This is a genomic window from Nocardia tengchongensis, assembly GCF_054781395.1.
The window spans coordinates 57,672-284,295 of the sequence record NZ_BAAGUM010000003.1 but is presented as its reverse complement, the minus strand read 5'-3'; the positions used below and the strand labels follow the sequence as shown (position 1 = coordinate 284,295).

General features: G+C 68.7%; 223 protein-coding genes and 2 pseudogenes (2 of these 225 only partly in view). 89 read left to right on the top strand and 136 right to left on the bottom strand.

Annotation, left to right across the window (positions count from 1 at the left end):
• From ACYVKL_RS04170 to ACYVKL_RS04155, 4 genes are all read left to right on the top strand, one after another.
• Positions 1-495, top strand: partial view of a TetR/AcrR family transcriptional regulator C-terminal domain-containing protein gene (locus ACYVKL_RS04170; RefSeq protein ID WP_213560515.1) — the 3' portion only. It extends 90 nt beyond the left edge of the window; only the last 495 of its 585 coding nucleotides appear in the window; its start codon lies beyond the left edge, outside the window; the stop codon is at positions 493-495.
• A gap of 246 nt (positions 496-741) precedes the next feature.
• On the top strand, positions 742-1,773 hold the full coding sequence (locus ACYVKL_RS04165; protein WP_213560514.1) for a FecCD family ABC transporter permease: 1,032 nt from the start codon (positions 742-744) through the stop codon (positions 1,771-1,773).
• Positions 1,774-1,877: 104 nt separating this feature from the next.
• Positions 1,878-2,606, top strand: coding sequence for an ABC transporter ATP-binding protein (locus ACYVKL_RS04160; protein WP_379170990.1), 729 nt, complete (start codon positions 1,878-1,880; stop codon positions 2,604-2,606).
• Between the two features lie 5 nt (positions 2,607-2,611).
• Positions 2,612-3,631, top strand: a complete 1,020-nt coding sequence (locus ACYVKL_RS04155) for an ABC transporter substrate-binding protein (RefSeq protein ID WP_379171463.1) — start codon at positions 2,612-2,614, stop codon at positions 3,629-3,631.
• Positions 3,632-3,649: 18 nt separating this feature from the next.
• Here the strand turns inward: ACYVKL_RS04155 and ACYVKL_RS04150 are convergent, their stop codons facing one another.
• The 6 genes from ACYVKL_RS04150 to ACYVKL_RS04125 all read right to left on the bottom strand — a co-directional run bounded on the left by ACYVKL_RS04150 (position 3,650) and on the right by ACYVKL_RS04125 (position 9,477).
• Positions 3,650-4,801, bottom strand: a complete 1,152-nt coding sequence (locus tag ACYVKL_RS04150) for an alpha/beta fold hydrolase (protein WP_379170992.1) — start codon at positions 4,799-4,801, stop codon at positions 3,650-3,652.
• A gap of 87 nt (positions 4,802-4,888) precedes the next feature.
• Complete coding sequence (locus ACYVKL_RS04145; RefSeq protein ID WP_379170994.1) at positions 4,889-5,359, bottom strand: SRPBCC domain-containing protein; 471 nt, start codon at positions 5,357-5,359, stop codon at positions 4,889-4,891.
• A 30-nt stretch (positions 5,360-5,389) separates the two neighbouring features.
• Positions 5,390-6,694, bottom strand: coding sequence for a sensor histidine kinase (locus ACYVKL_RS04140; protein ID WP_379170995.1), 1,305 nt, complete (start codon positions 6,692-6,694; stop codon positions 5,390-5,392).
• Positions 6,691-7,380, bottom strand: coding sequence for a response regulator transcription factor (locus tag ACYVKL_RS04135; RefSeq protein WP_379170997.1), 690 nt, complete (start codon positions 7,378-7,380; stop codon positions 6,691-6,693). Before ACYVKL_RS04135 ends, ACYVKL_RS04140 begins: the two co-directional genes overlap by 4 nt.
• A gap of 256 nt (positions 7,381-7,636) precedes the next feature.
• Entirely contained in the window at positions 7,637-8,326 is a 690-nt protein-coding gene (gene bioD / locus ACYVKL_RS04130) for a dethiobiotin synthase (RefSeq protein ID WP_379170999.1), read from the bottom strand.
• Positions 8,323-9,477 (bottom strand): 8-amino-7-oxononanoate synthase, encoded by a 1,155-nt coding sequence (locus ACYVKL_RS04125; RefSeq protein WP_379171001.1) that lies wholly within the window; start codon positions 9,475-9,477, stop codon positions 8,323-8,325. The genes bioD and ACYVKL_RS04125 overlap by 4 nt, the downstream gene beginning before the upstream one ends.
• Positions 9,478-9,582: 105 nt before the next feature.
• Between ACYVKL_RS04125 and ACYVKL_RS04120 the strand changes: the two genes are divergently transcribed.
• On the top strand, positions 9,583-9,876 hold the full coding sequence (locus ACYVKL_RS04120; protein ID WP_379171003.1) for a hypothetical protein: 294 nt from the start codon (positions 9,583-9,585) through the stop codon (positions 9,874-9,876).
• Positions 9,877-9,906: 30 nt separating this feature from the next.
• On the opposite strand, the gene ACYVKL_RS04115 is transcribed toward ACYVKL_RS04120, so the two are convergent.
• Entirely contained in the window at positions 9,907-11,196 is a 1,290-nt protein-coding gene (locus tag ACYVKL_RS04115) for an adenosylmethionine--8-amino-7-oxononanoate transaminase (protein WP_379171005.1), read from the bottom strand.
• 108 nt (positions 11,197-11,304) lie between these two features.
• On the opposite strand from ACYVKL_RS04115, the gene ACYVKL_RS04110 reads away from it, so the two are divergent.
• From ACYVKL_RS04110 to treY, 3 genes are read left to right on the top strand one after another with little or no spacing between them, the layout of a single operon-like run.
• Positions 11,305-12,276 (top strand): bifunctional helix-turn-helix transcriptional regulator/GNAT family N-acetyltransferase, encoded by a 972-nt coding sequence (locus ACYVKL_RS04110; protein ID WP_379171007.1) that lies wholly within the window; start codon positions 11,305-11,307, stop codon positions 12,274-12,276.
• Between the two features lie 10 nt (positions 12,277-12,286).
• A complete protein-coding gene (gene glgX / locus ACYVKL_RS04105) occupies positions 12,287-14,398 on the top strand; it encodes a glycogen debranching protein GlgX (RefSeq protein ID WP_379171009.1) in 2,112 nt (703 codons plus the stop codon).
• An 11-nt stretch (positions 14,399-14,409) separates the two neighbouring features.
• Positions 14,410-16,818: a malto-oligosyltrehalose synthase gene (gene treY / locus ACYVKL_RS04100; protein ID WP_379171011.1), complete on the top strand. Its 2,409-nt coding sequence runs from the start codon at positions 14,410-14,412 to the stop codon at positions 16,816-16,818.
• Between the two features lie 217 nt (positions 16,819-17,035).
• On the opposite strand, the gene ACYVKL_RS04095 is transcribed toward treY, so the two are convergent.
• Positions 17,036-18,202 carry a DUF2235 domain-containing protein gene (locus ACYVKL_RS04095; RefSeq protein WP_379171013.1) on the bottom strand — a complete coding sequence of 389 codons (1,167 nt, stop codon included), beginning with the start codon at positions 18,200-18,202 and terminating at the stop codon, positions 17,036-17,038.
• 189 nt (positions 18,203-18,391) lie between these two features.
• Here ACYVKL_RS04095 and ACYVKL_RS04090 point away from each other — a divergent pair, with 189 nt between their 5' ends.
• Positions 18,392-18,958, top strand: coding sequence for a response regulator transcription factor (locus ACYVKL_RS04090; protein ID WP_379171015.1), 567 nt, complete (start codon positions 18,392-18,394; stop codon positions 18,956-18,958).
• A gap of 69 nt (positions 18,959-19,027) precedes the next feature.
• Here the strand turns inward: ACYVKL_RS04090 and ilvA are convergent, their stop codons facing one another.
• Positions 19,028-20,383 carry a threonine ammonia-lyase IlvA gene (ilvA, locus tag ACYVKL_RS04085; RefSeq protein WP_379171017.1) on the bottom strand — a complete coding sequence of 452 codons (1,356 nt, stop codon included), beginning with the start codon at positions 20,381-20,383 and terminating at the stop codon, positions 19,028-19,030.
• 78 nt (positions 20,384-20,461) lie between these two features.
• Complete coding sequence (locus tag ACYVKL_RS04080; RefSeq protein ID WP_379171019.1) at positions 20,462-20,899, bottom strand: nitroreductase family deazaflavin-dependent oxidoreductase; 438 nt, start codon at positions 20,897-20,899, stop codon at positions 20,462-20,464.
• Positions 20,900-21,010: 111 nt separating this feature from the next.
• On the opposite strand from ACYVKL_RS04080, the gene ACYVKL_RS04075 reads away from it, so the two are divergent.
• The gene (locus tag ACYVKL_RS04075) at positions 21,011-21,205 is read left to right on the top strand and encodes a hypothetical protein (protein ID WP_379171021.1); all 195 of its coding nucleotides are present in this window, start codon (positions 21,011-21,013) and stop codon (positions 21,203-21,205) included.
• A 115-nt stretch (positions 21,206-21,320) separates the two neighbouring features.
• Here ACYVKL_RS04075 and dnaE read toward each other — a convergent pair whose 3' ends face one another.
• Both dnaE and ACYVKL_RS04065 read right to left on the bottom strand, forming a co-directional pair.
• Positions 21,321-24,872, bottom strand: coding sequence for a DNA polymerase III subunit alpha (gene dnaE / locus ACYVKL_RS04070; RefSeq protein WP_357202354.1), 3,552 nt, complete (start codon positions 24,870-24,872; stop codon positions 21,321-21,323).
• 158 nt (positions 24,873-25,030) lie between these two features.
• Positions 25,031-26,275, bottom strand: coding sequence for a serine hydrolase domain-containing protein (locus tag ACYVKL_RS04065; RefSeq protein ID WP_379171023.1), 1,245 nt, complete (start codon positions 26,273-26,275; stop codon positions 25,031-25,033).
• Between the two features lie 148 nt (positions 26,276-26,423).
• On the opposite strand from ACYVKL_RS04065, the gene ACYVKL_RS04060 reads away from it, so the two are divergent.
• Positions 26,424-27,818 (top strand): alpha/beta hydrolase family protein, encoded by a 1,395-nt coding sequence (locus ACYVKL_RS04060; RefSeq protein ID WP_379171025.1) that lies wholly within the window; start codon positions 26,424-26,426, stop codon positions 27,816-27,818.
• 71 nt (positions 27,819-27,889) lie between these two features.
• Entirely contained in the window at positions 27,890-28,501 is a 612-nt protein-coding gene (locus ACYVKL_RS04055; RefSeq protein WP_379171026.1) for a class I SAM-dependent methyltransferase, read from the top strand.
• A gap of 3 nt (positions 28,502-28,504) precedes the next feature.
• On the opposite strand, the gene ACYVKL_RS04050 is transcribed toward ACYVKL_RS04055, so the two are convergent.
• The 3 genes from ACYVKL_RS04050 to ACYVKL_RS04040 form a co-directional block, all read right to left on the bottom strand.
• The gene (locus ACYVKL_RS04050) at positions 28,505-28,879 is read right to left on the bottom strand and encodes a VOC family protein (RefSeq protein WP_455749744.1); all 375 of its coding nucleotides are present in this window, start codon (positions 28,877-28,879) and stop codon (positions 28,505-28,507) included.
• Positions 28,880-29,044: 165 nt separating this feature from the next.
• Positions 29,045-29,731 (bottom strand): response regulator, encoded by a 687-nt coding sequence (locus ACYVKL_RS04045; RefSeq protein WP_379171028.1) that lies wholly within the window; start codon positions 29,729-29,731, stop codon positions 29,045-29,047.
• Entirely contained in the window at positions 29,713-31,410 is a 1,698-nt protein-coding gene (locus tag ACYVKL_RS04040) for an ATP-binding protein (protein ID WP_379171031.1), read from the bottom strand. The genes ACYVKL_RS04045 and ACYVKL_RS04040 overlap by 19 nt, the downstream gene beginning before the upstream one ends.
• Positions 31,411-31,570: 160 nt before the next feature.
• On the opposite strand from ACYVKL_RS04040, the gene ACYVKL_RS04035 reads away from it, so the two are divergent.
• The 3 genes from ACYVKL_RS04035 to ACYVKL_RS04025 are packed head-to-tail and all read left to right on the top strand — an operon-like array spanning position 31,571 to position 34,400.
• The gene (locus ACYVKL_RS04035; protein WP_379171033.1) at positions 31,571-32,461 is read left to right on the top strand and encodes an ABC transporter ATP-binding protein; all 891 of its coding nucleotides are present in this window, start codon (positions 31,571-31,573) and stop codon (positions 32,459-32,461) included.
• Positions 32,451-33,344 carry an ABC transporter permease gene (locus tag ACYVKL_RS04030; protein ID WP_379171034.1) on the top strand — a complete coding sequence of 298 codons (894 nt, stop codon included), beginning with the start codon at positions 32,451-32,453 and terminating at the stop codon, positions 33,342-33,344. Before ACYVKL_RS04035 ends, ACYVKL_RS04030 begins: the two co-directional genes overlap by 11 nt.
• A gap of 3 nt (positions 33,345-33,347) precedes the next feature.
• Positions 33,348-34,400 (top strand): ABC transporter substrate-binding protein, encoded by a 1,053-nt coding sequence (locus ACYVKL_RS04025; protein ID WP_379171037.1) that lies wholly within the window; start codon positions 33,348-33,350, stop codon positions 34,398-34,400.
• Between the two features lie 48 nt (positions 34,401-34,448).
• Here ACYVKL_RS04025 and rarD read toward each other — a convergent pair whose 3' ends face one another.
• On the bottom strand, positions 34,449-35,312 hold the full coding sequence (gene rarD / locus ACYVKL_RS04020) for an EamA family transporter RarD (RefSeq protein WP_379171467.1): 864 nt from the start codon (positions 35,310-35,312) through the stop codon (positions 34,449-34,451).
• 361 nt (positions 35,313-35,673) lie between these two features.
• On the opposite strand from rarD, the gene ACYVKL_RS04015 reads away from it, so the two are divergent.
• Positions 35,674-38,145 carry an HAD-IC family P-type ATPase gene (locus tag ACYVKL_RS04015; protein ID WP_379171039.1) on the top strand — a complete coding sequence of 824 codons (2,472 nt, stop codon included), beginning with the start codon at positions 35,674-35,676 and terminating at the stop codon, positions 38,143-38,145.
• Positions 38,146-38,282: 137 nt separating this feature from the next.
• Positions 38,283-39,110: a PhzF family phenazine biosynthesis protein gene (locus ACYVKL_RS04010; protein WP_379171041.1), complete on the top strand. Its 828-nt coding sequence runs from the start codon at positions 38,283-38,285 to the stop codon at positions 39,108-39,110.
• A 47-nt stretch (positions 39,111-39,157) separates the two neighbouring features.
• Here the strand turns inward: ACYVKL_RS04010 and ACYVKL_RS04005 are convergent, their stop codons facing one another.
• Positions 39,158-40,069, bottom strand: coding sequence for an ADP-ribosylglycohydrolase family protein (locus ACYVKL_RS04005; RefSeq protein WP_379171043.1), 912 nt, complete (start codon positions 40,067-40,069; stop codon positions 39,158-39,160).
• Positions 40,070-40,286: 217 nt separating this feature from the next.
• Here ACYVKL_RS04005 and ACYVKL_RS04000 point away from each other — a divergent pair, with 217 nt between their 5' ends.
• From ACYVKL_RS04000 to ACYVKL_RS03990, 3 genes are read left to right on the top strand one after another with little or no spacing between them, the layout of a single operon-like run.
• A complete protein-coding gene (locus tag ACYVKL_RS04000; protein ID WP_379171046.1) occupies positions 40,287-41,072 on the top strand; it encodes an acyl-[acyl-carrier-protein] thioesterase in 786 nt (261 codons plus the stop codon).
• Positions 41,072-41,593, top strand: coding sequence for a pyridoxamine 5'-phosphate oxidase family protein (locus tag ACYVKL_RS03995; RefSeq protein WP_379171048.1), 522 nt, complete (start codon positions 41,072-41,074; stop codon positions 41,591-41,593). The genes ACYVKL_RS04000 and ACYVKL_RS03995 overlap by 1 nt, the downstream gene beginning before the upstream one ends.
• 27 nt (positions 41,594-41,620) lie before the next feature.
• The gene (locus tag ACYVKL_RS03990; RefSeq protein ID WP_379171051.1) at positions 41,621-41,836 is read left to right on the top strand and encodes a hypothetical protein; all 216 of its coding nucleotides are present in this window, start codon (positions 41,621-41,623) and stop codon (positions 41,834-41,836) included.
• Positions 41,837-42,127: 291 nt separating this feature from the next.
• On the opposite strand, the gene ACYVKL_RS03985 is transcribed toward ACYVKL_RS03990, so the two are convergent.
• From ACYVKL_RS03985 to lspA, 4 genes are read right to left on the bottom strand one after another with little or no spacing between them, the layout of a single operon-like run.
• On the bottom strand, positions 42,128-42,814 hold the full coding sequence (locus tag ACYVKL_RS03985; protein ID WP_379171052.1) for a GAP family protein: 687 nt from the start codon (positions 42,812-42,814) through the stop codon (positions 42,128-42,130).
• A gap of 3 nt (positions 42,815-42,817) precedes the next feature.
• Complete coding sequence (locus ACYVKL_RS03980) at positions 42,818-43,504, bottom strand: hypothetical protein (RefSeq protein WP_379171054.1); 687 nt, start codon at positions 43,502-43,504, stop codon at positions 42,818-42,820.
• Positions 43,505-43,516: 12 nt separating this feature from the next.
• Positions 43,517-44,443, bottom strand: coding sequence for an RluA family pseudouridine synthase (locus ACYVKL_RS03975; protein ID WP_379171056.1), 927 nt, complete (start codon positions 44,441-44,443; stop codon positions 43,517-43,519).
• Complete coding sequence (gene lspA, locus ACYVKL_RS03970; protein WP_379171059.1) at positions 44,440-45,093, bottom strand: signal peptidase II; 654 nt, start codon at positions 45,091-45,093, stop codon at positions 44,440-44,442. The genes ACYVKL_RS03975 and lspA overlap by 4 nt, the downstream gene beginning before the upstream one ends.
• A 162-nt stretch (positions 45,094-45,255) precedes the next feature.
• Between lspA and ACYVKL_RS03965 the strand changes: the two genes are divergently transcribed.
• On the top strand, positions 45,256-46,260 hold the full coding sequence (locus ACYVKL_RS03965; RefSeq protein WP_357202299.1) for a hypothetical protein: 1,005 nt from the start codon (positions 45,256-45,258) through the stop codon (positions 46,258-46,260).
• Positions 46,248-46,961 carry a hypothetical protein gene (locus ACYVKL_RS03960; RefSeq protein WP_379171061.1) on the top strand — a complete coding sequence of 238 codons (714 nt, stop codon included), beginning with the start codon at positions 46,248-46,250 and terminating at the stop codon, positions 46,959-46,961. Before ACYVKL_RS03965 ends, ACYVKL_RS03960 begins: the two co-directional genes overlap by 13 nt.
• Positions 46,962-47,032: 71 nt before the next feature.
• Here ACYVKL_RS03960 and ACYVKL_RS03955 read toward each other — a convergent pair whose 3' ends face one another.
• The 3 genes from ACYVKL_RS03955 to ACYVKL_RS03945 all read right to left on the bottom strand — a co-directional run bounded on the left by ACYVKL_RS03955 (position 47,033) and on the right by ACYVKL_RS03945 (position 52,436).
• Positions 47,033-50,335: an arabinosyltransferase domain-containing protein gene (locus ACYVKL_RS03955; protein ID WP_379171063.1), complete on the bottom strand. Its 3,303-nt coding sequence runs from the start codon at positions 50,333-50,335 to the stop codon at positions 47,033-47,035.
• A gap of 93 nt (positions 50,336-50,428) precedes the next feature.
• A complete protein-coding gene (locus tag ACYVKL_RS03950) occupies positions 50,429-50,929 on the bottom strand; it encodes a WKL family lipoprotein (protein WP_357202291.1) in 501 nt (166 codons plus the stop codon).
• A 181-nt stretch (positions 50,930-51,110) separates the two neighbouring features.
• Positions 51,111-52,436 (bottom strand): DNA polymerase IV, encoded by a 1,326-nt coding sequence (locus tag ACYVKL_RS03945; protein ID WP_379171469.1) that lies wholly within the window; start codon positions 52,434-52,436, stop codon positions 51,111-51,113.
• A 230-nt stretch (positions 52,437-52,666) separates the two neighbouring features.
• Here ACYVKL_RS03945 and ACYVKL_RS03940 point away from each other — a divergent pair, with 230 nt between their 5' ends.
• Positions 52,667-53,545, top strand: coding sequence for a UTP--glucose-1-phosphate uridylyltransferase (locus ACYVKL_RS03940; protein WP_379171066.1), 879 nt, complete (start codon positions 52,667-52,669; stop codon positions 53,543-53,545).
• Between the two features lie 191 nt (positions 53,546-53,736).
• Positions 53,737-54,822 carry an alpha/beta hydrolase gene (locus ACYVKL_RS03935; RefSeq protein WP_379171471.1) on the top strand — a complete coding sequence of 362 codons (1,086 nt, stop codon included), beginning with the start codon at positions 53,737-53,739 and terminating at the stop codon, positions 54,820-54,822.
• An 18-nt stretch (positions 54,823-54,840) separates the two neighbouring features.
• Here ACYVKL_RS03935 and ACYVKL_RS03930 read toward each other — a convergent pair whose 3' ends face one another.
• The gene (locus ACYVKL_RS03930) at positions 54,841-55,287 is read right to left on the bottom strand and encodes a MarR family winged helix-turn-helix transcriptional regulator (protein ID WP_379171068.1); all 447 of its coding nucleotides are present in this window, start codon (positions 55,285-55,287) and stop codon (positions 54,841-54,843) included.
• 55 nt (positions 55,288-55,342) lie between these two features.
• Between ACYVKL_RS03930 and ACYVKL_RS03925 the strand changes: the two genes are divergently transcribed.
• A complete protein-coding gene (locus ACYVKL_RS03925; RefSeq protein WP_379171071.1) occupies positions 55,343-56,389 on the top strand; it encodes an ABC transporter permease in 1,047 nt (348 codons plus the stop codon).
• On the opposite strand, the gene ACYVKL_RS03920 is transcribed toward ACYVKL_RS03925, so the two are convergent.
• A complete protein-coding gene (locus tag ACYVKL_RS03920; RefSeq protein WP_213560483.1) occupies positions 56,386-56,925 on the bottom strand; it encodes a TetR/AcrR family transcriptional regulator in 540 nt (179 codons plus the stop codon). The genes ACYVKL_RS03925 and ACYVKL_RS03920 overlap by 4 nt on opposite strands.
• A 111-nt stretch (positions 56,926-57,036) precedes the next feature.
• On the opposite strand from ACYVKL_RS03920, the gene ACYVKL_RS03915 reads away from it, so the two are divergent.
• Positions 57,037-57,450 carry an organic hydroperoxide resistance protein gene (locus tag ACYVKL_RS03915; RefSeq protein WP_213560482.1) on the top strand — a complete coding sequence of 138 codons (414 nt, stop codon included), beginning with the start codon at positions 57,037-57,039 and terminating at the stop codon, positions 57,448-57,450.
• 6 nt (positions 57,451-57,456) lie between these two features.
• Here the strand turns inward: ACYVKL_RS03915 and ACYVKL_RS03910 are convergent, their stop codons facing one another.
• Positions 57,457-58,008, bottom strand: coding sequence for an NlpC/P60 family protein (locus ACYVKL_RS03910; RefSeq protein ID WP_379171073.1), 552 nt, complete (start codon positions 58,006-58,008; stop codon positions 57,457-57,459).
• Between the two features lie 192 nt (positions 58,009-58,200).
• Positions 58,201-58,467, bottom strand: a complete 267-nt coding sequence (locus tag ACYVKL_RS03905) for a putative antibiotic biosynthesis monooxygenase (protein ID WP_379171075.1) — start codon at positions 58,465-58,467, stop codon at positions 58,201-58,203.
• A 132-nt stretch (positions 58,468-58,599) separates the two neighbouring features.
• Between ACYVKL_RS03905 and ACYVKL_RS03900 the strand changes: the two genes are divergently transcribed.
• Positions 58,600-59,178: a TetR/AcrR family transcriptional regulator gene (locus tag ACYVKL_RS03900; RefSeq protein ID WP_379171077.1), complete on the top strand. Its 579-nt coding sequence runs from the start codon at positions 58,600-58,602 to the stop codon at positions 59,176-59,178.
• 71 nt (positions 59,179-59,249) lie between these two features.
• Here ACYVKL_RS03900 and ileS read toward each other — a convergent pair whose 3' ends face one another.
• From ileS to ACYVKL_RS03795, 21 genes are all read right to left on the bottom strand, one after another.
• Positions 59,250-62,429 carry an isoleucine--tRNA ligase gene (gene ileS / locus ACYVKL_RS03895; protein ID WP_379171079.1) on the bottom strand — a complete coding sequence of 1,060 codons (3,180 nt, stop codon included), beginning with the start codon at positions 62,427-62,429 and terminating at the stop codon, positions 59,250-59,252.
• A 313-nt stretch (positions 62,430-62,742) separates the two neighbouring features.
• Positions 62,743-62,946: a hypothetical protein gene (locus ACYVKL_RS03890; protein WP_213560477.1), complete on the bottom strand. Its 204-nt coding sequence runs from the start codon at positions 62,944-62,946 to the stop codon at positions 62,743-62,745.
• 129 nt (positions 62,947-63,075) lie between these two features.
• Positions 63,076-63,906: a DivIVA-like cell division protein Wag31 gene (gene wag31, locus ACYVKL_RS03885; RefSeq protein ID WP_213560476.1), complete on the bottom strand. Its 831-nt coding sequence runs from the start codon at positions 63,904-63,906 to the stop codon at positions 63,076-63,078.
• Between the two features lie 72 nt (positions 63,907-63,978).
• A complete protein-coding gene (locus ACYVKL_RS03880) occupies positions 63,979-64,281 on the bottom strand; it encodes a YggT family protein (RefSeq protein WP_213560475.1) in 303 nt (100 codons plus the stop codon).
• Positions 64,282-64,502: 221 nt separating this feature from the next.
• Complete coding sequence (locus ACYVKL_RS03875) at positions 64,503-65,294, bottom strand: cell division protein SepF (protein ID WP_357202269.1); 792 nt, start codon at positions 65,292-65,294, stop codon at positions 64,503-64,505.
• A 104-nt stretch (positions 65,295-65,398) separates the two neighbouring features.
• The gene (locus tag ACYVKL_RS03870; protein WP_379171083.1) at positions 65,399-66,172 is read right to left on the bottom strand and encodes a YggS family pyridoxal phosphate-dependent enzyme; all 774 of its coding nucleotides are present in this window, start codon (positions 66,170-66,172) and stop codon (positions 65,399-65,401) included.
• Positions 66,169-66,909, bottom strand: coding sequence for a peptidoglycan editing factor PgeF (pgeF, locus tag ACYVKL_RS03865; protein WP_379171085.1), 741 nt, complete (start codon positions 66,907-66,909; stop codon positions 66,169-66,171). The genes ACYVKL_RS03870 and pgeF overlap by 4 nt, the downstream gene beginning before the upstream one ends.
• A gap of 101 nt (positions 66,910-67,010) precedes the next feature.
• Positions 67,011-68,273, bottom strand: a complete 1,263-nt coding sequence (gene ftsZ, locus ACYVKL_RS03860) for a cell division protein FtsZ (protein ID WP_379171088.1) — start codon at positions 68,271-68,273, stop codon at positions 67,011-67,013.
• A gap of 320 nt (positions 68,274-68,593) precedes the next feature.
• Positions 68,594-69,457 carry a cell division protein FtsQ/DivIB gene (locus ACYVKL_RS03855; protein WP_379171090.1) on the bottom strand — a complete coding sequence of 288 codons (864 nt, stop codon included), beginning with the start codon at positions 69,455-69,457 and terminating at the stop codon, positions 68,594-68,596.
• A 6-nt stretch (positions 69,458-69,463) separates the two neighbouring features.
• Positions 69,464-70,909 (bottom strand): UDP-N-acetylmuramate--L-alanine ligase, encoded by a 1,446-nt coding sequence (gene murC / locus ACYVKL_RS03850; protein ID WP_379171473.1) that lies wholly within the window; start codon positions 70,907-70,909, stop codon positions 69,464-69,466.
• Between the two features lie 77 nt (positions 70,910-70,986).
• Positions 70,987-72,540, bottom strand: coding sequence for a putative lipid II flippase FtsW (gene ftsW / locus ACYVKL_RS03845; protein WP_379171092.1), 1,554 nt, complete (start codon positions 72,538-72,540; stop codon positions 70,987-70,989).
• Positions 72,537-73,979 (bottom strand): UDP-N-acetylmuramoyl-L-alanine--D-glutamate ligase, encoded by a 1,443-nt coding sequence (gene murD, locus ACYVKL_RS03840; RefSeq protein ID WP_213561013.1) that lies wholly within the window; start codon positions 73,977-73,979, stop codon positions 72,537-72,539. Before murD ends, ftsW begins: the two co-directional genes overlap by 4 nt.
• Positions 73,980-74,028: 49 nt before the next feature.
• Positions 74,029-75,105, bottom strand: a complete 1,077-nt coding sequence (gene mraY / locus ACYVKL_RS03835) for a phospho-N-acetylmuramoyl-pentapeptide-transferase (RefSeq protein ID WP_379171095.1) — start codon at positions 75,103-75,105, stop codon at positions 74,029-74,031.
• Complete coding sequence (locus tag ACYVKL_RS03830; RefSeq protein WP_379171097.1) at positions 75,102-76,586, bottom strand: UDP-N-acetylmuramoyl-tripeptide--D-alanyl-D-alanine ligase; 1,485 nt, start codon at positions 76,584-76,586, stop codon at positions 75,102-75,104. Before ACYVKL_RS03830 ends, mraY begins: the two co-directional genes overlap by 4 nt.
• The gene (locus ACYVKL_RS03825) at positions 76,583-78,238 is read right to left on the bottom strand and encodes a UDP-N-acetylmuramoyl-L-alanyl-D-glutamate--2,6-diaminopimelate ligase (protein WP_379171099.1); all 1,656 of its coding nucleotides are present in this window, start codon (positions 78,236-78,238) and stop codon (positions 76,583-76,585) included. Before ACYVKL_RS03825 ends, ACYVKL_RS03830 begins: the two co-directional genes overlap by 4 nt.
• Before the next feature lie 181 nt (positions 78,239-78,419).
• A complete protein-coding gene (locus ACYVKL_RS03820; RefSeq protein ID WP_379171101.1) occupies positions 78,420-80,354 on the bottom strand; it encodes a peptidoglycan D,D-transpeptidase FtsI family protein in 1,935 nt (644 codons plus the stop codon).
• A gap of 16 nt (positions 80,355-80,370) precedes the next feature.
• Complete coding sequence (locus tag ACYVKL_RS03815) at positions 80,371-81,054, bottom strand: cell division protein FtsL (protein WP_379171103.1); 684 nt, start codon at positions 81,052-81,054, stop codon at positions 80,371-80,373.
• Between the two features lie 82 nt (positions 81,055-81,136).
• Complete coding sequence (rsmH, locus tag ACYVKL_RS03810; RefSeq protein ID WP_379171106.1) at positions 81,137-82,117, bottom strand: 16S rRNA (cytosine(1402)-N(4))-methyltransferase RsmH; 981 nt, start codon at positions 82,115-82,117, stop codon at positions 81,137-81,139.
• 203 nt (positions 82,118-82,320) lie between these two features.
• The gene (gene mraZ, locus ACYVKL_RS03805; RefSeq protein WP_213560465.1) at positions 82,321-82,752 is read right to left on the bottom strand and encodes a division/cell wall cluster transcriptional repressor MraZ; all 432 of its coding nucleotides are present in this window, start codon (positions 82,750-82,752) and stop codon (positions 82,321-82,323) included.
• Positions 82,753-83,168: 416 nt separating this feature from the next.
• A complete protein-coding gene (locus ACYVKL_RS03800) occupies positions 83,169-83,594 on the bottom strand; it encodes a DUF3040 domain-containing protein (RefSeq protein ID WP_379171108.1) in 426 nt (141 codons plus the stop codon).
• 125 nt (positions 83,595-83,719) lie between these two features.
• Positions 83,720-84,160 (bottom strand): SAV_6107 family HEPN domain-containing protein, encoded by a 441-nt coding sequence (locus ACYVKL_RS03795; protein WP_379171110.1) that lies wholly within the window; start codon positions 84,158-84,160, stop codon positions 83,720-83,722.
• Between the two features lie 207 nt (positions 84,161-84,367).
• Between ACYVKL_RS03795 and ACYVKL_RS03790 the strand changes: the two genes are divergently transcribed.
• From ACYVKL_RS03790 to ACYVKL_RS03770, 5 genes are read left to right on the top strand one after another with little or no spacing between them, the layout of a single operon-like run.
• Positions 84,368-84,979, top strand: coding sequence for a GNAT family N-acetyltransferase (locus ACYVKL_RS03790; protein ID WP_213560463.1), 612 nt, complete (start codon positions 84,368-84,370; stop codon positions 84,977-84,979).
• Entirely contained in the window at positions 84,976-86,592 is a 1,617-nt protein-coding gene (locus ACYVKL_RS03785; RefSeq protein WP_379171112.1) for a phytoene desaturase family protein, read from the top strand. The genes ACYVKL_RS03790 and ACYVKL_RS03785 overlap by 4 nt, the downstream gene beginning before the upstream one ends.
• A gap of 34 nt (positions 86,593-86,626) precedes the next feature.
• Complete coding sequence (locus tag ACYVKL_RS03780) at positions 86,627-87,451, top strand: carotenoid biosynthesis protein (RefSeq protein WP_379171114.1); 825 nt, start codon at positions 86,627-86,629, stop codon at positions 87,449-87,451.
• Positions 87,452-87,472: 21 nt separating this feature from the next.
• Complete coding sequence (locus tag ACYVKL_RS03775) at positions 87,473-88,222, top strand: LppM family (lipo)protein (protein ID WP_379171116.1); 750 nt, start codon at positions 87,473-87,475, stop codon at positions 88,220-88,222.
• Between the two features lie 10 nt (positions 88,223-88,232).
• Entirely contained in the window at positions 88,233-89,387 is a 1,155-nt protein-coding gene (locus ACYVKL_RS03770) for a glycosyltransferase family 2 protein (protein WP_379171118.1), read from the top strand.
• A gap of 116 nt (positions 89,388-89,503) precedes the next feature.
• On the opposite strand, the gene ACYVKL_RS03765 is transcribed toward ACYVKL_RS03770, so the two are convergent.
• On the bottom strand, positions 89,504-90,325 hold the full coding sequence (locus tag ACYVKL_RS03765; protein ID WP_379171120.1) for a hypothetical protein: 822 nt from the start codon (positions 90,323-90,325) through the stop codon (positions 89,504-89,506).
• Positions 90,326-90,437: 112 nt separating this feature from the next.
• Positions 90,438-91,436: a methylenetetrahydrofolate reductase gene (locus tag ACYVKL_RS03760; protein ID WP_379171122.1), complete on the bottom strand. Its 999-nt coding sequence runs from the start codon at positions 91,434-91,436 to the stop codon at positions 90,438-90,440.
• Positions 91,437-91,652: 216 nt separating this feature from the next.
• On the opposite strand from ACYVKL_RS03760, the gene ACYVKL_RS03755 reads away from it, so the two are divergent.
• The 4 genes from ACYVKL_RS03755 to ACYVKL_RS03740 all read left to right on the top strand — a co-directional run bounded on the left by ACYVKL_RS03755 (position 91,653) and on the right by ACYVKL_RS03740 (position 97,131).
• A complete protein-coding gene (locus ACYVKL_RS03755) occupies positions 91,653-92,804 on the top strand; it encodes a polyprenyl synthetase family protein (RefSeq protein WP_379171476.1) in 1,152 nt (383 codons plus the stop codon).
• A gap of 35 nt (positions 92,805-92,839) precedes the next feature.
• Positions 92,840-94,453 carry a phytoene desaturase family protein gene (crtI, locus tag ACYVKL_RS03750; RefSeq protein WP_379171123.1) on the top strand — a complete coding sequence of 538 codons (1,614 nt, stop codon included), beginning with the start codon at positions 92,840-92,842 and terminating at the stop codon, positions 94,451-94,453.
• Positions 94,454-94,516: 63 nt separating this feature from the next.
• Positions 94,517-96,190: an alpha-(1->6)-mannopyranosyltransferase A gene (locus tag ACYVKL_RS03745; RefSeq protein ID WP_379171125.1), complete on the top strand. Its 1,674-nt coding sequence runs from the start codon at positions 94,517-94,519 to the stop codon at positions 96,188-96,190.
• Positions 96,190-97,131, top strand: a complete 942-nt coding sequence (locus ACYVKL_RS03740; RefSeq protein ID WP_379171478.1) for a phytoene/squalene synthase family protein — start codon at positions 96,190-96,192, stop codon at positions 97,129-97,131. The genes ACYVKL_RS03745 and ACYVKL_RS03740 overlap by 1 nt, the downstream gene beginning before the upstream one ends.
• A gap of 138 nt (positions 97,132-97,269) precedes the next feature.
• On the opposite strand, the gene ACYVKL_RS03735 is transcribed toward ACYVKL_RS03740, so the two are convergent.
• Positions 97,270-97,638, bottom strand: coding sequence for an Rv2175c family DNA-binding protein (locus ACYVKL_RS03735; RefSeq protein WP_213560460.1), 369 nt, complete (start codon positions 97,636-97,638; stop codon positions 97,270-97,272).
• Between the two features lie 107 nt (positions 97,639-97,745).
• Between ACYVKL_RS03735 and ACYVKL_RS03730 the strand changes: the two genes are divergently transcribed.
• Positions 97,746-99,776, top strand: coding sequence for a Stk1 family PASTA domain-containing Ser/Thr kinase (locus tag ACYVKL_RS03730; protein ID WP_379171127.1), 2,031 nt, complete (start codon positions 97,746-97,748; stop codon positions 99,774-99,776).
• Between the two features lie 221 nt (positions 99,777-99,997).
• Here the strand turns inward: ACYVKL_RS03730 and ACYVKL_RS03725 are convergent, their stop codons facing one another.
• Entirely contained in the window at positions 99,998-101,386 is a 1,389-nt protein-coding gene (locus ACYVKL_RS03725) for a class II 3-deoxy-7-phosphoheptulonate synthase (protein WP_379171129.1), read from the bottom strand.
• Positions 101,387-101,571: 185 nt separating this feature from the next.
• Here ACYVKL_RS03725 and ACYVKL_RS03720 point away from each other — a divergent pair, with 185 nt between their 5' ends.
• Entirely contained in the window at positions 101,572-102,069 is a 498-nt protein-coding gene (locus ACYVKL_RS03720; protein WP_213560458.1) for a polyadenylate-specific 3'-exoribonuclease AS, read from the top strand.
• Between the two features lie 70 nt (positions 102,070-102,139).
• On the opposite strand, the gene ACYVKL_RS03715 is transcribed toward ACYVKL_RS03720, so the two are convergent.
• From ACYVKL_RS03715 to ACYVKL_RS03670, 10 genes are all read right to left on the bottom strand, one after another.
• Positions 102,140-102,865 carry a lysophospholipid acyltransferase family protein gene (locus tag ACYVKL_RS03715; protein WP_379171131.1) on the bottom strand — a complete coding sequence of 242 codons (726 nt, stop codon included), beginning with the start codon at positions 102,863-102,865 and terminating at the stop codon, positions 102,140-102,142.
• Between the two features lie 186 nt (positions 102,866-103,051).
• Entirely contained in the window at positions 103,052-104,056 is a 1,005-nt protein-coding gene (locus ACYVKL_RS03710) for an ROK family glucokinase (RefSeq protein WP_213560456.1), read from the bottom strand.
• A complete protein-coding gene (locus ACYVKL_RS03705; protein ID WP_379171133.1) occupies positions 104,053-104,952 on the bottom strand; it encodes a hypothetical protein in 900 nt (299 codons plus the stop codon). Before ACYVKL_RS03705 ends, ACYVKL_RS03710 begins: the two co-directional genes overlap by 4 nt.
• Positions 104,949-106,295: an ArsA family ATPase gene (locus ACYVKL_RS03700; protein ID WP_460771188.1), complete on the bottom strand. Its 1,347-nt coding sequence runs from the start codon at positions 106,293-106,295 to the stop codon at positions 104,949-104,951. Before ACYVKL_RS03700 ends, ACYVKL_RS03705 begins: the two co-directional genes overlap by 4 nt.
• Positions 106,296-106,348: 53 nt before the next feature.
• Positions 106,349-106,786 carry an SRPBCC family protein gene (locus tag ACYVKL_RS03695; RefSeq protein WP_379171135.1) on the bottom strand — a complete coding sequence of 146 codons (438 nt, stop codon included), beginning with the start codon at positions 106,784-106,786 and terminating at the stop codon, positions 106,349-106,351.
• 19 nt (positions 106,787-106,805) lie between these two features.
• Complete coding sequence (locus ACYVKL_RS03690; protein ID WP_357202206.1) at positions 106,806-107,198, bottom strand: SRPBCC family protein; 393 nt, start codon at positions 107,196-107,198, stop codon at positions 106,806-106,808.
• A gap of 164 nt (positions 107,199-107,362) precedes the next feature.
• Positions 107,363-108,520: a glycosyltransferase family 4 protein gene (locus tag ACYVKL_RS03685; protein ID WP_379171137.1), complete on the bottom strand. Its 1,158-nt coding sequence runs from the start codon at positions 108,518-108,520 to the stop codon at positions 107,363-107,365.
• A 35-nt stretch (positions 108,521-108,555) separates the two neighbouring features.
• Complete coding sequence (locus ACYVKL_RS03680; RefSeq protein WP_379171139.1) at positions 108,556-109,560, bottom strand: peptidase MA family metallohydrolase; 1,005 nt, start codon at positions 109,558-109,560, stop codon at positions 108,556-108,558.
• A gap of 13 nt (positions 109,561-109,573) precedes the next feature.
• The gene (locus ACYVKL_RS03675; protein WP_379171482.1) at positions 109,574-110,572 is read right to left on the bottom strand and encodes an NlpC/P60 family protein; all 999 of its coding nucleotides are present in this window, start codon (positions 110,570-110,572) and stop codon (positions 109,574-109,576) included.
• Between the two features lie 259 nt (positions 110,573-110,831).
• Positions 110,832-111,449 carry a C40 family peptidase gene (locus ACYVKL_RS03670; RefSeq protein ID WP_379171141.1) on the bottom strand — a complete coding sequence of 206 codons (618 nt, stop codon included), beginning with the start codon at positions 111,447-111,449 and terminating at the stop codon, positions 110,832-110,834.
• Between the two features lie 574 nt (positions 111,450-112,023).
• Here ACYVKL_RS03670 and ACYVKL_RS03665 point away from each other — a divergent pair.
• Both ACYVKL_RS03665 and ACYVKL_RS03660 read left to right on the top strand, forming a co-directional pair.
• Positions 112,024-113,754, top strand: coding sequence for a DEDD exonuclease domain-containing protein (locus ACYVKL_RS03665; protein ID WP_379171143.1), 1,731 nt, complete (start codon positions 112,024-112,026; stop codon positions 113,752-113,754).
• A 36-nt stretch (positions 113,755-113,790) separates the two neighbouring features.
• Positions 113,791-114,399, top strand: a complete 609-nt coding sequence (locus tag ACYVKL_RS03660; RefSeq protein WP_379171145.1) for a class I SAM-dependent methyltransferase — start codon at positions 113,791-113,793, stop codon at positions 114,397-114,399.
• A 15-nt stretch (positions 114,400-114,414) separates the two neighbouring features.
• Here ACYVKL_RS03660 and ACYVKL_RS03655 read toward each other — a convergent pair whose 3' ends face one another.
• Entirely contained in the window at positions 114,415-115,014 is a 600-nt protein-coding gene (locus ACYVKL_RS03655; RefSeq protein ID WP_379171148.1) for a Uma2 family endonuclease, read from the bottom strand.
• Positions 115,015-115,081: 67 nt separating this feature from the next.
• Here ACYVKL_RS03655 and ACYVKL_RS03650 point away from each other — a divergent pair, with 67 nt between their 5' ends.
• On the top strand, positions 115,082-115,924 hold the full coding sequence (locus tag ACYVKL_RS03650; RefSeq protein ID WP_379171151.1) for a MerR family transcriptional regulator: 843 nt from the start codon (positions 115,082-115,084) through the stop codon (positions 115,922-115,924).
• A 66-nt stretch (positions 115,925-115,990) separates the two neighbouring features.
• Here the strand turns inward: ACYVKL_RS03650 and qcrB are convergent, their stop codons facing one another.
• The 4 genes from qcrB to ctaE form a co-directional block, all read right to left on the bottom strand.
• Positions 115,991-117,613, bottom strand: coding sequence for a cytochrome bc1 complex cytochrome b subunit (gene qcrB / locus ACYVKL_RS03645; RefSeq protein WP_357202182.1), 1,623 nt, complete (start codon positions 117,611-117,613; stop codon positions 115,991-115,993).
• Positions 117,610-118,758 carry a cytochrome bc1 complex Rieske iron-sulfur subunit gene (gene qcrA, locus ACYVKL_RS03640; RefSeq protein ID WP_379171153.1) on the bottom strand — a complete coding sequence of 383 codons (1,149 nt, stop codon included), beginning with the start codon at positions 118,756-118,758 and terminating at the stop codon, positions 117,610-117,612. The genes qcrB and qcrA overlap by 4 nt, the downstream gene beginning before the upstream one ends.
• The gene (gene qcrC / locus ACYVKL_RS03635; protein ID WP_357202176.1) at positions 118,755-119,615 is read right to left on the bottom strand and encodes a cytochrome bc1 complex diheme cytochrome c subunit; all 861 of its coding nucleotides are present in this window, start codon (positions 119,613-119,615) and stop codon (positions 118,755-118,757) included. The genes qcrA and qcrC overlap by 4 nt, the downstream gene beginning before the upstream one ends.
• 84 nt (positions 119,616-119,699) lie before the next feature.
• On the bottom strand, positions 119,700-120,311 hold the full coding sequence (gene ctaE / locus ACYVKL_RS03630; protein WP_213560447.1) for an aa3-type cytochrome oxidase subunit III: 612 nt from the start codon (positions 120,309-120,311) through the stop codon (positions 119,700-119,702).
• Between the two features lie 184 nt (positions 120,312-120,495).
• Here ctaE and ACYVKL_RS03625 point away from each other — a divergent pair, with 184 nt between their 5' ends.
• Both ACYVKL_RS03625 and trpD read left to right on the top strand, forming a co-directional pair.
• Positions 120,496-120,903 carry a hypothetical protein gene (locus ACYVKL_RS03625; protein WP_379171155.1) on the top strand — a complete coding sequence of 136 codons (408 nt, stop codon included), beginning with the start codon at positions 120,496-120,498 and terminating at the stop codon, positions 120,901-120,903.
• A 114-nt stretch (positions 120,904-121,017) separates the two neighbouring features.
• A complete protein-coding gene (gene trpD, locus ACYVKL_RS03620) occupies positions 121,018-122,073 on the top strand; it encodes an anthranilate phosphoribosyltransferase (RefSeq protein WP_379171157.1) in 1,056 nt (351 codons plus the stop codon).
• Between the two features lie 4 nt (positions 122,074-122,077).
• Here trpD and ACYVKL_RS03615 read toward each other — a convergent pair whose 3' ends face one another.
• Positions 122,078-122,611, bottom strand: coding sequence for a phosphoribosylanthranilate isomerase (locus ACYVKL_RS03615; RefSeq protein ID WP_379171160.1), 534 nt, complete (start codon positions 122,609-122,611; stop codon positions 122,078-122,080).
• A 107-nt stretch (positions 122,612-122,718) separates the two neighbouring features.
• Here ACYVKL_RS03615 and ACYVKL_RS03610 point away from each other — a divergent pair, with 107 nt between their 5' ends.
• Positions 122,719-123,030 (top strand): hypothetical protein, encoded by a 312-nt coding sequence (locus tag ACYVKL_RS03610; protein WP_213560442.1) that lies wholly within the window; start codon positions 122,719-122,721, stop codon positions 123,028-123,030.
• A gap of 6 nt (positions 123,031-123,036) precedes the next feature.
• On the opposite strand, the gene ACYVKL_RS03605 is transcribed toward ACYVKL_RS03610, so the two are convergent.
• Complete coding sequence (locus ACYVKL_RS03605; RefSeq protein WP_213560441.1) at positions 123,037-123,312, bottom strand: Lrp/AsnC family transcriptional regulator; 276 nt, start codon at positions 123,310-123,312, stop codon at positions 123,037-123,039.
• Positions 123,309-123,767 (bottom strand): MarR family winged helix-turn-helix transcriptional regulator, encoded by a 459-nt coding sequence (locus ACYVKL_RS03600; protein ID WP_379171163.1) that lies wholly within the window; start codon positions 123,765-123,767, stop codon positions 123,309-123,311. The genes ACYVKL_RS03605 and ACYVKL_RS03600 overlap by 4 nt, the downstream gene beginning before the upstream one ends.
• An 86-nt stretch (positions 123,768-123,853) precedes the next feature.
• Between ACYVKL_RS03600 and ACYVKL_RS03595 the strand changes: the two genes are divergently transcribed.
• Entirely contained in the window at positions 123,854-124,705 is an 852-nt protein-coding gene (locus ACYVKL_RS03595; protein ID WP_379171165.1) for an NAD(P)H-binding protein, read from the top strand.
• Positions 124,706-124,734: 29 nt separating this feature from the next.
• Here ACYVKL_RS03595 and ACYVKL_RS03590 read toward each other — a convergent pair whose 3' ends face one another.
• A complete protein-coding gene (locus ACYVKL_RS03590; protein ID WP_357202155.1) occupies positions 124,735-125,202 on the bottom strand; it encodes a carboxymuconolactone decarboxylase family protein in 468 nt (155 codons plus the stop codon).
• A gap of 234 nt (positions 125,203-125,436) precedes the next feature.
• On the opposite strand from ACYVKL_RS03590, the gene ACYVKL_RS03585 reads away from it, so the two are divergent.
• On the top strand, positions 125,437-126,330 hold the full coding sequence (locus tag ACYVKL_RS03585) for a YdcF family protein (protein WP_379171168.1): 894 nt from the start codon (positions 125,437-125,439) through the stop codon (positions 126,328-126,330).
• Between the two features lie 60 nt (positions 126,331-126,390).
• Here ACYVKL_RS03585 and ACYVKL_RS03580 read toward each other — a convergent pair whose 3' ends face one another.
• From ACYVKL_RS03580 to ACYVKL_RS03560, 5 genes are all read right to left on the bottom strand, one after another.
• The gene (locus ACYVKL_RS03580; protein WP_379171171.1) at positions 126,391-126,843 is read right to left on the bottom strand and encodes a MaoC family dehydratase; all 453 of its coding nucleotides are present in this window, start codon (positions 126,841-126,843) and stop codon (positions 126,391-126,393) included.
• A gap of 11 nt (positions 126,844-126,854) precedes the next feature.
• Positions 126,855-128,339 (bottom strand): long-chain-fatty-acid--CoA ligase, encoded by a 1,485-nt coding sequence (locus ACYVKL_RS03575; protein ID WP_379171173.1) that lies wholly within the window; start codon positions 128,337-128,339, stop codon positions 126,855-126,857.
• Between the two features lie 33 nt (positions 128,340-128,372).
• Positions 128,373-129,530, bottom strand: coding sequence for an acyl-CoA dehydrogenase family protein (locus tag ACYVKL_RS03570; RefSeq protein WP_379171175.1), 1,158 nt, complete (start codon positions 129,528-129,530; stop codon positions 128,373-128,375).
• A gap of 74 nt (positions 129,531-129,604) precedes the next feature.
• Positions 129,605-130,354 (bottom strand): 3-oxoacyl-ACP reductase FabG, encoded by a 750-nt coding sequence (gene fabG / locus ACYVKL_RS03565; RefSeq protein WP_379171177.1) that lies wholly within the window; start codon positions 130,352-130,354, stop codon positions 129,605-129,607.
• 29 nt (positions 130,355-130,383) lie between these two features.
• The gene (locus ACYVKL_RS03560; RefSeq protein WP_379171179.1) at positions 130,384-131,535 is read right to left on the bottom strand and encodes an acyl-CoA dehydrogenase family protein; all 1,152 of its coding nucleotides are present in this window, start codon (positions 131,533-131,535) and stop codon (positions 130,384-130,386) included.
• 142 nt (positions 131,536-131,677) lie between these two features.
• Here ACYVKL_RS03560 and ACYVKL_RS03555 point away from each other — a divergent pair, with 142 nt between their 5' ends.
• Entirely contained in the window at positions 131,678-132,358 is a 681-nt protein-coding gene (locus ACYVKL_RS03555; protein ID WP_379171181.1) for a TetR/AcrR family transcriptional regulator, read from the top strand.
• A gap of 89 nt (positions 132,359-132,447) precedes the next feature.
• Positions 132,448-133,527, top strand: coding sequence for an alkaline phosphatase family protein (locus ACYVKL_RS03550; RefSeq protein WP_379171183.1), 1,080 nt, complete (start codon positions 132,448-132,450; stop codon positions 133,525-133,527).
• 75 nt (positions 133,528-133,602) lie between these two features.
• Here ACYVKL_RS03550 and ACYVKL_RS03545 read toward each other — a convergent pair whose 3' ends face one another.
• Positions 133,603-134,208, bottom strand: a complete 606-nt coding sequence (locus ACYVKL_RS03545) for a dihydrofolate reductase family protein (RefSeq protein ID WP_379171185.1) — start codon at positions 134,206-134,208, stop codon at positions 133,603-133,605.
• A 215-nt stretch (positions 134,209-134,423) separates the two neighbouring features.
• Here ACYVKL_RS03545 and ACYVKL_RS03540 point away from each other — a divergent pair, with 215 nt between their 5' ends.
• On the top strand, positions 134,424-134,567 hold the full coding sequence (locus tag ACYVKL_RS03540) for a hypothetical protein (RefSeq protein WP_379171188.1): 144 nt from the start codon (positions 134,424-134,426) through the stop codon (positions 134,565-134,567).
• Positions 134,568-134,671: 104 nt separating this feature from the next.
• Positions 134,672-136,147, top strand: a complete 1,476-nt coding sequence (locus tag ACYVKL_RS03535) for an HNH endonuclease signature motif containing protein (RefSeq protein WP_379171189.1) — start codon at positions 134,672-134,674, stop codon at positions 136,145-136,147.
• Between the two features lie 116 nt (positions 136,148-136,263).
• Here the strand turns inward: ACYVKL_RS03535 and ACYVKL_RS03530 are convergent, their stop codons facing one another.
• From ACYVKL_RS03530 to ACYVKL_RS03520, 3 genes are all read right to left on the bottom strand, one after another.
• Complete coding sequence (locus tag ACYVKL_RS03530) at positions 136,264-136,677, bottom strand: VOC family protein (protein WP_379171191.1); 414 nt, start codon at positions 136,675-136,677, stop codon at positions 136,264-136,266.
• A 96-nt stretch (positions 136,678-136,773) separates the two neighbouring features.
• Positions 136,774-137,079, bottom strand: a complete 306-nt coding sequence (locus ACYVKL_RS03525) for a hypothetical protein (RefSeq protein WP_379171193.1) — start codon at positions 137,077-137,079, stop codon at positions 136,774-136,776.
• 305 nt (positions 137,080-137,384) lie between these two features.
• Positions 137,385-137,975, bottom strand: a complete 591-nt coding sequence (locus ACYVKL_RS03520; protein ID WP_460771184.1) for an SDR family NAD(P)-dependent oxidoreductase — start codon at positions 137,973-137,975, stop codon at positions 137,385-137,387.
• Between the two features lie 212 nt (positions 137,976-138,187).
• On the opposite strand from ACYVKL_RS03520, the gene ACYVKL_RS03515 reads away from it, so the two are divergent.
• Together ACYVKL_RS03515 and ACYVKL_RS03510 are read left to right on the top strand one after the other, a co-directional pair.
• The gene (locus tag ACYVKL_RS03515; RefSeq protein ID WP_379171195.1) at positions 138,188-139,357 is read left to right on the top strand and encodes a sensor histidine kinase; all 1,170 of its coding nucleotides are present in this window, start codon (positions 138,188-138,190) and stop codon (positions 139,355-139,357) included.
• Positions 139,354-140,010 (top strand): response regulator, encoded by a 657-nt coding sequence (locus ACYVKL_RS03510; protein ID WP_379171198.1) that lies wholly within the window; start codon positions 139,354-139,356, stop codon positions 140,008-140,010. Before ACYVKL_RS03515 ends, ACYVKL_RS03510 begins: the two co-directional genes overlap by 4 nt.
• A gap of 61 nt (positions 140,011-140,071) precedes the next feature.
• On the opposite strand, the gene ACYVKL_RS03505 is transcribed toward ACYVKL_RS03510, so the two are convergent.
• The 4 genes from ACYVKL_RS03505 to ACYVKL_RS03490 form a co-directional block, all read right to left on the bottom strand.
• Complete coding sequence (locus ACYVKL_RS03505) at positions 140,072-141,412, bottom strand: TIGR03118 family protein (RefSeq protein WP_379171200.1); 1,341 nt, start codon at positions 141,410-141,412, stop codon at positions 140,072-140,074.
• An 85-nt stretch (positions 141,413-141,497) separates the two neighbouring features.
• Entirely contained in the window at positions 141,498-141,998 is a 501-nt protein-coding gene (locus tag ACYVKL_RS03500) for a nuclear transport factor 2 family protein (protein WP_379171202.1), read from the bottom strand.
• A gap of 13 nt (positions 141,999-142,011) precedes the next feature.
• On the bottom strand, positions 142,012-142,845 hold the full coding sequence (locus ACYVKL_RS03495; protein WP_379171486.1) for a TIGR03619 family F420-dependent LLM class oxidoreductase: 834 nt from the start codon (positions 142,843-142,845) through the stop codon (positions 142,012-142,014).
• Between the two features lie 2 nt (positions 142,846-142,847).
• The gene (locus ACYVKL_RS03490) at positions 142,848-143,660 is read right to left on the bottom strand and encodes an SDR family NAD(P)-dependent oxidoreductase (protein ID WP_379171204.1); all 813 of its coding nucleotides are present in this window, start codon (positions 143,658-143,660) and stop codon (positions 142,848-142,850) included.
• A 105-nt stretch (positions 143,661-143,765) separates the two neighbouring features.
• On the opposite strand from ACYVKL_RS03490, the gene ACYVKL_RS03485 reads away from it, so the two are divergent.
• The gene (locus ACYVKL_RS03485) at positions 143,766-144,410 is read left to right on the top strand and encodes a TetR/AcrR family transcriptional regulator (protein ID WP_379171206.1); all 645 of its coding nucleotides are present in this window, start codon (positions 143,766-143,768) and stop codon (positions 144,408-144,410) included.
• 31 nt (positions 144,411-144,441) lie between these two features.
• On the opposite strand, the gene ACYVKL_RS03480 is transcribed toward ACYVKL_RS03485, so the two are convergent.
• The 8 genes from ACYVKL_RS03480 to ACYVKL_RS03445 form a co-directional block, all read right to left on the bottom strand.
• Positions 144,442-145,479 carry an isopenicillin N synthase family dioxygenase gene (locus tag ACYVKL_RS03480; RefSeq protein ID WP_379171208.1) on the bottom strand — a complete coding sequence of 346 codons (1,038 nt, stop codon included), beginning with the start codon at positions 145,477-145,479 and terminating at the stop codon, positions 144,442-144,444.
• On the bottom strand, positions 145,476-146,204 hold the full coding sequence (locus tag ACYVKL_RS03475) for a hypothetical protein (protein ID WP_379171210.1): 729 nt from the start codon (positions 146,202-146,204) through the stop codon (positions 145,476-145,478). The genes ACYVKL_RS03480 and ACYVKL_RS03475 overlap by 4 nt, the downstream gene beginning before the upstream one ends.
• A complete protein-coding gene (locus ACYVKL_RS03470; protein ID WP_379171212.1) occupies positions 146,201-147,013 on the bottom strand; it encodes an N-acyl homoserine lactonase family protein in 813 nt (270 codons plus the stop codon). The genes ACYVKL_RS03475 and ACYVKL_RS03470 overlap by 4 nt, the downstream gene beginning before the upstream one ends.
• Before the next feature lie 3 nt (positions 147,014-147,016).
• Entirely contained in the window at positions 147,017-148,597 is a 1,581-nt protein-coding gene (locus tag ACYVKL_RS03465; protein ID WP_379171214.1) for an ABC transporter substrate-binding protein, read from the bottom strand.
• A 39-nt stretch (positions 148,598-148,636) separates the two neighbouring features.
• Positions 148,637-149,635 (bottom strand): ABC transporter permease, encoded by a 999-nt coding sequence (locus ACYVKL_RS03460; protein ID WP_379171216.1) that lies wholly within the window; start codon positions 149,633-149,635, stop codon positions 148,637-148,639.
• 1 nt (position 149,636) lies between these two features.
• The gene (locus ACYVKL_RS03455; protein WP_379171218.1) at positions 149,637-150,503 is read right to left on the bottom strand and encodes an ABC transporter permease; all 867 of its coding nucleotides are present in this window, start codon (positions 150,501-150,503) and stop codon (positions 149,637-149,639) included.
• 1 nt (position 150,504) lies between these two features.
• Complete coding sequence (locus tag ACYVKL_RS03450; protein WP_379171220.1) at positions 150,505-152,439, bottom strand: dipeptide ABC transporter ATP-binding protein; 1,935 nt, start codon at positions 152,437-152,439, stop codon at positions 150,505-150,507.
• Positions 152,440-152,604: 165 nt separating this feature from the next.
• Positions 152,605-153,621: an AraC family transcriptional regulator gene (locus ACYVKL_RS03445; RefSeq protein WP_379171222.1), complete on the bottom strand. Its 1,017-nt coding sequence runs from the start codon at positions 153,619-153,621 to the stop codon at positions 152,605-152,607.
• 123 nt (positions 153,622-153,744) lie between these two features.
• Between ACYVKL_RS03445 and ACYVKL_RS03440 the strand changes: the two genes are divergently transcribed.
• The 4 genes from ACYVKL_RS03440 to ACYVKL_RS03425 are packed head-to-tail and all read left to right on the top strand — an operon-like array spanning position 153,745 to position 157,301.
• Positions 153,745-154,305, top strand: a complete 561-nt coding sequence (locus tag ACYVKL_RS03440) for a hypothetical protein (RefSeq protein ID WP_379171224.1) — start codon at positions 153,745-153,747, stop codon at positions 154,303-154,305.
• A 10-nt stretch (positions 154,306-154,315) separates the two neighbouring features.
• Positions 154,316-155,650 carry a Dyp-type peroxidase gene (locus ACYVKL_RS03435; RefSeq protein WP_379171226.1) on the top strand — a complete coding sequence of 445 codons (1,335 nt, stop codon included), beginning with the start codon at positions 154,316-154,318 and terminating at the stop codon, positions 155,648-155,650.
• Entirely contained in the window at positions 155,647-156,654 is a 1,008-nt protein-coding gene (locus ACYVKL_RS03430; protein ID WP_379171228.1) for a hypothetical protein, read from the top strand. The genes ACYVKL_RS03435 and ACYVKL_RS03430 overlap by 4 nt, the downstream gene beginning before the upstream one ends.
• Entirely contained in the window at positions 156,651-157,301 is a 651-nt protein-coding gene (locus ACYVKL_RS03425) for a GAP family protein (RefSeq protein WP_213560409.1), read from the top strand. The genes ACYVKL_RS03430 and ACYVKL_RS03425 overlap by 4 nt, the downstream gene beginning before the upstream one ends.
• Positions 157,302-157,352: 51 nt before the next feature.
• Here ACYVKL_RS03425 and pip read toward each other — a convergent pair whose 3' ends face one another.
• Positions 157,353-158,306 (bottom strand): prolyl aminopeptidase, encoded by a 954-nt coding sequence (pip, locus tag ACYVKL_RS03420; RefSeq protein ID WP_379171230.1) that lies wholly within the window; start codon positions 158,304-158,306, stop codon positions 157,353-157,355.
• A gap of 84 nt (positions 158,307-158,390) precedes the next feature.
• Between pip and ACYVKL_RS03415 the strand changes: the two are divergent.
• Positions 158,391-158,540 (top strand): annotated as a pseudogene (locus ACYVKL_RS03415) (nitroreductase/quinone reductase family protein); the annotation flags it as partial.
• Positions 158,541-158,696: 156 nt separating this feature from the next.
• Here ACYVKL_RS03415 and ACYVKL_RS03410 read toward each other — a convergent pair.
• Together ACYVKL_RS03410 and ACYVKL_RS03405 are read right to left on the bottom strand one after the other, a co-directional pair.
• Positions 158,697-159,674, bottom strand: coding sequence for a hypothetical protein (locus ACYVKL_RS03410; protein WP_379171234.1), 978 nt, complete (start codon positions 159,672-159,674; stop codon positions 158,697-158,699).
• Positions 159,675-159,833: 159 nt separating this feature from the next.
• Complete coding sequence (locus ACYVKL_RS03405; RefSeq protein WP_379171236.1) at positions 159,834-160,640, bottom strand: LLM class flavin-dependent oxidoreductase; 807 nt, start codon at positions 160,638-160,640, stop codon at positions 159,834-159,836.
• Positions 160,641-160,762: 122 nt separating this feature from the next.
• On the opposite strand from ACYVKL_RS03405, the gene ACYVKL_RS03400 reads away from it, so the two are divergent.
• Complete coding sequence (locus ACYVKL_RS03400) at positions 160,763-161,278, top strand: hypothetical protein (protein ID WP_379171238.1); 516 nt, start codon at positions 160,763-160,765, stop codon at positions 161,276-161,278.
• Positions 161,275-161,487, top strand: a complete 213-nt coding sequence (locus ACYVKL_RS03395) for a hypothetical protein (protein ID WP_379171240.1) — start codon at positions 161,275-161,277, stop codon at positions 161,485-161,487. Before ACYVKL_RS03400 ends, ACYVKL_RS03395 begins: the two co-directional genes overlap by 4 nt.
• A gap of 69 nt (positions 161,488-161,556) precedes the next feature.
• On the opposite strand, the gene ACYVKL_RS03390 is transcribed toward ACYVKL_RS03395, so the two are convergent.
• The gene (locus ACYVKL_RS03390; protein WP_379171242.1) at positions 161,557-162,117 is read right to left on the bottom strand and encodes a hypothetical protein; all 561 of its coding nucleotides are present in this window, start codon (positions 162,115-162,117) and stop codon (positions 161,557-161,559) included.
• 267 nt (positions 162,118-162,384) lie between these two features.
• Between ACYVKL_RS03390 and ACYVKL_RS03385 the strand changes: the two genes are divergently transcribed.
• Positions 162,385-162,723, top strand: coding sequence for a hypothetical protein (locus tag ACYVKL_RS03385; RefSeq protein WP_379171243.1), 339 nt, complete (start codon positions 162,385-162,387; stop codon positions 162,721-162,723).
• 17 nt (positions 162,724-162,740) lie between these two features.
• On the opposite strand, the gene ACYVKL_RS03380 is transcribed toward ACYVKL_RS03385, so the two are convergent.
• The gene (locus tag ACYVKL_RS03380) at positions 162,741-163,115 is read right to left on the bottom strand and encodes a VOC family protein (RefSeq protein WP_379171245.1); all 375 of its coding nucleotides are present in this window, start codon (positions 163,113-163,115) and stop codon (positions 162,741-162,743) included.
• Positions 163,116-163,273: 158 nt separating this feature from the next.
• On the bottom strand, positions 163,274-163,672 hold the full coding sequence (locus ACYVKL_RS03375) for a DUF4870 domain-containing protein (RefSeq protein ID WP_379171247.1): 399 nt from the start codon (positions 163,670-163,672) through the stop codon (positions 163,274-163,276).
• Between the two features lie 216 nt (positions 163,673-163,888).
• On the opposite strand from ACYVKL_RS03375, the gene ACYVKL_RS03370 reads away from it, so the two are divergent.
• From ACYVKL_RS03370 to ACYVKL_RS03335, 8 genes are all read left to right on the top strand, one after another.
• The gene (locus tag ACYVKL_RS03370) at positions 163,889-164,317 is read left to right on the top strand and encodes a hypothetical protein (RefSeq protein WP_379171249.1); all 429 of its coding nucleotides are present in this window, start codon (positions 163,889-163,891) and stop codon (positions 164,315-164,317) included.
• 245 nt (positions 164,318-164,562) lie between these two features.
• A complete protein-coding gene (locus ACYVKL_RS03365) occupies positions 164,563-165,234 on the top strand; it encodes a hypothetical protein (protein ID WP_379171251.1) in 672 nt (223 codons plus the stop codon).
• A 185-nt stretch (positions 165,235-165,419) separates the two neighbouring features.
• A complete protein-coding gene (locus ACYVKL_RS03360) occupies positions 165,420-166,085 on the top strand; it encodes a class I SAM-dependent DNA methyltransferase (protein WP_379171489.1) in 666 nt (221 codons plus the stop codon).
• 33 nt (positions 166,086-166,118) lie between these two features.
• Positions 166,119-166,544, top strand: a complete 426-nt coding sequence (locus ACYVKL_RS03355) for an SRPBCC family protein (protein WP_379171253.1) — start codon at positions 166,119-166,121, stop codon at positions 166,542-166,544.
• 61 nt (positions 166,545-166,605) lie between these two features.
• Entirely contained in the window at positions 166,606-166,926 is a 321-nt protein-coding gene (locus ACYVKL_RS03350) for a hypothetical protein (protein ID WP_379171255.1), read from the top strand.
• Positions 166,927-167,047: 121 nt separating this feature from the next.
• On the top strand, positions 167,048-167,518 hold the full coding sequence (locus tag ACYVKL_RS03345; RefSeq protein ID WP_379171257.1) for a hypothetical protein: 471 nt from the start codon (positions 167,048-167,050) through the stop codon (positions 167,516-167,518).
• 88 nt (positions 167,519-167,606) lie between these two features.
• The gene (locus ACYVKL_RS03340; RefSeq protein WP_379171259.1) at positions 167,607-168,086 is read left to right on the top strand and encodes a hypothetical protein; all 480 of its coding nucleotides are present in this window, start codon (positions 167,607-167,609) and stop codon (positions 168,084-168,086) included.
• Between the two features lie 190 nt (positions 168,087-168,276).
• Positions 168,277-168,672 carry an SgcJ/EcaC family oxidoreductase gene (locus tag ACYVKL_RS03335; protein WP_379171261.1) on the top strand — a complete coding sequence of 132 codons (396 nt, stop codon included), beginning with the start codon at positions 168,277-168,279 and terminating at the stop codon, positions 168,670-168,672.
• 54 nt (positions 168,673-168,726) lie between these two features.
• Here ACYVKL_RS03335 and ACYVKL_RS03330 read toward each other — a convergent pair whose 3' ends face one another.
• The 5 genes from ACYVKL_RS03330 to cysD are packed head-to-tail and all read right to left on the bottom strand — an operon-like array spanning position 168,727 to position 174,636.
• A complete protein-coding gene (locus ACYVKL_RS03330) occupies positions 168,727-169,866 on the bottom strand; it encodes a sulfotransferase family protein (protein ID WP_379171491.1) in 1,140 nt (379 codons plus the stop codon).
• A gap of 12 nt (positions 169,867-169,878) precedes the next feature.
• A complete protein-coding gene (locus ACYVKL_RS03325; RefSeq protein WP_379171263.1) occupies positions 169,879-170,676 on the bottom strand; it encodes an SDR family oxidoreductase in 798 nt (265 codons plus the stop codon).
• Positions 170,673-171,869 carry a hypothetical protein gene (locus ACYVKL_RS03320; RefSeq protein WP_379171265.1) on the bottom strand — a complete coding sequence of 399 codons (1,197 nt, stop codon included), beginning with the start codon at positions 171,867-171,869 and terminating at the stop codon, positions 170,673-170,675. Before ACYVKL_RS03320 ends, ACYVKL_RS03325 begins: the two co-directional genes overlap by 4 nt.
• Complete coding sequence (gene cysC, locus ACYVKL_RS03315; protein ID WP_379171268.1) at positions 171,869-173,731, bottom strand: adenylyl-sulfate kinase; 1,863 nt, start codon at positions 173,729-173,731, stop codon at positions 171,869-171,871. Before cysC ends, ACYVKL_RS03320 begins: the two co-directional genes overlap by 1 nt.
• Positions 173,731-174,636: a sulfate adenylyltransferase subunit CysD gene (cysD, locus tag ACYVKL_RS03310; RefSeq protein WP_379171269.1), complete on the bottom strand. Its 906-nt coding sequence runs from the start codon at positions 174,634-174,636 to the stop codon at positions 173,731-173,733. Before cysD ends, cysC begins: the two co-directional genes overlap by 1 nt.
• 266 nt (positions 174,637-174,902) lie before the next feature.
• Here cysD and ACYVKL_RS03305 point away from each other — a divergent pair, with 266 nt between their 5' ends.
• On the top strand, positions 174,903-175,874 hold the full coding sequence (locus ACYVKL_RS03305; RefSeq protein ID WP_379171271.1) for a helix-turn-helix domain-containing protein: 972 nt from the start codon (positions 174,903-174,905) through the stop codon (positions 175,872-175,874).
• A 41-nt stretch (positions 175,875-175,915) separates the two neighbouring features.
• Here ACYVKL_RS03305 and ACYVKL_RS03300 read toward each other — a convergent pair.
• A pseudogene (locus tag ACYVKL_RS03300) lies at positions 175,916-176,869 on the bottom strand (alpha/beta hydrolase).
• 222 nt (positions 176,870-177,091) lie between these two features.
• On the opposite strand from ACYVKL_RS03300, the gene ACYVKL_RS03295 reads away from it, so the two are divergent.
• The gene (locus tag ACYVKL_RS03295) at positions 177,092-177,703 is read left to right on the top strand and encodes a TetR/AcrR family transcriptional regulator (protein WP_379171273.1); all 612 of its coding nucleotides are present in this window, start codon (positions 177,092-177,094) and stop codon (positions 177,701-177,703) included.
• Between the two features lie 21 nt (positions 177,704-177,724).
• On the opposite strand, the gene ACYVKL_RS03290 is transcribed toward ACYVKL_RS03295, so the two are convergent.
• Genes ACYVKL_RS03290 through ACYVKL_RS03280 form a run of 3 tightly spaced genes read right to left on the bottom strand, consistent with a single transcriptional unit; the run spans position 177,725 to position 181,613 of the window.
• Positions 177,725-179,323 carry a succinic semialdehyde dehydrogenase gene (locus ACYVKL_RS03290; protein ID WP_379171275.1) on the bottom strand — a complete coding sequence of 533 codons (1,599 nt, stop codon included), beginning with the start codon at positions 179,321-179,323 and terminating at the stop codon, positions 177,725-177,727.
• Between the two features lie 34 nt (positions 179,324-179,357).
• Positions 179,358-180,275, bottom strand: coding sequence for an acetoacetate decarboxylase family protein (locus ACYVKL_RS03285; protein WP_379171277.1), 918 nt, complete (start codon positions 180,273-180,275; stop codon positions 179,358-179,360).
• 60 nt (positions 180,276-180,335) lie between these two features.
• Positions 180,336-181,613, bottom strand: a complete 1,278-nt coding sequence (locus ACYVKL_RS03280) for an NADH:flavin oxidoreductase/NADH oxidase family protein (RefSeq protein ID WP_379171279.1) — start codon at positions 181,611-181,613, stop codon at positions 180,336-180,338.
• Positions 181,614-181,846: 233 nt separating this feature from the next.
• Here ACYVKL_RS03280 and ACYVKL_RS03275 point away from each other — a divergent pair, with 233 nt between their 5' ends.
• Positions 181,847-182,275, top strand: coding sequence for a nitroreductase family deazaflavin-dependent oxidoreductase (locus ACYVKL_RS03275; RefSeq protein WP_379171493.1), 429 nt, complete (start codon positions 181,847-181,849; stop codon positions 182,273-182,275).
• A gap of 48 nt (positions 182,276-182,323) precedes the next feature.
• On the opposite strand, the gene ACYVKL_RS03270 is transcribed toward ACYVKL_RS03275, so the two are convergent.
• Positions 182,324-183,496 (bottom strand): FAD-dependent monooxygenase, encoded by a 1,173-nt coding sequence (locus ACYVKL_RS03270; RefSeq protein WP_379171281.1) that lies wholly within the window; start codon positions 183,494-183,496, stop codon positions 182,324-182,326.
• A 176-nt stretch (positions 183,497-183,672) separates the two neighbouring features.
• Here ACYVKL_RS03270 and ACYVKL_RS03265 point away from each other — a divergent pair, with 176 nt between their 5' ends.
• The gene (locus tag ACYVKL_RS03265; RefSeq protein WP_379171283.1) at positions 183,673-184,032 is read left to right on the top strand and encodes a type II toxin-antitoxin system RelE/ParE family toxin; all 360 of its coding nucleotides are present in this window, start codon (positions 183,673-183,675) and stop codon (positions 184,030-184,032) included.
• A 114-nt stretch (positions 184,033-184,146) separates the two neighbouring features.
• Positions 184,147-184,440: a helix-turn-helix domain-containing protein gene (locus ACYVKL_RS03260; protein WP_379171285.1), complete on the top strand. Its 294-nt coding sequence runs from the start codon at positions 184,147-184,149 to the stop codon at positions 184,438-184,440.
• A 19-nt stretch (positions 184,441-184,459) separates the two neighbouring features.
• Here the strand turns inward: ACYVKL_RS03260 and ACYVKL_RS03255 are convergent, their stop codons facing one another.
• On the bottom strand, positions 184,460-185,287 hold the full coding sequence (locus ACYVKL_RS03255; RefSeq protein ID WP_379171287.1) for a helix-turn-helix transcriptional regulator: 828 nt from the start codon (positions 185,285-185,287) through the stop codon (positions 184,460-184,462).
• Between the two features lie 84 nt (positions 185,288-185,371).
• Between ACYVKL_RS03255 and ACYVKL_RS03250 the strand changes: the two genes are divergently transcribed.
• Positions 185,372-186,121 (top strand): SDR family oxidoreductase, encoded by a 750-nt coding sequence (locus ACYVKL_RS03250; protein WP_379171290.1) that lies wholly within the window; start codon positions 185,372-185,374, stop codon positions 186,119-186,121.
• A 3-nt stretch (positions 186,122-186,124) separates the two neighbouring features.
• Here ACYVKL_RS03250 and ACYVKL_RS03245 read toward each other — a convergent pair whose 3' ends face one another.
• The 4 genes from ACYVKL_RS03245 to ACYVKL_RS03230 all read right to left on the bottom strand — a co-directional run bounded on the left by ACYVKL_RS03245 (position 186,125) and on the right by ACYVKL_RS03230 (position 188,983).
• Positions 186,125-186,412 (bottom strand): hypothetical protein, encoded by a 288-nt coding sequence (locus tag ACYVKL_RS03245; protein ID WP_379171292.1) that lies wholly within the window; start codon positions 186,410-186,412, stop codon positions 186,125-186,127.
• A gap of 168 nt (positions 186,413-186,580) precedes the next feature.
• A complete protein-coding gene (locus ACYVKL_RS03240) occupies positions 186,581-187,123 on the bottom strand; it encodes an NUDIX domain-containing protein (RefSeq protein WP_379171293.1) in 543 nt (180 codons plus the stop codon).
• Positions 187,124-187,173: 50 nt separating this feature from the next.
• Complete coding sequence (locus ACYVKL_RS03235; protein WP_246598499.1) at positions 187,174-187,728, bottom strand: NADAR family protein; 555 nt, start codon at positions 187,726-187,728, stop codon at positions 187,174-187,176.
• Positions 187,729-187,852: 124 nt separating this feature from the next.
• The gene (locus tag ACYVKL_RS03230) at positions 187,853-188,983 is read right to left on the bottom strand and encodes a DUF1444 domain-containing protein (protein ID WP_379171295.1); all 1,131 of its coding nucleotides are present in this window, start codon (positions 188,981-188,983) and stop codon (positions 187,853-187,855) included.
• Positions 188,984-189,104: 121 nt separating this feature from the next.
• Here ACYVKL_RS03230 and ACYVKL_RS03225 point away from each other — a divergent pair, with 121 nt between their 5' ends.
• Both ACYVKL_RS03225 and ACYVKL_RS03220 read left to right on the top strand, forming a co-directional pair.
• The gene (locus ACYVKL_RS03225) at positions 189,105-190,364 is read left to right on the top strand and encodes an FAD-binding oxidoreductase (protein WP_379171297.1); all 1,260 of its coding nucleotides are present in this window, start codon (positions 189,105-189,107) and stop codon (positions 190,362-190,364) included.
• Between the two features lie 143 nt (positions 190,365-190,507).
• Complete coding sequence (locus tag ACYVKL_RS03220; RefSeq protein WP_379171298.1) at positions 190,508-191,323, top strand: SDR family NAD(P)-dependent oxidoreductase; 816 nt, start codon at positions 190,508-190,510, stop codon at positions 191,321-191,323.
• A gap of 63 nt (positions 191,324-191,386) precedes the next feature.
• Here the strand turns inward: ACYVKL_RS03220 and ACYVKL_RS03215 are convergent, their stop codons facing one another.
• Both ACYVKL_RS03215 and ctaC read right to left on the bottom strand, forming a co-directional pair.
• Positions 191,387-191,803: a cytochrome c oxidase subunit 4 gene (locus tag ACYVKL_RS03215; protein WP_379171300.1), complete on the bottom strand. Its 417-nt coding sequence runs from the start codon at positions 191,801-191,803 to the stop codon at positions 191,387-191,389.
• 12 nt (positions 191,804-191,815) lie between these two features.
• On the bottom strand, positions 191,816-192,814 hold the full coding sequence (gene ctaC / locus ACYVKL_RS03210) for an aa3-type cytochrome oxidase subunit II (RefSeq protein ID WP_379171495.1): 999 nt from the start codon (positions 192,812-192,814) through the stop codon (positions 191,816-191,818).
• Between the two features lie 436 nt (positions 192,815-193,250).
• On the opposite strand from ctaC, the gene asnB reads away from it, so the two are divergent.
• Both asnB and ACYVKL_RS03200 read left to right on the top strand, forming a co-directional pair.
• Positions 193,251-195,218: an asparagine synthase (glutamine-hydrolyzing) gene (asnB, locus tag ACYVKL_RS03205; RefSeq protein WP_379171302.1), complete on the top strand. Its 1,968-nt coding sequence runs from the start codon at positions 193,251-193,253 to the stop codon at positions 195,216-195,218.
• A 72-nt stretch (positions 195,219-195,290) separates the two neighbouring features.
• Positions 195,291-196,685, top strand: a complete 1,395-nt coding sequence (locus ACYVKL_RS03200; protein WP_379171304.1) for a DUF1254 domain-containing protein — start codon at positions 195,291-195,293, stop codon at positions 196,683-196,685.
• A gap of 17 nt (positions 196,686-196,702) precedes the next feature.
• Here ACYVKL_RS03200 and ACYVKL_RS03195 read toward each other — a convergent pair whose 3' ends face one another.
• The 6 genes from ACYVKL_RS03195 to ACYVKL_RS03170 all read right to left on the bottom strand — a co-directional run bounded on the left by ACYVKL_RS03195 (position 196,703) and on the right by ACYVKL_RS03170 (position 202,846).
• Positions 196,703-197,638 (bottom strand): hypothetical protein, encoded by a 936-nt coding sequence (locus ACYVKL_RS03195; RefSeq protein WP_379171306.1) that lies wholly within the window; start codon positions 197,636-197,638, stop codon positions 196,703-196,705.
• Between the two features lie 81 nt (positions 197,639-197,719).
• Complete coding sequence (locus tag ACYVKL_RS03190) at positions 197,720-198,523, bottom strand: bestrophin-like domain (protein ID WP_379171308.1); 804 nt, start codon at positions 198,521-198,523, stop codon at positions 197,720-197,722.
• Between the two features lie 144 nt (positions 198,524-198,667).
• Positions 198,668-199,414 carry an adenosylcobinamide-GDP ribazoletransferase gene (locus ACYVKL_RS03185; RefSeq protein ID WP_379171310.1) on the bottom strand — a complete coding sequence of 249 codons (747 nt, stop codon included), beginning with the start codon at positions 199,412-199,414 and terminating at the stop codon, positions 198,668-198,670.
• Positions 199,415-199,615: 201 nt separating this feature from the next.
• Positions 199,616-201,520: a nicotinate-nucleotide--dimethylbenzimidazole phosphoribosyltransferase gene (cobT, locus tag ACYVKL_RS03180; RefSeq protein ID WP_379171312.1), complete on the bottom strand. Its 1,905-nt coding sequence runs from the start codon at positions 201,518-201,520 to the stop codon at positions 199,616-199,618.
• A 66-nt stretch (positions 201,521-201,586) separates the two neighbouring features.
• Positions 201,587-201,859, bottom strand: a complete 273-nt coding sequence (locus ACYVKL_RS03175; protein ID WP_379171314.1) for a hypothetical protein — start codon at positions 201,857-201,859, stop codon at positions 201,587-201,589.
• Positions 201,860-201,877: 18 nt separating this feature from the next.
• Positions 201,878-202,846, bottom strand: a complete 969-nt coding sequence (locus tag ACYVKL_RS03170; RefSeq protein ID WP_379171317.1) for a helix-turn-helix domain-containing protein — start codon at positions 202,844-202,846, stop codon at positions 201,878-201,880.
• A gap of 86 nt (positions 202,847-202,932) precedes the next feature.
• On the opposite strand from ACYVKL_RS03170, the gene ACYVKL_RS03165 reads away from it, so the two are divergent.
• Both ACYVKL_RS03165 and ACYVKL_RS03160 read left to right on the top strand, forming a co-directional pair.
• Entirely contained in the window at positions 202,933-203,055 is a 123-nt protein-coding gene (locus ACYVKL_RS03165) for a hypothetical protein (RefSeq protein WP_379171319.1), read from the top strand.
• On the top strand, positions 203,052-203,276 hold the full coding sequence (locus ACYVKL_RS03160; protein ID WP_379171321.1) for a hypothetical protein: 225 nt from the start codon (positions 203,052-203,054) through the stop codon (positions 203,274-203,276). Before ACYVKL_RS03165 ends, ACYVKL_RS03160 begins: the two co-directional genes overlap by 4 nt.
• A 3-nt stretch (positions 203,277-203,279) precedes the next feature.
• Here ACYVKL_RS03160 and ACYVKL_RS03155 read toward each other — a convergent pair whose 3' ends face one another.
• Complete coding sequence (locus tag ACYVKL_RS03155; protein WP_357201953.1) at positions 203,280-203,927, bottom strand: DUF3043 domain-containing protein; 648 nt, start codon at positions 203,925-203,927, stop codon at positions 203,280-203,282.
• A 321-nt stretch (positions 203,928-204,248) separates the two neighbouring features.
• On the opposite strand from ACYVKL_RS03155, the gene ACYVKL_RS03150 reads away from it, so the two are divergent.
• From ACYVKL_RS03150 to ACYVKL_RS03140, 3 genes are all read left to right on the top strand, one after another.
• Entirely contained in the window at positions 204,249-204,599 is a 351-nt protein-coding gene (locus ACYVKL_RS03150; protein ID WP_213560373.1) for a HesB/IscA family protein, read from the top strand.
• Positions 204,600-204,725: 126 nt separating this feature from the next.
• Positions 204,726-205,697: a carbohydrate kinase family protein gene (locus tag ACYVKL_RS03145; protein ID WP_379171323.1), complete on the top strand. Its 972-nt coding sequence runs from the start codon at positions 204,726-204,728 to the stop codon at positions 205,695-205,697.
• 43 nt (positions 205,698-205,740) lie between these two features.
• Entirely contained in the window at positions 205,741-206,454 is a 714-nt protein-coding gene (locus ACYVKL_RS03140) for an MBL fold metallo-hydrolase (protein ID WP_213560372.1), read from the top strand.
• 65 nt (positions 206,455-206,519) lie between these two features.
• Here ACYVKL_RS03140 and ACYVKL_RS03135 read toward each other — a convergent pair whose 3' ends face one another.
• From ACYVKL_RS03135 to ACYVKL_RS03100, 8 genes are all read right to left on the bottom strand, one after another.
• Entirely contained in the window at positions 206,520-207,620 is a 1,101-nt protein-coding gene (locus ACYVKL_RS03135) for a branched-chain amino acid aminotransferase (protein WP_379171325.1), read from the bottom strand.
• A gap of 131 nt (positions 207,621-207,751) precedes the next feature.
• Positions 207,752-208,852 (bottom strand): glycine cleavage system aminomethyltransferase GcvT, encoded by a 1,101-nt coding sequence (gcvT, locus tag ACYVKL_RS03130; RefSeq protein WP_379171327.1) that lies wholly within the window; start codon positions 208,850-208,852, stop codon positions 207,752-207,754.
• Positions 208,853-208,862: 10 nt separating this feature from the next.
• The gene (locus ACYVKL_RS03125; RefSeq protein WP_379171329.1) at positions 208,863-209,882 is read right to left on the bottom strand and encodes an alpha/beta hydrolase; all 1,020 of its coding nucleotides are present in this window, start codon (positions 209,880-209,882) and stop codon (positions 208,863-208,865) included.
• Positions 209,883-209,958: 76 nt separating this feature from the next.
• Complete coding sequence (locus ACYVKL_RS03120; protein WP_379171330.1) at positions 209,959-211,101, bottom strand: exonuclease domain-containing protein; 1,143 nt, start codon at positions 211,099-211,101, stop codon at positions 209,959-209,961.
• A 2-nt stretch (positions 211,102-211,103) separates the two neighbouring features.
• Positions 211,104-211,577, bottom strand: a complete 474-nt coding sequence (locus ACYVKL_RS03115; RefSeq protein WP_379171332.1) for a hypothetical protein — start codon at positions 211,575-211,577, stop codon at positions 211,104-211,106.
• A gap of 211 nt (positions 211,578-211,788) precedes the next feature.
• On the bottom strand, positions 211,789-212,472 hold the full coding sequence (locus ACYVKL_RS03110) for a glycine-rich domain-containing protein (protein ID WP_379171334.1): 684 nt from the start codon (positions 212,470-212,472) through the stop codon (positions 211,789-211,791).
• Entirely contained in the window at positions 212,472-213,512 is a 1,041-nt protein-coding gene (locus ACYVKL_RS03105; protein WP_379171336.1) for a cupin domain-containing protein, read from the bottom strand. The genes ACYVKL_RS03110 and ACYVKL_RS03105 overlap by 1 nt, the downstream gene beginning before the upstream one ends.
• On the bottom strand, positions 213,497-213,946 hold the full coding sequence (locus tag ACYVKL_RS03100) for a hypothetical protein (RefSeq protein ID WP_379171338.1): 450 nt from the start codon (positions 213,944-213,946) through the stop codon (positions 213,497-213,499). The genes ACYVKL_RS03105 and ACYVKL_RS03100 overlap by 16 nt, the downstream gene beginning before the upstream one ends.
• Positions 213,947-214,110: 164 nt before the next feature.
• Between ACYVKL_RS03100 and ACYVKL_RS03095 the strand changes: the two genes are divergently transcribed.
• The 3 genes from ACYVKL_RS03095 to ACYVKL_RS03085 all read left to right on the top strand — a co-directional run bounded on the left by ACYVKL_RS03095 (position 214,111) and on the right by ACYVKL_RS03085 (position 216,929).
• Positions 214,111-215,007, top strand: a complete 897-nt coding sequence (locus tag ACYVKL_RS03095) for a JmjC domain-containing protein (RefSeq protein WP_379171340.1) — start codon at positions 214,111-214,113, stop codon at positions 215,005-215,007.
• A gap of 159 nt (positions 215,008-215,166) precedes the next feature.
• Positions 215,167-215,457, top strand: a complete 291-nt coding sequence (locus tag ACYVKL_RS03090; RefSeq protein ID WP_379171342.1) for a DUF3311 domain-containing protein — start codon at positions 215,167-215,169, stop codon at positions 215,455-215,457.
• On the top strand, positions 215,454-216,929 hold the full coding sequence (locus ACYVKL_RS03085; protein WP_379171345.1) for a sodium:solute symporter family protein: 1,476 nt from the start codon (positions 215,454-215,456) through the stop codon (positions 216,927-216,929). Before ACYVKL_RS03090 ends, ACYVKL_RS03085 begins: the two co-directional genes overlap by 4 nt.
• Positions 216,930-217,164: 235 nt before the next feature.
• On the opposite strand, the gene ACYVKL_RS03080 is transcribed toward ACYVKL_RS03085, so the two are convergent.
• The gene (locus ACYVKL_RS03080; protein WP_379171347.1) at positions 217,165-217,788 is read right to left on the bottom strand and encodes an antibiotic biosynthesis monooxygenase; all 624 of its coding nucleotides are present in this window, start codon (positions 217,786-217,788) and stop codon (positions 217,165-217,167) included.
• Positions 217,789-217,882: 94 nt separating this feature from the next.
• Entirely contained in the window at positions 217,883-219,049 is a 1,167-nt protein-coding gene (locus ACYVKL_RS03075) for a CapA family protein (RefSeq protein WP_379171349.1), read from the bottom strand.
• Between the two features lie 134 nt (positions 219,050-219,183).
• Between ACYVKL_RS03075 and ACYVKL_RS03070 the strand changes: the two genes are divergently transcribed.
• On the top strand, positions 219,184-219,801 hold the full coding sequence (locus tag ACYVKL_RS03070; RefSeq protein WP_379171351.1) for a YbhB/YbcL family Raf kinase inhibitor-like protein: 618 nt from the start codon (positions 219,184-219,186) through the stop codon (positions 219,799-219,801).
• 75 nt (positions 219,802-219,876) lie between these two features.
• On the opposite strand, the gene ACYVKL_RS03065 is transcribed toward ACYVKL_RS03070, so the two are convergent.
• Together ACYVKL_RS03065 and ACYVKL_RS03060 are read right to left on the bottom strand one after the other, a co-directional pair.
• Entirely contained in the window at positions 219,877-220,125 is a 249-nt protein-coding gene (locus ACYVKL_RS03065) for a hypothetical protein (RefSeq protein ID WP_379171353.1), read from the bottom strand.
• A gap of 305 nt (positions 220,126-220,430) precedes the next feature.
• Positions 220,431-222,440: a GmrSD restriction endonuclease domain-containing protein gene (locus tag ACYVKL_RS03060; RefSeq protein WP_379171355.1), complete on the bottom strand. Its 2,010-nt coding sequence runs from the start codon at positions 222,438-222,440 to the stop codon at positions 220,431-220,433.
• Positions 222,441-222,630: 190 nt separating this feature from the next.
• Between ACYVKL_RS03060 and ACYVKL_RS03055 the strand changes: the two genes are divergently transcribed.
• Positions 222,631-225,240 (top strand): DEAD/DEAH box helicase family protein, encoded by a 2,610-nt coding sequence (locus tag ACYVKL_RS03055; RefSeq protein ID WP_379171357.1) that lies wholly within the window; start codon positions 222,631-222,633, stop codon positions 225,238-225,240.
• Positions 225,241-225,244: 4 nt separating this feature from the next.
• Here the strand turns inward: ACYVKL_RS03055 and ACYVKL_RS03050 are convergent, their stop codons facing one another.
• Positions 225,245-226,624: the 3' portion of an AAA domain-containing protein gene (locus tag ACYVKL_RS03050; protein WP_379171359.1), read on the bottom strand. The gene runs 3,963 nt beyond the window's last position; only the last 1,380 of its 5,343 coding nucleotides appear in the window; the start codon falls outside the window, past its right edge; it ends in the stop codon at positions 225,245-225,247.

Here is a 226,624-nt window from a genome sequence, read left to right as displayed (position 1 = left end):
ACCTCGCTGCACGTCCAGCCCGGGGCGCTGTACTGGCACTTCCCCAACAAGCAGGCCCTGCTCGGCGCGGTCGCCGACCGCATCCTCGCGCCCATGGACGAACCGGTCCGGGCCGACGAATGGTCCAAGCAGATGACCGAATTGGCGCACCGGCTGCGCGAGAGCCTGCTGGCCTACCGCGACGGCGCGGAACTGGTCTCGGCCACCTACGCGTCGCGCCTGACCACCAGCAAGGGCCGGGAACGCCTGGCCAGCGCCGCGATTCGCGCGGGCATGACGCGGGAGGAAGCCGACCTGGCCGCCTACACGCTGCTGTACTACGTGCTCGGGCAGACGGTGGACGAGCAGTCGCGCATCCAGATGGATTCCGCGGGCGCGCTCACCGAGGAGAACTCGCCGTTCTACGACATGCCCGACGCCACTGCGCGATTCGACTTCGGGTTGCAGCTGTTCGTGAGCGGCGTGCGGCACCTGCTGGGGTCGCGAATTCGCTGACGGGCGAGAACGCGGGCCGCACCGGCGCATCGGACGCCCGCGGCGAGGTACCGACCGGCCGGAACATATTCGGAAATTTCCGGACGGTAGAGTCCCCGGCGACCCTGTCGGCGGGTGCGGGAATCCGGTGGAAATCCGGAACGGTCGCGCCACTGTGAGCAGCGGGCCCCGCGCCCGACGCGAGTCAGACCTCCCCCGCCACGCAACACTCTGGAGAGGCCGCGTCATGCCCGAGGAGCCACCGCGATGAGCCGCGCGCGGACCTCGCTCGCCCTGCCCGTCATGGGCGCACTGCTGATCGCGGCCATGATCGTCGCGACCGGCTGCGGCGCGGAGACGATTCCGCTGCACGACGTCGTCGAGGTACTGCGGCACCGGATCGCCGGAACCGCGCACACCGACCTCGGGCTCGACACCATCGTGTGGCAATTGCGGGTCCCGCGAACCATTCTCGCGGCGATCGTCGGCGCGGGCCTGGCGGTGGCGGGCGCCGCGATGCAGACCCTGGTCCGCAATCCCCTCGCCGATCCCTACCTGCTGGGCGTCTCCTCCGGCGCGGGCGTCGGCGCGGCGGCGGTCATCACGTCGGGCGTGTTCGCCGGGGCCGGACTGTGGGCGCTGTCGGCGGGCGCGCTCGCCGGGGCGTTCGCGGCCGCGGCCGCCGTCTTCCTGATCGCACTCGCCCAAGGCGGCCTCACTCCCCTGCGTCTCGTCCTCACCGGCACCGTCCTGGGCTCGGCGTTCGCCGCCTTCAGCAGCTACCTGATCTTCCGCAGCAGCGACCCCTCCGCCGCCCAATCGGTCCTGTTCTGGCTGCTGGGCAGCCTCTCCGGCGCGGACTGGACCCGAATCCTGCTGCCCGCCTGCGTGGTCGCGGCCTGCCTGACCGCCCTGCTGCTCGCCGCCAACTGGCTCGACGCGCTCAACCTGGGGCCGGACACGGCAGCCTCCATCGGAGTCCCGGTGCGCGAGTTGCGGATCGCGCTGTTCGTCCTGCTGGCGGTGCTGGTCGGCGTCCTGGTCGCGGTATCCGGCGGCATCGGCTTCGTCGGCCTGGTGGTGCCTCACGCCGCCCGCCTGCTGGTGGGCCCCCGCCATCGCGTCCTGCTCCCCGCGAGCGCCCTGTGCGGCGCGACCTTCCTGGTGATCGCCGACGCCGCCACCCGAGTCCTGGTCCGCCCCACCGAAATCCCCGTCGGCGTCCTCACCGGCCTGATCGGCGCCCCCGCCTTCCTGCTGCTGATGGGCCGCCGCACCTACCGGTTCGGTGCCGCGTGAGGCGCGACCACGCCGGCGACGGGGACACGCGAACCATCGAGCCGGCCCCGAACACGGGGGCGGTCACAGTCACGGGACTGGAGTGCGCGGCGGGGCGGCGGACGGTGGTCGCGAACGTCGAGTTCACGGTGCGGCCCGGAGAGACGGTCGGGATCGTCGGACCCAACGGGGCGGGCAAGACGACACTGTTGCGCACACTGGCCGGGTTGATCGCACCCGCCGCGGGCGAGGTCCGGGTGGATGATCGCCGGGTGCACCGGGTTTCGGCTCGGGAGCGGGCGCGGCTGGTCAGCCTGGTCGGGCAGGACGAGGTGCCGCCGGCCGACGTGCTGGTGGGTGAACTGGTGGCGCTCGGGCGTACGCCGTACCTGCCACCGTGGGGCGCGGGCGGGCCGGAGGAGCGCGCCGCGGTGGAACACGCGCTGCGGCAGGTGGATCTGGCCGGGTTCGCCGGGCGGACGGTGGGACGGCTGTCCGGCGGGGAACGACAGCGGGTGCTGCTGGCACGGGCGCTGGCACAGAACACGCCCGTGCTGCTGCTGGACGAACCGACCAACCACCTCGACATCACCCATCAGCTCGAATTGCTCACGCTGACCCGGGAATTGGCGCGGACCGTGGTCATGAGCCTGCACGACCTCACCCTCGCGGACCGGTTCTGCGACCGGGTGCTGGTGCTCGACGCGGGCCGGGCGCGCCCGCTGGAACCGCCGGGCGCGGCGTTGCGTCCCGAAGTACTCGACGAGGTGTTCGGCGTGCTGGCGCGCCGGGTGCCCGATCCGGACTCGGGCGGCACCCACCTCGTGATCACCGGACGAAAGGCGAACTCGTGAACAAGATCCTGAAGGCCCGTCCGGCACTGGCGGTGCTGGCGGTCGCCGGTGTGCTCGCGGCGTGCGGCTCGCCGCAGGCGGCCACCGGGAATCTGACCGTCCGCAATTGCGGTGTGGAGCAGAAGTTTCCGGCGCCCGCGCAGCGGATGTTCGTCAATGACGGGAATCTGATCTCGATGGTGCTGGCGCTGGGGGCGCAGGACCAGACGGTGGCGGTGTCGAGCCTGAAGCGGGACGCGGACACGCTGCGCAAGCATTACGGGGACGGGGTGGATCGGTTGAATTCGGTTGCGCCGGATTACCCCTCGCGCGAGACGGTGCTGGCCCAGCGCCCCGACGTGATGGTGGCGGGCTGGAACTACGGGTATTCGGAGTCGGCGAATCTGACACCGGACTCGCTGCGGGCCGCCGGAGTCGCGCCGTACGTGCTGACCGAGAGTTGCCGCCGGCCGGGCGGTGAACGGGGCGTGGTGGACGCCTGGACCGCGCTGCGGACGGATCTGACCGCACTGGGCGCGATCACCGGCCGCGCCGATCGAGCCGCACAGGTCACCGGCGATCTGGATCGGCGACTGTCCGCCCTGCTGGCCGCGCCACAACCGGAGCGACGACCGACGGTGTTCCTGTTCGACAGCGCCTCCGACACCGTGTTCTCCAGCGGGCAATACGGTGCGCCGCAAGCGATCCTGGAGGCGGCGGGCGCCCGCAACGCCCTCTCGGACGTGGCCGACACCTGGACCGCGGTGTCGTGGGAGCGGCTGGCGGCCGCCGACCCCGACGCCATCGTGTTCGTCGACTATCCGCCGCAGACCTTCCAGCAGAAGGTGGAAATGCTGCGCGGCAAGCCCGGCATCCAGAACCTGCGGGCGGTCACCGAGGGCCGGTTCCTGAACCTGCCGTACGCGCTGTGGACCAGCGGGCCGCTCGACATCGACGCCGCCGAGCAGGTGCGGGCCCAGCTGGAACACTGGAACCTGGTGCCCGCCTCCACGATTCGGCCCGCCGCGGACGACGCCGTGCGCTGACAAGCACGGATCGGCCGGTCAGTGGCCGGCCGAGGCCACCCCGGATTGGTCGCGCCACAACTGCCGCACGAACGGCACCACCTGCTGTTCGATGACCGTGTTGTACTCCTGCGGTCGCTCGATCGGGTTGGCGTGCCCGGTGGTTCGGGTGGTCACCACCAGCAGCGTGCCGCGCACCCCGCCCACCTGGTCGATCAGCACCTGGTGCGAGTACTGCACGTCCACGACCGGATCGTCGTACGGATCGTGCGGCCGGATGAACACGATGGCCGGGCGCGGTTTGCCCGCGGCGGGTTTGGCCAGCGCCCGCAGATCGTCCACCGCGCCGCCGGCCACGATCGCCTTGAACTGGGCCTCGATCAGGCCGTTGCTGGCGGCGTCGGTATTGAGGATCTTCGACCGCAGCACGTCGTCGACGGCCCGCCGGAATTCGGCGCCCCGGATCACGTAGCGCCCACCGACGAAACGATCATGGCGCGCATACATTTCCACGGCCAGCCGCAGCATCCGGCTCTCCCGGGCCCCGGGCACCCAGCCCATCCAGCGCAGCATCTCCTCGCCCTGATCGCGGCTCTCGGGCCGCACCGCGTTCAGATCCACCGGCGTGCAGTCCAGCAGCACCGCCCGCACCCGCTTGCCGCCACTGTCCTGGTGCAGATGCTTGGCGATCTCGAGCGCGATGACCCCGCCCATACTGTGCCCGGCCAGCACCACATCGGTCACCTGGGCGGCATCGGTGACCTTCACGATCAGATCCGAGATGACCCTGGTGTCGATACCGGAGTTGTCGTAGCGCACCGCCCACACCGACCCCAGCCGCGACAGCGACGGCAGGGCGCGCGCGGTGTCACCGGCATCGAGCACGCCCAGCCCGACCAGATCGAACACCGCGGTGCCGGTCGCCTGCAGATCCGAGGGCCCCGCGATGGGCAGCACCGACGGTTCGGTGCGGGCCAGCCGATCCTGCTCGGGCAGCACGTCCAGGCCCATGTATTCGGCGAACGCGCCCAATGCGACCAGGGGCACCAGCGTCAGCCGCAGCGCCAGCAGCCGGGCGCGCCGCCAGCGGCCCCAGCCCGCGCCGAGCCGGGTCGACCGCAGCCGGGCGCGCCGCCGCCGATCGTCGTAGTCTGCGGCACCGGACGGAAACGGGAACCCCGGCAGGGCCATCAATCCACTGTACGAATTTCCGGCTCGTCATCCAGGCTTGTACTGCGCTTCATCGACTGCTAGCGCGCCCGTCACCTCGATGTGCGGTCAGTGATGTCCCTCGGCGCGTTCGGTGAGGGCGGCGAGATTGGCCAGGGCCGTGCGGAAGCCGACCTCGTTGTCCTCCGGGGACAGGCCTTTCGGCAGATTGTCATGGCGCGCGGTCACCCGGGTGCCGCCCGGCGCGTCGTCCAGGGTGTAGGTGACGGTCATCTCGCCGGTCAGTTCCGGGTTGTCGGTTTCGAATTCGATGGTCTGCACCACCTCGCGGTCGGGGACGACGCGGGCGAAGACACCGTGGAAGGTGTCGGTGTGCGGGCTGGTCTTGCCACTCTCGCCGGGCAGATCGTAGGTCAGCGAGATGCGGAACCGACCGCCCACGCGGGCATCGAATTCGTGGATGCGGCTGGTCATTCCGTCGGGCACCATCCAGGTCCGGACCGAATGCGCGTCCAGGAGCGCGCGGAAGACACTGGGGCGCGGAGCGCCGACGAACTTCTCGACTCGAGTGGAGGGCACGGCGCCACCCTACGCCCGATGTGACCAAGATCACGGCAGCTCGGGCGCATCCGCTCCCGCGTCGTCCGGCGCGATCGGCAGCGTGAGGGTAGCCAGGGTGCCGCCGCCCGGCGCGGGAGCCAGTGTCACCGAACCGGAATGGACGGTGGCCACCCACTGCACCAGCGACAGCCCGATGCCGTGCCGCCCGCCCGCGCCCATCGCGCCGCGCCGGAACGGGTCGGTGAGCGCCGGATCCAGCCCGGCCCCGTGATCGCGCACCAGCACCTGCCCGGCCGCCACCCGCACCTCCACCGGCGGGCTGCCGTGCACCAGCGCGTTGTCGACGAGGTTGCGCACCGCGAGCGCCAGCAGTTCCGGATCGGCGCGCACCGCGGTGGGTTCGGTGTGCAGCGCGATCTCACCGCCGGCTTCCGCGACCACACCCTCCACCAGCTGATCCAGGTACAACCGTTGCCGATCCAGTTCGCCCGCACCGGATTCCGCGCGAGTGCGGGCCAGCAGTCCGGCGACCATGCGGCCCATGCGGTCGGTGAGCGACCGCGCGTCGGTGACCGCCCGACGGGCGTCGGCCGGATCCCGCAGGGCGGCATCGAGGTAGAGCCGCAACGTGGCCAGCGGCGTGCGCAATTCGTGCGACGCCTCCGACAGGAACCGTTCCTGCTCGTCGAGCATGCGCACGGCGGGGCGCATGCTCACCCCCGACAGCAGGTGCCCGGCCAGCGCGGCCAGCGCCACCAGCGCCAGCCCACCGCTCCACAGCGCCACCACCAGACTGCGGTGATCGCGGGCCCCGGGCGCGGGATCACCGCCCGCGATGACGATGGCGCCGACCGTGGAATCGTCGTCCCAGGCCGGGGCGGCCGCCAACCGCACCGGGTCGCCGTCGCGGTCGGTGGTCGTGTGCCACTGCGTCTGCTCGGTCTCGGCGGCCCGCTGCGCGAGTCCGGTCAGGTCCGCGGGCAGCCCGGATCGCTTGTGCACGAACAGTTCCCGCCAGCCGCCGTCGGGTTGGCGGAGCAGAATCGCGACGGCGGCGCTACCGCCGACCAGATCCTCGTCGGCGCGCACCGTCTCCAGATCGACGCCGCCGTCCTCGTTCCAGTACACCTCCCGCGCCACCCCGGTCACCACCCGGTCGACCCCGGCATCGAGCTCGTGGTCCCGGGAATGGGCGTCGATCGAGGCCGCGAGCGAGGCGAGCACGACCAGGCACAGCGCGGTCAGGGCGGTGAACAGCCCGGTCAGCAGCCAGCGGGTACGCCGCAGCCGGGCGGGCGAGGCGGGTTCGGGCCCCGCCGCACGCCAGGTGGCCAGTCGCTGCCGGACGGTCATGGCGAGATGGTGAAACCGGCGCCGCGCACGGTTTCGATGAGCGGGGGCGCTCCGAGCTTGCGGCGCAATTGCGCGATCACCACGTCGACGACGTTGGAGGCGGGCTCGGCCATTTCGTCCCAGCAGCATTCGATGAGCTCGGCCCGGGTCACCACCGATCCGGCGCGGGAGGCGAGCAGTTCCAGCACGCCGAACTCCTTGGGCGTCAAGGTGAGCAGCGTGCCCGCGCGGTGGACGCGGCGGCGCGGGCGATCCACCACCAGGGTGCCGACGACGGTGCGGGTCGGCGCGGGCAGTTCGCGGCGGCGGCACAGCGCGCCCACCCGGGCGGCGAGCTCGTCCATGGCGAAGGGTTTGACGACATAGTCATCCGCGCCCTGGGCGAAGCCGTCGAGCCGGTCGGCGAGGGCGTCGCGGGCGGTGAGCATGACGACCGGAGTGCGCTGCCCGGACTCCCGCTGCGCCCGCACCAGATCGAGCCCGTCACCATCGGGCAGGCCGCGGTCGACGACCAGGCAGTCGTAGCTGTTGACGGCGATCTTGAGGTCGGCGTCGGCGTAGTCGCGGGCCAGATCCACCGCGAACCCGGCCGCCCGCAACCCGGCCGCGACCTCGTCACCCAGGTTCCGGTCGTCCTCGACCACGAGTACCCGCACCTGCGCAATTACAGCACTCGAACCGGTCATCCGGCCATGACCCTCGATCGCGGCCGCAGCGAAACCGACCGGACCGTCCACCGCCGAAGCCGCTGTCGCCGCAACTGCGGTGCGGCGACGCAGCGCGCTCGAGCCGGGGCGACCCGCACGGCTGGGATGCGCCTCGCCCACCGACCGGCCGCACGCCCGGGACGTCCTCGTCGTCGATGACCGCATGCGCGGCGGCCGGGATCTTCCATTCCGTCACGGTCGCAGAACGCCCGTTAGGAATTCGTGAGGCGGAGCCTCAGGGGCGAAGGTGGCGACCGGTCCAATCGGTGTCGAACCAGGTGGGCGCGGCCGCGGTGAACTCGGGCCGGGCCCAGGCGCCCGCGCCCGCCGGAATGGAGCCGACGAGTTCCGCGCCGGTGACGGCAGGCAGGTCGGTGCGGTTGCATTCGGAGGCGAGATCGGGTGTGGCGGGCCAGGATCCGATGACCAGGCCCGCGCAGCCGACGCCCGCGGCCGCGAGGGTGCGGGTGGTGAGTTCGCTGTGGTTGAGGGTGCCCAGGCCGGCGGCGGCCACCAGCAGGACGGGGGCGCTCATCTTCTGGGCGAGATCCAGCAGGGTGAATTCGCCCATGCGGACGAGCAGGCCGCCCGCGCCCTCGACCAGCACGAGGTCGGCGTCGGCGCAGGATTCGATACCGGCGACCGTTTCGGCCAGCGTCAGCAGCGGCTGACCGCAGCGGCGGGCGGCGGTGTCGGGGGCCAGCGGGTCGGGGTAGCGGGCGAATTCGACGGTGCGGGTGGCGCCGCTCAGGCGGGTGACCTCGGCCAGGTCACCGGGCTCCCCCGGGCCCATCCCGGTCTGGGCGGGCTTGACCACCGCGACCTCGGTGCCGGCCGCGCGGGCGGTCGCCGCCAGCGCGGCGGTGACGATCGTCTTGCCGACATCGGTGGAAGTGCCGGTGATGAACAGCAGCTTCGCGGTCATACCGAAACCGCCTCCCGCCCACGGGCTTCGGCGAGGACTTCCCCGAGCACGGTGGCGATGGTGGCCAGTTCGGCCTCGGTGAGGTCGGCGCGGGCGGTCAGGCGCAGCCGCGAGGTGCCCTCCGGCACCGACGGCGGGCGGAAGCAGCCCACGCTGAGGCCGCGGGCCCGGCAGGCCTGGGCGGCGTCGTAGGCGACCTGCGCCTCGCCGAGCACGACCGAGACCACGGCCGAATCCGGGTGTCCGACACCGGCGATGCGGGCCAGGTCGGCGGCGCGATCCAGGACCCGCTGGGCCATCTCGGGTTCGCGGCGCAGCAGGCCCAGCGCGGCACGGGCCGCGCCGACGGCGGCCGGCGCCAGGCCGGTGTCGAAGATGAAGGTGCGGGCCGCGTCGATGAGGTGGGCGCGGACGCGCTCACCGGCCAGCACCACACCGCCCTGGGCGGCAAAGGCTTTGGAGAGGGTGGCGGTGATGATCAGGTCGGGTTCCCCGGCCAGCCCGCACTCGTGCACCAGGCCGCGCCCGCCCTCGCCGCGCACGCCCAGGCCGTGCGCCTCGTCGACGATGAGCACGGCCCCGTTGGCGCGGGTGACGCGATGCAGTTCGGCCAGCGGCGCGAGGTCGCCGTCGGCGCTGAACACCGAATCGGTGAGCACCAGCGCGCGCTCCTCGGTGCGCTGCGACAGCAGCCGGTCCACCGCCGCCGGATCCTTGTGCGGCGCGATCTCGACCCGCGCCCGCGACAACCGGCAGGCGTCCACCAGCGAGGCGTGACTGCCCTCGTCCGAAACCACCAGCGCCCCACGCCCGGCCAGCGCGGTGACCACGCCGAGGTTCGCGGCGTAGCCGGAGGCGAACACCAATCCGGCTTCCGCGCCCACGAATTCGGCCAGTTCGCGCTCGAGCTGCTCGTGCTCGACCGTGGTTCCGGTGACCAGTCGCGACCCGGTGGAGCCGGTGCCCCAGTACCGCACCGAGGCGACCGAGCCCTCGACGACCTCCGGGTGGCGCACCAGCCCGAGGTAGTCGTTGGAGGCCAGGTCGATGCTCGCCGCATCGGAGGTGCGGGGGCGCAGTTCACGGCGCAGCCCGGCGTCCACGCGCTCGGCGGCGCGGGTCTCGAGCCAGCTCAAGGGATCGGCAGTCACAGCTCGGAAGCATACTTGAACGCCGTTCAGGAGGCCATGGGTGTCGGTGCACGGCGCTATGCTGGAGAGTCGTAAGGAGGCTGCGCGATGCCACGATGGGCAATAGTGGTCGAGCAGACGACCGGCTTCGGAGACAGCAAGAGCTGGACCCCGAAGATCCTCACCGAGGTGGTGGGCACCCGCGAACAAGCCCTCGCGAAGGTCCCCGACCTCGTCTCGAAATTCATCCCCGATCATCCGAAGTTGATCAGCCGCCGCACGATTCTGCGCGACGGCGACACCTTCATGCTGATCGCACGGGGCTGGTCCGACGACTATCACTGCGTGTTCAAGGTCTGGGAAGTGCTGTCAGACAGCGACAATGCAGACAAAACACGCGAGAAACGGGCCAACCGCTAGGGATTTCGGCATCCCGGCGGCAACCTCGGATCAGGCCGCAGCAGCCGCGAGCATGGCGGTGGTGATCCGGTGGACGTCATCGGTGGTGCTGATGAACGGGGGCATGGCATAGACCAGGTTGCGGAAGGGCCGCAGCCAGGCGCCCGCGTCGACCGCCGCGTGCGTCGCCGCGCGCATGTCCACGGGGTGATCGAGTTCGATGACCCCGATGGCCCCGCGCACCCGGACGTCGGCGACGCCGGGCAGGTCCCGGGCCGGGGCCAGGCCGGAGTTCAGCTCGGCCTCGATCCGGCGCACCTCGCCCTGCCAGTCGCGCGAGAGCAGTAGCTCGATCGATGCCACCGCGACCGCGCAGGCCAGGGGGTTGCCCATGAAGGTCGGGCCGTGCATGAGCCCGCCGTGCGAGCGGCTGATGGTCTCGGCGATGGCGTTGGTGGTCAGTGCGGCGGCCAGGCTCATGTAGCCGCCGGTGATCGCCTTGCCCACGCACATCACGTCCGGGCGGACACCGGCCTGCTCGGCCGCGAAAAGCGTTCCGGTGCGGCCGAATCCGGTGGCGATCTCGTCGAAGACCAGCAGCACGTCGTGCTCGTCGCAGAGCCGGCGCAGCTCGCTCAGGTAGCGCGGGTCGTGGAAGCGCATGCCGCCGGCGCCCTGCACCACGGGTTCCACGATGACCGCGGCCAATTCGTGCGCGTGCTCGGCGATGGTTCGCTCCAGCTCCGAGACGTAGTCCGGCTCGAAGTCGCGCGGGGGCGCACTCGCGAACACCTGCGGGACCAGCACGTCCGACCACAGCGAGTGCATGCCGCCCTCGGGGTCGCAGACGCTCATGGGGGTGAAGGTGTCGCCGTGGTAGCCGCCGCGCCAGGTCATCAGCCGGTGCTTGCCCGGACGGCCCAGCGCGCGCTGGTACTGCAGGCACATCTTCACCGCGACCTCGACCGACACCGACCCGGAGTCGCAGAGGAACACCTTGTCCAGACCCTCGGGCGTGAGCTCGACCAGCAGCTGCGACAGCCGCGCGGCCGGTTCGTGAGTGAGCCCGCCGAACATGACGTGGCTCATCTTCCGCGACTGCGCGAGCAGGGCCGCGTCCAGCACCGGGTGCTGGTATCCGTGCACGGCCGCCCACCAGGAGCTCATGCCGTCCACCAGTTCCCGACCGTCGGCCAGGGTGAGCCGGGTGCCCGACGCCGAGGCGACCACCAGGGGTTCGGTGCCGGCCGGGAAGCCGCCGTAGGGATGCCACACGTGCGCGGCGTCGAGGGCGGTGATCTCGGCGGGCGACAGCGCGGCCAGGGGTTCGGTCAATGCCACAGGAAGTCCTTCGAGGAGCGGGCTTGAACGGCGTTCAAGTTACCAGAACCGCCGCGCGACCCGGCAGCCCGGCGTAATCTTTGACTCGGTCAAAGAAGGGGGGCCGGGATGGCCGCGGACACGACCGATCACCTGGTGGAAGCCCGGCACATCGCCGCGGTCCGCGCCTTCAACCGGCGCTACACCCGCATCATCGGAGTCCTGCAGGGTGGGATGCTCGGCATCGAATTCTCCCTCGCCGAAGGCCGGATCCTGTTCGAACTGGCCAACTTCGGGGCCGCCGAAGTCGTGGATCTGAGGCTGGCCCTGGATCTGGACGCGGGCTATCTGAGCCGCATGCTGGCCCGCTTCGAGGAACGCGGACTGGTGGCGCGCCGCCGGTCCGAGACCGACGCGCGACGCCAGGTGGTGACGCTCACCGAGGCGGGCCGCGCCGCGTTCACCCTGCTCGACCAGCGCACCCAGACCCAGATCGGGGAGCTGCTGGTCCCGCACTCCCCCATCGTGCGCACCCGGCTGGTCGGCGCCATGCGGACCATCGAGCAGATCCTCGACACCGACTCCGAACCCGATCCCGCCGCCGTCGTGCTGCGTGACCCGAAACCCGGCGAGCACGGCTGGGTGATCGCGCGCAACGCGGCGCTCTACGTCGAGGAGTTCGGCTGGAACGGCGAGTACGAGGCCCTGGTCGCGCGCATCGTCGCCGACTGGCTCGACACCCGCGACCCGCGACGGGAACGCGCCTGGATCGCCGAATACCAGGGCGCGCCCGTCGGCTGCGTCTACTGCGTGCGCGAGGACGACACCACCGCGCGGCTCCGCCTGCTGCTGGTCGAGCCCTCCGCGCGCGGGCTCGGCGTGGGCAGCGCGCTGGTCGACGCATGCCTGCGCTTCGCCGCCGACGCCGGGTACACCGAGATGGTGTTGTGGACCAACAGCGTGCTCGAGTCCGCCCGCCACCTCTATCAGCGCGCCGGATTCGAACTCGCCGAATCGAATCCGCACCACAGTTTCGGCGTCGATCTGGTCGGGCAGACCTGGCGGCGGGCACTGCGACCCGGGGACGACCCGGGCCGATAAAGTCCCGGGTATGGCTCCCGCGACCGCCGGCACCACCGGGCACGATGTCTGGCCGGGGACCGCCTACCCGCTGGGCGCGACCTACGACGGCGCCGGGACCAACTTCTCGATCTTCTCCGAAGTGGCCCGGCGCGTGGAACTGTGCCTCGTCGACGCCGACCACCGCGAGACCCGGGTACCCCTCGACGAGGTCGACGGGTACGTGTGGCACGCCTACCTGCCCGGGATCGGACCGGGACAGCGCTACGGATTCCGCGTGCACGGGCCCTTCGACCCGAAACTGGGCCTGCGCTGCGATCCGAGCAAACTGCTGCTCGACCCCTACGGCAAGGCGTTCGAAGGCGACTTCGGCACCGACACCGCGCCCTACAACTACGGGCAGAACTCGCTCGGGCACACCATGACCGGGGTGGTCATCAACCCCTACTTCGATTGGGCCGACGACCGCGCCCCGAAACGGCCCTACCACGAGACGGTCATCTACGAGGCGCACGTCAAGGGCATGACCGTCACCCATCCGGACGTCCCCCCGGAACTGCGCGGCACCTTCGCGGGCATGGCGCATCCCGCGATCATCGACCACCTGCGTGGGCTCGGCGTGACCGCGGTGGAACTCATGCCCGTGCACCAGTTCCTCGACGACCGCATCCTGCTGGACCGGGGACTGCGGAACTACTGGGGCTACAACAGCTTCGGCTACTTCGCGCCGCACCGCGGGTACGCCGCCGGCTCCGCCCCCGCCGCGGCGGTCACCGAATTCAAGGCCATGGTGCGGGCCTTCCACGCCGCCGGCATCGAGGTGATCCTCGACGTGGTCTACAACCACACCGCCGAGGGCAACGAATTCGGGCCGACCCTCAGTTTCCGCGGGATCGACAACGACGCGTATTACCGTCTCGTGGACGGTGATCCGCAGCATTACATGGACTACACCGGCACCGGCAACAGCTTCAACATGCGGCATCCGCACGCGCTGCAACTGATCATGGATTCGCTGCGGTACTGGGTCCAGGAGATGCATGTGGACGGGTTCCGCTTCGATCTGGCCGCCACCCTGGCGCGCGAACTGCACGACGTGGACCGGCTTTCCACCTTCTTCGACCTGGTGCATCAGGATCCGGTGGTCAGTCAGGTGAAGCTGATCGCCGAACCCTGGGATGTCGGGGAGGGCGGCTATCAGGTCGGCAATTTCCCGGTCGCCTGGACCGAATGGAACGGCAAATACCGTGACACCGTGCGCGATTACTGGCGCGGGCAGCCGGCCACGCTGGGCGAGTTCGCGTCCCGGCTCACGGGGTCCTCGGACCTGTACGAGGCGACCGGCCGCCGCCCCAGCGCCAGCATCAACTTCGTGACTGCCCACGACGGGTTCACCCTCGCGGACCTGGTGTCCTACAACGAGAAACACAATGCCGCCAACGGCGAGGGCAACCAGGACGGCGAGACCTACAATCGCTCCTGGAACTGCGGAGTCGAAGGCCCCACCGACGATCCGGAGATTCTGGCGGTGCGGGCCCGCCAGCGCCGCAACCTGCTCGCCACCCTGATGCTCTCCCAGGGCACGCCGATGCTGTTGCACGGCGACGAGTTCGGGCGCACCCAGCAGGGCAACAACAATGTCTACTGTCAGGATTCGCCGCTGTCGTGGATGGACTGGACCCGCATGGACACCGAGGCCGACCTGCTCGAATTCACCAGGCGCACGGTCGCGTTGCGCGCCGCCCACCCGGTGTTCCGGCGGCGCCGCTTCTTCGACCCCGCGCCCGCGCCCGACGGGATCGGTGACATCGCCTGGTTCACCCCCGGCGGCGCGGCCATGACCGACGCCGACTGGGAGACCGGGTTCGCCCGCTCGCTGGCGGTGTTCCTCAACGGCGACGGCATCCACGAGCCGGGACCGCGCGGGCAGCGGGTCGCCGACGACTCGTTCGTGCTGTGCTTCAACGCCCACGACCAAGCCCTCGACTTCACCCTGCCCGACGACCGGCACGGCAACGCCTGGTCGGTGGCGCTGGACTGCTCCACACCCACCGGCGCGCCGGCCGCCGACACCGTCCGGGCCGCGGCCGCCACCGTGCAAGTGCCCGCACGCTGTCTCGTCGTCCTGCGCCGTACGGCATGATCGATACCGACATGACCAGCTCGCCCGAACACACCACCGGACCCATCGCACGGCAGACGACCGTGCGCAGCACCTACCGCCTGCAGCTGCGGCCCGACGCGCTCACCTTCGCCGATGCCCGCGCCATCGCCGAATACCTGCAGCAGCTGGGCATTTCGCACCTGTACCTGTCGCCCGTGATGAGCGCCGCGCGCGGCTCCGCCCACGGCTACGACGTCACCGACCCGACCACGGTGTCGGCGGGGCTGGGCGGGCCGACCGGGCTCAAGGCCCTTTCCGACGAGGTGCGCAGCCGCGGTATGGGACTCATCGTGGACCTGGTGCCCAACCACGTGTCCGTCGCCGACCCGCTGCAGAACCAGTGGTGGTGGGAGGTGCTGCGGGACGGCAAGGACTCGCAGTACGCGAGCTATTTCGACATCGACTGGACACCGACCAACGGCGCGGGCGGGCGGATCGCGCTGCCGGTACTGGCCGGGGAGAACGATCCGGCCGCGCTGACCGTGGACCGGTCGGGGATCGAACCCATGCTGGCGCTGCACGATATGCGCTTCCCCATCGCCCCGGGCACCGACGGCGAGAACGCGCTGCGGATCCACGACAAACAGCACTATCGCCTGGTCAACTGGAAATCCGGGCTGTGCGGGTACCGGCGCTACTTCACCGTGGGCGGGCTGGCCGCGCTGCGGCAGGAGGACCCGGTGGTCTTCGAGGCCACCCATCGCGAACTGGCCGCCTGGTGCGAGCACGACCTCATCGACGGTGTGCGCGTGGACCATCCCGACGGGCTCGCCGAACCCGCCGAGTACCTGCGGCGACTGCGCCTGCTCATCGGGCCGCAGCGGCTGCTGCTGGTGGAGAAGGTGCTCTCCAACCGGGAACCGCTCGACGCCACCCTGCCCATCGACGGCACCACCGGCTACGACTCGCTCGCCGACATCGGCGGCGTGCTCATCGACCCCGACGGGGAGAAGCAGCTCACCGACCTGTCGCGGCAGTTCACCGGGCACGGCAGCGACCGGGCCTGGTTCACCGAGCAGGAGCACCGGATTCGCCGCGCGGTCGCCGAGACCATGCTGGTGCCCGAGGTGCGGCGACTGGTGGCCGCGGTCAAACGCGATGCCCGCGCCGACGTGTTCGACACCATGGCGCTCACCAACGCCGTCATCGAGGTGCTGTCGTTCATGCCGGTCTACCGGACCGACTACGCGCCGCTGGCCGGCATGGTCGGCGCGGTGGTCGCGGAGGTCGCGCGCCGCAATGCCGAGCTCACCGCGCCGCTGCAGGTGCTGGTGACCGCGCTCGCCGTGGGCGGGGAGGCCGCCACCCGCTTCCACCAGGTGGGCGGGGCGATGAGCGCGAAAGCGGTGGAGGACACCATGTTCTACCGCGCCGCGCGGCTGGTGTCGCTGCAGGAGATGGGGGCCGACCCGGCCCGTTTCGGCTGCTCACCCATCGAATTCCACCTCGCCAACGCCGAGCGGGCCGCGCGCTGGCCCGCCACCCTGACCGCGCTGTCCACCCACGACACCAAGCGCGGCGAGGACGTGCGCGCCCGCATCGGCATGCTCTCGCAGGTGCCCGACATCTGGGCGCGCTCGGTCACCACCTGGGAGGAGATCGCGCCCGGACCCGACGGGGCGACCACACTGTTCCTGCTGCAGAACATGTTCGGCGTGTGGCCGGCCGACGGGCGGCCCGCCGCGAGCGTGCCCGGCCTGCGCGATCGGCTGCACCGGTTCGCGGAGAAGGCGGTTCGCGAGGCGGGCACCCAATCCTCGTGGGAAGAGCCCGATCTCGAGTTCGAGACGGCGGTGCACCGCTGGATCGACACCGTCATCGACGGACCGGTCGGCTCCGAGCTCGGCGAATTCGTCGCCGACCTCGCCACCCACGCCTGGACCGACTCCCTGGCCCAGAAACTCCTGCAACTGTGCGGCCCCGGCATCCCCGACATCTACCAGGGCTGCGAGCTGTGGGAGGACTCCCTCGTCGACCCCGACAATCGCCGCCCGGTCGACTTCACCCACCGCTCCCTGCTACTGCAATCCCTCACCGGCACACCCGACCTCGACCCCACCGGCGCGGTCAAGATGTGGATCGCCGCCTACGCCCTGTGGCTGCGCCGCGAACGCCCCGACTGCTTCGTCGGCGGCACCTACATCCCGCTGTTCGCCTCCGGTGACCGCGACCACCACCTGCTCTCCTACGCCCGCGGCCGCACCGGCGAGATCCCCGAGGTCATCGTCGCCGTCACCCGCCACAGCATCCGCCTCGACGAGGCCGGCGGCTGGGGCGACACCGTCCTGGACCTCCCCCAGGGCCACTGGACCGACCGCCTCACCGGCCACACCTTCTCCGGCCGCGCCCGCCTGGAAAAGCTCTTCGCCCGCCTGCCGGTAGCCCTGCTGGTGCGCTGACGGCCGGATGGTCACATACCGATTGCGCGGCAGGGCGATTGGGTGCTGCCGTCGTCGCCCGACACCGGCCATGTCATGACGGCCGAGGTCTGCGGACCGAAGACGCCGTCACGGGTAACCACGCGCCGCGACGCCGGGACGGCAGCCGAATATCGGTGCGGCAGTGCGGTCACCGTCCGGCGGAACCGCGCGCGGCCGATGCTGTGCCCCATCGCGATCAGGCGGCGGATTCTTCCGAGCCGTCGTCCGCGCGGGGCGGCAGCGGAACCAGGTCGACCGGTTCGATGAGTTCCGGCGGCACCGGACCGTGCCGGTGCTCGCACCACCGGTGAATATTGGCCGGGCGGTAGCCTTTTCGCTCCGGGACGGTGGAGGCCAGGAAGCTGTCCTGATCCTCTGGCCGCAGCAGTTTGCGCCAGGAGTCCCAGTAGAAGTGCCGGCTGCGCCAGGTGGTCACCAGCCGCGCGAAGTTCAGGATCCGGAAGCCCGGGCTCAGCGAATCGTGCAGGTGCGGTGCGTCGAACGGGCAGCTGCCCAGCAGGTCGTCGAGGCGGTCGTGGTCGAAGGCCAGTCCCTCGGCTTCGGCCTCGGCGATCATCCAGCGCAGGGTGATGTCGGACAGGCCGCAGTCGGCGTAGCCGCCGCCGATATCGCTGTGCACCCCCTCGAACCAGACCTGCTTCACCCGGTCGGGGCGGTCGTAGAGGTCGCGCTGATCGTCCGGGATCTCCCACAGGCAGGGCGCGAACGCCCGCCGCCGCTCGTCGATGGCCAGCGCTTGGCGCGCGCAGCGCACGATCCGCGAGAGCCGGACATCGTGGAAACGGTGCAGACGTGAGGTGAGCCCCGGGACGCCCATCGCGCCGACGGTGTCGAACACGCCGAGGAAATTGATGACCGGCGTCTCGGCATGGCAGTTCTCGGCGCGGAACGCCGCCCATTCCGGCGGGTCCGGGTCGTCGGGATGCTTCTTGCGGGTCTTGTAGATCTCCAGCGCCTTCGGGTACTTGCCCCCGATGATGGCCTCGTATTTCAGGATCCCGAGCCGGCTGATCATCCCGGCCAGACTGCGCGCGGTGTACGCGCCGCGGCTGAAGCCGAAGATGAAGATCTCGTCGCCGGGTTCCCAGTTCAGGGCCAGCTGCCAGTAGGCGGCCGACAGATTGGCCTCGAGTCCCAGGCCGAACGCGCCGCCCATGAGCTTGTCGGTGGTGAAGCCGCGCGAGCCGGGTCCGGAGACGTAGTTGATGCGCTGGCCGACGGACTTCCCCTCCCGGTCCGTCCCGGTCAGCCGCACCGTCTCGGCGATCTTCACGATATTGGACACGGTCGAGCTCGACTCTGCCTTCCACGTGCCGTCGCAACACACCACGAGTCTCTTCATGAACGCCAGCCTCCCGTCCTGACCGTCCGGTTTCACGCGTAGTCGACTACCCGAATAATCGCGCCCCCGCCGCGCGGCCGTTAACCCCGGCCGTGCCCCGGCAAGTACCCCGCCGTCCACTGTTAACACGCCGCGTCCGGCCCGCGATCGCTCATGATTCGTTCACGATCGGCGTGGCACGGTGAGCCCATGTCCGCCGACGGAGTGAGCGCCCGCATCGTGTGCGTCCTGCTGTGCGAGGACGACGAGCAGCTCGGCGACCGGGTCGCCGACGGACTGCGCACCGCCGGGTTCACCGTCGACCTGACCCGCACCCTCACCGACGCCGCCCAGCAGTGCGGCGCCCTGCTGATCACCGCGCGCGACAGCCCCGCCGACCGCAGCGAAGGCTCCGCCGGCGGCGTGGACGACTTTCTGGCCAAACCCTTCTCGCTGAGCGAGCTGGCCGGGCGGGTCCGGGCGCTGTGCGCGCCGCGCCGCTCCCCAGCGTCGCCGCCGCTCACCGTCGGCGACCTGGTGGTGGACCGATTACGGCGGCGGGTGCGCCGCGCGGGGGTGCTGCTGACCATGACCACCCGCGAGTTCAGCGCGCTGGAACTGCTGGCCGCCCGCGCCGGCACCCTGGTCTCCGCCACCGAGATCGCCGTCGTCTGCGGCGATGCCGCGGTGGATCAGGTGATCGCGAAGCTGGACCGCAAGCTCGGCCCGCCGCGCATCCTGCACGCCTCGGCGGCGGGATACCTGCTGCACGCCTGAGGAAAGCCCTACCGGGGCAACCGGTCCCGTGTGATCCGAACGAGGGGTCGGATCACACGGGACACCGGACTACGTCAGATACCGGTAGGCGGGGGAATTCGGGTCCAGCCGCTGCCCCTGGATGGGCGAGGCCTCCAGCCGCTCGATCAACGGCTCCAGACAATCCGGGCTGCCCAGCTCGATACCGACCAGCGCCGCACCGGTTTCGCGGTTGTTGCGCTTGACGTATTCGAACAGGGTGATGTCGTCGTCGGGACCCAGGACCTCGTCGAGGAAGCGGCGCAAAGCACCGGGCTCCTGCGGGAAGTCCACCAGGAAATAGTGTTTCAGGCCCTGATGCACCAGCGAGCGCTCGATGACCTCACCGTAGCGGGAGACGTCGTTGTTGCCGCCCGAGAGCAGCACCACCACCGTCGAACCCGGCTCGATCTCGACCTCGCGCAGCGCCGCGGACGCGAGCGCGCCCGCCGGTTCGGCCACGATGCCCTCGTTCTGGTACAGCTCCAGCATGGCGGTGCAGATGGCGCCCTCGTCCACGTGCATCATGCGGAAAGAGCCTGCGCCCGAACCGGTTTCGGTACTGGTCAGTAAAGGCAGCGACGCGTGCGAGCGGACCTGCCCGCCGAAGCGCACCACCGCCTGATAGCCGACCGCGCCGACGCGGCGCACGGCCGCGCCGTCCACGAAGGGGTCGATCTCGGGCAGCGTCACCGGGCCGCCGGCCACCAGCGCGGCCGTCATGGACGCGGCGCCGGTGGGCTCGGCCGCCAGGATCGCGGTCCGCGGCGCGCGTTCGCGCAGATAGGTGGCGATACCGGCGAGACAGCCACCGCCGCCCACCGGAACCACCACCACATCGGGCGCGAAACCCAACTGCTCGAGGAACTCCGCGGCGATGGTGCCCTGGCCGGCCGCGGTGCGCGGATCGTCGAAGGGCGGGACCATGGTCGCCCCGGTGCGGGCCACGTCGTCGGCGGCCGCCGCGGCGGCCGCGTCGTAGGTGTCGCCGACGGCGATGAGCTCCACGAATTCGCCGCCGTGGACCCGGATGCGGTCGCGCTTCTGCTTCGGAGTGGTGCGCGGCACGTAGATGCGGCCCCGCACGCCCATGGCCTGGCACGCGAACGCCACGCCCTGGGCGTGGTTTCCGGCGCTGGCCGTCACCACGCCCGCGGCCTTCTCCACGTCGGTGAGCTGCACCATGAGGTTGTAGGCGCCGCGCAGCTTGTAGGAGCGCACGGCGGTGAGGTCCTCACGCTTGAGGTAGACCTCGGCGCCGGTGAGCGCGGATAGGCGCGGATTCCGCTGCAGCGGTGTCGGCTCGATAATGTCCGAAATTCGCTTGGCGGCCGCATCGATCTCGTCCGCCGTCAATTCGGGCAGCGGACCGGACACTTTCTCGGCGACAACAAGCGGATCAGACATCCGAACATGCTATCCGGGGGCGCGCACGCGCTTCGCGGCAGCGCCTGGTTAGCGCGCTGCCGCGTACCGTTTGTCCGATCAGTCGCGCGGGCTGAGGACGAAGACCGGGATCTGGCGGGTGGTCTTCTTCTGATATTCGGCGTAGTCGGGCCAGACCGCCACCGCCCGCTTCCACCACAGGTCCTTCTCCGCGCCGGTGACCTCGCGGGCGTCATAGTCCTTGACCCCGTCGGTGTCGCGCAGTTCCACGTGCGGGTCGGCCTTGACGTTCCAGTACCAGACCGGATGCTTGGGCGCGCCGCCCAGGGAAGCGACGACCGCGTACTCGCCGTCGTGCTCGACGCGCATGAGCGGGGTCTTGCGGAGCTTGCCGGACTTGTTGCCGCGGGTGGTCAGCAGGATGATCGGTACGCCCTGCAGGGTGGCGCCGTCGGCGCCCCCGGAGTTCTCGAACTTCTCGGCTTGCTCACGCGACCAGTCGGACGGACTCGGTTCGTACTCTCCGTGAAGTGGCATGAACGGGGTAACCGCCCGGGCGCGTGTGTTGTTCCCGACAGAAAGTTTCGGTTGCCCGAACTTTGGATCGACGTCTACCCTTACCGTATGGCAGTGGTTCACCCTACGGACATGCAGCGCGTCGATTCGCGCCCCTCCGTGGACATCGCCGGAACGGCGTGGCCGGTCTACAAGCTCGAAGCCTTGTTCGCCGGTGTCGTGGTCTGCCTCACCCTCGCCCTCATCACCGGGTCCGCGCAGGCGGCCGTGCTGGGCGCGGCCGTCGTGGCAGCCCTGCGCTGGGTCGTCGGCAGCGCGCGTCGCTGATCTCCATTCGGCAGCGGCGCGGTTTTCGGCGACCCGACTTGGCTCTGATCCGACGCTGAAATCTCGCGTGCCCCTCGCTGACGAGGGGCACGCAGTGCAAGAGGGGGCGGGTTGGTCAGCCCGCGAGGCACCCCGGGCCGAGCAGGGCCTTGAGGTCGCCCATCAAGGCCGAGGACGGGGAGACGCGCAGGTTGTCGGCCACCTTCAGCTTGGTGGTGCGGTCGCGGGAACCGACGTGCTTGATGTGGACGTCGGCGGTGCCGGGGTGGCGGGACAGGACGCGCTTGAGTTCGCCGATCTTGTCGGGGGTGCACAGGCGGGTGGGGATGACGACCTGCAGCGGCTTGTCGACGCCGATCGACGAAAGGTCCGGCACCACAAGATCGTTGGCGATCAGCGAGACGCGGTCGTCGCGGGCGTTGACGCGGGCCTTCACCAGGACGATGGCGTCCTCGGTGACGTCCATGCCGTAGACCGAGTAGGACTGCGGGAAGAACAGCACCTCGATGCCACCGGTGAGGTCCTCGAGCTGGGCCGAGGCCCAGGGCAGGCCGTTCTTGTTCACGCGGCGGGTGACATTGGCGAAGATGCCGCCGATGGTGACCTGCGAGCCGTCCTTGATGTCGCCTTCGAGGATGGCCGGGATATTGGTGTCCGACTGCGCCGTCAGCACGTGCTCGACGCCGTTGAGCGGATGCCCGGAAACGTAGAGGCCCAGCATCTCCCGCTCCAGGGCGAGCTTGTGCTTGGTCTCCCATTCCTCGTCGGGGACCTTCACATTGAAGACGTTGGCGATCGAGTCGTCGCCTTCGTCGAGGCCGCCGAAGAGGTCGAACTGGCCGATGGCCTCGGCCTTCTTGGTGGACATGCACGCGTCGATGGCGTCGGAGTGCACCAAGAGCAGGCCCTTGCGCGGATGCCCGAGCGAATCGAAAGCGCCTGCCTTGATCAGGGATTCGGTGACCTTCTTGGTGCAGGCCACGGCGTCGATCTTGTTCAGGTAGTCGGAGAAGTCGGTGAACTTCGACTTCTCCTTGCGCGCGGCGATGATCGAGGACACCACGTTCGCGCCCACGTTGCGGACCGCGCCCATGCCGAAGCGAATGTCGTTGCCCACCGAGGCGAATTCGATCTCGGACTCGTTGACGTCGGGCGGCAGCACCTGGATGCCCAGGCGGCGGCAGTCGGCCAGGTAGACGGCGGCCTTGTCCTTGTCGTCACCGACGGAGGTGAGCAGACCGGCCATGTACTCGGCGGGATAGTTGGCCTTGAGGTAGGCGGTCCAGAACGAGACCAGGCCGTATCCGGCGGCGTGCGACTTGTTGAACGCGTAACCGGCGAACGGAAGAATGGTGTCCCACAACGCCTTCACGGCGGGCTTGGAGAAACCGTTCTCCACCATGCCCTGCTCGAAGCCCTCGAACTCGGCTTCCAGGATCTCGGCCTTCTTCTTACCCATGGCGCGACGCAGAATGTCGGCTCGGCCCAGGGAGTAGCCGGCGACCTTCTGCGCGATCTGCATGATCTGCTCCTGATACACGATCAGGCCGTAGGTATCACGCAGGATGTCCTTCAGGGGCTCCTCGAGCTCCGGATGGATCGGTTTGACCTCTTGGCGCGCGTTCTTGCGGTCGGCGTAGTCGTTGTGCGCGTTCATGCCCATGGGGCCGGGGCGATACAGCGCGAGCACGGCGACGATGTCCTCGAAGCCGGTGGGGATCATGCGGCGCAACAGGTCTCGCATGGCGCCACCGTCGAGCTGGAACACGCCCAGGGTGTCACCGCGCGCGAGCAGTTCGTAGGTGGCCGGGTCCTCCAGCGGCAGCGTGTCCAGGTCGAGTTCGATGCCGCGGTTGTTCTTGATGTTGACCAGCGCGTCACCGATGACCGTCAGGTTGCGCAGACCCAGGAAGTCCATCTTCAGCAGGCCGATGGCCTCACACGACGGGTAGTCCCAGCCGGTGATGATCGCGCCGTCCTGGGCGCGCTTCCACACCGGGATCGCGTCGGTCAGCGGCTCGGAGGACATGATGACCGCGCAGGCGTGCACGCCGGCGTTGCGGATCAGGCCCTCGAGCCCGCGCGCGGTCTCGTAGATCTTGTTGACGTCGGGGTTCGTGTTGATGAGCTCACGAACCTCGGCGGCCTCCTTGTACCGCTCGTGCTCGGGATCCATGATGCCCGAGAGCGGAATGTCCTTGGCCATGATCGGCGGCGGCAGCGCCTTGGAGATCTGGTCGGCGATCGCGAAGCCGGGCTGGCCGAACTGGACGCGCGCCGAGTCCTTCAGCGCCGCTTTGGTTTTAATCGTACCGAAGGTGATCACCTGGGCGACCCGGTCGCTGCCCCACTTGTCGGTGGCGTAGCGGACCATCTCACCGCGGCGGCGATCGTCGAAGTCGATATCGATATCGGGCATGGACACGCGCTCGGGGTTGAGGAAGCGCTCGAACAGCAGACCGTGCGGAATCGGGTCGATGTTCGTGATGCCCATGGCGTAGGCGACCAGCGAGCCGGCCGCCGAGCCACGGCCCGGGCCGACATTGATGCCGACCGAGCGGGCGTAGGTGATGAGGTCACCGACGACGAGGAAGTAGGCGGGGAAGCCCATTTCGTTGATGACGCCGAGCTCGTACTTGGCGCGGGTGACGTACTCGTGCGGCGGCCCGCTCGGGAAGCGGCGGTCCAGGCCCTGCATCACCTCGTGCTCGAGCCAGGTGGCCTGGGTGTAGCCCTCGGGCACCGGGAAGATCGGCATGCGGTCGCGGTGGGCCCACACGTCGTCGTAGGACTGGACGCGCTCGCCGATGAGGACCGTGTTGTCGCAGGCGCCGGGGACTTCGGCGTCCCAGATGGCGCGCATCTCCTCGGCGGACTTGAGGTAGTAGCCGGAGCCGTCGAACTTGAAGCGGGTCGGGTCCGAGAGCGTCTTGCCGGTCTGAATGCACAGCAGCGCTTCGTGATTGCCCGAGTCGTGCTCGTGCACGTAGTGGCAGTCGTTGGTGGCCAGCGGCGGAATGCCCAGCTGCTTCCCGACGTTCAGCAGGCCCTCGCGCACCCGGCGCTCGATGGACAGGCCGTGGTCCATGATCTCGAGGAAGAAGTTCTCCGGGCCGAAGATCTCCTGCCACTTGGCCGCGGCCTCCAGGGCCTCGCGCTCGTGGCCCAGGCGCAGCCGGGTCTGCACCTCGCCCGAGGGGCAGCCGGTGGTGGCGATGATGCCTTCGGCGTGCTCGGCGATGATGTCGGCGTCCATGCGCGCCCACTTGCCCAGCTGGCCTTCGATGGAGGCCAGGCTGGACAGCTTGAACAGGTTGCGCAGACCGGTCGCGTTCTCGGCGACCATGGTCATGTGGGTGTAGGAACCCGAACCCGAGACGTCGTCGCTCTTCTGCGACGGGTCGCCCCACAGCACGCGCTTGGTGTTGAACCGGGACTCCGGCGCGATGTAGGCCTCGATGCCGATGATCGGCTTGATGCCCTGTTTCTTGGCGGAGTTGTAGAACTCCGAGGCGCCGTACATGTTGCCGTGGTCGGACATGCCGACGGCGGTCATGCCCAGTCGCGTCGCCTCTTTGAACAAGGGCGTGATCTTCGCCGCGCCATCGAGCATCGAGTACTCGGTGTGGTTGTGGAGATGGACGAATGATCCCGACGAGGCTGACACCCGGACATACTAAGCGGCCCCACCGACGAGTTCCGAAGCCACGCGGAGGAGCCGCACCTGATCGGCGTGGCGGGCCCTGCGTGTCGTGTTGGAGGTCACCCGGAGGCCCGCGCGGCCATGATCGCGAGCCCGCCCGGCGCATGCCGCGCGGGTTCGGTTCAGGCCGCGGCGGGTTCGGCGAGGGTAGTGGTGCGACGCGCCGCGTGAGCGCCCCGCACCACCAGCGGCAGCACCCATGCCGACGCGATCTGGTCCAGGCTCATCGCCCCGATGCCCAGGCGATTGTGGACGAATCCGACCGAGAGTCCCAGGCGGGGTTCGGCCCAGCCGAAGGACCCGCCCAGCCCGATGTGCCCGAACCCCGCATGCGCGCCCGGCACCGGCAGCGAGTGATAACCCATATGCCACATCATCGGGATGTAGAACAGCGCGCGGTCCAGGCGATAGGTCTCGACGCGCCGCACGGCGGTGATGGTCTCCGGCGACAGGAACCGGCGGCCCTGATGCATGCCGTCATTGGCGAGCGCGCCGTACACGGTGGCCAGTCCGGTGGCGGTGCACACGCCGTTGCCCGCGCCCAGTTCGGTCTGCAGGATGGGCGGATCGTCGCCTTCGAGCAGCTGATCCAGGCCGGGCAGGAACAGCGCGCGCGCCGCGGCGCCGACCGCGCCCGGCAACGCATAGGCGCGGCCCAGCGCGAGCGAGACATAGTTGACGCCCACCGCCGACAGCTTGTTGCCGGCCAGGACCGCGGCGCTGGTCGGCGACCCGGCCGGGGGCCGGCCCAGATGGATGCCCTCCGCGCCGAGCGGTTCGGCGACCTCGGTGCGGAACAGTTCGGCCATGCCGCGCCCGGTGACCGCGCGCGCCAGGCCCGACAGCAGCCAGCCGTAGGTGAGCGCGTGATAGGTCGGGACGCCCAGCAGGTGATCGGGTTCCGCGGCGGCCAGGTGGTCTTCCATCATGCGGTGGTCGAGCACGTCGTCGAGGCCGCGGGCGATGGCGGGCAGCCCGTAGAGTCCGGCGCGGTGGGACAGCACCTGCCGCACCGTGATTCGGCCCTTGCCGTTGGCCCCGAATTCCGGCCAGTAGTGGGCGACCGGGGCGTCGTAGTCGATCAGCCCGCGATCGGCGAGCCGGTGGATGACGGTGGCCGCGACGCCCTTGGTGGCGGAGAAGACGATGGCGCCGGTGTCGGCGTCCCAGGCGCGGTTCGGCTGCGCCTCCCCCGTCCAGATCTCGACCAGGGGTTCGCCGCGTAGGTGCACCGTGAGCGCCCCGCCGGCGCCCGGGTGACCGCCGACCATCCGCGCGAATGTGCGGACCAGCGGGCCGAATTCGGCGGCCGCGTAGCCGCCCACCGTGGCGGGCAGGTCGACCAGCCCCGTAGCGTCATTGCTCACGAATTCCACGGTACGAGTGACCGGCCGCGCGAGGCAATGTCGACACCCACAGAGTTATTGCCGTTGGCCCAGTGGTTATTCCAGGTGGCCGGGCGGTGACGGTCGCGTTATCAGCGTGAGGTTTACCGAGATCGGTAGGCTGATCGGCATGCGAAGGCCGTGGTCGATGGTGGCGGTGGTGCTGGTCGTGATCGCCGCGCTGGTCGCCGGATGTTCGTCGTCGAAGCAGCAGTCCGCGCCCGCGGTCACCCTGACCGGGAACTGGCGCGGGGACATCGAGGTACCGAACCATCCGCTGACGGTCGGAGTCACCTTCACCGCGGACGGCAAGGCGACCATCGACATTCCGGCGCAGGGCGTCGTGGACGGGCAGCTGGCTGACGTGAAGACGTCGCCCGACGCCGTGACCTGGACGATCACCAAGATTCCGGGCAAGCCGTCGTTCCAGGGCGTCTACGACAAGGCATCCGACAGCATCAAGGGACAGTTCACCCAGTCCGGGCAGACGTTCCCGCTGACCCTGACCCGCGGCAAGGTCGAGGGCCCGCCGCGACCGCAGGAGCCGAAGCCGCCCTACCCCTACAAGTCCGAGGACATCAGCTACCGCAGCGGCGACATCACCATCGCCGGGACGCTGACCGAGCCGCAGACCGGCGGGCCGTTCCCCACGGTGGTGCTGATCAACGGCAGCGGCGCCAACGACCGCAATGAGGGACTGCTCGGCCACAAGCCGTTCCTGCTGCTCGCCGACACCCTCACCCGGGCGGGTTACGCGGTGCTGCGCACCGACAAGCGCGGCGTCGGCGGGACCGGCGGGCATCTGGACAGTGCGAGCTACCGGGATCTGACTGACGACATCGCCGCCGGAATGGCCTTCCTGCACGGGCGTTCGGACATCGACGCCAAGCGGATCGGGCTGCTCGGTCACAGCGAGGGCGGGTATCTCGCGCCCCTGTACACGCAGCGGCCCGACAGCGGGGTCGCCTTCGTGATCATGATGGCGGGGCCGTCGGTGCCCGGCTCGGATGTGCTGCTGGAACAGAATCGGCTGATCCTGACCGCGCAGGGGGCAACGCCCGAGCAGGTCGACAAGCAGGTCGGATTCACCTCCGCGCTGTCGGGGCTGCTGTGCAAGGGCGATCCGGCGGCCGCGAAGAACTACGTGCGGCAGCACAACGACACCCTCCCGGCGGACGAGCGGCTCTCCGAGGAGGCGATGGACCAGCTGGTCACGCCGTACATGGCGGCCCTGGTCTGCTACGACCCGGCCCCGGCGCTGTCGGCCCTGCGGGTTCCGGTGCTGGCGTTCTACGGCAGCAAGGATCTCCAGGTGCCCGCGGCCCAGAACGAGGGCCCGGCGCGAACGCTGCTGGCCGCCGACCCGGACGCCACCGTCACCGTGTTCGACGGGCTCAATCACCTGATGCAGCCCGCCGACAAGGGCTCGCCCGACGAATACGCCGCGATCCAGACCACCATCGACCCGCAGGTGCTGACCGCCGTGACGGGGTGGCTGACCCAGCGGGTCCCCGCCGGGCACTGAACCGATCGACCGGTACGCCCGTATCGACCGAAAAGATGGCGCACGTGCGCACCGATTGCGAGAGTGGTGTCGTGGGAATCTACGAAGATCGCGTCCTGCCCCGGCTGGTCGACCTGTGCTGCGGCTCGAAAGCCATGAACGGCGAACGCAAACGGGTCTGCGCCGGGCTGCACGGCCGCGTCGTCGAGATCGGCTTCGGATCCGGCCGCAATGTGCCGTTCTACCCCGAGCAGGTGAAGTCGGTGAGCGCCGTCGAACCCGCCGACCTGGGCTGGCGCATGGCCGCCGGACGGCTGGCCACCGCGACGGTTCCGGTGGAACGCGCCGGCCTGGACGGACAGGCCCTGCCGTTCGAGGACGACAGCTTCGATTCCGCGCTGTCGACCTGGACGCTGTGCACCATTCCCGATGTCGGGGCCGCGCTCGCCGAGGTGCGCCGGGTATTGGTGCCCGGCGGCACTTTTCATTTCGTCGAGCACGGCCTCGCACCGGATCCCGGTGTGCGGAAATGGCAGCACCGGCTCAATCCGATCCAGAAAACCGTGGCCGGTGGCTGCCATCTCAACCGCGATATCCCGGGATTGATCGAGGCCGCGGGATTCGAGATCCGCGACATCGACCGCTATTACCAGCAGGGCCCGAAACCCTACGTGGCGTTCTCCCTCGGCGTCGCGGTCGCGTAGAAACTACTGCGGCCAACCGCCGTACGGGACGGTGATCAACTCCATGTAGTGGCCGACGGGATCGAGGAAATAGATCCCCCGGCCCCCGTCATTGTGGTTGATCTCGTTGACGCCCTGCTGACGCGGATCGGCCCAGTACGTCAGGCCGTACCGCTTGATCTTGTCGTAGGCGGCGTCGAATTCTTCCTCGGAAACCAGGAAGGCGTAATGCTGCGGCTGTGGCTCACCCTCGAAACCCGGCGGCAGACCGGCGAAGTCGAAGGTCACGCCATTCCCGACGGTAATCGGAATGAACGGACCATACGGCTTGCCCACCTCCACCCCGAGGATGTCCGCCCAGAACTCGGCGGAGACTCGATTGTCCGTGCACGCGACAATGGTGTGGTTGAACTGGATAGTGATAGGAATTCTCCTGCGTTCGTGACGATCCCGACCCTGGACCGGTACAAGTCGGCCGACAGGAGCACCGCCACGCTTTCGACGTTAACGATTCGCCCGAGAATTCTTCAAGACCGATGTGCCGACCGTCACATACCCTTGTGATCACCCGCGCCGGGGCGCCGAGTACTCCTGCTCCGGGCGGCCGGTACTGCCGTAGCGCAATTGCATTCGCAGATCTCCCATGCCGACCAGGCTCGCCAGATAGCGCTGGGCGGTGGCTCGCGAGATGCCGATGGCGGCCGCCACCTGGGCGGCCGACAGCGCGGAGTCGGCGCTCCGAACCGCTTGCAGCACCAGATCTTTGGTGGGCGATGCGGCAGCCGCGACACCGGTCGCCGACACGCTCGCCGCAGCGGCCGCCGGGCGCAGCGCCGCGAGCGCGGCGTCCACATCGGCGGCGGTCACCTCCGGCCCCGCCAGCAGCCGCCGGTATCGCGCGTACCCCGCCAGCCGAGCGGCCAGCACCGCGTGATCGAACGGCTTCACCAGATAGCCCAGCGCCCCGGCCGACAACGCGGCCCGCACCGTCTCCGATTCCGTTGCCGCGGTGAGCATCATGGCGTCGCAGGCGATCTCGCGCACCAGGTCCACCCCGGACCCGTCGGGCAGATAGACGTCCACCAGCGCCAGCTCGAACGAGCCCTCGGCCAGGGCCGCCCGCGCGGCGGCGATCGAATTCACGGTCGCCCCCACCACGAATCCCGGTAGCGCCGACACGATTCCGGCATGCAGATTGGCGACCCGGAAGTCGTCGTCGACCACCAGCACGCTCAGCTCTCCTCGGTCCACGCCGCCTCCTGTTCGGTCAGCACACCCGGCATCCGGGCGATGAACTCCGCTCCCGGTAGGGCCGAATCCTCCCGCACCCCACCGGGATCGCCGAGCAGCACCTCGCCGCCCCGCGCCCGGGCCACCTGCCGCGCCAGCGCCAGCCCCAGGCCGCGCCCGCCCGGCCCGCCACCGGACTTGGTCGAGACCCCTTCGGCGAAAATCGAATCCGCCACGGCGGGATCGACGCCCGCACCGCTGTCGGCGACCGCGATGTGCAGTGTCGCGTCCTCCTGCACCAGCTCGACCTCGACGAGCGGTACGGCCCCGCCGGCTGCGGCGGCATCGATCGCGTTGTCGAGCAGATTGCCGAGGACCGTCGTGACATCCACGGGGGCGGCGAGATTCGCGTCGATCCAGGTATTGGGGCCGAGACGCAGGTGGACGCCGCGCTCGCGAGCGTGGGCGGCCTTGGCGGCGAGGAAGGCCTGCAGGTACGGGTCGCGGATGGCGTCCACGCCGGGCAGGGTCGCGCCGAGCGGGCCGGAGCCGAGCAGTTCGCCGAGGTAGCGGGTGGCCTCGTCGGGGCGGCCGGTGTGGAGCAGGCCGCTCAGCAGGTGCAGGCGGTTGGCGAATTCGTGGCGCTGGGCGCGCAGGACGGTGCTCATGGTGGAGACGGCGTCAAGCTGGCGGGTCAGCGATTCCACGTCGGTGCGGTCGCGGACGGACAGGACCGCGCCGAGGGAGCGGGCGTCGCGGGTGACGGTGCGGGCGGTGACGACGACGATGCGGTCACCGACGGCCGCCTGGACCGGGTGGCCGTCGGCAGCCCGGAAGGCTTCCAGCACACGGGGAGTCAGGCCGATGGCGTCCACGGCCGACCCCGGATCGGGGTCGATGCCGAGCAGGCGGCGCGCCTTCTCGTTGACGACGGTCGTCCGCCAGGCGGCATCGACGGCGACCACGCCCTCGCCGATGCCGTGCAGCACCGCATCCTGCTCGCGGACCAGCTCGGCGAGTTCGGATGGTTCGAGGCCGAGCGTGAGACCGTGCCAGCGACGGGCCAGCAACACCGATCCGGCAATGCCCGCGAGCAGCGCGCCGCCGACCAGCAGCCCGGCCCGGCGCAGATCCCCCAGCAGCTGATCGTGCACGGCCGCGGTCGAAATGCCGACGCTCACCTCACCCACGACCCGGCCGCCGGCCGCCGCGTCCGGTTGCAGCACGGGCACTTTCGCGCGCACGGACTCCCCCAGCGTGCCGTGTTCCTGGATCACGACCTCCCCTCCGGCCAGGGCGCGGGAGGGGTCGGTGCTGACCATTTCGCCGAGGCGGGCGGGGTCGGGGTGAGCCAGGCGGATGCCTGCGTCGTCGGTGATCACCACGAACAGGGCACCCGTGCGCAGCCGGGCATTGTCGGCGATCTGCTCGAGTTCGCCGTCGGCGAGTTCCTGCCGCAGCGCGGGACCGGCGGGCAGCGAGCTGTCGGCGTAGCGGGCGACCGCGGCGCGGACCTGCGGGTCGGAGGCGACGGTGCGGGCGATGGCGAGGGCGCGCTGACCGTACTCGCCGGACAGGCGATCACCGCTGACGTAGGCGAAGACGCCGAAGGCCAGGCCGAGGGTCAGGCCCACCACCGCGATCTGCAACAGCAGGATCTGAGTCCGGAGCCGGACGGAGCGGGGGCCGCGCGAGAACACGCCGCCAGTGTAGACAACCTCCCGCAAACCGCATGAGCGGAATGCGCAAAACGGTCGAATCGCCGCTTGTGTGACTTGCGCGCACAACCGGGCCCGGTGTGACCCGGCCCACGTAGCTTCACTCCGACGCCGCAGCGGCGGCACTGGAAACGGAGCGGTAATGAGCACAACGACCACTGAACGTGGTGGCGGTGAGCCGGGCGGCACGGCCCCGCGGATCGACACGGCACCCCTGATCGAATTGCGCGGCGCGACCAAACGGTTCCCCGGCAACAACGGCGGCATCCACACCGCGGTGCGCGACCTGAACTTCACCGTCGCCGCGGGCGAGTTCGTCGCTGTCGTCGGCCCCACCGGCTGCGGCAAATCCACCACGCTGTCGCTGGTCTCCGGCCTGGAACCGGCGTCGGCCGGCCGAACCCTGGTGCGCGGCAAGGACGTCCGCGGCATCCCCGACGGCGTCGGCTACATGTTCCAGCAGGACGCGGTGCTGCCGTGGAAGTCGGTCCTCGAGAATGTGGCGCTGGGCCCCAAGTTCCGCGGCGTCGGCAAGGCCGAGGCGCGTGAACGGGCGGCCCGCTGGGTGCGCACGGTCGGGCTCGGCGGGTTCGAGAACTACTACCCGCATCAGCTGTCGGGCGGTATGCGCAAACGCGTGGCCCTGGCCCAGACGCTGGTCAACGATCCCGAGATCATTCTCATGGACGAGCCGTTCAGCGCGCTCGACGTGCAGACCCGCCAGCTCATGCAGGACGAACTGCTGCGCGTGTGGTCGGGCACGGATTCGAGCAGCCCCGAGAAGGGCCGGGCCGCAGTCATCTTCGTGACCCACGATCTGGAGGAGGCCATCGCCCTCGCCGATCGGGTGGTCGTCATGACCGCGAGCCCCGCGACGGTGTGCGGTGACTTCCTGGTCACCCTGGACCGGCCCCGCGATGTCGAGGAGGTGCGGCTCACCGAGGAGTTCCGCGACCTCTACAAGGAGATCTGGGAAACGCTGCGCGATCAGGTCGAGGCGGCCCGCACGAAGGGAGCGGCCAGTGTCGCTTGATGTCACAGCGATCGAGAAGACCGCCACCGCCGCACCGGAATTCGAGGTGGAGACCGAGGAGCAGATCCTCGCCCGGGTCCGCACCCAGGCCCGCCGGACCAAGATCCGCACCTGGAGCCTGCGCGCCCTGATCGTGGCCGTGTGGCTGGGTTCCTGGCAGCTCACCGCCACCTACTGGATCGACCCGTTCTTCTACTCCAAGCCATCGCTGATCTGGGACCGCCTGGTCGAATGGTTCACCGAGGGAACGCAGTTCGGTTCCATCTGGCTGCAGCTGTACACCACCGTGCAGGAGGCGGTGCTGGGCTTCGCCATCGGCACCGTCGCGGGCATCGTGCTCGGTGTGCTGCTGGGCCGTTCCCGCTACTGGGCCGATGTGCTGGCCCCGTTCATCAAGGCGCTCAACGCGGTGCCGCGCATCGTGCTGGCCTCGCTGTTCATCATCTGGTTCGGACTGGGATTGCAGTCCAAGGTCGCCACCGTCGTGGTGCTGGTGTTCTTCGCGGTGTTCTTCAACGCGTTCACCGGCGCCCGTGAGGTGGACGGCAATGTGATCGACAATGCCCGGATCCTGGGCGCGAGCCGCCGCCAGGTGCTCGGCTCGATCGTGCTGCCCAGTGCCACCACCTGGATCCTGTCGTCGCTGCACACCGCGTTCGGTTTCGCCCTGATCGGCGCGGTGGTCGGTGAGTACGCCGGCGCCAGTAAGGGTCTGGGCCTGCTGATCAGCAATGCGCAGGGCACCTTCGACGCGGCGGGCATCTACGCGGGCATGATCATCATCACGGTGGTGGCGCTGGTCGCCGAGTGGCTGATCGGGCTGGCGGAGAACCGGCTGCTGAAATGGCGTCCGTCGCAGTCCGGCTCGGGACACAGGATCTGAGCCGTGAAGTACCGCAAGCATATTGCCGTGATCCTGCTGGCCGTCGCCTCGCTGCTGCTGGCGACCGGCTGCCGCGACTCCCGCACCATCCCGACCGCGAACGGGCGGCCGCAGATCACCATCATGGTGGGCGGCCTGGAGAAGGTCATCTACCTGCCGGCCATGCTGACCGAGCGACTGGGCTTCTTCAAGGACAACGACCTCGACGTGCACCTGCTGGGTGAGCAGTCCGGCGCGAACGCCGAGACCGCGCTGCTCACCGGCGATGTCCAGGCGGTGGTCGGCTTCTACGACCACACCATCGATCTGCAGGCCAAGGACCAATGCCTGAAGACGGTCGTGCAGTTCGCCGACGTGCCGGGCGAGGTCGAGCTGGTGTCCAAGCAGGACGCGGAGTCGCTCGAGTCCCCCAAGGACTTCCGGGGCAAGAACCTGGGCGTGACGTCGCTGGGTTCGTCCACCGACTTCCTCACCCAGGCCCTGGCCGGGCAGGCGGGATTGACCACCTCCGACTACACCCGGGTGAAAGTCGGTGCGGGCCAGACCTTCATCGCCGGCATGAACCACAACGGCATCGACGCGGGCATGACCACCGATCCGACCGTCGCCAAGATGGTCACCTCGGGTGACGCCCAGGTGCTGGTGGACATGCGCAACGAGCAGGGCACCCGCGCGGCGCTCGGCGGACTGTATCCGGCCGCCTCGCTCTATATGCGCTGCGAGACCGTCGAGGCGCACCCGGACATCGTGCAGAAGCTGGCGAACTCCTTCGTCGAGACCCTGCGCTGGCTCGAGACGCACTCCCCCGAGGAGATCGCCGCCAAGATGCCCGCCCAGTACGCGGGCGGTGACCCGAAGCTCTACGTCAAGTCCATCACCGACTCGATCACCATGTTCAACGGCGACGGGCTGATGAAACGCGAAGGCGCGGAGAACGTGCTGCGCATCCTGGGCCAGTACTCCCGCAATGTGGCCCCGGTCCGCGACCGCATCGACCTGAACGCCACCTACACCAACGAGTTCGTCACCAAGGCCCAGGGCGCACGTCAACCCTGACCCGGCAGCCCGGAACCGCACATCGCATGAGGGGTGTGCGGTTCCGCGTCAGGCGGCGGTCTTCGCCGTGCGCCGGGCGCGGCGCAGCGCGTCGGCGGTGACAATGGCCAGCGCCAGCCAGATCAGCGCGAAGCCGGCCCAGCGGGAGGCGGGCATGGGTTCGTGGCCGACCACCACACCCCAGGTGAGCTGCAGCGCCGGCGTCAGGTACTGCAGGATTCCCATGGTGGACAACGGGACTCGCGGGGCCGCCAGCGCGAACAGCACCAGCGGGACCAGGGTGACCGGACCGGTCAGCATGAGCAGACCGGTGTGCGCGGCCGAGGAACCGAACGTCGCGTTGCCGGTCAGGGCGATCACCACGACCGCGATCAGCGCGAACGGCGCCGCCGCCAGCCCCTCCGCCGCCAGCCCGGGCAGCGCGTCCAGCCGGATCACCTTCTTGACCAGCCCGTAGGTGGCGAACGAGCAGGCCAGGATCAACGCGATCCACGGCGGCCGCCCGTAGTCGACGGTCAGCACGATCACCGCGGACGCGCCCAGCCCGAGCGCCACCCACTGCGGGGCGCGCAGCTTCTCGCGAAAGATGAGGACGCCGAACGCCACCGTCACCAGCGGATTGATGAAGTAGCCGAGCGCACATTCCACCACGTGATGGGAGATGACGCCGTAGACGTAGACGCCCCAGTTCAGGGAGATGGCGGCCGAGGCCACCGCGGCCAGCCGCCAGGTCCGCGCGTCGATCCGCCGCAACTCCCCCAGCCGCCCGGCGACCAGCAGCGCCAGCAGCGCGACGACCAGGGTCCACAGGATCCGTTCAACCAGCACCTCCCCCGCGTTCGCGAAGGACAGCAAACCGAAGAACGCGGGGAACAGGCCCCACAGGAAGTACGCGCCGGTCCCGAAGGCGATGCCGGTGTCCCGCTCGCCGCCGTGCCGCCCGAACCGGCCGCGCCACCCGGGTTCGGCCGTCGTAACGCCCGCGGCGACAGGGCGAGGAGCAGCGGAATCCGGATGCTGTTGTCCTTCGGCCACCCAATTACGTTAGCGTGCGCAACAAGTCCTTTTTCGCAGATGCCGCCGCACCGCACCCGACTGCCGCCACCTCACTCGATTGCCCCACCCGCCCGCGAGGCCGCCGCCCGATCTCACCCATCCCGCGCCCGTGTCCGATTTGCCGGTATTGCCGCTGACCTGGCGCGCACGGTTTCGTTCGACACTGCCGCACACAGCTACAGCCGGGTTAACGGCCCGGAGGGCTAGCCTGGTCGGCATGTCGATCACCGCGCAGGCAGCGAGTCCGCCCAGCCCACCCGTTCTGGGGCTCACCTCCGCCGAGGTGGCGCAGCGGCAGCGGGACGGGCTGACCAACGACGTGCCGGAGCGGGCCAGCCGGTCCGTCAAGGACATCGTCAAGGCCAACGTGTTCACCCGGATCAACGCGATCCTCGGCGTGCTGTTCATCCTGGTGCTTGCCACCGGATCGATCATCGACGGCATGTTCGGCTTGCTGATCATCGCCAACAGCGCGGTCGGCATCATCCAGGAGATCCGGGCCAAGAACACCCTCGACAAGCTGGCCATCGTCGGACAGGCCAAACCGATGGTGCGCCGCGACGGGCAGGCCACCGCCGTCACGCCGCAGGAGATCGTGCTCGACGACATCATCGAGCTCGGCCCCGGCGACCAGATCGTCGTCGACGGCGAGGTGATCGAGTCCGAACTGCTGGAAGTGGACGAGTCGCTGCTCACCGGTGAGGCCGACCCGATCGACAAAACCCTTGCCGCGCCCATCATGTCGGGCAGCTTCGTGGTGTCCGGCAGCGGCGCCTACCGGGCCACCAAGGTCGGCAAGGACGCCTACGCCGCCAAACTCGCCGACGAGGCCAGCAAGTTCACCCTGGTCAAGTCCGAACTGCGCAGCGGCATCGACACCATCCTGAAAGTCATTACCTACCTGCTGATTCCGGCGGGCCTGCTGTCCATCTACAACCAGCTGGTCTCCTCCAAGGAATCCTGGCGGCCCGCCGTCAACGGCATGGTGGCCGCGCTGGTGCCGATGGTGCCCGAGGGCCTGGTGCTGATGACCTCTATCGCCTTCGCGGTCGGTGTGGTCCGGCTCGGCGCGCGCAAGTGCCTGGTGCAGGAGCTGCCCGCCATCGAGGGCCTGGCCCGGGTGGACGTGGTGTGCGCCGACAAGACCGGCACGCTCACCGAGAACGGCATGCGGCTGGCCGAGATTCGCGCGGTCGACGGCAGCGGTGCGGCGGCGTCCGGTGACGGCAAGGCCTCCGAGGGCAACCAGGAGCTGCGCGACGTGCTGGCCGCCCTCGCCGCCGACGACCCGCGCCCCAACGCCAGCGTCCTCGCCATCAAGGAAGCCCTGCCCGATGCCCCGGGCTGGCAGTCCACCGGACTCGCGCCGTTCTCCTCCGCCAAGAAATGGAGCGGCATGTCCTACGGCGAGCACGGCAACTGGCTGATGGGCGCCCCCGACGTGCTGCTGGATCCCGATACCGAGATCGCCGCCACCGCGCAGGAGATCGGGGCCAAGGGGCTGCGCGTGCTGCTGCTGGCCCGCAGCGACCGGCCGGTGGACGCGCCGGACGCGCCCGGCCAGGTCACCCCGGCCGCGCTGGTGGTGCTGGAGCAGAAGGTGCGCCCCGACGCCAAGGGGACCCTCGAATACTTCGCCTCCCAGCATGTTTCGACCAAGGTCATCTCCGGCGACAACGCGGTGTCGGTGGGCGCGGTCGCGTCCTCACTGGGACTTTCCGGCGGCGCAGATCCGGTCGACGCCCGCGACCTGCCTACCGACCAGAACGAACTCGCGGACGTGCTCGACCACAAGACCGTGTTCGGCCGGGTCCGCCCGGATCAGAAGCGCGCCATGGTCGGCGCGCTCCAGTCCCGCGGCCACACCGTCGCCATGACCGGCGACGGCGTCAACGACGTGCTCGCCCTCAAGGACGCCGACATCGGCGTCGCCATGGGCTCGGGCAGCCCCGCCACCCGCTCGGTGGCGCAGATCGTGCTGCTGGACAACAAGTTCGCGACGCTGCCCTACGTGGTGGCCGAGGGCCGCCGGGTGATCGGCAATATCGAGCGGGTCTCGAACCTGTTCCTCACCAAGACCGTCTATTCGGTGGTGCTCGCATTCCTGGTCGGCATCGCGGGCATCGGGTCGCAGATCTTCCACTACAAGGCGATCGGCTACCCGTTCCTGCCCCGCCACGTGACGATCGCCGCCTGGTTCACCATCGGCATCCCCGCCTTCATCCTGTCGCTGGCGCCCAACAACGAGCGCGCCCGCACCGGATTCGTCGGGCGCGTCATGCGTTTGGCCATCCCCTCGGGCGTGGTGATCGGCGTGATGACGTTCATCTCCTACCTGATCGCCTACAAGGGTCCCGACGCCGGCGACACCGCGAAGGTGCAGGCGGGCACCACGGCGCTGATCACCCTGCTGATCGTCGCGGTGTGGGTGCTGGCCATCGTGGCGCGGCCGTGGAACTGGTGGAAGATCCTGCTGGTCGCGGGTTCCGTTGCGGGATACCTGATCCTGTTCTCGGTCCCGTTCACCCGGCACTTCTTCAAACTCGACCCGTCCAATGTCGCGTTGACGACCTCCGCGGTCGTCTGCGGCGCGATCGGTGTGGTGCTGGTCGAGGTGGCGTGGTGGTTCAGCGCCAAGTATCTCGGCGAGTCGCCGCACACGCCGGTGATCGACGACGAAAACGACTGAATCGCACGGCATTCCGGAGCGGCGGTGCACCTCACGGTGTGCCGCCGCTCCGGCATTTCCAAACTGGTCGTATGGTTTGGCTCGCCGGGTGGTCGGCCGTCCTGGGCAGTAATCGAATTCGCAGGTACCTTGGCGCCATGGAGGTCTTGCTGCATCAGCTCGACGCATTCGCCGACGCACCGTTCACGGGCAACCCCGCGGCCGTGATGCCGCTGTTGTCCTGGCTGCCCGACGACCTGCTGCAGCGGCTGGCCGAGGAGAACAACCTCGCCGAGACCGCCTTCTACACCTCCGCGTTGCCGGCGGAAGCGGGTGTGCCGCCGGACAACTCGCCCGCCTTCCACCTGCGCTGGTTCACCCCCACCACCGAGGTCGACCTGTGCGGGCACGCCACCATGGCCACCGCCGCCCAGATCCTCGACGACATGCACCCCGGCGCGGACCGCGTCCACTTCTACACCCGCAGCGGATGGCTGCGCGTCGACCGCGACCGTGACGACCTGGTGCTGGACCTGCCCTCGGTGTCGTCGGTGGAAATCGATGCGCACGAGGAACTTCCGCAGCTGCTCGCCAAGGCGCTCGGGGTGCGCCCGCTGCGCGCCTTCGACGGCACCGACGTGGTGCTCGTCGTCACCGCCGAACACGAAGTGCGCGAATCACGCCCGAACTTCGCCGCCTTCCCCGAACTGAAGCGCGCCGCCATCCTCACCGCCGCCGGCACCGAGGTCGACTTCGTGTCCCGCGTGTTCGCCCCCGGACAGGGCATTCCGGAGGACCCGGTCACCGGGTCCGCGCACGCGCAGCTCACCCCGCTGTGGAGCCGCGAACTCGGCCGCACCAGCCTCACCGCCCGCCAGCTCTCGCGCCGCGGCGGCTCCCTGCGCTGCACCCTCACCGGCGACCGGGTCCGGCTCACCGGCCGCTGCCGCCGCTACCTCGACGGCGTGGTCCGGCTGCCGGACTGAGAACCGCTGCCCGGCTGATGAATTCAGTCCGGACAACGAGCCCACCGTCAGCGCGCGACGATCTGCCGCGTAAGACTGTCCAGATCGGCGGCACCGTAGCCCGGGTAGCCGTGCAGCAGCTCCCGCCACTCGACCGGAACCGCCGACGCACCCCAGCGCGCACCCAGCAGGCCACCCGCGATGGCCGCCGTGGTGTCGGTGTCGCCGCCCGCGCGGACCGCCAGCTCCAGTGCGGCCGGGAGGGTTTCGGCGTGGGTGATCGCCCACCACGCGGTCTGCAGGGCGTGCACCACCCAGCCGTTCTTGGCGAAGTCCGCCGGGACGCCGCTTTCGGCCTTGTCCAGCAACGGTTCCCAGAAACCGGTGTCCACCTGCGACAGCGCCTCACGCAAGCCGTCGTAGGTGCCGAACAGGACGGCGTGGCGGATGGCGAGGGTCCAGAGTTTGCACGCCTGCATGGCCTGCATGTCGTAGTGGGTCAGCGAGCTCACCAGTTTGGCTGCCTTGCCGCACTTCTCGGCATCGTCGAGATAGGCGAGGGCGACCGGGGCGGTCCGCATCAGCGACCCGTTCCCCGCCTTGAGCCCGGGCAGATCGTGCGCCCGCAACTGCATCGCGCGACCGGTCCGATCACGGTGCTCGAGCACCTGACGCGTCTGATTGCCGATGTCCACCGGCTTGGCGTCCCACCACGCCACGAACTCGGCGGCGACCGCGTCCAGCCCCTCCGGACTGCACAGATCCCCCACCCGGGCGGCAGCGCGCGCCACCGCGACCGCCATCGAGGTGTCGTCGGTCCACTCCCCCGGCGCCCACTGGAACGCCCCGCCGCCCTTCATCCGGATCTCCACGTCCGGACCCGGATGGGTGAACTCATAGCCGGCGCCCAGCGCGTCGCCCGCCGCCGTCCCCAGCAGCACCCCTGCGGCCCGGTCGGCCTGCTCCGGCGTCAATTCCATCTGCGCTCGCCTCTCCCACTCCGATGCGTCCACCTCGACCACCCGGGTCGAACTACCACGACGTTACTCACTCCGAGGCCGCTCCGACCCGCGCATCCGCCGTCTTTACGGGTTCTGGACTACCCTCGGAAACACTCCGTCGCCGTGTCGCCGCCGCCGTTCGTTCCGTGCACGCCCGCCCCGCCACTCGGATGGAAATCCGGAGGTGCTGCCGATCATGAACCAGTCAGCAGACCAGAACGCCGTGCATCCGCTGTCCGCGCCGCTGGCCCCTGTCCCGAGCTCCGGGCACATCTTCGACGTCACTCGCCGCCTCAGCACCGTCGACATGGACGAGAACCGCTACCTGCGCATCGACGGCATCGCCCGGCACCTGCAGGACGCCGGGGTGGACCACCTCGCGCACACCGGCGCGCTCGAATCCCACCCGCACTGGATCGTGCGCCGCACCGTCATCGACGTGCTGCACCCGATCACCTGGCCCACCCGGCTCCGCATCCGCCGCTGGTGCTCGGGCGTCTCGCCGCGCTGGTGCACCATGCGCGTCCGCATCGACGCCGAGGGCGACGGCGGCCTCGTCGAGACCGAAGGCTTCTGGATCCACATGAACAAGCAGACGATGAGCCCCTCGCGGCTGGCCGACGAATTCTTCGAACTCATGAGCACCACCACCGACGATCACCGCCTGCACTGGCGGCAATGGCTCGACGCACCCCTGCCCCCGACCGACGGCACCCCATACCCGCTGCGCCGCACCGACACCGACCACTTCCGGCACATCACCAACACCGCCTACTGGCACGCCGTCCACGAATTCACGGCCGACGCAACCGAACTCACCCGGGGGCCGCATCGGTTCGTGCTCGAACACAACAAACCCATCCGCTTCGGCGAGGTCCTCGACGTCCACGCCGACCGGACCGACGGCGCCCTCACCCTGTGGTTCGCCGTCGATCACGACACGCGCGCCATCGCCCAGCTCCGGCGTCTCGAGGAGGACTGATGCTCCCGCAACCCGTCTCCGCCCAGGACCTCGACATCTACGGCCGGGCCGACCTCCCCTGGGAGCGAGTCCTCGAAGCCCTCGATGTGGCCATCGGCCTCCCCGAGACGGCCGAATTCCTCGGCACGGTAAGCCCTTCCGGCACGCCGAGCTCCGCCGGAATCGGCTGCGTCGAGGCCGACGGCCACATCTACTTCACCAGTGGCCCCGCCACCAGGAAGTCGCGAAACCTCGCCTCGAACCCGAACTGCACGCTGTCCCTCCGCCTCCCCGGAGTCGACCTGGTCCTCTCCGGGGAAGCCCACCGAGTGACGGACGCGGCCGAACTCGACCGCGTCACGGCCGTCTACCGCGCGGGCGGCTGGCCCGCGGAACGATCGGGCGACGATGTCACCGCGCCCTACAGCGCCCAGAGCGCGGGCCCCGCGCCATGGCACCTATACCGTTTCACCGTTCACACGGCGGTCGGGGTGGCGCTGACGGACCCGCATGGGGCCACTCGCTGGCAATTCACGCACTGAGGGCTGGAGTTGTCACACGCGCCTCAGATGCACCAGAAGACACTTCCCAGATCGAAGCACCACGCAGCCGATCCGAACGACCCGTCGACCTGGGTCGCGGCGGACGCCGGCGGCGCCGCAGCGGTGGAATCGGCGGTGGCCGCGGGCGCGGCCAGCACGAGCAAGGGCGCCGCAAATACCGTCGCCGCTATGGTTTTGGTGAATTTTCTAGACATTTTGCTTCCTTACCACGAGCTTTTGTGATGTCCGCGTACTTCCAGGCTGCGTCGCCGAGTTACCGGACTTGACCGCGATTGCGTCGCACACCGAATCGGTGTTGCGACACCCGATTCGCTCCTTGGTGAAGTAGTAATCCTTGTGAAGCACATGAAGCGTCCCGATCGGAACGCGCAGGGGGCCGGCCGAGAGCTACCGCATCGACCTGACCGGACAAGACGCCATGTGGAACGACGCCAGGCAACAGCTTACTCCCGGCTACCGGCAAATTCGGTCGGAGCGAGCACATTCAGTTGATGAAGATTCCGCATATACGACCTAGAGCCGAGCGTGGTGCACAACCGCATCGGCAACCAGCGCCGCACCGGCAACCAGCAGCAGCACCCGAACCGACAAGGGCCCGAACCGTTTCAACCCCCGCACCAGTCCCCGATAGAACCGCCGAGACCGACCTGTCTTCAAGGTCGAGGTGAACAGCACCAGCACCGGCGGCAGCAACGCGATCAAGCAGTAGGCGACGATGATCAACGGCCAGACCGAGGGCCGGGGATCGCGAGCCGAGATCATGGTCAGCGCAGCCAGATAGGGAACGGCGGTCGGAGCCTGTCCCAGGCCGATCGCCACGCCGACGAACCCCAGCAGCAAGGGCCGCCGCCGCGCCTCGAGCGCCCACTGCGGAACCGCCGCCGCGCCATCGCCCTTCGATCCGCGCAGGCTGCCGAGCACCAGCAGGACGATCCCCGCGAGCAACTCGGCCCAGTACCGCATCGCCGGGGTGATGTCGATGCTGACGAGGTCGGTGAGGAAGTGCAGGCCCAGCACGAAGGTCAGGCCGAAAACCGTTGTGACGGCGAAGACTCCGGCCAGGAAGCTGAGCGCGCCGGGCACCGGCGAACGGCGGCTCAGGCGGCTGTCGTAGACGACCGCCGTCGTGACGCCCACCAGCAGCACGTCCAACGAGTCGAGGAACGCGAATCCGGTGAGGGCCAGCAGGAACAGCAGCATCGGTCAGCCGGCGGGGACGGGGCCGTCGTCGGGGCCCGGGACCGCGGCCGCACGCTGCTCGGGTAGGAGCGGCGAGACGGCGAAGACGGCGGCGGAGGCGTCGGCGGGCAGCGCCTCGACAGCGCGGATTCCCGGCTGGGCGGCCAAGGTTCGCAACCGGGCCGGAGGGCCGTAGAGGACGACGCCCACGACGCACGCGCAGCCGGCGCGGAGGCGGGTGGCGACGAGGTTCTTGACCTGGGTGGAGCGGGCGTCGAAGGTGTCTGTCGACTCCATCTGGGCGGCAGCGGATTTCACCGAGGCCACCGCCGCGGCCTCGCCCGCCGGGACGCCGATCGCGATGATCGGTGTCGCGACCCGGTCCACCGCGACGTGGTAGTCGATCTCCGAGATGCGCAGGCCGCCGGAGAATTCGGGGATGCGCGCGGCCGTGACGCCGTCGGTGAACGACAGCAACGCCCAGCGGCCCGCGGAGTCGGTGCCCGCCAAGGACTGCTGGGCGCGGGCCAGGTAATCGGCCACCGGCTCACCGCTTTCCGGTCCCAGCCGGTCGGTGGCGATGATCGCCGCCCGGGGCGGGATCGCCCAGCCCAGCACGACGAGCAGCGCGACGAGCAGCACCGCCGCCGTGACGAACCCGGCACGGCGCGGCGTCGAACCTGCCACGCCGCGCGGCCGCGGTGCATCCACTCGGAGCTCCGATCAGTGCTGGCGCAGGACGTCGAGCGCGTGTTCCAGGTCGGCGGGGTATTCGCTGGTGATCTCGACCCAGCGCCCGTCGGCGGGGTGGTTGAACCCCAGCTGGCGGGCGTGCAGCCACTGGCGTTCCAGGCCCAGGCGTTCGGCCAGGCGCGGGTCCGCGCCGTAGGTGAGGTCACCGCAGCAGGGGTGGCGGACCGCCGAGAAATGCACGCGAATCTGGTGCGTACGACCGGTTTCCAGATGGATGTCGAGCAGGCTCGCCGCCTGGAAGGCTTCGACGGTGTCGTAGTGGGTGACCGACGGGCGGCCGTCGGCGGTGACCGCGAACTTCCAGTCGTTGCCGCGGGCGCGGCCGATCGGCGCGTCGATGGTGCCGCTGCTCGGGTCCGGATGTCCCTGCACCAGAGCGTGATAGCGCTTCTCGACGGTGCGGTATTTGAAGGCGCGCTTGAGCTGGGTGTACGCGTGCTCGGACTGGGCGACCACCATCACGCCGGACGTGCCGACGTCCAGTCGGTGCACGATGCCCTGCCGCTCGTGCGCCCCCGACGTGGAGATGCGGTAGCCCATGGCCGCCAGGCCGCCGACCACCGTGGGGCCGGTCCAGCCGACGCCCGTGTGGGCCGCCACGCCGACGGGCTTGTCCACGGCGACGATGTCGTCGTCGGCGTAGAGGATCTTCATGCCGTCCACGGGAGTCGCCTCGACCGTGAGTTCGCGCTTGGGCTCGGGGAACTCGACCTCCAGCCAGGCGCCAGCGCTGAGCCGGTCCGACTTGCCGGCCGCCACACCGTCCAGCTGCACCGAGCCGTCCTCGGTCATGGCCGCCACCGCGGTCCGCGACAGCCCCAGCAGCCGCGACAGCCCGGCATCGACACGCATGCCGTCCAGGCCGTCCGGCACCGGCATACTGCGAGTTTCCCTCACGCCGTCTTCCCCTCCACGTTGGATGCCGCCGGCTGCCGGTGCATGCGGGTGCCGTCGGGCTCGTAACCGAACACCGTCAACGCCACCAGCAGGATCGCGCCGCACACGATCGCCGAATCGGCCACATTGAATACGGGCCACCAGCCGACCGCCACGAAATCCACCACATGGCCCTGCAGCGGGCCCGGCGCGCGGAACAGGCGATCGATGAGATTGCCCAGCGCGCCACCCAGCACCAAGCCGAGGCCGATCGCCCACGGCAGCGACCGCAGCGTGCGGCCGATCCGGACGACACCGATCACCACCGCGGCCGCGATCAACGTCAGCAGCCAGGTCATGCCGGTGGCCATGGAGAACGCGGCGCCCGGGTTGCGGACCAGCGACAGCCGCGCCCAGTCACCGATCAGATAGATCGGCTTGCCGGGGGTCATGGTGGAGACCACGATGGTCTTGGTCAGCAGATCCAGACCGAGTACCACGGCGGCGAGCACGAGCAGGTTGCGCAGGCGCAGGGGCTGAGTCGCCGCGGGTGCGGCGTCCGATTCCGTCGGCTCGGCGGGGGAAGTCCGGTCGTCGGTCGACGGGGTGTTCTCCCCTGTCGACTTGTCTGGTTCCTCAGCGCCGGATTCGCGCGGCCGGTCGGTACTCACCCTGACATCATTCCTCATGCCTGCTCGGCGACTCTGAACGGTCCGGGCCCGGCGGCTCCGAACCGCCGCCCGGGCGAACCCGAAGCTCGGTCCGCGGGCACCGAAACGGCGGCGGCACAGGATCCCAGCTGTTTTTCAGGAACGCGTCGTAACCTGTTCGACGTGACGGTGTTGTCTTCCTCCCCCAGCTCGGCGAACGCCACCGCATGCTGTTCCGGCACACCGCGACCGCCGCGGCGCGGGGGCGCGCGCACCACCCGTTCCGGGGTCCTGATGCTGGTCCTGGCCATGACCCTGACCGCCTTCGGCGTCGGGTGCAGCGACGGGTCCGAAACCATCACCGAGTCCGACGGCACCGAACCGGTCGGCGTCAACAAAGAAGTCACCATGCCCATCGAGGCGGTCACCACCACCGTGATCAGCCCGGGCGCCGAACCCCGCTCCCCGCTGCGCCGCACCCTCGAACCGGGCATCAGCCAGCAGGTCACGCTGACCACCGATCACCACATCGAACAGCAGATCAATCAGCAGCCGCAGCGCGACATCTCCCCGCCCTCGATCACCATTCCGCTGACCGCGCGCTCCGGCGCCGACGGTGTCGAACTGACCGTCGGCAACGTCACCTCCCCCGATCCGGCGATGGCCAAGGCGCTCGCGCCCGCCGACGGATCCCGGGTCGGGATCGACGTCAGCGACGTGGGTGCGATCACCGCGCTGAAGCTGTCCCCCAAGCCCTCCACCTCCGACGCCGCGCGCGCCGCCCTGGAGCAGTCGTTCTATCAGGCCGTGTACCAGTCGATCGCGTTCCCGGCCGAAGCCGTCGGCGTGGGCGCGGTGTGGACGGTGCGGCAACCGGTTTCCGGGAGCGTCCCGCTCGAGCAGGTCACCACCTGCACCCTCACCGCCCGCGACGGCAATGACCTCACCATCGAACTGAACGTGGTGCAGACCCCGAAGTCCACGGTCTGGCATCTGCCCAACGAGGCCGGACAGCTCGAGATCGTCGACTACCTCATGCACGGCACCGGCACCATCGCCGTGGATCTGGACCTGCCGCTGCCGGTTTCGGGCACGGTGGAAGTGGGCGGCAACCAGACCTACCGCGACCCGCGCAGCGCGGTGACCCTGCGTCAGAGCCTGCGCACGGAGGTGCAGTGGGGAGCCTGACCAGGCTGGCGCTGCTGGCGGGCGTGCTCGCGCTGACCGCCACCGCCTGCGGGAACAGTAAGGACTCCGGGGGCCCGCTGCCCAGTCTGGGCCCGGCCGTGCAGCCGTCGCAGTCGCCCGGGGACGCACCGGTTCTCGACCAGTACACGCTGCGCTCGGACCTGCTGGATCTGACGGCGCTGCCCGCGGGCTTCACCGCCCTCGACGATCCGCCGCCCGGCAACGCCGGCGGGGCGGGCGCCAAGACCGATCCCGCGGAGTGCGCGAAGGTGCTGGCGGCCATCGCCGTTCAGGCCCCCGGCGCGGCGGCCCAGGCGGCGGCCCAGTTCGGCGGGATGAACTTCGCCAGTGTCGACATCGACGCGGCGTCCTACGCGAACGGCGGCGCGGTGCGGGCGTTCACCACCGTCCAGTCACTGCTGACCGGGTGCACGAAGTACTCGGGCACCGACGCCGACAACACCAAGGTCGAATTCCGGCTGGGCGGATTGAATCAGCCGCAGGCCGGGGACGCGTCGACCGCCTTCCAGGTGCGGACCACCAGCGACGGGATCACCCTCTACACCGATGTGAGCATCACGCTGGTCGGATCCACGGTCGTGCAGATCGCCCACTCCGATGCCAAGGAACCCGATCCGCAGCAGCTCAGCGCCATGACCGCGGCCCAGGTGCGCAAACTGCGGGGAGCCGCGGGTCCGTAATCGCGGGCTGAACCTCCACGAACGACTCCGCCCCCGCTTCCTGATGGAAGCGGGGGCGGCTCGTCAGCAGGCTACTGCCAGCCGGTCACATTGATCGGTCCCGGATTCCAGCGCCCGGAATGCGTCTCCACCGTCACCGACGGCTTCGCGGTCTGCGCGGACGAGTCGATCCGCTCGTACCGCTGCAGCTCACCCCAGTCCCGGCGCGGGTCGTTGTCCAGGAAGGTGGCGATGGTGACCGGGCGCAGCAGCATCGAACTCCAGCCCAGCGCGCCGCCACCGTCGTGGCTCTGCCACAGCGTGGTCATGGCCGCGCCGCCGCGGTCGGGCAGGATGCGGTACTCGGGCACCTCGGCGATGCCGTCGAGGTGATCGAAGGGCCGCTGGCACGGGAACTGCAGGCCCACTTCCCAATCCAGCAGCACCGGCTTGGTGCGGCCGACGTAGTCCTCGAGCGAGACCGTGTGCGGGATGCGCGGCGGGGTGAGCGCCACCCACTGCTTGGGATCGCTGTCACGATCGGTGGCGACGATGCGAATCGCGATGGCGTCGGCCGGAATATCGCTCAGCGGCGTCCGCAGATTGCGCCAGGTCGGGGCGGGGCCGATATCGATCGGCGTGACCCGGCCCTGCGCCTCGGGCACACCGTCGGCGCCGGGCACACCGTATTCCACCTCGACCGACTGGCCGGGCGTCACGATGCCGTCCTTGTCGACCGAGCGAATGCGGCCCGCGGCGGCGATCGAGATGATGCCGGCGCGGTCCTTGGCGGCGGGCAGCGCGTACCAGCCGGTGGTCAGCGTCGAAACCGCCTCGGAGCTGTTGTAGCTGCCCAGCACCGGAGTGCTGGAGTCCAGGCCGAAAGGCAGTGGCGCGGTGGTGGTTCCGTCGGCCGTGCCGCTGCTGCGACCGCTGACCGCGCTGGCGACGCTGCCGCCGGTGTCGAGGTCGTCGTCGGGGCGCAGATCGGTGGCCACGCCGTGCGGCGAGAAGCCGGTCGCGTCGGCGGCGAAGGCGCTGTGCGCGTCGCCGGTCAGCGGCACCAGCATGCCCTCGTTCGGATGCTCCTCGACCCGCACGTCGCGGGCCAGCCCGCACGGCTTGCCCAGCACCGCATCGACATTCGAGCGGGCCAGCGAGTACGCCGGGTACTGCGCGACCGCGCCCTTGGCCAGCATCGCGACCTCGAACACCACCATGAAGGCGGCGGCCACGGTCAGCGGCGGGATGGCGATGAAACGCCAGCCCAGCTTCGAGATCCGGTGCGGGCCGGGCTGTTCGGGCGCGCGCACGTGGAACCAGCCGGCCAGCGCCAGCAGCGCCAGCGCGACGCCCAGGAAGAGCTTGGAGACCAGGAACCCGGCCAGCACCACCGGCTTGTCGTTCCAGGAGATCGACCAGTTCGACACGTACCACCAGCCGTTGATGCTGGCGAACGCCGCCGCGAGCGCGAAGGCGATCACCGCGGCGAACAGCGCGCGGTTGCGCGGCGAGCGCATCACCCGCGGGCCCACGGCGACCGCGGTGAGAACCGCTACGACACCGGCCAATCCGGCGTAGATGCCGTTGTGGTGGGTCCACTTGGTGGGGGTCAGCATCATCAGCAGGATGACGCCGACGCCGGTGCCCAGCACCCGGCGCACCGGGCCCGAGGCGGTGAACGGGATCCGGCCGCCCTTGCGCAGCACCACCGCCGTGCATACCAGCAGGCCGATCCAGAAGGCGAACATGCCGAAGCGCCGCGCCAGCGAACCGTCGATGGTGGGCATGAAAAGGTACTGGTAGCGAATGTATTCGGCGTCCCAGTGCACGTCCGGGCCGACCGCGGTGTGCACCCGGCTCATCTCCGACATCGACGCCAGCGGCTGATCGCAGAACATGATCGCCAGCACCACGGCGCCGGCGGCGACCACCGGGGCCGCCAGGGTCAGGTAGGCACCGGCGCGGGCGCGCAGGATCGTCAGCGTGCTCGCACCGGGCGCGGTCGGCTTGCCCAAATCCGTTGCGCGCCTGTTGAGGATCCGCCAGATCGGCCGGATCCCCGCCAGCAGCGGCGCGAAGCAGATGATGCCGGACGGGCCGACGGTACAGGTGAACGCGCCGATGGTGACGGCGATACCGAACGGCAGCAGCCGACCGGTCGCAATGGCCCGTTCCACCGACACCCAGGTCAGCAGTACACCCAGCGCCACCAGCGGTTCCGGGCGCAGGCCGTTGTTGTAGGGCAGCCAGACCGCCAGGAAACCCAGTCCGCCGGTCCACACCGCGATGCGGTCGCGGCGCACGCGCGCGCCCAGGCGGGGAATCACCTCACGGCTGAGGACCAGCCAGATCAGCGCGCCCGCCAGCAGCGCGGGCAGCCGCATCCACACACTCGCGGGACTGATCTGCGCCATGTGTCCGATGAGGTCGTAATACGGTGTGCCGACCGGTGTTTCGGGGACACCGAAGTAGCCGAAGTAGTTGGCCATGTAGCCGGCGTGAATGCTGACCCGGCCCATACCGAACTGGTAGCCGTCATCGGAGGTGGTCGCGCCGATGAAGTGCCACAGCACCAGCGTGCCCAGCACCACCGCGTCGACGGGCTGGAAGGTCCACCAGTGCTTCGGCAGGAAGCGGCGGCTGCGGCGGCCGTCGAGGCGGTCCAGCCCGAACAGGGCGGCCAGCGCGACGACGGTGCCGATGACGGCGGTCCAGATGGCGATCCGCTTGAGCGGGCTCGGCGTGGAGCTGAAGCGGCTGTCGACCTCCGCGGTGACCTTCACGCCGTCGGAGACGGTCAGGTCGCTGAAGATGCCGACCAGCTGCGGCCGGTAGTCGCCGTCGAGGGTGACCGGGGCGACCGTGCTGCCGCTCAGCGTCGCCGTGGAGGAGGTGAAGCCGGAGTGGACGGTGAGCACGCAGCCCGCGCCGAGCTGGTCGACGGGCACGCTCAGCAGCGTCTTGTGGTGCAGGACCGCTTCCAGCTTGCCGGGGGTGGTCACGCCGTCGGCGGTGGTGGTGGCCGCGGTGACCTTGGCCACGAAGCCGTACTTCTCGAGATCCGGCGCACCGTCGGGACCGGTGGCGGCGAGGGTGCCGCCCTTGGCGCCGAGCTGGGTCACGGCCGCGCAGGGAATGGTGGCGTCGAAGCTCTGCGGCGCGTAGCTGATCAGCGGGGCTTCGATGCTCTGCGTCGAATTGCCTTGCGGCCAGGTCAGAGTGGTGTGGTCCACCCGCACCGGCAGGAACGGCACCGCGAGGGCCGCGAGCACGGCGATCAGGCCGGCGATCAGAGCGAGCGGTCGCGCCCAGCCCCCTCGAAGCCGTCTCTCGGGTTCGGCACCAGCACTCCCGGCGGCATCTTGCCCCGCCTTCTCCAACACGTCCGTCACGACCGCAGATCCTAAGCGGTCCTCATCATCGTCCGCCAAGAAGACGGACGAACCCGGCATTCGACGAGCGAATGCCGGGTCGGTCGTCGGAGACTAGCCGCAGGCCGGGGAGGTCTGGTTGGCCAGCGACAGCGCGTTGCAGACCCAGTCCTTCTGGACCTTCCACTTGCCGTCCTCGGCCACGAACGGCACGACCGCCTGCTGCGGCTGGCCGCCGTTGACGGCGAACTGCGCGTCGGCGGTGATGGTGCCGTTGCCCAGGTCGGTCACGTTGGTGACGGTGATGGTGGCGTTGTTCTGCCGGTAGGCCTCGGTCAGGCGGCTGGGCAGGCTCGGGTCCGCGTTCGCGCCCTGCATCATGTCGAGCTTCTGGGCATCGGGGATGTTCGGGTCCAGCGCCTTCTGCAGCTCGGCGTTCAGGTCGGCGGCCGACGGGGCCGGCGGATAGTTGCCCTGCGCACCGGTGACCTTCGAGGTGGTCGCCTTGGTGGGCTTGGTCTCCTTCTTGTCACCGCTGCCACACGCCGACAGCCCGAGTACCGTCACGACAGCCAGTGCGGCAACCGCGATGCGTCCAGTCTTCTGAAGCTTCAACTGCTCGTCCTTTGCGTTCGAGTAGGTCCGTTCGACAACAACGTGACAGCTACGCGCGCCTGGCGGCGCTGCCCGACTGGCGACACTACCAACGCGACGTCGCGGAATCCGCCTTCGCAGCCGATGGCGCGGCATATTCAGGCCGAATCCACATAATTCACGCATTCGGGCCTTAACCGGATCAGCGCAGGCTGCCCAGTGGATCAGCCCTGGTCAGAGCCGGATCCTCGGCGGGGAAGGTGCGCGTGGGACCCGGCCCGGTGGAACGGGTTTCGAAGCGCACGGTCACCACGCCGTGCCCCGCGCCCTGCACCCAGCCGTGCCCGAATTCCGGGTGTTCGACATCCAGACCCGGATACCAGGTCCCGAGCGCGAAGGACCGAGTTGCGGGCGGTACCAGCGGATCCGGGCCGCCGGGCGCGGCGAGCGTGGGCTCCTCGGCGACCGGGCGGCCGGCGTCCACGGTCTGATCCAGCTCCGGGAACAGCGACTCCTGCCGGATCTCGGACAATCCGGCGAAACCCACCCCCACCAAGCGAATCGGGCCGATCTCGGCCGGATCCAGTGCCGAGCGCTGGGCCGCCGCGGTGAGCGTGACCAGATCCTCGGTGGCATAAGGCAAGGTGGACGAACGTGTCACGATGCTCATATCGGTCTTCTTGAGTTTCAGCACCACCGTGCGCGCCGCCCGCCCGTCCGCGCTGAGCCGCCGGTGCGCCGACACCGCCATGGCATCGATGGCGGGGCGCAGCTGCGCGAGGGTGAGAAGGTCGGTCTCATAAGTGGTTTCGGCGCTGATCTGCTTGGCCTCGGCGCGCTCGGACACCGGCCGGTCGTCGATGCCGCGCGCCAGCCGATGCAGCGTCACCCCGATATTGCCGCCCAGGATCGAGGCCGCCTCGGATTCGGGCAGCGCCGCCAGCGCCCCCACCGTCTCGATTCCCAATGAGCGCAAGCGGCTCTCGGCCACCGGCCCGATCCCCCACAGTTTCCGCACCGGCAGCGCCGCGAGGAAGCCGTCCTGTTCGGCGGCCGGAATCACCCGCACCCCATCGGGTTTGGCCAGGCCGGACGCGATCTTGGCGAGCTGCTTGCCGCTGCCCGCCCCGACCGAGGCCACCAGCCCGGTGCGCTCGCGCACCGCCGAGCGCAGCTCCTCGCAGAACGCGGCCACCCGCTGCGGCGTCGCCCCCACCAACTCCGCCGGTTCACCGAACGCCTCGTCGAACGACAGCGTCTCCAATACCGGGATCCGGGACCGCAGCGCCTCGAAGACCTGTCCGCTGAGCTCCCCGTACACCACCCCGCGCGGCGGCACCACCACCGCCGATCCGCCGACCAGCCGTCGCGCCTGATGCATGGGCATGGCCGAGCGCGCCCCGAACACCCGCGCCTCGTAGCTGGCTCCCGCCACCACGCCACGGCCGCCCATGCCGCCCACCAGCACCGGCCGGCCGCGCAGGGTCGGACGGGTCAGCTGTTCGACCGAGGCGAAGAAGGCGTCCATATCTATGTGCAGCACCCAGCGCCGCTGCCCCCGAACTCCGGCCGAGCTGAGTGGTTGCCGTGAATCCGCCGCCACGCCCGCCGACCTGCCACCGCGCGTCGCCGCCCCTGGACAATCGGCCTCACCAGGCACGATGGCCGAGTTCGCGGGGCCGGCGGGGGTGGTCACAGAGGGAAATCTACAAGCGGCTACCGACAGGTAGGGCCAGGAACGTGTGTGAGAATTCGTGCATGACGATTCGCAAGGCCGTGATTCCCGCTGCGGGTATCGGCTCGCGCCTGCTGCCGTTGACCAAGGCGATCCCGAAGGAAATGCTCCCGGTGGGTGACAAGCCGGTCATCGAACACACCGTTCGCGAACTCGTGGCCTCCGGCATCACCGACATCACCATCGTGGTCAGCGGTGGAAAGTCGTTGATCCAGGACCATTTCCGCCCCAACCCGGCGCTGGTCGCGCAGCTGCGCGCCGACGGCAAGACCGCCTACGCCGACGCCGTGGAGGAGGTCGGCGAGCTCAGCCGCGCGGGCCACATCACCTACCTGGACCAGCACGGCCCCTACGGCAACGGCACCCCGGTGCTGAACGCCGCCCGCCACCTGGGCGACGAGCCCATGCTGGTGCTGTGGCCCGACGACGTGTTCGTCGCCGAGGTGCCGCGCGCCCAGCAGCTGGTCGACGCCTACGCCAAGACCGGCGCACCGGTCTTGGCGCTGATGCCGATGGACCCGGCCGAATCCTCGCGCTACGGCGTGCCGGTGGTCGAGGAGACCGAGGGCGACGGCCTGATGCGGATCAGCGGCCTCAAGGAGAAGCCCAAGCAGGCCGACGCGCCGTCGGCGTTCGCGGCGATCGGCGGCTACGTGGTCACCCCGGGCATCATCGCCGAACTGCGCCGCCAGGTCGACCTCTGGTACACCCACCGCACCGGCGAGGTGTACCTGACCGATGCCATCAATATCTTCGCCGCCGAGAACCCGGTGTACGGCCAGGTGATTCGGGGCCGCTGGTACGACACCGGCAACCCGGCCGACTACCTGACCGCGCAGTTCGCCTCGGCGCTGGCGCATCCGGAGTACGGTCCGCTGCTGCGCCAGCTGGTCGCGGAGTAGCACCGACACCCGCCCGGCCACAGCCGATCCACACAGCCCGGCACACAAGTGCCGTGCGCCACAAGCACGCCAACCCCGATATTGTCGAAACCTGAAACATTGGGGCTTGATTCGACGATCATGCGCATGGGTCGGGACACCCTGTGGATCGAAGGTCGGTTTTGCTAGGCGGATTGGGCACTCGGGCAGCATTGCTCGCGGCGGCAAGTTGTTCTCTTGTCACTACGGTCACCACGGTCGTGCCCCCGGGCCCGGCCTTCGGCGCTCCCCCCGATCCGATCACCGCCACCGCGACCCTGGCCGGCACAACGGTTTCCGACGACGGCTCGGCCATCACCGGCTTCGAGGTGCACGACGGCCGCAATCTCACCCTGCACGTGCACTCGGCCGCGATGGACACCGATATCGCGGTGGAGGTGCAGCGGCCCGCCGATCCGTCGGCGCCGCGGCCGGTGCTGTACCTGCTCAACGGCGCGGGCGGCGGCCAGGACACGGCCACCTGGAAGCGCAATACCGATGCCACCCAGTTCTTCATGGACAAGAACGTCAACGTGGTGATGCCGATCGGCGGCGCGTTCACCTACTACACCGACTGGCGCAACGCCGATCCCAAACTGGGGCAACCCATGTGGAAGACCTTCCTCACCGAGGAGCTGCCGCCACTGGTCGACGCGGCGCTCGATACCGATGGGACCCATGCCATCGCGGGCATGTCCATGTCGGGGACCTCGGTGCTGCAGCTGGCGATCGCCGCGCCGGGCCTGTACCGGGCGGTGGCCGCCTACAGCGGGTGCGCGCAGATCAGCGATCCGGTCGGGCAGAAGTTCGCGAACCTGGTGATCAGCATCGGCGGCGGCAATCCGGTGAACATGTACGGGCCGCTGGACGATCCGGAGTGGGCCGCCAACGACCCCTACGTGCACGCCGAGGCGCTGCGCGGCATGGAGATCTACGTCTCCAATGGCAGCGGCCTGCCCGGCAAGCACGACAATGTCGCCGACACCCGCAGCCTGGGCCCCGCCGACGGCGGTCTGCCGCAACAGATTCTGGTGGGCGGCATCCTGGAGGCGGCCAGCGACTGGTGCGCCCGCAATCTCAAGGCGCGGCTGCGCGAGATGAGCATTCCCGCGACCTTCGACATCACCCAGGCGGGCACCCACTCGTGGGGGTACTGGCAGGACGCGCTGCGCTCGTCGTGGCCGGTGCTGGCCAAGGGCATGGGACTGCCCGACGCCGACTGGGCGCCCGAGACCCAGCGGTCGTCCGAATCCAACTGAGCCGGGCCGGGTTCGGGGCTAGCCCGCGTCGGCGGCGTTGTAGCGCACCAGATATCCCGCCAGCCGCTCCACGTCCGCGTCGTCCCAGTCCTGGAAACGCTCGGTGAAGGCCGCGGCGCGGCTGCGGGCGGCCGCGCGGGCGACCCGCTTGCCCTCCGTGGTGGCGTGCAGCACCAGGTTGCGGCGATTGGCCCGGTCGACCTCGCGCTCGAGGTAGCCGTCGCGTTCCAGCGCGGCCACCTGGCGGCTGACCGTGGACTTGTCGAGGTGGAAGTGCCCGGCCAGGTCCGCGGCCAGGCAGCCGTTCCGCTCGATCACCAGGTCGAGAATGCTGGACGCCACCAGCGACAGTTCCGGGTGCAGTTCACTCGCGCGGCCGCGGGCGCGGCGGGCGAAGGCGGTGAGCTCGCGCTGTATGACTTCGATCGCATCGGCGCGCCCGGGGAATGCGGGTTCACTGTTCATAGTTGTAGACTACAACCTCGATTGGTTGTATTTACCAACTATTGGAGAAGAACCCATGGCCACCCATCAGATCCGGCATGTCGCCCTGCACCTGCTCACCCCGCTGCTCATGTGCCTCGGCATGGGACTGGCGTACCTGGGCGCGTTCCACCAGCCCGAGCCCAACCATCTGGCGGTGGCCGTGGTCGGCGACAGCCCGCAGGTCAAGGTGCTGGCGCAGTCACTGAAGGACAAGGGCGGCAACGCCCTCGACGTGATCACCGTGCCCACCCGCGACGACGCCGTGGACAAGCTGCGGCACCGTGATCTGGCCGGCGCCTACGTACCCGATCAGGTCAAGCCCGAACTGCTGGTCGCCAGGGCCGGATCCGACACCACGGCCATGGCCGCCGAGGCCGTCTTCGGCCAGGTCGCCGGACTGCAGAACACGCCGCTCACCGTCACCGACGTCACCACCCCCAGCTCCGGCGACCCCACCGCGCAGGGCATCTTCTTCCTGCTGGTCGCGCTGAGCATCGGCTCCTACGGCAGCGTGGCCGCCATCAGCGCGGCGGGCGCGGGCCTGCCCATGCGGGTGCGGGCCGCCATCGGCCTGGTCACCTCGCTGCTGGTGAGCCTGATCGGCCTGGCGCTGGCCGGCCCGGTCTTCCACATCGTCGACCACGACCTGGGCGCGATCTGGGGCATGTCGTGGCTGTACTCGGCGGGCATCCTGACCATCGGCATCGGCCTGCACACCTTCCTGAAGCGCTGGACCACCCTGGCCATGATGGTGCTGTTCGTGATGCTGAACTTCACCAGCTCCGGCGGCGTCTACAGCCCGTGGCTGCAGAACGACTTCTTCGGCACCCTGCACCGCTTCTGGAACGGCGCGGGCTTCGTGGAGGGCGCGCGCAGCCTGCTCTACTTCGACGGCATCGGACTGGGCAGCCGGATGGCGAGCCTGGTGCTGTGGCTGGCCGCGGGCGTGGTGCTGATGGTCGCGGCGGGCCTGGTCGAGAAGCGCCACGCCGCGGCGCAACTCGCGCCGAAGCACGCCGCCCCCGCGCCCGCCGCGAGCGAGGCGGCCGAGGAGGAGATGGAAGAGGCGGTCGGGGTCTAGCGAATACCCCACTGCGACAAGGCGGTCCGGATGCCCACCCGGACCGTCTCCGCGTCTCCGACGCCCCCGCTGATGGTCACGCCGTCGCGGGTGAGCAGCAGCGCGCGGGCGGCGTCGTCGACCTCCGGGTGGCCGGCGGCGCGCAGACGGTCGGCCATCAGGTCTCGGAACCAGGCGCGGTACTCGTCGACCACCTTGCGCACGGCGTGATCGGAGTTCGGAAACTCCACGGCCGCATTGAGAAACGGGCAGCCCCGGAAGCCCGGGCCGCGGCTGAGCTCACCGAGCCGTTCGAAGATGCCGACGATGGAGTCGGTGCCCGAGCCGGGGATGGCCTCGAGCAGTTCGCGCTGGCGGCCGTATTCGCGCACCAGGTAGGCCACCACCAGATCTTCCTTGGTCTTGAAGTGCCGATAGAAGGTGGCCTTCGCGATCCCGGCCTCGGCGATGATGCGGTCGATGCCGACCGTGTGAATCCCCTCGGCGTAGAACAGCCGGGTGGCGGTGTCCAGCAGGCGCTCGCGGGCTTCGCTCATTGGCTGACCTGCACTCCCTCTCCCTGATCGGGTCTTCGTATTGACGATAGCAGACAGATCTGTCTACTCTGGGTCCGGACGTGAACAGACAAGTCTGTCTAGGAGAATGAAATGCCTGCACTCTTCACCTCATCCGCCACCTCCGTCGGCCGCGAGGGCCGCTCGGTCAGCTCCGACGGGTACCTGGACCTGAAGCTGGCCCAGCCCAAGGAGGCCGGCGGCAGCGGCGACGGCACCAACCCCGAGCAGCTCTTCGCGATGGGCTACTCGGCCTGCTTCGCGGGCGCGCTGCAGGCGGTCGCGCGCAACACCGGCGTCAAGCTGGGCGACACCTCGGTGACCGCCGACGTCACCCTGAACAAGGACGACGAGACCGGCTTCGGCATCTCGGTCGTGCTGCACGTCGAACTGCCCGAGGAGCTGCAGAACGAGCAGGGCCGCGAACTGGTCGAGGCCGCCCACCAGGTGTGCCCGTACTCCAAGGCCACCCGCGGCAACATCCCCGTGGAACTGATTGTCGAGTAGGGCGATTCAGAAGTAGCGGCGAATCGTGTAGATGTCGAACTGGCTCAGCGGAGTCAGGCCGACGGGCACACCCCAGTCGTAAGCGTTCAACACCATGCCGCCTCCCGCGTAGATGCCTTCGTGGGAGGCGTCATCGTTGAGGATGAGCACATCACCGGGTTGCATGGCGCCGAAGGGGACTTCGGACCCCGTCTCGGCCTGCTGCCAGGTGGTGCGCGGCAGATTGATGCCGACGCTGCGGAAGGCCCACTGCACCAGGCCCGAGCAGTCCCAGGCGTCCGGACCGGTGCCACCCCACTCGTAGGGCTTGCCGGTCTGGGTGCCGGCCAGCGCCAGCGCCGCCATGGCACGCGGGCTGGCGATCGGCAATTGCGCCGAGCCGCTGGCACTTCCGGAGAACGATCCGGTGCCGCTGCCGGAGGAGGATCCGGACGCCGAGCCCGATCCCGCCGATCCGGTATCGGCCTGGGCGAGTCCCGCCCCGAGCGCGGCGGCCGTGATCAGCGCCGTGGCGCCGGTGACCAGTGAAGTGAAACGGCGAAACCGTCTTCGTGCCATGTGCGCGCCCCTTCATCGGTGATACCGCGGGAAGAGCTTGTGAAAGATCATTAACCAACTATTAGCCGTTCTATCGCACCGGCCACATGCGTCACAAGGGAACCACCACTGGCGTGTCTCGAGACCCAGGTCACTCGGCAAACGAAAGCGCCCACCCGGAGATCCGGATGGGCGCTGCCGGTTTGCGAGGGGTCAGCGGGTGAACCGCGCGGTCAGCCGCTGGTTTGCCTTCATCAGCATCGGAACCAGCAGGTAGGCCGAGACCGGAACCACGATCACGGTCAGGACCAGCGTCTTCAGGAACACCGGCAGCCCGCCCATCTCGGGGCCGAGCAGAGCCAGCGCGACGGTGATGGTGGGGTACACGGCCAGCCAGGTGATCAGCGCCCGGCGGTGCACCGACGGCATGGCGGCGGCGACGGGGGCGACTGCGGCGGGGGTGGTGGTGAGGGTGCTCATTGTTCGCTCCTAGCGACCGTTTCCCATTTTCTCGGCGAGACGGTCCGTCTCGTCTCATGAAGTAAGTTATCCCGTCGCTCGAACGGTGTCAAGACGAGACGTACCGTCTCGTTCGCGGGTTATGATGGACCCATGCCCCAGCCGCCCAACCCCGAACTGCGCAACGCCAAGTCGCATCAGGCGATCCTCGACGCGACCTTCGACCTGGCCGTCCGCAACGGCTACGGCAAACTCACCATCGAGGCCATCGCCGCGCAGGCGGGCGTCGGCAAGCAGACCATCTACCGCTGGTGGCCCTCCAAGGGCGCGATCGCGCTCGAGGCCATCAACGATCACGTGGGTTCGGCCACCGACTTTCCCGACACCGGCGATATCGCCGCCGACCTGACCACCCAGATCACTGCCCTGTCGCGCATGTTGGCGAGCGACGCCGGCTGCGTCTACCGCGGTGTCATCGCCGAGGCCCAGAACGACCCGAAGCTCCTGCAGATGGTCCGCGAGACCTTCATCGAGCCCAGGGTCCGCATGGCCGGACAGCGACTGGACACGGCCATGCGCGCCGGGCAGATTCGCGACGATCTCCCCCTGCTCACGATGACCAACATGCTCTACGGCCCGGTCTACCTCCGCTTCCTGCTCGGCGCCGGCGACCTACTCGAGGTCCCGACGCTGGTGGAGCCCATCCTCGAGGGTCTGCGGCCGCGCGGCTGAGACGAACTCGCGACTCGGACAAAGACGAAGGGGCGGAACCGATTCGGTTCCGCCCCTTCGCGACTATCGGGTCACGCCTTGGTGATCGAGACCTTCACGCCGCCGACGATCTCGGAGGCGTCCGCGGCCGCCGCACCGAAAGTCAGTGCGGTGGCGAGGATTTCGCCCGCGATCAGGTCGCGGTGGGTTTCGGCCCAGCCCAGGCGGTTGGTCGGGACGTCGAGGACCACGGTGATGCGGTCGGAGACGTCCAGGCCCAGCGACTTGCGGGTCTCCTGCAGGTCGCGGATCAGGTCGCGGGCCCAGCCCTCGGCCTCGAGTTCCTCGGTGACCGCCGAATTCAGCACCACCAGACCGGCATTGCCGGGCAGGGCGGCGGTGGACTCGGGCTCGGCGGCGACCAGCCGCTGGGTGTACTCCTCGGGCAGCAGGGCGATCCCGGCGGCGGAGACGGTGCCGTCGGCGGCCTCGCTCCACTCCCCCGCCTTGACGGCCTTGATCACCGTCTGGACGTCCTTGCCGATGCGCGGACCGGCGGCGCGCGCGTTGACCACGAGTTCGAAGCGGCCGTGGACGGCCACGTCGGTGGTCAGGTCGACGCGCTTGACGTTGACCTCGTCGGCGATCAGATCCACGAAGGGCCGCAGGCTCTCCGCCTCCGCGGCGGCCACGGTGACCTCCGACAGCGGCAGGCGCACCCGCAGGTTCTGGGCCTTGCGCAGGCTCAGCACCGTGGAGCAGACCGTGCGGACCTCGTCCATGGCCGACACCAGCGCGGCGTCGTGCGGCAGCTCGTCGGCGCTCGGCCAGTCGGTCAGGTGCACCGAACGCTCGCCGGTGAGGCCGCGGTAGATCACCTCGGACAGCAGCGGCAGCAGCGGGGCCGCCAGGCGCGTGGTCACCTCGAGCACCGTGTGCAGGGTGTCGATGGCGTCGCGGTCCTCTTCCCAGAAGCGCGAACGCGACCGGCGCACATACCAATTGGTGAGCGCGTCGGCGAAGGTGCGCAGCTCGTCGCAGGCGGTGGCGATGTCGTAGACCTCGAGGGCGTCGGTCATGACGTCGCGGGTCGCCGCGAGCTTGGCCAGGATGTACTGGTCCAGCACGTTTTTCGAGTCGGTGCGCCGGGTGCCGGGCTCGGTGGCGTAGAGCTGCAGGAAGGTCCACGCGTTCCACAGCGGGCGCAGCGCCTGGCTGACTCCCTCGCGGATGCCGCGCTCGGTGACGATCAGGTTGCCGCCGCGCAGCACCGGCGACGCCATCAGGAACCAGCGCATGGCGTCGGAGCCGTCACGGTCGAAGACCTCGTTGACGTCGGGGTAGTTGCCCTTGGACTTGGACATCTTCAGGCCGTCGTCGCCGAGCACGATGCCGTGCGCCACAACGGACTTGAACGCCGGGCGGTCGAACAGCGCGGTCGACAGCACGTGCAGGTTGTAGAACCAGCCGCGGGTCTGGCCGTTGTACTCGACGATGAAGTCGCCGGGGCTGTGCGGGGCTGCGACGGCGGCGCCGTCAATGGACTCGGTCGAGGCGCCCTCGAACCACTCCTTGTTCTCGAAGGGGTAGTGCACCTGGGCGTACGGCATCGAGCCCGACTCGAACCAGCAGTCGAGCACCTCGGGGGTGCGCCGCATCATCGACTTCCCGGTCGGGTCATCGGGATTCGGGCGCACCAGGTCGTCGATCATGGGCCGGTGCAGGTCGTCGGGTCGGGTGCCGAAGTCACGCTCGAGCGCGTCCAGCGAGCCGTAGACGTCCACCCGCGGGTAGGCCGGGTCGTCGGAGACCCACACCGGGATCGGCGCGCCCCAGTAGCGGTTTCGGCTGATGTTCCAGTCGCGGGCGTTCTCCAGCCACTTGCCGAACTGGCCGTCGCGGATGTGCTCCGGAACCCAGGTGATCTCCTTGTTGAGCTCCACCATGCGGTCGCGGAACTTGGTGACCGCCACGAACCAGGACGGCACCGCCATGTAGATCAGCGGCTGACCCGAGCGCCAGCTGTGCGGGTAGGAGTGCTCGATGGTTTCGTGCCGCAACAGCTTTTTGGCGGCCTTGAGGTCCTTGATGATGACCGGATTGGCGTCGAAGACCATGAGGCCCTCGTAGGGCGGCACCATGGAGGTGAACTTGCCGCCCGCGTCGAGGGGCTGCACGATCTCGATCCCGTTGGCGGTGCAGACATCCATGTCCTCCTCACCGAACGCGGGCGCGAGGTGGACGACGCCGGTGCCGGAGTCGGTGGTCACGTAGTCGGCCTCGAGCACCCGGTGCGCGCGCGGGTGGCCGGCGAAGAAGTCGAAGGGCGGCAGGTAGTTCAGGCCCTCGAGGGCCGCGCCCGAGTGCTCGGACAGCACCTGCGGCTCCTCGCCGAACTCGCGGGTGTAGTGCGAGACCCGCTCGGCGGCAACCACATAGCGCTTGCCGTCCTTGCCCTGCACGTGCGCGTAGGTGACGTCGGGGTGCACGGCGATGGCGAGGTTGGAGGGCAGCGTCCACGGCGTGGTGGTCCAGATCAGCGCGTTCGCGCCGTCGAGGGCGTGCAGCGGGTGCTCGGCCGGCACCTGGAGCACCATGTCGACGGTGACCGCCGGGTCCTGCCGCATCCGGTAGGAGTCGTCCAGGCGCGCCTCCTGGTTCGACAGCGGGGTCTGCTCGTACCAGCTGTAGGGCAGCACCCGGAAGCCCTGATAGATCAGGCCCTTGTCGTACAGCGACTTGAACGCCCACATGACCGACTCCATGAAGTCGAGGTCGAGGGTTTTGTAGTCGTTGTCGAAGTCGACCCACCGCGCCTGGCGGGTCACGTAGTTACGCCATTCGTTCGTGTAGCGCAAGACCGAAGATTTACACGCGGCATTGAATTCCGCGAGACCCATGGCATCGATCTGTGATTTGTCCGTGATACCGAGCTGCTTCTCAGCTTCGATTTCCGCGGGCAAGCCGTGAGTATCCCAGCCGAATCGCCGTTCGACCTTCTTCCCGCGCATGGTTTGGAAACGCGGGATCAAATCCTTGACGTATCCGGTCAGCAGATGACCGTAGTGCGGCAATCCATTGGCGAAGGGCGGACCGTCGTAGAAGACGAATTCCTCTGCATCAGAACGGTTCTCGATGCTGGCGCGGAAGGTGTCGTCGGCGGCCCAGTAGTCCAGGACCCGCTGCTCCAGCTCGGGGAAGGAGACCTGACCGGAGGTCCGGCTCAGGTCCACGCGGGGGTATGCGCTTCGGGTGCTGCTCTCGTCCGCCATCGCGGCCTCTCGTCTCCTCGTGCCAGCATCGTGGGCACGGGGACGATCCCGGCGCTCGGCGCGCCGTAACCGCGGTACCACCCCGCTTGCCCGGACCGCTGGGGCATGAAAACCCTTGCCGGACCGAGCCTCTCGTTGCGAGCTGTGACGGGCTCACCCGTTCGGTTCTACTGGGCGGAGCAGCTGCCCCGCCGTTCTTCCGAAGACTCCCCGGTGATGGCCGGATCGACGCCGTAGTGCTGATTACATACTAGCGGGGCGGGTCCAGGGGATATTCCCCGGACCCGCCCCATGCCATCGGCTGTGGCTTCACCTAGTGCCTGGCGTGCCGTCCGCCCGGTGGTGACGAGACGTCCTCGTCATCGGTCCGCAGCGACAACGCACTGACGAGCAGCAGCACCGCGCCGATCACGCACACGATGATGCAGCCCCATGCCCAGATCACCGAACCGGTGGTCAGTGCGGTCACCAGCAGGCCGAAACCCACGGCGGCGAGCCCGAGCGTCACTGCGAGCAAGTGCACCATCCCCTCGTGTGTCTTCGGTGGGCGTGGCCACCGGAGGTCGCTTCGAAAGGTTGGCGGCGATACCGTTCCACCCGGGAGCTGCTCCCGTGCGATGTGGCATCGCTGGCCGTAGTTACGACTTTACTTGCTGCCCTTGAGGAGTGCGCCGTTCCCGGAAGCGTCCTGTCCGAATTCGCCACCGTCGACCGGGACCGCCGAACCACGGTTCTCCAGCTCCTCCAGCTGCGACTCCAGGTAGGACTTCAGGCGCACACGGTATTCGCGCTCGAAGGTCTTGAGCTGCTCGATGCGGCTCTCCAGCACGCTGCGCTGCTGGGTGATGGTGGCCATGATCTCGGTGTGCTTGCGCTCGGCGTCGGCCTGCAGGGCGTCGGCCTTCTCTTTGGCCTGGCGCAGCTGGGAATCCGAGCGGGTCTGCGCGTCGGACAGCATGGCCTCGGCCTTCTGGCGCGCGTCGGCGATCATCGCCTCCGAGCGAGTGCGAGCGTCGCTGACCAGGCGCTCGGAGTTGCCTCTGGCGTTGGCCAGCAGCTGCTCGGCCTCGGTCTTGGCGTCGGAGGTGAGGCGGTCGGCCATCTCCTGCGCCAGCGAAAGCACCTTGGCTGCCTGCAGATTGGCGTCCGCGGAGGGAGCTTCCTGCTTGACGGCGGCGACCGGGACCGGGGCCGGCATGGGCGCCGGCGGGACCGGCGGAGCGGCCTTGATCGGCTCCGGCGCGACCGGGGCCTTCACGGTCTGAACCGCGGGGCCGCGGTTCTTCTTGGCGTCGGACAGTTCCGCGTCCAGCTCGGCAACGCGCTGGCGAAGATCCGCGTTCTCCTCGATGAGGCGTGAGAGCTCCTGCTCGACCAGGTCGAGGAAGGCGTCGACTTCATCCTCGTTGTAGCCGCGCTTCCCGATCGGCGGTTTGCTGAACGCGACGTTATGAACATCGGCGGGGGTCAGCGGCATGGAACGATCCCTTCACGCTTCGTATGGAGATCTAGCGGTAGATCTGGGCAAGCATTCTTTCGGCTCATTCTGTCACACCTGAGCTACCGACTGCCCTATCTGGCCCGTGATCGACATGAGGATGAACACGATAAACAGCAAGACCATAATCGACAGATCGAGCCGAATTCCCCCAAGATTCACTGGGGGTATCAAACGCCTCAGAAGTTTCACCGGAGGGTCGGTGATCGTGAAGATCACCTCGAGGATGACCACGACGAAGCCGGTCGGCCGCCAGTCGCGCGCGAAGCTGCGGATGAACTCGACGATGACTCGGCTGATCAGCAGCAGCCAGAAGAGGAACAGCAGGAGGTTCAACACCTGGAACAAGGCCACCGCCCCACTCTGCCAGTTGTACCCAGATCGGCAAAACAGAAACACGGATCGTGCCGGTCACACTCCGTGCTGACGCGGCCTGGCCGCAAGACTCCCCCATGATCCCCCGCGACCTCGGTCGCATCCCCCGGTGCGCGGCGCATTGCGCTGCCGCCGTGCGTGTTCGGCGTTCCCGCCTGGTCCCGGCTGCCGCCGCCGTTCCCCACGGCCGCGGCAGCTGGTCACTTCTGGTTGTAGAAACCGTTCTCGGCGATCCGACGGCGCTCCTCTGCGGAGACGTCCACGTCGGCCGGCGAGAGCAGGAACACCTTGGTGGCGACCTTGTCGAACGAGCCACGCAGGGCGAAGGCCAGCCCGGCGGCGAAGTCCACCAAACGGCGGGCGTCGGAGTTGCTCATCTCTACCAGGTCCATGATCACCGGGGTGCCGTCCCGGAAACGTTCTCCGATGATGGCGGCTTCGGCATAGGTGCGCGGGCGCAGCGTGGTGATCTTGGACAAGGTGCCTCCGTCCTCGAAGATCTGGGGACGGCGGGCCGCCTCGAGGCGGCGCTCCTGCTCCCGCAGATCCTCGATGCGCCGCTCGGCCTCGGTGTCCATCGCGAGCGCGCCGCGCGTGCTGGCGCCGCCGCCGCCCATCGAACGGGTGCGGCTGGAGGGGGCGGTGTCGATGCGGGTGGGGCGACGCGGGGCGTCGTAGCGGGCGTCGGCGTCGTAGCGGTCGCGGTGGTCGCGCTCGCGCTCACGGAGCTCGTCGGCGTAGTCGTCGCGACGGGCCGCGCTGTAGGCGGGCTTGTAGGGCGCCTTGTACGACGGCTCGTAGGCCGGCTCGTCGTCGTAACGGTCCTCGCCGTATCGGTCGTAGTCACGCTCGCGTTCGGCGTAGGGCCGGGGACGACGCTGGCCACGCTCATCGGCGCTCCGGGCGGCTCCGCGGTCGTCGACGTAATCGTCTTCGTAATCCTCGAGCGGAACCATCCCGAAGTACGCCTTGAACTTGTGCAGCGTGCTCATCTGGTCGACCTTCCTTCGGCCCCGGTTGGCCTGGGGTGTTGTCCTGCTCAGTCCTCGTCTGCCACCAAGCATATGTTTCAAATGTGACTGGTGAGGTTTCTTTGCTACGCCGAGGTTATCGGTCGCGCGCCCATAAGCGCAGTACCGACACGCACGCACGTACTGCCGTGGCGGACCGCCGACTCCAAGTCGCCGGACATGCCCGCCGACAGTTCTTTCGCTTCGGGGTGAACAATCGTTAATACAGAGTGGATGCGAGCCAGTTGCTCGAAGGCCGCGTCCGGCTCGACATCCAGCGGCGGGATCGCCATCAGGCCCGCGAGCTGCAGGGATTCCGAGGCCGCGACCTGATCGGCGAGCGCGCGCAGCGCGTCGTCGCGGACCCCGCCGCGCTCGGGATCGGCGTCCAGCGAGACCTGCAGCAGCACCCGCAAGGGGGCGGTGCGGGCGCCGTCGTCCAGCGCGGCCCGCGCACCGGCGTCCAGCGCGCTCGCGAGCCGCTCACTGTCCACCGAGTAGACCGTATCCGCCCAGCGTGCAACGGCTTTCGCCTTGTTGCGCTGGAGCCGTCCGATGAACTCCCAGCGGATTCCGGACAGGTGCCCGAGCTGAGCAACCTTGCCCGTGGCCTCCTGTTCGCGGGACTCACCGAACTCGCGGCGGCCCAGGTCATAGAGGATCTCGATATCCGAGGCGGGGAAGAACTTGGTCACCGGCAGCAGCCGCACCGACCCGGGTTCGCGGCCCGCGGCCGCGCACGCTGCGTCGATTCGCTCGATGAGTGCCGACAGCGACGATTCGAGCTCCGCGACCCGACCTCCACCGGAAGTGACGTGCGCCGCATCGGATCCGGCTGCGGCGGTGAAACTTTCGGTCATTCTGAAACTCCCTCGGATGACATCCAAATCACACCGGCGAGTCGGCCTGTCGGCGCGCCGCGACGGTGGGAGAACAGCGTCTTGTCCTCGATGGTGCACCGCGGGTCCATCGCGACCGCGCTGACACCGGCCGCCTGCAGCTGCCGGCGGATGCCCGCGCGCAGATCCAGGCCCGGCGTCCCCTTGGCCGTGGTGGTCGCGCTGCCCGGCAGCCGCGCCTCCACATCGGCGCGCATGGCGGCGGGCACCTCGTACTGGCGACCGCTGGCCGCCGGACCCAGGAACGCGCCGATGCGCTCGGGCTTCGCGCCCACCGACACCATCGCCTCCAGCACCCGCGGCACGATCCCGATGCGCGCCCCGATCCGCCCGGCGTGCACGGCCGCGATCACCCCGGCCTCGTCGTCGGACAGCAGGATCGGCACGCAGTCGGCGGTGAGCACCACCAGCGCCAGATCACGCCGAGTGGTCACCAGCGCATCGGTGGCAGGGACCGGTTCGGCGCGCGGGCCGTCCACGATCTCCACGTTCCGCCCGTGGATCTGTTCCATCCACACCAGCCGCTGCGGCGGCAGCCCGATGCTCTCGGCGAGCCGAACCCGGTTGCGCCGCACCGCCTCCGGATCGTCGCCCACGTGGTCGCCCAGATTGAACGAGTCGTAGGGGGCTTGCGAGAAACCACCCGCCCGGGTGGTCACCACCCGCCGGGTCCGGAATACCGGTGCCGCTGAAGTCATGCCTCCGAGGGTAGTAGCCACCGCGGGGCAACCCCGAACGCACTGCGCCCGCTCCGGTGATCGGAGCGGGCGCAGCGAGTGAATCGGTCAGCGACGCAAGGTCAGCGGCGCTGCATGAAGGTGGGGACGTCCACCTCGTCATCGTCGTCCGGCGGCTGGATGTGGCCGCGGCTGTTACTCGCGACCGTCGGGTCCAACGCGGGCCGGGGAGCGCCGTAGGAGGGGGCCGGGCCGCGTTCGGCGATCGGCTGGGCGACCTGCGCGGGTTCGGGACGCGCCGCGGGGGCCGGCTCGACCGCGCGGGCCGGGGTGTATTCGGATGTGCGGCCGAGGCTTCCGGCGGAGGCGCTGGCGGTCGCGGTGCTCGATGCGGTGCTCGTGAACCGGCTGACCGCGGGTTCGACGCGGCGGGCGGGCCCGCTGCCGTCGAAGCCGGCGGCGATCACCGTGACCCGGACCTCGTCGCCGAGAGAGTCGTCGATCACCGTTCCGAAGATGATGTTGGCCTCGATGTGCGCGGCCTCCTGCACCAGCGAGGCGGCCTCGTTGATCTCGAACAGGCCGAGATCGGAGCCGCCCGCGATGGAGAGCAGCACGCCGTGCGCGCCGTCCATGCTGGCTTCCAGCAGCGGCGAGTTGATCGCCGCCTCGGCGGCCTTCACCGAACGACCCTCGCCGCGCGCGGAACCGATACCCATCAACGCCGAGCCCGCGCCGGACATGACGGACTTGACGTCCGCGAAGTCGACGTTGATCAGACCCGGGGTGGTGATCAGGTCTGTTATGCCCTGAACACCGTTGAGCAGCACCTCGTCCGCGGAGCGGAAGGCGTCCATCAGGCTCACCGCGGCGTCGCCGAGCTGCAGCAGCCGGTCGTTGGGGATGACGATGAGGGTGTCGCAGGACTCGCGCAGCGCCTGGATGCCGGCCTCGGCCTGGTTGCTGCGGCGCTTGCCCTCGAACGAGAAGGGCCGCGTGACGACACCGATGGTGAGCGCGCCGAGCTTGCGGGCGATGGAGGCCACCACGGGCGCGCCGCCGGTACCGGTGCCGCCGCCCTCGCCGGCGGTCACGAAGACCATGTCGGCGCCCTTGAGCACTTCCTCGATCTCGTCCTTGTGGTCTTCGGCGGCCTTGCGGCCGACCTCCGGATCGGCGCCGGCGCCGAGACCGCGGGTGAGTTCACGGCCGACGTCGAGTTTCACATCGGCGTCCGACATCAACAGCGCTTGCGCGTCGGTGTTGACCGCGATGAACTCGACTCCCTTGAGTCCCTGCTCGATCATCCGGTTGACGGCGTTCACGCCGCCGCCGCCGATACCGACGACCTTGATCACAGCAAGGTAGTTGTGCGGGGGCGTCATGGGCTCTCGCCTTCCTTCGATCTGAAACAGCTTGTCGTCTTCGGTTACTGGCCATATAACGACGCAATGGTCTCGGTCCGATAAACCCTCAACCATAGCTTCAGCGTTATGTCAAGTATCCGACTGGTGCCGAACGGTATTCGCAGCCACCGCGTTACGGGCGCAGGCGCGCCGCAACGAGTGTCAGAATCTTGTGTGATTCGCCTCGTCCGGCCCACTCGAGCATCGTATCGTGGACGGTTGCCCTCCGGTCCTGGAACGGAACCGTCGGTGGCCTTCCGGCAAACCACCGAAAATTTCGGCGGCCCAATGGGTGTCGCTCACTTTACCGTGACCAGATTCGGACTCGAAACATCGAATACCTTGCCCGGCTGGGAAAGCAGGGGTCCGACCACCGCGGCCTTGCGGGCGGAATCGACGGTGCCGCCCCACAGCACGGTACGGCCGTCACGCAACTCCAGGGCAATATCCGAAACCGAGCGAGCCACAACCGCTCCCACGCCGACCTGATCGCGCAGCGGAATCGGAATCGCGGCCATCACGGCCACCGCCGCCTTGGTCACCGCGTCGGTTCCGCCCGGATGATCGGTGACCAGTTTGGGCACCCCGGGCGCCGGCGGTTCGATCGCGAATTCCACGCTGTCGCAATCGAGCAGATGCGCGCCGTCGGGACTGTCGAAGTACAGCACCGGGGTACGTTCGGCGACCGTCACCCGGACCGTCGACGGGAACACCCGCTGCACGCGCACCGAGCGGACCTTGGGCAGCCGGGAGACCTGTTCGGCCATGGCGTCGGTGTCGAGCCGCAGCATGGACAGACCATCCGGTACCTGGAGGGCTTGCAGCACCTGCTCTTCCGGCACCGCGGCCAAGCCCTCGACGTCGACCGTGCGCACCGACAGCAGCGGAGTGAACCAGGCGACCAGTCCGAATGCGATCAGCAGCACCGCACCCACCAGCACCCCGATCCGCACCCGGGTCGACCGCCACGCGACGACCACCCGGGACTCGCGCGGCTCCCGGCCCCGCCGCAGCCGGGCCCGGCGGGCCGCGGCCCGCTCGGCGGCGCCGGCGGTCACCTCAGCGGATTCGGCACCGCCGGAATCCGGGTCATGACCGTCCGCGTCGTAGCCGCCGGCCGCGGCCGGATCCGGCCGATCCACCGCTCCCCCACCCGCGCTCACCGTTGCTCACCGCCCGTGCGAAGGTCGCGCGCGCAGCCCGTCGAGAATCTGGCTGCCCAGCATGGTCACATCGCCCGCGCCCATGGTGATCACCACGTCGCCGGGCCGCGCCAGCGCGCCCACCTGCTTACCGACCCGAGACATATCCGGCTGGTAGTGCACGGGTTTGGTGACCGACGCCGCGACCAGCGCGCCGTTCACCCCCGGCAGCGGCTCCTCGCGCGCGCCGTACACATCGAGCACCACGACCTCGTCGGCCAGCGACAGCGCCGTGCCGAACTCGGTCGCGAAAGTGGCGGTGCGGCTGTACAAGTGGGGCTGGAACACCACGATCACCCGGCCCGGGCGCGACCGCGCGCCGTCGCGCGCCTCCTGCGCCACCAGTTCGGCGGCGGCGGAGAGCACCGCGCGCACCTCGGTCGGGTGGTGGGCGTAGTCGTCGAAGACGCGCACGCCGTTCTCGCGCCCGGTGAGCTGGAAGCGGCGGTGCACCCCGCCGAAACCCTCCAGGCCCTGGATGATTTCGCCGAGATCGGCGCCGGTGGCGCGGGCGGCCAGCAGCGCGCCCAGCGCGTTGAGGGCCATGTGGCGGCCGGGCACCGACAGCCGCAGGGTGCGCGGGGCGGCCTCGTCGGAGAGCTGGAACACCGCGACGCCGCCGACGTCGCGCGGCTCCCAGGACAGCAGCTGCGCGCCGACCGGGAAACCCGAGTCCGCGAAATCGCCGGAGCCGTAACCGATCACCTGGATGCCGCGCGGATCATCGGCGAGCCGGGCCGCGGAGCGCTGGGCCAAGCCGAGCGAACCCGGATCGTCCAGGCACACCACCAGCCGGCCGCCCGCTTCCAGGCGGTCCACGAAATCGTCGAAGACCTGCACGTACGCCTCGTCCGTGCCGAAGTAGTCCAGGTGGTCGGATTCGATATTGGTGACCACCGCGACGTCCGGCGCGTACTGCAGCAGCGAACCGTCGCTCTCGTCGGCCTCGGCCACGAAGATGCCGCCGGTGCCGTGGTGGGCGTTGGTGCCCGCCTCGTTGAGCTCGCCGCCGACCGCGAAGGACGGGTCCAGCCCGCAGTGCTGCAGGGCCACCACCAGCATGGAGGTGGTGGAGGTCTTGCCGTGCGTGCCCGAGACCAGCAGCGTCTTGTGGCCCTGCATGAGCGAGGCCAGCACGGCCGGGCGCAACAGCACCGGCACGCCGCGCCGATGCGCCTCCACCAGTTCGGGATTGGTCTTGGGGATGGCGGCGTAGGTGGTGACCACGGCGGTCGGACCGCCGGGCAGCAGGTCCAGCGCCGAGGCGTCGTGGCCGATGCGCACTTCGGCGCCGCGCGCCCGCAGGGCCAGCACGCCGCGGCTCTCCTTGGCGTCGGATCCGGACACCATGCCGCCGCGCGACAAGAGGATTCGGGCGATACCCGACATACCGGCACCGCCGATGCCGATCATGTGCACGCGCTGCAGATGGTCGGGTAGATCGGTGTGAGCTTCCGCGGTTCCCACGTCACTGTCCGGCCGCTCCACTGTCACCTCGAATTACCCCGTTCCCTGGCGTGTTTCATCGGATAGTTGGGCTCCCAGGCCCGGGTGCTGCGCCACGATTCCGTGGAGCGGCTGGTGCGCCGGGCCGAATCCGAATCTACCGACCGTCGCGACGATGTCTCCGCCGAGCCGCCCCGGCTCCGACCCGAGGGTAGCGCGCGGCGCTGCGGCGCGGACTTGACCTTCGCATTCGCCTTGGGCTTGGGCTTGGGCTTGGGCTTACCGTTCGCCTTGGCCTTGGCGCGGGCGCGCGCCGCCCGCGCCGGCGAGTACACCTCTGGTTTGGGCAGCCGCAGCAGCCGGCTGAACCGGCCGTCCTGGCCGGAGTGCAGCGCCGCCACCGCCTCGGGCTCGTGCCGGGCGGCGTTGGCGATGATGCCGAACATCAAAAGGGTGATCGCCAGCGAGGAACCACCCGCGGAGACCAGCGGCAGCTGCAGACCGGTCACCGGCAGCAAACCCACCACGTAGCCGATATTGATCAAGGCCTGGCAGGTGATCCAGGTGGTGGCCGAGGCGGTCAGCAGCCGGATGAACGGATCCACCGACCGCGACGCGATCCGCAGGCCCGCGTAGACGAACAGCGCGAACAACCCCAGCACCAGCGCGCAGCCGAGGAAGCCGAGCTCCTCGCCGATGATGGCGAAGATGAAGTCGTTGTGCGCGTTGGGCAGATAACTCCACTTGGCCCGCGACTGCCCGAGGCCGCGTCCCCAGATGCCGCCGTCGGCAAGGGAATACATGGCCTGGCGCGCCTGATAGCCGATGCCCTGCGGATCGTCGCCCGGATTGAAGAAGGCACGCATGCGGTCGGAGCGATAGCCGGCCGACAGCGCCAGAATGGTCGCCGCCACCACACCCGATACCGCGATGGTCACGAACATGCGCAGCGGCAGCCCGCCGAACCACAGCAGCGAGGTGAGCACGATGCCCAGCGCGATGGTGGTGGACAGGTTGGGTTCGAGCACCACCAGCAGGCAGACCAGCAGTCCGGCCGGCACCAGCGGCAGGAGAATGTCCTTGTACCCGGCCTTTTCGGACTGCCGCGAGGCCAGCAGGTGCGAACCCCACACCACCAGCGTCACTTTCGCGATCTCCGAGGGCTGCACCGACACCACGCCGAGGTCGAACCAGCGCTGCGAGCCCTGCACCTTGGTGCCGACGCCCGGGATCAGCACCAGCACCAGCAGCACCACCGACAGCGCGAACACCGGGAACGACAGCTGCCGCATCAAGCGCATCGGGATGCGCAGCGCGATGTAGAACACCACCGCGCCGAAGGCGGCCATCACCGCCTGCTGGATGAACAGCGAATACGCCGAGCCGCCACCGGCGTAGGACTCCACGCTGGAGGCCGAGAGCACCATGACCAGACCGAGCACGGTGAGCAGCACCGCGATCGCCACCACGAGATGGAACGACGCCAGCGGACGGGCCAGCCAGGCTCCGAACCAGCCGATGCGCAGGCGTTGTGGGCCCTTGTTCCCGACCCGCCGCGCAGCTTCCGGCGCGGCCCGCCGCGGTGTCGCCGCTGTCACTCTGTTCTCCCGATGTCCTTCTCGTCCAGGGCCTGCACGGCGGCGGCGAAACTACGGCCACGGTGCGTGTAGTCGGCGAACATGTCCAGGGATGCCGCGGCCGGGGCCAGCAGCACGGTATCGCCGCGATGGGCGAAACCGGCCGCCACGCGGACCGCGCGCGCCATCACCGCTTCGGGCTCGATCTCGGTGAAGGGGTCACCCATTCGAGCATCGTCCCCCGAATTCAGCTCCACCACCGGGACATCGGGGGCGTGTCGCGCGAGTGCGGCCGCGATCACGGCCGCGTCCTGCCCGAACAGCACGGCCGCGACCAGGTGTTCGCGGCACTCCTCGATGAGGTCCTCGACCCCGGCGCCCTTGAGCTGACCGCCGGCCACCCAGATCACGCTGGGGTGGGCCAGGATCGAGGAGCGGGCGGCGTGCGGGTTGGTGGCCTTGGAGTCGTCGACGAACTCCACGCCCGACAACTCGCGCACGAAGGCCGCCCGGTGCGGGCCGACCTTGTGCTCCTGCAGGCCTTCCTTCACGAACTGCGGGGCCACGTCGATGGCGCGGGTGAGCGCGGACGCGGCCAGCGCGTCGGCCACTCCGGCCGGGCCCTGCGGGCTGATGTCGCCGACCTCGGCCAGGATCGCGGCCTTGGTGAAGGCGCGATCGAGCAGCTTGCCGTCCACCACGCCCAGCTCGCCGTCGGCGGGCACGCCGATGCGGAAGCCGACGGTGCGGCGCGCCTTGGATTTCCGCGCCAGCGCGGCGGCCACCTGATCGTCGAGGCCGACCACGCCGACCCGACCGGTCAGGGCGCGGGCCTTGGCGGCGGCGTAGGCGTCCAGGCCGCCGTGCCAATCCAGGTGGTCCTCGGCCACATTCAGCACCACCCCGGCCTCGGGGCGCACCGACGGAGCCCAGTGCAGCTGGAACGAGGACAGTTCCACCGCCAGCACCTGCGGGCCGGGGTTGCGGCGCAGCGCGTCCAGGATGGGCAGCCCGATATTGCCGCAGGCCACCGACGGGATGCCGGCGGCGCGCAGGATCGAGTGCGTCATCTGGGTGGTGGTGGTCTTGCCGTTGGTGCCGGTCACCACCAGCCACTTGCGGACCGGACCGTAGATGCGGGCCTGATCGACCCACCACGCGAACTCGACGTCACCCCACACCGGGATGCCCTCGGTGACCGCGGACGCCAGCACCGGCGAGTCGGGCCGCCAGCCCGGGCTGGTGATGACCAGCGCGAAGCGTTGCAGCGCATCGGGTTCCAGCAGATCCGCGCTGGTGGCGGTGCCCAGGCCCAGTTCGGCGGCCTCGGCGAGCGCCTTCTCGCCGCTGTCGGTGACCACCGGGCGCGCACCGATGTCGCGCAGCGGTTCGATCAGCGAACGCCCGGAGACACCCCAGCCGGCGACCAGCACGTCACGGCCACGCAGGAATTCGAGCATGGGCCCCGGCGACCGCAGGACCCTCGGAGAATGTTCGGCCATCGTCGTCTCACCCTGCCGCAGAGAGGTATTCGCTGTAGAACAGGCCCAGTCCGATCGCCGAGGCCATACCGGCCAGCAACCAGAACCGGATGATGACCGAGGTCTCGGCCCACCCGCTCAACTCGAAGTGGTGATGGAACGGTGCCATCTTGAACAGGCGATTGCGGGTGGCGCGGAACACCGCCACCTGCAGCACCACCGAGGCCGTCTCGGCCACGAACAGCGCGCCGATCACGACCATGAGCAGTTCGGTGCGGGTGGTGATGGACAGGCCCGCGAGCAGACCGCCCAGCATCAGCGAACCGGTGTCGCCCATGAAGATCTTGGCGGGCGCGGCATTCCACCACAGGAAGCCGATGCATGCCGCACCGCCCGCGGCGCACACCAGCGCCAGATCCAGTGGATCACGCACCTGGTAGCAGCCGGCCACCGCGTGCGCGGAGCACGAGTTACGCCACTGCCAGAAGGTGATGATCATGTACGCGCCCAGCACCAGGCTCATCGAACCGGCCGCCAGGCCGTCCAGGCCGTCGGTCAGGTTCACCGCGTTGGACCAGGCCACCACGATGAGGCAGACGAACGCCAGGAAGACGATCACGCTCATCGACAGCGTGTTGATGTCGCGGGTGTAGGACAGCCGCTTGTCGCCGGGGGTCAGGCCGTGAATGTTCTTGAACTGCAAGGCCAGGACGCCGAAGACGATCGCCGAGGTGAGCTGGCCGATGTACTTGCCGGCCGCGGTCAACCCCAGGTTGCGCTGCTTGCGCAGCTTGATCAGGTCGTCGGTGAAGCCGACGAAGCCCAGCGCGGTGGCCAGGCCCATGACCAGCAGGCCCGAGGCCGAGGGCCCCGGCTCGCCGTAGGTCATGGAGATCAGGTGCGAGCCCAGGTACCCGGCCCACATGCCGATGATGATGGCCACGCCACCCATGGTGGGGGTGCCGCGCTTGGCCTTGTGGCTCTCCGGGCCGTCGACCCGGATCTCCTGGCCGAAGCCCTGTTTGGCGAAATAGCGGATCACCACGGGGGTGAGCAGAATGGAAACGGTCAGCGCGATCGCGGCCGACAATAGGATCTGGGTCATCGAGCGGCCTCCTGCTCCGCACCGATCAGGTGTTCGGCGACGGTCCACAGACCGACGGACTTGGATGCCTTCACCAGCACCACCGCACCCGGCTCGAGCTCCTCGTCGAGCAGGGCGATGGCCGCGTCGATATCGGGCACGTGGATGGCTTCCTCACCCCAGGACCCCTCCTGCACCGCGCCCTGGAACAGGGCGCGGACCGGACGGCCCGAGCCGACCACGACGAGGCGGTCGACGTCGAGTCGCACCACCAGGCGGCCGATCTTGTCATGTTCGATGACCGATTCCTCGCCCAGCTCGCCCATTTCGCCGAGCACCGCCCAGCTGGGGCGCGGCTGCGCACCGGCCCGGGACATGGTGACCAGCGCCTTGAGCGCGGCCCGCACCGAATCCGGGTTGGCGTTGTAGGAGTCGTTGACGACGGTGACGCCGTCGGCGCGGGTGCGCACGTCCATGCGGCGGGCCGAAGCGGCGGTCGCACCGGCCAGCGCCGCGGCCACGGTCGCGAGATCCGCGCCCTGGTCGAGGGCGACGGCGGCGGCGGAGAGCGCGTTGCCGACCTGGTGCTCGCCGGACACCGCCAGCCGCACCTCGACGGATTCGCCGTTGGCGTGCAGCGTGAACCGGGCGCGCGCCTGTTCGTCGAGAACGACGTCGGTGGCGCGCACGTCCGCGTTGCCGGCCAGGCCGACGGTCACCACGCGGGCGGCGGTGCGCCCGGCCATCTTCGAGACCAGGTGGTCGTCGGCGTTCAGCACGGCGAGCCCGGAGGCGGGCAGCGCCTCCACGAGTTCACCCTTGGTCTGCGCGATCACCTCGCGGCTGCCGAACTCGCCCAGGTGCGCGGTGCCGACATTGAGCACGACGCCGACACTGGGCGGGGCGATCTCGGTGAGCGCCTTGATGTGTCCCGGGCCGCGAGCCGAGAGCTCCAGCACCAGGAAGCGGGTCTGCGCGTCGGCGCGCAGCGCCGTCCACGGGTGACCGAGCTCGTTGTTGAACGAACCGGGCGGGGCCACAACGGGTCCCAGCGGCGCGAGCACGGCCGCGATCAGATCCTTGGTGGAGGTCTTGCCCGACGAACCGGTCACGCCGACCACCGTCAGCGTGCCCGCCTGGACCAGGCGGTCCACGCTGGCGCGGGCCAGCGCGGCCAGCGCGTCCAGCACCGCCGCGCCGGAGCCGTCGGTGTCGTGGCTCAGTGCGATGGCGCGCGTGTTCCCGGGGCGGGGCTCCACCACGATGGCGGGCACCCCGACCGGCCGGGCGGCCAGCACCGCGACCGCGCCCTGCGCGACCGCACCGGCCGCGAAGTCGTGGCCGTCGGCGTGCTCACCCGGCAGCGCCAGGAACAGGTCACCGGAACCGATTCGGCGCGAATCGAATTCGGCCGAGCCGGTGACCCTCGCCTCGGGATCGGCGACGTCGTGCAGCGTGCCGCCCACGACCTCCGCGATCTCCCGCAAAGTCATCTCGATCATGAATGCGTCAGGTCCCTCGTCTTTTCCGACAGGGCGGCCGCGAGTACCTCACGGTCGTCGAACGGCTGCTTCACGCCTGCAATCTCCTGCCCTGTCTCATGTCCCTTGCCCGCGATCAGCACCGCGTCGCCGGGCCGCGCCCAGTCGACCGCGGCCCGGATCGCGGCCGCCCGGTCCCCGACCTCCCGGACCTCACCGCGTTCCGCGTCCGGCACCTGTTCGGCGCCGGCGAGCACCGCGGCGCGGATAGCGGCCGGATCCTCACTGCGCGGATTGTCATCGGTAATGATGGCCAGGTCGCTGCCGCGCGCCGCCGCCGCACCCATCAGGGGCCGCTTGCCGGCATCACGATCACCGCCCGCGCCCACCACGACCGCCAGACGTCCCGTCCCACGCCCGGAATGGGCGCCCTCGGACAACCACGTGCGCAAGGTCGCCACGACCGATTCGATCGCGGCGGGCTTGTGCGCGTAATCCACCACGGCCAGAAACTCCTGGCCCCTGTCCACCCGCTGCATGCGGCCCGGCACATCGACCTCGCCGAGCGCCGCAGCGGCAGTCTCGATATCGGCGCCCGCCGCCGCGCACACCGCGACCGCCAGCAGTCCATTGGCGATGTTGTACGCACCCGGAAGCCGCAGCCACACATCCACATTGACGCCCGGCCCCGAAGCGGTGAACTCCTGGGTGCCGCCCGCACCGGCGATGGCCGCACCGGAAGTCCAGTCCGCCGGCACGCCCGGACGCGTCGCCACCGTGCGCAACCGGCCGGTGGTATCACCGGATTCGGCTGCCAGGCAATCGGATACGTCGCCCGCCAGGCGCTGCCCCCACGCGTCGTCCACGCAGATCACCGCCGTGCGCGCGCCCACCGAGGGGCGCGACACGGCAGCGGTCTGCGGGCCGTCGGGAATGAACAGGCGGCGCTTGGCGGCGAAGTAGTCCTCGAAGTCGGCGTGGAAGTCGAGGTGGTCCTGGGACAGGTTGGTGAACGCGCCGACCGCGAAGCTCACCCCGTCCACCCGGCCGAGCGCCAGCGCGTGACTCGACACCTCCATGACCACCGCGTCCACGCCCTGCTCGGCCATCACCGCGAACATGGCGTGCAGCTGCGGGGCCTCGGGGGTGGTGAGCGCCGAGGGCACCCGGACCCCGCCGATGCGGGTCTCGATGGTGCCGATCAGCGCGGTGCGCATGCCGGCCGCGGCCAGCCCGGCCTCCACCAGATACGAGGTGGTGGTCTTGCCCGAGGTGCCGGTGATACCGATGATGCGGAGGGTGCGAGACGGATCACCGTAAAGGGCCGAGGACAACTCGCCGAGAACGGTCCGCGGCGCGTCGTGCACCAGCACGGGGACGCCGATCTCGCCGATCGACGCCGCACCGGCCGCATCGGTGAACACCGCGACCGCGCCCCGCGCGACCGCGTCGGCGGCATAGCGCGCGCCGTGCGAGTGATCGCCGGCCAGACCGGCGAACAGATCGCCCGGCAGCACCGCGTTCGAGCGCTGCTCGATACCCGTCACCTGGACTTCTTCGAAACCTGCCACGGACCCTGCGGGCGTCGCACCCGTCAACTCCGCCACCGTGCGCAAGCTGGTCGCCGTCACTGCAGCGGGCCGAAACACCTGCGGGCTGGACTGCGCGGGCACGAAGCTCCTCTCACGGCGGTTTCATATGAAGGCTGTGTGTATGTAGAAAACGATCCGGACGACCGGATCGACGAGTCAGGTTACCTGTGTTCGATCGCCGCGCGATCGGCACGGCGGTGTTGCGTCACCCACCGGTAGTGGTATCGGCGGCGCACTGTGTCACGACCATCCGTTCCCCGCGCTAACTCGCCTGCAGAATCAGCTGTTTGGCGGGCGGCGACGGCGGGATCCGATCCCGTTGCAGCAGCCACGACGCGATGCTGTGGAACAGCGGCGCGGCCGAACCGCCACCGCTGCCGTCCGAGCTGCGCACCGGCCCGTCGAGCATCATGCCGATCACATAGCGCGGATTGTCGGCGGGGGCCATGCCCGCGAAGGTGATCCAGTAGCGGTCGCTGGAATAGCAGCGGCACTTCGGATCGATCTGCTGGGCGGTGCCGGTCTTGCCGGCGATCTGATAGCCCTCGATCGAGGCCGGAGAACCGGTGCCGCTCTGGATGCCGCGCGGATCCTTCTGCACCACGGCCTGGAACATCTGCTGCAGCGTCTTCGCGGTCTGCGGGCTGACCACCTTCACGCCCTCCGGCGGCTCCTCCTCGGTGCGCGCGCCGTCCGGGGCGATCTTGGCCTTCACGATGCGCGGCGGAATCCGCACGCCGTCATTGGCGATCGCCTGGTACATGCCGGTCATCTGCAGCGTCGTCATCGAAAGACCCTGGCCGATGGGCAGGTTGGCGAAGGTGGAGCCGGACCACTGGTCGCGCGAGGGCACCACGCCGCCGCTCTCGCCGGGCAGGCCGACACCGGTGCGCTGACCAAGGCCGAACTTCTTGAGCATGTCGAAGTAGCGGTCCTCGCCGACGCGCTGCGCCAGCATCAGGGTGCCCACATTCGAGGACTTACCGAACACGCCGGTGGTGGTGTACGGGGCGACACCGTGCTCCCAGGCGTCGTGCACGGTGACACCGCCCATGAAGATGGAGCCCGGAACCTGCAGCACCTCGTCGGGAGTGGTGAGGCCGTACTCGATGGCCGAGGCCGCGGTGACGATCTTGTTCACCGACCCCGGCTCGTACACCTCCTGCACCGACGGGTTGCCCAGATCCGTGGTGGACCAGAAGCGCGGGCCCATCGCGGGATTGAAGGTGTTGTCGTTGGCCATCGCCAGCACCTGGCCGGTGTGCACGTCCAGCACCACCGCCGACGCCGCGCTCGCGCCCGACATGTCCTTGGCCTGCTGCACCTGCTGCTGCACGTAGTACTGCAGATCCGAGTCCAGGGTCAGCTCGACGCCGAAACCGTTCACCGCGGGCTGGCGGTCACGCCACGAACCCGGGATCACCGCGCCGTCCGAGCCGCGGTCATAGGTCTGCGAGCCGTCCGAACCGGCCAGCAGGGCGTCCATCGAGGACTCCAGGCCGATCTGGCCGTGCCCGTCCCAGCCGGTCGCGCCGATCACATTGGCCGCCAGCGAACCACCGGGATACTCGCGCATGTCCTGGCGTTCGAGCCCGACCTCCGGGAACTTCAGCGTGATGTCGGCGGCGACCCGCGGATCCACATTGCGCACCAGATAGACGAACGGCTCGTCGCTCTTCAGCTTGGCCAGAACGTCCTTCTCGGGCGCGTCCTTACCGAGCTTCTCGTGCAGGTACTTGGCGATGGCGGCGAGCCGGTCGTCCGGCTCCGGCGCGGTCTTGGGCTGCTTCTCCCGCTCGTCGGCCAGATCCTTGCGGACCCGCACCGGTTGAAAGGTCAACGCCTTCGCCGCGATCGTGAACGCCAGCGACTTCCCGTAGCGATCGGTGATCGGGCCCCGGGTGGCGGGATCGGCCAGCTTCACCGTCCGCTGACTGGCCGCCTCCGACGACAGCTTCGGCGCGGAAATGCTCTGCACCCACAGCAATTGGATGGCGGCCACGGCCAGGGCCACCAGCATCACCAGCCGGCCCACCCCGAACCGGAACCGCGTCCCGGAATCCAGTCCCGGAGCGGGCCGCGGTCTGGACTGCCGCCCCGGCCCCGAACCCGCCCGTCCCGCACCCGACTTCGCCCGTGCGACCGCCGCCCGTGCCCGGCCGGAATCGCGCCCGCGCCCGGCGCGGGAAGGGCTCATCGACCAGCCCCGATCATCACCGAGGAGCTCCATTGGCCTGGACGGCCGGGTTCGGCGGCGTCGGAAGCGGGGCCGCCGGAACGGGATTTGCGGCGGAGGTGGTCGGCGGAGCCGAGGTGGTGGACGGCGCCGGGGCCGGCGTGGTGGGCACCGGGACCACACGCTCACCCTGCGACTGCGACGGCTTGGGCGGGGCCGCGGGCGGCGTGGTGTTCAAGGCCGGAGCGGGCGCGCCCTGCGCGGGCTGCGGGTTGCCGACCACGGTGACCTGGCCGTCGGGGGCGATCAGCAGCCGGGCCGGATCCTTGGCCGGGATCATGCCGAGTTCGGCGGCGCGCTGGGCCAATTCGGGCGCCGAGTCGGCCGCGGCCACCTCACGCTGCAACGCGTCACGCTCGTCGGACAGCTTCTGGTTGACGCGGCGCTGATCACCGAGCTGGTAGCTGTCCTCGGTGGCACGGGTGGTGAGCAGCAGCGTCAGCGCCAGACCGCAGCCCAGCAACGCGATGATGGTGGCCACGAAGGACATCCGGCCACGCGACATCGACTCGCTGCGCCGGCCCCGGCGCATGCCCGGCAGGTCGGACCCGCCCTCGCGATTGCGGCGGCGGGCGTAGGCGCGTTGCGCCGCACCCGATTTCACCCGCTCGGCGGCCTGTACCCGGCGGGCCCCCCGGCTCACCTGCGTCTTGATCGTCATAGCGCGGCTCCGATCTCTCGGGTCGCGGCCCGGTACCGCGCGTCGACTCGGCGCTGCCGCGCCCACCTACGTGCCTGCCCACTCATGCGCGATCCTCCCCTGCGATCCGTTCCGCAGCCCGCATGCGCACCGGAGCGGCCCGCGGGTTCTCCTCGATCTCCTGCTCGGTCGCCTTCTCCGCGCCGCGGGTCAGAATCTTGAATTCCGGTCCCATGCCGGGCAATTCGACCGGCAGGTCCAGCGGCGTACGCGAAGCCGACCGCTTGGCCAGTTCCAGCTTCACCACCCGGTCCTCGAGCGACTGATAGCTCATCACCACGATGCGGCCACCCGGAGCCAGCGCGTCCAGCGCGGCGGGCATCGCCGCCTCCAGGGATTCCAGCTCGCGGTTGACCTCGACGCGCAACGCCTGGAAGGTGCGCTTGGCGGGATGCCCGCCGGTGCGCCGGGCCGCGGCCGGGATGGTGTCGTAGAGCAGCTCCACCAGTTGCGCGCTGGTGGTGAACGGGGTGCGCTGGCGCCGCCGCAGGATCTCGGAGGCGATCTTGCCCGCGAACCGTTCCTCGCCATAGGTTTTCAGGACCCGGGCCAGCTCACCGTGGCTGTAGGTATTCAGCACGTCGGCGGCGGTGGGGCCGGTGCTGGAGTCCATCCGCATGTCCAAGGGCGCGTCGATGGAGTAGGCGAAGCCGCGATCGGCCTCGTCCAACTGCATGGAGGACACGCCGAGATCCATGAGAATGGCGCTGACCGAGCCCTTATCGGGCAGGCCGGCCTGCTCGAGCGCGTTCGGGATGCCGTCATATCTGGTGTGCACCAGGGTGATCCGGTCCCGGAACGGCGCCAGTCGCTCCCCCGCCAGCTTCAGCGCGGCGGTGTCGCGATCCAGGCCGACGAGTCTGATGTTCGGGTACGTCTGCAGGAAGTACTCGGCGTGACCGCCGAGACCGAGCGTGCAGTCCAGATAGACCGCGCCCTCGGAATGCAGTGCGGGACCGAGGATTTCGTCTGCGCGATGGAGGAGTACCGGAACATGGCGGGGGCCGTCACTGCTCTGGTGCACCTAGGACCTCCCGGAATTCACTGCCTCACGTTCATTCGCACGGCCATACGCGGTCGCGAGCGACGGTGGCCATATCAAAAAACGACCTTCGAAAGTTAGGCGAATGCCCCGTGGTCTCTGACCGAAGCACCGCACCTGGCGTTGGGGAAGTACGTCAGGGTCGGTGTCGGGCAGAGGCCGCAGGGCACTCGCCTCGCTGCGGGCTAGAAGATCTCGCCCAGCGACTCGTCTCTGGCCTGCGAGTAATCCTCCTCGTGCTCGGCGAGGTAGGAATCCCACGCCGTCTTGTCCCATATTTCGAGGAAGTCGACCGAGCCGATCACCACGCAATCCTTGGAGAGATTGGCGTAGCGGCGATGCTCTGCCGACAGCATGATCCGGCCCTGTGCGTCCGGACGTTGCTCATCACTGGAAGCCGCCAAGGCCCGGACGAATGCACGGGCCTGCGGGTTCGATCGGGATGCGGCCGCGGCTCTCCGCGCGAGCGCGGTGAACTCGTCCTTGGGATATACGGCAAGGCTGTGGTCCTGTCCCTTCGTGACCATCAACCCTCCCGCCAGCTCGTCCCGGAACTTCGCAGGCAACGTCAGTCGCCCTTTGTCGTCCAACCGAGGGGTATAGGTACCGAGAAACACGCCTCGACACCTCCTGCCGGATCACCCTCTCGACTGTTCGGCCTCCTGTAGTGCGGGCTCCACATTACCCCACTTTCCCCCACTTTCAATCGAAAGCAGCGGTGATCTCGGTCCCCGCTTGGCGAACTTCGCAGGTCACACCAGCTATCACGGTGGTGGGGAAGATTTCGCGCAGTTCCCCCGACACGCGCGACGCGCGCCGGCGGGCACCCGACAACCGCCAGCAAACCCGCAGATAGCGTGCATATCCGGCACCCGTGGGGCGGTGTGGGGAACCCCCGTGGGGAGGTGTGGGGAATCGGGGGCGACGTCCGACACGCCGAATCCCTACCAACCAGAAACGCCGTGACGCCACACCCTAAATCGGTGTGGCGTCACGGCGTGTCGTGAAGATCTTCAGTTAGCGGCAGGGCAGGTCAACTGTCCTGCTCGAACCTCTTGCGGAACCGGTCCTCCATCCGCGCGGAGAACCCGCCCTGCTTGCGGGGCTTGCCGCGGCCGGCGCCGGAAGCGCCGCCCGCACTCGGATGCGCGTCCGTCGCGTGACCGGACGAACCACCCATTCGGGGGCCACCGATCAGCAACAGCACACCCGCGCCGAACATGACGATGAAACCGACGAGACTGATGATCGGGAAACCGCCCGGCTTGAACGGTGCGGCAATACCGGCCACCAACAGAAACAGACCGAGGGCGAACAGGGCGGCCGCCTGAAGTCTGCGCCGACCGGTGGCAGAACGTAACCGTCCACCCCGAACAGTCGAGGCGAACTTCGGATCCTCAGCATAGAGCGCGCTCTCGATCTGTTCGAGCATGCGCTGCTCGTGCTCGGAGAGTGGCACGGTACCTCCCCCGGCACTAGGTGGTGGCTGTCGCCTCCGGGTAGACGACGGGTAGCCGACCTTGGCGGCTATCTGCCACCAATAATACGAGTTCGATCAGAACCGGACCACCTACTCGCCGATACTCACGCCGGCATTCCGTTCACCCACCCTGAACTGGGACGCATCCGAGACGCAACAGCCACCAGATCAGCGACGTCGTGCAGGAATGCGCCTACCCGCGAAGCGAACTCGTCCGCGCGGTGATCGTCGATGGGCCGCGGCAGCCCCGCCTCGAGCGCCGCGCGGGTCTCGGATTGGCCGGTGAAGTAGTCCGACCACATGACGAATTCCGGTGCCGCGCGCTGCATCAGGACCCAGGCGTTGCGCGAGCGCGCCCGCGGCGCCCGGTCCGCGCCGGTGAGCGCGAGCACCGCGCCCGCCCCGCGCAGCGCCGCCAGGTAGGCGATGCGGAATCGCTCCGCCGGATCGGACTCCCCCCGCGCTTCGGCCAACAGCCCGCCGGCCTTGCCCAACAGGTCGCCGGCCCGGCCGGGCTGCCCCGGACGTTCGATTTTCCCGGTCATTTCGCGTACCTCCCCACTCGACACCCGATTCGCCGACTCCCGGGACAACCGGTCCTCGTCAGGCATTTCACCCGCGAGAGTGATCGAACAGGCATTCGAAGGTTTCTGTTGGGTTTGAATATAGGGAGACCCACCGACAAGTTGACGTCCTGCCGTGGCGCTACTGTCGATCCATCCGTCCGCGCCAACGAGAGTTGCGTCCAGCAGATGACCGCAGTCACCCCCAAACCGACGCCGGCACCCGTCGTCGTCGACATGTCGGCCGCGACCCTGCGCCACCGCCTGCACGACGCACTGGCGGTCTACGTCGCGGCGATGGACTACCCCCGCGGCACCGAACACCAGCGCGCACCCATGTGGACCGAGCACACCACCCGCCCCGGCTGGCAGGCCGTGGCCGCGGTGCTGCCCGACGACGACGGCCGCCTCGACCTGCGCACCGCGCCCATCGTGGCCATCGCCTACGGGTATCACGGCGCGCCCCACCAGTGGTGGCATCAGCAGGTGTACAGCGGCATGCGGCGCACCGGCTGGCCCGAACAGGGCGCGCGCGAACTGCTTTCGGACTACTTCGAACTGACCGAACTGCACGTCCACCCCGCCGCGCAGGGACGCGGGCTCGGCGAGATCCTGCTCACCCGGCTGCTGCAGAACCGCCCCGAGCGCACCGTGCTGCTGTCCACCCCGGAGGTGGACCGCGAGTCCAACCGGGCCTGGCGGCTGTACCGGCGCCAGGGATTCGGGGATGTGGTGCGGCACTTCATCTTCTCCGGCGACACCCGGCGGTTCGCGGTCCTCGGGCGGCGGCTGCCCCTGTGAGCAGGCGCGACATCGGTTCCCGCGACATCGTCATCGTCGGCTCCGGGCACAACGCGCTGGTCGCCGCCTGCTATCTCGCGCGGGCCGGGCACCGGGTCGAGGTGCTCGAACGCGACACCGTGCTCGGCGGGGCGGTGTCCACCGTGGAACGCTTCCCCGGGCACCTGATCGATCGGGGCTCGTCGGCGCACATCATGATCCGGCACACCGGGATCATCGAGGAGCTGGAGCTGGCCCGGTTCGGGCTGCGCTACATCGATTGCGACCCCTGGGCTTTCGCGCCCGCGCCGCCCGGCAGCGAGCTGCCGCCGATCGTGTTCCATCAGGACCTGAACCGCACCTGCGCCTCCATCGCCGCGGCCTGCGGGGAACGCGACGCGCAGGCGTACCGGCGCTTCGTGACCGTGTGGGGGCCGCGCAGCGCCCGGGTGATGCGGGCCTTCTCCGGCACGCCGACCGGCGGGCACCTGCTGAAATCGTTCTGGGGCATGGATCCTCGCGAGGCCGCCGGGGCGACCGGGCGCGCCGGCGCCGCGGCGCTGTCCCGGGAGATGATGCAGACCGGAGACGCGCTGCTGGACAGCCTGTTCGACAGTGAACGGCTCAAGGCGGCACTGGCCTGGTTCGGCGCGCAGTCCGGCCCGCCCATGTCCGAGCCCGGCTCCGCGCCCATGGTCGGCTTCGCGGCGCTGATGCACACGCTGCCGCCCGGACGCGCGGTCGGCGGCAGCGGCGCGCTCAGCGCGGCACTGGTCGCGCGGCTGGAATCCGACGGCGGCACGGTCACCGCCGGGGACGCCGTCACCGCCCTCGCCCGCACCGGCGACCGCTGGCAGGTGCGCACCGCGAGCGGCCGAAACCTGAGCGCGGACACCGTGATCGCGGGCAGCCACATCCTGACCACCCTGAACCTGCTCGAACAGGGCGGATTCGACGCCGCGACGCTCGCCGACTGGCGGCGCCGCATCCGCGTGGGCCCCGGCATCGGCATGGTGGTGCGCGCCGCGATCAGCGATCTCCCCCGCTACCCCGGGGCCGACACCACCGAATCCGCCCACGGCCTGCAACTTCTCGTGACCGACCGGCGCGAGCTGCGCCGCGCCCACGGCGCCGCCCTGGCCGGCGACCTGCCGCCCCGCCCGGTGGTGCTGGCCATGACCTTCAGCGCTCTGGACCCGAGCCTGTCCCCCGCGGGCGAACACCAGGTCACCCTGTGGTCGCAGTGGCATCCCTACGATCTCGCCGACGGCACCGACTGGTCCGCCCACGCCGACCGCGAGGCCGACCGCATCATCGCCGAAGTCGACGCCCTCGCACCGGGATTCGCAAGCAGCGTGACCCAGCGCTTCGTCCAGACCCCCGCCGACCTCGAACGCGAGATGGGTCTGCTGGGCGGCAACGTCATGCACGTCGAGATGTCCATCGACCAGATGTTCATGTGGCGGCCCCTGCCCGAACTCGCGAATCAGCGCGTCCCCGGCGCCCCCGGCCTCTACCTCACCGGCGCCTCCACCCACCCCGGCGGCGGCGTCTCCGGCGCCAGCGGTCGCAGCGTCGCCCGGATCGTCGAGCACGACCTGCGCCCCCGCCGGCTGTTCCCGTCCCGGCGATGACGGACCCCGCCCTATCCGGTGCCGGCGGTGACCGATGACCAGGACCGGGTGGCCGACGACCTCGAAGACCGGGCGCGTCACTCTCGTCGCGGCGGCGCCCGCGGTGTTGCTGGTGCTGGTGCAGATCGCGTATCCGCTGGCGCACGGTGTGGCGCGGGATCGGGTGACCGTGGTGGTCGTATTGCTTTCGGCGGGTGCGGCTCTGGTGCACGCCGCGGTGACGCGGGGCGCACGGTGGGCGGCGGGCTTTCTGATGATCGTGTCCGGGATCGGGTTGGTGGCCGAGGTGCTGGGGACCGCCACCGGGTTTCCGTTCGGCAGCTATGACTATGCGAGCGGGCGGTTGGGGCCCGAACTGCTCGGGGTGCCGCTGGTGGTTCCGCTGGCGTGGACCGGCGGGCTGTATCCGGTGTGGGTCGTGGCCGGGCTGCTGGGCCGGAGTGCGGCCGGGCGGGTTTCGCTGACGGCGGCGGGGGCAGTCGGGTGGGATCTGTTCCTGGATCCGCAGATGGTCGCGGACGGGCAGTGGGTGTGGCGGTCGCCGATCGCGGGACTGCCCGGGCTGGCGCAGATTCCGGTGAGCAACTATCTCGGGTGGTTCGCGGTGGTGCTGGTGATGGCCGGGCTGCTGGAGTGGTGGGATCGCACGGCCCCGGATTCGGGTGCGGCGCGGGTGGTTCCGGTGGCCGTCTTCCTGTGGACCTGGCTGGGGTCGGCGCTGGCGCACGCGGTGTTCCTGGGGCTGCCGGTGTCGGCCGTGTACGGCTGCTGCGGGCTCGGGGTACTGGGGATTCCGCTGGTTCGGGGGCTGAGGGCCCGTCGAATCACCCTGTGGCCCGGGACGCATGGCACGATGTGAGCCGTGCAGCCGAGTCCGAACATGTCGACAGCAGAGGAATCACTCGAATCCGCGCCGCCCCGGCGGCGACCGCGGCGGTGGGTACGGCTGCTGGCCGTGGTCCTGTTCGCGGGACTGGCGTTCCTGCTCACCGGATGCCTGCGGGTGCAGGTGTCGATGGGCGTGTCCTCCAACGACCGGGTATCCGGGCAGATCATCGCGGCCGCCGTACCGCAGCACGACAAGGACAAGGGCCCGCAGCTCAAGGCCCCCGACGGACTGGCCGGCAAGGTGCGGGTCGACACCTACTCGCGCGACGGATACGTCGGCAGCCAGGTGTATTTCGACGATCTGACCTTCGGTGAGGTGCAGCAGCTGGGCGCCCTGTCCGATCAGACCTCGGGCATGTTCAACCTGGTCTTCAGCCGCACCGGCGATCTGGTCACCCTGACCGGCCGGGTGGACCTGAAGAGCCTGCCGCCGCAGGGCTCCGACGTGCAGCTGTCGGTCGCCTTCCCGGCCCGGGTCGCCACCACCAACGGCACCCGCGAGGGCGACCAGGTGGTCACCTGGAAGCTCCCGCCCGGCGACGTCAGCACGCTGCGCGCCGAAGTCGGTTACGCGGACCCGAACACCCGGTCCTTCGCCGGCTGGGCGGGCATCGTCGGCGGCATCACCCTGGCGGTGGCGGCGGTGGTCGCGGTCCTGGCCTACATGACCCGCAACCCCGACCCGCCGGCCTACGTGCGCGCCGCCCGCTGGCTGCGCCCGGACCGCACCAACAGTCGATGACCCTCGCACGATGAGTTTCGCCACGAAGGCGGTGACGGCAGGTAGCGCCGTCGCCGCCTTCGGTGCTGTTGCCGCCCTCGCGAATCGCCTGGCCCTGCCCCGCCTGCGGCCCGGCGGCGACCCCGTCACCGAACCGGTCACCGTCTGCGTCCCGGCCCGCGACGAGGCGCACCGGCTGCCCGGACTGATCGCGGATCTGCGCGCCCAGCAGGGCAGCACCGGTCTGCGCGTGCTGCTCCTCGACGACGGCTCGACCGACGGCACCACCGCGGCGGCGCGCGCGGCCATCGGCGACGACGACCGATTCCGGCTGGCCCGCAACGACACCGACCCCGCCCCCGGCTGGACCGGCAAGACCGCGGCCTGCGCCCGGCTGGCCGCCCTGGCCGCAGACCTGACCGATGCCGGCGTGCTGATCTTCCTCGACGCCGACGTCCGGCTCGCCCCCACCGCACTGGCCGCGGCGGTGCGCGCCTTGCGTTCCGCCCGCGCCGATCTGCTCTGCCCGTGGCCGCGCCAACGCGCCGAATCGCCCGCCGAATGGCTGGTGCAGCCGCTGCTGTGCTGGTCCTGGGCCTCGACTTTGCCGGTCGCACTGGCCGATCGGACCCGGCGGCCCTCGATGGCGGTGGCCTGCGGTCAGTTCCTGGTCTTCGACGCGGCTGCCTACCGGGCCGTCGGCGGGCACGCGGCGGTGGCGGACAGCGTGACCGAGGACCTGGCCATCGCGCGGGAACTGCGGCGTCGCGGGCGCCGCACCGCCCTGGTCGCGGCCGGGCCCTTGGCGCATACCCGCATGTACCGGGACGCGGCCGAGCTCGCCGAGGGCTACACCCGCTGGCTGTGGTCGGCCTACGGCGGCCCGGCGGGCAGTCTCGCGGTCGGTTCGATTGCGGCGCTGGCCTTCTGGGCTCCGCCGCTGGCCGCGCTGTGCGGGCGCGGGCGGCTGCGCCGGATCGGCGTGCTCGGCTACGGCGCGGCGGTCACCGGTCGTCTGCTGGCCCGCTCGACCGAGACCGGCGGCCCGCTCGGCCGCGCGGATGTCGTTGGCGCGCTGGCGCACCCGCTGTCGGTCGCGGCCTACCTGGCACTGTCGGTCCGCTCTCATCGGGCGCACAGGGCCGGTCACCTGCGTTGGAAGAACCGGTCACTCGAGGTCGGTTGACCCTCGGGGTCCGGACAGGCGAATGCCCGCCGGATCCGATCATCCGGCGGGCATTCACCCGGGTGCCGAGTAGCGACTCGACGGTGGTCTGTGGTGGCGCGCACCGGTTTCCGCGGTCACGGCACGGGGGTCATGCCGATCGTCGGGAGGAAGAAGCAGGTGCTGTTGCCATTGCGGACGGTGCCGAACACCGCGGCCAGCACGGTGCCCGAACCGGTGTCGACCGGCACCGCGCGCACGCCGCCGACCGGCAGGGCCGCGGTGAAGTAGTCGTGCACGGCCTGCGCGACCATGGGCCGCAGCTCGGCGGGGACCTGCGGCGGGATCATGGCATTGAGCACCTGGCCCAGCGGGCCCATGGGCACCAGGCCGCCGCGGCCGTTGCTCACGTTGAACCACGCGACCTGCATGCCGCTGGTGTCCGCGCCGTCGGGGGCGATGCCGTAGGGCACGAACGCGAACATGGTCTGGCCCGCCTTCACGGCCGAAAGATCCAGGCCGGGAATGGAGAACGCGTAGTTGGGCCAGGGGCCGGGGATGCTGCCCGCCATGGCGGGGGCCAAGCCCAAGGTGGTGCCGCCGAGGCAGAAGGGGGCGGCAGTCGGGTACAGGAAGGGCTTGATACCCAGGGTCTGAAGGCCTTCGGCGGCTTGGCCGTAGGCGGACAACCAATCGGTCGGCCCGGCCGAGGTGGACGGCCCGGCGGCGGCGGACCGGCCGGTCACGTCACCGACCGCGGTGATGGCGGCCAGCGCGGTGGCGGCCTCCGGGCTCACCGCGGCGGTCGTGCCGGGATCACCCGGCGCGAGACCGCCGATCTCGGTCTGCGCCGGGGCGGCGACAGCCGGTCCCGCCAGAGTTGCCGGTCCGCCGGCGGCGAGCACCGCGCAGGCGCCGACTGCGCCTGCGACGCGGACGAGATGGTGGAACGCGAACATGGAGGCTCCCCTCGAGGTCACGAGTCGAGGGCGACGCTACTCCGCTGACCAGCGCATTCCGATCATTTGCCCCGGCATGCCGGGGTATTGCTCCGACGCGAACGCGGTCCGCTCAGGCGTGTGCGGGCGTCGGCGCGTTCGAATAGCCCAGGTTCGCCAGCACTTCGCTGGTGGCCTTCGCGAAATTCAGGGTGATGAAGTGCAGGCAGGGCGCGCCCTCGGCGATCAGGCGCTGGGCCATCTCGGTGGCGATCTGGATGCCCTCGGCGCGGACCGCCGCGCGATCCTCCTCGGGCCCGGTGCCCGCGGCCTTACGCAGCCGCTCGATCACCTTGGCCGGGAGCGGACGGCCCGACAGCTCCTCCGCGCGCTCGACCGTGCGCAGCGAGGTGACCGGCATCAGCTCGGGGATGATCGGCTTCGCGCCCTCGATCGGGTCGGCCGCGATGGCCCGATCCCGCAGGCGCAGATAGTGATCCACGTCGAAGAACATCTGGGTGATCGAATACTCCGCGCCCGCGCGCAGTTTCGCCACCAGGTAGCGGGTGTCGTCGTCGAGGTCGGTGGAGCGGGGGTGCCCCTGCGGGAACGAGGCCACGCCGACGTGGAAGTCGCCCAGGTCGCGCACGATGCGCACGAGCTCCTCGGCGTATTCGACGCCCTCGGGGTGCTTGAGCCACTCCCCCAGCACGTCGCCCGGCGGATCGCCGCGCAGCACCAGCAGATTACGGATGCCCGAATCGGCGTACGCGCCGACGATGGACCGCAGCTCGGCCACCGAGTGGTCGACCGCAGTGAGGTGGGCGACGGTGAGCAGTGTGGTTTCGCGCGCGAGTTCGCCGGTGACCCGGATGGTGCGGTCGCGGGTGGAGCCGCCCGCACCGTAGGTCATGGACACGAACGCCGGATGCAGCCGCTCGAATTCGCGGGCGGCCCGCCACAGGCGCGCCTCACCGGCGGCGTCACGTGGCGGATTGAACTCGACCGAGAAGGGCACCGACCCGTCGGGGCGGGGGCCCAGCTGCTGCAGCACGGAGCGAGTTCCGGACACGTGCGGCGTGCGGGAAACTCGGCCAGGGGTCGAATATCCCCGTACATTGTCGAAACTCACGCCTGCATTTTACGGGCCCGCGCAGCGGCCCGGACCCCGACCTGTACCTATCTCAGCAGGTGGGACCGGACCGGCCCCGACCGATTCCCGTGCGCAACGGGGTGGTCGGTAGAGTCGGGGCGAACCCCGCGCGCGGACCTGACGCCCGCGCGAACGGGCCGGTCATCGGGGGCGTTCGCCGTCGTCGCACACGCACACCGAGGCCGATCACCGGGGATCGCGCCTGCGCCGCGCCGCGCACTCACCAAGGAGGCTCCCCTGTCCGCCGGACCCGGTACCCCGACCCGCCAGCCGGTCGGCGCGGGATCACTCGTCGCCGCCGTGGAGGACCGTCTCACCGCCTTCTTCCGGACCCGCGAGCCGTTCGTCGAACCGCTCGGCCCGGTCTTCGTGGACGCGGCCGCCGCCCTGGAGGACTTCGTCATTCGCGGCGGCAAGCGCACCCGCCCCGCCTTCGCGTGGACCGGCTGGCTGGGCGCCGGCCGCAGCGCCGACGACCCGGACGCCGACGCCGTGCTCACCGCCTGCTCGGCGCTGGAACTGGTGCAGGCGTGCGCGCTCATCCACGACGACATCATCGACTCCTCGCGCACCCGGCGCGGCTTCCCGACCGTGCACGTGGATTACGAACAGCGGCACCGGAATCAGCACTGGAAGGGTGATGCGGACCACTACGGCGTCAGCGTCGCCATCCTGATCGGCGATCTCGCCCTGGCCTGGGCCGACGACATGACCCGCGACGCCGGGCTGCCCGCCGACGCGGCCGCCCGCTTCGCCCCGGTCTGGGCGGGCATGCGCACCGAGGTGCTGGGCGGGCAACTGCTCGACATCCACGGCGAATCCGCGGGCGACGAGACCGTGGCGGCCGCGCTGCGGATCAACCGGTTCAAGACCGCCGCCTACACCATCGAACGGCCGCTGCACATGGGTGCGGCGCTGGCCGGGGCCTCCCCCGAGCTGATCGCCGCCTACCGCGAGTTCGGCACCGACATCGGCATCGCCTTCCAGCTGCGCGACGACCTCCTCGGCGTGTTCGGCGATCCGGCCGTCACCGGCAAGCCCTCGGGCGACGACCTGCGCGAGGGCAAGCACACCGTCCTGATCGCCGAGGCCCTGCAACGCGCCGACGCCACCGCGCCCGCCACCGCCGCGCTCATCCGCACCAGCCTCGGCACCGACCTCACCCCCGAGCAGGTCACCGAATTGCGCGCGGCCCTCACCGAACTCGGCGCGGTCGACGCCGTGGAGCAACGCATCGCCTCGCTCACCGAGCAGGCCCTCACCGCCCTCGACGACAGCAGCGTCACCCCCGACGCGGCCCGGCAACTGCGTGCCATGGCCCTCTCGGCCACCGCGCGGTCCTACTGACGCGGCGGCGGGGCCGCAGGACGGACGTGGTTGGCATGAAAACCGTTGCGGGACCGACCGATCGGGTGGTCATCGTCGGCGCGGGACTGTCCGGGCTGGCCGCGGCGCTGCACCTGCTGGCCGCCGGGCGGCAGGTGACCATCCTCGAACGCGACGACCGTCCCGGCGGGCGCGTCGGGTCCTACCGCGGACCGGACTACGAGATCGATTCCGGGGCGACGATTCTCACCGTGCCCGAGCTGATCGACGAGGCCCTCGCCGCGGTCGGGCACACCCGCGAATCGGTGGGGCTGAAGATCCTCGACCTGGCCCCGGCCTATCGGGCGCGCTTCGCCGACGGCACCCGGATCGGCGTCTACTCCGACGAGGAGCAGATGGCCGCGGAGATCACGCGGGTGCGCGGAGCCGCCACCGCGGGTCGCTATCGGCGCCTGCGCGGCTGGTTGCAAGGCGTGTACGAGGCCGAGTTCGGCCAGTTCATGGACACCAACTTCGACTCGCCCCTGGACATGGTGCGCATCCCGGAGAAGCGGGTCGCGCTGGCCCGGTTGGTGCGGCTCGGCGCGTTCGGGCGACTCGGCCCGAAGGTCGGCCGCCTCGTGCGGGACCCGGAAGTGGCCCGGCTGTTCAGCTTCCAAGCGCTGTTCGCGGGCATGGCCCCGAACCGGGCGCTCGGCGTCTACGGCGCGATCCCCTACATGGACACCTGCCTGGGCGTCACCTACCCCGAGGGCGGCATGCGCGCGATCGCCGCGGCGCTGGGCCGGGCGTTCACCGCCGCGGGCGGGACCCTCGAACTGAACGCCGAGGTGATCGGCGTCGACTACCGGGGCCGGCGGGCGACCGCCGTGCACACCGCCGACGGACGCGTCTTCGACTGCGACGCCCTGGTGGTGACCGCCGACATCGGTTCGCTGCCGCGCTTCGGGCTGCGGCATCGGCGCGGACTGCGCGCCTCACCGTCGGCGGTGGTGGCGCACGGCACGATTCCGGCCGCGGTGGCGCGGACCTGGCCGGTGCAGGCGCATCACACCATCGAGTTCGGGCGCGAATGGGACCGGACCTTCGCCGAGATCGCCGCCCGGCGCGGCCACGGTCGGCTGATGAGCGACCCCTCGCTGCTGCTCACCCGTCCCGCCCTCACCGACCCGACCCTCTACATCGACCGCGCCGAACAGCACATCGACGCCGAAGGGCACCTGCGCGACACCGTCCGCCACGAACCGCTCTCACTGCTCGCCCCCTGCCCGAACCTGGACGCCGCGCCGCTGGCCTGGGACCAACTCGGCCCGCACTACCTGCGCGAACTCCTCGCAGTCCTGGAAGCGCGCGGCTACCAAGGGATTTCGGACCACTTCCGGGTCGACCACCTCGACACCCCGCGCACCTGGCGGGCCAAGGGCATGCTCGCGGGCACCCCGTTCTCGGCCGCCCACCTGTTCCGGCAGACCGGTCCGTTCCGCACCCGCAACCTGGTCGCAGGTCGCGCGAATGTCGTTCTCGCAGGCTCGGGCACCGTGCCCGGCGTCGGCGTGCCGACCGTGCTGTTGTCGGGCAGACTGGCAGCGGCACGCATCACGGGTGACGCACGACATGCCGGTTTCGGAAGCTCCGACACCGGGGCACTGTCGTCGGCGCACACGCACTAGACTGACCGCGTCCTGAACCAACGCGGCTGCCGCCGCTGACCTTTCCGGGGGGAACGACCGCCAATGCCGACCCCCGATATGGACGCAGCCACCCCCGACGCCGCCGCGAGCGCCACCGCCACCCGGACCGCGCCCGTGCCGTCCGCACCGGCAGTCCCGGCCGCGCCCGCCGGCTCGCCGTGGCAGGCGCGCCTGCGCCACGCCGCCGACTTCGCCCGCACCCCCGAGGGGCACGCGGCCACGCTCGGCTTCTTCGGCGCGCTGCTGATCACCTTCGGCGGCTTCGGCGCGGGCGGCGTGCGGCGCAGCGATCCCTTGCTCGAGGTCATGCACCTGTCGTGGCTGCGGTTCGGGCACGGACTGGTGCTGTCGTCGATGTTCGTGTGGCTCGGCGTGATCGCCATGATCACCGCGTGGGTCCGGCTGGGGCGCATCGTGATCGGCGGCCAGCCCGGTGCCTCGGTCACCCTCAACGAACTGCGCGGCATCGTCGGCATCTGGACCTTCCCGCTGCTGTTCGCGGTCCCCATGTTCAGCCGCGACGCCTACTCCTACCTGGCGCAGGGCGCGATGCTGCGCGACAACATCAACCCGTACCTGTACGGGCCGGTGGAGTTGAAGGCCAACGCCGCGGTCCTGCTCGACAACGTCAGCCCCGTCTGGACCACCACCACCGCGCCCTACGGGCCGGTCTTCCTGCTCATCGGGCGCGCCATCACCACCGTCACCGGGGACAACGTGGTCGCAGGGACCATCGCGCTGCGCCTGGTCATGCTGCCCGGGCTGGCGCTCATGGTGTGGGCGGTCCCGCACCTGACCAAGCATCTGGGCGGCAAGCCGACCACCGCGCTGTGGCTGGCCGTGCTCAACCCGCTGGTGCTCGTCCACCTGATCGGCGGTGTACACAACGAGATGCTCATGGTCGGCCTGATGGCCGCGGGCATCGCGCTGGTGCTCGAACACCATCACGCGGCCGGGTTCGTGGTCGTCGCCATCGGCGTCGCCGTCAAGGCGACCGCGGGTGTGGCGCTGCCATTCCTGGTGTGGATCTGGATGATTCACGAACGGGAACGCCGGGCCGCCCAGAACGAGGGCGAGCTGCCGCATCCGCTGCGCACCTTCGCCAAGATCGGCGCGCTCGGCGTGGCCGTCTTCGCGGCCGTGTTCGCCGTGGCCACCGTCGCGACCGGACTGCGCGATCACCAGATCGGCTGGCTGACCGCGCTGTCCGGGTCCAAGAAGATCATCAACTGGCTCTCGCTGCCGACCATCATGGCGCACATCGTCACCTGGGTGACCCCGCTGGCGCTGGACAAGGTGCTGCCGTGGACGCGGCTGCTGTGCGCGATCGCCATGGTCGCGATTCTGGTGTGGGCCTGGTGGCGGTTCAAGAACAGCGAGAAGGAGGCCGTGCTCGGCATTCTCGTCGCGTTCGTGGCCATCGTGATCCTGTCGCCCGCCGCGCTGCCCTGGTACTACTCCTGGCCGCTGGCCCTGGCCGCCGGGTTCGCGCTCTCGACCCGGACGCTGCAGGTACTGGTCGGCCTGTGCACCTGGCTCATGCTGATCTTCCAGCCCGACGGCGCGCCCGTCTCCGACTACGTGCACGGCACCCTGGCGATCCTCGCCGCCGTGGTCGCGGCGGTCTCGCTGTGCAAGGTGGATCCGCTGAAACTGCGTGCGGGACGCCCGCATTCCGAACCGCTCGGCGGCGTGGCCGCGCCCGGCCCCGCGTGATGCTGGACCTCGCCTACCGGGACTGCCGACGGATCGCCGCCGCCCACGGCCGCACCTACTTCCTGGCCACCCGCCTGCTCGAGCCCGAGCGAAGACCGGCCGTGCACGCGCTGTACGCCTTCGCCCGCCTGGTCGACGACATCGTCGACGCGAGCGACGCGCCCAGTCGTTCGGCCGACTCGGCGGCCCGGCTCGACCGCATCGAACACGACCTGCGGGCCCGCCTGGCGGGCGCGCCCGGCGCCGGCGGCGACGGACCGGAACAGCGGGTCATGCTCGCGGTCGCCGACACCATCGGCCGGTACTCGATTGCCGCCGAACACTTCTGGGTGTTCCTCGACTCCATGCGCATGGACATCCCCGGCGCGCCCCAATACCGCGACCGCTACCCCACCATGGCCGACCTGAGCGACTACATGCGCGGCTCGGCCGCCGCCATCGGGCTGCAACTGCTGCCGGTGCTGGGCACCGTGGTCCCGGTCGCCGAGGCCGAACCGGCCGCGGCCGCGCTGGGAGAAGCCTTCCAGCTCACCAACTTCCTGCGCGACATCGGCGAGGACCTGGATCGCGGGCGCGTGTACCTGCCCGCCACGGAATGGGCCGCGTTCGGCGTGGACGACGAGTTGCTGTTCCACTGCCGCGAATCCGGCCGGACCGATCCGCGCGTGCGGCGTGCGCTGGCGCATCTGATCGCGATAAACAGAGGTGTCTACCGTCGCGCCACACCCGGCATCGAGCTGCTCGCCCCGCGCGTGCGCCCCGCCATCCGCACCGCCGCCACCCTCTACAGCAGCATCCTCGACGAGATCGAGCGCACCGACTACGCGGTCTTCACCCGCCGCGCGGTGGTCCCCCAGCACCGCCGCTTACGCGTTGCGGCACGGGAATGCTTATCCGCCTCTCCGCGCCTTCTGCCGGTCTTCGGGGAGCCCCTCCGGTAACCAACCGGACCGGCGGTCGAGCAACGGGGCGATTCTTGGACGTACCCGATGAGTTACCCATACGGCACCAAATCAGTTGGCACCTTGGGCATCAGTCCGCGCGCGGTGCGCCGGCACCGCGCGCGGAGTGGCGCAAGGTCAGAAAGGGTCCGCTGCGGCGCGGCGGATCACTTCGCGGGCCAGGGGGCCGTGGATGGCGTCGATGGGGCGACCGGGCAGGGTCTCGTCCTCGGTGTAGATCCACTCGAGGATTTCCTCGTCGGTGTACTTGCCGTCACGCATCACCGTGATCAACGGGGTCAGGTGCTTGGCGACGGCGCCGGTGGAGTCGAAGAACTCCTTCGGGATACCGGCGATACCGTCCCGGCGGACCGCGAGGATCTGGTGGTCGCGCAGCATCTGATGAACCCGCGTCACCACCATGCCGAGCTGCTCGGCCACGTCGGGCAACGGGATCAGGGTCACCGAGTCCGGCAGGACGTCTTCGCTGCAAGGAAAGGCACTCACCCCGACCACGGTAGTCTCTCGCGTCGCCACAGTCGCATCACACCCCGGCACGACTACCATCGGGTGAGCCGCACTGGGCGGCATTGGGAAAATCGGAAGGGTCGCAGTTGATCGGCCAGATGCTGGAAGGGCGCTACCGCATCGACGCGCCGATCGCGCGTGGCGGTATGTCCATGGTGTTCCGGGGGGTGGACACCCGGTTGGATCGACCGGTCGCCATCAAGGTGATGGACCCGAAATTCGCCTCCGACCCGCAATTCCTCACCCGCTTCGAACTCGAGGCGCGCGCGGTCGCGAAGCTCAAACACCCCTCGCTGGTGGCGGTCTACGACCAGGGCGTGGACGGCGACCACCCGTTCCTGATCATGGAACTGGTCGAGGGCGGCACCCTGCGCGAACTGCTGCGCGAACGCGGGCCCATGCCCCCGCACGCGGTGCGCGCCGTCGCCGAACCCGTGCTCTACGCCATCGGTGTCGCGCACGCGGCCGGGCTGGTGCACCGCGACATCAAGCCGGAGAACGTGCTCATCTCCGACTCCGGCGAGGTGAAGATCGCCGACTTCGGTCTGGTGCGCGCCGTCGCCGAGGCCAAGATCACCTCCGACAGCGTGATTCTCGGCACCGCCGCCTACCTCTCCCCCGAGCAGGTCACCAGCGGCAGCGCCGACGCCCGCAGCGACGTCTACTCCGCGGGCATCCTGATCTTCGAAATGCTCACCGGCCGAACCCCGTTCACCGGCGACAACTCGCTGTCCATCGCCTTGCAGCGGGTCGAGAAGGACGTGCCCGCGCCCGGCCGGCTGATCGGCGGCGTCCCCCCGGAGATCGACGAACTGGTCGCGCACGCCACCGCGCGTGAACCCATGCACCGCTTCGCGAACGCCACCGAGATGGCCGACGAGCTGCGCCGCCTCGCCCGCGAATTGCAGCTGCCCGACTACCGGGTGCCCGCGCCCGCCGAATCCGCCGAGCACCTCAGCGCCAAGTACCGGGTCGGGCCCACGCCCGCCCCGCGCGGTCCCGTGCATCCCCCGTCCCGGCCCATTCCGGGCGCGGCGGACCAGACCACCCGGTTCCCCGCCGATGCCACCACCCGGCTCCCCGTGGACCCGCCGACCGTCTTCGCGCCGCAGCAGCCCCAGCACACCCGGGTGATGACCGCGGCCCGCGAGATTCCGGCCGAATACCGCCAGCCCGAGTACGCGCCGCCCGGACCACCGGCGTCCCACGGCGCCGGCTCCGACATGATCGAGGATCGCGGCAAGTCGCGGCGCAAGGTCATCGTGTGGCTGAGCATCGTGGTCGCGCTCGCGGTGCTGCTGGGCATCGGCGGCTGGTGGCTGGGCGTCGGCCGGTATTCGGCGGTGCCGACCATCGCAGGCATGAACACCGACAAAGCGGTCAGCGCATTGCAGGACGCGGGCTTCAAGACCGAGACCCGCAACAAGGCCTCCGACATGATCCCGGTCGGCAATGTGGTCGGCACCGATCCGCCCGCCGGCACCCGGGTCACCAAGGGCTCGCTGGTCTCGGTGCTGGTGTCCAGCGGCAAGCCGAAGGTCCCGGACGTCACCGCCGGACAGGACGTCAACGCGGTCAACAAGGCGATCAGAGACGCCGGGCTCACCCCCGTGGACGCGGGCGAGGTGGGCAGCACGGCGCCGAAAGGCAGTGTCGCCAAGGTGGATCCGGGCCCCGGAACCGTGCTCCCCGCCAACGCGCAGGTGAAGGTCTACCGCAGCAAGGGTTCGCTCCCGGTCAAGGTGCCGGACCTCCGCGGCAAGTCGCAGGAGGAGGCCAAGACGGCCTTGCAGAAGGCCGGGCTCACCGTCAGCTCCACCCGCGAACAGTACGACGCGAAGATCAAGTCCGGTCAGGTGATCGGCACCGACCCGGCCGCGGGCACCAGCGCCGAATCCGGCAGCGGCGTGGTCCTGATCGTCAACAGCGCCCTCGACATGCCGAACCTGCTGGGCGCCAATGTCGGCACCGCGCGGAGCAAGCTGCAGGCGCTGGGGCTCACCGTCACCGTGCGCCAGCTCGCCAGCAACGACGGCTCGATCGTCATCTCGCAGAGCATCGCCCCCGGCGACGCGGTCGAACCGGGCGCCTCGGTCACCCTCGTAGCGATTCCCTGAAACTCATAGGAGCTCCAGCAGGACCAGAGCCCGGACCGCCGGTTGCGGTCCGGGCTCTGAACCTTCTGCACCTCGTTGCCCAGGGCGACAACTGATTTCGTGCCGGCCGGGGTAACTCGCCGGGCACGCCCGAAATCGGTTCGGCACTCGGCCGCCGGCACGGGTGTGGGACCGGCTACGCCTCCCCGTCGCCCGCTGAAGTTCCGGGGAGGCGGGGAGCTCTAGCGCAGCATCTCCGCGACCAGGAAGGCGAGTTCCAGCGACTGCTGGGTGTTCAGGCGCGGGTCGCACGCGGTCTCGTAGCGCTCCTCGAGGTTGAGGTCCGAGATGTCCTGCGCGCCACCGAGGCATTCGGTGACGTTCTCACCGGTGAGCTCGATGTGCAGGCCGCCCGGGTGGGTGCCCAGCGCGTGGTGCACCTCGAAGAAGCCCTGGACCTCGTCGACGATGCGGTCGAAGTGGCGGGTCTTGTAGCCGGTGGAGGCCTCGTGGGTGTTGCCGTGCATGGGGTCGCACTGCCAGATCACCTGGTGGCCGGTGGCCTGCACCTTCTCGATGATGGCGGGCAGCACGTCGCGGACCTTCTGATTGCCCATGCGGGCCACCAGGGTCAGGCGACCGGGCTCGTTGTTCGGGTCCAGGCGCTCGACGTACTCCACGGCCTGCTGCGGCGTGGTGGTCGGGCCGATCTTGAGACCGATCGGGTTGGCGATCAGTTCGGCGAAGGCGATGTGCGCGCCGTCGAGCTGGCGGGTGCGCTCACCGATCCACAGGAAGTGCGCCGACAGGTCGTAGAGCACCGGCTCGCCGGTGACCGGGTGGGTGCTCAGCCGCAGCATGGCCCGCTCGTAGTCCATGACCAGCGCCTCGTGGCTGGCGTAGAGGCGGGCGGTGGACAGGTTCGGGTCGTTGACGCGGCAGGCCTTCATGAAGGCCAGCGCGCGGTCGATCTCGGTGGCCATCTGCTCGTAGCGGGCGCCGGCCGGGGACTGGGTCACGAACTCGCGGTTCCAGTCGTGCACCTTGTGCAGGTCGGCCATGCCGGCGGAGGTGAGCGAACGCACCAGGTTCATCGCGGCCGAGGCGTTGGCGTAGGCGCGGACCAGGCGCGACGGGTCGTGCTCGCGCAGCCCGGCATCGGCGACCAGCGAGTTCACCATGTCACCGCGGTAGGACTTGAGGCCCAGCGAGTCGACGTCGGCCGAGCGCGGCTTGGCGTACTGGCCCGCGATGCGGGCCACCTTCACCACGGGCAGGCTCGCGCCGTAGGTGAGGACCACCGCCATCTGCAGCAGCGTGCGGATATTGCCGCGGATGTGCGGCTCGGTGTTGTCGGCGAAGGTCTCCGCGCAGTCGCCGCCCTGCATGAGGAACGCCTCACCGCGGGCGACCTCGGCCAGGCGCAGGCGCAGTTCCTCGACCTCGGCGGGCACGCAGATGGGTGGCACGCTCTCCAGAACCGTGCGCATCTTGGCGGCCTGTTCGGGGTCCCAGGACGGCTGTTGCAGGGCCGGGCGAGTCAGGGCGTCGTCGAGCCGCCGACGCAGCTCGTCGGGCAGCGGAGGCAGTTCCGGCAGGCGATCGATCGGTACGTCGACGGTCCAGTTCACGTGTTCAGAATACGTAGTGCTCTTGGTGAGACGGACCACCCCCAGGGCTCGAGTCGCCCACCCCATGCGGTCCGGTCCGATCGCAGACCGCTCGGCCGCTTATGTCGATATGCTGCCGCCGCCTAGGCTGGGACCGGATTGCCCGGAAAGCACACCGGCCCCGAGCTGAGGAGAGACCCATCTCATTGCGGTACTTTTACGATTCGGAATTCATCGAGGACGGCACCGTCATCGACCTCGTCTCGATCGCGGTGGTCTGCGAGGACGGACGCGAGTTCTACGCGGTCTCCACCGAATTCGACCCCGAGAAGGCCGGACCCTTCGTCCGTCGCAATGTGCTGCCGAAGCTACCCCCGCCGTCCTCTCCGCTGTGGCGGTCCCGCCAGCGCATCCGCGACGACCTGTACAAGTTCCTGGTCCCGCGCACCGGCGTGGAGCCCGAACTGTGGGCCTGGGTCGGCGCTTACGACCATGTCGCGTTGTGTCAGCTGTGGGGTTCGATGGTCGACCTGCCCAACGCTCTGCCCCGCTACACCAACGAACTGCGTCAGCACTGGGACCAGCACGGTCGCCCGCCGCTGCCGCCGGTGCCGAAGGACGCGCACGACGCGCTGGCCGACGCCCGCCACAACCTCGCGAAGTTCGAGGCCATCGAGGCGCATCGCCGCCTTCAGGCCGTCTGAACCCCGGGCATGCGAAAGGCCCCGGGAGACATGGTCTCCCGGGGCCTTTCCGGTGCTGTGTGGCGGAGGACTAGCTCGCCAGGGTCTCCGGGACGCGGTCGGCGTCGGGGCGGCTGCCCGAGGGGACGCCCTTCTTCAGGCTCGCGGCGTAGACGTCCACGTACTCCTGGTCGCCCATCCGCATGAGCTCGTACATGATCTCGTCGGTGACGGCGCGCTCCACGAAGCGGTTGCCGCCCATGCCCTCGTAGCGCGAGAAGTCGATGGGCTCACCGAATTTGACGGTGACCTTGCGCGGCCGCCAGCGGAACGGACCGGGCGGGCACACCTCGTCGGTGCCGATCAGGGCGACCGGGATCACCGGCACTCCGGTCTCCAGGGCGAGGCGTGCCACTCCGGTCTTGCCCTTGTAGAGGCGGCCGTCCGGGGAGCGGGTGCCTTCGGGGTACAGGCCGACCAGGCGGCCCTCACCGAGCAGCTTGCGCGCGGTGTTGAGCGCGGACTCGGCCGCGTCGGCACCGGAACGATCGATCGGGTACTGGCCGGTGCCGGAGAAGAAGAACTTCTGCAGCCGGCCCTTGAGGCCCGGGGTGGTGAAGTATTCGGCCTTGGCCAGGTAGGTGATCCGGCGCGGGCTCATCAGCGGGGTGAACAGCCAGTCGGTGAACGACAGATGGTTGCCGGCCAGAATGGCCGCACCCTTCGGGGGAATGTTCTCGACGCCCTCGACCTTGGGCCGGTTGATGAGATGCATCAGCGGCCCTACCAAGACGAACTTCAGCAGCCAGTAGAACATTGCGTCCTTTCCCCTGTTTTCGATACCCGGGACCGGCCTCATTGCGGGCACCACCACTCGCTTGCCCACCCTACCGCCGAGACCACACGGCGACCAACCGTGGTGACGGGATTCTCCGATACCGGGAACATCGTCCCACGCAGCGGAATGCGCAGCGCGCGGCGACCCGCGGAAGATCGGCTCGGATCAGCGGCGAGCACGCGCGACGGGCAACACATCCGGCGCCGCGGCCACCGCCGCGCGAGCCAGCTCGGCCGCGCCGATCATGCCCGCGGCCTCACCCAGCTGGGCGGTGCGGATGCGGGCCAGGCGGCGATGCCGGGCGCCGGTGATCGAGCCCGAATAGTGTTCGCGGGCCTCGTCGAGGAACAGCGGCGCCGAACTGCTGACACCACCGGCGACCACGATCAGGTCGGGGTCGAAGATGTCGCTCACGAACGCCAGGCCCAGGCCCAGCCAGCGCGCGAAGTCGGCCAGCACCTCGAGCGCGACCGGGTCGCCGTCCTGGGCCGCACCGGCCACCCGGCGCCCCGTCAGCGAGCCCGGATCCCGTCCGGCCTCGCGGGCCAGCACGGTGGAGCGCTGCGGGTCGGTGGCCAGCAGTTCCAGCGCGGTGTCCACCAGAGCGGTTCCGCTGCAATACCTTTCCCAGCAGCCGCGCTTGCCGCACGCGCAGGCGCGGCCGTTGGGCACCACCTGCAGGTGACCGAGTTCCGGTGCGACACCGTAGCTTCCGCGATACAGCTGGCCGTTGATCAGCAGGGCCGCGCCGATGCCGGTGCCGATGGCCACCAGCACCACATTGCGCCCGCCCGCCGCCGCGCCGAAGCGGTATTCCGCCCACAGCGCGGCATTGGCGTCGTGCTCGAGGATCACCGGCAGTCCGAGCCGGTCGGTGAGGCGCTGCGCGACCGGGGCGTCCTCCCACGGCAGATGCGGGGCGAAACGCACGGTGGCGCGGTCCTCGTCGACGAAGCCCGCCACCGCGAGCCCGACCGCGCCGATGGCGTGGCGGCCGCGCAGCTCGCGCACCGCGCGGGCCAGACCGTCCTCCAGGGCGCGCGCCGAATGCGGGGTCGGGGCGGTGACGGTGTCGAGCACCTCGCCCGCGCCGTCGACCACCGACGCCCGAATGTTCGTGCCGCCCACATCGATTCCCACGGTCAACGGCACATCCACACCGCCCGTCATGCCTTGATGGTCACGTCGATGGGCATGTACTTTCCGCGCTTGGGCCGTCTGGCGCCCGGCTGTGCGGCGCGGCCGGTGCCGGGTCCGTCCTCGCGACCCGCGGGTCCGGCGGCCGGGTCCGGTGTCGGCGCGCCGGCGGTCCCCGATCGGCCGAGGTCATCGCCCGGATGCGCCACGGGCGGTCCGAAGGGTCGCGCGTCCGCACCGGCGGCGTCGCGGGCGCGGAAACCGGTGCCCGACACCGGATCCGCGTCCTCGGGCCGGTGTGCCGCGCCGGGGCCCCGCCCCATCGGATCGTCGAACGAGTCGCCCTCCGGGTGATGTTCGTGACTGCGCGCCGCCGCCCGCCCCTGCGCACCGGCGAGGAATCGCGCGAACACCGCGGCCAGGTTCGCGGCCGCACCGTGCGGGGCGGCGAATCCACCCGCACCCCCGACCGATTCACCGGACTCGTCGGCGTCCGGATCCTGCCCGCGGTCACCCCGCGCGGCGGCGTAGGCGTCCGCGAACGGCAGATCCCCTACCCTGAAACCGGTTCCGACGCCGTGCGAATGCTGTTGCCAGGCTTGATATTCCGGCGAGTCCGGATCCAGGTCCGGCGGGATCACCGGTTCCACCGGCACTCCCGCCAGCGCCTCGCGCAGCACGGTCACGATGGCGGTGCCGTGTTCGGCGATGGCGGCCACCACGTCGTGATGTTCGCCGCGCACGATCGCGGCCGCCGCGCACACGGGGCACCAACTGCAACTGGACCATTCGGCGCGCCCGTCGGCGGCGGTGCGGCGCAGCACCGGTTCCACGCGTTCGAGGACGGCCTCGGCCAGCAGGCGTAACTCCTCGGCGAATTCGCCGAGGTTCTCCTCGGGGTGGCCGGGGCGGGGGTGCGTGGTGGTCATTTCGGCCAGACCTGGGGGTCGGGCCGGAAGCGGATCACCAGGTGGTCGCCGTCGAGTTCGGCGGCATCGACCGTGCACCGCCGCAATACCGGGGCCAGCCGCAATCGCCGCCGGACCCCGTCCGCTCCCACGATCAAATCGTCCTCCACTCGTCCCAGCCGCAGCGTCGACGCGTCGACCACCGGCAGATGCATGCGCATCGCGAACACCGAAGCCACGCCCGCCCCGGATTCGAGCCGGACCACCGGTTCGGCGGCGATGGACTGCACCCCGTCCACATCTGTGCCAAGCATAGGGATCGGACGCCATCCCACCCAGTTACCACTCGCGTCCACCGCGTAGGACAGTGCGGCCAGTGAGCTCAACCCCACCGGTTCGGACCCCGCGTGCCCGACGACCTGCACCGGAACCCCGCGCAGCCGCTTGCGCAGCTCGGTCACCACGTCGAGTTGCTCACCGCGGCGGTTGAAGTACCACTGCACCGCGGGATGCGGTGGCGCGGCCGGGTGCGGCGGCGGCATCTCCGGCGGCACCTTGTTGACCAGGATCGCGTCCAGTCGCAGCCCCAGCAGCGCCGCGGCCGATCGCACGCGCGCCGATTCGGCCACCGCCACCTGTTCGGCGGCGGTCACCAGGCGCGCGCCGGTGCGGGTCCGATCCGCCAGCAGGTCACGGGCTTCGGTCACCGCCTGCACGATCTGTTCGACGGCCACCGCGAGCACGGCCTTGCGGAAGTCGGCGCCGATCGCCTCCATGGTGCGGGCGTGCGCGGGCCACACCCGCTCCAGGTAGCCGAGCACGGTGTCGGGTGCGGTGATGATGCGCAGCATGTCCGCCGAGGGCGGGCAGTCCAGCACGATCACCTCCCACCGCGCGTCGTTGGCGAACCGGGTGATCTCGAGCAGCGCCAGCAGTTCCTGCACGCCGGGCAGGCCGGTGAGTTCGGCGGGATCCAGTGCGCCCAGATCGAATCCGTGCTCGTGTCCGGCGCCGGACGCCATCACCAGCACCTGCCGGAACCGATCCTCCAGCAGCGCAAGCGAATCCACTTCGATCACGTCGAGGTTCGGCGCCGAGGTGAGTCCGTGCCCGACCACCGGGAGCCCCGGGTCGGTGGCCTCGGGGTCACGGCCGTTCACGAGTTCCGGTGCGACCGTGGCGAACATGGGCAACGGCACGCTCGCGACCGCGGGTTTCGCGCCGTGCTGCAGCCGGTAGCCGAGGGCGTCACCCAGCGAGTGCGCCTGATCGAGCGAGGCCAGCAGCACCCGGCGGCCGGTGCGCGCGTACGCCAGCGCCGTCGCGCAGGCGAGGGTGGTTTTTCCGACGCCCCCCTTGCCGATGAACAGCTCGACGCGGGCGACGGGGCGGGGCGAGCGTTCGGTAGCGCCGGCGGTCAGCCTTCGACCCGTTTCTTGAGTTCCTTGAGGGCGGTGTCGGTGATGACCTTCTCCGCCTTGCGTTTGAACATGCCGATCATCGGAATGTTCAGGTCGACGGTCAGCTCGTAGACCACCTGGGTGGTGCCGTCGGGCAGGGCGATCAACTCGTAGGTGCCGTCCTGCGCCTTCTGCAGATCACCGGAGACCAGACTCCAGCTGACCGCGCGGCCGTCGGGCCGCCAGGTGTAGGACAGCGTGTAGGTGTCCTTGACGACGCCGGCGTCCAGGACGAAGCGCGCGGTGCGGGCCCGGCCGTCGGGCGACTTGTCGAGCACCTCGACCGAGCGGGCCGCGGCGACCCATTCCGGATACGACTCCAGGTCGGCGATGACGGCCATCACTCGGTCCGAGGGGGCGTCGATCACGATCGACCTCTGAGTTCGATCGGCCATGGGCGGCAACGCTTCCTTTCTAGTGAGCGGCCGCGGGCGCGACCCCGGCCTTGCGCCCCGCCTCGAGGCGGGCCTTGATCTCGAAGGACATGACCTTGCCCGCGACCCGGCGGGTGCGGTTGAGCGCCAGCAGGTCACGACCGGACATACCGGCGATCCCGCCGCGCGGTTCGGCGTGCATGAAGTAATGCATGATGACGCCGTCCAGCATCGGCTCGAGCCAGAGTTCCATGGTGCCCTCGGCGCCGCCGCTGACGGTCCACCGGATTCCCTTGTCGCCCCGGTCTTCCCGAACCTCCAACTGCAGGTCGGGCCACCACTGACGCCACCGGCCACGATCGGCCAGGATCTCGGCCACGGCCTCGCCGGGCGCGGCGACGAAGGTCATATCGGCAACCTGGATACTGCTCACGGTGCTTATCTTGCCCTACGCTTCGCTCCGGGCGGGTTCGCGGCCCCGAAGTCTCGATTCTTCCCTCCCTCCGCTCCTCCGCTTCGCTCCCGCGTCCGCTCCAAGCGGCGGGGAGGCGGAGCGCAGTCCAGAATCGAGACGGCCGCGAACCTTCGGGCGGACGCTCAGAGCGTAGTGCCTGTCACCCCGACGTGCGGGTCCAACAGTTGCTGTAGTCGGGTCCCCATCAGGTCCCAGCGCCACTGCTGCTGCACCCAGGCGCGGCCCGCGGCGCCCATGGCGGCGGCGGCATCCCGGTCGGAGAGGATGTCGACGATGGCGTCGGCGATCGATTCCAGCTTGCGGCCGTTGACCACCCGGCCGGTCTCGCCCTCGCGGACGGTTTCCGGCGCACCGCCCGAATTGCCCGCGACCACCGGCACTCCCGTGGCCGAGGCCTCCAGGAACACGATGCCCAGGCCCTCGACATCCAGGCCCGCGCCGCGGGTGCGGCACGGCATGGCGAACACGTCGGCGATGGTGTGGTGGGCGGCGAGTTCCTGCGACGGCACCCGGCCGGCGAACACCACATCGTCGGAAACGCCCAGGGCCGCGACCAGCTGACGCAGCTTCTGCTCGTAGGGCCCGCCGCCCGCGATCACCAGCACCGCGCCGGGCACCCGCTTGCGGATCTCGGGCATGGCCGCGATCAGCACGTCCTGCCCCTTGCGCGGCACCAGCCGCGACAGGCACAGAATGGTCGGCCGCTCGCCCAGCCCGTAGCGGGCCCGCAATTCGGCGCGCGCCGCCGGATCAGGTTTGAACACCTCGGCATCCACCGCGGGCGGCAGATACTCGAGCGCCGACTGTGCCCCGAACGCGGCCGCGAACCGCCGCCGCGTGTACTTGCTGACATAGGTGACGACATCGGTGTGATCGCCGATGACCCGCAATGCCTGCCGCGCGCCCGGCAGCATCGACCAGCCGACCTCGTGCCCGTGCGTGGACGCCAGGATCCGCTCCGCGCCCGCGCGCCGCAGCACCGGCGACAGCAGCGCCAGCGGCGCGGCCGCCCCGAACCACACCCGATCGCACTGCTCGTCGCGCATGAGCTTCTTGGCCCGGCGCGCCACCAGCGGGGTCGGCAGCATCAGTGTCGTCGGATGCCGGACCACCTGAAACGGCTGCTGCGCGTCGAACTTCCAGTGGCTGTCGCCCTTCCAGCGGGGCGCGTACACGACCAGCTCGTCGGCGGGCAGCTGCAAGGCGAGCGCGTGCAGATACGACTGAATCCCACCCGGTCGTGGCGGGAAATCATTGGTAACCAGCAGCGTTCGCCCCATGCGACAAACCTACTGCACCCGCGGATCAGGCGGCTTTACGCGCCCTCGGCGGTACGGGTGGTGAGCCAGGCGCGCCAGTCGGCGACCAGGTCGGGGTAGGTGAGGCCGAGCACGCTGTGCAGGACGGCCTCGACGGCGGCGCGGTCCTTCGGACCGGTGGCGAGCTGTCGATACAGCTCGACCAGGGTGTGATCGCCGAAGCGGTCGGCGATGAACGCGCACGCCGACCAGCCCTGTTCATAGGAGAGCGAGGCCTTGCCGCTGGTCGGTTCGAACAGTTCGTCGGCCGGGAGGTCGGCGGGCAGGTCACCGGCGCGGACCCGGGCGGTCAGCGCCGGGGCGATCTGGGTGACCGGCTGCCGCATGCCGCGGTGCGCGGAGTATTCGGCGAAACCCTCGAGCATCCACATCGGCGACCCGTCGACGGTCACCGCGCGGCTGGCCATGTGGGTGAGTTCGTGACGCAGCACCGATCGCAGGCCGTCCGCGCCCAGGCGGCGGCCGGCCTCGGGCCCGAAAACCACGCGCTGCCCGGTCAATTGCGCGCCCGGACGCACCGGGTCGGCGACGGTGGAGGCAGCGACCTCGGCAGGTACGGCGCCGACGGCACGGGTCAGGGCCGCGAATTCGGCTGGGCTGGAAGCGACCACCACGACGGGGGCCCGATTCCAGTCCGAACCCCACAGCGCGGTGACCGCGGCGGTGGATGCCGCGAGTTCGCTCGCCAGCACATCGAGGTCCGCGCGCTGCCCGGCATGGCCGAGCACGATGCCGGTCCGGTCAGCCCCGGTGGCCACCGATTCGGCGACCACTTTGCCGTAGGAGTCCATGGTCCGCTGCACCAGCGGCACCTGCGGATCGGTGGCCTGGCTGACGTCCTGGCCCGGCACCACCGCACGCAGTTTGGGCAGCACCGAGTTCGGGAGCATGAGCAGCGCGCCGCACGCGGCGGTCAGGGCGCTGACCATGACCAGGGTGAGCACGAACTGGAACCGCCGCTTCGCCGACAGCCAGCCGCGGGCCTGCCGCAGAGTGCTCATTGCCGCCTCTCGTTCAGAATCGACGCGCTGAATGGAACGGTGACGAACCCAACGGCGCGACCTGGACGGGTACGCCGAAAGTCGAAGCGTGCAGCATCAATCCGTTGCCGGCGTAGATGCCCACGTGGGAGATGTCCGAGTAGAAGAAGACCACATCACCGGGCTGCAGGTCCTGCTGGTCGACCGGCGTGCCGTATCCGGCTTGCTGCTGGGAGGTGCGCGGCACGTTCTTGCCGACCTGATGGAAGGCCCACTGCACCAGGCCGGAGCAGTCGAACTGGTCCGGGCCGGTGGCGCCCCAGACGTAGGGATCGCCGACGCGGGTCAGGCCCGCGGCCAGCGCGCTGGTGCCCGAACCCGGGACCAGGCCCTTGAGCAGGCTGTCGCGATCGAAGCCGGGCGGGAACATCGAGCCCGCCAGCGCGGACTTGTCACCCGCGGAGAGCTGCCCCCACGCGGCGATGACCTGGGCCATGGACCCTTGCAGCGCAGCGCGTTTGGCCTCCAGGTCGGAGCGCACCTTGTCGGCGGCGACGCTGGCGGCGCGGGCGGCGTCGGCGGCGGCGCGGGCGCCGGCCTCGGCGGCGGCGGCCGCGTCGGTGGCCTTCTGGTACTGGCCCAGTTGTTCATTGGTGCGCGCGCCCACCAGGTCCACGATGGACATCTGGTCGAGCAGCTGCTGCGGGGAATTGCTCACCAGTAGCGAGGTGAGCCGGTTGGAGCGGCTGCCGAGCAGCGCGGAGGTCGCCGCGCGTTCGATGACCGGTTGGTAGCGGCGGATTTCGGCCTTGGCCGCGTCCAGCGTGGCGGCCGCGTCGGCGGCGCGCTCGTCGGCGGTGGCGGCGGTGGCGGCCTTGGCGTCGAGATCGGCCTGGGCGTTGAGCGCCTGCTGATTCATCTGCTCGGACTGCCGGGAGAGATCGATCATCCGCTGCACGGCTTCACTGGCGTTGGCCGGTGCGGCGACCGGATCGGCGGCCGCGAGACCGTAACCGCCGTAGGTGCCGACCATGAGGGCGCCGACCGTGAGCGCGCCTCCGACCAGTCGTCTGGTCCGCTCACTGTGTGTTCGCCGATACTGCGCTTGCGCTGCCACCGCTGGTGTCGTCCCGTTCTCTTACCCCGAGCCGGTCAAGAAGGTCTCGGTAAGATTACGAAACGGCGACCGCTTGTGTCCAGCAGGCCACGGAAGCATTACGGTCGCCGCCTCTCCCGCAGGTCGTCCGCCTGCGGTCGGCTGGGGGACGAATCCCCCGGTAGAGCGAGGGATCTCAGATACGGGTGGCGCCCGCGAACGGCATCGAGGAGATCGGGGCGACCTTCACCGGCTGACCGGAGGTCGACGCGTGCACCACATTGCCGTCGCCGATGTAGATGCCGGAGTGGCTGCCGCCGTAGAACGACACCACGTCGCCGGGCTCGAGGCCGTCGTAGGACACCGGGCTGCCGGTGTTGGCCTGCTCGTAGCTGGTGCGCGGCAGGCTGACACCGGCCTGGGCGTAGGACCACTGCACGAGGCCGGAGCAGTCGAAGGCGTCCGGGCCCGCGGCGCCGTAGACGTACGGGTCGCCGACGCGGCTCATGGCGGCGTCGACCGCGGCCTGACGGAAGCTGTGCTGCGGGGCCGGGGCGCCCGGGATCGCGATGCCGGGCAGCGGCGGGATGTTCACCGGGATGGACTCGGGCAGGCCCGGGATCCCGGCGGGGAGCTGGATGGCGTCGGGGACGTCGATGACGCCGACCGGGGTGTTGACCGGCTGGGCCGACGCGGGAGTAGCGGGCAGCAGCAGCGCGCTCAGCGTGGCAGCGCCGACGGCACCGGCGGCGGCCGCGCGACGCGCAGTGCGCTGCATGCCCCGGACCTGTCGCTTGACGGTGGTGGTCGCCATGGTGAGGTACTTCCAATCTGCCCCGCGACGCCACACCCGGTGGTGCGTCGGACTCCGCGAGGTCTCAGGAAGATTACGAGGACATAACGGTGCTTTGTAAAGCCGAGGCGGTGGATACGTGACTCAGAATTGTTGCGCACCCGCATTTCGGTGCGACAAACGTCACAGCAATCACGAAACGATAACAGCGGCCGTTTTTCCCGGAGCGTCCCGGGAGCTACCCGCCGGTAGCAAGCGCCCATCCGGAGCCCTTCCGACCTCGACAGATCCCGCATAACACCCGGTCACGGCTATGACCACCGACCTGGGCGATTGCCAAACCCCCACCCGGCACGCCCGAGCGCGGGATACCGGGGCAGCACCCACCGGGCACGAATCCGGACCAACCGGCCTTTCGCGCAGAATTGATACATATTATCAATAACTGTGACCCTGGTCACAAACCGGCATATTTGCGCAATCCGGGGATTTCATCTCGAGAATCTCCACCACATATTCGGGGATTTCCCCTGTTCAACTCGAGTGACCAACTTCGGGCGCAGCTTGTCGGACCCCACGCCTAGGCTTGCGGATCGTGTCCGGACAGCTGGCCTTCGATGAGCTCGAAACCCCGCTCTACGACACAACGTTCGTGGTCGTGGACCTGGAGACCACCGGAACCAGCCCCGAGGGCGACTCGATCACCGAGATCGGCGCGGTCAAGGTGCGCGGTGGCGAGGTGCTCGGCGAGTTCGCGACCCTGGTGAATCCCGGCTGCGCGATTCCCCCGCAGATCGTGCAGATCACCGGGATCACGACGGCCATGGTGATCGACGCGCCCCGGATCGAGGAGGTGCTGCCCGGCTTCCTCGAGTTCGCGCGTGGCGCGGTGCTGGTCGCCCACAACGCCCGGTTCGACACCGGGTTCCTGAAAGCGGCCGCGGCCAAGTGCGAACTGCCCTGGCCCGCTTTCCAAACCGTGTGCACCGTGCAGCTGGCCCGCCGGGTGCTCCCGAAGGACGAAGCGCCCTCGGCCAAGCTCTGGTACCTGGCGCAGCTGCTCGGCGCGGAGACCCGCCCCACCCACCGCGCGCTCGACGACGCCAAGGCGACCGTGGACGTGCTGCACGCCCTGATCGCCCGGGTCGGCAATCAGGGCGTGCACAGTCTCACCGAGCTGCTCGACTATCTGCCCGAGGTGACCCGCCGGCAGCGCGCGAAACGGGTGCTGGCCGCGGACCTTCCGGCGACGCCGGGCGTGTACCTCTTCCGCGGCCCGTCGGACGAAGTCCTCTATATAGGGACGGCGGTGAATCTGCGCCGCCGCGTCCGCAACTACTTCACCGGTTCCGACACCCGCCCGCGCATGCGCGAGATGGTGCAGCTGGCCACCCGCGTCGATCATGTCGAGTGCGCGCACGGTCTGGAGGCGGGCGTGCGCGAGCTGCGCCTGCTGATCGCGCACACCCCGCCCTACAACCGCCGGTCGAAGTTCCCGCAGCGCGCCTGGTGGCTGACCCTGACCGACGAGCCGTTCCCCCGTTTCGCCGTCTCCCGCACCCCCACCCGGGATGCGCTGGGCCCGTTCACCTCCCGCACCGACGCCCAGGAGATCGCGGCCACCCTCGCCGAGCAGGCGGGCCTGCGCACCTGCACCACCCGCATCCCGCGCACCGGCCGCCACGATTGCCCGCCGGCCGTGGTCGGCGGTTGCCCCGCGGGCGCCGAAAACAGCCCCCTATATATAGAGGAATACGAACGAGCCCCCGAGGCGATCCGCGCACTCTTCACCGGCGCCGACGACACCCTCCTCCACGCCATCGCCTCCAAACTCGAAACCCTCTCCACCGCAGAACATTTCGAAGCCGCCGCCCGCCTGCGCGACCGCTCGGTCGCGGTGATCCGCGCCCTGCGCCGCACGCAACGCCTGACCGCCCTGGCCGCCATCCCCGAACTGATTGCCGCCCACCCCGACGGCGCGGGTGGCTGGCAGTTCGCGATCATCCGCCACGCCCGCCTGGCCGCCGCCGGCACCGCCGTCCGAGGCATCTCCCCCATGGCCGTAGTCGACCGCTTGGTCGCCGCCGCCGAAACCGTCCTCCCCCACCCCCTCTCGGGCTCCGCCGACGAGCCCACCTATCCCCCACTGCGCGGCGCCCTCCCGGAGGAAGCGGCCCTCCTGGTCCGCTGGCTCGAACAACCCGGCATCCGCATAGTCCGCACCACCGACGGCTACGCCGAACCCCGCCGCGGCGCGGGCCCCTGGCTCGACTGGGTCGCCCGCGCCGAATCCGCCCGCGCGGCCACCCCCGGCGACCCGAACTGACCGCCCCGCGGACCCCCGCGCTGCCAGAATGGCGGCATGTACGTACCCGATGCCGAACGCTGGAACCACAACATCGAGTACCACCCGCTCCTGGCGAACGCGGTGGCGGGAGCCCGCGACGTGCTCGACGTCGGATGCGGAGAGGGCATGCTGGCCAGGCGAATTCGCCTGGCCGGCGCAGCCGTCACCGGAATCGATCCCGACCCGACGAGCATCGAACTGGCCCGAGAGCAGTCACCCGACGGCGACATCACCTATCTCCGAGCCGATTTCCTCGACCATCCCTTCGCCCCGCAGTCCTTCGACGGCATCGTCTCCATCGCCGCACTGCATCACATGGACACCGCGAAGGCCCTGACCCGCATGCGCGACCTCCTCCGCCCCGGCGGCACCCTGGCCGTCGTGGGCATGGCCCGCAACGACTTCCCGGCCGACCTCCCCTGGGCAGCCGCAGCCCTCCTGACCAGCATCAAGGACCGCCTGTTCCGCGCCCAATGGGCCCACCCCTCCCCCGTCGTCTGGCCGCCCCCGCACACCTACGCCGAGACCCGCCGCACCGCCGAGCAGATCATGCCCGGCATCCGCTACCGCCGCCACGTCCTCTGGCGCTTCTCACTGGTGTGGACCAAGCCCGATCCGATCTAGCCGCAGCACGATTCGCTAGGCCTGTTCCAGCACTTCGAACGGGATAGTCGCCTCGACCGGATCATCGAGCAGGAGTACGCGGCGGTGCACGTGGTGGGCGCGGTAGCGGCGACCGGACCAGTCGAGGCGGTATTCCTCGATCTCCTCGATCCGCTCTTCCTTCTGGTCCAGCCGGACGATCAGGTAGCGGGGGACGCCGGCGATCGCGTATTGAACTCGCTTGTCGGTGATGTCGGCGTCGATCGTCGATTCGGATGTCACTTCCACGATGAGCAGAACATGGTCGCGCACGGTGTTGACGTTGTAGGGCTCGCAGTCCCGGATCCAGATATCGGGATTGCGGATGTTCAGTCGGCGGTCCGCGGCGGCCGACTCACTGTCGGCGAAGCGGGCGGCGACATCGGAATCCACCACCATGCGGGGACCACCGGGACGACGGGCGGCCTCGAACAGCCCTGCCAACCGCCGCACGACCCTGCTGTGCAATGGGCTCTGAGCCATCATCGGCACGACGCGCCCGTCCACGATCTCGATATCTCCGAGGTCGGAAGTCGCTCCGTCATCGAACTCCTCGGCCGTCACGCGCAGGGCGTCTTGCTCGTCGAGAGCGCTCATGTCGACCATCATTTGCAGCCTGGCCGGGGTTGACTCTGACATCGTGTGAGGCGGCAGACTCGCTGGCGTGACCGATTCCTCGAAGCTGATGTCCATCGGCAGCTTTTCCTCGTTGAGCAGGATCAGTGTGCGGATGTTGCGGCACTACGACGCCGGCGGCGTGCTGGTTCCCGCGTGGGTCGACGATGCCACCGGGTATCGCCGGTACGCGCCGGAGCAGTTGGCCGATGCCGCCCGGATTCGTGAGCTGCGTGATGTCGGGTTCGGCGTATCCGCCATCGGAGCCCTGCTCGCCGTGTTCGGCTCGGACACGTATGCCGATGCGTTGCGTTCGCAGCGCCGGCTGCTCGTGGACGAGGCCGCGTCGGCCCGGCAGCGGCTGGCCCTCATCGAGCGCATGCTCGACCGGAAAGACTTGGAGAACACCTTGTCCGACATCGAGGTTCAACTGATCGACATCCCGGCGCAGACGCTGGTGACGCTGCGCGGGGTGATACCCGTCTATGCCGCGGAGGGGGAACTGTGGGCGCGTTTCATGCCCGAACTCCACCGGCAGCGGATCGCGGTGACCGGATCGGGCGGCTGCATCGATCACGACGCCGAATTCCGGGAATCCGACGTCGATGAATCGGTCTTCGTGGAGACCGCTGCGGACGTCGAGGTGCAGGCCCCGCTCGTCGCGCTGCGCTTTCCGGCGCGGCGCGCGGTGTGCGCCACGGTGACCGGCCCGTTCGCGGAAGTGATTCCGCGGGCGCACGATCGGATCGCAGCGTTCGTCAACGATCACGGTCTGCGGCTCTCCCGTACCCGCGACGAGATCGCCACCCACCATTTCACCGTCTATCGCAACGATCCCAACCAGGTTGCCGAATCGGAGGCGACGATCTCGGTGGTCTTCCCGGTCGCCTGAGTCGCTACGCAAAAGGGGAAGGCCCCGAGTCGGTTTCGACTCGGGGCCTTCCCTGATGACGTTCGATCAGTGATCGGACTGCTTGCCGTGGGCGGCGTTCTGGGCCGCTTCCAGCACTCCGAGCATCTTGTGCTCTTCTTCGTGGGCGATGGCGACGTTCTCCGCCTGCTCCGACGCGGGGTCGGCGCGCAGGAAGGAGCCGGTGCCGGGCTTGCCCGCGGATCCGAGCTTGGCCATCTTCTTGGGCACCGGGGCGCCCTGGTACTCCAGCGGGATCGGGTGGCCGTGCGAGTCGACCGGGCCGAGGGGCTGGTGGACCTCGATGTACTCACCGTGCGGAAGCCGCTTGATGACACCGGTTTCGATGCCGTGCTCGAGCACCGCGCGGTCACTGCGCTGCAGACCGATGCAGAACCGGTAGGCGGCGAAGTAGGCCATCGGCGGGGCCAGCAGCAGGGCGATGCGGAAGAACCAGGTGGTGGCGTTCAGCGAGATGTCGAACTTCAGCGAGATGATGTCGTTGACACACGCCAGCGTCAGCACCATGTAGAACGCGATGGCCATGGCACCGATGGCGGTGCGGACCGGCACGTCGCGCGGACGCTGCAGCAGGTTGTGGCGGGCGGTGTCGCCGGTGAGGCGCTTCTCGATCCACGGGTAGGCGATCAGCACGGTGAACACCAGGCCCATGATCAGGGCGACCCAGAACGGCGCCGGGACCGTGTAGCGGCCCAGGTACAGCTCCCACGGCGGCATGAGACGCGCCATGCCGTCGGTCCACATCATGTAGAAGTCCGGCTGCGAACCCGCGGAGACCTGAGACGGGTTGTAGGGGCCCAGGTTCCAGATCGGGTTGATCTGGAAGACGCCACCCATGATCGCGACGATGCCGAGGGTGAGCGCGAAGAACGCGCCCTGGTCGGCGGCGAACACCGGGATGATGCGGGCGCCGACGACGTTCTTCTCGGTGCGGCCCGGTCCGGGGAACTGGGTGTGCTTCTGGTACCAGACCAGCGCGACGTGCGCGGCGATGAGCGCCAGGATGATGCCCGGCAGCAGCAGCACGTGCGCGATGTAGAGGCGCGGAATGATGATGGTGCCCGGGAAGTCGCCGGCGAAGATCAGCCAGTGCATCCAGGTGCCGATCACCGGCATGCCCATGGTGATACCACCGAAGGCGGCGCGCAGACCGGTGCCCGACAGCAGGTCGTCGGGGATCGAGTAGCCGAAGAAGCCCTCGAACATGGCCAGGATGAGCAGCAGCGAGCCGATCACCCAGTTGGCCTCACGCGGCTTGCGGAAAGCGCCGGTGAAGAAGATGCGGAACAGGTGGATGATGATCGACGACGCGAACAGCAGCGCCGCCCAGTGGTGCACCTGTCGGACGAACAGACCGCCGCGCACCTCGAAGGAGATGTTCAGCGCGGTCTCGTAGGCCCGCGACATGGTGACACCGCGCAGGGGCTGGTAGGCGCCCTGGTAGACGGTCTCGCTCATGGACGGGTCGAAGTACAGCGTCAGGTAGATGCCCGACAGCAGCAGGATGATGAACGCGTACAGCGCGATCTCACCGAGCAGGAACGACCAGTGGGTCGGGAAGACCTTGTTGATCGATCGCTTGGCGAACGCAGCCAGGTGGTAGCGCTCGTCCATTTCGTTGGCCTGGACGGCCGCTTTGCTAGGGCTCATGAACGACGCTCCCAGAAGGCCGGGCCGAGCGGCTCGATGAAGTCGCCGGCGGCGACCAGGTAGCCATCGGCATTGACGGTGATCGGCAGCTGCGGCAACGCGCGGGCGGCGGGACCGAAGACCGGCTTACCCCATTCGGTCGCGGAGAACTGCGACTGGTGGCAGGGGCACAGGATCCGGTTGGTCTGCTGCTCGAACAGTGAGGTGGGGCAGCCGAGGTGGGTGCAGATCTTCGAGTAGGCGAAGTAGTCGCCGTAGTTGAAGCTCTCCTGGCCCTTGCGCTTGATGGCGTGCTCGGCATCGTGCGGACGCAGACGGATCAGCATGACCGCGTTGCGGATTCCGCGCAGCGACTGCAGGGTCGCGTGCTCGTCGCCGCGCCAGGATTCCTTCCAGGGGAAGACGGTTTCCATGGCGCCGCCGTCGAGGTCCTCCGGCTTGACCAGGACGATGTCCTCGGGGCGGCCGGTGTCGCGACGCAGGAAGACGGTCTCGCCCGGGTAGTCCGGGGTCCAGCCCGAGACCCACAGCGGCGACTTGTCGCGCTTGGCCCACGGGTTCTTGATCATGCCGCCGACGAAGAGGAACAGCGCGCCGACTCCGACCAGGCCCGCGCCCAGACCCGCGGTGCGGGTGATGAGCTTGCGGCGGCCCAGGGTGGAGGTTTCGCCGGCGTCCTGCAGCTGCGCGACCAGGGTGCGCCGGTTGACCTCCGAGGACGCGCCGTCGTGGCGGTCCTGGATGGAGATCTCGGCGGGGATGAAGTGCTTGCGGATCAGCACGATCGCCACGCCGATGGCCAGCACGGCGATGCCGAGGGTGAGGCCGTACAGCGGGGTGGTCAGGGTGTACATCCCGTTGCCGTCCTGGTTGCGGCCCTTGTACTCCCAGGGCCAGAACAGGAAGACACCGATCAGAGCGGCACCCGCGAGCGCGGAGATGCCGAACCACAGGGCGACGCGACGCTCGGCGCGCTTCTCGGCCCGGGTGCCCTCGACCGGCCAGCGGGGGGCGCGGTAGGCGACGTCGACGCCGTCGAGTTCGGTGCCGAGCTTGACCAGCTCGTCCCGCGACATGGCGTCGAGCTGCTCATCGGTGGGTTCGGTGGGGTTGTCCCCCATGCTGTTTCGCTCCTGTTCACTCATGACCGGGAACCGATCCACATCGCGGAGCCGACCAGGGCCACGATGCCGACGACCCAGATCGCCAGACCCTCGGTCGCGGGACCGAAGCCACCGAGGCCGTAGCCGCCCTCGGACTTGGTCTCCATGCGGTCCTTGATGTACGCGACGATGTCCTTCTTCTCGTCCGGCGTCAGCTGCCGGTCGGAGAACTTGGGCATGTTCTGCGGGCCGGTCAGCATGGCCAGGTAGATCTGCTGCTCGCTGGCTTCTTCCAGCGGGGGCGCGAACTTGCCGGAGGACAGCGCGCCGCCCTTGCCGGTGAAGTTGTGGCAGGAGGCGCAGTTCAGGCGGAACAGTTCGCCGCCGCGGCCGAGGTCGCGGTCCTCGATGAGGGATTCCTGGGCGATCTCGCCGTTGGCGTCGCGCACGACGGTGGGGCCGCCACCGTTGGCCTGGACGTAGGCGCTGATCGCGTCGGTCTGGTGCGCGTCGAACTTCGCGGGCTTGCGCACGATCTGCGCCTCGTTGCGGGCCGCGGGCATGCGGCCGGAGGAGACCTGGAAGTAGACCGCGGCCTCACCGACGCCGATCAGGCTGGGGCCGCGATCCTGGACACCCTGCAGGTTGACACCGTGGCAGGTGACGCAGGAGGTGTCGTAGATCTGCTTGCCCTCGCGGATCAGCGCGGACTGATCTTCGTGCGCGGTCGCCACCTGAGCCTGCGGGGTCAGGGCCGATGCCGCGAAGCCGGCTCCGACGAGGCCCATCAGGAGGACCAGCCCGCCGGCCAGCTTCCGGCGAACGCGGCGCTGCTTGCGGGTCTTGGTGGCCTGGCCGATCCCCTCGGGATCTGGCGCTGACGGGGGAGATGAACTCATCTGTGTCCCTTTGGAGTAGACGGAACCGACTTGTACAAGTTTGGGGTTGCCGAAACGGGGCTGTGTGTTTCGACGCGTCCGGTGTTAGCGGACGAAGTAGATCGTCGCGAAGAGGCCGATCCACACGATGTCGACGAAGTGCCAGTAGTACGACACGACGATCGCCGCGGTGGCCTGCGCCGGGGTGAACTTGCTGAGCTTGGTGCGCACCAGCAGGAAGATGAACGCGATGAGACCGCCGATGACGTGCAGACCGTGGAAGCCGGTGGTGATGTAGAACACCGAGCCGTACACGGAGCTGGAGATCGAGGTGCCCTCGGACACGAGCGCGTGGTACTCGGTCCCCTGACCGGCCACGAAGAACGCGCCCATGAAGAAGGTGAGCAGGTACCAGCGGCGCAGGCCGAACACGTCGCCCTTCTCCGCGGCGAAAACGCCCATCTGGCAGGTGAAGGAGGACAGCACCAGCACCAAGGTCACCGGCACGGCCAGCTTCAGGTTCAGCTCGGTCGGCTCCGGCGGCCAGACGCCGTGCGCCTGCGCGCGAGCAACGAAGTACATGGCGAACAGGCCGGCGAAGAACATCAGCTCGCTCGACAGCCAGATGATGGTACCGACGCTGACCATGTTGGGCCGGTTCAGCGAATGCACACGCTGGGTAATGGCCGATCCTGGGGTCCCTACTGCGGTCGTCACGCCGGTAAGTATGACTTGTCGTAGTACGACAGGCGTAGGCGGGTACGAAACTTTGTCGTACGTGTCGGAAAGCCCAGGGCGAGCGCGCGTCTCGGGGGGTTCCCGGCGTGTCCCCGCAGAGCCTAGATTGCGCAGGTAAGAGGAAGCTGAGGCCCTTTTTCGGGGCGGTGAGAGGGAGTCGATCGTGAAGTCGTGGTGGCAGCGGTGGCGTGGGCGCGGCGGTGCGACGCAACTGGATCCGGGACGCCCGGATCTGGTGGTGGTGGCGTCGAGTTTCGATGACGCGGAGGCCTGTTCGGCGGCGCTGGGCAAGGCGCTGGACTGGACGGCGGACCGTCCGGTGGTGCTCAGGCACCATTTGCGGCTGCCGGCGGCCCAGGTGAATGCGGTGCAAGTCATTGCCGCGCAGGGCGGCTATGACACCGCGTCGGTGTCCGACGCGGACCCGGCGCGGCTGGTGTTGCAGCGGGTGCAGATTCTCGATGCCGTGCACTGTTCGCAGGAGCGTTCGCGGATGGCGGGCCTGGCCCAGCGGCACGACGGCGATGTGCTGGGCTGGGACGCGCTGCAGCCCGCCCCGCGTCCCCGGTAGCGGCGGATTCGGGGCGCGAAGCCGCGTGAGAGTCCCGGGAGTCGGGCTTTCCACACTAGGCTTGCCGCAACCACACTGGTGTCCGGCATGGACCGGCAAGGGGAAGAGTAGGCAATGAGCGCGCGCAGCTGGCGAGAAATTCTCGGCATCCTCACCGACGGCAACGACCTGTCCTCGGACGAGGCCGCGTGGGCGATGAACGAGATCTTCTCCGATAACGCCACCTCCGCGCAGATCGCCGCCTTCGGCGTGGCCCTGAAGATGAAGGGCCCGACCCCCACCGAGTTGAACGGTCTGGCGGGCGGCATGCTCGCGCACGCGCGCCGGGTGCGCCACGACGGCGCGGCGGTGGACATCGTCGGCACCGGTGGTGACCGCTCGGGCAGTGTGAACATCTCCACCATGTCCTCGATCGTGGTGGCGGCCAGCGGGGTTCCGGTGATCAAGCACGGCAATCGCGCGGCCTCCTCCAAGAGTGGCGGCGCGGACGTGCTGGAGGCGCTGGGCGTGAAGATCGCGCTGGGCCCGGAGTCGGTCGAGGAGTGCGTGCAGCGGACCGGCATCGGTTTCTGTTTCGCGCCGGTGTTCCATCCGTCGCTGCGGTTCGCCTCGCAGGCGCGCGGCGAGATCGGGATTCCGACGGTTTTCAATATCCTGGGCCCGCTGACCAATCCGGCGCAGCCGGGCGCGGGCCTGATCGGCTGCGCGTTCCCGGAGCTGGTGCCGGTGATCGCGGGCGTGTTCGCCGAGCGCGGCGCCTCGGCCCTGGTGGTGCGCGGCAATGACGGCCTGGACGAGATCACCACCGCCGACACCAGTGACGTGTGGGTGGTCGCGGGCGGCAAGCTGCACGAAACCACCATCGACCCAACCACTCTCGGTATCGAGCGGGTGGATCCGTCGGCGTTGAAGGGTGGCGACGCGGCGACGAACGCGGCGATCGCGCGCGCCATGTTCGCCGGGGAGCCGGGTGCCGTGCGCGACGCGGTGCTGCTGAATTCGGCGGCGGCGCTGGTCGCCTTCGACCTGACCGCCGACGATGTGCACGGCGATCTGCACGCCAAGCTGGCCGAGGCGCTGAAGCGGGTGGCCGAGACGGTGGATTCGGGTGCGGCCACCGCCCTGCTGGAGAAGTGGGTCACCGTCTCCAACGAGCTGGGCGCGAACTAGCCGTCTAGGTCGCGGCCTCGATGAACCGGCGCATGGCATCGAAACTCTTGATGCCGGGCGCGGTTTCGAGGGAGCTGGAGACGTCGACGCCAAAGGGCCGGTGGGCGGCGACGACCTCGGCGACATTGTCCGGGGTCAGGCCGCCGGCCAGCACCACCTGGCCGGGTACTTTCTCGAGCCAGTCGGGGAATTCGGCGAAGACGCCGGATCCGGCGCTGGCGTCGTAGAAGAAGTACTCGCAGGTCTGTTCGGGCTCGGGCGGCACCGACGAGCAGTAGGCCAGGTTGGGCAGGTCGGTCCAGTTGTAGAGCTGGATGACGTCGAAGTCGTCGATCACTTCGTCGACCTCGCTGCGGTCGAAGGCGACCATGAAGGACCGGATCTTGCCGCGCGCGTGGGCGGCGAGTTCGCGGGCTCGCGCGGGTTCGATGTACCGCTTGCTCTTGGTGGTGCCGACCACGCCGATGGCGGTGTAGCCGAGTTCGACGGCCCAGTCGATCTGTTCCTCGGTGGTCAGTCCGCACACTTTGACGAACATGGGTTTCCTGCCTTCCCCTGAGAGATTGGCTCAGAGTGTCCTGGGAGTTCCGGTAACTCGGCGGAGCGAGGGCGTTCGAGCGGCCGCCGCGGCGTTACAGTTCCGGCATGCGATACGCGGTGGTGCTACCCGGCCTGGTGGTCGTGCTCCTGGGCCTCGGTGTTTCGGTGAGCGCCGCTCACCCGTCGGCCCGTGCCGAGGGGACCGATGCCGGGGCACTCACCGTGGACGGCCGGAGTTACGGCATCCCTTCCGAGTGCGTGACCGTCCGCCATATGCCGCATCGGCTGACCGTCGCCAATGCGACCGACCAGCGGGTCAATGTGTATCTGTTCCCCGGCTGCAAGGGCGGCGTCACGCACATCATCGAGCCGGGTCACAGCGGCCGCGCGCTGGGCGCGTCGGTGCAGACGCGCTGATCGCGGCTATTCGCCGATCGAGAATCCGGCTTCCACGTCGGCGCGCGAGTAGGACTTGAACGCGATGTGGGTGGCGGTGCGTAGCACGCCGGGGGTCTTGTTGATGTGCCCGGTGACGACGTCGGCGATCTCCTCGTGGTCGCGCACCCGGACCTTGGCGATCAGGTCCACATCCCCCGCGCACGAATAGACCTCGGTCACCCCCTTGATATCGGCCAGTTCCTGCGCGGTCTCCGGAATCCGATCCGGTTCGGCGGAGATCAACACAATCGCGGTAATCATGTGCCCAACTCTAGTGGTTCGCCGAGCAGGTCGGCGGCGGCGCGGTGGATCTTGGCGAGCGCGGACATGAGGTGTGCGCGTTCGGCGTCGGTGAGCTCGGCGGTGACCTTGTCCGACAGGGCCTTCCGGTCGGCTTCGACGGGTTCGCGGAGTTCGCGGCCGTGATCGGTGAGCCAGAGCCGGACCAGCCGCTTGTCCTGGTCGTCCTGGCGGCGGGTGAGCAGTCCGGTGGCGGCCATGCGGGTGGCCATCTTGACCACGGTCGGCGTGGTGACGTTCAGTGCGGCCGCCATCTCCCCCGGCGTGCGGCCGTCGTTGTCCCACAGCACGGCCAGGACGTGGTTCTGGCCGAGGTGCAGGCCGTGGCGGCGCATATCGCGATCGGCCAAGGCGCGCAGCACTTTCGAGGTGCGGCCGTGCAGATCGAGGAAGTCGGCTGGGTCGTCGGCGGGCACGAAGCCTCCGTTCGGGTGCGGGCATTGACGTCCGATCGTTAGCCGTCTAGCGTTTTTCGATAGACGGCTAACGATCTGGAGATGTCATGCTACTGCTCACCGGAGCGACCGGGAACATCGGTCGCGAACTCACCCGCATCCTCGACACCCGCGACATCGATTTCCGTGCCCTGGTCCGCGATCCGGCCCGCGCGGCGACCCTGCCCGCCCGCGCCGAGGCCGCCCTGGGCGATCTCGACGATCCGGACAGCGTCGACCGGGCCATGACCGGCGTCACCGCCCTGTTCCTCCTGGTCCCCGGCATCGGCCTGGACCACACCCGCACACTGTTGCGCGCCGCCGACCGGGCAGGTGTGCGGCGGATCGTCCTGATCTCCTCCGCGCACGTCCTGATCGATCCGCTGCCCGCCATGGGCAGCTGGCATCATGAGCGCGAGAACCTGGTGCGCACCAGCGGAATTCCGTTCACGATCCTGCGTCCGGGCGGCTACATGTCCAATGCCCTGGAATGGATCCCGAATCTCCGCTCGGGTGACCCACTACTGGACCCGTCCGGCCCCGGCCGCTTCGCCCCGATCGATCCGGCCGATATCGCCGAGGTCGCGGCCCGCTGCCTGACCGAGCCCGGCCACGCCGGGAAGTCATATCACCTGACCGGCCCCGAGAGCCTGACATTCGGCGAGCAGGTCGCCGTTCTGTCTCGAATCCTGGACCGCGACCTCGAGATTCGCGAGGTGACCACACCGGAGGAAGCGGTGGCGGCCCGCTTCCCGCAGGGCGCTCCCCCGCGCCTGGCCGCGGCGATCGTCGAGGGCTTCGCCCTGCTGCGCGCCGACACCGTCGGCGCTCGCACCGGCACGGTCGCCGAGCTGCTGGGCCGCCCGCCGCGCACCTTCGCGGCGTGGTGCGAGGCGCACCGCGCCGCGTTCGAGCACTGAATCCACGTGCGCCAGTGGCGGGCCGGCGTTCACCACTGGCCGGGGGTGTACTCCCCGCCGAGCTGGCCGGAGATGACGTTGAGCCGGTTCCAGGCGTTGATGGTGGCGATCAGCGAGATGAGGGCGCCGATCTGGTCGTCGTCGTAGTGCTTGCGGACCTGGGCCCAGGTGTCCTCGGTGATGGCCGAGGAGGTGTCGGCCAGGCGGGTGCCTTCCTCTGTGAGGGCGAGGGCGGCGCGCTCGGGTTCGGTGAAGACGGTGGATTCCTTCCAGGCCGCGATCATGGCCAGGCGGACCGGGGTCTCGCCGGCGTGGGCGGCGTCCTTGGTGTGCATGTCCAGGCACATGCCGCAGTTGTTGATCTGGGAGGCGCGGATCTTCACCAGTTCCTGGGTGGCCTTGGGCAGGGTGGAGTCGTCGACGACGCGGGCGGCGGTGACGATGCGCTTGGTGAACTTGGCGGCGATCTCGTTCTCGTACAGGGCGAAGCGGGTCATCGTTCTCTCTTTTCTCGCGGGTGTTCGTTGGCTTCATGAGGTTGACGACGTGGCTCGCAGGGGTGTGACATCGACCCGGGTGTGAGACCGGTCACCCCCGAGAAGTAGGGTCTGGCCAGACATGTGAATCTTGATTTCGCGAATTCGCCTCCGCGCGTCGGGGTCTCGCGCGATCATGGATCGGTAGATTGTGAACCGACCAGTAGTCACATACCGGCTACCTAGGGGGTTGCGATGCTCGAATCAGGCAGACATCGGCGTATCACGCCCGCGGGCCAATGGCAGGGAGTCCGTCCGCAGCTGCGGCGCACCCTGCCCGGCCGACATCACCGCGAGACTCCGAACACCTTGCGCACCAAGACCTTGCACGCCTTGCTCCCCGGGGCCACCGTCATCGCCCTCGCGGCCGTGGCGACCCCGGCGCACGCCGCCGAAGCGGTGAACCCGGCTCCCGCGGAATCACCGGCTCCGCCAGTCACGGAATCGGGGACCGAGGCGCCGGCCGAGTGGGGAGCCCCGCAACCGGTCGCATCGCAGACTCGGCTACTGCCCGGCGACTCGGCGGACCGGCCGCCGCAGATCGATCCGGTGTTCGGCCTGTCCCAGGATCTGCCGGCGACCTTCGACTCGCTCAGGACCTTCAGCATCCCCGGCATGGACCTGCCGGGCCTCGATCTGCCGGCGCTGTTCACCCCGGAGACCGCGATCGTGGTGCTCGGCTACGGCCTGCTCCCCGACGGCCAGATGCGCCCGGAACTGATGGCCCGCCTCTACGCCGGTTACGTCTCGGCGCTGCTGTCGCCGCAGGCCCCGGTCATCGTGACCGGCGGCAATCCGCAGAACGGCGTCACCGAGGCCGATGCCATGGCCGACTGGCTGGTCGACCACGGCATCGACCGCAACCGCATCCACGCCGAGACCAAGGCGAATTCGACCGTCCAGAACGCGGCCTTCTCGGCGCACCTGATGGACGTGATCGGCGCGCACGCCGCGATCCTGATCACCTCGGCCGACCACATCGCCCGCGCGCTGACAAATTTCCAGGCCGCGGGCATCTCGGTGGTCGCCACCCTGACCCCGGATTCCGCGCCGCTGTCGGCGCAGCCGTTCGGACCGGGCGTGAGGTAATAGCGGAAAACCGAAGGCCCGCCGATCGATTCGATCGGCGGGCCTTCGGTGTCCGGGAAGTCAGGCGAGGTAGCGCGCGATACTCTCGGCGACGCAGGCGGGCTTGTCGACACCCTCGATCTCGACGGTCATGGTCCGCACGGCCTGCACGCCGCCGGGGATGTCGCTGACGCTGTCGAGGGTGAGGCGGCCGCGGATGCGGCTGTCCACGAGCACGGGGTTGATGAAGCGAACCTTGTTCAGCCCGTAGTTGATCGCCATGTTCGCCGCGCTGACGGACATGATCTGCGCGGTCATCGGCACCACCAGTGACAGGGTGAGGAAGCCGTGGGCGATGGTGCGGCCGTAGGGTCCGCTTTCGGCGCGGGCGGCGTCGACGTGGATCCATTGGTGGTCGTCGGTGGCGTCGGCGAAGGTGTCGATGCGCCGCTGGTCGACGGTGATCCAGTCGCCGACGCCGAGTTCGGTGCCGGCGGCGGCGCGCATTGTGTCGAAGTCGCTGAAGTCGATCATGGTGCTGCCCTTCAGATGTAGCGCTGCTTCAGTTCGCGCTTGAGGATCTTGTGGGTGGGGCCCATCGGCAGTTCGGTGACGAATTCGACGCGGCGCGGGTACTTGTACCGGGCCACATGCTCTTTCGCGTAGGCGATGACGTCCTCGGCGGTGAGCGGCCCCGAGGGGACGACGACCGCGAGGATCTCCTCGCCGTAGGTCTCGTCGGGCACGCCGATCACCGCGACCTGCGCGATGTCCGGGTGCCGCAGCAGCGCGGCCTCGACCTCGGTCGGGTACACGTTGAACCCGCCGCGGATGATCATCTCCTTGATCCGGTCGACGATGCGCAGGTAGCCGTGTTCGTCCTTGATGCCGAGGTCGCCGGTGCGGAACCAGCCGTCCACCATGACTTCCGCGGTGGCGTCGGGTCGCCCGGTGTAGCCGTTGAACACGTTGTGGCCGCGCACCACGACCTCGCCGAGGGTGCCGGCGGGCTGCAGGTCGATGCGATCGCGGACGGCGGCATCGGCGATCTCGACCTCCACGCCCCACACCGTATGCCCGACGGTGCCGGTCTCGGGGCCCAGCAGCGGCTGGTTCACCGTCGCGGTGGGCGAGGTCTCCGACAGGCCGTAGCCCTCGAGAATGTGTGCGCCGTACACCTTCTCGAATTCCTCGATGATGACCGGCGGCATGGCGGCCCCGCCGCTGATGCACAGTCGCAGCGTGGGCAGCGCTGCCGCGTCCTTCGCGGCGTCGAGCAGCCCGTGGTACATGGTCGGCACGCCGTGGAAGGTGTTGACGTTCTCCCGCACCATGAGCTCGATGGCCTGTGCCGCATCGAATCTGGGCAGCAGCACCAGGGTGGCGCCGAGCCGCCAGTGCGAGTTCATCGACACCGTCTGCCCGAACACGTGGAACAGCGGCAGCGCGCCGAGCGCGATGTCCTCGCGTTCGACCTCGTTGGCGTCGAAGGCGTTGACCGTCGCGCACATGACCATGTTGAGGTGGCTGAGTTCGGCGCCCTTGGGCCGCCCGGTGGTGCCGCTGGTGTAGAACACGACGGCGGTGTCGAGCGGGCTGCGTGCCACGTAAGCCGGAATCGCCTCGCCGGTCAGTTCTTTCGGGCTGACGCAGTCGATGCCGGCGCGCGCCGCGGCTTCCTTGCCGACGGCCTCCACGACGGGATGGCAGATCATGAGCTTGGCCCCGCTGTCGCGCAGCACGTACTCGGCCTCGTCGGCGGTGAGCAGCAGGTGCACTGGAACCACGGTCGCGCCCGCGGCCAGGATGGCGTAGTAGGCGCGCGGGAAGTCGGCGGTGTTGGGTCCCATGAGCGCGACCCGGTCGCCGGGTCGCACCCCGAGTTCGATGAGCGCGCCGGCTTGTTCGCGGGCTTGCCACCACAGCTCGCGGAAGGTGATGCGCTGCTCGCCCTCGATGAGGGCGAGGTGGTCGGGTCGCCGCCACGCCGGTTCGGCGAGAATGCTGGCCAGGGAGAGTGTCGCGTTCATCGATACCTCGGGGTTCGAGTCGGGGTGCCGGGCCTACAGCCCCATGTCCTTGGCGATGATCATTTTCATGACTTCGCTGGTGCCGCCGTAGATCCGGTTGACCCGGTTGTCGGCGTAGAGGCGGGCGATGGGGTATTCGTTGATGAACCCGTAGCCGCCGTGCAGCTGCAGGCAGCGGTCGATGACGCGATGCGCGACCTCGGTGCAGAACAGTTTGGCCGAGGCCGCGTCGGCGGCGGTCAGGGTGCCGTTGTCGAGGGCCTCGAGGGCGCGGTCGACCACGGCCTCGGCGGCGTCGACCTCGGCCTGGCAGGCGGCGAGCTCGAACTTGGTGTTCTGGAAGCTGGCGACCGGCTGCCCGAAAACGTTGCGCTGCCGGGTGTATTCCTTGGCGAACCGGATCGCGGCCTTGGCCTGCGCATACGCGCCGACGGCGATGGAGGCCCGCTCCTGCGGCAGGTTCTGCCCCAGGTAGGAGAAGCCCTTGTGCTCCTCGCCCAGCAGATCCTCGACCGGCACCTGAACGTCGGTGAAGTTGAGCTCGGCGGTGTCGGAGACTTTGAGGCCCAGCTTGTCCAGCTTGCGGCCGACGGTGTAGCCCGCCGACTTGGTGTCCACGGCGAACAGTGAGATGCCGTGGCGGCGATCGCCTTCGGCGGGTGCGGCGGTGCGGGCGCACACGATGACGCGGTCGGCGAGCACGCCGCCGGTGATGAAGGTCTTGGAACCGTTGAGCACGTAGTGCGTGCCGTCCGCGGAAAGCTTGGCGGTGGTGCGCATTCCGGCCAGATCCGACCCGGTGCCGGGTTCGGTCATGGCGATGGCGAACATGGTCTCGCCGGAGACGAAGCCGGGCAGCCAGCGCTGCTTCTGTTCCTGGGTGGCCAGGTTCAGGATGTAGGGCAGGCACAGTCCGACGTGCACGCCGGAGCCGCCGAGCGAGACCGCGGCGCGCGCGCATTCCTCGATGAGAATGGCCTGGAACTTGAAGGATTCGATGCCCGCGCCGCCGAACTCCTCGGGCACCTCGATGCCGAAGACGCCGAGTTCGCCCAGCTTGTAGTAGAAGTCGCGGGGCGCGATGCCCTGCTCGTACCACTGGTCGTAGACGGGCACGACCTCGGCTTCGAGGAAGGCCCGCACCGTCTCGCGGAAAGCCTCGTGGTCTTTGTCGAAAACTGTTCTCTGCATTGAATTGCTCCGGAAATCGTTCGTGAAAGGGGTTTCAGGGGAAGCCCCTGAGAGCCCCCGAGAGTTGGCCTGCGTTAGAGGCGGCGGCCGCCGTCGACGTAGATGGTCTGGCCGGTGACGAAGGAGGCGTCGTCGGAGACGAGGAACGACACCACGTTGGCGATGTCGGCGGGCTCGCCGACGCGGCGCAGCGGGGTGATCTTGGCGGCCTCGGCGCGGAACTCCTCGGGCGAGACGCCGACTCGCGCGGCGGTGGCGTCGGTCATCTCGGTGACGATGAATCCGGGCGCGACGGCGTTGACGTTGATGCCGAAGGGCCCCAATTCCATGGCGAGCGTGCGGGTCAGGCCCTGGATGCCCATCTTGGCGGCCGAGTAGTTGGCCTGCCCGCGGGCGCCGAGCGCGGACACGCTGGAGGTGTTCACGATCTTGCCGGACTTCTGCTTCACCATGTATTTCTGCGCCTCGCGGGTGCACAGGAAGGCGCCCTTGAGGTGCACGGACATGACCAGGTCCCAGTCGTCGACCGACATCTTGAACAGCAGGTTGTCGCGCAGCACGCCCGCGTTGTTGACCAGCACGTCGACCGAACCCAGTTCCGCGGCAATGCGTTCGAAGGCGGCGGCGACCTGGGTCTCGTCGGTGACGTTGCAGCCCACCGCGATGGCGGTGCCGCCGGCGGCGGCGATGGCGTCGACGGCGTCCTTGCAGGCGGCCTCGTCGAGGTCGACGATGGCGACGGCGAAGCCGTCGGCGGCCAGGCGGGCGGCTGTGCCGGCGCCGATGCCGCGCGCGGCGCCGGTCACGACTGCGACTTTCGACATGTGTGAATCTCCCTGTCCGTGAAGTGGTGTCAGTTGAAGGCGTTCACGCCGGTGAGGGCGCGGCCGATGAGCAGTTTCTGGATCTGACTGGTGCCCTCGTAGAGGGTGAGCACGCGCGCGTCGCGCAGATACTTCGCGACGGGGTATTCGTCGATGTAGCCGTATCCGCCGAACACCTGGATGGCGTTGTTGGCGGCCTTCACCGCGGCTTCGCTGGCGAACAGTTTGGCGACCGAGGCCTCGGTGCCGAACGGCTTGCCCTTGGCCACCAGGTCCGCGACCCGCCAGGTGAGCAGCCGCGCCGCCTCGACGTCGACGGCGATGTCGGCGAGGAGTTCCTGAACCAGCTGGTAGGAGGCGATCGGCTTGCCGAACTGTTCGCGCTGCCCAGCGTATTTCACCGATTCCTCGAGGCAGCCGCGCGCGACGCCGACGCACCCGGCGGCCACGCCCATGCGGCCCTTGTCGAGGGCGGCCATGGCGATCTTGAAGCCCTGGCCGAGTTCGCCGAGCCGGTTGGCGTCGGACACCCGGACCTGGTCGAGGACCAGTTCGGCGGTGGCCTGGCCGCGCAGGCCGAGCTTGCCCTTGATCTCGGTGCGGGTGAAGCCGGGGGCGTCGATGGGCACCAGGAACGCGGTCACGCCCTTGGGGCCGGGGCCGCCGGTGCGTGCGAAGATGATCGCGACCTCGGCCCAGGTGCCGTTGGTGATGAAGACCTTGGTGCCCGACAGCAGCCAATCCTTGCCGTCTGCAACGGCTTTGGTGGTGAGGCTGCCCGCGTCCGAGCCGGTGCCGGGTTCGGTGAGGCCGAAGCAGCCCAGCGCCTGTCCGGCGCACAGCCGCGGCAGCCATTGCCGCTTCTGCGCCTCGGTGCCGTAGGTCTTGATCGACTTCGACACCAGCCCGAGCGAGACGGACACGATGCCGCGCACCGAGCTGTCGCCGCGCCCGAGTTCCTCGAGCAGCAGGCAGTAGTCCAGGGGTGTGCCGCCGGAGCCGCCGTATTCCTCGGGGATCTCGATGCCGAGGAAGCCCATGTCGCCGAGTTTGCCGACGATGGCGGTGTCCACCGCTTCGGCGCGGTCCCAGGCCGCGGCGTGCGGGACGACCTCTTTGTTCACCCAGGCGCGGGCCAGCTCGCGCATTTCGCGCTGTGCTTCGCCGAGTTCGAAGTCCATGGTTGCGATAGCTCCTAACCAAACGGTGTTAGGTTTATGACTCGACGTTATCCTAACAGTGTTCGGTTCATCAAGGACCGGGTGCTAAATTCGAGGTCCACGGAGCGCCGCCGGTGCCGCCCGACCGCAGGAGGTGCGCCGCATGGCCAGGCCGAAAGTGCCGCTGCTGAGCCGCGAACGCATTCGCGACGCCGCGCTGAGCCTGATCGACCGCGACGGCCTCGCCGAACTGTCCATGCGCAAGCTGGCCGCCGAACTGGGCGTGCAGGCCGCCTCCCTCTACACCCACTACCCCACCAAGGACGCCGTCCTCGACGACATCGGCGGGGTGCTCATGGCCCGGGTCGACGCCTCGGCCTTCGATCAGGGCTGGCGCGCGGGCATCACGCACTGGGCGCACTCCTACCGCGACGCCCTGGTCCGCCACCCCAATTTCGTCGCCTTCCTGGCCGCGGGTCCCGGCACCCGCGACGAGAACCTGCGCATCGCCGATGCCGTGCACGGTGGCCTTGTTGCCGCGGGCTGGCCGCCGCGCGACGCCACCATGATCGGCGCGGCCACCCGCTATCTGGTCATGGGCGCGACGATGGGCTCGTTCTCCCGCGGCTTCGTCGACGATGTGCAGGTCTATCGGGACCGCTATCCACATCTGGAACAGGCTCACCTGTTGCGCGCCAAGGCCGACGAAATCGACTCCGAGAGTTTCGAATTGGCGCTGTCCGCGTTCCTCGACGGCCTGCAGTTGCGCTTCGACACCATCGCGAAGGAGCGGGCGCGGCGCCGGCTGTCGCGCTCGGCGAATCCGCGCTCCGACCGGGACTGAGCCCGTCCGCCGTCGCACTCAGCGAGACGATTTTGGTCAATTGTCCGAATTTGCTGCGAAAGTGCCGAACTCCGGCTATGTTGCGCCGCATGTCTCGTACTCGTGCATTGGTGGCCGCCGCCGCGCTGGCCGCATTCCCCTTGGCGACGGCCGCCCCGGCGACCTCGGCGCCCGTGGTGAACAAGGTCGTGGTGATCGGCATCGACGGCACGCTGTGGAGCGAGGTGCAGGCGGCCAATGCCCCGAACCTGGGTCTGCTCGCCGCGCAGGGCACCCTGGCTCGCACCTCCATCGCCCCGCACACCACCATGTCGTGCGTCTCCTGGGCGACGGCGCTGACCGGGGTGTGGGACACCAAGCACGGCATCAAGGACAACGACTCGACCTGCACCCCCGCCCCTTTCGCGCAGTATCCGACGGTGTTCACGCAGCTGGAGCGGGCGAAGCCGAGCCTGTCCACCGCGTCGCTGGGCACCTGGGACAAGATCGGCATGATCGCCCGGACCGGCAGTCCCGCGGCGGACAAGGTGTCGGTGACGCAGGTCGATCCGACCGGCGCTGGAGTCTGTGAGACGACGGCGGATTCGAACGCCACGGCGCAGGTGGTCTCCGCGATCACCGACAGCGGCACCGATTTCACGTTCACCCACCTCGATCAGGTCGACATCGTCGGCCACACCCTGCGCGGCATCTGGCCGCAGGCGTACCGGGACGCGATCGGCCGGGTGGACACGCTGGTCGGCAAGATCACCAAGGCGGTCGACGACCGCGCTCGCGCGCACGCCGACGAGCGCTGGACGATCCTGGTGACCACCGACCACGGGCACAAGCCCGAGGGCGGTCACGGCGGTCAGAGCGCCTACGAGACAGCGAGTTTCATGATCGCGCGCGGCCCTGACTTCGCGGCGGGCGCGCAGAACAACGGCTTCACGCTGGCCGACGTCACCCCGACGGTCCTGGATCTGCTGGGCGCCCCGGCGGATCCGAATTCCGACGGCCGTTCGGTGCGCCTGGGCGGTTCCGGTGATCCGGCCGCCGCCGTGCCGAACACGCCCGCGATCGAGTCCGGCCTCACCGGTTCGTCGTCGGGTTCGGCGCAGATGCTCATGGTCAACAATCCGCTGTGTCTGGTGGCCAGTGGATCGAGCGGTGGATCGTTCGGCAAGTAGCCACCACGTAGCGCCACTGCTCACAAGGAGCGGGTCCGCCGTTCGGCGGACCCGCTCTCGTTGTTCCCGCTCCGGTCAGGAGAGCTGCGTCTTCGCGGCGTCCTCGTAACCGACCTGCTCGGGCGCGTCGGCCGGCCCGTACACCAGATGGATCACCCCGGTCTTGAACGGCGTGGCCGAAACCAGCTGCAGCGGAATCGAACTCCCGTCCTCGAACAGCCGCACTCCGCCGTTGCGCAGCGCGACCGGATGCACCAACAGATGCAGTTCGTCCACCAGTCCCGCCGCCAACAGCTGCGCCACCACCGACGGCGACCCGCTCATCGCGATGTCCCCACCGTCCTCGGCCTTGAGCGCCGCGATCCCTTCGACCAGGTCCCCGCGCAGCTGCTCGGAGTTCCGCCAGCCGAACTCCAGTTCCCGATGCGACACCACAACCTTCCGCATGTCCCCCAACGCCTTCGCGAACCCGGCGTCCTCCCCGCCCGCGGCCTCCCGCTCGGGCCAGGCCCCCGCGAACCCCGCATAGGTCACCCGCCCGAACACCAGCGTGTCCGCCCCCGCGACCTGGGCCGACACCGCCTCCCCCATCTCGTCGTTGAAGTAGGGGAAGTGCCAGTCCTGCGGCTCCGCCACAATCCCGTCGAGTGAAATGAACAGCCCCGCCGTAACCTTGCGCATCACTGTGCTCCTTGCCGGTCGTTGATTCGAATGTCGCGCGCGCTCACTGATACGACGGCGCCCCCACCCGAAATTCATCGCTCCCCCCTGCCCGATTCGGCCCGATCCAACCGCGATCCGGCCCCCGCGCCCCACAACCGCCACCACGCCGCCTTTCCCGTGGTGCGCCAACTCCCACCCCTCGTACGGTTGAATCCCGCCCTGTGGAGCCCAACGTGAAGCGCCTACTCTTCATCACCGCCGCGGTCATCTCCGCCGCATCCACCTACACCTACGCCCTCTCCCCCGGCCACTACGGCGCAGTAATCGCCATCGGCGCAGTCCTCACCCTCTGGTTCGTAGGCAAAGCCATGGAATGACCCACCCGCGCTTTCCGCCGGTTCAATGGTTAGCCAATCAATTACAAGGCGTGTTCTCTCGATCATGCTGTCGTGTCGCAGGATTCGAAACTATGATCGATTGCGTGAGTGAATGCGCTGATGACACGTTCTCTGCCGTGGAGGTGGTGGAGCGGCTTCGCGTTGTGCACTCGATGATTGCTGTCGCACAGGCCGAAGAGATCGCGTTGATGGCACAGCTCTATCGCCTGCGCCGGGCCCAGCAGCTCGCACTGGGAGTCGGAGCTTTGTACGCGGGTGAGGACGCCGCGACGGAGATCGGGATGGCGATCAAGGTGTCGCAGCGGTCCGCGGACGGCTCGATCGCTCTGGGTCTCGGGTTGAATGAGCGATACCGAGCCACCCGGGAGGCCTTCGCGGAGGGCCGGATCGATCTGCCCCGGGCGCGAGCCATCTCCGAAACGCTGGTCAATGCTTCCGATGAACTCCTCGCGACCGTGGAGCCACGCATCGCGGCCTATGCGGAACACGCTGAACCGCAGCGGGTTCGCCGCACGCTGCGGCGATGGCTGCTGGAGGCGGATCCAGCCGGTCAGGCCGCCCGCCGCAAGTCCGCCGAGGCCGACCGGTACGTGAAGGTCACCGCCGCCGAGGACGGCACCGCACTGCTGGAGGCCGTACTGCCCGCCGCCGGCGGACAAACGGTATACGAGCGCTTGCGCGAAATGGCGAGCACCCAGTGCTGCGGCCAGGACCCCCGCACCACCGGTCAGCGCCGAGCGGACGCCCTGATCGCCCTCGCCGACGGCACCGGCCGCCTCGCCTGCCGGTGCGGCCACAGCACCTGCCCACGAAGCGATTCCGGGCAATCGACCCCCGCCGTCCGCAAGGCCCTGGTGCAGGTCGGCGTCTCGGCCGAAACACTTGCGGGACTCCAGGACAACCCGGCGCTCCTGGCAGGTTTCGGCGCGATCGACGCCGACCTGGCCCGCCAGATCGCCCGCCACGCCCACTTCGACATCATCACCGACACCGACCGCCCCACCGCCGACGCCGCCGCACTGCGCTATCGCCCGCGCGCCCGAGTAGCCGCACGAGTCCGAGCCCTCGACGGAACCTGCCGCGCACCGGGCTGCTCAGTACCCGCCGCAGCCACCGACCTCGACCACCAGGACCGTTTCGACCACACCACCCCCGAAAGCGGCGGCCCCACAACCGAAGCCAACCTGGGCTGCCGCTGCCGCCGCCATCACCGACTGAAAACCATCGCCGACAACGGTTCCAACGGCTGGCAGGTAATCCACCACCCGGATCGCACCGTCGAATGGCGCTCCCCGAGCGGCGGATCGGTCACCACCACTCCGGAAGGCGCAAGGTTCCTGTTCCCACGCTTGCCGATACCCCCGGTCACTGCCGCCGGTGTACCCGACGCGGCCGCAGTCGAGCCGCTGATCGATCCAGGCCAGGCCCTCAATGCCATGACCGAACTCGTACACGTGTACTGCACGCCCAGGCAGCGACGAAGTCATCGCCAGTCCCGCCGCAATCCACCCGCCATCGGATCCATTGCTGTGCTGTCTGCACTCGAGCCGCCCTTTTAGCGGAGGAAGACGAGACCCTCCTGGTTGGTTCCCAGGCCTGGCCGCCGATCGGGCTGGCGCTGCGGACGAGGTCGGTGTCGGTGGTGCCGGGGACCAGCGGGTTGACGCGAATCCCGCTATTTCGGCGCGGTCAACTCCAACGCGATGTTGTCCGGATCCCGAAACTCCAGGATATAGCTGAAGCCGATGTCCTTGATGTCCTCATGGGCAACCCCGCACGAATCGAGATGCGCGGCCGCGGCTTCCAACTCCCCCAGCGAGCCCACCGAGAACGCCAGATGGTCGAGCCCGACCCGATTTTCGTCGAAGCGATCACTCCCCGCCGGCCGCAACCCGATCAACCCCTGCGGTACCCGATAGATCACCCCACCGTGCAAGAAGCTGAGCCGCTGCCGCGTTTCATCGTTCGCGTCGTCCGGCACCTCCAACGCCACGGGCCACCCGAAGACCTTGTCGTAGAACGCCCTCGACCGCCCGATATCACCCACGGTCAGCCGGATATGCGCAACGGACTCCACAGCGATCGCCATGCCACCGATGCTGGCACACCCCCGCCCTACCCGCCGGTTCGAGCCCGGCACACGCGGCGGGGGCGCACACTGGACCGCAAAGCCACACACCCCGACTCAGAGCGCTCGCCAGGTCCAGGGCTTCGGTACCAGTCCTCGGATGCATGCGATGCGGTGCTCGGCTTCTATCGCGGCTGATCTCGTCGTATCCGATCGACCGAGCGCGAAGCCCACCCATCGAAACTCTTGGATGTCGGCGAGAACCCGGTAGCCCGGCCACCGCGTCACGTCGTAACCGCCGTAGGAGTCGACAAAGCTCTGATACTGGCCGTCGGTGATCCGCCGGAAGTCGGTGTGATCGACCGCCAGTTGAACGAGATCCCATTCGCGCCAACCCATGGATACCTTGTCGAGGTCGAGCACGGTGGGATCACCAGAGGGAGGCACCACGAGATTTCATTGCCAGGCGTCGCCATGAATGACGCAAGGAGGCGAGGGATCGCCCAACTGGTCGTACCGCCGGAGCAGCTGGGTGTACCGCTCCAAAAGCCATGAGCGGTCGCCTTTCTCGATCGTGGTTGCGGTCTCGATGTGTTCTCGCAGCCCATCGAATGGCGCGTAGTCCGGCAACGGGAACTCGGGAGGCGTCAACGCGTGCAACTGGCGGAGCATCCTGCCCAACTCGACCGGCGTGGACGGCCGGTGATCGGGTATCGCCGCGCAGATCATCAGGCGTGGGCGGTCTTTCCGCCGTCTATGACCAGTTGCGCGCCTGTGAGGTAGGGGAATTCCGGGGATGCGAGGGTCAGGGCGAAGGCGGCGATCTCCTCTGGCGACGCCAGTCTGCCCATTCCGGGGACGTTGGATTGTGCCCACTGCTTCATGGCGACCCGGTACGCGTCGTCGGGGAGGTGGCCGATCGGGCTGGCGTTGCGGACCAGGTCGGTGTCGGTGGTGCCGGGGACCAGGGCGTTGACTCGTATTCCGTGGCTCGCGTAGTCGAGTGCTGCGGATTGGACGAGGCCGACCAGGCCGCGTTTGCTTGCCGTGTAGGCGGCGCGGCTGGAGTCGGTGGCCAGGGCGTTGCTCGAGGCGGTGACCACGATCGTTCCGCCGCCGCCTCGGATCAGGTGTGGGACTTCGTATTTCATGGCGAGGAAGGTGCCGCGCAGGTTGGTGTTCAGTACTCGGTCGAATTCGTCGGCGGTGTACTCGTGGAGCGGCTTTTGAATGGTGATGCCCGCGTTGTTGAATGCGACGTCGAGTCCGCCGTAGCGTTGGGCGGCGGTGTCGATGAAGTCGCGGACGTCGGATTCGATGAGGACGTCGGCGTGGATGTAGGTGGCCTCGCCTTGCCCGTGCTCGCGTCGTCGATTGTCCGATTGTCGTTGTCGCTCATGCCTTTCACCCTCGCAGCCGCATCGATGCGGCGGATCCGACCGCGGTCCGGTCCGGGCGGCCGGTCGGAGGAGGAGGTTCTCCTCCCTGCGGAGGAATCGCGGCGTCGTGCCGGTGCGCCATGATGATTGGCGTGGTTGGTTCCTCCGGCGTCACCCGAAGTGCCGAGTCGCTGCTCGGTGAGCGCATGCTGCCGGTCCGGCTCGCCGTGTTGGCCGCGATGGCCGCGGGTTGCCTGCTGTTACTCGGGCACGAGCCCAGTGTGTTCGACTGGGTGCTCGGGATGCTCGCGGTGGCTGCGTCAGGCTTGGGGGTGCGCTGGCCGATGTCGGCCGCGTTGCTGACGAGCAGTCTGCTGATCCTCGGCTTCGAATTCGGGCATACGGGACCGATTGTCGCGAAGGTCGCGGCCGGTATCGCGCTCGCGGAGTTGACCGCTCGCCGCGGCGGCTGGCGATCGCTGCTCGCGGCGGGCGTCCTGGGAGCGGCCTACCTGCTGCATCCGGTCGGCGGTTCCGCGGTGATGCTGTATCGCGCGGTGGTCATGGCCCTGGTGCCGCTGCTCATCGGCGGTCTGCTGCGGGTCGCCTGGGCCCGCGCCGAACAGTCCGCCCGCGAAGCCGCCGCGCTCGAGCAGCGGCGGGACCGCGAGATCGCCGCGGCCAGGGAGGCCGAACGGACCGCCATCGCCCGCGAACTCCACGATCTGATCGCCCATCACGTGTCCTCGACCGTGCTTCGGGTCGGCGTCGCCCGCCACGCGGTGCCCGACGCGCCGCCCGCCTTGCTGGCGGTGCTCGACGACATTCACGCCACCGGCAAGCAAACCCTCACGGACCTGAGGAAATTGGTGACGATCCTGCGAGATCCGGCGAGCAACGGCGAGTCGTTCCTGTCCCCCGCGGACCTGCCCGAAGCCCTCGCCGAGGCCGTCGAGCGCGCCCGGCGCGGCGGCATGTCCGTGACCGCGGACCTGGCCGAGGACGTCGCAACCGCGGACGCGTTGCGCGCGCTGACGGTGCTGCGCCTGACCCAGGAGGGGCTGGCCAATGTCGCCAAGCACGCGGGCCCCGATGCGAGCGCGTGGCTGACCATCACCGTCGGCGCGGCCGGTGACCTCGACTTCACCTTGCGCAACAACGGTTCTCCCGGTCCAGCCGCGACTCGCAGAGCCGGCGGCGTCGGATTGGTCGGCCTGCGTGAACGCGTCGAACTGCTGGACGGCGTGTTCAGCTCCGGGCCATGCGGCTCCGGCTGGCAAATCCACGCCCGCCTGCCCCAGCGCATCGGCGCGCCCGCATGACCATCCGCGTACTCATCGTCGACGACCAGCAACTGGTCCGTGCGGGCCTGCGAATGCTGTGCCATACCGCCGCCGATCTCGAGGTGATCGGCGAGGCCTCCGGCGGTTCCGACGCCGTCCGGCTCGCCGCCGACCTCACCCCCGACGTCATCCTGATGGATCTGCGAATGCCCGGCATGGACGGAATCCGCGCGACCGAGCGGATCCTGGCGGCCCGCCCCACCGCCCGGGTCCTGGCCCTGACCACCTTCGACGATGACGATCACCTCTATCCGGCCCTGGAAGCCGGCGCCTGCGGCTTCCTGGTCAAGGACGCGGCGCCCGCCGACCTGCTCGACGGCATCCGCCGGGCCGCGACCGGCGAACGCCCGTTCTCCCCGGACGTCCTGCACCGCCTGGTCGAATCGGCCGTGGCCGCGCATTCGGATGCGGAGGACGAAATCAGCGGTCCCCCAGACCTGTACGCCCTGACCCGGCGCGAGGCAGATGTGCTGGCCCTGCTCACCGAGGGCTTGTCCAACGCCGAGATAGCGGCTCGCCTCGTCCTCGGCGTGACCACCGTGAAAACCCACGTCACCAACCTGATGGCGAAAACCGGCTCCCCCAACCGGGTCCGCCTCGCCATCTACGGCCTGCGTCACGGAGCCCGCTGAGTCTGTCGAAACGACACGGGCCCCGAGCTGAGTTCAGCTCGGGGCCCGGATGTTTCGCGGCTTACTTCAGGCGGAGGCTGCCGAAGAGGCCGTCCTTCTCGTCGTTGGGGCCGGCGGTGAAATAGAGGGCGTCGGCGTCGCCGAGGCTTTCACCGTTGCCGAACATCAGGCCCCAGAGGCCCTCGATCTCGGCGGGCTTGCCGTCGGCGTCGCGCAGGTAGTCGACGAACTTGCCGGACTGGTCATCGAGGGCGAGGATGTGGCCCGCACCGCCGAAGTTGCCGACCAGCAGCTTGCCGGCGAGGGGGCCGAAACCCTGCGGGGCGACGGTGACAGCCCAGGGGGCGTTGAGGCGGCCGTCGGCGTCGAGGGTGCGGACCAGCTTGCCGGTCTTGTCGAATTCGGCGACCTGACCCTTCTTGGCCTTGTTGCCGTCCTTCTTCTCCTGGTCCTTGTCGGCCTTGTCCTCTTCGCCGGCCTTCAGCTTGTTCGGGTCGCCGCCCTCGGACTGGGTGATGGCGTAGGTGACGAACACGCGGTCACCGATGGTGGCGACGTTGAAGGGGGCCGGGTCGCCGACCTTGATCTTCTTGCCCTTGGACGCGTCGGCCGGGTCGACGGCGTCACCGGTGGCGAAGGGGTTGGCGAAACCGGTGGTGGGCACCAGCTTCCAGTCCTTGTCGAAGGTGCGGACCTGCGGGTCCTTGCCGAAGTCGGCGGCCAGCAGCTTGGTGCCGGAGGGGTCGAGGGCGATGCCCTTGAAGTTCATGCCCTGCGCGTGGCCGTCGTATTCGAGCACGGCGGGGCCGTCGTGGCGCACGATCGCGCCGCCGGCGCCCTGCTCGGTCCAGCCGGAGATCTTGCCGGAGTCGGTGGCGAAGATGAATCGCGCGGAGCCGGTGAGCTTCTCGTCCTTGCCGTCGTAGCTGACGGGCTGGTCCTTGACCGCGAAGATGTCGGAGGTGATGGGGGCCGGGTTGAAGACGACGCCGGTGGTCTTGCCCTCGCCCTCGTCGCCGTCCTCGTCCGGGATGGAGTCCGCGCCGGGGATGGTGACCAGCTTGAGCGGGTCCTGGAACATCTTCTGGTACTTGGCCTCCGGCGACTTGGTGACGTCGCCGACGAACTGGAAGGAGTAGCCGCCCGCGCCAACCCAGAAGTGGCCGCCCGCCCCCTTGGGCCGATCCGCGATACCCCAGGCGTTGATGAAGTTGGGGTCGGTGAACTGCGCCTTGTCGGAAGCCTTGTTGGAGGCGATGTTGACCTGGGCGTAATGGTTGCCGTCGAGCGCCTTGACGTCGTCGGAGTCCGACTTCGTGCTGGTGCACGCCGCCGCCACGACCAGCGCGGCGCCCAGAGCCGACACACGCAGCAGGGTCTTGCCGCTCGATCGTCCGTTCATTTCGTTCCTTCCAGCAAACGCCCAGGTGCGGCGTTAGGTGATGCTAACCATAACTGGAAGAACGAGCCTTGTCGTTAGGGGACCCTCATTTCCGTTCGGAAATGATGTTTCCACTGGTCCAGGGCTCAGCGAGCAGCCTGCGCGCCGTGTCCGACCCGTCCAGCACCCGGGTCACGCGGCGCACGATCCGCCACCCGGCCGAGGTTCGCGCCAACTCGAAGTGATTGGCCCCGGCCCGCCACACGAAGAACTCACCGTCGCGGTGGCGGACCAGCAGCGACTCGCACACCGCCGTCGCGGTGTCACCGTCGACGATGACCGCCGCCGGACCCAGGAAATGCGCCGATCCGGCGGCGATCAGCGATTGGTGCGCGGTCGACTCGACCATCGCCCGCACCTGCCCGCGGTCGCGCATGTGCCAGCCCTCGACGTCGTATTCGCCGTCCTCGGTCCACATGTCGGCGACCTCGGCGGCGGCTCCGGCGTCGACCAGCGGACCGTAGGAGGCGATCAATCGGGTGATGGCCAGCTCGTCCTCGACCCGCAGCAGCCGGGCCTCGAGGGCCGCGAGACGCTCTTCACTCATGAGAATCCTTCTTCTACAGCAGTTCTCGGTCGACGAGTTCGCGCAGCGCGGCGAGTTGCTCGCAGTAGTGCCCAGCGTCGTTCGCCCGCACGGTGCAGGTCAGGTGGGTGGCACCGGCGTCGCGCAGCGCCGTCAGCCGGCGTAGCGAATCGGCTTCGTCACCTTGCGGATCCAGTGGGGCACCCGGCGAGAGCACGATGTCGAAGCCCTCGGGCACGGTCACTGTCGCGAGCAGCTCCGCGATCTGATCGGCCTTGAGCCCGAACGGCACCCACCCGGTGCCGAGCGTCACCGCCCGGCGAAGCGACCGCCGCGTGCGCCCGCCCACCCAGATGGGCACCGTGGTGCGCACCGCGTGCGGTTCGACCACGAAGTCCTCGACCTCACGACGCCCCCAGGCCCGGCGCAGTCGCGTCAGCGCCGCGTCGGCCAGCGCGCCCCGGTCTTCCCAGGCCGCGCCGAGCAGCGCGAATTCCTCGGCGAGAGAACCGACTCCGACTCCGAGCACGACGCGGCCATTGCTGAGCCGGTCGAGGGTGCCGTAGCTCTTGGCCAGCGCCAGCGGATGGTGATACCCGAGCACGAGCACCGAGGTCGCGAGCCGGATCCGGGTGGTGTGCGCCGCCAGATAGGACAGTGTCGCCAGCGGATCCCAATAGGTCGCGCCGCGCACCGTGGCCGCCGCGGCGGGCACTCCGACATGGTCGGCGCAGGTCAGGTGGTCGAAGCCGAGTTCGTCTGCGGCCCTGGCGATCCGGGTCAGATCCTCGGGTCCCGCGGTGGCTTCCCATGGCGACGCGATGCCGGGCACCTGCACCACGATGGGCGTGGACAGTCCGAGTCGCAGGCTCATCGCGCCGCCCGCTCGGGCAGTCCCATGAGCCGCCGCATGCCCCGGTCGGCGCGCAGCACGGCGGCCGCCCGATCCGGGTCGTTGCGTTGCGCGGCCCCCGCCTCGTTGCCGGACATGATGTGGACGGGCCCGTGCCCGAGCCGCGAGAGTCCTTCGCGCGCCACGTCATCGGGTTCCGATACCGGCATCCCGGGTACGTCGAAGTCGAGTCCGACCCGTTCCATGGCCGGTGTGCGGGTCACGCCGAGCACCAGTTCGAGCACGTCCACCCCGTGGTCGCCGAGCTCGAGCCACAGGCTTTCGGCGAAGATCCGCCCGAACGCCTTCACCCCGCCGTACACGGCGTGGTGCTGCGACCCCAGATACCCGGCCAGCGATCCGACCATCAGGATCGCGCCCCGGCCACGCGCTTTCATAGCGGCCCCGAAGTGGTGGATCAGCCCGAGCGGCGTGGTGATGTTCAAATCGATGACCTGCCCGAACGCGGCCAGATCCCCGTCGACGAACGGCGCGCTGTGGGTGTTGGCCCCGGCATTGAGCACCAGCAGCCCGACCTCCACGTCGGCGACCGCGGCGACGATCTCCGCCACGGCGGTGGGTGCGGTCAGATCGGTTGCGAGCGTGCGCACCTCGACCCCCAGTTCCCGACACTCCGCGGCGGTCGCCTCGAGGGGCGCGGTCCGCCGCGCCACCAGCAGCAGCGCGATCCCGGCGCGCGCCAGTTCGAGCGCGAACGAGCGCCCGACCCCTTCCGATCCGCCGGTGATGACCGCCCACGGCCCGTAACGTTGCGGGTCAACCCCGTCCATCGCGACTTCCTCACCTGTGAGTTCGAACTCGGTCTTCTCCAGTTCTACAAACTTCCACCCAGAAAAACTAGAGTGAATTCTAGTAATCGGACAGAAGGTGGATTCATGCCGCGCATCCAGGACTCCCGCGCGCCCGGTCGCGTCTCGACGGCCCGGCAGCTGGAGCGCCAACGCGCGATCCTGCGTTCGGCCGCCCGCCTGGGCGCGGAGCACGGCCTCGAGCGCGTGCAGATGAACGAGGTCGCCCAGTCCGCGAGCGTCGCCCTGGGCACCCTCTACCGCTACTACCCCTCCAAGCATCACCTGTTCGCCGCGGTGCTCGATGGCGCGGTGCGCGAATTGCCGCACCCGGCCGCGGTTCCCGGCGACCCGGTCACCGGGGCGACCGACTTCCTGACCCGCGCCGTCGGCGAGCTGCTGCGCCGCCCCCTGCTGGCCCGGGCGATGATGGTGTCGATGAACGCGGTCCGCGCCGAAGGCCACGCCCTCCCCTCCGAGCCCGCGCCTCCCGAAACACCCTCCACCGCAGCAGCTCTCGTCACCGATCACGTGATGCCCGACCGCATCCTCACCGCAGCCGGCATCACCGACCCCACCGACGAGGACCACCGCCTGGCCCGCCTGCTCGAACAGTGCGTCTACGGCATCCTGACCTGGACCATCGCCGGCCGCCTCACCACCGAGCAAGCCCTGCACGACGTCCGCCGCGCCTGCGAACTGCTGTTGGCGCCGTGGCGCCCGTCCCGGTGAGCGCCCACAGCACGCCCACCGGCGGTGCGCTTCAGGTGGCCGTTTGGCGTGCTTCCTGACCGAACGAGCCGACGGGCAGGGAGCCGTCGGGCAGTTGAAGTTCGCCGGATTCGAGGCGCCTGCGCAGATACCGGAAGATCTGGGCGGTTTGCGCGAACAGGTGTTCTCCGGCGCGCAACGGTGCGCGTTCGGGGCGATCGGGAGCGGTGAATTGCGGCAGCGGCTCGACGACGGTGTCGTAGTCGACGTTGAAGAACAGGGGGAAGGAGTAGCGCTCCTGCTGCACCTTGCGGACCCGATGGGTGGTGGCGATGAATTCGCCGTTGGTCCACAGCTCGAGCATGTCGCCGATATTGATGACGAACGCGCCGGGGATGGGCGGAACGTCGATCCACTGTCCCGCGCCGTTGAGCACCTCCAGGCCGGGAGCGGTCGGCGCGAGCAGGGTGAAGCATTCGAAGTCGCTGTGCGCGCCGATGCCGACCGCGTCGTCGGGCTCGGGGTTGAAGGGGTAGTGGATCAGGCGGAGCTGGCTGGGGGTCTTGGTCGCGTAGCGCAGGAAGGTGTCGGGATCTTCGCCGAGGGCGACGGCGAAGGCCCACAGCAGTTGCCGGCCCACCCCGATTACGGCCTGGTAATAGTCGGTCACGGTGGTGTCGAAGCCCGGGAGGTCGGGCCAGGTGTTGGGCCCGAGCATGGGGTTGCCGGCGAGGTGGTCGGGATCGTCGGCGGGGAGATCCAGGGCGGTGTCGAAGGCCTCCTTGAGGTCCGGTTTGCCCTCGTCGGTGCCCTCTTCGCCGGTCGGCACGTAGCCGCGGTGGCAGCGGGAGAGTCCGATGTAGGAGCGCATCTTCTCCTCCAGCGGCAGCGCGAAGAATTCTTCGGTGGCGGCCAGCAGCCGTTCGAACAGCGCCGGGTCCAGGCCGGTGCCACTGATGTAGAAGAACCCGACTTCCCGTGCGGCCCTGCCGATCTCACCGGCCACGGCCAAGCGGTCGGGCTCGGACGCGGAGCGCAGACCGGACACGTCGATCACCGGAACCGAGGTGAAGGAGGTCGCCTTACTCATAGGATCACGTTTCCTTCCGTGTAGCGGACGGTCCACTCCGGGGTCACCGGAGCGCCGTCCGCGTCGATAGTGCTGGTGCACAGTGTTCTTCCGGGTTCCGCGCCGGTGCCCCACCGCGGATCGAGGAGTTGCCCTTCCCGATAGGGCAGGGCCGAGTCGGTGATGAACCATTCGCCGTGTGAGACGGTGCCCAGGGAAAGCTCCACCGCCCCTGCGGTATCGCGGTGTGCCCAGCCGAAGCGGTCGCCCGCCCGGAGCAGGATCGCCGCATCCCCGCCGGGCGCTTCGAGGTCCATGGCCCAGCAGGTCTCGGGAACCTCCGCCCGGGTCCAGTGCTCGAAATAATCGGCGTGCACACCGATTTCGACGAGCACCTCGCCGGAGTAGCTCATCCGCCCCTCGTCGGGAAACGGCCCCGGCGGCTGCAGTTCGATCCGCCGCCGCCAGTGGAAGACCTGGTCGCGCTGGGTGAGTTCGCCCGCGAACCCGTCCTGCATGTGCAGCCAGGCTCGCTGCTGCGAGCTCAGTTCGGCCGCGCACCGCACGCTGTCGAAGTCCGGTCGCGGCGTCGGCCGGCGCAGATCCACGAATCGGGTGAGCCCTTGCAGCCACTGCACATCCGTGGTGGTGTCCTGGGTGCCGTCGGTGTCGACGAGCAGCGTCCGCTGCCACAGCCCCGCGCACTCCGACATCAGCACGGGCGGCGCCGATTCCCGCGCGGTCACCGTGCGAACCGTTCGTGGAAGTGATCGGTCCAGTGTGGCCAGGCGTGCGGGTCGTGCCCGGGAATCAGCGCGTACCCCTTGTCTGCGGCGAGCCGTTTGAGCCGGCGAATCGGCTCCACGGTCTGCTCGGCGTCGACGCCGATGAACCCGCCCACGGGCAGCTCGTGCTCGATGTTCTCGGTGAGATCGGCCGCGTCGAAGGCGAAGACGAACCCGCCCCCGCCCACCGAGTGGTCCAGCTCCACCATGAAGCTCTGATGCCCGGGGGTGTGCCCGTAGGTGGGGACGGCGGTGATGCCGGGGGCGATCTCGGCCTCCCCGTCGGCGAGCCGCCAGTCGATGCGCGGATCGTCGTAGTCGATGCGCGCCATCGCATGGTGTTCGGGCTCGGGATGATTCGACATCCCGTACTCGAGCTCGCGGCGCTGCGCGTGCACCGGCACCTTGCCCGCGAACAGTTTCAATCCGCCCGCGTGGTCGTGGTGCAGGTGGCTGACCGCGACGGCATGGATGTCGTCGATGTCGACACCGATGTCGTGCAACGATTCCTCGATCGGCTCGCCCGGGCCGGGCAGGACCGGAATGTATTCGACGCTCGGGTAGAAGCGCCGGTACAGGGCGGGGTCGCGGATCAGCGCGGTATTGAATCCGGTGTCGAGCAGCACCCACCCGCCGTCGGTCTGCAACAGCACGCCCGGGGTGGGCTCCCGCAGCCGTTCGTGGGCCGGGCTGCCGTGTACCGAAATGGATTTGGGCAGGTCTTCCCAGCCGAGGGTGAGCAGGACGATGCGGCGTACCAGTCCGGTCATGGCTCAGCCCACCGACAGGGTGGCCAGGCGCAACGAGTTCGGCTCGGTCACCATGTGCGATTCGGCCAGGCCCTTGAGCCACGGTTGCGCGACGACGAAGTCGTCGACGTCGGCGATATTGAGCCAGCAGCCGGTCGCGGAGGCCTGGGCGGCGGCGTGTGAGAAGACGTCGTCCGCGCCGGACTGCCGGCCCGCCGACAGCGAGGCGGTCAGATCGGGCGCCGAGCAGTTGAGGTAGTTCAGCCCGCCGTCCGGGTCGAAGTTGATGTGGCCCCAGGTGTAGGGCGAGGGCGCGTCGGGCCAGCCTGCCAGCAGCAGCATTTCGGGCGCGTCGTCGGCTTTGGTGCCGGGCCAGCCGTAGATCTGCGAGGTGGGGTAGCCCTGCACTTTCGCGGTGATGCCGACGGTGGCCAGCTGGGTTTGGACGAGGTTGCCGACCAGCTGGTTGTCGGGGTTGCTGGAGTCGAATCCGATGGTGACCGTCTTCTGGTCGGCGGGCAGGGCGGCGACCACCTTGGCCAGTGCCGAGGTGTCGTGCGTGATGCCCTGTTTGGCGAATTGGGCCGCCATCATGTTCGGCGGGTACACCTGGTCGGCGACCTTGCCGCGGCCGGAGTAGGTCTGCTGGACGATCTGGTTGACGTCGATCGCCTGGAGCAGCGCGGCGCGCGCGGCCTGGTTGGTGAACATCCCCTTGTGCGGGTTCACATAGAAATAGTTCGACATCATCGTGGGCAGTGAGTAGTTCGCGAACTTGCTGTTGACGATGTAGGACGACACCGCCGAGGACGGCAGGTCGTGCAGCACCGCGGCGAGCTGGCCGTTGTTGAATTGCAGCTGCTGGGCCGAGGTGTCGGTGACGACCGGCAGATCCACGGTGGTGAAGTAGGGCTTCGCGCCCCAGTAGTCGCCGAAAGCGGCCAGGCCGTAATGGGATCCGACCTGGGCGTCGGTCAGCGTGTATGGTCCGGTGCCCAGATCATGGGTGCTCAAAAAGGTTTGGTCGTTGTCGCTGCCGGCGTTCTTCGCCAGTCCGGTCGGGCTGAGCATGCGCGGCCCGTACGGCGAGGCCAGGTAGTCCAGGAAGACCGCATTCGGGGCCTTGAGCGTGATCGTGGCGGCGTAGTCGCCCTGGGTGGTCACCGAGTCGATGTCGGAAACCATGTACGCCGGGCCCTGATTCACCGCGAGCCGCCGATCGAACGACGCCTTGATGGCCGCCGAGGTGAACGGGGTGCCGTCGTGGAATTTCACGCCCTGGCGCAGGGCGAAGCTGAACACCTTGTTGTCCGGCGAGGCGGTCCAGGAGGTGGCGAGCAGAGGTTGCAGCTGCGCCTTGTCGGTTCCCGGCGCGAATTGCAGCAGGCCCTCATAGATGTTGGTGGTCAGCAGCAGCCCCTGACCGGCGTAGTACACGTCGGGGTCCGGCGGCTGTCCCGGGTCCTGGAGGAACGACAGGTGCAGCACCTTGTCGGTGGGTGCGGCGTTGGGGGTCTGGTTGCCGGAGCCGCCGCAGGCGGTGAGGGCGAGCAGGGCCGCGCCGGCGAAAGCCGTGGCGGCGAACCGGTGTCGAGCATGGATCATGGCGGTTCCTTCGAAGTGACGGGGTGGGAAGCGAGGGCGTCAGACGGTGACGAGGCGCGGGTCTGCGGCGGCCTGCAGCAGGTCGACGGCGGTATTGATGACGACGTAGCAGGCGCCCAGCAGCAGGGTGACGCCGGCGATGGCGGGGAAGTCGGCGACCGGGATGCTCTGCGCGATGTACTGGCCGATGCCCGGCCAGCCGAACACCTGCTCGACCACCAGCACGCCCGAGAACATCAGCCCCACTTGCAGTCCGGTCATCGACAGCGCCGCGCCGACGCAGTTGCGCAGCACGTGTTTCAGCAGAATTCCGGTGGGGCCGAGGCCTTTCGCCTTGGCGGTGCGGGCGTAGTCGCTGTCGATGTCGGTGAGCAGGCTCGAGCGCAGCACCCGCCCGATGGCCACCGCCGGGCCGAGGGCGATCACGAGGGCCGGCAGGATCAGGTGGGCCAGCGCGTCGGTGACGACGTCGAACCGGCCGGCGAGCAATCCGTCGACGGTGAGCAATCCGGTTGGGCCCGTGGGCGCTCCGCCGATCGCGCTGCGTCCGTTGGCGGGCACCCAGCCCAGCTGCTGGTAGAACACGATCAGGCCGACAATGCTGAGCAGGAACATCGGCGTCGACGCCCCGGCGAACAGCACGGCGCGGAAGACGCCGGAGCCGGGCCAGCGCAGCGTGGTGGCGAAGGCCAGCAGCGCCGCCAGCGCGAGTGCGATGAGCAGGGCGAACAGCGCCAGTTCGGCTGTCGCGGGGACGAAGTGGGCCAGATCGGTGCTGACGGGGCGGCGGGTGCGGTAGGAGGTGCCGAAGTCACCGTGCGCCGCAGCGGTCAGGTAGTGCCAGAACTGCACGGGCACCGGCCGATCCAGCCCGAGCTCGTGCCGGCGCGCGGCGATCGCCGACTGCGAGGCGGAACCGCCCAGCTGGGCGTGCACCGGGTCCAGCGGCGAAATGCGTTGCAGGACGAACATGACCGCGGTCAGGGCGATGAGGATCGCGACCATCGCGGCGAGGCGGGAGAATACGAAGCTGCGCACGCTATCGGTCCTTCTTCATCAGGTTGCGCAGGCAGTCCCCGGCGACCGTGCCGATCAGTGCCAGCACCGTGACGCCCAGGCCCGGCATCACCGGAATCCACCACTGCTGCAGGAAATAGCTGAGATTGCGGGCCGCGTCGGCGCCGAGTTCGGGCGCCGGCGCGGGCTGTCCGAGACCGAGGAACGACAGCGAGGACAGGGTGAGGATCAGCGTGCCCAGATCCAGGCTCGCCGCGACCAGGGCGCCGGGCGCCGCACCCGGCAGCAGATGCCGCCACGCGACCCGGATCGGTCCGGCCCCCAACAGTTTCGCCGCCTCGACGTGCGGCCGCGCGGCCAGCGCCGCGACATCACCGCGCACCAGCCGCGCGTAGAACGGCCACCAGACGATGGACACGGCGAACAGCGTGTGCGTGAAGCCGGGCCCGAGCGCGGCGACGACGGCGATGGCCAGCACCGGGCCGGGCAGGGCCAGGAAGGCGTCGGTGATCCGCATCAGCAGCCCGTCGACCCAGCCGCCGGCCGCGCCCGCGATCAATCCGATCAGACCGCCCACCAGCACCCCGCTCGCGACCACGGCCAGCGCGGCGAACCAGCTGGCGCGCATGCCGTAGAGCACGCGGCTGAGCAGATCGCGGCCGATATTGTCGGTCCCGAGCAGGAATCCGCCCTGGCCGGGCGGTTGCAGCGGCAGCCCGACCGGGAGCAGCGGATCGTGCGGGGCCAGTACCGGCACCGCGAGGGCGACCAGCGTCACCATCGCGATCAGCGACACTTCGGCCCAGTTCCAGGCATTCGGAAAAGACTTCGGCACCACCGACAGTCGCGCACTGCGCCACCGGAGGAGTGCGGGCGCCGCGACGGTCATCTCAGCTCACCTTCCTTTCGATACAGGCCACCTGGTGCACGTCACCGGGAGTCCCCTCCAGCCGGACATCGAGTCGCTCGTCGCGGCAGGCCGGGACGGCGATCGGGCAGCGCGGGTGAAAGGCGCAGCCGGGCGGCGGCGAGAGCGGGCTGGCGGGTTCCCCGGCGGGGGCCGCGGGTGGATGCGCGGGATCGGGAATGGAGGCGATCAAGGCCCGCGTGTACGGGTGCGCCGGATCACCGAGAACCTGCTCGGCCGTGCCGATTTCGACGATGCGGCCGAGATACATGACCGCGATCCGGTCGGCGACCACCCGCGCGACCGCGAGGTCGTGGGTCACGAACACGACCGACATGTCCAGGCTGCGCCGCAGGTCGCCGATCAGATTGATCACCGACGCGGCGAGCGAGACGTCCAGCGCGCTGGTGGGCTCGTCGCACAGCAGGATCGGCGGCGGCACCACGGTGGCCCGCGCCAGCGAAACCCGCTGCCGCTGACCGCCGGAGAGCTGGTCGGCTCGCGCCTTGGCCACCTCGGGCATCAGACCCACGCGCCGCAGCGCTGCCTCGACGGCGCGGCCCCGGTCGGCCCGCGACAGCCCCGATCGCAGGAGTCGCTCGGAGATCAACTCCCCCACCGACATCCACGGTGTGAGCGATGCGCCCGCGTCCTGGAAGACCATCTGCGGCCGCTGCCCGTCGGCGCGGGTCACCGTTCCGCTGCTCGCCGGTTCGAGTCCGGCGATCACCCGCAGTAGCGTCGATTTCCCGCATCCGCTCTCGCCCACCAGGGCCACCGACTCTCCGCGCGCCACCGTCAGTGACACCCGGCGCAGCGCGTGCAGGGTGGTGCGCCTGCGGATCCCGCCGACGGTGAAGGTCTTGGTGACGTCCTGCACCGTGACCGCCGGAGTGGTTGCGGGTCGGTCGATCTCGGCCGGCGCGGGGGCGGGTTCGACCGCGGGGAGGTCGGCGGCTGTCGGCAGCAGGCAGGCGGTCACGCGATCCGGCGACATCGGTACCGGGTCCGGTGGTGTGACGGTGCAGGCGGCGGTCACGTGATCACAGCGCGGCGCGAAAGCGCAGCCGGGCGGCGGGGCGGCGGGGCTGGGCACCTCGCCGGCCATCGAGGTGAGTCGTTGCCCGCGTGGCGTATTCAGGGTCAGCCGCGAGCGCAGCAAGCCGCGGGTGTAGGGGTGCGCGGGTGCGGCCAGTACGTCCGCGGTCGGTCCGATCTCGGCGATCCGGCCCGCGTAGAGCACCGCCAGCCGGTCGGAAATCTGCGCGGCGACGCCGAGATCGTGGGTGATCAGCAGAATGCCGCAGCCCAGCTCGTCGCGAATCCCTTGGAGCAGTGCGAGAACCTGGGCCTGCACGGTGACGTCGAGGGCCGTCGTCGGCTCGTCGGCGATGATCAATGCCGGATTGCCGGCGATGGCCATCGCGATCATCACCCGCTGCCGCAGCCCACCGGAGAGCTGGTGCGGAAAGCTCCGCATCCGCTGCCCGGGCTCGGGAATTCCCACCGCCCGCAGCAGCCGCTCCGCCTCCTCGGGCGAGCCCGCGGCCTCCGTCACCTGCTTGCCGATCCGCATGGTCGGATTGAGCGAGGTCATCGGATCCTGGAACACCGCACCCAGATCCAGCTTGCGCACCCGCCCGCGGGCCTTCTCACCCCCGCCCACCATGTCCGTCTCGCCGACGGTCACCGCGCCCTGCACCCGGGCCGTGCCCGGCAGCAGGCCCAGCAGCGAGAACCCGAGAACGCTCTTCCCCGAGCCGGATTCGCCCACCAGTCCGAGGATCTCCCCGCGCCGCACCCCCAGTGTCACTCCCCGCAGCGCGGACAATTCCCGTCCGCCTCGGCGAAACGTCACCCGCAGCTCATCGACCCGCGCCACCTCGGCCACCGTGGTCTCCACCAGTGCAGTGCTCATGAACGCTCCTACCGATCAACCTGTCAATCGATAGTTTTTCGGTCCCGACGCCCTTTCCGATGACGCGTACGTATCGCTTCCCTTACCTCCGGTAACTTCTTGATTGCCGACCGTTTCTATCGAGTGACAGAAACCTGACCGATCGGCCGACTACCGCGAATCCGCCTACCCCGCAACGCTTTGACCACCGCCGTTGCGCCGCCATTGCGCGGGGCTACAGCCGTGCCGGGCGCGGAACCAGCGCGAGAAGTTACCGGGGGCGGTGAAGCCGAGCAGTTCGGCGGTCTCGGTGATCGAGCGGCGCGGGTTGGCGACCATGTGGCGAGCCAGGTCGGCGCGGGTCGCGTCCAGCAGCGAACTGAACGTCTCGCCCTCGGCGGCGAGGCGACGATGGACGGTGCGACGATCGACGCCCAGGCTGCGCGCCACCTGCTCGACCGAGCAGCGGCCGGTGGGCAGGAGTAGCTCGATGAGCTCACGAACGCGGTCGGTGGTGGTCACGGGCCGGATCGGGCCGACAGGGTCCAGCAGCCGCTTGGCGTAGGCGCGCAGCTGCGGATCCGCCATCGCGTTGGGGGCGTCGAGATCGCTGGTGTAGGCGATGATTCCGTCGAAGTCCTGCTCGAAGCTCACGCGCGGCCCGAACACGCGATGGTGGGCGCGCAGGTCGGCCGGGGCGGGGTGGGTGAAGCGGACCTCCACCGGTCGCCAGGACGCGCCGAGGAACCCGGCGAGCAGGCCGTGCAGGACGCCCACCGACAGTTCGACGGATTGGCGGGTGTCGCCGGGCTGCCCGATATCGAGGGCCAGCCGGATGGTGGCGAGCCCGTTGTGTTCGGTGAGGCGGGTGCGCAGCGCCTCGTTGTACATGTCCTCGTGCCGCGACATCACGCTCAGCGCGCTGCGCACGTCGGGTTCCTCGCGGATCACCAGGCTCAGCGGTCCCAGATTCGCGAAGCGACGGCGTTCGGCCAGGCGCAGCCCGAAATCGTCGCAGCCCGCGGCGGCGGCGGAATGCTCGAGCAGGTCGGCGATCGCGGCGGCGGGCACCCAGCGGTCCTGCAGGCTCAGGCCGGTGGGGTCCAGTCCCGAGGCGCGCATCAGCGCCACCGGGTCCAGTCCCAGCGACCGGCTCAGTTCCACGTATTCGTGGAGTGCGGCGTAACGGGCCAGCGGTTTCACGGTTCTCCGATGTCCCGAAATGAACAACTTCCTGTCTCGTAATGATAAGCATCGCGCCCCGGCCCCCAATACAGTGGGTTTCGTTCCAGTTACCGATGCCAGACCGAAGGAAGGGACAAGAACGTGGCCACAAGCAACGAGGATTGGTCCAGGCCAGCAGCGATGGCCATCCCCGAGACGGGGTACTTCGAGTACGAGCAGGGGCGGTACGGTCCGATCTATCCGCGCACTCCGGCTAACTATGGGTTTTCGATTATCGCGAAGGTGAAGCCCGGCCATGAGGCGGCGATCCGCCAGCACGGTCAGGTCATTCAGGCCGCGCTCGAACAGGACCCGACGGTGCTCGCGCCGCTGCGGCTGCACTATCTGCGCTGGGTGCTGTTCGATATCGGTGACGGCCTGACGTTCCAGTACCAGGGCATTTTCGACACCGACTTCGACAAGTACCTCGACGACGCCCTGGACCTGTTCCTGTCCACGGGCATCACCACCGCTTTCGTGAATCTCGTCGGCTTCCCCGACGATTGGCGCACCAACCGGGCCGCCGCCATCGAATTCTTCCGCAAGCACCAGTTCCCGAGCTTCCTCGAGTACGGCGAATACCCGTATGTGACCGCCGACGAGATCAAGAAGGCCCTGCGTCTCAAGGCCGCGTTCTCGAACATGCTCGACGAGATGCAGTAGCGGGGTACTCATGCTCGAATTCGACGATATCCAGCACATTCTGCTGACCCGGGTGCCCGCGCTGACCGGGCGCTACGAGTTCCTGTCGTTCACCGATGCCGCCGGGGCGCGGGCCTGGCTGGCCGCGATGACCGAGCAGGTTCCCTCGGCAGCGGAGCTGCAGGAGTCGGTGGACATCGACAAACCTTGGGTGTCAGTGGCTTTCACGTGGACCGGCCTGCGCGCCCTGGGCGTCCCCGCGGACGAGCTGACAAGTTTTCCGGAGGAATTCCGCCAGGGCATGGCCGCCCGGGCCGAGATCCTGGGTGACACCGGGGCCAATCATCCCGACCTGTGGGTCGACGGCACCGCCGGTGACGATCTGCACGCGATCGTCATCCTCTTCGCCCGCGATGCCGCCAACCGCGACCGCCAAGTGGCCGAGCACAACAAGCTACTGGCCGCCTGCCCGGGCGTGACGGTGCTGTCATCACTGGATCTGGAGGCCGTCCCGCCGTTCGGCTACGCGCACGACCATTTCGGCTACCGGGATCGCCTGTCACAGCCGGTGATCGAGGGCGCGGGCGAGGAGCCGACCCCCGGCAGTGGTGCGCCGCTGAAGGCCGGGGAGTTCATTCTCGGCTACGACGACGAGAAGGGTCCGCCGACGAACCTGCCTCGGCCCGAATTGCTTTCCCGCAACGGCACGTTCATGGCATACCGCCGGCTGCGCGAGCACGTGGGCCGGTTCCGCGATTTCCTGGCCGAGCACGGCGAGACCACCGAGGAGCAGGAGCTGGTGGCGGCGAAGCTGATGGGCCGCTGGCGCAGTGGCGCGCCCCTGGTCCTGGCCCCCGAGGCCGATGATCCGGAGTTGGGCGCGGACATGTCGCGCAACAACGATTTCGACTACAAGCAGATGGATCCGCACGGCTACGCGGTGCCGCTGGGCTCGCACATGCGCCGCATGAATCCGCGCGACACCGGTGTGAACATGACACGCCACCGCATGATTCGCCGTGGCGCCACCTACGGTCCGCAGCTGCCGGAGGGCGTGCCCGACGACGGCGCGGACCGCGGTATCGCGGCGTTCATCTTGTGCGCGAGCCTGGTGCGCCAGTTCGAGTTCGCCCAGAACGTGTGGGTCAACGACACGACGTTCCACGAGCTGGGCAATGAGCGCGATCCGATCATCGGAAACCAGGACGGCACTTTGGAATACAAGATTCCGAAGCGCCCGATTCGCAAGACGATCAAGGGCATGCCGGCGTTCACCACCGTCGCCGGCGGCGCGTACTTCTTCCTGCCAGGGCTGCGGGCCCTGCGTTATCTGACCACTCTCCCCGACAGTGAGGCAGCAGCATGAGCTCGGCACGCACCTACAACCAGACCCATGTGGACCGCCCCTACACTCCGGGCAAGCGGCGCATCAGCATCTACTGGTCGTGGAGCTATCCCTGGGAGTCGCAGCGGAATACCGCCGAACTGGACAACCGCTTCTCCACCATGACCGAGGTGCGCCAGGTCGCCTGGCCCGCCTACGAGACCCCCGAATACGACGCCGCGCATTTCCTGCAGGGCATCGCGGGCACCCTGGAGTTGTTCCACCGCTCCACCCTCGACTTCCAGCGGGTGGCCGGTGAGGTGACCGGGCATCCGGTGGCGGTGTTCCAGCGCATCGATCAGGCCGGCTACAAGCAGCCCATCGACGAGCGCATTCTCGCCGACACCGACACGCTGCTGGTGTTCGGCCTCGATCACCTGCTCGCGCAGGAGGCGGCGGCGCCGGAGGAGATCGCCGCCATCCAGCAGTGGCTGCAGCGGGAGGGCACCTGCCTGCTGCTGGCCCCGCACCACGATGTCGGTTTCACCGATGATCTGAAGCAGCGGCAGGTGGAGTTCGAGCACCACGGTGACCCGCTGGTGCCGCGTCAGCAGCGGTTCGGCGCGTACACCCGTTCGTTGATGTCCGCCCTGAACGTGCCGGTCCACAACGTCTACGGCCTGCGTCCGGCGGTCGTGGAGGGCACCCGTTCGATCGCCCCGCTCACCGCTTTCCGCGACCTCGACACCCCGCACCTGCTCGACAACGTCACCACCTTCAACTTCCACCCGCACCTGCCGCACTACGAACTGACCGAGCCCGAGGGTGATTCGGTGCGTCTGCTGGCCCGCCAGCCCATCGAACTGTCGCGCCCGCACCCGTTCATCGAGGCGGGCAACACCGAGTTCAATACGCTGCTGTGGTTGCCGCCCAACGATGTTCGCGCCGGCGACATCGTCATGGCCGACTCCACCAACTTCACCACGTTGTTCGGCGGCACCGACAGCCTCGCCAACTTCTGGCGCAATCTCGCGGCGATGAAATGATCGGTGACCTGCTCCCTCTGGCCATCGGCGTCGCGCTGTCCCCGATTCCGGTGGTGGCGGCGATCCTCATGCTGCTGTCCGTCAACGCGAAGCGGGCCAGCGTGGGCTTCGCGCTCGGCTGGGTGACAGGCATCCTGACGGTCACCGGCCTGGTGACGGCCGCGGCCGCCGCGGGCCTGATGAGTTCGGCGAGCCAGCCCTCCACCGCCGCCTCGGTGATCAAGATCGCGATGGGTCTGCTGCTGGTCGTCATCGCCGTCCGCCAATGGCGCAGCCGCGCAGACGATTCGATCCCGGCATGGATGACGGCCATCGACGAGCTGGGCGTCGCCAAGGCCGCTGGCCTGGGCGTGCTGCTATCGGTTCTGAACCCGAAGAACCTGCTCCTGTGCCTCACGGCGGGCGTCACGATCGGCACCGCGGGCTTGAACCCCGCCGGAAACGCGGTAGCGATAACCGCGTTCGTCCTCCTGGGCGCGGCCTCGGTGGTCGTCCCGGTCGGCGGCTACGCCGTCGCGGCGAACCAACTGCGAGGCGCGCTGGCCGGCCTGAAGAACTGGCTCCAGGCGCACAACCACACGGTGATCGCCGTGGTGTTCATGGTGATGGGCACGACGGCCCTCGCGAAGGGCGTCACCGGCTTCTGAGCCCTGGTGCCGATGGCCGGACCCGAACCCGGGTCCGGCCATCGGCATTGTTCAGCGCTTGTCACCGAATTCGTCAATGGCCGCGATCATCTCCTGGACCATCTTCGGACCGCCATGACCTTCGTCTTCGATCAGCACGAATCGGCTTCCGGGCCAGGCCTTGTGCAGATTCCACGCCGCAGCCGCGGGACCACTCACGTCGAGCTTGCCTTGGATCAGTACTGCGGGGATGCCGGTGAGCGCGGACATCTTGTCACGCAACTCGGAAGCCCCGAGGAAGGCTGCGTGCTTCCAGTAGTGCACCGTCAAAACGACAAACGTCCGCTGCCACAACGGATCATGATGGCTGACCGAGGTTGTCTGTCCGAGAGAGACGTGAGCGTCCTCCCACGCCGCCCAGGCATCCACCGCCCGTGCCCGAGTCTGTTCGTCAGGACCGGTGAGCATTTCATAGTAGGCGTCGACGAGGCGCTGACGGGGGCTCGCACCGGACGCAGTACGGAAGGCATCCCATTCGACAGGAAACAGGCACCCCACCGTCTCGGTGATCCACTCGACCGCATCCGGCGTGGTCAATGTCGTCGCCATCAATACCAGTTCGCTGACCCTCCCAGGATGGGCCTGCGCATAAGCCAGCGCCAGCGTGGTCCCCCACGACACACCATTGATCAGCCATTGCCGAACACCGAGATGCCCGCGCAACGCCTCGATATCGGCGATCAGATGCCGAGTGGTGTTGGTAGCCAACGCGACCACATCGGGCTCGGCCAGTGGTCGACTCCGCCCGCAACCACGCTGTTCGAACCCGACAATCAAATACTTCTCGGGATCGAACCGCCGACGATAGCCAGCCCCCATACCCCCGCCCGGCCCACCGTGCAGATACAGCGCAGGCTTCCCCTCCGGATTCCCGGATGCCTCCCAATAGATTTCATGCCCATCACCCACCGGAAGCATCCCACTGGCGTACGGCTCGATCGGCGCAAACACCCCAGTCAACGACACACCTCGACAGTAGCGCCCGAGTCCAGGCTGTCGCGTTTCTCCAATACCGCGACTCGGCCGGCCTGGTTGCCTTGTGCCGTGTTCCCGGCCGGCTCGCCGATCGCCCGAACGGCGACCGCGGAGGAACGAGCCGAACTATGGCCGAAAGTCACCGCGAAATATGACGTCTACGCCGCCTATCAACAGGGCACCACTCGCGAAATCCCGCTGGTCCTGCTGACCCCACGGGACTGAACAGAGCGCGCACCCCGGACGGCGGTGCAGGATCGGTCGGCATTCGGATGATCCCCGAGTTCGGCCGCTGGCGGCCTGGCCGGTCCGAACCGCGCGCTACGCGGCATGTGCGGACATCCAGATCAGCGACGGCTGTCAAACACCCCTGCCAGCGCGTTACTCGCTACGAGATACCGTGCCCCGAATCTGAGGCGTGTTCGTTCTGCCGTAGTCGTCATAGATGTAGGTCGCCGAAACCACCCGGCTACTGCCGGTCTCACACTTCGGATCGCGTATGCGAGTAAACGCGAACCCGTTGCCTGTGTTAGGCCGAGACAGCAGCAATTCGGTTGCCGGCGGACCCGAACGAAATGGCAGCTCGTCTCGGAACGAGATCGCGGTCGGTGGGGTGGTTTCGACGCTGCCCGTGCCGTTACGCAGTGTGACCACGACCCCGAACCGAGTGTCGGGCATATCCTTCGGCGGATACGACTGTGTCGTCGCGTCGCCCTTGTAGACGGTCGCCCGTCCCTCGTCGGTCCAGTCCGACAAGTTCCTGCCGCAATGGGGGTCGGTGACGATCCCAGCCAGGACACCGGACGGGGTGCCACTGCCCGCGATCAGCGGCGGAATCGTGACCCAGGCACTGACGAGAACGGCGACCGCCAGCCCTGCTCCGCCTCGAATCGAAGCGACACGCGTCCGACCGGATCGGTTGCTATACAAGCGCAAGAAGGCCGCCGTGAACGCTACGGCAACTGCGAAACACGCAGCACCGAAGCTCGTTTCGAGGCATCCGGGTAACTCCCGCTTGTAGTCGGACAAGTACAGCTCGGTTCCCACCCACTGAGCGAACAAACTGGCAACTACCCCACCCACAATGGTGCCGCCAGGCGCGAACCGGTATGGCAACAGCCCTAACACGCCAGTGACGGCCAGCACCGGGCTGATCACCAACAGGAACGGCGCATAGACCAAGAAGCCGGCCGCGAAGCGGCCGCCCGCTTCGAGATCGAACCGTGGATCCGCTCCCGGGTCCGAGTACAGTCCGATCCCGATCGCCGCCCACGCGAGAGCCAGCGCGCCGACGGCAACGCCCTGCAATATGTCCGCGAGAAGGTTCAAGCGATTCCACGGTGTATCACGAGTAGACACGCGGTCAATGTATCGACCAGTTGTGTCCGATCCGTCGACCAAGTGTGGAGAGATCGTGTGAGTCCGGTAGACAATCCAAAGTCGCAGAGCCCCAACCACTCAGAGGGCCATCCGCAACTCGGCATGAGCGCGCACTGCCAGTGGCCGACAACGCCCGGACTACCGTCCGGCGAGCTCCGCGACGACCGGAGCGAACCTTTCAGCGAAGTCGGCGCCGAAGACGAAGTAGGAGAAGCCGATCTCCTCCCGCCGCCGCAGGATTTCCTCGATGGCTGCCGCCGGATCCTCCGGAAGCACGGTCATCGCGTCTGCCGCGTGCAGGGCAGCGGTGTCGGTGGCGGGGTGCGCCATGTGCGCCGCGACAGTGTCCCCGATAACCGGCACTGCGGGGGCGAGTTCGACGTCCGCGGTGGCTCGGAATTCGCGTGCCAGCCGCTCGACTTCGCCCCGAGGCTGGTCCCCCAGCACGAAGGTGACCGTGTCCGCGACCTCGGCCGCCAACGCCTGAGCCTTCGGACCGAGGACGGCCATCGCCACGGGCGTGTGCCGGTCGGGACCGTCGAGTTCCCGCAGCGCCCTGACGGTCTCACGGATCTGCTCCAGTCGCTCTCCCGGCGGCGGCACCGCAGGCATCCCCTTGTCGCGCAGCTCGTCCTCGATCCCCGGCCTGCCGGTCCCGATACCCATCTCGAACCGGCCTTCGGTCAGCAGCGACAGCGAGTGCGCTTCCCACGCGGTCAGCCACGCAGGACGCAATGGCGAGGCATACACCCAGCTGCCGACCCGCATGTCGGTCAAGGCCGCGACGGTGGCCAGCATGGGCCCGGGCGCCGGTTGCATCTGCGGGAAGTCCGGCACCAACAGCGTCGAGTACCCGCTGTCGGCAATGCGCCGCACGCGATCCCGCCAGGTCGGCACGTCGGTCCTGAGCGGGGCAACAACCCCGAATCGAAACGGCCTTGTCATCTCTCGACTCCTGTCATCCGATCTCTCCAGAGGCTTCGACGACGCACCTACCCGAAAATCATCGGTGCAGCCGCGATCGCTTTCCCGCTATGGTTCGGTGATCAATCCGGGAGGACTACCGCATGGCGCAGCTTCAGCATCGGATCGACGAAATGACCGATGAATCAGGGTTTCTCGGTCTTGTCGACCCACACGCTTACACGTCGTTCGTGGGCGAGGACTGGACCTTGGAGGCGCTGTTCGAGCGCGTCGAATCGGAGATGCGGCAGCGGACGGTGCTGCTCTGGGGAACCGGCGGCGAGGAGCAATGGCGGATCGACCTTTCGGATTCGCCGGTGGATCCGCGGCTGCCGATCATCCGGCAAATTGCCGGCCCGATCACCGTGACGCAAGGTGAGCTGGTCGTCGTCAATTTGGACACGGTCACCATGGCTGCCCAGTTCGCGGACTCCGCCGTGGACGATGACAAGGACATCTACGGGTCCAGTATCGAGCTCCCGAACGGCGACTACATCTGCACCATCAGTCAACTCACCGATCCCGAAGAGGATCGGACACATGACGGCCCCGACTTCCACCTCCAGCTGATAGCCGGCCGAACCTCGCCATGGTTCGAGGTCGCATGGTCCGAGCTATGACTCTGCGTTACACAGTCCACCTGTCCGCCGTGCCCAACAGCCTTCCCTGTCGGGTAATCGGCAAACTTCAGCCTCGGACGTGGCGCGTGATCGTGGGCGAAGGGGTCGGTCAACTCGACGGTGGTGTCCATCAGGACTGGCTGGACGAAGATATGCCCCGCGAAATCCGCTGGCCGAATACGTTCTTCTACGTGACCGTCGCCGACTGAGAGCAACGCTGCCACCGGCCATAACGAACGGTATGCGGCATGGCAGTGCATCGACTGTCGTGGTCCGGGTTACTGCATCTGATCCAGCATGTCGGAGAACGCCGCCTTGAGCCGCAGCGCCTTCTTGATCTCAGCCGATGTCACATACGGATACTCGCCGTACTCGACGAAGCTCGGAACATGATGGGCACGCACGAAATCGACGAACCCCTGGGGGCGCTCTCGCCAGTCCGCGGGGAATCCTTCCAGGTTCTCGAAGGTAGTCGTGATGCCCGATTGGCTGAACAGCATCACCGCATCCTCGGTGTACTTGTCGAAGTCGGTGTCGAAGATGCCCTGATACTGAAAGTACGTCGCCCCCTCGATCTCGAAGAGCTGCCACCTCAGGTAGTGCAGTTTCAGCGGCGCCAGCACCTCGGGGTCGGCTGTTACCGCAGCCTCCAACGTTCTGCCATGCTCGCGGATAGCGTCCTCGCGCCCGGGTATGACTTTTGCAATGATCGAAAACCCGTAGCACGCCGGAGTTCTGGGAAAGATCGGGCCGTATCGCCCCTGCTCGACTTCGAAGTACCCCTCCTTCGGGATCGCCATCATCGCGGGCTTTGACCAGTCGCCGTCACCAGATGCCATGACCACCCATCCTGTGTTTTTCGAACTCGGAGCGAAGCCATCCCTAATGATTCTCGCCGCCGACCCCCAGGCCATGAAGCACCAAAGCCTCGGCGCGTCGACCACCGCCCGCCGGCACCCAGCGGTAGTGCGAGGCGTTTCCTCCAACTGGGAGCTGATCGCCGACGACAGGTCCACCTAGCGCTGTGCGAGGATGCCCTGCCGACCTGGATCGATTACGTCCGGGGCCGGCGCGCCCCGCTCCGCTACCGCGACTCGGTTGTCGGCATGCGGCACCACGTGGATGTCGAGCTCCCGGCCGATGCCCTTCGCTCCGCCCGCGCCGGTGTGGATCTCGCCGATATCGCCAACCGCTACCTCGAGCCCATCACCGCACTGCAAGATGACGATCTGACCTTCCCCGACCCGGTCGAGTTCGCCTACTACGCGATCTACAACTGTTTTCGCAAGTACGCCCGCGGCGACGACATCCCGGATTGGCTGATCGTCAACCAGGCCTTGTCAGTTCACGACGACAGCGAAGCGGTGTCACGCCTGACGCGCGCGATCGACGACGCCGGTCGAACTACGGGCGGGAACGCCGAGGATGTCGGACCGATCCGATAACTCCCTGCGCCGAATCGCTAGTTGGCACCGGGCGGGCAGGTGAGGCAGAAGGGATGGCCCGACGGGTCGAGAAGTACCCGCCAGCGATCGGGGGCGGGCTGGAACTCCGGTTTGGTTGCGCCGCAGTCGATGGCCGCCTGCTCCGCGGCATCGAGATCGGTGACGAAGAGATCGAGGTGCATCTGCTTCGGCACCCCATTGCCCGGCCAGTCCGACGGCCTGTGGTCGGCCACGTGCTCGATCGTCAACGTCACCTTCGAGCCCTGCAGCACGACCAATTCATCTGATTCGTAACGCAGGTCGAAATCCAGCAGTGCGCGATAGAACTGCGCGAGGCCACGCGGATCGCGGCTGTCGAGTGCGATCGCACCGAATCTGGCAATTGCGGTCATAGCTCCCCCGAGACATCTGGCGGCCCCGCCTCTCGTGAGGGCCGCGCCATCATGGATATCACAGCAGAGCTCGACGGCGGGTCGACGGCCGTTCGCCGGCGACCGCACGAACGCCAACGACCCGAGATAGCCTCGGGCCGTTGGTCTTCGGAATGTCGTTAGTTGACCGAGCGGGCCAACTGGTCGGCATACGGGGCGGTGAACTTTCCGACGATGGGAAGCGGGGCGCGGACACCGCCGGTGTTGTTCGCCTGGACCATGGCCATGATCCAGACGACGAGCGAGAGGACCCCGACACCGAGGCCGGCGAGGCTGAAGATGATCCCCAGGGCGCCGAGGAGCGAGCCGACGATGCTCAACACGATATTGAGCACCGAGACCGCCCCGAAGAAGACGATCGATTGGGAGGCATGGAATTTCACGTCGGGGTCGTTCTTTCCCACGAACAGGAAGATGATTCCGGTGAGCCAGCCCAGCGCGTAGGAGAGGATCGCGCTGGTCTTCTTGTCCAAGCCGGTGGACTGCGGCTGGTTTGCGGGGTACTGAGAAGATGTCATGGGGTAAGTAGATGCCGAGTGCGCCCCCTACCGATCCCAACTTTCAGCACGAACCCACATCGAGCCCCAGAAACTCGGGGCACACCCACCTGTTGAAATCACCACGTTTCAGTCTTTCCGAACGGTAGCGTTCCCCGACCCCTCGCCAAGCGATCCAGGAGAACGATGACTGCCCATACCCGCCCCGGCCACCGAATCGGCTGGGGCATAGCAGGAGTGGCCGCCACCGTGGCGGTTGCAGTTTCCGGCGCTCCCGCCGCTTCCGCCGATATCGACACCCTCTCGATCTACCCCGGGGATCAAACCGTCGTCACCGGAGCCAAGTACGGCCTTTACGTATCGACCCCAAGGGGCGATAGAGCGAGCTGGGTCAGCTTCTACGACAACGGCCAGTGCATCGGAAGCACGCGAATAATATCCAATTCGGACCTCGAAGGACCCCCCTATGCGTACATGAACTGGATCCCGCAGACGCCGGGCCCCCACACCATCACCGCCAATGACGGCAGGATCACCAAAACCCTCGCCGTGGACGTCCAGCCCACCCCCACCGGCAGCACCCCGGCAACCCCGGGCCCCAAGCCCACCGGCTGCGGCGCCCTGGATCGCCTGTTCAACACTGGCAGCATGGCACCCGGAAGCTGAGCGCCCCACCCGCCGGGCGTACACAACGCCCGGCACTCCCACGCAAGTCACGTTATGCAAGAACACAACCGTTCCCGCGAAGCCCTCCCGCCGGGGTGACGGGCTGACCACCTTCGCCAACCTCCCCGAACCTTGCTACGAGCGCACATCGTCCACCTCGGCGTGTCAGAGATCTTGGTTATCGTTCGCCTGAGTGCTGACCGAGCACGACAGAGGAACGGGGAAGAATGAGTTCGACAACATCGATGACCTATGTGATCGACGTCAGCGACGAGCCCGCCGTCGCCGGTGACTGCAACACAATCGGCGGATGGCCGGTCCTCGATGCAAGACAACCCTGGCCGGTCTGCGACTGCGGCGCCGGGATGGCCCTGTACTTTCAAATCCGGATCCCCGACGACGTCCCACATTTCGGTGGTGACCAACTGCTCGTCTTTCAATGCCCCCTGGAGAGCGACGCGTGCTTCTCCCCCGCCGATCCGCAACTGCCGGAGCAATTCTGGGACAAGCCACCCGCAAACTCCCATGCATTCTGGCGAATTCTACTGCAGTGCAACGGCTTACCTGCGGAAACCCCGGACTCCTTTCTGCGGCCGAGTCGCCTGACCTTGCAGCGGTATGAAGATGTCGACCACCACAACGACAACTCCCCGCTTCAGGATTTCAAGGTCGGCGGCGCACCGTACTGGGTACAGGACGGTGAGCAGTACTGCTGCCCATGCGGAACCGACCTGACCTTCGTCTGCCAGGTCCCCGAGAACTTCGAGTTCTCCGATTATCTCCGCGACGACCTGGACGACTCCGTCGAGTACCCCGCCGCATTCGACGACGGATTCCTTCTGGGCAACATGGTCTACATCCTGGCCTGCCCGGCCCACTGCCACCCGGCAGCCGCCTACCCGGTCTGCCAGAACTGATCCGCGGAATCGGCACCGAGCAACCCGGCGCCTCGGAACGACTCGGCCAACTGATCCTTGCCCAACCTGCGCCGGCCGGCGCGGTGAGCGGCATGGACGGATATTGGAATCGGTTGCGCCGCAATCGACTAGCCCTGAGCTAGGGCTGTTCCGGTCGAGCTCTTGGGTAGCCTTCGACCGTGGGCATGGAAGCGAACGCCGACGGCTGGCTGGATGACACGCGGATGTCGTACGACACGGTTGCGGCTACCTATGCAGACCTCACCCGTCACCTGATGGATGAAACGCCAGAAGAGCGCTCAGCCTTGGCATCGTTCGCCGATATGGTGCGCATTCAGGGTGGAGGGCTGGTCGCGGATGTGGGTTGCGGGGCGGGGCGGATCACCGCTCACCTGCGTCAGCTGGATGTGGATGCGTTCGGAATCGACCTGTCGCCCAGGATGATCGACGTGGCCCGCCGTGATCATCCCGGCCTCCGGTTCGAAGTCGGCTCGATGACGAATCTCGCGCTCGCAGATGCCTCGATCGCCGGCCTGGTCGCGTGGTATTCACTGATCCACGTCCCCGATGACGAGCTCGGTTCTGTGTTCGACCACTTCCGGCGCGTGCTTCGCCCAGGCGGGCCGCTGTTGCTCGGCTTCCATGTCGGAGACGACTCGCAGTTGAAAACCCAAGGCTACGGCGGGCACCCGATGCATCTCCATGTCCATCGTCGCCAGCGCAACCGAATGCGTGTGTGGCTCGACGATGCCGGCTTCACCGTTGAGGCTGACAGAACTGTGACCTCGGCCGAGAGCCCGCTCGGCGGCATCATTCTCGCGCGCAGCAAGGTGCCGACGTCGTCGGCATAGGGTGATCATGTCCTGCCGTGAGACGAGGGAGTTATGGCCACCATCCGCCACGAAGTCGTGATCGAGGCTGCGCCGGAATTCGTCTGGGACGTCGTGCGCGATGTCGGGGCCGTGCATGAGCGGCTCCTTCCTGGGCGTGTGGTCGGCACCAGAGTCGAAGCGGGCGAACGGTTTCTGACGTTTCCCGACGGGCACGTCATTCGTGAACTGATCGTCGCGATCGACGAGGAGGCGCGTCGGCTGGCCTACTCCGTCGCGGAAGGGGCCCGGCCTCCGCTGGACTACCACCACGCATCGTTCGAGGTTCGTGGCGAAGGCGAGCGCGGGCGGCTGATATGGATCACCGATGTTCTGCCCGACTCCGTCGCGCCGGAGATTCGCATCCGCACCCAGCTCGGAATCATGGAGATGAAGCAGGCGATCGAAGCCGCCGCCCTGCATGACACAGCGCCCAGCTGATTGCGTGGGTGGGCCGTAAAACCGCTGGACTCGGCAGATGGCGCGCCGCGAGACTGGCGCGATGAATTTCGATGTGCGCAGCGCGAATCTGGAGGCGGTCAACAGTCTCACCAAGTACCCATCGATCCCGACCTACCATCAGCTCGGTGAGCGGGGGCGGCTTACCGAGGCGGTAAGCGAGTTCGCCGGGCCGGTGATCGGGACCGAGAAGATCGACGGCAGCAATGCGCGCATCGTGAGCTTGCCGGATGGGAGCTGGCTGCTGGGTAGCCGAGAGGAACTGTTGTGCGCCCAGGGGGATCTGATCGGGAATCCGACGCGATCGATGATCGCCAAGGCCCGCTTCGAGGACTACGACCGCACTCTGCGCCGCAAGCGCTGAATGCCGATGGCAACCCCCGGTAATTCGGGGCAGCCCCAGGTACCGAAATCGCCACGTTTCACTAGTTTCGAACGGTAGCGTTCGGCAACCCCGGAACCTCGGGACCCGAACCAGGAGAACGATGACCACGCGTACCCGCCTTGGCCGCCGAATCGGCTGGGGCACAACAGGACTGGCCGCCATCATGGCCGTCGCCGCAGTCAGCGCGCCCACCGCGTCCGCCGACGTCCACACGCTCGCGATCTATCCCACCGGTCAAACCTATTACGTCGGAACCTCTTACGAACTGCTCGCTACGACCGTGTCGACGGGCGGGCTGCGATGGGTGAGCCTCTACGACAACGGCCAGTGCCTCGGCGGCATGTGGACGAAGCCGGTCCAAAACGTCGATTCCGTCTCTCTGGTCGCGAAAGTGAACTGGGTCCCATCGACGGTGGGCCACCACGTTCTCACCGCCGACGACAGCCGGACCACCCAGACGTTCGCCGTCGACGTCCTGGCCGCACCCGCAGGAACCGTGCCCGCCACACCCGCCCAACCGAGCGGTTGCAGTCCACTGGAACGCTTCCTCAACTCCGGGAGCGCCGGCTAGACCGCCGAACAGGTCTGCCGCCGCGATGCGCTCACAGCACCGTTCCCCGACCCGACCTCGCGGGGAGCTGATCAGGAGAACGATCACCATGCATATCCACCGCAGCCACCGAATCGGTTGGGGCATAGCCGGACTGGCCGCAAGCCTCGCCGCCGTCACCACGGGCGCCCCCACCGCGACCGCCGATGTCCACGACTTCTGGGTCGCCACCGCGACCAGCCCATACTATGCAGGCACCGATTACCTCCTGTACGCGTCCACCGCGCAGGGGGCCGGAGCGCGCTGGGTGATCTTCTCCGACAATGGCGCGTGCATCGGAGGCGCCCGCACGGACGCAGTCCCGGGTTACACCCCGATGGTGGGAATGACCTGGATCCCGTCCACCGCGGGCAGCCACGTCCTCACCGCCGACGACGGCCAGACCACGAAGTCCATCACCGTGGACGTGAAACCCACCCAAGCCGGCACCACACCGAAGACCCCGCCCACCCCAACCGGATGCGGCAAGCTGCAGCAGTTGCTCACCACGGGCAGCGGCACCGGCAGCTCCGCCATCGGCCTCGGGTGACCGCAGGCCGGACACGACAGCGTGTCCGGCCACTTGGCGTAGGCCAGAGCGCGACTTCGGCGCGGACCTGATCCTCGGTGAGGCCGTAGGGGCGAGAGTTGGTGGAATCGAGGCGGTTCGGGGAGGCTCGGTCGGTATTCTGAGCTTTACGGACAGTCAGTCTGTTCGTTTTTCCTGAAGGGCTCTTGTCATGTCGGATGCCGTCAGAGACCTGTTCAAGCGTTATCACGCCTGTTGGGCGGATCGCGATCCGGACCGGATTGCCGAAATGCACACTCCCGATTCGATTTTCCACCTGCACTCCGGGCGGGAGCCGGCGCGTGGGAGGGAGGCGATTCGCGCGGCTGCGGCCGAGAACTTCGCGCTGGTGCCGGATCTGACCTTCAACCTGGTCGATCTGCGGGTCGGGGATGACTTCTGGGTAGTGCGGTGGAGGCTGTCGGGGACCGCTGTCACCGGGAGCCCGGTCGATATCGATATCGCCGACATGGTGCTGGTGCGTGATGGGGCGGTGCTCGAAAAGCACACCTACATAGACGGAGTGGCGATGCAGGCGGCGCTGGCCGCGCCTGCAGATGTCGCCTGAGACGCACCGACGGCCGGACGCGAAAACGCGTCCGGCCGTCGGGGATTCGTTCTGTCAGAGCTCGAATTCGGCTCGGACCTGGTCTTCGGTGAGGCCGTAGTCGGCGAGCGAATACTTGTGCACCGGTTTGCGGTCGCCGGACTTGCTCTCCTCGTCGAGCGCCGTCATGGCGGAGCGGGACGAGTCGGTGTAGTCGAGCCCGAACTTCGAGTAGATCTTCTCGACGGTGGCGAACGGATCGGCGCGCAGTTCGTCGAACTCGATGTCCAGGAACTGATCCGGGTTGTAGCGGGCCCGGGCCGAGTTGAACTCACGCAGGCCGCGCGACCACAGTTCCAGCTGCGAGGAGCCGATCTTCTCGCCCACGAAAGTCGTGGACCAGCCCGCGGTGGCCTGCTCGGAGAGGCTGCACGAGGAGCCGACGATGGTGACCGGGTCGCGGTGGGTCTGGATGATCAGCGCGTCCGGGTACACCTTCATCAGCGCGTCCAGGGCGAACAAGTGGCTGGGGTTCTTGAGGACCCAGCGCCGCTCGTCGCCGAGGCCGATCAGCTGCAGGTTCTGCTTGTGCCGGGTGTAGGCGTCGGTCCAGTCCTGCTTGCGCAGCCACTCCGAGTAGGTCGGCAGGTAGGCCAGCGACTCGTAGGAGATGGACTTCACCGTCTGGCGCAGCAGCTGCCAGCACTCCTCCACCTCGGCGGCGGTCATGTAGTGCACGCCCATGAATTCCGGATTCTCGATCCGGTGCTGGGCGAAACCCTTGTCGACGGCCTGGTAGACGGGGTTGTCGGCCCAGGTGTCACGCGGCGGGCGCGGCTGCGGGAAGTCGGCGAGCCACATTTCCAGGGCCTGGTGCTGCGGGTCGGCGGCGAGCAGGCGGTGCAGGGCGGTGGTGCCGGTGCGGGGCAGGCCGGTGACGAAAATCGGTCGGGTGACCTTGGTTTCGCCGTAGCTCGGGTTGGCTTTCCAGGAGGCTTCGCTCAGCGCGCGGGCGACGAGCGCGCCGCGCAGGAAGTAGCGGCTCATCTTGGAGCCGATCTCGGTGAGCCCGGCATCACGCTGGTACGAGTCCAGCAGGACTCCGAGCGCCTCGTGGTGGTCGTCGGATCCGAAGTCGGTGAGACCGCAGACCTTGGTGGCCGAGGCGTGCAGGTCCTCGACGGTGCCGACGTTGGTACGTCCGGTCATGGTGATGAAACTCCTTGCTCAGACGTGGTATTCGCCGCAGTTGACGTCGATGGTCTGCCCAGTGACGGCGTTCGCGAACGGCGAGGTCAGGTAGACGATGGTCTGGGCGATCTCGTCGGGCAGCGGCAGCCGCTTCAGGTCGGACTTGGACGCGGTCTGCTGGTAGACCTGCTCCTCGGTGATGCCGTACTTCTTGGCGATCTCGGCGAAATACCACTTGAGCTGGTCGGTCCAGATGTAGCCGGGCAGCACGCTGTTGACGCGAATGCCCTTCTCCCCCAGCTCGGTCGCCAGGGTCTGGGACATGGCCAGCAGCGCCGCCTTGGCGATCTTGTAGCTGCCGTAGCGGGGTTCGCTGTGCCGCAGCACCATCGAGTTGACCATCACGATCGAACCCTTGGTCTCGGCCAGCGCCGGCGTGAACGCCTGCGTCATCCGCAGATTGCCGAGCACCGTCAGGTCGACGCTCTCGCGGATCTGCTCGAAGTCGGTGCGCGCCAGCGGCTTCATCGACGGCACCTTGAACGCATTGTTCACCAGCGCGTCGACCCGCCCGAACGTCTCGAGGGTCTGCTTGGCGAGGTTCTCGACGGTCGCCTCATCGGTGATATCGGTGGGCACACACAGGGTCTCCGCGCCGCCCTCGGCCGCGATCTCCTCGGCGACCTCCTTCAGCTTGGACTCGGTGCGCGCGGCCAGCACGACCTTGGCGCCGGCGGCCGCGGCCTCCAGCGCGATGGAACGGCCCAGACCGGGTCCGATTCCGCTGACCACGACGACCTTGCCGTCCAGCAGTCCGGTCTTCAGACGACTCATCCCAGCATCCTTTCCGCGAAGGCGCGCTGGCGTGCGGCGATCCGCTCACGCCAACCGGCCTCATCGATTCGATTGTTGTCATAGTGCGGCAGGCTTTCCGCCACCTTCTCGAACGGCACCAGCTCGATGGTGGGCCCGTCCTCGGGCGTGATGACGCGGCCGACCCGCTGCCAGCGGAACTGGAGAATGCCCAGCTTGCGCCCGGTGGTCTCGATCCAGTTGGCGACACCCGGATTCCGCGCCGAGACGACCATGCGGATCATCCCGTCCGGATCCACCTGCGCCTGCTGATGATTGAGCGAACTCTGGTGGTTGACGTAGTCCAGCGACACGTACCAGCGGCTGCCCAGCTGGAAACCCTGGTACGGCGCATCGGATTTCGGCACGGTGATGATCAGCGCCTGATCGTCCTCGAGCTCGAAGTGACCGACCGAGGAGTACTGGGTGCTCAGCCCGCCCGGCGTCAACCGCGGCTCGGTCAACGTGTTGACCGGCAGGTTCAGATAGAACCACTTCGGGAAGTTGAACCAGGTGTGCACGCGGGTGAGCAGCATGCGTCCCGCCGCCCGGTACCGCTTGCGCAGCTGTTCCACCCCGGCCTCGGCCGGCGCGGTGCCGATGGTGTCGACCCGCTCGATGCGAATGCTGCCCTTGCGCTCGGCGTTCCAGTCGCCGTACACCTCGCGCACGGCCAGCATGGACGCGCCCTCGCCGAGGGTGAAGTAGTTCGGCTCCGGGTTCTCCTTGGGCGGACCGAAGCGCAGCTGGTAGCTGCCGTCCTCGTCGATCTGCAACCGCCGGTCGTCGAAGGCGTCGTCGCCGTTGGGCACATCGGTGGCGGTGTAGTCGCCCTTGAGCACCTGGAAGCTCAGGTCGGTGGTGCTGCCGCGCACCCCGGTGAGCAGGTATTCCGCGCCCGGCTCGATGGTGGCGTGGTAGTACAGCGTGTCCGGGTTGTCCAGGCCCATCTTGGTGTAGGGCCCGGTGGAGGACACGAAGTACGGGTGCGAGGTGCCGTGCGCCCGCGACAGTTGCAGCACCGCGGCGATGCTGCCCTGCAAATAGTCGTAGCCCTCCGCGAGGTCGTGCGGGTCACGGATGAAATCCGCGGCGGCGATCAGCTTCTCGGCCTCCGCGACCGCCGCGAGGAACGGCTCGGTCAGCGGCAGTTCGGCCTTGTCGATATCTGTCATCAGTGGTCAGCGATCCCTAGTGTCTCTCGAATTCGATGGGCGATCTCGGACGGCGTCCCGTCCGAGGGGGTGATGGTCAGGTCGGCGAACTCCGGCCGCTCGTACGGTGAACTGACACCGGTGAATTCGGGCAGCTCGCCGGCGCGGGCCTTCTGGTACAGGCCCTTCGGGTCGCGCAGTTCGCACTCTTCCAGAGGAGTGTCCACGAAGACCTCCCGGAACGGCAGGTTCTTGGCCTCGTGCAGCTTGCGCGCCTCCCGCCGTTCGGCGCGGAAGGGACTGATCAGCGAGACGATCGCGACCACGCCCGCATCGGCGAACAGCGCCGCCACCTCCGAGACGCGGCGGATGTTCTCGCGCCGGTCCTCGTCGGTGAAGCCCAGGTTCTTGTTCAGCCCGTGCCGCAGATTGTCGCCGTCGAGCAGGTAGGCGGGCTGCCCGGAGGCGATGAGCTGCCGCTCCAATTCGACCGCGATGGTGGACTTCCCGGAGCCCGACAGCCCGGTCAGCCACACGGTCGCGCCGGTGCTGAGCCGCTGTCCGCGTTCCACCGCGGAGCTGTGCCACACCACGTTCGAGGCCTTGTGCCCGATCTTCGGTGCGCCGGTGGAGCGTCCGGTGATCATGCCCGCGGCCACGGTCTGGTTGGTGGCCTCGTCGATGAGGATGAAGCTGCCGGTCGCGCGGTTCTCGCGGTAGGGGTCGAACAGCAGCGCCTGGCGGCTCTTCAACGTGACGCGCCCGATGTCGTTGAGGCCCAGCAGGTCCGCGTCGGTCTGCCGGTGCAGGGTGTTGACATCGAGCCGGTAGTCCAGATCGCTCACCTCGACCTTGGAGGTCTGGGTGGCGGTGCGAATGGAATAGGAGTTCCCGGCCCGCAGTTCGGTGTCGTCGGAGAACCAGCACACCATGGCGTCCAGTTCGCGATCGGTGTGCGGCTGGTTGCCGGGACGGGCGAGCATATCGCCACGGCCGATATCGATTTCGTCGTCCAGGGTCAGCGAGACCGCCATGCCGGTGAACGCCTCGTCCACCTTGCCGCCGCCGGGACCCCAGATCTGATTGACCCGGCTGCTGCGACCCGACGGCAGCACCACGACCTCGTCGCCCGGCTTGAAGATGCCGCCCGCCACGGTGCCCGCATAACTGCGCTGGTTCTCGCCGTGCGGCCGGATGACGTACTGCACCGGCAGCCGGTTGTCGATCAGGTTGCGGTCGGAGGCGACGTGCACCTCCTCCAGGTGCCGCAGCAGCGGCGGGCCCGGATACCAGCCGGCGGTGCGCTCGGAGGCGTCCACCACATTGTCGCCGTGCAGCGCCGACATCGGAATGAAGCTCAGGTCACCGACATCGAGCTTGGTGGCGAAATCGGCGAATTCCGAACGGATCTCCTCGAACCGCTGCTCGGACCAGTCGACCAGATCCATCTTGTTCACGCACAACACCAGGTGCCCCACGCCCAGCAGCGAGGACAGGAAGGCGTGGCGGCGGGTCTGCTCGGAGACGCCCTTGCGCGCGTCGACCAGGATCAGCGCCAGGTCCGCGGTGGACGCGCCGGTCACCATGTTGCGGGTGTACTGCACGTGCCCGGGGGTGTCGGCGATGATGAATTTGCGTCGCGGCGTGGTGAAGTAGCGGTAGGCGACATCGATGGTGATGCCCTGCTCGCGTTCGGCCCGCAGGCCGTCGGTGACCAGCGACAGGTCGGGTCCGTCGCCGCCGCGTGAGAGGCTGGCGCGCTCGATGGCGTCGAGCTGATCGCTGAACAGGCTCTTGGAGTCGAACAGCAGCCGCCCGATCAGGGTCGACTTGCCGTCGTCGACGCTGCCGGCGGTGGCGAGCCGTAACAGGTTGCGGCGCATCAGAAGTAGCCCTCTCGCTTGCGATCTTCCATGCCGGACTCGGAGATCCGGTCGTCGGCGCGGGTGGCGCCGCGCTCGGTGAGGCGGGTGACCGCGGTTTCGGCGATCACCTCGGCGGGGGTGGCGGCGTCGGATTCCACGCAGCCGGTGCAGTCGGCGTCGCCCAGGGTGCGGAAGCGCACGGTGGCCTCGAAGCGCTGCTCGTCGGCGCCGAATTCCAGGAATCGGTTCTCCGCCAGCAGCATTCCGTCACGCCGCACCACGGTGCGGTTGTGCGCGTAGTACAGCGGGGGCAGTTCCACCTCGGCCTGGTCGATGTACTCCCAGATGTCGAGCTCGGTCCAGTTCGACAGCGGGAAGACGCGAATGTGCTCGCCCTTCTGATGCCGACCGTTATAGAGGTTCCACACCTCGGGGCGCTGCGCCCGCGGATCCCAGGCACCGTATTCGTCGCGGAAGCTGAACACCCGCTCCTTGGCGCGCGCCTTCTCCTCGTCGCGCCGGGCTCCGCCGAACACCGCGTCGAAGCGGTGTTCACGGATGCTGCGCAACAAGGTGGTGGTCTGCAGCCGGTTGCGGGTCTCGCCGGGGCGTTCGGTGACCCGGCCGGCGTCGATGTCGTCCTGCACGCTGCCGACCAGCAGTTGCGCGCCCAGCCGGGCCGCGGTGCGGTCCCGGAAGTCGATGACCTCGTCGAAGTTTCGCCCGGTGTCGATGTGGAGCAGCGCGAACGGCAGCGGCGCGGGCCAGAACGCCCGCCGCGCCAGTTCCAGCATGACCGCCGAGTCCTTGCCACCGGAGAACAGCAGCACCGGTCGCTCGAAGGTGGCCGCCACCTCCCGAATGATGTGCACCGATTCCGCCTCCAAGGCGTTCAGGTGCGACAGCTCATATCCCGCGCGCATCTCTCGTCCCATTCGCCGCGTCTGTCGATCCGTGGGGGCTTTCACCCTTGCGGTGTCGAATATTCGACGCTATTGTTCGATAATGTGACACCGACGATAGGTCGGTATCCGGGCGACGGTCAATACCCGCGCCCGAAATTGCGCGCACCGTTATCACCGGGATCCGCCGGCGGGACTCACTCCGGTGTGAGTGACCGATACATCGACCGATACGATTCCCGCGCGCCCCTCCCGCACCGCCGGGACCGACATCAGCAGGAATCGAGTTGCCTGAATCCACCGCCGCTCCAGTGGCTTCCGCACCCGGCCCGGTGACGGCGCCCGGCCCGGCCGCCGCGTCGCCGCCGACCCACCGGGTCGTGCAGGCGATCGAGCTGCTGTCCCGGCATTCCGGCGACCGCCTGTCCCTGGCCCGCATCGTGCGCGCCACCGGCATGTCCCGCGCCACCGCGCACGCCGTGCTCACCCAGCTGTGCGCCGACGGCTGGACGCTGCGCGACGCCGAAGGCAACTACAGCCTCGGCCTGGGCCTGCTCGCGGTCGCCCGCCGCGCCGACACCGCGTTCCCCGTGCGCACCCTGGCCCTCGACGCCATGCGCTCGCTCGCCCACGACCAGGCCGTGCCGGTCTTCCTGGCCGAAAGAGAATTTCAGGGCGGCATGCGCCCCGGAAGACCCGGGAACAATGCCGCGGCAGCAGACACCGGCCTGGACGCGATCGTCATCACCGAGGTGCTCGGCACCCCGTCCGCGCCCTGGATCCGCCCGGCCCGCCGCATGCCCTTCGCCCCACCGGTCTGCCGCGAATTCGTGGCCTGGGCACCGGAATCCGAGCGCGCCGCCTGGCTGGCCGCCGCCGACCCCGGCCACCGCACCCGCCTCGCCGCCGTCCTCGACGCCATCGCCGCCCGCGGCTACTCCGTCGAACGCCTGGCCGACGACTCCGCCCCCATGCTGGAAGCCCTCGGCGCACTCCGCAATTCGCCGGTCACCGACCCCCTGCGCCACCGCCTCAGCGCCATGATCGCCGACCTCATCACCATCGACTATCTCCCCGACGAACTCGGCGACACCAACGCCGTCGTCTCCCTCGCCGCCCCCATCTTCTCCCCCGACGGCCCGGTCATCGCCTCCATCGTCGCCTGTCCCGACGCCAACCTCTCCGCCGCGGGCCTCCGCGACCTGGCCGCGGCCACCATCGCCGCGGCCGACACCGTCGCCACCGCTCTACGCAGCTGAAAAGCCGCGCGCACGAGCGTGATCGATAGAGAGTGCTTCGATCAGTGCAGCGCCGCGCGCAAGGTGTCCTGCGCCAGCTTGATAGCCGCGGTGGCCGCCTGGGTCGAGCGCATCGAGTTGATCATCACGAAGTCGTGGATGATGCCGCCGAATCGGACCTGGGTAACCGGGACGCCGGCTTCGCGGAGTTTTGCGGCATAGGCTTCGCCTTCGTCGCGCAAGACGTCGGCCTCACCGGTGATCACCAGTGCGGGCGGCAGACCTTTCAGCTGCTCCACCGATGCGCGGAGCGGGGATGCGTAGATCTCATCGCGCTGTGCGTCGTTCTCGGTGTACTGATCCCAGAACCACTTCATGCCCTCCCTGGCCAGGAAGTAGTGCTCGGCGAACTGGTGGTAGGACGCGGTGTCGAAGTCCGCGTTGGTGACCGGGTAGAACAGCACCTGGTGGGCGATCCGCACATCACCGCGATCCTTGGCCATCAGGGTGAGCACGGCGGTCATGTTGCCGCCCACCGAGTCGCCGACGGCCGCGAATCGTGAAGCGTCGAGCCCCTTTTCGGCGCCGTGCGCGAACACCCATTGCGCGGCGGCTTAGTTCTGTTCGATCGCGGTCGGATACTTCGCTTCCGGGGACAGGTCGTACTCCGGGAAGACCACCGCGGCGTCGGCCCCCACCGCGAGCTCACGCACCAGCCGGTCGTGCGTGTGCGCGTTGCCGAACACCCAGCCGGCTCCGTGAATGTAGAAGACGACCGGAAGCGTGCCGGTCGCACCGGCCGGTTTGACGATTCGGACCCGCACCGAGCCCGTCGGGCCGCCCTCGACGGTGATCCACTCCTCGTCGATCGCCGGTTTGTCGATCGCACCCGACTGGACCTCATCGACGGCTTTGCGGCCTTCGGCCGGTGGTAGCTGGAAGAGAAAAGGCGGGGTATCGGTCGCCTTCGCGAAGTCGCGAGCCTCACGCTCGAGGACCGGCTCGATTTCCGGCATGACGCTCTCCTTCGACGACGGCGGGGCCACGCAAGGATGAGGAGATGAGTTCGGCGCTGACATTAGCTGTCTGGTTGCTGGACTGTCAATGGAGTCATGCAACGGAAGTCGGTCTCACCGAGTCTGATATCCCCCGTCGGCGGAATGTTCTGGCCCGCAGAGGTATTCGGAGTCGGCACGGACCCAATCGAGACCTCACCAGCGCTTGATAGATTAGAACCCGTGACATCGCCGACCGCTCAGCCGTATCACCACGGCGACCTGCCCACGGCGTTGCTGCGTGCCGCCGTGGAGCTGCTCGAGGAGAACGGCGCCGCCGAACTGTCGCTGCGCGCCGCGGCCCGGCGCGCCGGTGTCTCGACCGCCGCTCCTTACCGCCATTTCGCCGACCGCGATGCCCTGCTCTCCGCCGTCGCCGCCGTGGGGTACCGCGACCTCGCCGCCCGGCTGGCCGCGGCGCATCCCGCGCCGGTCACCGCCGAGGACCTCGCCACGATCGCCATCGCATACGTCCAGTTCGCGCTGGAACGGCCAGGGCTGTTCCGGGTGATGTTCGCCGAACCCTGCGATCCGACCAGCCCGGAACGGGTGGCGGCCACCGAGGCGATTCACGAGTACGTCAAAAACATTGTGCAGCAAGCCTTTCCCGCCTCCGACCCGGAGTCGATGGCGATTGCGGTCTGGTCGCTGGTGCACGGTCTGGCTTTCTTGCACCTGGACGGCAAGCTCGACGCCATCTCCGCCGATGACGTCGCCGATCGGGTGCGCGGGGCGGTCTACGCGGTACTCGGTGTGTCGAACCAGGGACCGACCCCGCCGCACGTCGTCGCTTGAGAAGCCCAGCGCGTCAAGGATTCAGCGAACGCCCGCGCGCTTCATGGCTTTCAGCCACGCGGTCAGGATGGTGGCCCACAGGCGGTAGGAGATGCCGGCCGGTGGGGTGAAGCCCATGACGCGCTGCTGGGCGACCGTCTGCGACTCGGTGTATTTCAGCAGACCATCGGCGCCGTGGCGCCGGCCGAGGCCGGAGTCGCCCATGCCGCCCATCGGCGCGTCGATACTGCCCCACGCGGCGGCGAACGCGTCGTTGACGTTGACGGTGCCCGCGTGCAGGCGGGCGGCGACGGCCCGGCCCTTCGCGCCGTCACGAGTCCAGACACTGGCGTTGAGACCGTACGGTGTGGCGTTCGCCCGCGCGACCGCGTCATCGAGGTCGTCGAAGGGATGGATCGAAACGACGGGCCCGAACGTCTCCTCCGCGTAGAGCGTCATCTCGGGGGTGACGCCGGCGAGAATCGTCGGTTCGTAGAACAACGGCCCGAGGTCCGGTAGTGCCCTGCCGCCCGCAAGGACCGTCGCCCCCTTGGATACTGCATCGGCGACATGCGCTGTGACGGTTTCCAGTTGGGATGGCGTGGTCAGGGATCCGACGTCGATACCGAAGTCGTACTCGGCGCCCAGCCGGAGCTTCCGCGCGCGTTCGACGAAGGCCGCGACGAACTTCTCGCGGATGGGTTCGGCGACGTAGAGGCGTTCGATGGAAACGCAGAGCTGGCCCGCCGAGGGGAAGCAGGCGCTGATCGCGCCGTCGGCGGCACGCTCGATATCGGCGTCGTCGAGGACCAGCATGGCGTTCTTCCCGCCCAGTTCCAGCGAGGCGCCGATGAGGCGGACACCGGCGTCGCGCGCGATCCGGCGGCCACTGGCCGTCGAGCCGGTGAACATGATGTAGTCGGCGTTGTCGATCAGCGCGTCACCGATGGAACTGCCGCGGCCCACCACCATCTGCCAGACATCGGCCGGGATTCCCGCCTCCCGCATCAGGTCCAGCGCCCACAGCGCGGTGAGAGCCGTTTGCGTATCCGGCTTCTGGACCACCGCGTTGCCGGCCATGAGCGCCGGGATCGCGTCGCCGGCGGCCATGCTGAGCGGATAGTTCCACGGGGACACCACGGCGACAACGCCTTTGGGATGGCGCAGCTCGGTGGTGTGCGTCAAGAGCGGGATGGCGCCCCGGCGGCGCTGGGGCGCGAGCAGCCCGGCGGCGCGGCGGGCGTAGTAGCGGGCGGTGATCGCGATGTCGGTGACTTCGAGGAAGGCGTCGCGGCGCGTCTTGCCGCTCTCGGCCTGCATCAGATCCAGCACCTCGTGCCGGCGCTCGAGCAGCAGATCGTGGAAGCGAAGCATGATTCGCTTGCGCTCGTGCACGGGTGTAGCGGCCCACAGCCTTTGGGCGGATCGTGCACGCGTGAACGCGCCTTCGACATCCTCGGGAGTCGATACCGGCAGATCGGCCAGCGGGGCACCGGTATACGGGGCGGTCTTGGTGACCACAGTCGCGTCCGCACCGGCTGCGACGTGGGCGGCGAGGCGTTCGATGAGGCCCGCGGTCACTGTCGCGGGATGTCCGGAACCGCGGGGAGCTGTTGCGGGTGAGGCGAATTCGAGGGTCATGGCAGATCTCCGGGAGGGGGTGGTGGTGATATCGCTAGGCGCGGGCCCGAACCGAGGTCGGGACCGGCATGTGCAGGGCCAGTTGGCCTTCGGTCATGACGTCGAGCCGCACAGTGCTGAGCGGTGCGAGCGAGCGCAGATCCTCGGCCATGCGGCCGTTCCCGAGTTCGAGGTCGACACCGCGCGGGAGCAGCGTGCTACCCGCCGCGAGCGAATTGATCTGGCTCAGCGTCGAATGCCAGGCCCCGTCGATGCGGGTGTAGGAGGTCAGCGACGAAACCTTGTCTCCGCTGCGATAGGCGGTCTGAGCCGGCGTGGCCACCGAGAGGGCGATATCGGTGTCGCCGTCCTCGTTGGCGACGCGCGCGGTGGCGCGGTCAGCGGCGATATCGATGTCCATGTCGGTGACCCACTTGGGAAAGCCGTAGCCGTCATGGCCGCGCACCTGGGCGATGTCGGTGCTCACCGGAAGCGACAACACATACGAATGCAGGTGGTCGTCGTCGATACCGGCGAGCAGATCGACGAATCCGAGCCGCCCGTGCCGCGCCGGACGTACCGCGATGCCCACCGCCGCTTCGGTGTAGAAGTCGATATCGCACACCTCGTAGCGGAAGAACATGACCGAGATCAAACCCAGGCCCGGTGCGACCTCGAGCGGCGCAAGCTCCCGCGGCAGCCGGGTGCGGATAGTGCGGGAACGGGCAAGCATCACCAGGCGGGCGGTGGAGACCCGGTAGTAGAAGTTCGGGGTGAACGTCCTGCCGATCGGGGAGTCGACCTCCGTCTTGGGTGTCCGGCGGAAGAAGTCCACGCTGCTGACGCGCGGATCGCGCGCGATCTCGTCGAGATCGGTCTGCATTCGATATCGGTCGTACAGGCCGCCCTTCGGGACGGTGACCGTGCGTCCTCCCAGGGAGACCTCGACTGTTTCCTGAGGGGTAAGTGCCATCGGGGGTTTCCTTACTCGAATGTCTTGCGGCGGTGCGTGAACGCGTCTTCGATCGAGATGTCAGGCCGACACCGGCACCCGCCCCCGGTCGCGCTGTCGCAGGGTGAGCCAGCGCGTGTAGCGGCGCAGCGCGCGACGCTGCACGATCTGGTCGGCGATCAACGCGCGCGCCGGACTGACGCCGAGCGCGGGATTGCGGCGGGCGGCCATCCGGCGCATCTGGAAACGAACCTGTGCCATCTCGGTGGCGGCGGCCAGTGACTTGTCCGACCAGGTCACCGGAGTCAAGGTTCCCGCGGCTCCCAGCCCCTCCCGCCAGCGGTTGGGCAGGTCAGGGGTGACCGCGAGCGCGGTCGCCATCCCGATCACCGCCACATTGTTGGCCAGCACCTGATCCGCGGTCTCGCTGCGGGTGATCCCACCGGTCAGCATCAACGGGATCGCGCTGGTCTTGGCCAACTCCGCGGCCAACTCGAGGAAGTAGGCCTCGCGCGCGGCGGTGCGACCGTCGGCGGGGCGGCCGGACATGGCCGGGCTCTCGTAGCTGCCACCGGACACCTCGACGAGGTCGACGCCGAGCGAGGCGAGCATGGCGATCACCCGATGCGCGTCGTCGGCGTCGAAGCCGCCGCGCTGGAAGTCCGCCGAATTCAACTTCACCGCGACCGCGAAACTCGGTGACACCGCGGCACGGATCGTGCGCACGATCTCGAGCAACAGCCGCGCGCGATTCTCGAGTGAGCCGCCCCACTCGTCGGTGCGATTGTTGACCAGCGGAGACAAGAACTGCGACAACAGATATCCGTGCGCGGCGTGCACCTCGACCCCGTCGAATCCGGCCTCCTCCGCCCGCCGCGCGGTCGTGGCGAAACGCTCGATGGTGGCCTCGATCTGCTGGGTGGTCATCGCGACCGGCTTGCCGAACCGCTTGGAGTGGCGGCCCACATCGACCGCGATATCCGAAGGGCCCCATACGACTCCGGGCATGTTGGCCTGCACCTGGCGGCCGGGGTGGCTGATCTGCATCCACATCGCCGCGCCCGCCGCCTTGCCGGCCTGCGCCCATGCCCGGAACGGTTCCAATGGCGAGTCGGCGTCCAGGACGATGCCGCCCGGCCCGGTCAGGGCCTCGGCGTGCACCATCACATTCCCGGTGATCAGCAGGCCGGCGCCGCCGGCGCCCCAGCGGCGATACAGCGCGATCAGGCGCGCGTCGGGTAGCTGTGCGCGACCCGCCATGCCTTCTTCCATGGCCGCTTTCGCGATTCTGTTGCGCAGTACCTGTCCGGACCGTAGCTGGACCGGGCTGAACAGCCCATCCGATGTATCGCTGACCATGACGATCCTCTCGAGCATCAATGTTTGCGGTGCATACATAATGTGTACGCCGCTAACATTAGGGAGCTCATGTAAGCAGTGTCAACACCGGGTGAGGATCCGCACACGTGGACATCAGACTATGTTGACGCTGCTCACATGTCTGGATAATGTTGACGCCGCTAACTCGACCGTGGCGGTCGTCGCGGAAGGCTTCGATGCATTCGAACAAGGGGCAGGCGTTGGACAAGAACATGCTGAAAGACGGCGGGGCCAAGCTGATGAACCTCGCACACCGGGTGGTCCTGACCGTGAGCGGAAACAGGCTGCTGGCCAATCCATTCGGAATGCCGGTGATCGAATTGCATACGACCGGAAGAAAATCGGGACTGCCGCGATCGTGCTATCTGACCGCTCCGGTACACGACGCCGATCGGGTCGTGCTCGTCGCGTCGAAGGGTGGCGACGACCGAAACCCCGACTGGTATCGCAACCTGCAGGCGGATCCCGACGCCGAGCTAGTGATCTACGGCCGTCGGCGAAAAATACACGCGCACACCGCAAGTCCCGAGGAGCGAGCGGTGCTGTGGCCGCAGATCACGGCCGCGTACCAGGGCTATGCGAACTACCAGAAGCGGACCACGCGCGAGATTCCCGTGGTGATCTGCGAGCTGAAGAACTGAGAAGACGGCCCGCACCCAGCGGGTGCGGGCCGAATCAGGCTGCCGGAGTCAGCGGTTGGCGAGTTCCGAGAGCTGGTAGGCCAGCTTGTTGCGGACGGCGGGGATGCGGGTCAGGTTGCTGATCACCAGGTTGCGGACCAGGCGGGCGGGCAGGGCGCGCAGGGTGGCCATGCGGGTGACGCGGTCGGTGAAGGCGACGACGCCGAGAGCCACAGGGCGGCGGGTCTTCTCGTAGTCGTCGAGGATCGCCTGGGGAGCCCCGGCGACGACGGCAGCCAGCAGGCGGCCGAGGACTACGGCGTCCTGGATGCCGGTGTTCATGCCCTGGCCGCCGGCCGGGCTGTGGACGTGGGCGGCGTCGCCCGCGAGCAGGATGCGGCCCGCGCGGTAGTGGTCGGCGACGCGGTGGTGGACGCGGAAGCGCGAGCTCCAGATGATCTCCTCGATCTTCGCGTGCGCGCCGGGGCGGCGGGCGTCGACCAGGGCCTGCACGTAGGCGAGGTCCTGGTGTTCGGGGGCTTCGGCGACGGTGGCGACGATGCGGAAGCGGTTGGGCTGCGCGTCCGGCAGCGGCGCGAACACCGTGACGCCCTCGGGCGAGAGTTGCAGGGAGACCTCGTCGCGCGGGTCCGGCCAGGTCATCCGGACGTCGGCGAGGACGAACGACTCCGGGTAGGTGGCGCCGGTGAAGCCGATCCCGGCGGCGTCGCGCACCTTGCTGTGCATGCCGTCCGCGCCGATGACCCAGTCCGCACGCAGGGAATTCGAATTCCCGTCGGCGTCGGTGTAGTCGACGGTGACCCCGTCGGCATCCTGGGTGAGCCCGGTGACCTCGGCGTGGCGGACCACCTGTGCCCCTGTCTTCTCCAGGCGCGCCAACAGGATCGCTTCGGTAGATTCCTGACCGATCATCACGGTGTAGGGGTATTTCGTGGGCAGCCCCTCGAAGGAGACGCGAGCCAGCGCTCGGTCGCCGTCACGCATCACGAAGTGCGGCACCACGATTCCCCGCTCCAACAGCGTCGGGGTGACATCGAGGTCTTCGAGCACCTCCAGCGTGCAGGCGTGCACCACCACGGCCCGCGAGGTGTTCGCACCCTCGGCCAGCCGATCGAGCAGCACCACGTTCACACCCGCGTCGGCGAGCACGATGCCCGCCGTCATACCGGCGGGACCGGCACCCACGATGACGACCGAGGCGGTGGCGGGGACGGTGTTCATGACGACTCCTGAGGCTCTGCCAACACTTGTTGGCCAACGTCTGTTGAATTAGACGATACGACCCGGTCGGAGCCATGTCAACAGTTGTTGGCCAACGATTGTTGGCAACCTTTCAGCGGTCGGTGGCGGCGGCACAGCAAGCACGGATTATCACGTCTGCGTGATAATCTATAATCGTGCCCCTGTTCGAGCTCATCGCCGAACCTGAAGTGGTCGATTTTCTCGTCCACCTGAATCCAACAGACCGCGCCCACGCAGATTTCGCGGCATCTCTGCTGGCAGAGTTCGGAACGACGCTATCGGAGCCCTACAGCAAATATCTGGGCGATGGAGTGCGTGAACTACGTTTCACCATCTCCAACGGGGCAGCCGTCCGGATCACCTACTGGCTCCCCGGCGGCCCGCTCGCCATCCTTCTCACGGTGTTCACCAAGACACGACAGCGAGAAATCAGAGAAGTGGACCGCGCCAAGCTCGCCAAGAAGGTGTGCGAGACCGACCATGACAGGACCTACCACAACGTATTCACGTTGTAGTGGCCCTAACACTCCGCGTGGCCGCACGACGGAACAACCGAATAGATCCAACCCTCCCTTGGGTGCCACCACCACCGCAGGAGAGGGATCTGCCCCACACAGGAGGAATCGACCATGGCGAAGATGACCCAGGAGGAGTTCGACCGCCACAGTGCGGAAGTTCGTGAGACGCCGGAGTATCAGGCCGCGTTCCGTGCCGCAAAACTCGCCTACGAATTGGGCAAGCAGGTGCGGGAGGTGCGCGAAGCGCGCGGCTGGACTCAGGCCGAACTAGCCAGCCGCGCCGGGATGAAGCAGAACGCCATCAGCCGGTTCGAAGCCGGCGACGGCATCCCGACCCTCCAAACCTTGGACCGCCTCGCCGCAGCGCTCGACGCGCACTTGACCGTCGGGTTCGAGGCGGCCTGAACGGATCTCCGACAATCCCTCAGCGGTCGGTGGCCGCGGCCAGGGACTGGAAGACGCTCGCGGTGCGGGTGTGCGGGGTCGCGCAGTAGACGATCACGCGCTGGTCGGTGTCGGAGATGTGCAGGACCTGGCATTGGAAGTCGAGGGGGCCGAGTTCGGGGTGGCGGATGCGTTTGCGGTGGGTGCGGCGGACCTGGACGTCGTGGGCGGCCCACATGCCGGCGAAACGAGGTGAGGTGCCGAGCAATTCGGTGACCAGTTCGGACAGCGACGGGTGGCCGGGGTAGCGGGCGTAGGCGGCGCGGAGGTCCGCGATGAGGGCACGGGCGAAGTCGCGGGTGTCGCCGTCGGACCATTGCGGGTGGTCGACAGCCTCGCGGAACATCCAGCGGATCATGTTGCGCTCGTGGCCGGGCACGGTGTCGAGATCGCCGACGAAGGGGGTAGCCGCCCGGTTCCAGGCGAGCACCTCGTAGGTCGCGTCGACCACGTAGGCCGGGGCGGCCAGCGCGTCGAGAATGGTCCGGACCGCCTGCGGCACGGTCTTGTTCGGGCCCGCCACCACCGGCGGCGACTCGCCCGTGATCCGGAACAGGTATTCACGTTCGTCGACGGTGAGCATGAGCGCCCGCGCCAGCGCGGCCAGCACCTGCCGCGACGGTTTCGCGCCGCGCGCCTGCTCCATACGGATGTAGTAGTCCACCGAGATCCCCGCCAGCTGCGCCACCTCCTGCCGGCGCAGACCGGGTGCCCGACGGTTGAGGCCCTGCGGCAGACCGACGTCGGCGGGTGTCAGCCGGTTACGCCGAGCCTTGAGGAAGGCCGCGAGTTCGGTTCTGTCAGCCATGAGTCCAGTGTGGGCCGGTATTCCGATCCTGGGTGGTACAAACAGGTCCTCCCGCGAAAACCGGTGCCGCGGGATGCTTTTCACATGAGCAAAAAGGCATTCATCACCGGAGCCAACAAGGGCATCGGATACGAGACCGCCCGGCAGCTGGCCGCGCGCGGCATGACCGTCCTGATCGGCGCGCGCGACCCGGAACTCGGGCAGGCCGCCACCGACAAACTGCGGGCCGAGGGCGCGGACGCGCACTTCATCCAGATCGACGTCGCCGACGAGGAATCCGTGGCCCGCGCCGCCGCCCGGATCGAGGCGGACTTCGGGGCGCTCGACGTCCTGGTCAACAACGCGGCCATCACCGGCGGCCTGGAAGGCGACGGCAAGGCGTCTTCAGGCACCCTGGCCACATTGCGCCACGTGTACGACACCAATGTGTTCGGCCTGGTCGCGGTCACCAACGCGCTGCTGCCGCTGCTGCGGCGCGCCGAGGCGGCCCGAATCGTCAACGTGTCCAGCGAAGTCGGATCCCTCGCGGGTCGCACGAATCCGGACAGCCCGCTGTCGCAGATGCCCTCGGCCATCCCCTACACCGCGTCCAAGACCACCGTGAACATGGTGACCGTCCTGTACGCGCAGGAGCTGCGGGACACCCCGATCAAGGTGAACGCCGCCAACCCCGGCTACACCGCGACGGACCTCAACGGCCACAGCGGCTTCCGCACCCCCGAACAGGGCGCGGAACCCAGCGTCCACCTCGCCACCCTGCCCGCCGACGGACCGACCGGCACCTTCTGGGGTCACGTGTGGGGTAGCGACCAGTACGCGCGGCTGGACTGGTGAGGGCTACCAGCTGCCCGTCGACGGCGGATCGCCGCGGTGCCACATATCACCGCGGTCACGCTGACAGCGCGACAGCCACCATTCGTGGCGTTGCTTGCAGTGGTGGATGAACCAGGCGTCGCCCTGATCGCCGTCGTGGTCGCGGTCCTGACCCTGGTCGTCGTAGTGGGCGGCGGCGATGGCGGTCGCCGTACTCGGCGCCGGCGCGGCCTGGGCCGCGGTCAGGCCCGTCACCAGCGGCGCCGCGACCAGCCCGGCCACCAGCGCGGCCGCGGGAATTCTTGCGAACATATCGATCACTTCTTCGTATCACGCAGTGCACCAATACGATCCATGACCCATCCCTCAGCCCTTGCGGGCGTGGACCGCGACGACCATTGAACGCCGCTCGCATCACGCCGCAAGGGGTACCGCGATCCACTTTCAGCGGATCTTCCGCTTTTGAACGTAACAAACCGTCTATCCGACTGGACGCCCGCTCGCCTTCTCGTGCAGCAGCAGAAGCGAATACGCGGCAACGCTCTGCGCGTCCACGATCGCCCCCTCCCGGATCATGTCCTCGAACTGATTCCGGCTGAACCAGCCCGACTCCATGTCCATCTCCGACGGCTCCCGCTCGTGCGGCCCCTCGGTCAGCTCGGTAGCCAGCACCACGGTCCCGTAATGCGTACTCGTCGCCGGCGCCGGCGCCACCTTCCCCAGCACCGTCAAACGCCCTGCCCGCAGACCCGTCTCCTCGCGAAGTTCCTGCCGCGCCACCGCGACCGGATCACTCTCCCCCGCCACCGCCCCACCCGGAAACTCCCAGCACCTGCGCTGCAGCGGATACCGGAACTGCTCCACCAGGTGAAACCGCTCCCCGTCCCACGGAATCACGATCGCGAAGTCCGCCTTCCGGATGAAGGCGTAGATCGACTCCTCCCCGTCGGCCTGCCGAACCACATCCTCCCGCAGCGTGATCCACCGATTCGAATACACCTCACGACCGCTTACCGTCTCCATGTCCCAATCCTCCCCCACCCGCGACCGGGATCGGCGACGTGCGGCCGGCGTCAGAACTGGCGGGCGGGACTCAGCGCGTCGCGGGCGTCCATCAGGGCGAAGCCGAGCAGGTTCTCGCCGCGCCATTGGGCGGGGTCGGCGGCGGCCGGGTTTTCCGCGCCCAGGCCGATGCCCCAGATGGTGTCGCGCGGAGCGGCTTCCACCAGCACCTTCTCGGTGGTGGCGAGCAGGAAGTCGCGCAGGGCGTCGTGTTGCCCGAATTTGGCGATGCTGCCGCGCAGGACGATGTCGAAGCGGTGGGCTTCCCAAGTGTCCTGGTCGAAGCCGGAGATGGCGCGGCCCAGGCGTTTCGCGTCGGCGGGGGTGTCGGCGGCGAGGACGCGGGTGCGCATCGGCTCGTCGCCGAACAGGCGCGCCTTCTCGGCCATCATGAAATGTTCTGCGCTGGCGTAGCACTGGCCGTCGACGGTGAATTCGACCGGCCACCACTGGCTGAGCACCCATTTGCCGACCTCGTGGCCGGGGGTGCGGGTGTGCCCCCAGAAGTAGAGGAACTCCGGTCTCGCTCCGGCCGCCATATCCGCTGTCAGCTGCGCCCTGTCCACGCCGCGACCCTAGCCGAACCAGATGACACAGTCGTGAAGTTATCGCGCCACACCGATGACGCGCCGCGGCGGTGGCACGCGTGTCGCGGGCGCGACCGGCCACGACCGTTGCGCGCCGGGCGAATCAGCGGGCGAGCGCGCGCAGCCGGGTCATGACCTCGACGGGCGGATGATCGTGGACGCGGAAGCGGGGCGGGTCGTACTCGGCCGCGAGTTCCAGTGGCACCAGCCCGGACACGTCGTCCCACGCGACGCGGAAGACGTCGCCCTCGCCGGTGACGAAGCAGATGAAGTCGGCGGCGGGCAGCAGATTGGTGGCGCCGTCGGTCCAGGAGGTCATGGTGTACTCGCTGCCGTCGGGTGCGCGCACGTGCAGCAGTTCCATGATCGCGCCCTCCCGGTCCTCCTCGGCGCGCAGTTTCTCGGTCTGGGCGCGATACGCGCCGACCGCCAGCTGCGCCTGGGCGTGCCGGATCTCGCCGTACGCCGGATGATCCTCGGGGACCGAGAACGGCATCAGATCCCCGTTGTCGTCCACGGTGTAGGGCACCGCCGACAGCGGCCGCAGCGCCGCCTCGTGCCGCTCGGCCGCCAGCGCCAGCAGTTGCGGCATGGCCGCCGGCGTCGCGCCCAGCACTACCAGCATGCCCAGATGCGCGGGCAGGAAAAGCAGTGGGATGGTGCCGGTCCGGGCCCGCACCCCCGCCAGCCAGCCCGCCACCAGCGGCAGCGACCCCACGTAGTTCTCGCCGTCGTCGTCGGCGAAGTCCAGCACCCGCACGCCCTGCGGCGGATCGAAGGCGGTCATGGTGTTCATGGCCAGCTCGGTGAGATTGGCGTGCGCGACCGTGTACACCTGCTCGGCGTCCACGCCCCAGCGCGAAAGATCCTGCCGGGTCACGAATTGCACGGTGCTGGGCATGTCGATCACCACGAGTTCGGACAGATAGGGCAACGCCGGGCGGGTGAGCACCAGGTCCCGGCCGTTGCGACCGGCCACCTGCACCGACCCGTACCCGGCCCGTCGCAGTACCGGGCGCAGCTTGGGCGACACCTCGTCCCAGCCCGCGGGCGCATCGGGCGGCAGCAGCAGATTGTCGACGGCGTCGAACACCTCGGCGCTGATCTTCCCCTCGAAGCGGCGATACAGCGTGTCCAGGTTCAGCTTCGCGGCGTACCCGTTGCGCAGCCGATACGCGATCTCGAACCCCTCGGCGTCGAACTGCGCGAATTCCACCGCCTCGTACCCCCGCACCTGCTCCAAGATCTTCCTGCCGAACCGATTTCGCGGTGACCCGAATACCCCACCCAGGAAACTCATAGGCCGGACTCTACGCGCGAGCGTAATTCGCGCGGTTGTGGTTAGCTGTAGCGCCATGAGCACGCCCGTCTCCACCCACCCCGACGAGTTTCTGCCCCGCGACACCGCGGATGTGGTTCGGACCGTTCGGGATTCACGTCGTTCGACGAAACCGCTGATCATCCGGGGTGGGGAACGTCCGGACGAGGAGTTCGGACTGCCGGTTCAGGGCAGCGTACTGAGCATGCGGAAGATGAACCGGGTCCAGGTGGTCGACGCCGATGCCAGGACTGTGCGCGTGCAGGCGGGGGCACGACTGTCCGATATCGACCGGACCCTGGGCGCGCACGGGCTCGGGCTGCCCATCGTCGGCGACCATCGCGACATCACCGCGGGCGGCTTCGCGGCCGTGGGCGGGCTGTCGGCGGCCTCGCATCGCTTCGGCATGTTCGCCGACAATGTCGCCGAACTCGAATACGTCGATCAGGACGGGCGTTTCGGCACCTGCGGGCGCACCCACCACGCGGAACGCTTCCGCAAGATCCTGGGCGGCGGCGGCCGCACCGGCATCATCACCGCCCTCACCCTCGAGGTGACCGGCGTGGACAAGGACCGCACCTGGCTCACCACCGACGCGCATCGCTTCCTGGACTTCGACACCTGGGTGGAGCACTCCTTCCGGGAGATCCAGTCCCCCGGTGATGCCATGCTGCAGGTGGGCCGCTGGATCGACACCGCGCCGCTGAAGGTCGCGCGCCCGGTCGGCACCGGCACCGTGCAGCTGGGCACGGTCCGCTTCGGCCAGTGGTCGAGCCTGCACCCCACCACCCCCAACCTGTCGCTGCGCGCCCGCCGCGAGGTCGGCGCGCGCGCCCGGAAGTCGCTGGGCGCCATCGCCGCCTCGGCGGGCGGCCGCGCCGGCATGCCGGTCCGCAATGCCGCCGCGGGCGCGCTCATGTTCGCCCCGAAGGTGCTGACACTGCGCGACGCGGAGTACCTGGCCGACACCGTTATCAGCTCCTCGGAGCGCGGACCGGCCTACCGCATCTCGCTTTTCGCGCCCCTGTCGAACTACGCGCGGGTCTTCCACGGCCTGCACGACCTGTTCGCCGGGCACCGCGAGCGCACCGGCTGCTTCACCGTCATCTCGGCCATGACCTACGGCGTGCGCTCCCGCTACCTGCGTGAACTCGACGGCGAGGACCACGGCTTCATCACCTTCACCTGCCGGTTGCGCCCGGCCGCGCTGCCCTCGGAACTGTTGCGGGACATCGTGTCCGGAATCGACGAGATCTGTGTCGCCGAACGCGCCCGGCGTTATGACCCGACCGAATAGAATGTGTTCCGCCGCTCACCCAGCAATCGCGTAGCGCAAATCAGCTATCGGTTGGCAGCCGGGAGAGGCGGCGGTATCGATACTGTCGGCGGGGTATCGGTGCATGGTTCATGCTCAATCCTCGGATGAAGGTTGCCTGTCCCATGATCGAATTTCGTGCTGCCCGCCGCCCCCGCACCGCCGGCGATATCGAGGGCGAACGCCCGCTCGCGGGCAAACGCGTAGTCATCACCGACGCCTGTGCCGAGATCGGCCGGGAAACCGCTCGACTACTCGGATTTCACGGCGCCGAGGTGATCCTGGTGGCGCGCACCGGCTCTCAGCTGGTCGAAGAATGCGCCACCATCATCGAAGCCGGGGGCCGCGCCCACTGGTACCGCTGCGACATCTCCGCCCTCGGCGATGTCGACCAGCTGGTCGAGTGGCTGCTCACCGAATTCGACACCATCGACGTCCTCGTCAACAACACCGGCCGCCCCACCCGCCGCCCGGTCCTGCAATCGCTGGACCGCTTCCACGACTATCAGCGCATGATGGCCGCCTACTACTTCGGCCCGCTGCGCCTGACCCTCGGACTGCTGCCCGCGATGCTGGCGGGCGGCTCCGGACACGTGGTCAATGTCGGCCCCTGGAGCGCCGAGACGGGCGCGGCCCCGAACTTCGCCTCCTACGCCAGCGCCCAGGCCGCCTGGACCACCTTCGGCCAGTGCGCGGACGCGGAGCTGTCCCCGCGCGGAATCCACGTGTCCACGGTGCAGTACCCGGTGTTCAACACCGTGAACGGCGACCGCGCGCACCACGAGTACGCGACCCTGGATCCGGCCGAGGCCGCCCGCTGGATCGAGACCGCGATCCGCACCCGGCCCCACCAGCTCCCGCCGCGCTTTCCGCGCACCCTGCTGGGTCTGGCGTCGATGTCACCGCGCACCACCCGGCTCAAGCACGCCCTGGGCATCTGACCCGGCAGAACAGCAAAGCGCCCCATCCGGATTCGGATGGGGCGCTCTGTGTTGTCTTCTACGTCAGTGCTTTTCCGGGCCGAGGTGGTACTCGAACACCAGACCCGCGACGGCGGCCAGCACGCAGACCACGCCGATGCCGATCAGCCAGAACTGGAAGAACGCCAGGCCCAGCGCGGTGACCGAACCCGCGGCGGCCAGCAGGATGGGCCAGAACGAGCCGGGCGAGAAGAAGCCCAGGTCGCCGGCGCCGTCCACGATCTCGGCCTCCTCGTAGTCCTCGGGACGCAGGTCCAGACGACGGGCGACGAAGCGGAAGTAGGTGGCCACGATCAGCGCCAGACCACCGGTCAGCACGATGGCGGTGGTGCCCGCCCACTCGACGCCGGTGCGCGACTGGCCGGTGAAGTAGCCGTAGATCACTGCCACGATCACGAAGAAGACCGTGAGCAGTTCGAAGATGCGAGCTTCGACCTTCATGTCAGTTCATCCTCACTTGGCGTCGGCGAGCTCGTTGCCGCGCGCCTTGCGGTCGGTGTTGAACGGCTTGGTGGAGGTCGCCACCGGCGACTGACCGATCGCGGAGAGCGCCTCGCCGTTGGTCTTGTGATCCTTGATCCGCGCGTCCATGTACTTCTTGAAATCGTCGGGCGAAACGACCCGGATCTCGAAGTTCATCATCGAGTGGAAGGTGCCGCACATCTCGGCGCAGCGGCCGACGAACGCGCCTTCCTTCTCGATCTTGGTGATCTGGAAGACGTTGTCCGAGTTGTTCTGCTTCGGGTTCGGCATCACGTCGCGCTTGAACAGGAACTCCGGCACCCAGAACGAGTGGATGACGTCGGCCGCGGCCAGCTGGAACTCGATGTTCTTGCCCGAGGGCAGCACCAGCACCGGGATCTCGTTGGAGGTGCCGACGGTCTCGACCTTGTCGTAGTGCAGGTACGAGATGTCGTTCGCGGGCAGGCCGTTGTTCGGGCCCGGCTGCGGGTGGCCATCCTTGGTCGCTTCCTTGTAGCGATCCTTGATGTCCTCGTTCATGTCCTGGCGCTCGGTGTCGACACCGTTGTAGACGGCCGAGCCGTCCTTCAGGTCCACCTTCTGGTAGCCGAACTTCCAGTTCCACTGGAACGCCGTCACGTCGACCACGACGTCCGGGTTCTCGACCTTCTCGTGCACGTAGTTCTGCACGACCACGGTGAAGTAGAACAGCACCGCGATGATCACGAACGGGATCGCCGTGTAGCTCAGCTCCAGCGGCACGTTGTAACCGGTCTGCCGCGGGAACTCCGGGGAGTCCGCCTTCTTGCGGTGGAACGCGATGGTCCAGAAGGTCAGGCCCCACACCAGCACGCCCATCGCGAGGGCGGCGAGCACGGACCAGGTCCACAGCTCGCGCATCCGGGTGGCCTGCGGCGTGATGCCCGAAGGCCAGCCGAATCGAAGCCAAACGTTGTCGATCGAGCAGCCGGAGACGAGCATCGCGGTCATCCCCAAGGACACCGCCAGCCCGGCCCGCCGAAGGATGCGGCCCCGCCGACCCTGGGCGGGTCGTGCCCCTATCGCCTCGCTCGCCTTGTGCGCCACGCTCAACGCCTTCCTGGTCGTCATTCCGACAGCCGTATCGCCCGGACTCCCTTCCGCCGGGCGACACATATTCAGCACAGTCAGGGAGCTCAGAGCAGGGTACGCGTGAACGCACCACCGACCCTGAGAGTTTCCCAAGTACTACGCAGCGTAGACCAACAAAGCCCCCCTGTTGCGACGGGGTCCTGTCCGACACTCCGGAAACCTCATAAGCAGTGGATACGGGCTCTGGCGGCGCGATCTGCACGGGTACGGCATACTCGGGCAGTAGGTTTCGCGTGCAGCGTGCCCGTGTGGGTACGCCCCAATCCTTCGACCCCGGAAAGAGGTTCTCGGCGCAGTGTGTGGTCTGCTCGGATTTCTGACAGCAACTACGGGCACTACTCCGGATGGGCGGACGGTCGAGACCACCGCGGCACAGGTGTACGAGGCGCTGCACTGCCAGCGCCATCGTGGCCCGGACGAGCGCGGCACCTGGAACGACGAACGCATGATCTTCGGCTTCAACCGCCTGTCGATCATCGATATCGAGCACTCGCACCAGCCGCTGCGCTGGGGTCCGCCGGAGAACCCCGAGCGCTACGCCATGACCTTCAACGGCGAGATCTACAACTACCTCGAACTGCGCGCCGAACTGAAGGAAGCGCACGGCGCCGACTACGGCGATGAGCCGATGTTCCGCACCGAGGGCGACGGCGAGGCCATCATGGCCGCCTTCCACTACTGGGGCGCCAAGGCCCCCGCCCGGCTGCGCGGCATGTTCGCCTTCGCCATCTGGGACACCGAGCTGAACAAGCTGTTCCTGGCGCGCGACCCGTTCGGCATCAAGCCGCTGTTCATCGCCACCGGCGCGGGCGGCACCGCCTTCTCCAGCGAGAAGAAGAGCCTGCTGGGCCTGCTGCCGGCGCTGGAGCTGACCGACGCGCTCGACCCGCGCGCACTCGAGCACTACACCGTGCTGCAGTACGTGCCCGAGGCCGAGACGCTGCACAAGGACATCCGCCGGCTCGAATCCGGCTGCTACGCCTGGGTCGAGCCCGGCGAGACCCCGCGGGTGACCCGCTACTTCAACCCGCAGTTCCGGGTGCAGAAGTTCGCGGCCGGCTCGGAGACCAAGCGCTACAAGGAGATCGCCGAGGCGCTCGAGGACTCCGTCGCCAAGCACATGCGCGCGGACGTCACCGTCGGCGCGTTCCTCTCCGGCGGCATCGACTCCACCGCCATCGCCGCGCTGGCCATCCGGCACAACCCGAACCTGCTGACCTTCACCTCGGCCTTCGAACGGCAGGGCTACTCGGAGGCCGACGTGGCCGCCGAGACCGCCGCCGCCATCGGCGCCAAGCACTACATCCGCATGGTCTCCCCCGAGGAGTACGCGGCCTCCATCCCCGAAATCGTCTGGTACCTCGACGAACCCGTCGCGGACCCGGCCCTGGTGCCGCTGTACTTCGTGGCCAAGGAAGCCCGCAAGCACGTCAAGGTGGTGCTCTCGGGCGAGGGCTCCGACGAGCTGTTCGGCGGCTACACCATCTACCGGGAACCGCTGTCGCTCAAGCCCTTCGACTACCTGCCCAAGGGCGCGCGCAAGCTGCTCGGCAAGGTGTCGGAGCGGATTCCGGAAGGCACCCGCGGCAAGAGCCTGCTGCACCGCGGCTCGCTCACCCTGGAAGAGCGCTACTACGGCAACGCCCGCAGCTTCAACGACGCCCAGTTGCGTTCGGTGCTGCGGGAATTCCGGCCCGAATGGACGCATCAGGACGTCACCGCCCCCATCTACGCCATGCAGGGCCGCGACTGGGATCCGGTCGCCCGCATGCAGCACCTGGACCTGTTCACCTGGCTGCGCGGCGACATCCTGGTCAAGGCCGACAAGATGACCATGGCCAACTCCCTGGAACTGCGCGTGCCGTTCCTGGACCCCGAGGTGTTCAAGGTCGCGGAGAAGATCCCGTTCGAGCAGAAGATCACCAAGGAAACCACCAAATACGCGCTGCGCCGGTCGCTCACCGACATCGTGCCGCCGCACGTGCTCAACCGCGCCAAGCTGGGCTTCCCGGTGCCGCTGCGGCACTGGCTGCGCGGCCCCGAACTGTATGACTGGGCGCGCGCCCAGATCACCGACTCGGGCACCGACCACCTGCTGAACAAGCAGGCCATCCTGGCCATGCTCGACGCCCACCGGACCGGACCGGTCGACCACAGCCGCCGGCTGTGGACGCTGATCGTGTTCATGATCTGGCACGGCATCTTCGTCGAGAACCGCATCAAGCCCGAGATCCAGGAGCCGACCTACCCGGTCAACCTCTGATCGACGGCTGATCCGCCGCGACACCGACCGCGGCTGCGGGGTTCACCGCAGCCGCGGCAGTACGGTGCAGACATGAGCGACCCCTTCGCGCAGGTCTCGCGCCGTCGGATGCTCGGATCGGTCGCGGCGGCCGCCGCGACCTTCGGACTGGCCGCCTGTTCCAAATCGGACAACGGGTCCACCGCGACCCGCACCTCCGCGCCCGGCGATCCCCAGGACATCGCCGCCGACGCCTACATCTTCGGCTACCCGCTGGTCCTGTCGGACCTCGTCCGCGAAACTGCCGGCCCGGCAAACGAGTTCGTGCACCAGAACCCGCCGACCTCCGAATCCAAGCAGGTGGTCGGACTCAACCCGGACACCCTGTACTCGCAGGCCTGGCTGAATCTGCGGCCCGAACCGATGGTGCTGCAGGTGCCCCCGATCGAGGCCGGTCGCTACTGGGTCATGCAGTTCCTCGACGCGTGGACCAACACCGTGCACGACCCCAGCAGCACCAATCCGCGCGTCAAGAACGCGCCCCCACACCCGCCGTACACCTACCTGGTCACCGGACCCGGATGGAAGGGAACCATCCCCGACGGCATGACCCGGTTGTCCATGCCCACCGGCACCACCTGCCTGCTCGGCCGCATCGAATTCAAGGGTGCCGGCGATGTCGAGCATGCGCGCACGCTCCAGCAGCAGCTGAAGCTGGCCCCGCTCAGCGTCTGGAATTCCGGTGCCGCGCAGGGTGGTCCGGGCGCGCAGGCCGCGGGCGGCGGAGTGCCCGCCCAGATGGTTGCCGGGATGGACGGGCCCGCCTTCTTCGCCCGCATGTGCGCTCTCATCGAACTCAACCCGCCCGACGATGACGACAGCGACGCCATGAAGCGATTCGCCACCATCGGCGTCACGCCGGGCGGCAAGCCCACCCCGCCCGCGAACACGCTCACCGCCGCCATCGCCGCCGGCAAGGACCGGCTCGCCGCGTACCGGGACCCGCACTCCCAGCAGATCAACGGCTGGAGCTACAACCTCGAGGTCGGCACCTACGGCACCGACTATCTACTGCGCGCCCAGGTCGCGGTCGAGGGGCCGGGCGCGAACCTGCCCAGGGACGCGGTGTACCCGACGGTGAACGCGAATGCCGAGCGCGGCAGCCGATTCCGGGTGACCTTCGAGAAGAACGCGTTGCCCCCGGTCGGGGCGTTCTGGTCACTCACCGCCTATGACGCGCAGTCCTATCTCGTGCAGAACCCGGCCGGCATCTACTCGGTGGGGCATCTGATCCCGCTCACCCCGGCCGCCGACGGCACCGTCCGGATCGCGGTGCAGAACACCGATCCCGGGCCCGAGGTGACGGCCGGGCACTGGCTGCCGATCCCGGAATCCGGACCGTTCTCGCTCACCATGCGGCTGTACGCGCCGAAAGACACCGTGCTGAACGGGAAGTGGGAGATCCCGAAGCTCGAGCAGGTGTCCTGACCCAACCCGTCGGTGGTTCAGTCGACGGGTGCGCGATGCGCGCGGGCGATGCGGGCGCGGGCGCCCGCGATGATGGTGATGATCATGACCGTCATGACCTGGAGGGCGGTCAGGCTGGCCGGGGCGGGCGGCGGCGGGACAGGGGCGGCAATTTCGGCCGGGGGCGGCGGGGGCGGCGGAATCGGGACCGGGGCGGGCGGAACCACCTCGGGCATTCGCGCGGGCAGCGGAGCCGCGAGTGCCGCCGCTGGGACGGCGGGCGGAATCAGTAGCGGGATACCGGGTTCCGGCGCCATCGGGACCGGCAGCAACAGCATGCAGGTGAGCAGGGCACTGCCGGTCATGGCGCTACCCACCACCACGCTGCCCGCACCGGCCGAGCCGGGACCGACCAGACCGCTGGAGCCGGGGATGAAGCCGGGACCGATCAAGCCCGAGCCCATGCCGCTACCGGTGAGGAGGCCCAGACCCAGGACGGCGCTGCCGACCACCGCGCTGCCCGCGCAGGCGGTGAGCACGCTGCCGGAGTCGAGGCCCAGCAGACCGCCCATGGTGTTGGGGACCGCGATCGGCGTGGTGAGGGGAACGCCGGGCGCGGCGGGATCGGGTGCTGCGAGATCTCCTGCGGCCGGGGCCGTTCCGGGGACGGGGTCCACCTTCTCGGGGGCGGCGTCGGATCTGCTGCCACCGGCGCCGAGGGCCGGACCGACCGCCGGACTCAAGGCCGCTCCTGCCGAGCGGCCGGTCGCGGCTCCACCGCTGCCGGTGTAGCTGCTGCCCGTGCCGAGCCCGAGAGCGCTGCCCGACGGTGCGTCGATCGGCGCGGCCGCACCTGTTGTGTCCGGTCCCGCACTGCCGCTGATGATCTCGCTGATCGTGGGTAGTCCGGGGTCGGCGGCGGCGACCTCCGGGTGGACGGTGAGCATGGCCGCGGCCAGCGGGACCGCCGTCACCGCCGCGAATCCTCGTGCCGTTCTGCGGTTTCCGTTCACGGTGCCTCCGAAAGCCGAGTGCTGGTTAGCCGTTGGCCGCGATCAGCGGGGACTGCCGCTTGCCGCCGGCGCTTCCGAGGCGATGTGCTGGAAGCGGGCGAGCGCGAGTTCGTAGGCGTCCTTGGCGACGTGATTGCCACCGGAGAACGGTCGATCGAGTTGATAGACGGCCACGATGACCGCCCCGATCACCAGACCGAACAACCCGGTCATGAGGACGCTGCGCTTGGTGACCACGACGCCGGAGAACACGGTGCCGAACAACAGCATGGCGGTCGCGAACCACAGTGCGACATACAGGAATCCGGGCAGTCGGTACCCGGCGTCCAGGCCGCGGTCGTAGCGAGCGTCGGTGATCGCCTCCACGGCGGTGGCGGCCTTGTCCTGGGTGGCGTCCGCGTCCGCGTCGGCGGCGGGCGCGGCGTTCACCGCCTCCCGCAGATCGTCCAGGGTGGCCTGCGCGGCCGGGCTCAGCCGCCGCTGCTCGTCCATGGTCTTCCACTCCTCGCCGATCACCTCCCGGGTGTAGGCGGTCACGAGGGTCTGGATCTGCTTGCGATCCGGCTCGGGCATGCCGTTAGCGGTCTCGTAGACGTTCACCAGCGCCTTGCCCTCCGACACCGTGTGCGCGTGCGAGGTGTCGTACTGCTGCCACAGGATCACCACCACGAACGCGACGATGGCGGCGAAGAACATGTTGACCATGTCCAGCGTCATGGAGCCCGCGCCGGAATCGTCACTGTGCCGCCACGATGCCGGCCGCACCCGATCCCCGACCACGAAGATGCCCACCGCGATAACCGCGAAAGCGACCAAAACCCCCAGCTGCAACAGAATTCCCGGCATTTCGCGTCTCCGTTTCCGGCAGGGTGGAAGCGATCACCAGGTATTCGCGGCCACGGGTCGGTCGGATTGTGAACCGCGAGCGAACTGTTATACGACTGTCCGATTCGCCGTTTCGCGAGAATCCGAAACCGTTCCGGACGGCTCTCAGCGAGCGAAGGACAGCACCGCCGCCGCGATCGTGACGCTCAATTCCAGTGCGGCGCCGAGCACGTCACCGTTGAGAACCCCGAACCGTCGCACGCAATGGCGGACCAGCACCGTCGCCGCGACCAGCGCCAGCAGCACCGCCAGCGGACCCTGCCACGGGTTACCGGTAGCGAATACCGCTGCCAGGCAGGCGATCACGCCCCAGACGTAGCCAATGACAGGCAGCTGCGTCCCCGCCACCAGTGCCCCGAACCCAGCTCCCGGAGCCGCCTCGATCCCCCGTCTGCACGCCAGCACCACCGCGGCCCGCCCGACCGCGACCGCCACCACGACAGCGAGCCACCGCCCGGCCTCCGCGAGCGCCCCCAGCGAAACCGCCTGAATCCCAAGCGCGAACACCAACGCCGCCACTCCGAACGGCCCCGCCCCGCCGCTCTTCATGATCTCGCGAGCCCGCTCCGGCGACCCATAACTCCCGAGCCCGTCCATGGTGTCGGCCAGCCCGTCGATATGCATCCCCCGCGTGATCAGCCCCAGCCCGGCCACCACCACGAACCCGGCCAGCAGCCACGCGGCCCCCAACTGCCCCAGCCCCCACAACAATCCGGCGGCCCCGCCTCCGAGCAGCACCCCGACCATGGGGGCCCAGGCAATCGCTCGCGCCGCAACCGACCGGTCCACTTGTTCCGGCCCGCGGAGCGGCAGCACCGTCAGCCACGAGACCGCCAGCCGCAGCCCGGTCACACCGTCACCCGGCCGGACCGACGATCGGCGCGGCCGTCCGATTCGGCCGGGCCGATCTCACGACGCGGCACCGGCCGACCAGCCGGGCGAGGACCTCCAAGTACGCGCTGCGCCGTCAAAGGCCGGACAGCGAGTCCCCGAAGCCGATTGCGGGACAGCACATCTCCCCGGCCGAAGTCGGCCGGGGCGTGGTGTGCCGAACTAGGCACCGGCGGGTTCGGCATCCGCGGCCGCGTCGGCGGTGCTGACGCCGGCCTCGGCGAACGTTGCCATCTCGCCCAGGGTGGCGACGGCGGCGCGGAGCAGCGGGAGGGCCGCGACCGCGCCGGAGCCCTCGCCCAGGCGCATGCTCATGTCGACGAACGGCTCGAGGTCGAGACGCTTCAGCGCGATGGTGTGGGACGGCTCGCTGGAGCGGTGGCCCGCCACCCACCAGGCGCGGGCGCCCGGCGCGAGCTGGTCGGCGACCACCGCTGCCGCGGTCACCACGACGCCGTCGAGGATGACCGGGGTGCGGCGGGCCGCGGCGCGGGCCAGGAAGCCCGCCATGGCGGCCAGATCCGCGCCGGAGGCGGTGCGCAGCAAGGCAACCGGGTCCTTGACCACGGGGCGTGCCCGCCACATGGCGTCGCGGATGGCGGCGGTCTTGCGGATCCAGCCCGCGTCGTCGACGCCGGTGCCGCGGCCGACCGCCACCACCGGTTCGGTGTCGGTGACGGCCGCGATCAGCACGGTCGCGGGCGTGGTGTTGCCGATGCCCATGTCACCGGCGATGAGAAGGTCCGCGCCGGAATCGATTTCCTCATCGGCGATGGTCGCGCCGGCGGCCAGCGCCGCCTGCACCTCGGCCTCGCTCAACGCGTCCTCGCGGTCGATGGACCCGCTGGAGCGGCGCACCTTGTGGCGCGAGATCTCCGGCGCGGTATCCCCGTCCACGGCGATATCGGCCACCCGCACGCTGGCATCGGCCAAGCGCGCCAGCACATTCACCGCCGCGCCGCCGTGCAGGAAGTTGGCTACCATCTGCGCGGTCACCTCGCTCGGATAGGCCGACACACCGTGCCGCGCCACCCCGTGATCGCCGGCGAACACCACCACGCGAGCGCGCTCGAACTGCTTGGGCGGGCAAATGCCCTGGCACGCGGAGACCCAGTTGGCCAGCTTCTCCAATCGCCCCAAAGCCCCTGCGGGCTTGGTCAATTGCGCCTGCCGCTCCTCGGCTGCGGCCCATACGATCGGATCGGGGCCCGATACCGGGCCGAACGAAATCCGCGCGGGCTTGGTGAGTACCGGGCCGGCCCCATCACCGGCCGCAGCGCTCGACGCAGGTTCCGACACCGCGGCCGCGACGGACCCCGCGCCTGCGGTGGCACCGGCCGCCGAAAGCGCCTGCGTGGCAGACAGGTCGGTGCCGGACGCCGCAGACGAAGTCGCCGACGCGGCAGCACTGCCTGTGACCGTCTCGACAGCCTGCGCGCTCGCGCCGGCCGAAGTCGCCTCCGTGAGTGGCGTATTCGTGGTCGCGGCATCCGTCAGGGCAGCGGCGGAGGCCGAGGCGCGGTCGGGCTTGACCCGGACCGGCTGGCCCGCGACCACCAGGAAGACCTCGTCGCAGACATCGGCGAGACGCTGGTTCAGGGTGCCGAGCTCGTCGCGGAACAGGCGGCCGGAGGCGGTCGCGGGGATGACGCCGAAACCGACCTCGGGGCTGACGATGATCAGGCGCTGGGCGTAGCCCGCGACGGCGGTGACGAGCGCGTCGACGTCGGGTCCCACGATGCCGCGCGGCGATTCCCAGGCGGCGCGGGCGTCGATGCGCCCGGTCAGCCAGGTGCCGAGGTCATCGATGAGGGTGGCGGGGGCGGGTTCGGCCAGGGCGGCGACGGGGTCGCCCTCCACGACGGTCCAGTCCGCGGGCCGCCGGGCCCGGTGCGCCGCAATGCGTTCGGCGAAGTCGGCGTCGGCCGGGTCGGCCACGGCGGTGGCTACGTACCGCACCGCCTCCGACGCGACCAACTGTTCCGCGTAGGCCGACTTGCCGGACCGGGCGCCTCCGAGCACCAGGGTCCGCAACGGCCGATCGGTTGTCTGAGCAGTGTGCGACACGTCAGCACGGTATCAACTGTGCCCGTGCTCGGGCCGAGTAGGCACGGCCATCGGGTGCGGGGAGGGTCAGGACTTCTGCTCGTTGTGCACGCACATGACCTTCAGGTCCTTGGCGGTATAGGACCAGTCGGTTCCCTGCGGGCAGTCGGTGTCGTGGGCGACGCTCGCGATGATCTTGCCGTCGTGCGGCTTCGAACAGGCCACCACCTTGTCGTGATTGCTGGTCGCACCACCCACCAGACACTCCCCCGCCGCATTGCGCGGGTCCTTGCACCCGGCCACGCCCGAGGCCACCAACACCGCCAGCGGCACCGCCGCGATCATCACTCCCCACCGCATGAGAGCGGATCGTAGCGGTCAGGAGACCCGGGCCCCGAATCGCCGCCGGTATTCGACCGGCGCGATGCCCACCTGCCGCTGGAAGTGGTGCCGCAGCAGCGCCCCCGACCCGAATCCGCAACGGTGGGACAGGGATTCGAGGTCCATATCGGTGTCCTCGAGCAGCTGTTTGGCCAGCAGCACCCGCTGCCCGGTCAGCCACTTCACCGGCGTGGTCCCGGTCTCGGCGGCGAAGCGCCGCGCGAAGGTGCGCGTCGACATGGCACTGCGCGCCGCCAGCGATTCCACCGAGTGCGCCAGCTCCAGGTTCTCCCCCATCCAGTGCAGGGTGTCGCTGAGCCCCTCGGTCTCGCAGGCCACCACCGGCCGTTCGATGAACTGCCGCTGCCCGCCGTCGCGCTGCGGCGGCACCACCATGCGGCGGGCGATGGCATTGGCCACGCTGCTGCCGAGTTCGCGGCGCACCAGGTGCAGGCAGGCGTCGATGCCGGCCGCGGTGCCCGCGCTGGTGATCAGGTTGCCCTCGTCGACGAACAACACGTCCGGGTCGACGGTGGCCAGTGGATACTGTTCGGCCAGCAGGTCGACGTAGCTCCAGTGGGTGGTGCATTTGCGCCCGTCGAGCAGTCCGGCCGCGCCCGCGAGGAACGCGCCCGAGCACACCGTCAGCACGGTGGCCCCGGCCGTGGCGGCGTCGCGTACCGCGTCGATGACGCGAGGGTCGACCTTGACCTTGCCGTCGCGGATCGGAAAGGCCGGAATGGCAACCAGATCCGCGTCGCGCAGCTCTTCCAGCCCGTAGTCGGGGGTGACATGGATGCCCGGCGTGCTGGATCTGAGCGGCTTCCCGGGTTCGAGCCCGCACACCCGGAAGTCGAAGGCGGGCAGTCCCTGCGCGGTCCGGTCGAGCCCGAAAACCTCACAGACCACGCCGAATTCGAACATGGCGAGGTTGTCGTTGAGTACGACGGCGACCTTGGAGAGCATGTCGCGATCCCATCTGGCCGGATATTTGCGAACAATGTCAGAGCTGCCACTGTTGGCAGAAAGTTCCCTACTGAAAACTTACTGCCATGGATGCACTGACCGCAATCGTCGCCACCGGAACCGCAATGACCGCGCTCGGCACCCTGACCTTCGGCCTCATGGCCGTAGACACCACCACACGCATCGATGAGGAAGAGGTCAGCGCATGACCGCCATCACCTCCGGCCACTACCGGGCCGAGACGAGCATCACCGGGGTAGGCGCCACGCTTCGCCGCGTCGCCGCTCTGTTCGCCGCGGCCGGCCGGGCCGTGCCCCTGCACCGTGAGCACAGCTGGGAATTCGCCGGATCCACGAATGTGATCGATCGCGACCGGGCTCGCACGGCCCACGAACTGCAGGCGCTCTCGGCCTACCGAGAGCACAACTGAACGCTAGACCGCGTCGCCCGGATTCACCTGCGGCTTCGGGGCGCGCATGCGGCGCACCTGCGAGGCGCGCACGAAGGCATACCAACCCAGCGACATCGAGGACTCGGTGGAATCCGGGAAGCGGTCCCGGACCCGCTTGTTCACGATCCGGCCGAGCACCACGCCCTCGATGATCATGAACAGCATCATCACCAGCATGGCCAGCGTCACGATCGCCTGCAGCGCGGGCGAGAGGATCATGCTCAGGATCAGCACCAGCGCCAGCGGCATGAACAGGCCGAGCAGATTGCGGCGCGCGTCCACGATGTCGCGCACGTACTTCTTGACCGGGCCCTTGTCGCGCGGGAGCAGATACTGCTCGTCACCGGCGAGCATGCGGGCGCGACGGTTGTTCACATCGGCGCGACGCTCGGCCGAGGACACCTTGCGCTCCTCCTTGGTGCCGCGCAGCGCCTTGCGGCGGGCCCGGGCCTCCTTGGCCGTCTTGGGCGCGGGCGCGACCGGGCCGCGGCGGCGGCCCTGCGCCTCGCGGCGCGACGGGGTCGGACGCCCTTTACCCAGGGTGACGGTCGTGTCCGCCACCGCGGCACCGGCGTCGGTGCTGGTGCTGTCGGAGGTGGGGGTGGACTCGCCACGGCGCAGGAACTTCACGCCGACCAGGCTAACAATCCCGCCTCCCCGGCACTTCAGCGCCCGGCTGAGAGCCGTTTGCCGACATGCATGCGGGCCGGCGGTCGAGAGCCGACCCGATCCTGGACGTCCCCGGCGAGTTACCCTCGCCACCCGAAATCAGTTGTCACCTCGGCACACCACGGAGCTATTCGTCAGCGACCACTCGACCTCCACCCTTCCGCCGAATAAGTGCCGCGTAGGATGGGGAATAGTCGCCCGCCGACGGGTGTTGACAGGCTTCGAGCCATACCCTTCACGGGCTGGCCCACGCCACCACAAATGGGTCCCTTAGGAGAGTTCATGACTGCGCAGAACGAGACCACCACGCACGGTGCGACGCTGACCGATGCCGCCGCCCTCAAGGCCAAGGCGCTGCTGGATCAGGAAGGCCGCGACGATCTCGCGCTTCGCATCGCTGTCCAGCCCGGTGGTTGCGCGGGCCTCCGCTACCAGCTCTTCTTCGACGACCGCACCCTCGACGGTGACCTGGTCGTGGAGTTCGGCGGCGTGAAGCTCGCGGTCGACCGCATGAGCGCCCCCTACATCCAGGGCGCCTCGATCGACTTCGTCGACACCATCGAGAAGCAGGGCTTCACCATCGACAACCCGAACGCCACCGGCTCCTGTGCCTGCGGCGACAGCTTCAACTGAGCTAGCTCTGATCTAGCCCCGCACAGCGCGGAACATCCCCCGGGATGTTCCGCGCTGTCGCGTGTCCGGTTATTTTCATAGGTGCGGACCATTTTCGGAACGCCTCCCCCACTCGAAGGATCACCCGTGACCATCGCCGTGTCCGCGTCCATCGCGACCGATCACCTCATGCGCTTTCCGGGCAAGTTCTCCGACGTGCTGCTGGCCGATCAGCTGCAGCATGTGTCGCTCAGCTTCCTCGTCGACGATCTGGTGATCCGCAAGGGCGGCGTCGCGGGCAACATCAGCTACGCGATGGGCCTGCTGGGCCGGACCCCGCTGCTGGTCGGCGCGGTCGGCCAGGACTGGGGCGACTACCGGAAGTGGCTGGAGGATAACGGCGTCGACTGCTCGGCCGTGCGCGTCTCCACCACCGCGCACACCGCGCGTTTCGTCTGCACCACCGACGAGACCATGGCGCAGATCGCGTCCTTCTACCCCGGCGCGATGAGTGAGGCCCGCGAGATCGACATCGCCGAGCTGGCCGCCGGCCGTGAGCTCGAGCTCGTCCTGATCGGCGCGGACGACCCGGAAGCCATGCTGGTCCACACCGATCAGTGCCGCGCCGCCGGAATCCCCTTCGCGGCCGACCCCTCCCAGCAGCTGGCCTACCTGGACGGCGAGACCATCCTGCGTCTCATCGACGGCGCGGACTACCTGTTCACCAACGAGTACGAGTGGGGCATCCTGCTCCAGAAGACGGGCCTGAGCGAAGCCGAAGTCGCTGAGCGCGTGGGCATCCGCATCACCACCCTCGGCTCGAAGGGCGCCAAGATCGTCGACCGCGACGGCACCGAACTGTTCGTGGACGTGGTCCCCGACATCGCCAAGGAAGATCCCACCGGCGTCGGCGACGGCTTCCGCGCGGGCTTCCTCACCGGCCGCTCCGCGGGCCTGAGCCTGGAGCGTTCGGCCCAGCTGGGCTCGCTGGTCGCGGTGCACGTGCTGGAAACCGTTGGCCCCCAGGACTGGACCCTCGACCACGACGTGGCGATGAAGCGCCTGCGCGAGGCCTACGGCAACGAGGCCGCCGACGAGATCGAGGCGATCCTGCGCTGAGCCGGGTACGGCAAGACGCATCGCCCGCAATACGCTGTCAGACATGTCCTCCGACCGTTTGTACTTCCGCCAGTTGCTCTCCGGCCGCGACTGGGCCGTAGGCGACCCGATCGCCACCCAGATGCGCAACTTCGCCTACCTGATCGGTGATCGGGACAGCGGTGAGTGCGTGGTCGTCGACCCCGCCTACGAAGCGGGCCAGCTCGTCGACCTCGCCGAGGCGGACGGCATGCGCCTGACCGGCGTCCTGGCCACCCACCACCACCCCGACCACGTCGGCGGCTCGATGATGGGCTTCACCCTGCGCGGCGTGAAGGAACTGCTGGAGAAGACCGACGTGGCCGTCCACGTCAACGCCGAGGAACTGCCGTGGGTGGCCAACGTCACCGGCATCGCCCCCTCGGAACTGACCGGCCACGCCCACGGCGACAAGGTCGCGGTCGGCGGCTTCGAGATCGAACTCCTGCACACCCCCGGCCACACCCCCGGCAGCCAGTGCTTCCTGTTCGAGGACCGCCTCATCGCCGGCGACACCCTCTTCGTCGACGGCTGCGGCCGCACCGACTTCCCCGGCGGCGACTCCGACGCCATGTTCCGCAGCCTCCGCTACCTCGCGGACCTGAAGTCCAACCCGACGGTCTTCCCCGGCCACTGGTACTCCGACGAGCCCAGCGCCTCCCTCTCCCACATCCGCGACCACAACTACGTCATGCGCCCCCAGACCCTGGAACAGTGGCACATGTTCATGCCCAGCTGAGGCTGTCGAAACGACAACGCCCGCCCCGAAACTCATCGGGGCGGGCGTTTTTCGTCCGTTCGGCGCTACGCCATGGTGCGCAGCCAGCCGTGGCTGTCGGCGAAGGTGCCGCGCTGGATGCCGGTGAGGGTCTCGCGCAGGGCCATGGTGACCTCGCCGGGTTCGCCGGTGCCGATGGTGAATTCGCCCTCGGCGGAGCGGACCGAGCCGACCGGGATGACCACGGCGGCGGTGCCGCAGCCGAAAACCTCGGTGATCTCACCGGATTCGACGCCCTTGCGCCATTCCTCGACCGAGATCTTGCGCTCCTCCACCTTGTAGCCGGAGTCGGCGGCCAGGGTGATCAGCGAGTCGCGGGTGATGCCGGGCAGCAGCGAGCCGGACAGCTCGGGGGTCACCAGGCGCGCGTCGGAGCCGCTGCCGAACACGAAGAACAGGTTGTTGGTGCCCATCTCCTCGACGTAGCGGTGCTCGCAGGCGTCCAGCCACACCACCTGGTCGCAGCCCTTCTCCGACGCCTGCTGCTGAGCCAGCAGCGAGGCGGCGTAGTTGCCCGCCACCTTGGCCTCGCCGGTACCGCCGGGAGCCGCGCGCACGAACTCGGTGGACAGCCACACCTTGACCGGCTTCAGACCGCGCGGGAAGTACGCGCCGGCCGGGCCGCCGAGCAGCAGGTACTTGTAGGCGGAGGCGGGCTTCACGCCGAGGCCGACCTCGGTGGAGAACATGAACGGGCGCAGGTACAGCGCGTCCTCGCCGCCGGCTGCGGGCACCCAGTCGGCGTCCACCTCGAGCAGCTGACGGATCGATTCGATGAACAGTTCCTCGGGCAGCTCGGCCATCGCCATGCGGGCCGCGGACCGGCGGAAACGCGCGGCATTGGCGTCGACGCGGAAGGTGGCGATGGAGCCGTCGGCCTGCCGGTACGCCTTGAGACCCTCGAAGATCGCCTGACCGTAGTGGAACACCATGGTGGCCGGATCCATGGCCATCGGGCCGTAGGGCTCGACCTTGCCGTTGGTCCACTGCCCGTCCACATAATCCAGCGACACCATGTGATCGGTGAAGTACCGCCCGAACCCGGGCTCCGCGAGAATCTCCTGGCGCCGCGACGCCGCAACGGGCGCGGGATGCGGGACACGGGTGAATTGCGCGGCAAGTGTCATGACCGGGAGTCTAATTCGCCGCCCTCGACACGCGGGGGCGGGCTACCCCTGCCGACCGGTCGGCTGCCCCGCCACCGCCTGCCATCCAGGGCAAACCCGCTGCCCAGGCGAACGCCTGGGCGGCGGGTCCCTCAGGCGGTGCGAGTTTCGACGAACGGCGGGCGGACGACCTCGCAGCGGAGGCGGCGGCCGCGGACGTCGACCTCGACCTGGTCGCCGGGCTCGAGGCCGGCGGCGGTGTCGAGCAGGGCCAGCGCGATGCCGACCTTGAGGCTGGGCGAGAAGGTGCCGGAGGTGGTCTCGCCGACCTGCTCGTCACCGCGCATCACGGCCTGGCCCTGACGCAGTACGCCCTTGTCGATGGCCTTGAGGCCCAGCAGGATTCGGCGCGGTCCGGCGGCCTTCTCGGCGTCGAGGGCCGACTTGCCCCAGAACTCGGGCTTCTTCCAGCCGACCGCCCAGCCGGTGCGGGCCTGCAACGGCGAGATGTCCACGGACAGTTCGTGTCCGTGCAGCGGGTAGCCCATCTCGGTGCGCAGCGTGTCGCGGGCGCCGAGTCCGGCGGGCTGGCCGCCGGCGGCCTGCACCTCGCTGGTCAGGGCGCGGAACACGGCCTCGGCGTCGGCCCAGCGGGGCAGCAGCTCGTAGCCGTGCTCACCGGTGTAGCCGGTGCGGCACACGCGAACCGGGCGGCCGTCCCACTCGGCGTCCTCGTAGGCCATGTACTCCATGTCCGTGGGCAGTCCGAGCTTGGCCAGCACCTCGGCCGACCGCGGGCCCTGGACCGCGAACACGGCGTAGCCGCGGTGCTCGTCGGTGATGGTGATGCCCTCGGGCGCGACCTTCTGCAACTCCGCCACCACGGCGGCGGTGTTGGCCGCGTTCGGCACCAGGAAGATCTCGTCATCGCTCACGTAGTAGGCGATCAGGTCGTCGATGACCCCGCCGTCCGGCGTGCAGCACAGCGTGTACTGCGCCTTGCCGGGGCGAATCCGGTTCAGGTCGTTGGTGAGCGCCGAGTTCACGAAGGCCGCGGCCCCCGGACCCTTGACCGTCGCCTTGCCCAGGTGGCTGACGTCGAACAGGCCCACGGTGGTGCGCACCGCGGTGTGCTCGCCCACGGTCCCCGCGTAAGAAACCGGCATCTCCCACCCCCCGAACGGAGCGAAGGTGGCGCCCAGCTCGACATGGACGGCGTGGATGGGTCCCTGCAGCAGTTTCTCGTCGGTCACCCGAAGCAGCTTATCGGTCGGCGGTCAGGGCGCGCGCCATGCCCGGCCAGGCCTGGTGAAAGTCGGCCTGCCAGGACGGCCAGTTGTGGCCGCCGCCTGGGAGATACTCGAACGCGGCGTCGATATCCAGCTCGCCGAGACTCGATTGCAGGGCGCGGGTGCAGTTTTCGACGGTGGATTCCAGCGCGGTGCTCGACGCGCCGACCTGGCCGCCGCCGGCCGCGGCCGGATTCGCGCCGGTTCCGGCGGCGAGGTGCAGATCGGTGCCGCGCAGCCGCTCGAGATTGGCGGGAGTCGCGGGATCGTTCGCGGTCCAGGCCGGGGCGTCGTCGGGGCCCCAGATGTTCCAGGGGTTGCCGCCGCCGGAGAGGACCACGGCCTGCAGGTAGCGGCGGCCGGGGTCGGTGCCGGTCTGGGCGCAGCCGCTGAACGAGGCGACGCTCGCGTAGAGGCCGGGGGCGGATTCGGCCAGTGCAAGGGCCGAGGTGGCCGACATCGATACTCCCGCAATGGCATTGCGGCCGGACGCGCCGAGGGTCTGGTCCATGAGCGGCGGCAGTTCCTGGGTGAGGAAGGTGGTCCACCGGTTGCGGCCGAGCATCGGATCGTCGGACTGCCAGTCGGTGTAATAGGTGTAGCGGCCGTCTAGGACGTTCACCACATTCACGTTCTGGTCGGCGACGAAGTCGACGATGTCGGTCCGGGTCTCCCAGGAGACTTCGGTGCCGTTCTGGTCGACACCGTCTTCCGCGCCATTGAGCAGGTAGAGCGTCGGCCGCGGGACCGACCGGTCGGTGGCGTGTACGACGGACACCTCGATGTCGCGATTCATCGCGGACGAGTACACGGAGACGACGGACTGGCGGTCGCTGCGCTGGAGCACGTGGTCGATGTGGGAACCGTCGGCTGCGAGTGTCCGATCAGCCAGCGGGTCCGCGGCGGCCGCGTGCCCGGGCGCCAGCCCGAAAGCAGCCGCTACCAGGGCGATTCCCGCCGCCGCCGACCGGCTTCGGCCGCGTCCACTCGTCATATCCGCCTCTAACCCGTCCGAACCAATCCCCTCACCTCTCTACCGAGGCCGCCCCGACCCGGCAATGACGTGCTGCTCACACCGCATCGACATGGCCGGGCGAGGCTTCTGCCCGTTCCGGCGAGCCGGGGTTCGCGCCCAGGCACGCGATGAACGTGCGCTCATCCATGACCTCGATCCGCTGCCCCCGTGCTCGCAGTTCTGCCACGCGCAGCGCTTTCGTGGTCGTGAACGCCGTGGGGTCGGCACCGCGGAATCCGTCGCCGATGACCAGGCGGGTGGTGCGTTTGGTGACATTCCGCGCGGGTGTCGCCCCGCAGGCTGCGATGGCATCCCAGGCTTGCTGACGCGTCAGGGCGGCGAGATCGCCTGTGAACACCACGATGTCGCCGAATAGCGGGTGCGTGGGATCGGTGCCGGTGACCTCCGGAATCACCAATTCCTCACGGCCGAACCAGGATCGGCGTTGCGTGGTGTCGGCGGATCTGCGCTCGGAACCTCCCGGCTGATGGCCGGTGCGTGACATCGGGGCTTCGCCGCGGCGCGTCCAAGTCTCGCCGCGATCCGGCGTGCCTGCCGCGCGGACGGTCCGCGAGAGGCCGCTGTCGCCCGGCACGGCCCGCTGGATCGAGCTGGCCGCGCGGGCCGGACGAGGTGCTCTGCCTGCGGTTCCGGCCACCATGCGTTCGAGATCGGCGAGCGAATCCACGCCGGCGCGCGCCGCGAGGGCGACCACGATCCCGGCTGCCGCGGCCGCATCGGCCCCGGCGTCGTGGTGATCGGTGAAGTCGATGCCGAGAGCGGCAGCCACATTCGGCAGCCGGTAGCTGTCCAGCTCCAGGTGTCGCCGGGACAGTGCCAGGCTGCAACTGAACGCCCACACCGGCGCCTCGATCCCGCTGCGGCCGCAGGCTTCTCGGATCGCGCCGCTGTCGAACCCGGCATTGTGGGCGACAACGGGCAGATCCCCGACGAGCCGCGCTACCTCGGGCCATCGATCGGCGAAGACAGGCTGATCGGCGACCCGCGCCGCTGTGATCCCATGCACGCGAATGTTGTGCCAGTTGAAGAAGTCGACCCCGGCGGGCGGTCGGCACAGCCATGACCGGCTGGCCGTCCACTCCCCGTTCTCCACGACGGTGACTCCGACGGCGCAAATGCTGCCCCGGGCGGAGTTGGCGGTCTCGACATCAATGGCGGCGAACGACAGTCCCGCCATGCTCACCGCACCGCGAGCGGCAGCGGCCGTGCGTGCGGACCGCCCAGCTCCACCAGGAACGGGCGCGCCAGCCGCAGTGATTCGAACGAGGCCCACGCGTCGGCCAGATCCGCGAATTCCCGCGCCAGGGTGAGCACGGGCCGGATCGGATCGCCTGTCTGATGCCGCGGCAACGACACCTCGCCGGGCGGCACGATCACCGGCCACTGTGGCCGGGTCAGCTTGCCGCCCGTCGCCTCCTCATGCTCGGCGAACTGCGCGTCCGCGGATTCGACAGCGCTGCGCACGGTTTCGACGGTGGCCTCGACATCGACGATCCCCGCGGCCCCCGCGATCCGGGGCCCCTCCCCCGTCTCCACGACCGGATATCCCGCCGTGAGACTCGCGACCTCGACCGTCCGCGACCCATCCAGCACCCAAGCGCCCGATAGCCGCGACTCCCCCACCGCCGCTCCGACATTCACATGCCAGATCACCAGTCTCTCCCCAGCCGCGCCGAGCACTGCGAGGGAATGAAGGTCGGACGAGTCGGCCATAACGCTCCACGGTCGTGGCGAACAGATACCGGGCTACGTTAGAGCATCCCGCCGACATTGTTCGGCGAACCCCGAACGAAAGATCAACGCACCCATACAGTTCCGACCGACCGGCTTGCCATGCCCCGACCCACCACGGCCGGGGCATCGATCACGACGCCGCGCGCAACACCTTGCATGCCACGAGTGTCGAAGCGAGTGCGACCTTTTCTTCGTCGTGCAGGCCACCCGGTAGCTCACGGACGTAGAAAGCTCCTGTGCGCGCGATGAATTCGATAGCTTCCCGCGCCACAGCGTTGACGGCGAACAACGAGTCGCCATCCGAGTTCAGCAATTCGACCGTATCGGCGGCGGCGTGCACGGTCAGCGGTCCGGACCAGCGGCTGAACAGACGCCGGTCCAGGGTGACGGAGTTCTCGTCGAACCAGACGTCGGGCAGCGGTTCGGAGAAGACCTCCTGATACCGGGCGCAGAACTGCGCGAACGACGTCTTCTCGACCGGGCGCGCGAACTCGACCTCCGGGGCATTGCTTGGGCTGTGCGGGATATAGCGCCCGAAAAAGCTATGGCAGAACTCCATGTACTGGCGGGTGAAAAGGATGAACTGGTGCCAGATTTCGTCGACCCGCAGTGAATACATGCTCCAGACGCGGTCCTGATCCAGATTGCAGAGCACCAGGTACCTCTTGACCTCGAGGAACAGCTCTTCGCCCTCCGTCGCGGTCTCGACAACACAGTTCTTGATCAGCTTCTCGATGAGGTAGGGCGCCTCGTAGCCGAGCGCGTCGGCAATGCGCGGGCTCGGCGCTTGCTGCGGTGCATTCGCGATTGTCATCAAGCCTCCCTGGTGAACAGTCCGGAATCTTCGAGAGCCTCGGCGATCAGGATGCGCTCCTCGTCGGTGATCCGGCCCGGAAGATCACGCGCGTCGAACACCGGTTCCTCGGCCGCGTAGGCGATCGCGTCGGCCGCGACGATGTTCATGGCGAGATCTTCGACCGGTCCCGCGGTCGTCTCGGTCATCAATGCCACGGTGTCGCCGACGATCCGACGGCTCAGCATCAGCTCGGGGTGAGTGCGACGCAGGACATACGTGCCGGGTTCGTCCAGTGCCATTGTGCGGCCACGAGTCCGCGCCGCGAGCTTCCTCGTCGAGTGGGACCCGAGTGCGGCGCATTCGTCGAGAAGCCTCGGCACGCCGGCGACATTCATCCCGGCGAGCGCACGGGCGAGCACGTGCACCCGTTGGGTTCGCGCTCGCTTCGCGACCACCCTGGCATACGGATGCGTGGTTGGAGGCATGCGACGCCGCCGGGGGGACGTGAGTCCGGCCACGAGTCCGGCGCAATCCTCCATCGGTTCGCCAACCCTCGAGCTGCTGATATGAAGTGAAACCGACCAGTCGGCGGAGGTGTTGATGGGAGCATGGATGCTCGGCTCGTAGATGTAGCCGACCCTGCCGGCCTCCGCGGAGAAGTTGTTCTTCGGTACGAGTTCTCGCCGTCGGTACGATTCGGCGCGGTCGAAAGTGCGAACTTCGAGCTCGTTATGGCACACCGCGGTGATGGTCCAGGTGTTGTGTTCGTGCGGTCCGGGTGTGCCGCCCGGCGGCCAATAACCGAACTCGAACCTGATGCCCAGATCGGGGATCGTGAAGAATGGCGTGAGTCCGCGAGGGAACTCGGTCGCGCTGATCAACTTCAGTTCCAGCGCAATGCAGTCCGCGAGGAATTCGTTGTCGACGACCGCCGACTGGATCGTCGAACGGGCCGCGAGCACGGCATTCCGGTCCGGCTGGGATTGCTCGCCGGCACGGGGAAACTCGATCGCCGCGAACTCTGTACGGACGTCGTCGAGCTTCACTGCGGCTTGCACTGCGACGTGCAGATACTGCAGCTACACCACGAGAGGCAATCCATACACACGGACATGCAGTCCGAAGCGTGTTTCGTCCGCATCTTCATGTGCAGCCGGCCCTTCGTCACCTCTTGCAAGCTGCCGGGTCCCGAGGTGGGTGCGGCATCCGTCTCGGTCCGGCGAACGGAAAGCTGTGTATCGTCCTTGATCCAGAGAACAACCGCGCCCAGGGTGGACCGCGGCACCTCCATGGCGTGAAGAATATCGTCACGCAGAATGTCGACAGAATCGCCGAGACGGCGAAGATCCTGGTAGAGCGTGACGTACCGCTCGTCATGGGAAGGCCCGACGAATCCTTCCAACACCCTCGCGTTCTCGACGCCACGGGCGAGTAGTTCAGCGACCAGCGGATTTTCCCGGATTTCGGGTTGTTTACCAGTAGATTTGGCCACGAATCCTCCCGAGAATCGGCATGGAAACGGCATGGAAACTGCCCGATTCTATGCGTGCCCGCGCCGTGTGCAACGCGAGGCGCGCCGCGAAATATGTCGGCGCGCGTGGTAGAAACGCAGGGACCTCCGATTACCCCTTTTGTTTTCAACGAAGGGAGAGTGCCGTGACGGATTTGCACATCCGCGAGGCGACAGGTTCACTCGTTGGCCAACTGTTCGCTAGGTCAGATCAGGCGGCAGCGCTTTCGTGGGGGAATGCGCCATCGCAATTCACAGTGTCCGAAGAGTTTCGACGCGCTCTCACGGTCGACGACGTCGAGACATGGGTGGACTGCAGCCTGCTTCAACATCCGTTCTTCAAGGTCTTCCTGGACGGCATGCAGGTGCCCATCCGTCTCGTGGCTTCACCGAGATCCGTTGCGGGACAATCTGTCAACGGATTCATCGATGCCGACAAGACTCGTGACGTCTTCGCGCAGGGCGGTACGTTGATGCTGTGCAATATGCACGAGTGGCACCCGCCCTGCCGTGATCTCTGCAGAACATTGACCGGATTTCTGGTCGCCGAGGTGAAGGCAACGGCGTTCTACAGCCCGGCGGGGTGCCAAGGCCTGCTCACCCATCGCGACGACGCACACGTCTTCGTGGCCCAGCTCGACGGCGAGAAGCGATGGTCCGTCTTCGATGTTCCGTCCGATCCCCGATCGCGGCGTAATGGCACCGTGGACCAGGCAGAGTGCGGACCGGAGCAGGTAGTGGCCCTCCGTCCCGGCGACGGGCTGTACCTGCCGCCGTACGCGGCCCATCACGCACGTGCGCAGCCCACCTCGAGCTCGTTGCACCTGTCCATTCATGTGCGCGAGCCACGTGGTCGCGACGTGATCGACACCGCGATAGACGAGGTGATGACCACGGAGATGCAGCGAGCGGAACTCTCCGGCAACGCGGCGGCACGCGCCGCCACAGTCGCTGACATCCTGACCTTCGTCGCGCAACGGCTCACCCAACTGGATCCCGCGGATGTCGTGGCGGTGATCGAAGACCAGGTCACAGGCAAATGACCAGGCACGCTTGATCTCTGGCCGATCCCGTCTACAACCGGTCGACACCGGCGCCGAGTTCTCCTGTCGGCCCGGCGATCGGCCAGGGTGGCGCCCTGTCGCATTCCTTCCATGGAATAGTTCGCAAAGACAGCGCCCCAGCGAACACCCGGAGAATCCATGTCCCACCCGGATTCGGCCTCGACCGCCATCCCTCTGCGACAGCGCGGCCCCGTGCTACTCCTGCTGGCGTTGCCCGGTCTGCTCTACTGCCTGGCCCCGGCCGTCGCGAACCGCATCGAACCGCGCGTGTTCGGCATCCCGTTCTTGGCCGCTTACCTGATCGCCGTCACCATCGCGATCGGCCCCCTGATCTGGTTCGTCGCCCGCCGCGACCCCGCATACCGTTCCGGCGCAGCGGAGTTCGTCCCCGCCGACGAGTCGGGCGGCCCGATCGGAGACCCGCGATGACCGGCCAGGCCACCGTGGCGGTATCCCTGTTCACGATCGCGATGCTGGCCACGGTCGCGATCGGCATCCTGTCCGCGCGTGGCCGCACCCGTTCCCTCTCGGAGTGGTCCATCACCGAACGCGGCCTCGGCACCGTGTTCGTCCTGGTCCTGATGGCGGGCGAAACCTACACCAGCTTCTCGTTTCTCGGCGCCGCCGGCTGGTCCTACCGCTACGGCATCCCGATCTTCTACCTGATCACCTACCTCAGCACCGGCCTGGCGGTCGCGTACCTGGTCGCCCCGGCGCTGTGGACCTACTGCGCCCGCCACAACCTGGTGTCGATCGCCGACATCGCCGAACACCGTTTCCGCTCACGGCCTTTGGGCATCGCGGTCGCGCTCATCTGCACGATCTTCCTGATCCCCTACGTGCAGTTGCAGATCCAGGGCATGGGCGTCGTCGTCAACGCCATGTCCTACGGCGCCATCAACCTGAAAACGGCCGCGATCATCTCCTTCGTCGTAGCCGAAACCTTCATCCTGACCTCCGGCCTCCGCGGCTCGGCCTGGGTCAGCGTCCTGAAGGACAGCCTCGCCGTCCTCTCGATCGCCATCCTCGCCATCTACATCCCCCGCCACTACTTCCACGGCCCCGGCGAACTACTCGACCGCCTGGTCACCGAAAAGTCCCAATGGCTGACCTTCCCCGGCGCCGCCGGCGGCACCTTCGGCGCCTCCTGGTTCATCTCCACCATCATCCTGAACGCCATCACCATCTGCGTCTTCCCCACCGTCGTAGCCGGCTACCTCTCCGCCAAATCCCCGAACGCCTTGCGCCGCAACTCGATCCTCCTCCCCTGGTACCAAATCCTCCTGCTCGTCCCGATCCTCATCGGCGCCGCAGCCCTCTTCGCCGCCCCCGCGCTGGCCAACCCCGACCTGGCCCTGTTCACCCTCGTCACCGACGCCCTCCCCGCCCCCGTTGTAGCCCTGATCGGCATCGCGGGCGCCCTCTCCGCAATCGTCCCCATGAGCGTGTTCCTCATCGCTATCGGAACCCTGTGCGGCCGAACGGTTCTGGGCGGCGGCCTCCGCGGCGACGGCGCATCCGACGCCCGCCAACGCACCGCCTCCCAGCTGATCGGGTTGCTCGTCGGCGCAATCGCCCTGGCCGGATCGCTCCTCTTCCCGAAGCTCCTGGTCAACCTGTCAGTCGTCTCCTACGAGGGCATCGCCCAACTTGTCCCGGCAGTCCTCCTCGGCCTGTACTGGCGAAAGCTGACCGCCCTCGGCGTCGGCTTGGGTCTGGTCACCGGCGGCGCGGTGGTCATCCTCCTGCACGCCACCGGCCACGACCCCCTGATCGGCATCAACGGCGGTCTCGTCGCCCTGGCCGCCAACCTCCTCGTCGCGACAACCATCTCGATCCTGCACCCACCCGCCGAAGCCGACTCCAGCACAGACCACGCAGTCGTATCATCCGCTTGTTGAACGCTCCACAAACCGTCCGGAACAACCCTGATGAAGTGGGCCAGATCGACTGTGCTCGTGATCGGCGGCGCGATGTGGCTGAAAGCTCATCAGCAACAGGAGCAGGCTGCGGACGCCGGTACCGACGGCGGCGCCCCACAGTGACCTGAGAAGCTGTAACCGAATCGCAAGCTGTCGCAGCCGACCGGGTGACCACCCGCCCGGTGCTGGACCCGACGTGTCGAACCGGTCTCGGTCAGACCAGTTCCGGGACGCGCAAATGCGCCAATACCAACTCGAATTCACGAACGTCGACGGCCTCGACGCGGGCCTGCCGGGCGGCGTCCACGCGCAACGCGGCCGACGCGATCCGGTTGCGGTCCATCGCCTCGGCATCGTCGTAGACACTGCACGAGACGGCACGACCCGAGGACCGGTTCACCATCAGGCTCGCGCTGCAGAATCCATCGAGCTGCTGCTCCATGCCGGGCAAGGTGTGGTCCCGATAGACGTCGATGGCGCTGCCGAGCCTGCTGGGATCGGTCTTCACCCAGGTGACGCGCGCACACGCTCCTTGCGGCGCCGGATGCACGCGATGCATGGCCGCGATCTCCCATTCCTCGACCATCGGACTACCGCCGAATTTCTCAGCCGCGCGATTGCGAATCGGCATCACCTGCGCGGCGCTCGCCCGCAGCGCGTCCTCGGAATCCCACGAGGTCGTCACGATGCACCGGCCGGTTTTCCGATCGACCAGCAACGAAAGCCCGATACAACCGGGAATTCCCTCGACCTCCGGCATGACCTCGTCCCGCACATGGGCGATCCCGGATTCCAGAGCGGAAAGTTGCGCCTGAAGCGTGGTAGACCGTGCGTACACGATCCACCTCCTTTCTGCACAGAGGCAGCGCCCGGTAGCGCCACCGACGTCTTTCACAGTGCCCTCTCCCGATCACCACGACAATAGCGTGTGGCTATTCCGTGGCATTTGAACAACGGACCGAACTGCCGAGGCTCGACAGCTCGAGCAGGTCGTCCGCTCCGCGGTCGATATGGGTGTGGAACCGGCGGCTGATGCGAGTAAGCGTCTTACCCAGCCAATCGGCATCGGCCCGGGAAGCATGTTCGAGCCGCATGCGCCGTATCCGCATGGGCAACATCCGGATTCCGGTCGGCTGCCCGCCGGGCTCGACCGAAACCAGGTAGAGCAGCCGCAGTTCGGGACGGTAGGACTCATATCCTGGAATGCCTTCGTAGTCGTCGATGACATCACCGCAGCCATAGAAAATCGGTCTGCCGTGGTAGATCTCGACGGGGCGAGGATGATGCGATGAATGCCCATGCACGATGTCGATGCCGGCGTCGATGAGCCGTCGCGCGAACTGGATTTCGCTCCGCCCGATCCCGTAGCCCCAGTTCGGGCCCCAATGCACGGACACGATCAGAATATCGCCGGGATGCTTGTGCGCCAACGCTTGCGCCGCGACATGGTCAGCAAGGCCACGGCCCGGCGGATCACCGAACAGCCACACTCCCGGCCGATCGTGCTGCGCGGCCCACGCCGGCGGCACGCCGCTGCTGGTGCAAGCGACCGAGACGATGACCACCCGCAACCCGGTGGCAGACTCCACAACCACCGGGCGGCAGGCTGCGTCGATGCTCGTTCCCGCCCCGGCTGTGCCGATGCCCGCCGCGTCGAGCGCGTCTAGCGTGTCGCGCAGACCGCGGCTTCCGAAATCGAGGATGTGGTTGTTGGCCAAAGCGCAAACGTCGGGCCGAATCGCTTTCAGCGTCGCGATATTGGCGGGGTTCATCCGATAATGGATGCCCTTGACGGGCGCGAATACGCCGTCGGCGGTGATCGAGGTTTCGAGGTTTATCAGCCGGACCTCGGGTGCCAATTGGTCGAGCATCGGCCCGACGTCGCCCCACGGCCAGTCGACGTCGACCCGGTACGGTATCGGCCCGTTCGTCTTCTCGGCCAACTCGACGTAGCGGCGAGCGTCACCGACCCATGGTTCGTGCAACAGTGGATCACCTGGATGCGCCTGGATCTGGTCGACGCCGCGACCGAGCATCACATCACCGCCCAACAGCACGGTGACTGGACTCTGTTGCCGTGGACTGCTCGTCTGCGTCATCGTTTATCTCGTGGCTCGTAATGGCAATTGTAGTGGTGGGGATACCGCTCCGATCGCCTTCGCTTCTGGGCAGGGTCAGGGCGGAAGCGCAGAATCTATGTATCGCACCCACGGAGGCCTATCGGGCCGCATGAGTGGAAGGCATCGTTATGAAGGTCCGAAGTGATTCGTTCGACGATAATGCGCGCATTCCGAGAACGTTCGCCTATGGGGTACCGGATGCCGTGCACCATGTCCGGGCGGGCGCCAATAGCAACCCACACCTGGCGTGGGATGAGGTGCCGGCGGGAACACGATCGTTCGCGGTCGTGTGCTGCGACCCCGACGTACCCCACACCGGCTCGGACGTGAACATCGAGGGGCGAACGGTGCCGGAGGAATTACCGCGCAACGACTTCTACCATTTGGTGCTGTTCGATATCCCAGCCGACGTACGGCAGATCGCCGCAGGCAGCCTCCAGACCACACACGGCAGGTCGGGTCCGGCCGCACCCCATAACGCGCGGTACGGCCTCAACGACTTCAGCAGTGCGGGAAACGATCATTACGGCTACGACGGCCCCTGTCCGCCGTGGAACGACCAGCGCATCCATCACTACGTGTTCACCGTCAGCGCCCTGGATGTCGAACAGCTGCCGCTGCGACAGGCAGTGAACGGGAAGCGGCTGCGCGAAGCGATGGCCGGCCACGTCCTGGGACAAGCCGACCTCGTCGGCACCTACACGCTCAACTCCGGCCTGAGCTCGAACTGAGCCACCCGAGCGCATGGCACACCCGGGGGAACCGCCGCTTCCAAGGGCGGGCGGCGGGATCGTTGTGATGGCTGATCAGGGCAGCTGAATCTTATGCTCGTGGTTCGTGACGGCCTGCTGAAGCCGGACCCGCGACAGCGTGTGCGGCCCGCATTCGCAGGAAGCCGGCAACGCGTCATCGACAAAGCCATCACCGGCGAGCAGATCCGCAAACCGGGTGCCATGCCCGTGAGCACCGTGCGCAGCATCGACGAAATCACGCGACCCATGCGCACGCGCCCCGGTCGCCGCCTGATACACCGGGCCGGCCGGCGTATCGAACACCGCCGCAACGTGGTGACCACAACCGCACCGCACCCGCGTCAACGTATGCCCCGCCCGGTCCGTCAGCGAGTCCAGCGTGTGTTGGGCCAGCCGACGTCGTTCCGGTGCGGGTAGTTCCGAAACATTTGCCATCAATCCAATTTACTGCTCGCAGGTCACAGCAGCAGGGCCCAAATGACCGGAGAAGGGACGATCGGCCTGCTTTTCCATGTGACGTCGCTTGCTCGTAACCGCGTCGAATTGGCCGGGCTGAGCGCGGCCATCGGCCGACGTACTGTCGGGCCGGTGTGAGTCGGCTCAGCGCCTCATTCAGGAGGCCAGACCACCGGAACCGAGCCCCTCGACACGTCCCGGATACGGGAGATCAGTGCTCGAACGAACTCGTTCGAATCGAACGGCACCGCGTCGCCGCCATGACGGTGTGCCCTGACCTCGTAGAACAGGCAGCTACGCAGAAGCGGCAGGTTGTCGGGCAGTGCTCTGGTCCGGCCATGTGATTCCCGTACGCCACGAACGACTTCGCCGAGCTGTTCTGGGCCGCCATAGCCGTCGTATCCGTTGTACGTGTGCGCGAACTCGATGAATGCCTGCTCACCCGCATCGTCGGCCGGCACGACACACCAACTGTCCACTGGAGCTCCGTTCACGGCAGACCCAGTGCCGGGAGGTGAGACAACGACCGCCGCCTCGAGGATGCGACGTGGGACTTCGAAGCGAATGCGGACCCGTTTGGGGTCAGCGGTGGAGGCACTGATCGCGGCGATGTACTCGTTGTTCTTCGCCATGGCCGCACGGGCTTCGGCGACGATCCGGGCACGCGCGGGTTCGAGCTGATCCGAGCGATAGGCGGCAAGGACGACACCCCAGCTCTCGAGCAGGGCGCGGTTGATCGGCGAGCGCCGATCGGAACCGATGGGCCAGCGCCGGAAGGTGTAGTCGCCGAATATCATTCGCGCGTTCAGCATGCCGCGTTCGAAGGCCGCGAACCAGGACTCGAGTTGGGCGTCGGGTACCTGCCGAGGGTCGTCGAGGAGTTCGGTCGTCGCGTCGAGGAGATTCTCCAGGGATCCGTAGGAGTCGTACTCCTGAAGGTCCGGCAGCCGGTAGAAGGCCAGGAAGCGTAGGACCGCCTCACGGTCGTTCATGCGTATATGGTCGCGCAGCACCCCCGCGGTCGCCTCGTGGAAGACCGCTGAGGCCGCACACCGTTTGAGCAGGTCTCGACTGCGGGCGCTGCTCATGCAGTGTCGGATCTCCATGGCGTTCAACGGTTCGCCACCGGTGTTGATGCGCTTGAAGATGTCGTACTTGACGCGATTAGGGGTGGAGGGCTCGATAACGTGGACGACGATCTGCGCGTTCTGCAGCCGGCGCCGAAGCGGGGTCTCGAGGTCTGCGAAGGTCTTCCCATGCTCGGCGGCGAGGTATTCGAGCTCGTCGAGCGCCAATCGCCCCTGTACGAACTCGTGCACGGTGGACAGCCGCTGCAATCCGTCGACCACCCGGAACATGCCACCGCGGTCTTCGGCGAAATAGAACGCGGGCAAGGGTATCTGCAGCAGCAGGCTCTCGATGAGCCGAGACTTCTGGCGCCCCTTCCACACCCGGTTCCGCTGAAAGTCGGGGGCCAGCTCCAGATCACCGTCGTCGATCATGTCGAGTACGTTGCGCAACGAGAAGGTGCGCGTGGAGATACGGATCTGTTCGGGATCCCACGGCGCCAGCGGTCGCTGGTCGAAACGGTCCTCGTTCTGCTCGATCTCGACGCCGGTCGGCTGTCCGTAGAAGACCTCCTCGACCACCGGTTCAGTAGGACTTTCGACAGTGCTGACGAAACCCTTCGCGGGAGCACCGGATTGGAAGTAGGCGACGACGGCGTCGGTGCGGTCCGCGAGCTCGGCCGCCGAGAGCCCGGCGAAACTCGCGACATCGTTCATGGCGGGCAGCCAGCGGTTCTCCATTACCGTCCGCAGCCGGTGCGCGAACTGCTGGCGCCTCTCATCCTCGCCGAGAAACGGTGGCAGAAAGCACCCGAAGATCAGCCGCAAGGATGCGCCGCGCAGGCCCAGGAAGTACAGCCAATAGGGAAATTCGTTGTCCAGCCGCCGGACATAGTGCCGAACCGGCTCCATTTCAAACAGTTCGGTCGGGATGTGCTCGTAGCCCTCGATCACCAATTCCACCGCGCCGAGCGCGCCGCGGGCGGCGTCCGGGGAGACGAAGCACGAGTTGAGGGCTTCGAGGGCGGGCCGCAGATCCCCGCTCTCGATGTCCTGACGAGGCACCACGACAACCATCTGGTCTGGCGAAATCACCGGTCTTCCTTACGGTTCGAGCTGTCCGTCGATCACCCTACCGAGACACCCCCGCGCGGGGACCGATTCGATCCTCCCTACCCACGGGAAACCCGAGGTGAGGCCACATTCCGCCAAATCGGTCATCGTATCGGTCGGTCCGGCGAACGTTAGGATTCGTGGAGTTGTCCGCCGGTGGAAAAGGGTGAACATGGTCGCGGGAGTCGCGTTGCGGCATGCTGACGAGAACACGCCACGGGCAGCCCTGATTCGCCGGATCGCGGTCGCGCTGCTGCACACCCCGTTCCAGTCCGCACAGCTGATCAGTGCCCGGCTCGACCTGCCCGAGGCCACCCCGAACGTCGTGACCTCACTGCTGTACAGCGAACCGCGGGTGTTCGAGATTCTCGGGACCGAGAACCCCGCCATCTGGGCAGTGCGGGAAGCGGCCGAGGCGCTGGTGGAGACGTGGGCCCGACCGCAGGCGCCGCAGCCGCAACCCGAAGACTCCCCGAGCGTGCCGACTCCGGCCACGAGCTACGAGGGTCCGCCGTTGCGTGCCTGGCAGTCCGAGGCATTGGCCGCGTGGACGGCCCGTGACCGCCGAGGCATTGTCGAAGCTGTCACCGGCTCGGGCAAGACCGCGGTCGGGACCCGGGCGGTCGTCGAGGCGATCGACGATGGGCGGCAGGCCGTCATCCTGGTCCCCGGTATCGATCTGCAGACGCAATGGTGGGAGCGGCTGAGCGCGGCGATGCCGGGAAGCCGGATCGACCGTGTCGGCGGCAAGGGCCAAGCTCGCCCGCCTGCCCACTGGGACATCCTGGTGGCGACGGTGCAAACCGTTTCGGGAACACCGTTGTCCGTTCTGCCCGGCACCCTGCTGGTCGCCGACGAGGTTCATCGCTACGGCGCGGGCAGTTACGCGAAAGCGCTGGCCGGCGAATACGAATGGCGGCTGGGTCTCACCGCCACGCTGGAGCGCAACGACAATGCGGTCGAGGAGATCCTGCTGCCCTACTTCGGTGGCCTGATACCCGGCTGCGACTACAACCGCGCCCGGGCGGACGGCATCCTCGCACCGGTGCGGCTCGCGCTGACCGGTGTGCACTTCACCGCGCGCGAACGCGCCAAGTACGACCGCGCCGACGAAGCCGCCCGCAAAGCGAAGTCGGTGCTGGTCGACGGTTACGGCGCGCCGGAGGACTCGTTCGGTGAATTCATGTCCTTCGCACAGCGATTGGCGAAGCAGGAGACCGGTGATGCGGCCCGGCAGGCACAACGATTCCTCAAGTACTTCGCCGAACGCCGAGAATTGCTGGCCGACTGCCAGGGCAAACTCGACCTGATTCGCACCTTGCCGATCCCGGAACTCCGCGCCACCCAGTCGATCTTCTTCGCCGAACGGACCTCCACCGCCGGTCAGATCCAGTCCACCCTGGATCAGTTGGGCCTGTCCTGCGGATGTGTCGGTTCGGCGCTGCGTCCGGCCGAGCGTGAGCAGATCATCGGCGATTTCCAGCGCGGCGACCTGCGCGCCCTGTCCGCACCCCGGGTCCTCGACGAGGGCATCGACATTCCCGACGCCCAGCTCGGTATGGTGCTGGCCGCCAGCCGTACCCGCCGGCAGATGATCCAGCGCATGGGCCGCGTGGTCCGGCCCAAGTCCAATGGCAGCGCGGCGCTTTTCGTGGTGGCGTACGTATACGGCACCCCCGAGGACCCCGCGCTGGGCGCTCACGAGGCATTTCTGGAGGACCTGGAATCCATCGCCGAGCAACGTGCCACCACCGACGCCGCGGGGCTGCCCGGCGTCCTGCGTTCCTGGCTGAGCGAAGCGAATACCCAACCGACCGCGCCCGAACCGCCTGTTACCCCTGAATTCCGCACGCCGCCACAAGAATCCCGTCCGGGCACGACACCAGCCCCGGCCGAGTTGCGCGCACCCACCGAACCGTCGCCGGCGACACTCGATGCTCCGATTCCGGACGAATCGCGGACGGCCGGTGACGTCCCCTCCGACGTACCCACTCCGCTCGAGGTGGTGGCGCGGACGCCGAAACGAGATCTCGCCCCGGGCGCACCGGCGGGCTTGCCTCCGGCATCCCCCTCGCCCACCCTCGCGGATCTTCGAGCTCCGGTTTCCGTTCCCCCACGCCAGGAGACCGAGACCACCGCACCGGTGTCGTCGCAGGAGCCGAACTCGCTGCCCGCCACAGTCGCAGCTGACACCGGTCCTGCCGATTCCACTCCCGCGGAGCTCGATCAGACTCCACCAAACCCCTCCCCGGTCGTGCCTGCGGAACTGGCAGCTCCCACGATCGAAGTGGGGGGCGGTGACCCAGTGCCCGATCCCGCGAATCCCGTCGACGAAAATCCAGCCGAACCCGGTGATCACGGCGGCGAATCGCCGCGGCCCGACCGCGGGCGCCGCTACTACGGTGAGCCGGTACCGCCCGCACGGTTCGAAAGCCCCAGCGCCGCAACCACCTATCGCCGGCAGGTGGAAGAAATGCTGGGTATGTCGGATGTGTCCAGCCTGTGGTCGGACACGGCCACGGACTCCCCGCTGATGAATTTCGATGAATTCGTCGAGTGGCAGTCCGACACCCTGTTCTACCTGTCACGCCCCTGGGACGGCGATATCGACACCTGGCGGCGGACCATGCGCGCCATCGTCGACTGGGCGGCGTCGCCCGCGGACCCGATCGACTCGTTCCTCGACGTCAATCGGGCCGCGAGCGAGGTCGGGCCGAGCCGCACCGAAATGCTGCGCTTCGCCGCCGTGATGCGCGGCTGCGAACTGGCGGACCTGCTGTAGCAGTTCAGTTTCCAGTGGCGATGCTGCGCGAGAGCGGCACCACCATCGCGAGCGCCGCGATCGCGTTGTCGGTCAGCCGGGTTTGCCCGACCGTGTTGAGAACCGCACGGAACAGGGTCGCGCGGTCGGCGTTGCCGAGCTGCTCGGATTGGTAGGCCATCAGCTCCGCCAGCTCGAGCGGTGGCATCTGCTCGACCGTGCGCGGACCCAGCCCACGCCAACGGGTCGCGGGCTGACCGGGCAGACGGTAGGTCAACAACGCCGGATCGTCGATGTCGAGGGCGTTGTCCACCAGCAGTTTTCCGGTGGCGACCGCGGCACGCAGCGCGATATCCAGTTTCTTCCGGACCTGATCGCGTTCCCTGGTCCGCGCCGCGGTCACGTAAGCGGCCCGCAGCCGGGCGGCAGTCACCGGGCCCTCGATCTCCACGATCCGGACGAAGTCGCCGACGATGGTGGCGTGATCAGCGCTCGTCGGGCTCTCCAGCTGATCGGTGAACGCTGTATATGACTCGATCACTCGCCGCAGGGTGGTTTCCGCCGGTGTGCCGGCCACCGATGCGTGCCCGTTCGATTCGGCCGTGAACCCGCGGTCTCCATCGGAGTCGTCCGTGGCGTCGACCGTCTGCCCGGCATCATCGTCCATGGCACGGTGCGCATAGCCATTCGGCGATTCGGAAGCAGCACCCGACGACGGGGTGTCCGGAACCTCGTCCGGCACGTCCGATGGTTCCTCGACAGCACCATCCTCGACCGATGTCTCACGGTCGAAGGACACCGCTTCCGGGTCATCGGAGGGTGCGGCCTGTTCGGAATCGCCTGTGTACACGCTGAGGTGTGAGTCGGCGATGTCGTCCGCTGTCGCCGACGGTTCCCAGACAACCTGCGAAACACGTTCCCGCAATTCGCGATCCGCTGGGTCGACCGTTACCGGTCCGGAGTCGGCGAGCAGCTTGGCCAGGCGGCGCTGCTCTTCCTCGGCGATCGGGTGGATCCCGTGGCGTTCGAGCAACGCGACCAGTTCGTCCAGACAGGCGTCCGCATCGACGATGAAGTCCGCCAGCCGGATTCGATGGAACGGCCAGCCACAGCGCTCCAGGTCCCGCTGCCGGGCGAGGTCGTCCCGATACCGATCGGGGCCGTGCCAGCGGTCGCTGTCGCACTGCACGGCCAGCTGCCCGCCGCCGCCGGACACCACCACATCGATGTCGTAGCCGGTTTCGGTGTGGTGCGGGTCGACCTGGTAGCCGCGGTCGACGATAGCGTTGTACACCTGCTGTTCGAAGAGCGATTCGAAGGGCTCGACCGGATAGTCGTCGGGAAACCGTTGTGGCGGTTCGGCATCGACACCGGCGGACTTCTCGACTCCGAGGCAGTACTCGAG

Coding starts and splice junctions, on each gene's coding strand:
- ACYVKL_RS03615 (WP_379171160.1), bottom strand. CDS start 122,611: ATGTTCGTCAAAGTGTGCGGACTGACCACCGAGGAACAGATCGACTGG.
- ACYVKL_RS04110 (WP_379171007.1), top strand. CDS start 11,305: ATGGCCGCGGACACGACCGATCACCTGGTGGAAGCCCGGCACATCGCC.
- ACYVKL_RS03135 (WP_379171325.1), bottom strand. CDS start 207,620: ATGACACTTGCCGCGCAATTCACCCGTGTCCCGCATCCCGCGCCCGTT.
- ACYVKL_RS03395 (WP_379171240.1), top strand. CDS start 161,275: ATGACTCTGCGTTACACAGTCCACCTGTCCGCCGTGCCCAACAGCCTT.
- glgX (WP_379171009.1), top strand. CDS start 12,287: ATGGCTCCCGCGACCGCCGGCACCACCGGGCACGATGTCTGGCCGGGG.
- ACYVKL_RS03920 (WP_213560483.1), bottom strand. CDS start 56,925: ATGAGCGAAGCCCGCGAGCGCCTGCTGGACACCGCCACCCGGCTGTTC.
- ACYVKL_RS03430 (WP_379171228.1), top strand. CDS start 155,647: ATGAGCTCGGCACGCACCTACAACCAGACCCATGTGGACCGCCCCTAC.
- ACYVKL_RS03290 (WP_379171275.1), bottom strand. CDS start 179,323: ATGACCCTCGAATTCGCCTCACCCGCAACAGCTCCCCGCGGTTCCGGA.
- ACYVKL_RS03740 (WP_379171478.1), top strand. CDS start 96,190: ATGCTGGACCTCGCCTACCGGGACTGCCGACGGATCGCCGCCGCCCAC.
- qcrA (WP_379171153.1), bottom strand. CDS start 118,758: ATGAGTGAACAGGAGCGAAACAGCATGGGGGACAACCCCACCGAACCC.
- cysC (WP_379171268.1), bottom strand. CDS start 173,731: ATGCGCCGCAACCTGTTACGGCTCGCCACCGCCGGCAGCGTCGACGAC.
- ACYVKL_RS03610 (WP_213560442.1), top strand. CDS start 122,719: ATGCGATACGCGGTGGTGCTACCCGGCCTGGTGGTCGTGCTCCTGGGC.
- ACYVKL_RS03110 (WP_379171334.1), bottom strand. CDS start 212,472: ATGACAATCGCGAATGCACCGCAGCAAGCGCCGAGCCCGCGCATTGCC.
- ACYVKL_RS03915 (WP_213560482.1), top strand. CDS start 57,037: ATGCCTGCACTCTTCACCTCATCCGCCACCTCCGTCGGCCGCGAGGGC.
- ACYVKL_RS03900 (WP_379171077.1), top strand. CDS start 58,600: ATGCCCCAGCCGCCCAACCCCGAACTGCGCAACGCCAAGTCGCATCAG.
- ACYVKL_RS04090 (WP_379171015.1), top strand. CDS start 18,392: ATGTCCGCCGACGGAGTGAGCGCCCGCATCGTGTGCGTCCTGCTGTGC.
- ACYVKL_RS04015 (WP_379171039.1), top strand. CDS start 35,674: ATGTCGATCACCGCGCAGGCAGCGAGTCCGCCCAGCCCACCCGTTCTG.
- ACYVKL_RS04150 (WP_379170992.1), bottom strand. CDS start 4,801: ATGGCCCTGCCGGGGTTCCCGTTTCCGTCCGGTGCCGCAGACTACGAC.
- ACYVKL_RS03685 (WP_379171137.1), bottom strand. CDS start 108,520: ATGGGGCGAACGCTGCTGGTTACCAATGATTTCCCGCCACGACCGGGT.
- ACYVKL_RS03465 (WP_379171214.1), bottom strand. CDS start 148,597: ATGATCCATGCTCGACACCGGTTCGCCGCCACGGCTTTCGCCGGCGCG.
- ACYVKL_RS03200 (WP_379171304.1), top strand. CDS start 195,291: ATGAGCGACCCCTTCGCGCAGGTCTCGCGCCGTCGGATGCTCGGATCG.
- ACYVKL_RS03555 (WP_379171181.1), top strand. CDS start 131,678: ATGGCCAGGCCGAAAGTGCCGCTGCTGAGCCGCGAACGCATTCGCGAC.
- ACYVKL_RS03550 (WP_379171183.1), top strand. CDS start 132,448: ATGTCTCGTACTCGTGCATTGGTGGCCGCCGCCGCGCTGGCCGCATTC.
- ACYVKL_RS03360 (WP_379171489.1), top strand. CDS start 165,420: ATGGAAGCGAACGCCGACGGCTGGCTGGATGACACGCGGATGTCGTAC.
- ACYVKL_RS03375 (WP_379171247.1), bottom strand. CDS start 163,672: ATGACATCTTCTCAGTACCCCGCAAACCAGCCGCAGTCCACCGGCTTG.
- ACYVKL_RS03425 (WP_213560409.1), top strand. CDS start 156,651: ATGATCGGTGACCTGCTCCCTCTGGCCATCGGCGTCGCGCTGTCCCCG.
- ACYVKL_RS03590 (WP_357202155.1), bottom strand. CDS start 125,202: ATGACCCGCTTCGCCCTGTACGAGAACGAGATCGCCGCCAAGTTCACC.
- ACYVKL_RS04000 (WP_379171046.1), top strand. CDS start 40,287: ATGAACCAGTCAGCAGACCAGAACGCCGTGCATCCGCTGTCCGCGCCG.
- ACYVKL_RS04080 (WP_379171019.1), bottom strand. CDS start 20,899: ATGCCACTTCACGGAGAGTACGAACCGAGTCCGTCCGACTGGTCGCGT.
- murC (WP_379171473.1), bottom strand. CDS start 70,909: ATGATCGGCATCGGCGGTGCCGGTATGTCGGGTATCGCCCGAATCCTC.
- ACYVKL_RS03930 (WP_379171068.1), bottom strand. CDS start 55,287: ATGAACAGTGAACCCGCATTCCCCGGGCGCGCCGATGCGATCGAAGTC.
- ACYVKL_RS03570 (WP_379171175.1), bottom strand. CDS start 129,530: ATGCAGAGAACAGTTTTCGACAAAGACCACGAGGCTTTCCGCGAGACG.
- ACYVKL_RS04135 (WP_379170997.1), bottom strand. CDS start 7,380: ATGACCGGTTCGAGTGCTGTAATTGCGCAGGTGCGGGTACTCGTGGTC.
- ACYVKL_RS03170 (WP_379171317.1), bottom strand. CDS start 202,846: ATGCTCTCCAAGGTCGCCGTCGTACTCAACGACAACCTCGCCATGTTC.
- ACYVKL_RS03055 (WP_379171357.1), top strand. CDS start 222,631: ATGGTCGCGGGAGTCGCGTTGCGGCATGCTGACGAGAACACGCCACGG.
- ACYVKL_RS03255 (WP_379171287.1), bottom strand. CDS start 185,287: ATGGCTGACAGAACCGAACTCGCGGCCTTCCTCAAGGCTCGGCGTAAC.
- ACYVKL_RS04140 (WP_379170995.1), bottom strand. CDS start 6,694: ATGACCGTCCGGCAGCGACTGGCCACCTGGCGTGCGGCGGGGCCCGAA.
- ACYVKL_RS03285 (WP_379171277.1), bottom strand. CDS start 180,275: ATGGCACTTACCCCTCAGGAAACAGTCGAGGTCTCCCTGGGAGGACGC.
- ACYVKL_RS03320 (WP_379171265.1), bottom strand. CDS start 171,869: ATGACAGATATCGACAAGGCCGAACTGCCGCTGACCGAGCCGTTCCTC.
- ACYVKL_RS03715 (WP_379171131.1), bottom strand. CDS start 102,865: ATGTTCTACTGGCTGCTGAAGTTCGTCTTGGTAGGGCCGCTGATGCAT.
- ACYVKL_RS03160 (WP_379171321.1), top strand. CDS start 203,052: ATGACCGCCATCACCTCCGGCCACTACCGGGCCGAGACGAGCATCACC.
- ACYVKL_RS03995 (WP_379171048.1), top strand. CDS start 41,072: ATGCTCCCGCAACCCGTCTCCGCCCAGGACCTCGACATCTACGGCCGG.
- ACYVKL_RS03575 (WP_379171173.1), bottom strand. CDS start 128,339: ATGAACGCGACACTCTCCCTGGCCAGCATTCTCGCCGAACCGGCGTGG.
- ACYVKL_RS03435 (WP_379171226.1), top strand. CDS start 154,316: ATGCTCGAATTCGACGATATCCAGCACATTCTGCTGACCCGGGTGCCC.
- ACYVKL_RS04165 (WP_213560514.1), top strand. CDS start 742: ATGAGCCGCGCGCGGACCTCGCTCGCCCTGCCCGTCATGGGCGCACTG.
- bioD (WP_379170999.1), bottom strand. CDS start 8,326: ATGACCGCGAAGCTGCTGTTCATCACCGGCACTTCCACCGATGTCGGC.
- ACYVKL_RS03485 (WP_379171206.1), top strand. CDS start 143,766: ATGCCGCGCATCCAGGACTCCCGCGCGCCCGGTCGCGTCTCGACGGCC.
- ACYVKL_RS03470 (WP_379171212.1), bottom strand. CDS start 147,013: ATGACCGGACTGGTACGCCGCATCGTCCTGCTCACCCTCGGCTGGGAA.
- ACYVKL_RS03655 (WP_379171148.1), bottom strand. CDS start 115,014: ATGAGCGCTCTCGACGAGCAAGACGCCCTGCGCGTGACGGCCGAGGAG.
- ACYVKL_RS03365 (WP_379171251.1), top strand. CDS start 164,563: ATGACCTATGTGATCGACGTCAGCGACGAGCCCGCCGTCGCCGGTGAC.
- mraY (WP_379171095.1), bottom strand. CDS start 75,105: ATGACCCAGATCCTATTGTCGGCCGCGATCGCGCTGACCGTTTCCATT.
- ACYVKL_RS03400 (WP_379171238.1), top strand. CDS start 160,763: ATGGCGCAGCTTCAGCATCGGATCGACGAAATGACCGATGAATCAGGG.
- ACYVKL_RS03670 (WP_379171141.1), bottom strand. CDS start 111,449: ATGGCGACCACCACCGTCAAGCGACAGGTCCGGGGCATGCAGCGCACT.
- ACYVKL_RS03870 (WP_379171083.1), bottom strand. CDS start 66,172: ATGACCGAAAGTTTCACCGCCGCAGCCGGATCCGATGCGGCGCACGTC.
- ileS (WP_379171079.1), bottom strand. CDS start 62,429: ATGGCGGACGAGAGCAGCACCCGAAGCGCATACCCCCGCGTGGACCTG.
- ACYVKL_RS03705 (WP_379171133.1), bottom strand. CDS start 104,952: ATGACCACCACGCACCCCCGCCCCGGCCACCCCGAGGAGAACCTCGGC.
- ACYVKL_RS03660 (WP_379171145.1), top strand. CDS start 113,791: ATGTACGTACCCGATGCCGAACGCTGGAACCACAACATCGAGTACCAC.
- pgeF (WP_379171085.1), bottom strand. CDS start 66,909: ATGACTTCAGCGGCACCGGTATTCCGGACCCGGCGGGTGGTGACCACC.
- ACYVKL_RS03325 (WP_379171263.1), bottom strand. CDS start 170,676: ATGAGTCGTCTGAAGACCGGACTGCTGGACGGCAAGGTCGTCGTGGTC.
- ACYVKL_RS03385 (WP_379171243.1), top strand. CDS start 162,385: ATGCGGCACCACGTGGATGTCGAGCTCCCGGCCGATGCCCTTCGCTCC.
- ACYVKL_RS03215 (WP_379171300.1), bottom strand. CDS start 191,803: ATGAAGGTCGAAGCTCGCATCTTCGAACTGCTCACGGTCTTCTTCGTG.
- ACYVKL_RS03355 (WP_379171253.1), top strand. CDS start 166,119: ATGGCCACCATCCGCCACGAAGTCGTGATCGAGGCTGCGCCGGAATTC.
- murD (WP_213561013.1), bottom strand. CDS start 73,979: ATGCTCGAATTCCTGCGTGGCCGTGACGTGCTGGTCGCCGGCTGGGGT.
- ACYVKL_RS03585 (WP_379171168.1), top strand. CDS start 125,437: ATGCTCGAATCAGGCAGACATCGGCGTATCACGCCCGCGGGCCAATGG.
- ACYVKL_RS03175 (WP_379171314.1), bottom strand. CDS start 201,859: ATGCGGTGGGGAGTGATGATCGCGGCGGTGCCGCTGGCGGTGTTGGTG.
- ACYVKL_RS03605 (WP_213560441.1), bottom strand. CDS start 123,312: ATGATTACCGCGATTGTGTTGATCTCCGCCGAACCGGATCGGATTCCG.
- ACYVKL_RS03990 (WP_379171051.1), top strand. CDS start 41,621: ATGCACCAGAAGACACTTCCCAGATCGAAGCACCACGCAGCCGATCCG.
- ACYVKL_RS03335 (WP_379171261.1), top strand. CDS start 168,277: ATGTCGGATGCCGTCAGAGACCTGTTCAAGCGTTATCACGCCTGTTGG.
- ACYVKL_RS04035 (WP_379171033.1), top strand. CDS start 31,571: ATGAGCACAACGACCACTGAACGTGGTGGCGGTGAGCCGGGCGGCACG.
- ACYVKL_RS03350 (WP_379171255.1), top strand. CDS start 166,606: ATGAATTTCGATGTGCGCAGCGCGAATCTGGAGGCGGTCAACAGTCTC.
- ACYVKL_RS03910 (WP_379171073.1), bottom strand. CDS start 58,008: ATGGCACGAAGACGGTTTCGCCGTTTCACTTCACTGGTCACCGGCGCC.
- ACYVKL_RS03345 (WP_379171257.1), top strand. CDS start 167,048: ATGACCACGCGTACCCGCCTTGGCCGCCGAATCGGCTGGGGCACAACA.
- ACYVKL_RS03075 (WP_379171349.1), bottom strand. CDS start 219,049: ATGACGCAGACGAGCAGTCCACGGCAACAGAGTCCAGTCACCGTGCTG.
- wag31 (WP_213560476.1), bottom strand. CDS start 63,906: ATGCCGCTGACCCCCGCCGATGTTCATAACGTCGCGTTCAGCAAACCG.
- trpD (WP_379171157.1), top strand. CDS start 121,018: ATGAGCGCGCGCAGCTGGCGAGAAATTCTCGGCATCCTCACCGACGGC.
- ACYVKL_RS04095 (WP_379171013.1), bottom strand. CDS start 18,202: ATGAAGAGACTCGTGGTGTGTTGCGACGGCACGTGGAAGGCAGAGTCG.
- qcrC (WP_357202176.1), bottom strand. CDS start 119,615: ATGAGTTCATCTCCCCCGTCAGCGCCAGATCCCGAGGGGATCGGCCAG.
- ACYVKL_RS03380 (WP_379171245.1), bottom strand. CDS start 163,115: ATGACCGCAATTGCCAGATTCGGTGCGATCGCACTCGACAGCCGCGAT.
- ACYVKL_RS04010 (WP_379171041.1), top strand. CDS start 38,283: ATGGAGGTCTTGCTGCATCAGCTCGACGCATTCGCCGACGCACCGTTC.
- ACYVKL_RS03275 (WP_379171493.1), top strand. CDS start 181,847: ATGCTGAAAGACGGCGGGGCCAAGCTGATGAACCTCGCACACCGGGTG.
- ACYVKL_RS03925 (WP_379171071.1), top strand. CDS start 55,343: ATGGCCACCCATCAGATCCGGCATGTCGCCCTGCACCTGCTCACCCCG.
- ACYVKL_RS03090 (WP_379171342.1), top strand. CDS start 215,167: ATGTCCCACCCGGATTCGGCCTCGACCGCCATCCCTCTGCGACAGCGC.
- ACYVKL_RS03125 (WP_379171329.1), bottom strand. CDS start 209,882: ATGACGAGTGGACGCGGCCGAAGCCGGTCGGCGGCGGCGGGAATCGCC.
- ACYVKL_RS03340 (WP_379171259.1), top strand. CDS start 167,607: ATGCATATCCACCGCAGCCACCGAATCGGTTGGGGCATAGCCGGACTG.
- ACYVKL_RS03775 (WP_379171116.1), top strand. CDS start 87,473: ATGTCGACAGCAGAGGAATCACTCGAATCCGCGCCGCCCCGGCGGCGA.
- ACYVKL_RS03765 (WP_379171120.1), bottom strand. CDS start 90,325: ATGTTCGCGTTCCACCATCTCGTCCGCGTCGCAGGCGCAGTCGGCGCC.
- crtI (WP_379171123.1), top strand. CDS start 92,840: ATGAAAACCGTTGCGGGACCGACCGATCGGGTGGTCATCGTCGGCGCG.
- ACYVKL_RS03260 (WP_379171285.1), top strand. CDS start 184,147: ATGGCGAAGATGACCCAGGAGGAGTTCGACCGCCACAGTGCGGAAGTT.
- ACYVKL_RS03710 (WP_213560456.1), bottom strand. CDS start 104,056: ATGACGGGCGGTGTGGATGTGCCGTTGACCGTGGGAATCGATGTGGGC.
- ACYVKL_RS03280 (WP_379171279.1), bottom strand. CDS start 181,613: ATGGTCAGCGATACATCGGATGGGCTGTTCAGCCCGGTCCAGCTACGG.
- ACYVKL_RS03680 (WP_379171139.1), bottom strand. CDS start 109,560: ATGAGCACTCTGCGGCAGGCCCGCGGCTGGCTGTCGGCGAAGCGGCGG.
- ACYVKL_RS03505 (WP_379171200.1), bottom strand. CDS start 141,412: ATGAACGGACGATCGAGCGGCAAGACCCTGCTGCGTGTGTCGGCTCTG.
- ACYVKL_RS03560 (WP_379171179.1), bottom strand. CDS start 131,535: ATGGACTTCGAACTCGGCGAAGCACAGCGCGAAATGCGCGAGCTGGCC.
- cysD (WP_379171269.1), bottom strand. CDS start 174,636: ATGCGCGCGGGATATGAGCTGTCGCACCTGAACGCCTTGGAGGCGGAA.
- ACYVKL_RS03695 (WP_379171135.1), bottom strand. CDS start 106,786: ATGGCCGATCGAACTCAGAGGTCGATCGTGATCGACGCCCCCTCGGAC.
- ACYVKL_RS03250 (WP_379171290.1), top strand. CDS start 185,372: ATGAGCAAAAAGGCATTCATCACCGGAGCCAACAAGGGCATCGGATAC.
- ACYVKL_RS03770 (WP_379171118.1), top strand. CDS start 88,233: ATGAGTTTCGCCACGAAGGCGGTGACGGCAGGTAGCGCCGTCGCCGCC.
- ACYVKL_RS03085 (WP_379171345.1), top strand. CDS start 215,454: ATGACCGGCCAGGCCACCGTGGCGGTATCCCTGTTCACGATCGCGATG.
- ACYVKL_RS03820 (WP_379171101.1), bottom strand. CDS start 80,354: ATGAGCCCTTCCCGCGCCGGGCGCGGGCGCGATTCCGGCCGGGCACGG.
- ACYVKL_RS03675 (WP_379171482.1), bottom strand. CDS start 110,572: ATGGTCGGCACCTACGGCGGTTACGGTCTCGCGGCCGCCGATCCGGTC.
- ACYVKL_RS03245 (WP_379171292.1), bottom strand. CDS start 186,412: ATGTTCGCAAGAATTCCCGCGGCCGCGCTGGTGGCCGGGCTGGTCGCG.
- ftsZ (WP_379171088.1), bottom strand. CDS start 68,273: ATGACGCCCCCGCACAACTACCTTGCTGTGATCAAGGTCGTCGGTATC.
- ACYVKL_RS03595 (WP_379171165.1), top strand. CDS start 123,854: ATGCTACTGCTCACCGGAGCGACCGGGAACATCGGTCGCGAACTCACC.
- ACYVKL_RS03165 (WP_379171319.1), top strand. CDS start 202,933: ATGGATGCACTGACCGCAATCGTCGCCACCGGAACCGCAATGACCGCG.
- ACYVKL_RS03405 (WP_379171236.1), bottom strand. CDS start 160,640: ATGACAAGGCCGTTTCGATTCGGGGTTGTTGCCCCGCTCAGGACCGAC.
- ACYVKL_RS04075 (WP_379171021.1), top strand. CDS start 21,011: ATGCAGCGCGTCGATTCGCGCCCCTCCGTGGACATCGCCGGAACGGCG.
- ACYVKL_RS03780 (WP_379171114.1), top strand. CDS start 86,627: ATGACCAGGACCGGGTGGCCGACGACCTCGAAGACCGGGCGCGTCACT.
- ACYVKL_RS03790 (WP_213560463.1), top strand. CDS start 84,368: ATGACCGCAGTCACCCCCAAACCGACGCCGGCACCCGTCGTCGTCGAC.
- ACYVKL_RS03530 (WP_379171191.1), bottom strand. CDS start 136,677: ATGGCGATCGCTGTGGAGTCCGTTGCGCATATCCGGCTGACCGTGGGT.
- ACYVKL_RS03390 (WP_379171242.1), bottom strand. CDS start 162,117: ATGGCATCTGGTGACGGCGACTGGTCAAAGCCCGCGATGATGGCGATC.
- ACYVKL_RS03490 (WP_379171204.1), bottom strand. CDS start 143,660: ATGGACGGGGTTGACCCGCAACGTTACGGGCCGTGGGCGGTCATCACC.
- ACYVKL_RS03455 (WP_379171218.1), bottom strand. CDS start 150,503: ATGACCGTCGCGGCGCCCGCACTCCTCCGGTGGCGCAGTGCGCGACTG.
- ACYVKL_RS03905 (WP_379171075.1), bottom strand. CDS start 58,467: ATGAGCACCCTCACCACCACCCCCGCCGCAGTCGCCCCCGTCGCCGCC.
- ACYVKL_RS03190 (WP_379171308.1), bottom strand. CDS start 198,523: ATGCCGGGAATTCTGTTGCAGCTGGGGGTTTTGGTCGCTTTCGCGGTT.
- ACYVKL_RS03480 (WP_379171208.1), bottom strand. CDS start 145,479: ATGAGTAAGGCGACCTCCTTCACCTCGGTTCCGGTGATCGACGTGTCC.
- ACYVKL_RS03450 (WP_379171220.1), bottom strand. CDS start 152,439: ATGAGCACTGCACTGGTGGAGACCACGGTGGCCGAGGTGGCGCGGGTC.
- ACYVKL_RS03940 (WP_379171066.1), top strand. CDS start 52,667: ATGACGATTCGCAAGGCCGTGATTCCCGCTGCGGGTATCGGCTCGCGC.
- qcrB (WP_357202182.1), bottom strand. CDS start 117,613: ATGAGCCCTAGCAAAGCGGCCGTCCAGGCCAACGAAATGGACGAGCGC.
- ACYVKL_RS03220 (WP_379171298.1), top strand. CDS start 190,508: ATGATCGAATTTCGTGCTGCCCGCCGCCCCCGCACCGCCGGCGATATC.
- ACYVKL_RS03240 (WP_379171293.1), bottom strand. CDS start 187,123: ATGGAGACGGTAAGCGGTCGTGAGGTGTATTCGAATCGGTGGATCACG.
- ACYVKL_RS03745 (WP_379171125.1), top strand. CDS start 94,517: ATGCCGACCCCCGATATGGACGCAGCCACCCCCGACGCCGCCGCGAGC.
- ACYVKL_RS03510 (WP_379171198.1), top strand. CDS start 139,354: ATGACCATCCGCGTACTCATCGTCGACGACCAGCAACTGGTCCGTGCG.
- ACYVKL_RS04060 (WP_379171025.1), top strand. CDS start 26,424: ATGCGAAGGCCGTGGTCGATGGTGGCGGTGGTGCTGGTCGTGATCGCC.
- ACYVKL_RS03225 (WP_379171297.1), top strand. CDS start 189,105: ATGAGCACGCCCGTCTCCACCCACCCCGACGAGTTTCTGCCCCGCGAC.
- ACYVKL_RS03270 (WP_379171281.1), bottom strand. CDS start 183,496: ATGAACACCGTCCCCGCCACCGCCTCGGTCGTCATCGTGGGTGCCGGT.
- ACYVKL_RS03830 (WP_379171097.1), bottom strand. CDS start 76,586: ATGATCGAGATGACTTTGCGGGAGATCGCGGAGGTCGTGGGCGGCACG.
- ilvA (WP_379171017.1), bottom strand. CDS start 20,383: ATGTCTGATCCGCTTGTTGTCGCCGAGAAAGTGTCCGGTCCGCTGCCC.
- ACYVKL_RS03140 (WP_213560372.1), top strand. CDS start 205,741: ATGTCCTCCGACCGTTTGTACTTCCGCCAGTTGCTCTCCGGCCGCGAC.
- fabG (WP_379171177.1), bottom strand. CDS start 130,354: ATGTCGAAAGTCGCAGTCGTGACCGGCGCCGCGCGCGGCATCGGCGCC.
- ACYVKL_RS03545 (WP_379171185.1), bottom strand. CDS start 134,208: ATGCGCAAGGTTACGGCGGGGCTGTTCATTTCACTCGACGGGATTGTG.
- treY (WP_379171011.1), top strand. CDS start 14,410: ATGACCAGCTCGCCCGAACACACCACCGGACCCATCGCACGGCAGACG.
- ACYVKL_RS04005 (WP_379171043.1), bottom strand. CDS start 40,069: ATGGAATTGACGCCGGAGCAGGCCGACCGGGCCGCAGGGGTGCTGCTG.
- ACYVKL_RS03875 (WP_357202269.1), bottom strand. CDS start 65,294: ATGAGCACGCTGCACAAGTTCAAGGCGTACTTCGGGATGGTTCCGCTC.
- ACYVKL_RS03500 (WP_379171202.1), bottom strand. CDS start 141,998: ATGAGTGAAGAGCGTCTCGCGGCCCTCGAGGCCCGGCTGCTGCGGGTC.
- ACYVKL_RS03150 (WP_213560373.1), top strand. CDS start 204,249: ATGACTGCGCAGAACGAGACCACCACGCACGGTGCGACGCTGACCGAT.
- ACYVKL_RS03120 (WP_379171330.1), bottom strand. CDS start 211,101: ATGGCGGGACTGTCGTTCGCCGCCATTGATGTCGAGACCGCCAACTCC.
- ACYVKL_RS03945 (WP_379171469.1), bottom strand. CDS start 52,436: ATGGACGCCTTCTTCGCCTCGGTCGAACAGCTGACCCGTCCGACCCTG.
- ACYVKL_RS03985 (WP_379171052.1), bottom strand. CDS start 42,814: ATGCTGCTGTTCCTGCTGGCCCTCACCGGATTCGCGTTCCTCGACTCG.
- ctaC (WP_379171495.1), bottom strand. CDS start 192,814: ATGACCGCGATGCTCGTCTCCGGCTGCTCGATCGACAACGTTTGGCTT.
- ACYVKL_RS03580 (WP_379171171.1), bottom strand. CDS start 126,843: ATGATCGACTTCAGCGACTTCGACACAATGCGCGCCGCCGCCGGCACC.
- ACYVKL_RS03795 (WP_379171110.1), bottom strand. CDS start 84,160: ATGACCGGGAAAATCGAACGTCCGGGGCAGCCCGGCCGGGCCGGCGAC.
- ACYVKL_RS03815 (WP_379171103.1), bottom strand. CDS start 81,054: ATGACGATCAAGACGCAGGTGAGCCGGGGGGCCCGCCGGGTACAGGCC.